209 protein-coding genes and 2 tRNA genes (2 of these 211 cut by a window edge) are annotated in these 227970 nt (G+C 64.3%); 81 read left to right on the top strand and 130 right to left on the bottom strand.

Annotated elements, in window-relative coordinates; genetic code table 11:
* Together POS17_RS07545 and POS17_RS07540 are read right to left on the bottom strand one after the other, a co-directional pair.
* Positions 1-764, bottom strand: partial view of a hypothetical protein gene (locus tag POS17_RS07545; RefSeq protein ID WP_060838027.1) — the 5' portion only. 472 nt of this gene lie to the left of the window's left edge; the window shows 764 of its 1236 coding nt (coding positions 1-764); its start codon is at positions 762-764; its stop codon lies off the left edge, out of view.
* Between the two features lie 74 nt (positions 765-838).
* Positions 839-1288 carry a YcgN family cysteine cluster protein gene (locus POS17_RS07540; protein ID WP_016964444.1) on the bottom strand — a complete coding sequence of 150 codons (450 nt, stop codon included), beginning with the start codon at positions 1286-1288 and terminating at the stop codon, positions 839-841.
* A 275-nt stretch (positions 1289-1563) separates the two neighbouring features.
* Here POS17_RS07540 and POS17_RS07535 point away from each other — a divergent pair, with 275 nt between their 5' ends.
* The gene (locus POS17_RS07535; RefSeq protein WP_060838026.1) at positions 1564-2157 is read left to right on the top strand and encodes a nitroreductase family protein; all 594 of its coding nucleotides are present in this window, start codon (positions 1564-1566) and stop codon (positions 2155-2157) included.
* Between the two features lie 61 nt (positions 2158-2218).
* Here the strand turns inward: POS17_RS07535 and POS17_RS07530 are convergent, their stop codons facing one another.
* From POS17_RS07530 to POS17_RS07515, 4 genes are all read right to left on the bottom strand, one after another.
* Positions 2219-3151, bottom strand: a complete 933-nt coding sequence (locus tag POS17_RS07530; RefSeq protein ID WP_060838025.1) for a D-2-hydroxyacid dehydrogenase — start codon at positions 3149-3151, stop codon at positions 2219-2221.
* A 120-nt stretch (positions 3152-3271) separates the two neighbouring features.
* Positions 3272-3565, bottom strand: coding sequence for a YcgL domain-containing protein (locus tag POS17_RS07525; protein ID WP_016964446.1), 294 nt, complete (start codon positions 3563-3565; stop codon positions 3272-3274).
* Entirely contained in the window at positions 3562-4695 is a 1134-nt protein-coding gene (gene rnd / locus POS17_RS07520; protein WP_060838024.1) for a ribonuclease D, read from the bottom strand. The genes POS17_RS07525 and rnd overlap by 4 nt, the downstream gene beginning before the upstream one ends.
* A gap of 122 nt (positions 4696-4817) precedes the next feature.
* Positions 4818-5480: a class I SAM-dependent methyltransferase gene (locus POS17_RS07515; RefSeq protein WP_060838023.1), complete on the bottom strand. Its 663-nt coding sequence runs from the start codon at positions 5478-5480 to the stop codon at positions 4818-4820.
* 181 nt (positions 5481-5661) lie between these two features.
* On the opposite strand from POS17_RS07515, the gene POS17_RS07510 reads away from it, so the two are divergent.
* A complete protein-coding gene (locus tag POS17_RS07510) occupies positions 5662-6450 on the top strand; it encodes a transporter substrate-binding domain-containing protein (protein WP_060838022.1) in 789 nt (262 codons plus the stop codon).
* On the opposite strand, the gene cynR is transcribed toward POS17_RS07510, so the two are convergent.
* A complete protein-coding gene (gene cynR / locus POS17_RS07505; protein ID WP_060838021.1) occupies positions 6423-7313 on the bottom strand; it encodes a transcriptional regulator CynR in 891 nt (296 codons plus the stop codon). The genes POS17_RS07510 and cynR overlap by 28 nt on opposite strands.
* A 108-nt stretch (positions 7314-7421) precedes the next feature.
* On the opposite strand from cynR, the gene POS17_RS07500 reads away from it, so the two are divergent.
* From POS17_RS07500 to POS17_RS07480, 5 genes are all read left to right on the top strand, one after another.
* Entirely contained in the window at positions 7422-8081 is a 660-nt protein-coding gene (locus POS17_RS07500; protein WP_060838020.1) for a carbonic anhydrase, read from the top strand.
* A gap of 36 nt (positions 8082-8117) precedes the next feature.
* Positions 8118-8588 carry a cyanase gene (gene cynS, locus POS17_RS07495; protein WP_060838019.1) on the top strand — a complete coding sequence of 157 codons (471 nt, stop codon included), beginning with the start codon at positions 8118-8120 and terminating at the stop codon, positions 8586-8588.
* Positions 8589-8752: 164 nt separating this feature from the next.
* Positions 8753-9937: a cyanate transporter gene (locus tag POS17_RS07490; RefSeq protein WP_060838018.1), complete on the top strand. Its 1185-nt coding sequence runs from the start codon at positions 8753-8755 to the stop codon at positions 9935-9937.
* A 16-nt stretch (positions 9938-9953) separates the two neighbouring features.
* On the top strand, positions 9954-10862 hold the full coding sequence (locus POS17_RS07485; RefSeq protein ID WP_060838017.1) for a DMT family transporter: 909 nt from the start codon (positions 9954-9956) through the stop codon (positions 10860-10862).
* Positions 10863-11042: 180 nt separating this feature from the next.
* Positions 11043-11981, top strand: a complete 939-nt coding sequence (locus POS17_RS07480; RefSeq protein ID WP_060838016.1) for a LysR family transcriptional regulator — start codon at positions 11043-11045, stop codon at positions 11979-11981.
* A gap of 3 nt (positions 11982-11984) precedes the next feature.
* On the opposite strand, the gene POS17_RS07475 is transcribed toward POS17_RS07480, so the two are convergent.
* The 23 genes from POS17_RS07475 to dapA all read right to left on the bottom strand — a co-directional run bounded on the left by POS17_RS07475 (position 11985) and on the right by dapA (position 45060).
* Entirely contained in the window at positions 11985-12350 is a 366-nt protein-coding gene (locus POS17_RS07475; RefSeq protein WP_060838015.1) for a 5-carboxymethyl-2-hydroxymuconate Delta-isomerase, read from the bottom strand.
* 80 nt (positions 12351-12430) lie between these two features.
* Positions 12431-13621 (bottom strand): low temperature requirement protein A, encoded by a 1191-nt coding sequence (locus tag POS17_RS07470; RefSeq protein WP_060838014.1) that lies wholly within the window; start codon positions 13619-13621, stop codon positions 12431-12433.
* 245 nt (positions 13622-13866) lie between these two features.
* Positions 13867-14787, bottom strand: coding sequence for a LysR substrate-binding domain-containing protein (locus POS17_RS07465; protein WP_060838013.1), 921 nt, complete (start codon positions 14785-14787; stop codon positions 13867-13869).
* Positions 14788-14877: 90 nt separating this feature from the next.
* Complete coding sequence (locus POS17_RS07460; protein WP_159426417.1) at positions 14878-15984, bottom strand: fimbrial protein; 1107 nt, start codon at positions 15982-15984, stop codon at positions 14878-14880.
* Between the two features lie 198 nt (positions 15985-16182).
* Positions 16183-19176 (bottom strand): two-partner secretion domain-containing protein, encoded by a 2994-nt coding sequence (locus POS17_RS07455; protein WP_060838011.1) that lies wholly within the window; start codon positions 19174-19176, stop codon positions 16183-16185.
* Between the two features lie 76 nt (positions 19177-19252).
* A complete protein-coding gene (locus tag POS17_RS07450) occupies positions 19253-20905 on the bottom strand; it encodes a ShlB/FhaC/HecB family hemolysin secretion/activation protein (RefSeq protein ID WP_060838010.1) in 1653 nt (550 codons plus the stop codon).
* Positions 20906-20990: 85 nt separating this feature from the next.
* The gene (locus POS17_RS07445; RefSeq protein WP_231979014.1) at positions 20991-21743 is read right to left on the bottom strand and encodes a fimbrial biogenesis chaperone; all 753 of its coding nucleotides are present in this window, start codon (positions 21741-21743) and stop codon (positions 20991-20993) included.
* A complete protein-coding gene (locus POS17_RS07440; RefSeq protein WP_331711836.1) occupies positions 21740-24406 on the bottom strand; it encodes a fimbria/pilus outer membrane usher protein in 2667 nt (888 codons plus the stop codon). Before POS17_RS07440 ends, POS17_RS07445 begins: the two co-directional genes overlap by 4 nt.
* 105 nt (positions 24407-24511) lie before the next feature.
* Positions 24512-25267, bottom strand: coding sequence for a fimbrial biogenesis chaperone (locus POS17_RS07435; RefSeq protein ID WP_060838009.1), 756 nt, complete (start codon positions 25265-25267; stop codon positions 24512-24514).
* Between the two features lie 28 nt (positions 25268-25295).
* A complete protein-coding gene (locus tag POS17_RS07430) occupies positions 25296-25877 on the bottom strand; it encodes a fimbrial protein (protein WP_082729189.1) in 582 nt (193 codons plus the stop codon).
* A 711-nt stretch (positions 25878-26588) separates the two neighbouring features.
* Positions 26589-29522, bottom strand: a complete 2934-nt coding sequence (locus tag POS17_RS07425; RefSeq protein WP_060838007.1) for a two-partner secretion domain-containing protein — start codon at positions 29520-29522, stop codon at positions 26589-26591.
* A 168-nt stretch (positions 29523-29690) separates the two neighbouring features.
* Positions 29691-30854 (bottom strand): fimbrial protein, encoded by a 1164-nt coding sequence (locus POS17_RS07420; RefSeq protein WP_082729830.1) that lies wholly within the window; start codon positions 30852-30854, stop codon positions 29691-29693.
* A 209-nt stretch (positions 30855-31063) separates the two neighbouring features.
* Positions 31064-34099 (bottom strand): two-partner secretion domain-containing protein, encoded by a 3036-nt coding sequence (locus POS17_RS07415; RefSeq protein ID WP_060838006.1) that lies wholly within the window; start codon positions 34097-34099, stop codon positions 31064-31066.
* A 75-nt stretch (positions 34100-34174) separates the two neighbouring features.
* Positions 34175-35809, bottom strand: coding sequence for a ShlB/FhaC/HecB family hemolysin secretion/activation protein (locus POS17_RS07410; protein WP_173655931.1), 1635 nt, complete (start codon positions 35807-35809; stop codon positions 34175-34177).
* Positions 35810-35903: 94 nt separating this feature from the next.
* A complete protein-coding gene (locus POS17_RS07405) occupies positions 35904-36662 on the bottom strand; it encodes a fimbrial biogenesis chaperone (protein WP_060838004.1) in 759 nt (252 codons plus the stop codon).
* Positions 36655-39153 carry a fimbria/pilus outer membrane usher protein gene (locus tag POS17_RS07400; RefSeq protein ID WP_231979046.1) on the bottom strand — a complete coding sequence of 833 codons (2499 nt, stop codon included), beginning with the start codon at positions 39151-39153 and terminating at the stop codon, positions 36655-36657. Before POS17_RS07400 ends, POS17_RS07405 begins: the two co-directional genes overlap by 8 nt.
* Positions 39154-39409: 256 nt before the next feature.
* A complete protein-coding gene (locus POS17_RS07395; RefSeq protein WP_060838003.1) occupies positions 39410-40174 on the bottom strand; it encodes a fimbrial biogenesis chaperone in 765 nt (254 codons plus the stop codon).
* 27 nt (positions 40175-40201) lie between these two features.
* Complete coding sequence (locus POS17_RS07390) at positions 40202-40765, bottom strand: fimbrial protein (RefSeq protein WP_060838002.1); 564 nt, start codon at positions 40763-40765, stop codon at positions 40202-40204.
* A gap of 604 nt (positions 40766-41369) precedes the next feature.
* Positions 41370-41459, bottom strand: a tRNA-Ser gene (locus tag POS17_RS07385).
* Positions 41460-41543: 84 nt separating this feature from the next.
* A complete protein-coding gene (gene purC, locus POS17_RS07380) occupies positions 41544-42257 on the bottom strand; it encodes a phosphoribosylaminoimidazolesuccinocarboxamide synthase (protein WP_060838001.1) in 714 nt (237 codons plus the stop codon).
* 28 nt (positions 42258-42285) lie between these two features.
* On the bottom strand, positions 42286-43044 hold the full coding sequence (locus POS17_RS07375) for an MBL fold metallo-hydrolase (RefSeq protein ID WP_060838000.1): 759 nt from the start codon (positions 43042-43044) through the stop codon (positions 42286-42288).
* 4 nt (positions 43045-43048) lie between these two features.
* On the bottom strand, positions 43049-44164 hold the full coding sequence (bamC, locus tag POS17_RS07370; protein WP_047302471.1) for an outer membrane protein assembly factor BamC: 1116 nt from the start codon (positions 44162-44164) through the stop codon (positions 43049-43051).
* 17 nt (positions 44165-44181) lie between these two features.
* Positions 44182-45060 (bottom strand): 4-hydroxy-tetrahydrodipicolinate synthase, encoded by an 879-nt coding sequence (gene dapA / locus POS17_RS07365; protein WP_060837999.1) that lies wholly within the window; start codon positions 45058-45060, stop codon positions 44182-44184.
* A 325-nt stretch (positions 45061-45385) separates the two neighbouring features.
* On the opposite strand from dapA, the gene POS17_RS07360 reads away from it, so the two are divergent.
* Positions 45386-45946, top strand: coding sequence for a glycine cleavage system protein R (locus POS17_RS07360; RefSeq protein ID WP_016963909.1), 561 nt, complete (start codon positions 45386-45388; stop codon positions 45944-45946).
* Between the two features lie 10 nt (positions 45947-45956).
* A complete protein-coding gene (locus POS17_RS07355; protein WP_060837998.1) occupies positions 45957-46430 on the top strand; it encodes a peroxiredoxin in 474 nt (157 codons plus the stop codon).
* Positions 46431-46466: 36 nt separating this feature from the next.
* Here the strand turns inward: POS17_RS07355 and POS17_RS07350 are convergent, their stop codons facing one another.
* Together POS17_RS07350 and POS17_RS07345 are read right to left on the bottom strand one after the other, a co-directional pair.
* Complete coding sequence (locus POS17_RS07350) at positions 46467-47537, bottom strand: AI-2E family transporter (RefSeq protein ID WP_060837997.1); 1071 nt, start codon at positions 47535-47537, stop codon at positions 46467-46469.
* 33 nt (positions 47538-47570) lie between these two features.
* Positions 47571-47810, bottom strand: a complete 240-nt coding sequence (locus POS17_RS07345) for a sulfurtransferase TusA family protein (protein WP_060837996.1) — start codon at positions 47808-47810, stop codon at positions 47571-47573.
* Positions 47811-48040: 230 nt separating this feature from the next.
* Here POS17_RS07345 and POS17_RS07340 point away from each other — a divergent pair, with 230 nt between their 5' ends.
* The gene (locus POS17_RS07340; protein ID WP_047302467.1) at positions 48041-49474 is read left to right on the top strand and encodes a M48 family metalloprotease; all 1434 of its coding nucleotides are present in this window, start codon (positions 48041-48043) and stop codon (positions 49472-49474) included.
* A 75-nt stretch (positions 49475-49549) separates the two neighbouring features.
* On the opposite strand, the gene POS17_RS07335 is transcribed toward POS17_RS07340, so the two are convergent.
* The 4 genes from POS17_RS07335 to rpoE form a co-directional block, all read right to left on the bottom strand.
* A complete protein-coding gene (locus tag POS17_RS07335) occupies positions 49550-50980 on the bottom strand; it encodes a DegQ family serine endoprotease (RefSeq protein ID WP_060837995.1) in 1431 nt (476 codons plus the stop codon).
* Positions 50981-51204: 224 nt separating this feature from the next.
* Positions 51205-52161, bottom strand: a complete 957-nt coding sequence (locus POS17_RS07330) for a MucB/RseB C-terminal domain-containing protein (protein ID WP_060837994.1) — start codon at positions 52159-52161, stop codon at positions 51205-51207.
* An 8-nt stretch (positions 52162-52169) separates the two neighbouring features.
* On the bottom strand, positions 52170-52757 hold the full coding sequence (locus POS17_RS07325; protein WP_016963902.1) for a sigma-E factor negative regulatory protein: 588 nt from the start codon (positions 52755-52757) through the stop codon (positions 52170-52172).
* Positions 52758-52788: 31 nt separating this feature from the next.
* Positions 52789-53370 (bottom strand): RNA polymerase sigma factor RpoE, encoded by a 582-nt coding sequence (rpoE, locus tag POS17_RS07320; RefSeq protein WP_007930230.1) that lies wholly within the window; start codon positions 53368-53370, stop codon positions 52789-52791.
* Positions 53371-53927: 557 nt separating this feature from the next.
* Between rpoE and nadB the strand changes: the two genes are divergently transcribed.
* Positions 53928-55550, top strand: a complete 1623-nt coding sequence (nadB, locus tag POS17_RS07315; protein WP_060837993.1) for an L-aspartate oxidase — start codon at positions 53928-53930, stop codon at positions 55548-55550.
* Here the strand turns inward: nadB and POS17_RS07310 are convergent.
* Positions 55513-55965: a protein YgfX gene (locus tag POS17_RS07310; protein WP_060837992.1), complete on the bottom strand. Its 453-nt coding sequence runs from the start codon at positions 55963-55965 to the stop codon at positions 55513-55515. The genes nadB and POS17_RS07310 overlap by 38 nt on opposite strands.
* Entirely contained in the window at positions 55949-56203 is a 255-nt protein-coding gene (locus POS17_RS07305) for an FAD assembly factor SdhE (protein WP_016963899.1), read from the bottom strand. Before POS17_RS07305 ends, POS17_RS07310 begins: the two co-directional genes overlap by 17 nt.
* A 149-nt stretch (positions 56204-56352) precedes the next feature.
* Between POS17_RS07305 and ygfZ the strand changes: the two genes are divergently transcribed.
* Both ygfZ and POS17_RS07295 read left to right on the top strand, forming a co-directional pair.
* On the top strand, positions 56353-57294 hold the full coding sequence (ygfZ, locus tag POS17_RS07300; protein WP_060837991.1) for a CAF17-like 4Fe-4S cluster assembly/insertion protein YgfZ: 942 nt from the start codon (positions 56353-56355) through the stop codon (positions 57292-57294).
* 37 nt (positions 57295-57331) lie between these two features.
* On the top strand, positions 57332-58153 hold the full coding sequence (locus POS17_RS07295) for an HDOD domain-containing protein (RefSeq protein WP_060837990.1): 822 nt from the start codon (positions 57332-57334) through the stop codon (positions 58151-58153).
* Positions 58154-58156: 3 nt separating this feature from the next.
* Here POS17_RS07295 and POS17_RS07290 read toward each other — a convergent pair whose 3' ends face one another.
* Both POS17_RS07290 and POS17_RS07285 read right to left on the bottom strand, forming a co-directional pair.
* Positions 58157-59542: a sensor histidine kinase gene (locus POS17_RS07290; protein ID WP_060837989.1), complete on the bottom strand. Its 1386-nt coding sequence runs from the start codon at positions 59540-59542 to the stop codon at positions 58157-58159.
* Positions 59535-60206: a response regulator gene (locus POS17_RS07285; protein WP_060837988.1), complete on the bottom strand. Its 672-nt coding sequence runs from the start codon at positions 60204-60206 to the stop codon at positions 59535-59537. The genes POS17_RS07290 and POS17_RS07285 overlap by 8 nt, the downstream gene beginning before the upstream one ends.
* Before the next feature lie 237 nt (positions 60207-60443).
* Between POS17_RS07285 and POS17_RS07280 the strand changes: the two genes are divergently transcribed.
* From POS17_RS07280 to POS17_RS07260, 5 genes are all read left to right on the top strand, one after another.
* Positions 60444-61736: an OprD family porin gene (locus POS17_RS07280; protein WP_060837987.1), complete on the top strand. Its 1293-nt coding sequence runs from the start codon at positions 60444-60446 to the stop codon at positions 61734-61736.
* A 182-nt stretch (positions 61737-61918) separates the two neighbouring features.
* A complete protein-coding gene (locus tag POS17_RS07275) occupies positions 61919-62905 on the top strand; it encodes a Bug family tripartite tricarboxylate transporter substrate binding protein (RefSeq protein ID WP_060837986.1) in 987 nt (328 codons plus the stop codon).
* Between the two features lie 58 nt (positions 62906-62963).
* A complete protein-coding gene (locus POS17_RS07270) occupies positions 62964-63422 on the top strand; it encodes a tripartite tricarboxylate transporter TctB family protein (protein ID WP_060837985.1) in 459 nt (152 codons plus the stop codon).
* Between the two features lies 1 nt (position 63423).
* Positions 63424-64938, top strand: coding sequence for a tripartite tricarboxylate transporter permease (locus tag POS17_RS07265; protein WP_060837984.1), 1515 nt, complete (start codon positions 63424-63426; stop codon positions 64936-64938).
* The gene (locus POS17_RS07260; RefSeq protein WP_060837983.1) at positions 64931-65962 is read left to right on the top strand and encodes an AbrB family transcriptional regulator; all 1032 of its coding nucleotides are present in this window, start codon (positions 64931-64933) and stop codon (positions 65960-65962) included. Before POS17_RS07265 ends, POS17_RS07260 begins: the two co-directional genes overlap by 8 nt.
* 32 nt (positions 65963-65994) lie before the next feature.
* Here the strand turns inward: POS17_RS07260 and ung are convergent, their stop codons facing one another.
* The gene (gene ung / locus POS17_RS07255) at positions 65995-66687 is read right to left on the bottom strand and encodes a uracil-DNA glycosylase (RefSeq protein ID WP_060837982.1); all 693 of its coding nucleotides are present in this window, start codon (positions 66685-66687) and stop codon (positions 65995-65997) included.
* 132 nt (positions 66688-66819) lie between these two features.
* On the opposite strand from ung, the gene POS17_RS07250 reads away from it, so the two are divergent.
* Positions 66820-67932 (top strand): enoyl-CoA hydratase/isomerase family protein, encoded by a 1113-nt coding sequence (locus POS17_RS07250; protein WP_060837981.1) that lies wholly within the window; start codon positions 66820-66822, stop codon positions 67930-67932.
* 49 nt (positions 67933-67981) lie between these two features.
* Here POS17_RS07250 and POS17_RS30735 read toward each other — a convergent pair whose 3' ends face one another.
* Entirely contained in the window at positions 67982-68368 is a 387-nt protein-coding gene (locus tag POS17_RS30735; protein WP_082729322.1) for a hypothetical protein, read from the bottom strand.
* A 303-nt stretch (positions 68369-68671) separates the two neighbouring features.
* On the opposite strand from POS17_RS30735, the gene POS17_RS07245 reads away from it, so the two are divergent.
* The 6 genes from POS17_RS07245 to POS17_RS07220 all read left to right on the top strand — a co-directional run bounded on the left by POS17_RS07245 (position 68672) and on the right by POS17_RS07220 (position 73713).
* A complete protein-coding gene (locus POS17_RS07245) occupies positions 68672-70159 on the top strand; it encodes a sensor domain-containing diguanylate cyclase (protein WP_060837980.1) in 1488 nt (495 codons plus the stop codon).
* Positions 70152-70370, top strand: a complete 219-nt coding sequence (locus POS17_RS07240; RefSeq protein WP_060837979.1) for a cysteine-rich CWC family protein — start codon at positions 70152-70154, stop codon at positions 70368-70370. Before POS17_RS07245 ends, POS17_RS07240 begins: the two co-directional genes overlap by 8 nt.
* Before the next feature lie 35 nt (positions 70371-70405).
* Complete coding sequence (locus tag POS17_RS07235; protein ID WP_060837978.1) at positions 70406-71098, top strand: pseudouridine synthase; 693 nt, start codon at positions 70406-70408, stop codon at positions 71096-71098.
* Positions 71099-71426: 328 nt separating this feature from the next.
* The gene (locus POS17_RS07230; protein WP_060837977.1) at positions 71427-72311 is read left to right on the top strand and encodes an alpha/beta fold hydrolase; all 885 of its coding nucleotides are present in this window, start codon (positions 71427-71429) and stop codon (positions 72309-72311) included.
* Between the two features lie 157 nt (positions 72312-72468).
* A tRNA-Gly gene (locus tag POS17_RS07225) sits at positions 72469-72542 on the top strand.
* A gap of 442 nt (positions 72543-72984) precedes the next feature.
* Positions 72985-73713, top strand: coding sequence for a class I SAM-dependent methyltransferase (locus POS17_RS07220; protein WP_060837976.1), 729 nt, complete (start codon positions 72985-72987; stop codon positions 73711-73713).
* 46 nt (positions 73714-73759) lie between these two features.
* Here POS17_RS07220 and POS17_RS07215 read toward each other — a convergent pair whose 3' ends face one another.
* A complete protein-coding gene (locus POS17_RS07215) occupies positions 73760-75535 on the bottom strand; it encodes a putative bifunctional diguanylate cyclase/phosphodiesterase (RefSeq protein WP_060837975.1) in 1776 nt (591 codons plus the stop codon).
* A gap of 296 nt (positions 75536-75831) precedes the next feature.
* On the opposite strand from POS17_RS07215, the gene POS17_RS07210 reads away from it, so the two are divergent.
* The 4 genes from POS17_RS07210 (at position 75832) to POS17_RS07195 (ending at position 79831) form a co-directional block, all read left to right on the top strand.
* The gene (locus POS17_RS07210) at positions 75832-77370 is read left to right on the top strand and encodes a DUF1800 domain-containing protein (RefSeq protein WP_173655889.1); all 1539 of its coding nucleotides are present in this window, start codon (positions 75832-75834) and stop codon (positions 77368-77370) included.
* 42 nt (positions 77371-77412) lie between these two features.
* A complete protein-coding gene (locus POS17_RS07205) occupies positions 77413-78609 on the top strand; it encodes a DUF1501 domain-containing protein (RefSeq protein ID WP_060837974.1) in 1197 nt (398 codons plus the stop codon).
* 340 nt (positions 78610-78949) lie between these two features.
* Entirely contained in the window at positions 78950-79237 is a 288-nt protein-coding gene (locus POS17_RS07200) for a hypothetical protein (RefSeq protein ID WP_060837973.1), read from the top strand.
* A 219-nt stretch (positions 79238-79456) separates the two neighbouring features.
* Positions 79457-79831, top strand: a complete 375-nt coding sequence (locus tag POS17_RS07195; RefSeq protein WP_060837972.1) for a hypothetical protein — start codon at positions 79457-79459, stop codon at positions 79829-79831.
* 46 nt (positions 79832-79877) lie between these two features.
* On the opposite strand, the gene POS17_RS07190 is transcribed toward POS17_RS07195, so the two are convergent.
* On the bottom strand, positions 79878-80414 hold the full coding sequence (locus POS17_RS07190; RefSeq protein WP_060837971.1) for a GNAT family N-acetyltransferase: 537 nt from the start codon (positions 80412-80414) through the stop codon (positions 79878-79880).
* Between the two features lie 224 nt (positions 80415-80638).
* Here POS17_RS07190 and POS17_RS07185 point away from each other — a divergent pair, with 224 nt between their 5' ends.
* Entirely contained in the window at positions 80639-82735 is a 2097-nt protein-coding gene (locus tag POS17_RS07185; protein ID WP_231979013.1) for a TonB-dependent receptor, read from the top strand.
* A 53-nt stretch (positions 82736-82788) separates the two neighbouring features.
* Here the strand turns inward: POS17_RS07185 and POS17_RS07180 are convergent, their stop codons facing one another.
* The 4 genes from POS17_RS07180 to POS17_RS07165 form a co-directional block, all read right to left on the bottom strand.
* Positions 82789-83802 (bottom strand): Ldh family oxidoreductase, encoded by a 1014-nt coding sequence (locus POS17_RS07180; RefSeq protein WP_060837969.1) that lies wholly within the window; start codon positions 83800-83802, stop codon positions 82789-82791.
* Between the two features lie 127 nt (positions 83803-83929).
* Positions 83930-85495 (bottom strand): aldehyde dehydrogenase (NADP(+)), encoded by a 1566-nt coding sequence (locus tag POS17_RS07175; RefSeq protein WP_060841888.1) that lies wholly within the window; start codon positions 85493-85495, stop codon positions 83930-83932.
* 32 nt (positions 85496-85527) lie between these two features.
* Positions 85528-87099, bottom strand: a complete 1572-nt coding sequence (locus POS17_RS07170; RefSeq protein WP_060837968.1) for an APC family permease — start codon at positions 87097-87099, stop codon at positions 85528-85530.
* A gap of 127 nt (positions 87100-87226) precedes the next feature.
* The gene (locus tag POS17_RS07165; protein ID WP_060837967.1) at positions 87227-88147 is read right to left on the bottom strand and encodes a dihydrodipicolinate synthase family protein; all 921 of its coding nucleotides are present in this window, start codon (positions 88145-88147) and stop codon (positions 87227-87229) included.
* A gap of 265 nt (positions 88148-88412) precedes the next feature.
* Between POS17_RS07165 and POS17_RS07160 the strand changes: the two genes are divergently transcribed.
* From POS17_RS07160 to POS17_RS07140, 5 genes are all read left to right on the top strand, one after another.
* Positions 88413-89345, top strand: a complete 933-nt coding sequence (locus POS17_RS07160; RefSeq protein ID WP_060837966.1) for a 4-hydroxyproline epimerase — start codon at positions 88413-88415, stop codon at positions 89343-89345.
* The gene (locus tag POS17_RS07155; RefSeq protein ID WP_060837965.1) at positions 89342-90463 is read left to right on the top strand and encodes an NAD(P)/FAD-dependent oxidoreductase; all 1122 of its coding nucleotides are present in this window, start codon (positions 89342-89344) and stop codon (positions 90461-90463) included. The genes POS17_RS07160 and POS17_RS07155 overlap by 4 nt, the downstream gene beginning before the upstream one ends.
* Entirely contained in the window at positions 90460-90693 is a 234-nt protein-coding gene (locus tag POS17_RS07150) for a 2Fe-2S iron-sulfur cluster-binding protein (protein WP_060837964.1), read from the top strand. The genes POS17_RS07155 and POS17_RS07150 overlap by 4 nt, the downstream gene beginning before the upstream one ends.
* Positions 90690-91949: an NAD(P)/FAD-dependent oxidoreductase gene (locus POS17_RS07145; protein WP_060837963.1), complete on the top strand. Its 1260-nt coding sequence runs from the start codon at positions 90690-90692 to the stop codon at positions 91947-91949. Before POS17_RS07150 ends, POS17_RS07145 begins: the two co-directional genes overlap by 4 nt.
* A gap of 104 nt (positions 91950-92053) precedes the next feature.
* Positions 92054-92872, top strand: a complete 819-nt coding sequence (locus POS17_RS07140) for an AraC family transcriptional regulator (protein WP_060837962.1) — start codon at positions 92054-92056, stop codon at positions 92870-92872.
* Here POS17_RS07140 and POS17_RS07135 read toward each other — a convergent pair.
* From POS17_RS07135 to POS17_RS07100, 8 genes are all read right to left on the bottom strand, one after another.
* Positions 92832-93605, bottom strand: coding sequence for a GNAT family N-acetyltransferase (locus POS17_RS07135; RefSeq protein ID WP_060837961.1), 774 nt, complete (start codon positions 93603-93605; stop codon positions 92832-92834). The genes POS17_RS07140 and POS17_RS07135 overlap by 41 nt on opposite strands.
* 192 nt (positions 93606-93797) lie before the next feature.
* Entirely contained in the window at positions 93798-94883 is a 1086-nt protein-coding gene (locus POS17_RS07130; protein WP_060837960.1) for a type I restriction endonuclease, read from the bottom strand.
* A gap of 236 nt (positions 94884-95119) precedes the next feature.
* Positions 95120-95644, bottom strand: a complete 525-nt coding sequence (locus POS17_RS07125; protein WP_060837959.1) for a DUF4142 domain-containing protein — start codon at positions 95642-95644, stop codon at positions 95120-95122.
* A gap of 157 nt (positions 95645-95801) precedes the next feature.
* Positions 95802-97151, bottom strand: coding sequence for a sensor domain-containing protein (locus POS17_RS07120; protein WP_060837958.1), 1350 nt, complete (start codon positions 97149-97151; stop codon positions 95802-95804).
* Positions 97152-97256: 105 nt separating this feature from the next.
* Complete coding sequence (locus tag POS17_RS07115) at positions 97257-97895, bottom strand: LysE family translocator (protein WP_060837957.1); 639 nt, start codon at positions 97893-97895, stop codon at positions 97257-97259.
* A 126-nt stretch (positions 97896-98021) separates the two neighbouring features.
* On the bottom strand, positions 98022-98438 hold the full coding sequence (fos, locus tag POS17_RS07110; RefSeq protein WP_060837956.1) for a fosfomycin resistance glutathione transferase: 417 nt from the start codon (positions 98436-98438) through the stop codon (positions 98022-98024).
* Between the two features lie 3 nt (positions 98439-98441).
* On the bottom strand, positions 98442-99173 hold the full coding sequence (locus tag POS17_RS07105) for a hypothetical protein (protein WP_060837955.1): 732 nt from the start codon (positions 99171-99173) through the stop codon (positions 98442-98444).
* A 25-nt stretch (positions 99174-99198) separates the two neighbouring features.
* Positions 99199-99936, bottom strand: a complete 738-nt coding sequence (locus POS17_RS07100) for a hypothetical protein (RefSeq protein WP_060837954.1) — start codon at positions 99934-99936, stop codon at positions 99199-99201.
* Between the two features lie 167 nt (positions 99937-100103).
* Between POS17_RS07100 and POS17_RS07095 the strand changes: the two genes are divergently transcribed.
* A complete protein-coding gene (locus POS17_RS07095) occupies positions 100104-100343 on the top strand; it encodes a CopG family ribbon-helix-helix protein (protein ID WP_060837953.1) in 240 nt (79 codons plus the stop codon).
* Positions 100333-100614 carry a type II toxin-antitoxin system RelE/ParE family toxin gene (locus tag POS17_RS07090; RefSeq protein ID WP_060837952.1) on the top strand — a complete coding sequence of 94 codons (282 nt, stop codon included), beginning with the start codon at positions 100333-100335 and terminating at the stop codon, positions 100612-100614. The genes POS17_RS07095 and POS17_RS07090 overlap by 11 nt, the downstream gene beginning before the upstream one ends.
* Before the next feature lie 54 nt (positions 100615-100668).
* Here the strand turns inward: POS17_RS07090 and yiaY are convergent, their stop codons facing one another.
* Positions 100669-101817 (bottom strand): L-threonine dehydrogenase, encoded by a 1149-nt coding sequence (gene yiaY, locus POS17_RS07085; protein ID WP_060837951.1) that lies wholly within the window; start codon positions 101815-101817, stop codon positions 100669-100671.
* A 157-nt stretch (positions 101818-101974) separates the two neighbouring features.
* Between yiaY and POS17_RS07080 the strand changes: the two genes are divergently transcribed.
* Positions 101975-102994, top strand: a complete 1020-nt coding sequence (locus tag POS17_RS07080) for a DUF4917 family protein (RefSeq protein WP_060841887.1) — start codon at positions 101975-101977, stop codon at positions 102992-102994.
* A 213-nt stretch (positions 102995-103207) separates the two neighbouring features.
* On the opposite strand, the gene POS17_RS07075 is transcribed toward POS17_RS07080, so the two are convergent.
* Entirely contained in the window at positions 103208-103750 is a 543-nt protein-coding gene (locus POS17_RS07075) for a helix-turn-helix domain-containing protein (RefSeq protein WP_060837950.1), read from the bottom strand.
* A 161-nt stretch (positions 103751-103911) separates the two neighbouring features.
* Between POS17_RS07075 and POS17_RS07070 the strand changes: the two genes are divergently transcribed.
* Both POS17_RS07070 and POS17_RS07065 read left to right on the top strand, forming a co-directional pair.
* Positions 103912-104694 (top strand): aldolase, encoded by a 783-nt coding sequence (locus POS17_RS07070; protein ID WP_060837949.1) that lies wholly within the window; start codon positions 103912-103914, stop codon positions 104692-104694.
* A gap of 32 nt (positions 104695-104726) precedes the next feature.
* On the top strand, positions 104727-105614 hold the full coding sequence (locus tag POS17_RS07065) for a dihydrodipicolinate synthase family protein (RefSeq protein WP_060837948.1): 888 nt from the start codon (positions 104727-104729) through the stop codon (positions 105612-105614).
* Positions 105615-105683: 69 nt separating this feature from the next.
* On the opposite strand, the gene POS17_RS07060 is transcribed toward POS17_RS07065, so the two are convergent.
* The 19 genes from POS17_RS07060 to POS17_RS06965 form a co-directional block, all read right to left on the bottom strand.
* Positions 105684-106217 (bottom strand): hypothetical protein, encoded by a 534-nt coding sequence (locus tag POS17_RS07060; RefSeq protein ID WP_060837947.1) that lies wholly within the window; start codon positions 106215-106217, stop codon positions 105684-105686.
* The gene (locus tag POS17_RS07055; RefSeq protein ID WP_060837946.1) at positions 106217-106861 is read right to left on the bottom strand and encodes a hypothetical protein; all 645 of its coding nucleotides are present in this window, start codon (positions 106859-106861) and stop codon (positions 106217-106219) included. Before POS17_RS07055 ends, POS17_RS07060 begins: the two co-directional genes overlap by 1 nt.
* Before the next feature lie 262 nt (positions 106862-107123).
* The gene (locus POS17_RS07050; RefSeq protein ID WP_060837945.1) at positions 107124-107462 is read right to left on the bottom strand and encodes a YegP family protein; all 339 of its coding nucleotides are present in this window, start codon (positions 107460-107462) and stop codon (positions 107124-107126) included.
* Positions 107463-107539: 77 nt separating this feature from the next.
* On the bottom strand, positions 107540-108892 hold the full coding sequence (locus POS17_RS07045) for an LLM class flavin-dependent oxidoreductase (protein WP_060837944.1): 1353 nt from the start codon (positions 108890-108892) through the stop codon (positions 107540-107542).
* Entirely contained in the window at positions 108885-110312 is a 1428-nt protein-coding gene (locus POS17_RS07040; RefSeq protein ID WP_060837943.1) for an MFS transporter, read from the bottom strand. Before POS17_RS07040 ends, POS17_RS07045 begins: the two co-directional genes overlap by 8 nt.
* A 112-nt stretch (positions 110313-110424) precedes the next feature.
* Positions 110425-111174: a tRNA-dependent cyclodipeptide synthase gene (locus tag POS17_RS07035; protein WP_060837942.1), complete on the bottom strand. Its 750-nt coding sequence runs from the start codon at positions 111172-111174 to the stop codon at positions 110425-110427.
* A gap of 4 nt (positions 111175-111178) precedes the next feature.
* On the bottom strand, positions 111179-111955 hold the full coding sequence (locus POS17_RS07030; RefSeq protein ID WP_060837941.1) for a 2OG-Fe(II) oxygenase: 777 nt from the start codon (positions 111953-111955) through the stop codon (positions 111179-111181).
* Between the two features lie 291 nt (positions 111956-112246).
* On the bottom strand, positions 112247-113335 hold the full coding sequence (locus POS17_RS07025; protein ID WP_060837940.1) for an aliphatic sulfonate ABC transporter substrate-binding protein: 1089 nt from the start codon (positions 113333-113335) through the stop codon (positions 112247-112249).
* A 439-nt stretch (positions 113336-113774) separates the two neighbouring features.
* Positions 113775-116243: a TonB-dependent receptor plug domain-containing protein gene (locus POS17_RS07020; RefSeq protein WP_060837939.1), complete on the bottom strand. Its 2469-nt coding sequence runs from the start codon at positions 116241-116243 to the stop codon at positions 113775-113777.
* A 25-nt stretch (positions 116244-116268) separates the two neighbouring features.
* Entirely contained in the window at positions 116269-116766 is a 498-nt protein-coding gene (locus POS17_RS07015; RefSeq protein ID WP_060837938.1) for a RidA family protein, read from the bottom strand.
* A gap of 88 nt (positions 116767-116854) precedes the next feature.
* Positions 116855-118432, bottom strand: coding sequence for a flavin monoamine oxidase family protein (locus tag POS17_RS07010; RefSeq protein ID WP_060837937.1), 1578 nt, complete (start codon positions 118430-118432; stop codon positions 116855-116857).
* 586 nt (positions 118433-119018) lie between these two features.
* Positions 119019-120230, bottom strand: a complete 1212-nt coding sequence (locus POS17_RS07000) for a dipeptidase (protein WP_060837935.1) — start codon at positions 120228-120230, stop codon at positions 119019-119021.
* A gap of 344 nt (positions 120231-120574) precedes the next feature.
* On the bottom strand, positions 120575-121537 hold the full coding sequence (locus tag POS17_RS06995; protein ID WP_060837934.1) for an ABC transporter substrate-binding protein: 963 nt from the start codon (positions 121535-121537) through the stop codon (positions 120575-120577).
* Positions 121538-121549: 12 nt separating this feature from the next.
* Positions 121550-122359: a class II aldolase/adducin family protein gene (locus POS17_RS06990; protein ID WP_060837933.1), complete on the bottom strand. Its 810-nt coding sequence runs from the start codon at positions 122357-122359 to the stop codon at positions 121550-121552.
* A gap of 493 nt (positions 122360-122852) precedes the next feature.
* Positions 122853-123791, bottom strand: coding sequence for a D-isomer specific 2-hydroxyacid dehydrogenase family protein (locus POS17_RS06985; protein ID WP_060837932.1), 939 nt, complete (start codon positions 123789-123791; stop codon positions 122853-122855).
* A complete protein-coding gene (locus tag POS17_RS06980) occupies positions 123788-124993 on the bottom strand; it encodes an acyl-CoA dehydrogenase family protein (protein WP_060837931.1) in 1206 nt (401 codons plus the stop codon). The genes POS17_RS06985 and POS17_RS06980 overlap by 4 nt, the downstream gene beginning before the upstream one ends.
* The gene (locus POS17_RS06975; protein ID WP_060837930.1) at positions 124990-125769 is read right to left on the bottom strand and encodes an ABC transporter ATP-binding protein; all 780 of its coding nucleotides are present in this window, start codon (positions 125767-125769) and stop codon (positions 124990-124992) included. Before POS17_RS06975 ends, POS17_RS06980 begins: the two co-directional genes overlap by 4 nt.
* 3 nt (positions 125770-125772) lie before the next feature.
* Positions 125773-126594, bottom strand: a complete 822-nt coding sequence (locus POS17_RS06970) for an ABC transporter permease (protein ID WP_060837929.1) — start codon at positions 126592-126594, stop codon at positions 125773-125775.
* A gap of 246 nt (positions 126595-126840) precedes the next feature.
* Positions 126841-127728: a LysR family transcriptional regulator gene (locus tag POS17_RS06965; protein WP_060837928.1), complete on the bottom strand. Its 888-nt coding sequence runs from the start codon at positions 127726-127728 to the stop codon at positions 126841-126843.
* Between the two features lie 106 nt (positions 127729-127834).
* Between POS17_RS06965 and POS17_RS06960 the strand changes: the two genes are divergently transcribed.
* The 7 genes from POS17_RS06960 (at position 127835) to POS17_RS06930 (ending at position 135623) form a co-directional block, all read left to right on the top strand.
* Positions 127835-128464, top strand: coding sequence for a cysteine dioxygenase (locus POS17_RS06960; protein ID WP_060837927.1), 630 nt, complete (start codon positions 127835-127837; stop codon positions 128462-128464).
* On the top strand, positions 128461-130044 hold the full coding sequence (locus POS17_RS06955; RefSeq protein WP_060837926.1) for a rhodanese-related sulfurtransferase: 1584 nt from the start codon (positions 128461-128463) through the stop codon (positions 130042-130044). The genes POS17_RS06960 and POS17_RS06955 overlap by 4 nt, the downstream gene beginning before the upstream one ends.
* Before the next feature lie 259 nt (positions 130045-130303).
* Positions 130304-130852 (top strand): RNA polymerase sigma factor, encoded by a 549-nt coding sequence (locus POS17_RS06950; RefSeq protein WP_060837925.1) that lies wholly within the window; start codon positions 130304-130306, stop codon positions 130850-130852.
* Positions 130849-131811: a FecR family protein gene (locus tag POS17_RS06945; protein WP_060837924.1), complete on the top strand. Its 963-nt coding sequence runs from the start codon at positions 130849-130851 to the stop codon at positions 131809-131811. The genes POS17_RS06950 and POS17_RS06945 overlap by 4 nt, the downstream gene beginning before the upstream one ends.
* A gap of 119 nt (positions 131812-131930) precedes the next feature.
* Entirely contained in the window at positions 131931-134492 is a 2562-nt protein-coding gene (locus tag POS17_RS06940; protein ID WP_060837923.1) for a TonB-dependent receptor, read from the top strand.
* Positions 134493-134702: 210 nt separating this feature from the next.
* The gene (locus tag POS17_RS06935; RefSeq protein ID WP_060837922.1) at positions 134703-134993 is read left to right on the top strand and encodes a hypothetical protein; all 291 of its coding nucleotides are present in this window, start codon (positions 134703-134705) and stop codon (positions 134991-134993) included.
* 9 nt (positions 134994-135002) lie between these two features.
* Positions 135003-135623, top strand: a complete 621-nt coding sequence (locus tag POS17_RS06930; RefSeq protein ID WP_060837921.1) for a hypothetical protein — start codon at positions 135003-135005, stop codon at positions 135621-135623.
* Between the two features lie 3 nt (positions 135624-135626).
* Here the strand turns inward: POS17_RS06930 and POS17_RS06925 are convergent, their stop codons facing one another.
* The 8 genes from POS17_RS06925 to POS17_RS06890 all read right to left on the bottom strand — a co-directional run bounded on the left by POS17_RS06925 (position 135627) and on the right by POS17_RS06890 (position 143462).
* Entirely contained in the window at positions 135627-136835 is a 1209-nt protein-coding gene (locus POS17_RS06925) for an ABC transporter substrate-binding protein (RefSeq protein ID WP_060837920.1), read from the bottom strand.
* Positions 136835-137842: a CobW family GTP-binding protein gene (locus POS17_RS06920; RefSeq protein ID WP_060837919.1), complete on the bottom strand. Its 1008-nt coding sequence runs from the start codon at positions 137840-137842 to the stop codon at positions 136835-136837. Before POS17_RS06920 ends, POS17_RS06925 begins: the two co-directional genes overlap by 1 nt.
* Complete coding sequence (locus POS17_RS06915; RefSeq protein ID WP_060837918.1) at positions 137839-138138, bottom strand: hypothetical protein; 300 nt, start codon at positions 138136-138138, stop codon at positions 137839-137841. The genes POS17_RS06920 and POS17_RS06915 overlap by 4 nt, the downstream gene beginning before the upstream one ends.
* A 13-nt stretch (positions 138139-138151) precedes the next feature.
* Positions 138152-138901, bottom strand: coding sequence for an SDR family NAD(P)-dependent oxidoreductase (locus POS17_RS06910; protein ID WP_060837917.1), 750 nt, complete (start codon positions 138899-138901; stop codon positions 138152-138154).
* 130 nt (positions 138902-139031) lie between these two features.
* Positions 139032-139793 carry an SDR family NAD(P)-dependent oxidoreductase gene (locus POS17_RS06905; protein WP_060837916.1) on the bottom strand — a complete coding sequence of 254 codons (762 nt, stop codon included), beginning with the start codon at positions 139791-139793 and terminating at the stop codon, positions 139032-139034.
* Positions 139794-139805: 12 nt separating this feature from the next.
* Complete coding sequence (locus POS17_RS06900; protein ID WP_060837915.1) at positions 139806-141146, bottom strand: MFS transporter; 1341 nt, start codon at positions 141144-141146, stop codon at positions 139806-139808.
* A 28-nt stretch (positions 141147-141174) separates the two neighbouring features.
* Positions 141175-142056: a polysaccharide deacetylase family protein gene (locus POS17_RS06895; protein ID WP_060837914.1), complete on the bottom strand. Its 882-nt coding sequence runs from the start codon at positions 142054-142056 to the stop codon at positions 141175-141177.
* 47 nt (positions 142057-142103) lie between these two features.
* Positions 142104-143462, bottom strand: coding sequence for an amidase (locus POS17_RS06890; protein ID WP_060837913.1), 1359 nt, complete (start codon positions 143460-143462; stop codon positions 142104-142106).
* 367 nt (positions 143463-143829) lie between these two features.
* Here POS17_RS06890 and POS17_RS06885 point away from each other — a divergent pair, with 367 nt between their 5' ends.
* Positions 143830-144831, top strand: a complete 1002-nt coding sequence (locus tag POS17_RS06885) for a GntR family transcriptional regulator (RefSeq protein ID WP_060837912.1) — start codon at positions 143830-143832, stop codon at positions 144829-144831.
* Positions 144832-144964: 133 nt separating this feature from the next.
* Here the strand turns inward: POS17_RS06885 and POS17_RS06880 are convergent, their stop codons facing one another.
* The 7 genes from POS17_RS06880 to POS17_RS06850 form a co-directional block, all read right to left on the bottom strand.
* Complete coding sequence (locus POS17_RS06880; RefSeq protein WP_060837911.1) at positions 144965-145270, bottom strand: ribbon-helix-helix domain-containing protein; 306 nt, start codon at positions 145268-145270, stop codon at positions 144965-144967.
* 14 nt (positions 145271-145284) lie between these two features.
* Entirely contained in the window at positions 145285-145866 is a 582-nt protein-coding gene (locus POS17_RS06875; protein ID WP_060837910.1) for a DJ-1/PfpI family protein, read from the bottom strand.
* 169 nt (positions 145867-146035) lie between these two features.
* The gene (locus tag POS17_RS06870) at positions 146036-147250 is read right to left on the bottom strand and encodes a class I SAM-dependent methyltransferase (RefSeq protein WP_060837909.1); all 1215 of its coding nucleotides are present in this window, start codon (positions 147248-147250) and stop codon (positions 146036-146038) included.
* Positions 147251-147419: 169 nt separating this feature from the next.
* Positions 147420-148037, bottom strand: a complete 618-nt coding sequence (locus POS17_RS06865) for a TPM domain-containing protein (protein WP_060837908.1) — start codon at positions 148035-148037, stop codon at positions 147420-147422.
* Between the two features lie 29 nt (positions 148038-148066).
* The gene (locus tag POS17_RS06860; RefSeq protein ID WP_060837907.1) at positions 148067-148825 is read right to left on the bottom strand and encodes a TPM domain-containing protein; all 759 of its coding nucleotides are present in this window, start codon (positions 148823-148825) and stop codon (positions 148067-148069) included.
* A gap of 33 nt (positions 148826-148858) precedes the next feature.
* Complete coding sequence (locus POS17_RS06855; RefSeq protein WP_060837906.1) at positions 148859-149803, bottom strand: TPM domain-containing protein; 945 nt, start codon at positions 149801-149803, stop codon at positions 148859-148861.
* A complete protein-coding gene (locus POS17_RS06850) occupies positions 149803-150411 on the bottom strand; it encodes a LemA family protein (RefSeq protein ID WP_016965469.1) in 609 nt (202 codons plus the stop codon). The genes POS17_RS06855 and POS17_RS06850 overlap by 1 nt, the downstream gene beginning before the upstream one ends.
* A gap of 399 nt (positions 150412-150810) precedes the next feature.
* On the opposite strand from POS17_RS06850, the gene bglX reads away from it, so the two are divergent.
* On the top strand, positions 150811-153102 hold the full coding sequence (gene bglX / locus POS17_RS06845) for a beta-glucosidase BglX (RefSeq protein ID WP_060837905.1): 2292 nt from the start codon (positions 150811-150813) through the stop codon (positions 153100-153102).
* 184 nt (positions 153103-153286) lie between these two features.
* On the opposite strand, the gene POS17_RS06840 is transcribed toward bglX, so the two are convergent.
* The 9 genes from POS17_RS06840 to POS17_RS06800 all read right to left on the bottom strand — a co-directional run bounded on the left by POS17_RS06840 (position 153287) and on the right by POS17_RS06800 (position 162798).
* Complete coding sequence (locus POS17_RS06840) at positions 153287-154444, bottom strand: phospholipase D-like domain-containing protein (RefSeq protein ID WP_060837904.1); 1158 nt, start codon at positions 154442-154444, stop codon at positions 153287-153289.
* A 1-nt stretch (position 154445) separates the two neighbouring features.
* Positions 154446-155027: a YceI family protein gene (locus POS17_RS06835; RefSeq protein ID WP_060837903.1), complete on the bottom strand. Its 582-nt coding sequence runs from the start codon at positions 155025-155027 to the stop codon at positions 154446-154448.
* A 223-nt stretch (positions 155028-155250) separates the two neighbouring features.
* Positions 155251-156021 (bottom strand): IclR family transcriptional regulator, encoded by a 771-nt coding sequence (locus tag POS17_RS06830; protein WP_060837902.1) that lies wholly within the window; start codon positions 156019-156021, stop codon positions 155251-155253.
* 86 nt (positions 156022-156107) lie between these two features.
* Positions 156108-157571 carry an amidase gene (locus POS17_RS06825; RefSeq protein WP_231979010.1) on the bottom strand — a complete coding sequence of 488 codons (1464 nt, stop codon included), beginning with the start codon at positions 157569-157571 and terminating at the stop codon, positions 156108-156110.
* A complete protein-coding gene (locus POS17_RS06820; protein WP_060837901.1) occupies positions 157568-158878 on the bottom strand; it encodes an MFS transporter in 1311 nt (436 codons plus the stop codon). Before POS17_RS06820 ends, POS17_RS06825 begins: the two co-directional genes overlap by 4 nt.
* A gap of 99 nt (positions 158879-158977) precedes the next feature.
* Positions 158978-160153, bottom strand: a complete 1176-nt coding sequence (locus POS17_RS06815) for a M20 aminoacylase family protein (RefSeq protein WP_060837900.1) — start codon at positions 160151-160153, stop codon at positions 158978-158980.
* A gap of 171 nt (positions 160154-160324) precedes the next feature.
* A complete protein-coding gene (locus POS17_RS06810) occupies positions 160325-160654 on the bottom strand; it encodes a hypothetical protein (protein ID WP_060837899.1) in 330 nt (109 codons plus the stop codon).
* On the bottom strand, positions 160651-161748 hold the full coding sequence (locus tag POS17_RS06805) for a serine hydrolase domain-containing protein (protein WP_060837898.1): 1098 nt from the start codon (positions 161746-161748) through the stop codon (positions 160651-160653). The genes POS17_RS06810 and POS17_RS06805 overlap by 4 nt, the downstream gene beginning before the upstream one ends.
* 171 nt (positions 161749-161919) lie before the next feature.
* On the bottom strand, positions 161920-162798 hold the full coding sequence (locus POS17_RS06800) for an acyl-CoA dehydrogenase (protein WP_060837897.1): 879 nt from the start codon (positions 162796-162798) through the stop codon (positions 161920-161922).
* Positions 162799-162938: 140 nt separating this feature from the next.
* On the opposite strand from POS17_RS06800, the gene olsB reads away from it, so the two are divergent.
* Both olsB and POS17_RS06790 read left to right on the top strand, forming a co-directional pair.
* Positions 162939-163694, top strand: a complete 756-nt coding sequence (gene olsB / locus POS17_RS06795; protein ID WP_060837896.1) for an L-ornithine N(alpha)-acyltransferase — start codon at positions 162939-162941, stop codon at positions 163692-163694.
* On the top strand, positions 163694-164488 hold the full coding sequence (locus POS17_RS06790) for a lysophospholipid acyltransferase family protein (RefSeq protein WP_060837895.1): 795 nt from the start codon (positions 163694-163696) through the stop codon (positions 164486-164488). Before olsB ends, POS17_RS06790 begins: the two co-directional genes overlap by 1 nt.
* A gap of 104 nt (positions 164489-164592) precedes the next feature.
* Here the strand turns inward: POS17_RS06790 and POS17_RS06785 are convergent, their stop codons facing one another.
* Positions 164593-165174: an acyl carrier protein phosphodiesterase gene (locus POS17_RS06785; RefSeq protein ID WP_060837894.1), complete on the bottom strand. Its 582-nt coding sequence runs from the start codon at positions 165172-165174 to the stop codon at positions 164593-164595.
* 153 nt (positions 165175-165327) lie between these two features.
* Between POS17_RS06785 and POS17_RS06780 the strand changes: the two genes are divergently transcribed.
* The 3 genes from POS17_RS06780 to POS17_RS06770 are packed head-to-tail and all read left to right on the top strand — an operon-like array spanning position 165328 to position 167899.
* Positions 165328-165630, top strand: coding sequence for an ArsR/SmtB family transcription factor (locus POS17_RS06780; RefSeq protein WP_016965050.1), 303 nt, complete (start codon positions 165328-165330; stop codon positions 165628-165630).
* A 19-nt stretch (positions 165631-165649) separates the two neighbouring features.
* On the top strand, positions 165650-166816 hold the full coding sequence (locus POS17_RS06775; RefSeq protein WP_060837893.1) for an MFS transporter: 1167 nt from the start codon (positions 165650-165652) through the stop codon (positions 166814-166816).
* A 33-nt stretch (positions 166817-166849) separates the two neighbouring features.
* Positions 166850-167899 carry an alkene reductase gene (locus POS17_RS06770; RefSeq protein ID WP_060837892.1) on the top strand — a complete coding sequence of 350 codons (1050 nt, stop codon included), beginning with the start codon at positions 166850-166852 and terminating at the stop codon, positions 167897-167899.
* A gap of 65 nt (positions 167900-167964) precedes the next feature.
* Here the strand turns inward: POS17_RS06770 and POS17_RS06765 are convergent, their stop codons facing one another.
* Together POS17_RS06765 and emhR are read right to left on the bottom strand one after the other, a co-directional pair.
* Positions 167965-168849, bottom strand: a complete 885-nt coding sequence (locus POS17_RS06765; protein ID WP_060837891.1) for a DMT family transporter — start codon at positions 168847-168849, stop codon at positions 167965-167967.
* Positions 168850-168991: 142 nt separating this feature from the next.
* The gene (gene emhR / locus POS17_RS06760; protein WP_060837890.1) at positions 168992-169642 is read right to left on the bottom strand and encodes an efflux system transcriptional repressor EmhR; all 651 of its coding nucleotides are present in this window, start codon (positions 169640-169642) and stop codon (positions 168992-168994) included.
* 265 nt (positions 169643-169907) lie between these two features.
* Here emhR and emhA point away from each other — a divergent pair, with 265 nt between their 5' ends.
* Genes emhA through adeC form a run of 3 tightly spaced genes read left to right on the top strand, consistent with a single transcriptional unit; the run spans position 169908 to position 175669 of the window.
* Positions 169908-171065, top strand: a complete 1158-nt coding sequence (emhA, locus tag POS17_RS06755) for an efflux RND transporter periplasmic adaptor subunit EmhA (protein WP_060837889.1) — start codon at positions 169908-169910, stop codon at positions 171063-171065.
* Between the two features lie 3 nt (positions 171066-171068).
* Positions 171069-174212: an efflux RND transporter permease subunit gene (locus POS17_RS06750; protein WP_060837888.1), complete on the top strand. Its 3144-nt coding sequence runs from the start codon at positions 171069-171071 to the stop codon at positions 174210-174212.
* On the top strand, positions 174209-175669 hold the full coding sequence (gene adeC / locus POS17_RS06745; protein ID WP_060837887.1) for an AdeC/AdeK/OprM family multidrug efflux complex outer membrane factor: 1461 nt from the start codon (positions 174209-174211) through the stop codon (positions 175667-175669). Before POS17_RS06750 ends, adeC begins: the two co-directional genes overlap by 4 nt.
* A gap of 60 nt (positions 175670-175729) precedes the next feature.
* On the opposite strand, the gene POS17_RS06740 is transcribed toward adeC, so the two are convergent.
* The 4 genes from POS17_RS06740 to POS17_RS06725 all read right to left on the bottom strand — a co-directional run bounded on the left by POS17_RS06740 (position 175730) and on the right by POS17_RS06725 (position 179700).
* Complete coding sequence (locus tag POS17_RS06740; RefSeq protein ID WP_060837886.1) at positions 175730-177682, bottom strand: multinuclear nonheme iron-dependent oxidase; 1953 nt, start codon at positions 177680-177682, stop codon at positions 175730-175732.
* Positions 177683-177697: 15 nt separating this feature from the next.
* Positions 177698-178858 (bottom strand): aKG-HExxH-type peptide beta-hydroxylase, encoded by a 1161-nt coding sequence (locus tag POS17_RS06735; protein WP_060837885.1) that lies wholly within the window; start codon positions 178856-178858, stop codon positions 177698-177700.
* Between the two features lie 20 nt (positions 178859-178878).
* A complete protein-coding gene (locus POS17_RS06730) occupies positions 178879-179349 on the bottom strand; it encodes a GNAT family N-acetyltransferase (RefSeq protein WP_231979009.1) in 471 nt (156 codons plus the stop codon).
* Positions 179350-179442: 93 nt separating this feature from the next.
* Complete coding sequence (locus POS17_RS06725; RefSeq protein ID WP_016965124.1) at positions 179443-179700, bottom strand: Os1348 family RiPP precursor; 258 nt, start codon at positions 179698-179700, stop codon at positions 179443-179445.
* A 607-nt stretch (positions 179701-180307) separates the two neighbouring features.
* Here POS17_RS06725 and POS17_RS06720 point away from each other — a divergent pair.
* Positions 180308-181570: an OprD family porin gene (locus tag POS17_RS06720; protein ID WP_060837884.1), complete on the top strand. Its 1263-nt coding sequence runs from the start codon at positions 180308-180310 to the stop codon at positions 181568-181570.
* 71 nt (positions 181571-181641) lie between these two features.
* Here the strand turns inward: POS17_RS06720 and pcaC are convergent, their stop codons facing one another.
* From pcaC to pcaR, 11 genes are all read right to left on the bottom strand, one after another.
* Positions 181642-182034: a 4-carboxymuconolactone decarboxylase gene (gene pcaC / locus POS17_RS06715; protein ID WP_060837883.1), complete on the bottom strand. Its 393-nt coding sequence runs from the start codon at positions 182032-182034 to the stop codon at positions 181642-181644.
* A gap of 22 nt (positions 182035-182056) precedes the next feature.
* Positions 182057-182845: a 3-oxoadipate enol-lactonase gene (pcaD, locus tag POS17_RS06710; RefSeq protein ID WP_060837882.1), complete on the bottom strand. Its 789-nt coding sequence runs from the start codon at positions 182843-182845 to the stop codon at positions 182057-182059.
* A gap of 11 nt (positions 182846-182856) precedes the next feature.
* Positions 182857-184221, bottom strand: a complete 1365-nt coding sequence (locus tag POS17_RS06705) for a 3-carboxy-cis,cis-muconate cycloisomerase (RefSeq protein ID WP_060837881.1) — start codon at positions 184219-184221, stop codon at positions 182857-182859.
* Positions 184222-184269: 48 nt separating this feature from the next.
* Positions 184270-185565 carry an MFS family transporter gene (locus tag POS17_RS06700; RefSeq protein ID WP_060837880.1) on the bottom strand — a complete coding sequence of 432 codons (1296 nt, stop codon included), beginning with the start codon at positions 185563-185565 and terminating at the stop codon, positions 184270-184272.
* A gap of 239 nt (positions 185566-185804) precedes the next feature.
* Positions 185805-186371, bottom strand: a complete 567-nt coding sequence (gene pcaG, locus POS17_RS06695; RefSeq protein WP_060837879.1) for a protocatechuate 3,4-dioxygenase subunit alpha — start codon at positions 186369-186371, stop codon at positions 185805-185807.
* Position 186372: 1 nt separating this feature from the next.
* Positions 186373-187077, bottom strand: a complete 705-nt coding sequence (gene pcaH, locus POS17_RS06690) for a protocatechuate 3,4-dioxygenase subunit beta (protein WP_060837878.1) — start codon at positions 187075-187077, stop codon at positions 186373-186375.
* Between the two features lie 37 nt (positions 187078-187114).
* Positions 187115-188320: a 3-oxoadipyl-CoA thiolase gene (gene pcaF / locus POS17_RS06685; RefSeq protein WP_173655930.1), complete on the bottom strand. Its 1206-nt coding sequence runs from the start codon at positions 188318-188320 to the stop codon at positions 187115-187117.
* Positions 188317-189096: a CoA-transferase subunit beta gene (locus POS17_RS06680; protein WP_060837876.1), complete on the bottom strand. Its 780-nt coding sequence runs from the start codon at positions 189094-189096 to the stop codon at positions 188317-188319. Before POS17_RS06680 ends, pcaF begins: the two co-directional genes overlap by 4 nt.
* Positions 189096-189953 carry a CoA transferase subunit A gene (locus POS17_RS06675; RefSeq protein ID WP_060837875.1) on the bottom strand — a complete coding sequence of 286 codons (858 nt, stop codon included), beginning with the start codon at positions 189951-189953 and terminating at the stop codon, positions 189096-189098. Before POS17_RS06675 ends, POS17_RS06680 begins: the two co-directional genes overlap by 1 nt.
* Before the next feature lie 309 nt (positions 189954-190262).
* Positions 190263-191609 (bottom strand): MFS transporter, encoded by a 1347-nt coding sequence (locus POS17_RS06670; protein WP_060837874.1) that lies wholly within the window; start codon positions 191607-191609, stop codon positions 190263-190265.
* A 289-nt stretch (positions 191610-191898) separates the two neighbouring features.
* Positions 191899-192741 (bottom strand): pca regulon transcriptional regulator PcaR, encoded by an 843-nt coding sequence (pcaR, locus tag POS17_RS06665; protein WP_060837873.1) that lies wholly within the window; start codon positions 192739-192741, stop codon positions 191899-191901.
* 685 nt (positions 192742-193426) lie between these two features.
* Here pcaR and POS17_RS06660 point away from each other — a divergent pair.
* Entirely contained in the window at positions 193427-193627 is a 201-nt protein-coding gene (locus tag POS17_RS06660) for a hypothetical protein (protein WP_016962562.1), read from the top strand.
* A gap of 375 nt (positions 193628-194002) precedes the next feature.
* The gene (locus POS17_RS06655; protein ID WP_060837872.1) at positions 194003-195478 is read left to right on the top strand and encodes an inorganic phosphate transporter; all 1476 of its coding nucleotides are present in this window, start codon (positions 194003-194005) and stop codon (positions 195476-195478) included.
* Between the two features lie 135 nt (positions 195479-195613).
* Here POS17_RS06655 and ccoM read toward each other — a convergent pair whose 3' ends face one another.
* On the bottom strand, positions 195614-195730 hold the full coding sequence (ccoM, locus tag POS17_RS32485) for a cytochrome c oxidase subunit CcoM (RefSeq protein WP_015634423.1): 117 nt from the start codon (positions 195728-195730) through the stop codon (positions 195614-195616).
* Between the two features lie 145 nt (positions 195731-195875).
* Positions 195876-196037, bottom strand: a complete 162-nt coding sequence (locus POS17_RS32130) for a hypothetical protein (RefSeq protein WP_092320233.1) — start codon at positions 196035-196037, stop codon at positions 195876-195878.
* 195 nt (positions 196038-196232) lie between these two features.
* Between POS17_RS32130 and POS17_RS06650 the strand changes: the two genes are divergently transcribed.
* The 3 genes from POS17_RS06650 to POS17_RS06640 all read left to right on the top strand — a co-directional run bounded on the left by POS17_RS06650 (position 196233) and on the right by POS17_RS06640 (position 198914).
* Positions 196233-197153 carry a LysR substrate-binding domain-containing protein gene (locus tag POS17_RS06650; protein WP_060837871.1) on the top strand — a complete coding sequence of 307 codons (921 nt, stop codon included), beginning with the start codon at positions 196233-196235 and terminating at the stop codon, positions 197151-197153.
* A gap of 88 nt (positions 197154-197241) precedes the next feature.
* Complete coding sequence (locus POS17_RS06645; RefSeq protein ID WP_060837870.1) at positions 197242-197712, top strand: RidA family protein; 471 nt, start codon at positions 197242-197244, stop codon at positions 197710-197712.
* A gap of 5 nt (positions 197713-197717) precedes the next feature.
* Positions 197718-198914: an aminotransferase class V-fold PLP-dependent enzyme gene (locus POS17_RS06640; protein WP_060841884.1), complete on the top strand. Its 1197-nt coding sequence runs from the start codon at positions 197718-197720 to the stop codon at positions 198912-198914.
* On the opposite strand, the gene POS17_RS06635 is transcribed toward POS17_RS06640, so the two are convergent.
* Positions 198911-199252, bottom strand: coding sequence for a hypothetical protein (locus POS17_RS06635; RefSeq protein WP_060837869.1), 342 nt, complete (start codon positions 199250-199252; stop codon positions 198911-198913). The two genes, POS17_RS06640 and POS17_RS06635, sit on opposite strands and share 4 nt — an antisense overlap.
* A gap of 219 nt (positions 199253-199471) precedes the next feature.
* Here POS17_RS06635 and rapA point away from each other — a divergent pair, with 219 nt between their 5' ends.
* Positions 199472-202321, top strand: a complete 2850-nt coding sequence (gene rapA, locus POS17_RS06630) for an RNA polymerase-associated protein RapA (RefSeq protein WP_060837868.1) — start codon at positions 199472-199474, stop codon at positions 202319-202321.
* Between the two features lie 89 nt (positions 202322-202410).
* On the opposite strand, the gene POS17_RS06625 is transcribed toward rapA, so the two are convergent.
* Positions 202411-203757 (bottom strand): spinster family MFS transporter, encoded by a 1347-nt coding sequence (locus POS17_RS06625; RefSeq protein WP_060837867.1) that lies wholly within the window; start codon positions 203755-203757, stop codon positions 202411-202413.
* Between the two features lie 325 nt (positions 203758-204082).
* On the opposite strand from POS17_RS06625, the gene POS17_RS06615 reads away from it, so the two are divergent.
* Positions 204083-204451 carry a YkgJ family cysteine cluster protein gene (locus tag POS17_RS06615; RefSeq protein WP_047302217.1) on the top strand — a complete coding sequence of 123 codons (369 nt, stop codon included), beginning with the start codon at positions 204083-204085 and terminating at the stop codon, positions 204449-204451.
* Between the two features lie 142 nt (positions 204452-204593).
* Positions 204594-206870 carry a putative bifunctional diguanylate cyclase/phosphodiesterase gene (locus POS17_RS06610; RefSeq protein WP_060837865.1) on the top strand — a complete coding sequence of 759 codons (2277 nt, stop codon included), beginning with the start codon at positions 204594-204596 and terminating at the stop codon, positions 206868-206870.
* On the opposite strand, the gene POS17_RS06605 is transcribed toward POS17_RS06610, so the two are convergent.
* Positions 206761-207657 (bottom strand): NAD(P)-dependent oxidoreductase, encoded by an 897-nt coding sequence (locus POS17_RS06605; protein WP_060837864.1) that lies wholly within the window; start codon positions 207655-207657, stop codon positions 206761-206763. The two genes, POS17_RS06610 and POS17_RS06605, sit on opposite strands and share 110 nt — an antisense overlap.
* Positions 207658-207854: 197 nt before the next feature.
* Here POS17_RS06605 and POS17_RS06600 point away from each other — a divergent pair, with 197 nt between their 5' ends.
* Complete coding sequence (locus POS17_RS06600; RefSeq protein ID WP_060837863.1) at positions 207855-210035, top strand: hypothetical protein; 2181 nt, start codon at positions 207855-207857, stop codon at positions 210033-210035.
* A 253-nt stretch (positions 210036-210288) separates the two neighbouring features.
* Here the strand turns inward: POS17_RS06600 and POS17_RS06595 are convergent, their stop codons facing one another.
* On the bottom strand, positions 210289-210594 hold the full coding sequence (locus POS17_RS06595; protein ID WP_060841883.1) for a DUF2288 domain-containing protein: 306 nt from the start codon (positions 210592-210594) through the stop codon (positions 210289-210291).
* Positions 210595-210934: 340 nt separating this feature from the next.
* Between POS17_RS06595 and POS17_RS06590 the strand changes: the two genes are divergently transcribed.
* The 9 genes from POS17_RS06590 to POS17_RS06550 all read left to right on the top strand — a co-directional run bounded on the left by POS17_RS06590 (position 210935) and on the right by POS17_RS06550 (position 218588).
* The gene (locus tag POS17_RS06590) at positions 210935-212062 is read left to right on the top strand and encodes a branched-chain amino acid ABC transporter substrate-binding protein (RefSeq protein WP_060837862.1); all 1128 of its coding nucleotides are present in this window, start codon (positions 210935-210937) and stop codon (positions 212060-212062) included.
* A 230-nt stretch (positions 212063-212292) separates the two neighbouring features.
* Complete coding sequence (livH, locus tag POS17_RS06585; RefSeq protein ID WP_025127777.1) at positions 212293-213216, top strand: high-affinity branched-chain amino acid ABC transporter permease LivH; 924 nt, start codon at positions 212293-212295, stop codon at positions 213214-213216.
* A complete protein-coding gene (locus tag POS17_RS06580) occupies positions 213213-214469 on the top strand; it encodes a high-affinity branched-chain amino acid ABC transporter permease LivM (RefSeq protein WP_047302207.1) in 1257 nt (418 codons plus the stop codon). The genes livH and POS17_RS06580 overlap by 4 nt, the downstream gene beginning before the upstream one ends.
* The gene (livG, locus tag POS17_RS06575) at positions 214466-215233 is read left to right on the top strand and encodes a high-affinity branched-chain amino acid ABC transporter ATP-binding protein LivG (protein ID WP_060837861.1); all 768 of its coding nucleotides are present in this window, start codon (positions 214466-214468) and stop codon (positions 215231-215233) included. Before POS17_RS06580 ends, livG begins: the two co-directional genes overlap by 4 nt.
* On the top strand, positions 215234-215935 hold the full coding sequence (locus POS17_RS06570) for an ABC transporter ATP-binding protein (RefSeq protein WP_060837860.1): 702 nt from the start codon (positions 215234-215236) through the stop codon (positions 215933-215935). It abuts the gene before it with no gap.
* A gap of 155 nt (positions 215936-216090) precedes the next feature.
* Complete coding sequence (locus POS17_RS06565; RefSeq protein ID WP_060837859.1) at positions 216091-216393, top strand: BufA1 family periplasmic bufferin-type metallophore; 303 nt, start codon at positions 216091-216093, stop codon at positions 216391-216393.
* Between the two features lie 25 nt (positions 216394-216418).
* The gene (gene bufB / locus POS17_RS06560; RefSeq protein ID WP_060837858.1) at positions 216419-217309 is read left to right on the top strand and encodes an MNIO family bufferin maturase; all 891 of its coding nucleotides are present in this window, start codon (positions 216419-216421) and stop codon (positions 217307-217309) included.
* Positions 217306-218076: an HvfC/BufC N-terminal domain-containing protein gene (locus tag POS17_RS06555; RefSeq protein ID WP_060837857.1), complete on the top strand. Its 771-nt coding sequence runs from the start codon at positions 217306-217308 to the stop codon at positions 218074-218076. The genes bufB and POS17_RS06555 overlap by 4 nt, the downstream gene beginning before the upstream one ends.
* A gap of 2 nt (positions 218077-218078) precedes the next feature.
* Positions 218079-218588 carry a DoxX family protein gene (locus POS17_RS06550; protein ID WP_060837856.1) on the top strand — a complete coding sequence of 170 codons (510 nt, stop codon included), beginning with the start codon at positions 218079-218081 and terminating at the stop codon, positions 218586-218588.
* Positions 218589-218659: 71 nt separating this feature from the next.
* On the opposite strand, the gene POS17_RS06545 is transcribed toward POS17_RS06550, so the two are convergent.
* Complete coding sequence (locus POS17_RS06545) at positions 218660-219568, bottom strand: LysR family transcriptional regulator (RefSeq protein ID WP_060837855.1); 909 nt, start codon at positions 219566-219568, stop codon at positions 218660-218662.
* Positions 219569-219672: 104 nt separating this feature from the next.
* On the opposite strand from POS17_RS06545, the gene POS17_RS06540 reads away from it, so the two are divergent.
* From POS17_RS06540 to POS17_RS06530, 3 genes are all read left to right on the top strand, one after another.
* On the top strand, positions 219673-220272 hold the full coding sequence (locus tag POS17_RS06540) for a short chain dehydrogenase (protein WP_060837854.1): 600 nt from the start codon (positions 219673-219675) through the stop codon (positions 220270-220272).
* A gap of 193 nt (positions 220273-220465) precedes the next feature.
* Complete coding sequence (locus POS17_RS06535) at positions 220466-221143, top strand: COG3650 family protein (protein WP_060841882.1); 678 nt, start codon at positions 220466-220468, stop codon at positions 221141-221143.
* A 112-nt stretch (positions 221144-221255) separates the two neighbouring features.
* The gene (locus POS17_RS06530; protein WP_060837853.1) at positions 221256-222869 is read left to right on the top strand and encodes an NAD(P)/FAD-dependent oxidoreductase; all 1614 of its coding nucleotides are present in this window, start codon (positions 221256-221258) and stop codon (positions 222867-222869) included.
* Positions 222870-223001: 132 nt separating this feature from the next.
* Here the strand turns inward: POS17_RS06530 and POS17_RS06525 are convergent, their stop codons facing one another.
* Positions 223002-224096: a PLP-dependent cysteine synthase family protein gene (locus POS17_RS06525; protein ID WP_060837852.1), complete on the bottom strand. Its 1095-nt coding sequence runs from the start codon at positions 224094-224096 to the stop codon at positions 223002-223004.
* Between the two features lie 330 nt (positions 224097-224426).
* Between POS17_RS06525 and nhaA the strand changes: the two genes are divergently transcribed.
* Positions 224427-225614 (top strand): Na+/H+ antiporter NhaA, encoded by a 1188-nt coding sequence (gene nhaA / locus POS17_RS06520; RefSeq protein ID WP_060837851.1) that lies wholly within the window; start codon positions 224427-224429, stop codon positions 225612-225614.
* Between the two features lie 78 nt (positions 225615-225692).
* On the opposite strand, the gene POS17_RS06515 is transcribed toward nhaA, so the two are convergent.
* The gene (locus tag POS17_RS06515; protein ID WP_060837850.1) at positions 225693-226157 is read right to left on the bottom strand and encodes a glycine zipper 2TM domain-containing protein; all 465 of its coding nucleotides are present in this window, start codon (positions 226155-226157) and stop codon (positions 225693-225695) included.
* 174 nt (positions 226158-226331) lie between these two features.
* Between POS17_RS06515 and POS17_RS06510 the strand changes: the two genes are divergently transcribed.
* Positions 226332-226568, top strand: a complete 237-nt coding sequence (locus POS17_RS06510) for a hypothetical protein (RefSeq protein WP_016965080.1) — start codon at positions 226332-226334, stop codon at positions 226566-226568.
* A 10-nt stretch (positions 226569-226578) separates the two neighbouring features.
* Here POS17_RS06510 and pdxH read toward each other — a convergent pair whose 3' ends face one another.
* Both pdxH and POS17_RS06500 read right to left on the bottom strand, forming a co-directional pair.
* Positions 226579-227226 (bottom strand): pyridoxamine 5'-phosphate oxidase, encoded by a 648-nt coding sequence (gene pdxH / locus POS17_RS06505; protein ID WP_060837849.1) that lies wholly within the window; start codon positions 227224-227226, stop codon positions 226579-226581.
* Positions 227227-227249: 23 nt separating this feature from the next.
* Positions 227250-227970: the 3' portion of an OmpA family protein gene (locus POS17_RS06500; protein WP_060837848.1), read on the bottom strand. The gene runs 518 nt beyond the window's last position; the window shows 721 of its 1239 coding nt (coding positions 519-1239); its start codon lies off the right edge, out of view; the stop codon is at positions 227250-227252.

Below are 227970 nucleotides of genomic sequence, written 5' to 3'. Positions count from 1 at the left end.
GCCAGGCTGCCCCGCCACATCGGATCGGCGGCACCGACAATCAGCAGCTTGCCCGGCTGGCGGGGAAACACCGCCTGCACTTGCGGCCAGACAAAGGTCAGCAGCGTCAGCACATCCATGCGCCGCATGCCCTGGCCCAGGGGCGAGGCAACGCTGACCTCGGTGGCCCCCAGGCGCGTGCGGCGGCTGCCCAGGTTGCCGGCCAGCATCCAGCCGGTGGGGCGGTCGAACAGGCGCGAGGGGTTGTCGATGCGGAAGCGGTTCTTGCCGATGCGTGGCCAGGCGGTCTCGATGCTCTTCCAGCCGGCGGGCAAATCGAAGTCCAGACGCGACACCAGCTCGACCCCGTCCTGCTGGTCGATACGGGCCGGCGGCACCAGGGTTTCGCCGCGCAGCAGCGCCCAGTTGGCGCTGCTGCGGCTGTCGTAGCTGCCCTTCTTGATGCTGTGGCTCAGGCGCACCCGGTAGCTGAGGCTGGCGCTGCCACGGGCCGGACGCCAGATACCGCGCTGGCCCCCGCCATCGGCGGCGGCCGCCTGCCATTGACCGTCGGCCTTGAAGTCGCTGTAGTCGCCGTCCTGGCCCAGGTCGAAATCCAGGCTGCGCAGTGCCGAGCCCTCGGCCAGGGTCAGGCGCACTTCGGCCTGATCGCTCTGAGGCAGAAAACGCACGTGATAATTCAGATCGACCTTGTTCGCCGCCAAGGCCGATGCGCTCATCGCCAGCAGCGCCGCGACCAGCGCCAGCTTCGCCCCCACCCTCATACCCACTCCTTGCTTGGCAGGCTGCTGGCGCTCAAGCGAGCGTCGGCAGCATCCGAGGCCTGCGCAGCGAATCCTCAACCTGCGCGAAAAATCAGATGATCCTCCCAGTCCTCCTCCGCCACGCTGCCTTCGGCCAGCATGCGCCCGGACTGGGAAATACGTTCGTGGTGCACGGCATCGCGATCGCCACACACCAGGTGGTGCCAGAGCGGCAGGTCCTTGCCTTCGCTGACCAGGCGGTAGCCACAGGTGGGCGGCAGCCACTTGAACTCGTCGGCCTTGCCCGGCGTCAGCTGAATGCAGTCAGGCACCGATGCGCGACGGTTGGCGTAGTCGCTGCACTGGCAGGTTTTCAGGTCCAGCAGTTTGCAGGCGATGCGCGTGTAATAGACGCTGTTGTCGTCCTCGTCCTCAAGCTTTTGCAGGCAGCACAGGCCACAGCCATCGCACAACGACTCCCATTCGTCCTGGTCGAGTTGCTCGAGGGTTTTGCGTATCCAGAAAGGTTCGACTTTGGCGGCCATGGCTCAAGCATCAGTATCCGAGGGTGAAAAGGCCGCCAGTCTAGTGCCGAAGCCCCCGCCGGCCAAGCGCTAGCGACTGCCGGTAGCCCGAGACTTGTCAGCAGGCCATGGGCACAGTAGCTTTGCCCCCCGGACCGCCCCGCGTCCGTGTGCCATGAACGCTCGACCGCGTTGCACCGGGCCGACCGCACGGGGGTCAGGAATACCCCTTCGCTCAGCTGATTTGCGCTTGCCGGTTTATTCCACTCTTCTCACTTGCTGCCAGGAGTTTTTCCATGAGCGCCAATCCTCGCGTTGCCGATTACGCCATCCACCCGCAGTTCACCCAGCGCTGGTCACCACGGGCCTTCACCGGCGAAAGCATCCCGGAAGAAACCCTGCTGAGCTTCTTCGAGGCCGCGCGCTGGGCGCCTTCGGCCTACAACTCGCAGCCCTGGCGCTTTCTCTATGCCCGGCGCGACACGCCGAACTGGGAGCGCTTCCTCGGCCTGCTCAACGAATTCAATCGTGGCTGGGCGCAGCACGCCTCGGCCCTGGTGATCGTGATGTCCAAGACCACCTTCACCGCCCCGGGCGCCACGGAAGAGTCCCCGGCGCTGTGGCACACCTTCGACACCGGCTCGGCCTGGGGGCACCTGGCGCTGCAGGCGAGCCTGAGTGGCTGGCACACCCACGGCATGGCCGGCTTCGACCAGGAACTGACTCGCAAGGAGCTGAAGATTCCCGAAGGCTATGCCCTGCATGCCGCCGTGGCGGTGGGCAAGCTGGGAGACAAGTCGACCCTGGCCGAATACCTGCAGGCCCGGGAAGAGCCAAGCCCGCGTCGCCCCCTGAGCGAAACCGTGGCCGAAGGCGACTTCAGCCTTTAAAGCGGCCCCAAGTCGGTAGCGTCAAGCTTGAAGCTACCGGCTTGAAGCTTGGCGCTGGGTTCTAGTAGCCGCGAGCGAAATCCACTTCGCCGCGCAAGGCCTGCCTGGCCTCGTAGGCCCGCAGGTTGTCGACAAACAGCTGCACCATCAATTCCGGCGAAGTCGGCGCCGAACTGTGGCCGGTCAGCAGCAAGCCCCAGGCGGTCCAGAACGGGTGCCGTTGCGGCAGCGGTTCCTGGCGGCAGACATCGATCACCGCCCCGGCCAGATGGCCATCCTTGAGGGCCTGCACCAGGTCCGCATCGACTACGGAAACGCCGCGCCCGACATTGATGAACAGCCCGGTGGGCTTGAACTGCCTGAACAGCGCGGCGTCATACAGGTCGTGGGTGCTGGGGGTGTTGGGCAACAGGTTGACCACGTAATCCACTTCCCCCACCAACCGTCCCAGGTCTTGCAGGCCGGCCACTTCGATAAAGGGCGCCTGCTCCCGGGCCTGGCTGGCGATGCCGTACAGCTTGACCCCGAACGGCACCAGGAACTGCGCCACGCTCTGGCCGATGTCGCCGGTGCCGACGATCAGCACCTTGCGTCCCACCAGGCTCTGGCCCAGGCGGTTGTCCCACTTGCGCTCCACCTGGCTGACCAGTCGCGCCAGCACTTCACGCTCATGGCCGAGGATGTAGGTCAGCACGTACTCGGCCATCACCTGACCAAAGATCCCCACCGCCCGAGTCAGGCGGTAATGCCGGGGCAAACCATCGGCCAGCAGCGGAGTGATGCCGGCCCAGGTGGATTGCAACCACTGGGGCTGGTGCCCCTGGCGCAACAGGGTTGCCAGCAGGTCCGGCTGTCCCAGCCAGACCGGGCAATCGGCCGCCAGCCGCGACAGTTCGGCGGAGTCGCCGCTGGTCAGCACTTCCAGCTCCGGGGCCGCCTGACGCAACAGGCGGGCATAAACAGCGTGATCGTGTTCGGCAATCAGAACGCGCATGGCTCAAACCTTAAAAAACGGTGCAGGTCGCCGCCGACGGAGTTTCGCTCCATCGATCAAGGCGGCGGCCAGGTCAGTCAGTTTGCATCTAACAGCGGCTCGGGACCGAGCCGCTACGGGTCAGACCGGATCATTGCGACGCAGCAGCTCTTCGGGCAAATGCTCGATGTACTCGTCTTCGGCCGGCGGCATCTGCAGGTGATAACCCTGCTTCTCGAGGTTCTCCAGCACCTGGTGGATATCTTCCCGGGACAGCTTGCGCTCCGGGGTCAGGACCAGGTCGAAGGCATGTTGCGGCTTGCCGAAAGCCAGCAGCAGGTTTTCCGGCACGCGTTCCAGGGCCTCGCTCTTGAGGACGTAGAGGTACATCTCGTTCTTGCGCGGGCTTTTATAGATGGAGCAGATACGTTTCAAGGCTGTTCTCCGGCGGTGGCCAGGCTGTCCAGCAGCGCCTGGCCCATCAATTCGCGACGCCAGCCACGCAGCGAATCAGGCAATTGGTAAGGCCCGTTGGGGAAACCGCTCTTGAGCAGGCTTTCCAGGGTTTTCTTGCGCAGCATGACTTCCGGGGCGATGCCCAGGCGCTCGGCCTCGACCTGGCCCACGGCCTTGAGGCGCTTGAGCAGGGCCGCGGCTTCGATCGGCAACGGCTCGGGGACGGCCGGCGGCCACTGATCCGGGCCCAGGGCGGCGGTGCGCTTGATCAGGTCGAGGAGAAACTCGCCGTCCTGGCGCACGGTACGCGGGTGCATGTCTTCGATCTTGGCCAGCGCCGACAGGGTGTCGGGCTGGGTCTTGGCCAGGGGCCAGAGGGCGTGTTCACGCACGATACGGTTGCGCGGCAAGTCCCGGGCACGGGCTTCACGCTCGCGCCAGGCACAGAGTTCGCGCAGCACCGCCAACTGGGCGCGGGACAGTTTCCAGGCCAGCTTGGCCTCGCGATAGACCTCGTAGGGGTCCACTTCACGGCGCAGGTTGGCCACCAGCTCGGCACCGTCTTCCAGCACCCAGCGGTACTTGTCAGCCGACAGTTTGGGGCGCAGCTCGGTGAACACCTGAGCCAGGTGCACCGCGTCTTCGGCGGCGTAGCTGACCTGAGTCTGCGACAGCGGGCGCTGCAGCCAGTCGGACCGGGTTTCGCCCTTGGGCAACTCGATGCCCAGGACTTCCTGCACCAGGCGCGAATAGCCCATGGAGAAACCCAGGTTCAGGTAGGCGGCCGCCAGTTGGGTGTCGAACAATGGCGCCGGCAGGCTGCCGGTCAGACGCAACAGGACTTCGAGGTCCTCGCTGCAGGCGTGCACCACCTTGACCACGGCCGGGTTCTCCAGCAGGGCCGCCAGGGGCTGCCAGTTGTCGATGGTCAAAGGATCAATCAGGTAGGCGCGCTGTCCATCGCCGATCTGCAACAGGGCGGCGATGGGGTAAAAAGTGTCGACCCGCATGAATTCGGTGTCGAGGGCGACGAAGGGCAATTGCTGCCACTGGGCACAAAGCTGACCGAGGCTATCGTTGTCGCGAATCCAATGTATATCGATGGCCACACGGCTCTCCCTTGAAGAATGGCGCGCAGTATATATCGCCGCCGGAGATTTCTGAGCATTCGCCCGACAAGAGCAAGTGCGAAACCTTCTACCGGAGGGCAAGAATAGTCCGAGAGTTGCAACTAACTGTGTTTTCTGAGGACGTAGACCCGCAAGGCTCCAAAGCCGGGCAGCAGATCCTGATGGCCCAGGACCTCAAAATCGGCCTGCTTGAACTCGCCTTCCAGCAGCCCCTTGCTCACCGGGCGCAAGGCCGCAGGCCCGGCCGACGCGGCCCCGCGCACGTTCACCAGCGGCTCGACCCGGGTGGCGATGATCACCGAGTCACGGCTGACCCGATGGAACTCCTGCAGCAGGGCCAGGCGGTCCTCGCTGTGACTCACATGGGCGAAGAGCTGCATGCAGATGATGCTGTCCACCGCATTGGCCGGCAGGCCGATGTCGAACGCCGAACTGTGGAAGGTCTTGACCCGTCGCATCAGGCTGGCCGGATGGTGGGTCTGGGCATGATTGAGCATGTCCTGGGAAGGGTCCGCCGCCAGGATCACCCGATTGCCATGCTCGGCCAGCACCGGCCAGTAACGCCCGGCGCCGCAGGCCACGTCCAGAATCAGCCCCGGTTCCCCGGCCAGGTTCAGCGCATGACGGACCAGGCACGCCATACGCCAGTGCGCCAGACGTGCGCCGAGCCCGGCAGGCCGAGGCTCGCCGCAAACGCGCGCATGCTCCTGGTCGTAACGCCGAGCGAACTCCAGTTCGATGGACGGTGGGGGGTGGGACGACATGACTGGCGAGCTCTTGTGGGTATCCAGAGGTCACAGATTAACCAGTCGTTCGTGAAAAAAAGGTCGAAAGCCCGCAGACCTTTCTGTCCTGGTGCTGAACAACACCCTGCTTGCCCGCCCTCGGCCGGGCACCAATAATGCCCCGGCACCCTGCCCCGCCCGCCACTCAAGGATCGACCCCATGCTCCGCCGCTTCCTGCTCTGCACCCTGTTGGGCCTCAGTGCCCCCGCCCTCAGCTTCGCCCAGGACGCCAGCTCGCGCCTGGACCAGGTGCTCGAGCGCGGCCAGTTGAAGGTCTGCACCACCGGCGACTACAAGCCCTACAGCTACCTGCGCGACGATGGCCAGTACGAAGGCATCGACATTGACATGGCCCAATCCCTGGCCAAGAGCCTGGGGGTCCGGGTGAAGTGGATCAGCACCACCTGGAAGAGCCTGATGGCCGACTTCCACAGCCAGCAGTGCGACATCGCCGTGGGCGGTATTTCGGTGTCCCTGGAGCGGCAGAAAACGGCCTTCTTCAGTCAGCCCCTGGGCATCGACGGCAAGATTCCCCTGGTGCGCTGCCAGGACCTCAAGCGCTATGAAACCCTGGAGCAGATCAACCAGCCCTCGGTGCGCCTGATCGAACCGCCGGGCGGCACCAACGAAATCTTCGCCCGGGCGCACGCACCCAAGGCCAACCTGATCCTGTTCGCCGACAACGTGAAGATCTTCGATCAATTGCTGAGCCGGCAGGCCGACGTGATGATCACCGACGCCTCGGAGGCGCGCTTCCAGCAGAAACACAAGCCGGGGCTGTGCGCGGTCCATCCCGAGCGCTACCTGCAATACAGCGAGAAGGCCTTCCTCCTGCCCCGGGACGACATGGCCTGGAAAAGCTATGTCGACCAGTGGCTGCACCTGAGCAAGGCCACCGGCGCCTATGACCAGGTGGTGAATCAGTGGCTGGCGGCGCCTGCGCCCTGATCCAGCAGCATCTGCCGGAAGGCCTGGCTGGCGGCGCTGCGGTAGGCGCCACGGCGTCCCAGCAGCACCACGCGGCGCGGCGCCAGCGCTGACTGCAGCGCCAGGGTGCGCAGCCCCGGCTGCTCCCGGGCAATCGAGCTGGGCAGGATGGTCGCCAACTGCCCGTGCCGGACCATCTCGACAATCGCGCTGACCGAATTGGCTTCGGCGGCAATCCGCGGTGCAATGCCCTGCTGCCGGCAATACAGGTCGATATGCTGGCGGGTGGCGAAATCGCCACTGAGCAGCACCAGGGACTGACGGCCCAGGGCCTCGGCCGTCAGGGGCAGGTGGTCCGGCTGCGGGTACTGCGGGCCGACCATCAGGCTCAGGGTCTCGGTGAACAGCGCCTGGCTGTCGATCTCCGCCAGGTGCTCGCCGGCAAAGGCGATCGCCAGGTCCAGGCGGTCCTCGGCCAGGGCCGCTTCCAGGCGGTCCTGAGGCATTTCCTCGATGCTCAGGTCGATGCCCGGGTAGCGCTGCTGAAAGCGGCTGAGCAAGGGCCCGGCCAGGTAGGCGGTGAACGTCGGGGTCAGCGCCAGGCGCAACGAGCCGCGGCTCAGGTCCTGCACATCGTGGATCGCCCGCTTGGCCGCTTGCAGGTCCTGCAGTGCGCGCCGGGCATAGGCGACATAGGCCTGGCCCGCGTCGGTGAGGCGCACGCTGCGCCCGGAGCGATCGAACAGCGCCGCGCCCAGCGCTTCCTCCAATTGCTTGATCTGCTGCGACAGGGTCGGCTGCGACACATGCAGCGCCTCGGCGGCGCGGGTGAAGTTGCAGTGCTCGGCCACGGCCAGCAGGTAACGGATATGACGCAGCAGCATGCAGGCTCCAACTATAGGCTGTACTTATGGCGGGTATAATAAGCCGGTCTTGGACGCTATAGCTGAAAACTTCCATCCTTGCCCCATCAGCGACGCAAGGAGAACCCCATGCAGACCATCATCGACGGCTTCCTCAAGTTCCAGCGCGAGGCCTTTCCACAACGCAGTGCCCTGTTCAAGCAACTGGCCAGCACCCAGAGCCCCAGCACCCTGTTCATCACCTGTTCCGACAGCCGGGTAGTGCCCGAGCTGCTGACCCAGCAGGAGCCCGGCGACCTGTTCGTGATCCGCAACGCCGGCAACATCGTGCCCAGCTACGGCCCCGAGCCGGGCGGCGTGTCGGCTACCGTGGAATATGCCGTCGCGGTGCTGGGGGTCAGCGACATCGTCATCTGCGGCCACTCCGACTGCGGCGCGATGACCGCCATCGCCAACTGCACATGCCTCGACCACCTGCCTGCCGTCGCCAACTGGCTGCGCCACGCCGAGTCGGCCAAGGTGATCAACGCCGCCCGCCAGCACGCCTCGCCGGCCGCCCACCTGGACGCCCTGGTGCGCGACAACGTGATTGCCCAGTTGGCCAACCTCAAGACCCACCCCGCGGTGGCCCTGGCCCTGGAACAGGGGCGGCTGAACCTGCATGGCTGGGTCTATGACATCGAAAGCGGCGCCATCGCCGCCCTCGACGGCAACCACCGACGCTTCGTGTCCCTGGCCGAGCATCCGCACACCTGTGCCCTGGCCAGCCAACCTTCCAGCGCTGCCTGAGCCGCTGCCCTTTCGTCACCCAAGAGGAATCACCCCATGCTGCAATCGCAATTTGCCCAAGCCCCACGCCTGGCCCTGGCCGACACCATCATCGACGCCAAGGCGCGCAAGAACCTGTCGTGGCAGGACCTCACCGACGGCACCGGGCTGAGCCTGGCCTTCGTCACCGCCGCCCTGCTGGGCCAGCATGCCCTGCCGGCCGCAGCCGCCGACCTGGTGTGCGACAAGCTCGGCCTGGACCAGGACGCCAGCCGCCTGCTGCAAAGCATCCCCCTGCGCGGCAGCATCGCCGGTGGCATCCCCACCGACCCGACCCTGTACCGCTTCTATGAAATGCTCCAGGTCTACGGTTCGACCCTCAAGGCCCTGGTCCACGAACAATTCGGCGACGGCATCATCAGCGCCATCAACTTCAAGCTGGACATCAAGAAGGTCGAGGACCCCGAAGGCGGCTCCCGGGCCGTGATCACCCTGGACGGCAAGTACCTGCCGACCAAGCCGTTCTAAAGGCAGCGGCAAGCGTCAAGCGTCAAGCTGCAAGTTCAAGCACCCCGCTTGCGGCTTGCGGCTTGCAGCTTATTTAATTTTTAAATAACACCGCAGACTTTCTGATTTGCGCCGTTTCTGAGCCGCACCGCCTAATCAGGCCCTGATTTCTTGAAGGTCTGGTTATGGAAAACGTTCGTGCAACTTCCCGCCCCGCGCTCTGGCTGATGGTCAGCGTGGTCCTGGTGGCGCTCAATCTGCGGCCGTCGATGGCCGCTGTCGGCCCGCTCTTGTCGGGTATTCGCGGTGACATCCCGCTGAGTTTCAGCCTGGCCTCGTTGCTGACCATGCTGCCGGTGATGGCCATGGGCCTGGCGATGTTCTTCGGCATGGCCGTCAGCCAACGCCTGGGCGAACACCGTACCGTGCTCCTGTCACTGCTGATCATCGGCCTGGCGACCGTTTCGCGGTTGTTCATGGATTCGGCCGCCGAGCTGATTCTCAGCGCGGTGCTGGCCGGCATCGGCATCGCCCTGATCCAGGCGCTGATGCCGGCGCTGATCAAGTCGCGTTTTGCCGACAATGTCTCGCTGTTCATGGGCCTGTATGTCACTTCGATCATGGGCGGCGCGGCCATTGCGGCGTCCTTCGCCCCGCTGGTGATGAATCACAGCGGCAGCTGGCGCCTGGCCCTGGCGATCTGGGCCGCCCTGGCCCTGCTCGGGCTGGGGTTCTGGTACGCCCAGCGCCGCTCGCTGCCGAGCCTGCCCGCCTCTCGCGGCGCACGGGAATCCTTTGCCGGCAACCGCCGGGCCTGGCTGCTGGCGGTGTTCTTCGGCCTCGGCACCGCCTCCTACACCTGCGTACTGGCGTGGCTGGCGCCCTACTACGTGGAGAACGGCTGGAGTGAGCAGAACGCCGGCCTGCTGCTGGGCTTTCTCACCGCCATGGAAGTGATTTCCGGGCTGGTCACCCCGGCCATCGCCAACCGCAACCCGGACCGGCGCCGGGTACTGGTGGGCCTGCTGGTGCTGATCATCGCCGGCTTCTGCGGCCTGATCCTCAGCCCGCAGCACCTGAGCCTGCTCTGGCCATGCCTGCTGGGCCTGGGGATTGGCGGGCTGTTTCCCATGAGCCTGATCGTGTCCCTGGACCACCTGCCCGACCCGCGCCGGGCCGGCGGCCTGACCGCCTTCGTGCAGGGCATCGGCTACCTGATCGCCGGCCTCTCGCCGCTGCTGGCGGGCATCATCCGTGACCAGCTGGGCAGCTTCGAATGGGCCTGGTGGTCACTGACCGCGGTGATGCTGCTGATGCTGCTCATGGTGCTGCGTTTCGATCCGCGGCATTACCGCCAGCACATCCGCTGAGCCACCGGAGCCTGCCATGCATCCCGTGAATTTCACCCAGGCGCATCTCGGCATGCTGCTGTGGGCGGCGTTGATCGCCGCATCGTTCTTCGCCGCCGCCCAGGTCAACCAGGCCATCGACCCGGTGCTGCTGACCGCGCTGCGCCTGCTGTTCTCGGCCCTGATGTTCGCCCCCCTGCTGTGGCTCAAGGGCTCCTCGGCGATGACCCTGGCGGGGCTGCGGGCCCATGCCGTGCTGGGGCTGCTGCTGGCGCTGTACTTCGGCTCGCTGTTCGAGGCCTTGCGCTACACCTCGGCGGTCAACACCGGAACCCTGTTCACCCTGGTGCCGCTGCTGACCCTGGTGCTCGAAGGCTGGTTGCTGCCCGGCGATCGCCAGTCCCGGCGCTGGCCGGCGATGCTGGTGGCCGGCGCCGGGGCCCTGCTGCTGATCCTCAAGGGTGACACCCCGGGGCAGTGGCCGTCGTTGTACGCCATGGGCGTCTATGGCCTGGGATGCCTGGCCATGGCCGCCTACTCGCCGCTGAGCCAGCGCCTCAAGGCCAATAGCCTGCAAGGGCGCAGCCCGGCGGCCATGACCTTCTGGAACATGCTGTTCGGCGCCCTGTTTCTGTTTGCCGCCAGCCTGGTCGGCGGCGGCTGGCGCAGTGCAACCCTGCTGGGCAGCCAGGATCTGCTGTGGCTGCTGTACCTGGCACTGTTCGCCACCCTGGCGACCTTCTGGCTGCTGCACCGGGCGATTGGCGTCATCGCCCCGTCCACGGTGATTTCCTACATTTACCTCAGCACCCTGTTGCTGACGCTGTTCCATTGGCTGTGGCTGGGCCAGACGCCGCGAACCGGGGAAGTGCTCGGCGCCGTGCTGGTGGCCCTGGGCATGCTCGGCCTGGTGCGCGGCAGCCGTGCGAAGGCTGCCGCGGCCTGAAATTGCCCCGGGACAGGCAGCCGCCGGCTGAGCGAAAATGCGCAGGTCGTGTTATCGGAATTTAATGTCCCGATGCTGTCCGCGAATCCCCGCTCCGGGCATTTAATTAGGACGATCGTTCCGCTAGCATCGACCCGGTTTGCGCGCCACCGGCGCCAGGTGCCCAGCGGGATGGAACGGATGCTCATCAACAATGTGCTCAGAAAACTCGACATGCAGGACCTGATGGTCTTTGTCGCGGTGTACGAGCAAAGCAGTGTCACCGGGGTGTCGGAAACCCTGTGCGTCAGTCAGTCGACGGTCAGCTACTGCCTGAAGAAACTGCGCAACGGCTTCGAGGACGAGCTGTTCGTCCACACCCGCAACGGCATGCGCCCGACCTACAAGGCCACCAGCATGTACAGCCACGTGCTGAAGATCCTGGAGAGCATCAACCTGTGTCACAGCGGCGTGCCGGCCTTCGATCCGACCCGCCAGGCCGTGACCTTCAACCTGTGCGCTCCGGAGTACTTCGAGCTGTTGATCCTGCCCCGGCTGCTCAAGGGCTTCGACTACGCCGACCTGCCGGTGACGGTCAATGTGCAGAAACTGGAGAGCGATGTTCCCGCCGAGGAACTGCGCGACGGCAGCCTCGACCTGGTGATCTGTTTCGGCCCCCACTTCCATCGCAGCCACGCCGACCTGAAGTCGCAGATGCTGCTGGAGGACGATCTGGTGTGCGTCTTCGACAAGCGCGCGACGCCGCCCAAGGAGCCGCGCTTCAGCCTGCAGTCGTTCATCGAGCGGCGCCACGTGTTTCCCACGCCCTGGACCTCGGACAGCAACATGGTGGATGGCTGGCTGGCCCGCCAGGCCCACAAGCGGCAGATCGTCGCCCGCTCCAACAGCTACAGCGCGGCGTTGAAGATGATCACCGGCACCGACTTCATCCTCACCCTGCCGCGACGCATCCAGGGCCTGCTGGCCAACGAGGCGGTGTTCAGCCACTGCGAGGCCCCCAGCGGGCTGCCGGGGTTCACCCTGGATATGCAATGGAGCGAGCACACCGATCAGGACAGTGCGCAGACCTGGTTCCGTGAACAGGTGGTCAAGGTCTGCGCCGAACCGGGGCTGGTCTAGCCGTCAACGACCGATGGCGGCCTTGCTGTAGGAAGCGCGGTCGATATCGATGATCTCCACGCACAGTTGCACCTGAATGTCCGCCGGCCAGGGCGCCAGGTCCTGCAACACCGCCAGCAGGCTCTCGGACAAGTGCTTCTTGACCTCCGGCGAACGGCCGCTGAGCAAGGCCAGCTTGACGTGGACAAAGGCCCGCTCGCCCAGGCCCGTGCCGACCCGGAACGCCTCGACCTTGACCGCGCGGCTCTTGATATCGAACTCATCGGAGAACTGCCCGGACGCCACCAGCCCGTGGTTGAGTCGCAGCAGCGCCTTGTCGACGTCCAGTTGCGGCAGGTTGGCGGTGTATTCCATATGCAGGTGCGGCATGGCAGGACTCCTGGTCTGTCAGGGAAAAAGGCGCTCCATACTACACAAGCCGCAGCCGCCGACCGAACAGGTTGTTGGCCTCATTGCCCCGCCGTCGACCTCCGCTCACGCAGGGCCAGGGTTTCCCAGGCCGCCACGCCCACCATCACCAGCGTGCTCAGGCTGCCCAGGGCCAGGGCGGACAACAGCTGGCTGCCGGCCGCCGGCAACAACAGCAGGAGCACCAGCAACCCGGCCAGGTGCGACAGCGGCGGCAACGGCCGGTCGTTCATCACCCACTTGAACAGGGCGCAGCCCAGGAGAAACAGCCAGGGGCCGCCAACGATCACCAGCACCCCGGCCGGACTGGCGTGATCGGGGTGCATCAGCACCAGTTCATCGGCCACGGCACTGACGATGATCCCGGCCACGATCAGCAGGTGCAGGTAGGTGTAGGCAATCCGCGCCTGGCGCCCCGGATCGGCGGAATGGGCGATACGGTGATGCGCCCGTTCGGCACCGCTGTCGAAGTACACCCACCACATGGCGATGCTGCCCAGCACCGCCGCCACGAAACCCAGCAGGCCCTGGGCGCTGGTGGTCAGCTCGGCGAAGGTGGCGCCGGTCACCAGCAGCGACTCCCCCAGGGCGATGATCACGAACAGACCGCAGCGCTCGGCCATGTGATTGCCTTCCACGTTCCAGTCGGCCAGGGTCGAGCGGCCCAGCCCCGGCACCCAGAAATACAGCGACGGCGACAGCACCTCAATGGCCAGGGCCAGCCCCCAGCACGCCAGGCGCTGCGGACCTTCGAGCAGGCCGCCGGTGATCCAGAAGACCCCGGAGAACAGCAGCCACAACAGAATCCGCTGAAAATTGCGGGTCATGTTCAACGGCTCGCCGCGCACCGCCCACAGGGAATAGGCGGTGCGCCCCACCTGCATGAACACATAGGCGCCGGCGAACAGCAGGCCGCGCTCACCGAAGGCCTGGGGAATCGAGGATGACAGCAGCAGCCCCGCCACCATCAGCACGAACAGCCCGAGGCGGATCGGCAGGGTTTCCGGATCCAGCCAGTTGGTGATCCATGACGTGAAGATCCACACCCACCACACCGCCACCATCAGCAACGCCACCTGCACGGCACCGCCCAGGGACAGATGGGCCAGCAGGGAATGGGACAGCTGGGTCACGGCGAACACGAACACCAGGTCGAAAAACAGCTCGACCATGCCAACCTTGCCGCTGTCGTGGCGGCCACGCCCACGCAACAGGGAACGGGAACGACTCATGGGCACACTCCACCGATCAATGTTTCACCCGAAGACCTACACAGCAAAGCAGCCGCCAGCGCCAATGCCAAGCGGGCGGCCTCCGTTCACCGCGCCGCTGTAGCCGCTGCCGCAGGCTGCGACCCAGTGCGCAGGACTGGCAAGGCCGCCCACCCGATCCGCCGGGCATGCCGCATGGGGCAGGTTTCGGGCCCGCTGCGCGGTCCATCGCAGCCTACGGCAGCGGCTACAGGGCATGTTGAGGGTCAGCTCGCCAGGGGCGCCCTTTCACTCATGAAGGCTTCCAGGCGCGAGCGCAGCCAGCGTTCCGCGGGATCGCTGTCGACGTGGCTGAGCCAGACCATGGACAAGTCCAGGGTCGGGGTCTTGAACGGATAGGGCTCGACAAACAGCTGGCCCGAGGCGGCCATGGCGGCCGCCGCATAGTCCGGCAGGCTGGCGAGCATGTCGGTGCCTGCCAGCAGCGCCGGCAACGAGCTGTACTGCGGCACCGACAGCACCACCTGGCGGGTGCGGCCGATTTCTGCCAGCCACTCATCGGCGAAACCGGCGACATTGGCGGTGTGGGACACCAGCACATGGGGCCGCGCGCAGTATTCGTCGAGGGTCAGCGGCGTATCGCTGGCATCGGCCCGCAACACGCTGGGCTGGATGTGCCGCAGCAACTTGCGCTTGGCATTGGCCGGCAGGCCGCGGGTCTGGCTGATGCCGACGGTGATATCGCCCGAGGCCAGCAGATCGGGAATCCGCCAGTAGTCCACATGCTGCACCACGACCACCACCTGCGGCGCTTCCTGGCGCAGGGCCCGCAGCAGGGGCGGCAACAGGCCGAACTCGACGTCGTCGGACAGGCCGATGCGAAAGGTCATGCTACTGCTGGCGGGATCGAAATCGTGGGTCAGGCTCAGGGCCGAGGACAGCGCGTCCAGGGCCGGCGACAGGTGCTGGATGATCTGCTCGGCGCGCGCAGTGGGCTCCATGCGATGGCCGACCCGGATGAACAGCGGATCGTTGAACATCGCTCGCAAACGGTTGAGGGCGGAGCTGATGGTGGGCTGGCCGAGAAACAGCTTCTCCGCCACCCGGGTGACGTTGCGTTCAAGCATCAACGCCTCGAACACCACCATCAGGTTGATGTCGGCCTTGCGCAGTTCATTGCGATTCATCGGTGCTCCCCCGGTCCCCAGACGGAGGTCAGTGTAGAAAGGCCTGTGGGCCGGCGTCCAGGTAAACACCCGAGGCCGGCGGCCGGTGCTTCAGTCGAAGGTGAAGTTGAACTGGGCGCTGCTGTTGGCTGCCCCCTCGGTGACGGGACCGGTGCGAATGTACTGGGCGCGAAAGCTGAAGCTGGCGCTGTCGCTGCCCAACAGGCGCTCCATGGCGTATTGAGTGCCATTGCAATGAATCCGCGGGATCTGCTCATTGAACATGACGATGCCAACGCCCTTGGCGACGGACCGCCCCTGATCCTGAGCCGATTGAGTCAGCCCCAGTATCCCTGTCGGGTCGCAGCGCGAGGCCGGTTCGGTGCTGAACGAAACCTTCGGCAGGCTGTTGAACGAGCAGTCGTTGACCTCAAGCCTGGCCATGGCCGAGGGCGGCGAGGTCGCGCCCAGCGTCGGGAAGTCATGGGCCGAGGGACTGCCCAGGCGCAGCGTGACGTTGCGGGTGACCACCTGGCACTGGGCGGTGAACTTGACGCCTTCGGAACCAAGCAGATCGTGCTCGTTGAGCAGCAGTTGTTTCGAACACCGCTCTCTATTGTCGTGTTGCGGCAGCTCCTGCAAATGTTGCCCGACCGTCACCACCCCCTGGTCCAGATCCAGCGCGTATAGCGCCACCTGGGCACCGCTCAAGCTGTTGACCACCAGCGCCCCCTTGGGCAACTCGTCAGCGGGTCGGGTCAGGACCAGCGAATACACGTAGGCCGTGACGACCTTTTTCAACGCGGCGTTTGCGTGCTCCACGCCGTACTTTTCCAGTACCCGGGGATAGAAATTGCCCGTGAGGACATGAGGGCCCGCGCCGGTTGGATAGGCCGTCACCTGGAAGCTGATGCCATCGATATTGGTCGGAATGATACCGTCGGGAAATCTCACCCCGGGCAAATGCGCGGCGGACACCAACTCATGCTGCTCCTGGGTTGCAGATTCCTCGGTGGTGTATTCGATCACCGGGTTCACGTGACGCTGCTGCAATACCGAACCCACCGGCGTGCTCCGGGTCAATGGCGTGATTTCCAACCAGTCCTGGGCAGTGCTGCCATAACTACTAAACACACACCCCCTGGCCTTGCCCTCGATAGCCGCGTACACCGGTGCGCCCCCTTGCACGCACAACAGCATCAAGATGATCGCGCGCATCAACAGACCGGGCCGTCGTCCATCGCTGAGGAGCCTGAACCATGGATCTCTCATCGGTCATTGCCTCCTTTTCCAAGCCGGCCCCGGGTGCACGCTGCGGTGCCCCGGGAGCCGGTCAATCGATAGTGAACAGGTTGCAAGTGCCCGGCGTGCCAGGGACAGTCCCTGGCAGCCGGGCCGAGGTCTTGCCGACGCGCCTTAGTCCATCAGGCCGCTGGACACCCGGGCCGACGAATAGGAGCCGTGGTTGATGCCGATCTGGTCACCATACGTCTGGAAGTAGGCCCAGACGGTATCGACCTTGCCGGTGGAATTCGAGCCTTGGACCTGCCCCTCGTTCACGCCCACCAGCCCACCCAGGGTGGTACGCCAGCCGCCACTGACGCGGCCACGGGACTCGGAGTTGACGATCCGCGACTGGTTATCGCCGACCAGGCCCCCGACCTTGCTGTGCCAGGTTCCATGGACATTGCCAGTCGCCACGGCACGCTCGATGACGTGGTTGGAGTAGTTGGAGTTGAAGCCCACCAGTCCGCCCACCGAGCTGTAGGTATCGCCAAAGACCTTGCCATGGGCCTCGACCGAGACCAGGTCGCCATCGTTGTAGCCCACCAGCCCGCCAATATTACTGCTGGCATAGCCCTCCACCGCGCCCAGCGCCTTGGCATCGTAGATCAGGCCACCGATGTTGCTGCCGACCAGGCCGCCGACGTTGGCCTTCGCTCCTCCCTTGACCTCGCCCTTGGCCTCGATGTAGCCGCTGATGGTGCTGTCGTCACTTTTTCCAACCAGCCCGCCCAGATTCATGCCGGCCAGGTCAATGACATTACCGGTGGCCTGGACGTTGCTGACCACGCTCTGGTTCTGCTGCGAGCCGATCAGCCCCCCGGCGGCCTCGGTGCCCGCCCCGTAGACGTTACCGCTGGCACTGGACCCGCGGATGATGCCTGAGCGGTTGAACCCGACCAGCCCGCCAATATGGCTACCCAGCGAGCCGTACACGGTCATCGAGGAACGGGAGCCGGTAATGGTGCCGTCCTGGTTATTACCCACCAGCCCGCCCAGGTTCAGTCCCTTGTAGAGCGGATTGTAAGTACCGATGGTGCCCTTGCTCGACGAGTCGGCAATCACGGCGCCCTTGTTGACCCCGACCAGTCCTCCGGCGCCGCCCATGGCCTGTTTGAACATCTTGGTGGTGATATCGACATCACTGGAACTGCCACTGATGAGACCGGCCCTGACACTGCCGAAGCGGTTTTCCCCGGCCACGCCGCCGATGGCCGTGGTATGGGCGCCGCCATACAGCGAACCCGCTATCGACGAGTCCTTGATCGACCCACCGTAGTTGACTCCCACCAGGCCGCCGACCTTGTTGCGCTGGTCGCTATTGGCAGAGACCTGCATATCGCGGGCACTGACCCGTTCAATGCTGCCACTGTTGCGCCCCACCAGACCGCCAATTTCACTGAAGCCGTTGCGGCTGTTTTGTCCGTTGACGGTGATCGAGGCCAGCTTCAGATCGCTGATGCTGCCGGAGGACTGGCCGAACAATCCGGCATACAGGCCCGAGCTGTTGATGGTGAAGCCACTGATGGTATTGCCCAGACCGTTCAAGGAACCGGTGAACACCTGGTCGCCGCCAATCGAGTTGATGCTCCCCGAGCCCTTGATCTGATTGCCCAGCACATAGTGGTCATCGAGCTTGTTGCCGATGGCCTGCAACTGCTGGCTGTTCTGGATCACTTTGTGCTGCTTGCCATTGGCGTCAAACCCGGCGTCGCCTCCGGACAAGGTCACCAGTCCCTTGTCGCCCACGATCAGTTGCTCGCCATGATTGACCCCCAGACTGTTGCTGGTGCCGGTGAGGCTCACGTGACTGTCGAGCCGGACCGACTTGGCGGCGTTCAGTTGCAGACGCGAGTTGGCACCCGTGGCGTTGATCCGTTGATTGACCTTGACGTCCTTGGCGGCGCTCAGGGTCAGTTGGTTGCCGCTTTTCCACTCGACCGCAGCGTCCACCGCCACATCGCCATTGCGGCTGCGCAGATGAAGGTTGGTCTTGTCCAGGTTCTGGGAGAGGGTGCTGTCGATCAGGGTCGGGTTGCCGGACACGCCCGTGGAACCCACCTTGACCTCATTGGACTCGATGACCCAGGTGCCGGTGCGACCACTCCTGGAGCGGGTATCGACCTCGGCATTGAGCTCGACCCGAGTGACCGCGCCCGAGGTTTGAACCGTACCGCCGTTGCCGTCGGTGGCTAAGGCGCTGGCCGTCAATTTGCCCCCCACATTGACCACGCCACGCTCGCCGCCATCCAGAACAATGCGTCCATCCTTGTTGGACAGGGTATTGGCCTCGATCACGCCCTGGTTGTTGACCACCGCCTGAGTCAGCGCATTGGAGTTCTTGGCCAGCATCAGCACCTGGCCGCCATCGGCCTTGAGCAACGACGTGTTCTGCGCCAACGCATCCGCGGCGGCACCGTTGATCTGCAAGCTGATCAGATTGTCGTTACCCAGGCTCAGGGTGAAGTCGTTGCCGGCCCCCAGGGCCACAGCGCCCTGATTGGCGACGATTTCGCCGTTGTTGCGCACCCGCGCGCCCAGCAGCGCCACGTAGCCGCCATCGGCAGCAGTGATCTTGCCGTCGTTGATCACTTCGACCGCCGACTTTCCGGTGAATTGGTAGCGACCGTTATTGAAGTCATCGTCACTGATGCCACGGGTCGAGGCCACCAGGCCGCCGACGTTGACCTGGGCGCCCTGGCCGATCAACACCCCGTTGGGGTTGATCAGAAACACCTGGCCGTTGGCGTTCAGCGCGCCCTGAATGTTGCTGGCCTTGAAGCCGGTCACCCGGTTCAGGGCGATGGACTCGCGTCCCGGCTGGTTGAAGGTCACCGATTGATTGGCGGCGATATTGAACTCGTTCCAGTTGGTGATCAGCTTGTCGGTCTTTTGATTGATCACCAGGTTGTTGCCATTGACGTCGTAATTGGCACTGCCGGAAACCAGCGTGCCGCCTTCGGGCAGCGCCATCGCCGGCGTCAGTCCTCCCAGGGCAAGCAACCCCGCCGCCATCACCAGCAACCCCTTGCGCCCGCCACTGCGACGCCGGCGCCGCGCGCCCTCGCAGGTTACGCTCCAGCGACCTTGGGCCTGGTTCCATACCAACGCATAAATCTTGTTCACGATGACTCCTTATTGACGTTTAAACGCCCTGCTGTTTTTCGCAGGGCGGCACCACTTCCAAAGCACACGCAGGCCTTCAGAAAAACTGTGTCGCGTTCACCCAGATCCGTGGGGTGCGCTCGGGACCGTCCCCGGCCTTCCGGTTATCCAGGGGCCAGGCACTGCTCAGGTTGAGTTGCCGCCGCTCGCCGCTCCAGCGCGCCCCCAGGCCCGCCGATTGCAGGCGCTGGGTGTTGATCTCGTTCGTCCAGGGCAGGCGGTTGACCTGCACGTAGCCCTTGTCGGCAAACAGGCTCAGTTGCCAGCTGGGTGCCAGGGCGTAGCCCAGCTCCAGGCCGGCCTGCCAGCCCTGGTCGCCAATGCCGGCGCTCAGGGGATAGGCGCGCACTCCATAGGGGCCGCCCAGTCCCATCTTTTCCGAGCTGTCGAGGTTGGCCGAGGTCCACTGGGCATTGACCTGGGCTTGGAGCTGGAAGCGGTCGCCCAGGCGCTGCAGGCGCGCGAGCTGCAGGTTGGTCTTGGCGAAGCCGCCGCCGGTGGCGGCGGTATAGCGATCCAGGCGCTGCTCAAGAGCGTCATCGAAGGTCAGGCGACCCGAGCCGTAGGACAGGCTGAACTGGTTGTAGCCACCGCCGAAGAAGTGGTCCTGGCGGTTGCCGCCCAGGCTCAGGGTCCACAACTCGATGTGCTTGCGCTTGCTCAGCTCGAACAGGTCGATGTCGTCGCGCAGCTGCTTGTTCTCGTATTGCAGCTGCGCGCTCAGGTCGAAGGTCCGGCCTCGCAGGATCGGCTGGGCGAGGAAGACACTGTGGACACGGGCCTGGCCGTTCATCTGCAGCTTCTTCACGCGTTTTCTGTTGAGCTCGTAGCTCATGTGCGAATAGGCCGCGCCGACACGGGTCGACCAGGGCCCCACCGGCAGTTGATAAGCGCCGCGCCAGTAGCGCTGGTCCCGATCGCTGCCCAGCAGGCGCAGGTTGATCTGGTCCCCCAGGCCCAGGGGATTGTTCAGGTTGAAGCTGCCCCCCAGGCGAAACTCGCCAGTGTGGTAGCCACCGAAGTTGTCGGCCTCCAGGCTGCCGCTGGCCCAGGGACCAGGCTGCGCCTGCACCAGCAGGTCACTGGTACCGGGGACCTGCCCCGCCCGCAAGGTGCCGTTGACCCGGACCCCGGGCAGGTCGTTGAGCAGCAGCAGGCTGCGCTCGAGGTCCGCGCTGTTGACCGCCGCACCAGCGTCCAGTGCGGCCAGCGGCCCACGCAGTACGACGTCCCGGGCACGGGACTGGTTGCTCAGTTCGACACGTCCGTAGCGGCCTTCCATGACCTCGATGCGCACCACTCCGGCATCGACTTCCTGGGCCGGCAAGAAGGCCCGGGCCAGCAGATAGCCCTGTTGCTGGTAATGGGCGGTGATGCGCTGCGCTGCGTCACGCAAACCGCCCAGGTCCAGTTCCTGTCCGCGCAGATCGTCCAGCAGCGGCTGCAGGTCCTGATCGCTGAACACCTGATTGCCCTCGATGACGAAGGCCTTGACCCGCAAGCGCACCCCCGAAGTGTCCGGGGCTGGGGTCGAACGCTCGGCCTGGGGCACCTCCAGCCGCACCTCATCGGTGGGCGGTGGCAGCGCCGGCTGGGTGGCTTCGATGTCTCGTATGGCCTGTCCGGCGCTGGGCACCTGGACCCGCATCTGCGCCTGCGCCAGCGTGGGCAACAGCAGCGCCAGCAACATCCCCGGAAGCAGCGCCGACGGCACTCGCGCCGGCCCCGCACCTCGTCCCTTGCCTCCACCGGCCGGCCGCCCGGCCGCCGTACCACTAGGGGTGTATTTGCACACTTCCACTCAGCGTCTCCCCGCTGTCTAAAACCACTTGGTATCGAACGTCTGTCATGGCGTCGCGCAACGCCGGCGCCACGGGTAAAGGCAGGCGCACCGAGCCGAACGGCTCGACGGTGATGCCCTGCCAGGTGATGGGTGGCTGCAGGTCGCCCACGGCCAGCTGCGCCAGGGACACGTAGTACGGCGTCGGATTGCTCACGTTGAGCGCCGCAGCTCCTGCCGCCTGCGCCGCCGTCTGCAGGTTCCAGCGCAGTTGGCGTACCGCTTGGTCGGCGCGCCCAGACAGGCCCTTGGGGCGATACAGCAGCTTCATGCGCAAGCGATAGCTGACGCGCAGCTGGTTGCCGCTCAGGGGTTGCAGGGACGGCACTTCCAGAAAGTTGAGCCAGAACAGCGACTCGCGATCAGCGGGCAGCGGCTCGCCGCTGTGACGCAGCGACAGGACGACACTCTGCTGCGGATCAAGCCGCGACAACGGGGGCGAAAGCACGAACGGCACTGCCAGCCGGCTCGGATCCACCGAGGGATCCCCCTGGTCCAGCCAGGTCTGCAGCAGCAACGGCGCCGAGCCGAGATTGCCGGCCCGGATGCTCAAGGCCGCCAGCCCCTGGGGGTAGATGAAACGCGTGCCGACAATCGACAGGTCGGCCCGGGCGCCCTGACTGCACAGCAGCAGCGCCGTCCCCAGCAGGCACAGGTCACGCCCCACACGAACAAGCCAGCCCCTCAAGATGCAGGCTCCATGGCGCTGGCGCCCGACTGCGACAGGCCGCGGCACGGCAGGTCGAGCAAAAGCGAATCGTTGCCCGACCGGGTCGCAGGCGCCGGCAATACGTAGTCGATCAGGCACTGCTCGGCGGGGCCTTCGCCCCACTGCACACGGATGCGGCCGCGGTCCTTCTCGCTGCGCAGCACCAGGCGACTGCCCTGCCCCACCGCCCCCAGCTCCTCGCCGCTGTCGGCGTCCAGGGCACTGGCGGCAAAGGGCAGCGGTGCACCATCGGCCTGCCGGCTGTCGACCAGAAACGCCCGGGCCTTGCGGGTCGGGTAGGACAGCCTGACCACCGCCCCCGCCCTGGGCGCGACGTTGCGCGAACTGACCTGCAGCTCGACATCCTCGGCCATGCCGCTGGGGTCCAGGTCCACGGTATTGAGCTGATAGGGCGCAAGACTCGGCAACACCGCATACCCCTGCCCGTCCACCTGCGCACCGGCATAGCCGACACTGGCGCCACTGGCATGGGGGGCATGCACCAGGGCCGCGGTTTCACTCAGGGTCTGGGACAGGGTCAGGCCCCCGGAATGCAGGAGCATGCCGCCGGAGGCGCCCAGCGACTGGGCCCGGTAGTCACGGCCCTGGGACAGGCTCGAACTTAAGGCCACCTGCGGCAGGTAGTAGCTCAGATTGGCGTTGGTCGAGGTTTCCCGCGGCTGGGCATCATGGGACACCGACACGCCATAGGAGGCGGTTTCACGCTCGCCCAGCGAGCCGGAAATGCCGCTGGAATAGTGGGCACCGGAATTCCGGTCGTGACTGATGAAGGCGTTGGCCAGGGTGGAACGCCCGGCGACGCCCCCCAGGGGCAGCGACAGGCTCAGGCTCCACAGGGTGTTCTCGCTGCTGGTGCGCCGCCCCGAAAACTGGCTCGAACCCTGGGTCCGCTGGACGCTGAAGGCATAGCTGAGGCCGCGCCATTGGTGGTTGTAGCCCATGGAGTAGTTGCGCGCCCGACCGCGGCTGTTCCAGTAGTTGAGGGAGGAGCCGTTGAGGTAGAAGTCACCGCCGATGCCGTCCACCCGCTGGTTGATCGTCACATCCAGCCGATCGCGGACCCGGGCGAAGTCGTCGAACCGCGCCCCTCGGTTGACGAAGTCCTCCAGGTCGATGGCGTCCCTCAGGCTCAGATAGCCCCGGGTGGAATAGCGATAAGCCAGCAACGAGAACTGGGTGCCGCTGTCATGCAGGTTCTTGCTGTAGGAAAGACGCAGGCTGGAGCCCTGCAGGCTGCCGTTGCGCGGCACCTGGGTGCGGGACTGGGTCAGGTCGAGGCCGAAACCGCCGAACTCGGTGTTCAGCGCCGCGCCGATCAGGCCGGCCATGTAGCTGCCGGTGAGCGAGGCGCCGGCATAACCGGTGACCTGGTTGTCCAGCCCCCGTTGCAGGGTGCCCTGGGCCACGTACTGATGCTGGCCACGCCCCCCGGCCCTGATCACCTGGCCGCCGCTCAGGCTGTAGCGGGTATTCCCCGGACGCAGGTGGCGGGCCATGGTGGCAAAGGGCACGGTAAAACGCTGGGTGCGACCGTCGGCCTCGGTAAGGGTCACCTCCAGGTCGCCGCCAAAGCTGGCGGCCTGCAGGTCGGCAATCTCGAAGGGGCCCGGGGCGACGGTGGTTTCATACACCAGGTAACCGCGCTGATACACCGTGACCTTGGCGTTGGTATTGGCCGTGCCGCGCACCACCGGGGCGAAATAGCGCTGGGTGGTGGGCAGCATGCGTTCATCGCTGAACAGCTTGATGCCGCGAAACGACACCGAATCGAACAGTTCGGCGTCGGTCACACTCTCCCCCACCAGCAATTGCGAACGCCAGTCGGTCAGGTCGGTCTGGCCGTAGATATAGCCCCGTTGATAATCGCTGCCGCTGTCGGGCGACCAGGACAAGGTGCCGCTGTGACGCAGGCGCAGGTTTCCCAGGTTCAGGCCCATGTTCAATCCAGCATAGCCGTTGGTACTGCGCCGACCACGGCTCTGGGAGCTGAACAGGTTGGTGCTGTAGTTGAGCCGGGCCGCGTTGATGCCCCCGTCCCAACTGGCCGGATCGACGTAGCTGGAAGCGAGTTCAGGCAGCACGAACAGCTGGGGCACCGAGAGCTCCAGCTGCTGCTCGGCCATGTTGACCTTCGTCGTCACGTGGGGGATGTAACTGGCCAGGTCGCCGCAGAACACCCCGTCGCCCTGCAACGGATGACGGGCAGGCGCCAGCGCGGCGTCGACTTTGTTCAGGTCGATGCCCAGTTGCTTGAGCAAAGCGCGGTCGTAGCAGGGCTGGCTGCCCTGGGGATCATCGCTTTCGCGCAGTTCGATCTCGATCAGCCCGCGCCAGGCACCGCTGACCCGCACATCCAGCAGGTACTTGCCCGGCGCCACGTAACCCGGGCGCTCGAAGCGCTGGGTGTCGATGAGGGTTCCCGGCCCCTTGAACAGCATCTGGGTATCGAAGAACACCGGGCTGTTCTGAGACGCGTCGCCGGCCACCTCCGACGGCGTGGCCTGATCAGCGCTCGTCGGCTGGGCCGCCACAGGAGCCGCCAGCCCCAGCAGCCCGGCCAGCACCGACAGTACTCGCAAGAGCAGGGCCGCACCCTCGCCAGGACAGACTCGAGCACGCACAGGAAAACCCAGCCAGCAGGGCTGCACACCGAACATAATCGACACCAATGCACTCAGCGTCCAAAAACAACCTGGGCCAAGAGCGAAATTGAATTAACAGGGCAACTAGAGAAGGTTCTTTTCAAGCGGCACTCGGCCGCCGAAGTCATTGACCACTTCAAAGCGCACCGCCGCATTGCGAGGCGCTCTTTCGGCGTTTGCCGGCCAGGCGAAGGACTCCCGGGCAAAGGGCGCGACCATCCCGGCCCCCAGGTCGACGCTCCGCCCCTGCGCTTGCACCTCGACCTTGCTGAAGGACAGGTAATAAGGCGTCGGATTGGACACCTGGATGACCGGACCTGAGCTCATGTCCCTGGCCACTCCTGCGGGCTCGAACTTCCAACTGAGCTTGTCCACCGCCGAGTTGACATTGACCTGCAAGTCCGTAGGACGAAAGAACAACTTGATCCGGTGGCGGAAGGTAAAGGCCAATCGGTTTTCATCCTGTTTCTGTTGTGGCGGAACTTCCAGGATATTCAGCCAGTACAGCGATTCACGATCAGCAGGCAATGGTTCTTTCGAATAACCAATACGCAGTACCGCCGCGGCATTGGGTTCCAGGCGACTGAGTGCCGGAGTCAGTTGAAAAGGCACTTTCATCTCTTCAGGCGCCTTACTGGCATCGCCATCGTCGATCCAGGCCTGTACCAATATGGGCATGCTGCCCGGATTATTCATTCTCAGTGTTACATCACGGGCATTCGCCGGATAAACCACACGAGTACCCTGAATAACTATTTCCGCATTGACTGCCGAGGAAAACAAAGCCAGAAAGATGGCGCCGATAACGAAAGTTTTAAACACATGCGCTTTCGGCGCCATGAGCAACTCCTTATATAACTGACGGACGTCAGTTGTACGTCACATCGAAGTTGATATTGGAGTCGGCACGACCTTCGACGATCGTGTCGCTGACCGCCACATAGGAGGCCTTGAACTTCAGCACGGCCTTGTTGCCCACCACATCGGCCACCTGCTGATTGTTGTTTTCCGAGAGGTCGATTTTCCCCGGCGTGGCGCCGTTGTTGTGAATCTGGATCTGCACGCCCGACGCCGAACCGGAACCGCTGTCGATCAGACGCAAGTTGCCGGTGGCGTTGTCGATGAAACCGTCCTTGTGGAAGCTGACCGAGGCCTTGGAGCCGTCGGTGCAACCGCCGCCACTGAGGTTGATGTTGAATTCCTTGAATTCGGAGGCGGTGCCGATGCCGCCGGCGAAGACCGACGGCAGGACGTTGCCGAACTTGACCGTGCCAGTGTTCGCTCCGGACTCGTTGGCATCGACCTGAACCTTGCAACTGACGCTGGAGATCAGGCCTTCGAACTTCACATTGCCGGAGTTGATACCGGTCTCTGCGTAACTCAATGCCGGAGTCAATGCCGCAAGCAGCAACCCGGAGGCCGCCTTGGATGCAAAAGATTTAAGTTTCATCTGATTCCCTATTATTAAAAACCGTCTAAGAGCACAGCATTCAAAACAACATCGCCCTCCCGAGACGTACAGCCTTGCTGAACTTCGAGCCAACGAAACATGAGTTGAACACCACAACAACCTCGATCAACTGCAATCACCCACAATGAAATACATCTCGCCAACAGGCATCTGCGTTCCATCCAGAGCGACGATTACGATACCGATCGCACTCTTTTTTTAGAATAACGACCAATCTTCATATACCGAGGAGTTCTCCCTAAATGAACAAGATTTTTCTTGAGAACTTGTACTACTTATAAAAAACACCACTAAGCAGACGAACAACAACTCATAAATAAGACACTTCTTATATATGGTCTCGTACAGTGTAAAGTCGCGATAATCCGCAGGAATTGCGCCCTGTAGCGCGCGGATCGAATGACGGTCGGCCGGGTCCGGGCCGCAGCAGTGCTCGCACAATGAAACGCCCGGTGCAATGCACCGGGCGTTTGGTCAGACCTTGCGCCACCGCAGCCAGTGCTGCCAGCGCGCAACCCGCTTGATCGTCTGTCGATGCTTCACCTGGATAGCCGCCACGCGCCGGAAGTGGCCGGCAAGCACCTGGGATCCGGGGCCGCGCCCGCCATGCACCGGGGTACAGCCGCTACGCCATGGAGGCCCCTGACGTTGCGGCCAGCGCCCCCGCTATCGGCAGCGAACTCCCCGCGGTCAGCGGTCGACGCCCCTATCGTTGCCAGCCACCACCGGCAGGTTGCCGTAGGCGACGGATTGAGCAATGTCCCCCAGGTTCAACCCGGCCAGCCCACCCAGGTAGGCGGCATCGACCCCACTGACGTGGCTGCTGGAAAGCGAGTTGACGATCCGCGCGCCGTTCAGGCCCACCAGACCACCGACCACACTGTAGCTGCCGCCAGAGACGCTGCCCTTGGCCGACGCGCCGTCGATCAGCCTGTCCCTGTCGCCGCCATGGGCGCCCACCAGGCCGCCGACGAAGCTCTTGGAACCTGCGCTGACATCACCCAGCGCTTCCACGGAGCGCAGATCGCCGCTGTTGAAACCGACGAGCCCGCCGGCAAAGCTCTCGTCACCGGCGATGACGTTGCCCTGCGCCACCGCGAACTGGGCAAGGCCGCCGGTGTTATGACCGATGAGTCCGCCCACGCTCGCGGAGCTGCCGCCAAAGACCAGTCCCGAGGCCTGGGCCAGGCTGACCTCGCTGTCCTGGTTTTTCCCGATCAGGCCGCCGACATGGGTGCCGTCCTGAGCGATGACCGTGGCGCTGGCCTTGACGTTGCGCAGCACGCTGTCCTGGTTCAGGCCCACCAGACCACCGGCGTTGGCAAGACCGAACCCCAGCACGGCACCGCTGGCGCTCGAATCTGTGATCCGACCGGCGTCATTGCGGCCAACCAGTCCCCCGGCATTGTTGCCGCCATAGCCGACCACCACGGCCGAGGAGTGGGAACCCTCGATGCTCCCGCCCTGGTTGTAGCCCACCAGTCCCCCCTGGTTCAGGCCCACGTAGTAACGGTCGTCGCCCTTGCCGACCACGCCTGCGCTGGACGAACCGGCAATCAGCCCTTCGCGGTTGATGCCCACCAGCCCCCCCACGCCTCCCAGGGCATTGCCGGCCATGCTGCCGTTGACCTTGGCGCTGGCGCTGCTGGCGGTCACCGACCCTGCTCCTCCGGCTTGTCCCTTGGCGTTCAGCCCCACCAGGCCCCCTGCAGCCGAGGTCGAGGTGGTGCCAAGCACCGTGCCGCTCATTGACGACTGATCGATGGAGCCGCCGAGGTTGACTCCGACCAACCCGCCAATGACGTTGTTGTGCTCGCTCGCGGCGCTCACCGTCAGGTCGCTGGCGCTGACGTTGACAATGCGCCCGCTGTTCTCCCCGACCAGCCCACCGACGGCACTGAAACCGGGAGCGGTGGCGCTGCCGTTGATGTTCATCGAGGCGAGCTTGAGGTTGCTGATGCTGCCGGACGAACGTGCGAAGAGCCCGCCATGGGCTCCGTCGCTGTCGAGGGTGAAACCGCTGAGGGTATTGCCCAGGCCGTCGAAGATCCCGCTGAACGACTGTTGCCCGCCAATGGACTGAAGATGCTCGCTGCCCTCAATCGAGTTGCCCAGGACATAGCGACCATCGAGCTCGTGATCGATCAGCTGCAACTGGTCGGCGTTCTGAATGACTTGATACTCGTGCCCGTTGGCCATGAAGCGGGCGCCGCTGCCGGACAGGCTGACCTGCCCGGTCTGGCCCAGGGCCAAGTCGCCGGCCTGATTCAGCCCGAGGCGGGTGTCGCGGCCGCTGAGCTCGATCTGGCTGTCGAGCTTGATGCTCCGCTTGGCGTCGAGTTCGATACGGGCCTGGTCCCCGGTGGCCTTGAGGCTGTCATTGAGGTGGATGTCCTGGGCCGACGACAGGCGCAACTGGTGACCGCTGTGCCAGGCAACCGCGCCCTCCAGGCTGATATCGCCCTTGCCACTGGCCAGCTCGATGTCAGTGGTGCCCAGGTTGCGCGACAAGGTGTCGGAGTGGACGGTGTTGCTGCTGGAGGTCATGGCCGAACCGACCTTCAGCGTGTCGCTGCCGATCTTCCAGGTTCCGCTCTGGCCCTCGCGAGCCTGGGTATTGACCCGGGTCGACAGCGACACCCGGGTGGTCGCGCCGCGCGTCTCGATCACCCCGCCATCGCCCTGGCTATCCAGGGCGTTGGCCACCAGGGCCCCACCGACGCTGACCACGCCCACCTCGCCACCGTCCAGGGTGATCCGGCCGGCTTTCTGCGACAGGGTATTGGCCTCGATTGCGCCCTGGTTGTTGACCACGGTCTGCAGCATGGAACCGGCGCTCCTGGCAGTCATCAACACCTGCCCGCCATCGGCCTTGAGCAGGCCGCCGTTTTGCACCAGGGCCTTGAGCGCGGCGCTGTCGATCTGCAGATCCAGCAGTGGGTCATTGTCGAAGCTGACGGTGAAGGCGTTGCCCGCCGCCAGGGCGATACGCCCGCCGCGGGCCTTGACCGTGCCCTCGTTGCGTACCTTGGCCGCCAACAGCGCGACACTGCCACCGTCAGCGGCGCTGATGCTGCCGTGGTTGACGATCTCGGCACCGGAGGTGCCGGCGAACCGGTAACTGCCGGCGCTGAAATCGGCATCGCTGAGGTTCTGGGTCGAGGCCACCAGGCCGCCGACATTCACCTGCGCCCGGCTGCCGAACACCACGCCATTGGGGTTGATCAAGAAGACCTGGCCATTGGCATTGATCCGGCCGTGGATCTGACTGCCGTTGACGCCGATGACCCGGTTCAGGGCAATGGAGGCACGGGTGGGCTGATTGAAGGTCACCGACTGATCGGCCGCGACATTGAAGTCCTTCCAGTTGGTGATCAGCTTGTCGCTGTGTTGATTGATGGACAGGTGCTTGCCCTGGGTCTGCATATCGGCACTCCCGGACACCACTTGCCCGCCGCTGGGCAAGGCCTGTGCCGCGGGCAAGGCGGCCAGCGCCAGCAGACCGGCAACGGCCACCACCAGCCCCTTGCCAGCACCCGAACGGCGCCGGCGACGCGCCCCCTCATGCACCACGTTCCAACAACCCTGGGCCTGGTTCCAGACCAACGCGTAAATCTTGTTCATGCACACTCCTTATCGATTGATCTACGCCCTGCAAACCTTTGCAGGGCGGCACAACAGCCGCATCCCCGTGGACGGCGGCATAGCTGTGTTGGGGGGACGAGGCACGGGCCTGTCAGCACGCCCGGACTCGCCGTGGCACGCGCCGAGAGGCTCGATGCCTGGTCGGGGTCAGGGAAAGGTGAAGGTGAACTCCGCAGCGCCATTGGCCTGGCCGGCTTCGATTTCGCCGTCGTTGCCGGTGCGGATGTAGCCGGCCCGCAGGGGGATCCTGGCGCCATCGCCGACACGCTGCATTTCGTAGCGCGTGCCGTTGTATTCGATGGGCAGGCGGGTCAGGTCATTGATCACGACGATGCCAAAGCCCTTGGCCGGCCGTCCGGAAGGTCCCGAGCCGCTGAGGCCGAGCACGCCGGGGATCGAGGAGCCTGCGGATTTGTCGGTGAAGCTGATGTGCGGCTTGGCATTGGCGGCACAGCGGCTCAGTTCGATGCTGAAAGGAACGGCGGCGGAAGTGTCGTTGACCTTGGGAAAATCCGTCAGGGCAAAGCGCCCCAGGGGAACGGGGATGGTCTTGTAGCCTTCCACCACGCAGGTGTTGGGAATCTCGATCGGGCCGCCACCGCCCATGCTGATCAGCTCGGGCCCCATCAAGGGATAGTTGTGCTGGCAGATGCCGGGTGGGCTGGTGTCCGTGGGCCATGTCACCTCGGAGCCCAGACTCGCCTGGTTGGCGGGCAAGTCGAATGCATACAGCATCAGGTTGGAACTGCCGACCACACGGTCGACGGTGAGCTTGCCGCTGGGCAACTGGTCCGGCGGCACGGTCAGGATCAGCGACTGGGTGAAGTGGGTGAGCATAGTGCCCTGGGGGCGGTTGCCGGTGTCGTAGGTCAGCTCGCTTTTCTCCAGGGCGATCAGCCCGGGGGTTTGCGTCAGGGTGATGGGCTGGCCGGAATCGGGCCGCACGGCCACCCGGAAGCCGATGCCGTCGACGTTGGTCGGCGCGGATTGAAAACGCTGGGGCGTGCCGCCACTCCAGTTGCCCACCGTGACCAGCTCGCGCGCCCGGCTTCCGGAGGGTACGTAGCGGTAGTTGGTGTAGAGGCTCACCGCCCGCTGCCAGAGCACGTCGCCCTCCTTGGCCCTGGCGTCCAGCGGTGTGACCGCCACCCAGGGCGTGCCGTTACCGTTGCTGAATTCGCAGTTCACCGCAAAGGCATTGACCTGGGCGGCCTGAGCGTCAACGCCAAGCAACCCTGAAAACATCCCGCTGAAGATCCACAGGGAAAGCCGCTTTCGAGTGGCGATCAGCCGCAGCCATTGGCGCATCATTTGTCATTCTCCAAGCCTGCGCCTGTGTGCCAGCGCCCACGCAACGGGCGGTGTCGCGCACAAACGCGAGGGATTGCCTGCACCGGCCGGCTGCTGCCGACCGTCCGGAAAGAGGCCAGGACCCGGGAGCAAACCGCCAGCCCGGCACGCCGTACAGTCATTCAGCGCGCCGGGCAGCGGCCCGTCCCTGGATCAGCCGGTGTTACTCATCAATCACGGATGACGCCCTGGTTCAGACCGACCTGTGGCACTTGGGTCGCCAGGCCCAGGGCGGTGTTGTAGGCCAGGGTTCCGTAGTTGACGCCGGCCAGGCCGCCGTAGGTCTGATAGCCACGGGGAAGGACGCTGATGTTGCCGTAGGCCACGGACTGGCGTACGTCGCCCATGTTCAGCCCAACCAGGCCGCCCAGGCGGGCATAGGTGCCGCCACTGACCTGACCATTGGCCAGGGAGTTGGTGATCCGCGAGTCGTTCTGCCCGACCAGGCCGCCCACGCTGCTCTGGCTGCCACCCACCACGTTGCCCTTGGCCGAGGCGGTATCGATGCGGTGGTCCACATAGTCGCCATTGGTCCCTGCCAGGCCGCCGACAAAGCTGTTGTTGCCACCGGTGACGTTGCCGCTGGCTTCCACCGAACTCAGGTCGCCGTCGTTGTAGCCCACCAGCCCGCCGATGTAACTCAGGGCGCCGCCGGTGACCTTGCCGCGCGCCACGGCGTACTCGGTGGTGCCGGCAAAGTTGTGCCCGATCAGCCCGCCAATGTTGCCGCTGCCGCCGCCCAGCACCTCGCCGGTGGCTTCAGCGGTGTGGATGTCGCTCTGGACGTTCTTGCCCACCAGACCGCCGACGTTGCCACCGGTGGAGTCGGCCACCCGGCCGGTCGCCTTGACGTTGTTCAGCACGCTGTTCTTGTTCAGGCCCACCAGGCCGCCAGCGGCCGCCGATCCGGTGCCGGTGACCGCACCACTGGCGCTGGAGTCAGTGACGGTGCCGTTGTTGTTGAGGCCCACCAGGCCGCCGATATTGCTGGCGGCAAACCCCACCACGCTGACCGAGGAGCTGGCGCGCTCGATGCTGCCGTCCTGGTTGTAGCCCACCAGACCGCCAAGGTTCGGGTCCTGGACGTAGCGGCTGAAACCGGTGCCCACGGAGCCGGCGCTCGAAGAGTCGGCGATGGTGCCGTTCTTGTTGACGCCCACCAGCCCCCCCATGCCGCCAAAGGAACTGATCTGCATGGTGCCCAGGACCTGGACGTTGGTGCTGCTGTTGGTGATGGAGCCAACGCCATCGATGCTGTTGCGGTTTTCCCCTACCAGTCCACCCACGGCCAGGGTATTGGCGTTACCGGTCACGGTGCCGGCCAGGGTTGCGCGATCGATGCTGCCGCCGGAGTTGACGCCCACCAGGCCGCCCAGGGTGTTGTTCTGATTGCTGTTGGCGACCACGCGCAGATTACTGGCGCTGACGTTGTTGATACTGCCGCCGTTGAGCCCCACCAGGCCGCCGATGTAGCCGAAGCCGGCGTTGGAGGTGGTGCCGTTGATGGTCATCGAGGCCAGCTTGAGGTTGCTGATGGCGCCCGAGGACTTGCCGAACAGGCCACCGTAAGGGCCGTCGGTGTTGACGGTGAAGCCGCTGACGGTGTTGCCCAGGCCATCGAAGGTTCCGGTGAACGTATTGCTGCCACCGATGGACTTGATGACGCCACTGCCGGCGATGTTGTTGCCCAGTACGTAGAGACCGTCGAGGTTGGCGCCGATCGCCTGCAACTGCGCGGCGTTCTGGATCACCTTGTACAGGTCGCCATTGGCGTCGAACCAGGCGCCGCTGCCGGAGAGGGTGACCCGGCCATTCGGGCCCAGGGCATAGGTGTTGCCGTAATCCAGGCCCAGGCTGCTGTTGATGCCGGTGAGCTCCACCGCGGCGTTGAGCTTGAGGTCCTGGGCGGCATTGAGCTCGACGCGGGTTCCACCGCCGCTGCCCTTGAGGCTGCTGTTGAGCTGAATGTCCCGGGCCGAGTTGACGCTCAGCTGATTGCCGCTGGTCCAGTCTATGGCGCCGTCCACCGACACATCGCCGGTCTTGCTGCTCAGCTCGACGTTGGTGGTGGCCAGGTTGTGCGACAGGGTATCGGCGTACACGGTGTGGCTGCCGGCGGTGGCCGTGGGGCTGACATTGACCTCGCTGGAGCTGATCTTCCAGGTGCCGACCTTGCCGTTGCCGGCCTGGGTGTTGACCCGTGCGGCCAGTTGCACCTTGGTGTTGGCGCCCTTGGTCTCGATCACGCCACCATCACCGATGGCGGTCAGGGCATTGGCGCTCATCGAGCCGCCGACGTTGACCACGCCCACGTCGCCACCGTCCAGGGTGATCTTGCCGGCCTTGCGCGACAGAGTGTTGGCCTCAATGGCGCCCTGGTTGTTGACCACGGTCTGCAGCATGGAGCCTGCGCTCTTGGCGGTCATCAGCACCTGCCCGCCGTCGGCCTTGAGCAGGCCGCCGTTGCTCACCAGCGCATTGATCGCGGCGGCATCCACTTGCAGGTCCAGCAGGTTGTTGCCATCGAAACTGACGGTGAAGGCACTGCCGCCGCCCAGGGCCACGCGGCCCTTCTGCGCCTTGATGGTGCCTTCGTTGCGCACGCTCCTGCCGAGCAGCGCCACGTTGCCGCCGTCTGCTGCGGTGATGGAGCCGTTGTTGATGACCTCGGCCGATGAGGTGCCGGCGAACTTGTAGTTGCCGGCGTTGAAATTGTCATCGCTGATGTTCTGGGTCGAGGCCACCAGGCCACCGACGTTGACCTGGGCGTTGTTGCCGAATACCACGCCGTTGGGGTTGATCAGGAACACCTGGCCGTTGGCCTTGATCTGGCCCTGGATGTTACTGCCGTTGACGCCAATCACCCGATTCAGGGCGATGGAGGTGGTTTTCGGCTGGTTGAAGGTCACCGCCTGGCCCTTGTTCACGCTGAAGTCGTTCCAGTTGATGATCACCTTGTCGGTGCTCTGGTTGATCGACATCTGCTTGCCGTTGTCGAACGGCAAAATGTCCGCCGCGCCGGCAACCACGGTGCCCCCAGTCGGCAACGCGAAAGCCGCGGGCAGCCCGCCCAGGCTCAACAGCCCGGCCACCATCAGCACCAGGCCTTTGCGGGTCCCGGAGCGACGCCGACGACGCGCCCCCTCGTCGGTCACACTCCAGCAACCCTGGGCCTGATTCCATACCAATGCATAAACCTTGTTCACGTTGACTCCTCATCTATTGATAAACGCCCTGCAACCCTTGCAGGACGGGACAGCATCCGAAGCACACGCAAGCCTTCAGAAATACTGGGTGGCGCTGGCCCAGATGCGCGGGGTGCGCTCGGGGCCATTGCCTTCCTGGTTGTTGTCCAGCGCCCAGGCGCTGGTCAGGCTGATCTGCTGCGAAGGACCGCTCCACGTGGCGCCGACACCGGCGCCGGAGAGCTGGCGACGGTTGTCTTCGCGAGTCCAGGGCAGCTTGTTGAGCTGCACCGCGCCGTGGTCGACAAAGGCCTTGAGCTGCCAGCGCGGGGCCAGGGCGTAACGCAACTCCAGGCTGGCCTGCCATCCCTGGTCGCCGCTGCCGGCGCCCTGGGGATAGGCACGCACGTCGAAGGGGCCGCCAATGCCGAACTTCTCCGAACTGTCCAGGTTGGAGCCGGCCCACTGCGCGTTGAGCTGGGCATAGAGCTGAAAGCGCGGGCTCAGGTACTGCAGGCGCGCGCCGTTGAACGTGAGCTTCTGGAAACCGCCGGCCGCTGCGGCGGTGAAGCGATCGAGCCATTGCGCCTCGGCACCGTCGAGGCTCAGGCGACCGCTGCCATAAGTGAGGTAGAAGAAGTTCTGCCCGCCGCCGAACCCCTCGTCCTGGGAGTTGCCGTTCAGGCCCAGGGTCCAGAGTTCCACATGCTTGCGGCTGCTGGTTTCGAACAGGTCGATGTCGTCCCGCAGCCGTTTGTCCTCGTACTGCAACTGGGCACTGAGATCGAAGCTGCGGCTGCGGATCAGCGGCTGGGTGACAAACACGCTGCCGATGCTGGCCTGGCCATGGGCTTGCAGGGGCTCGAAGATCCGGCCCAGCTCGTAGCTCATGTGCGAATAGGCCACGCCCAGGCTGGTGGACCGGGGCCCCAGCGGCAGTTTGTAGGCGGCGCGGTAGTAACGCTGATCCTCGTCGCTGCCCAGCACGCGCAGGTTGAGCTGGTCGCCCAGGCGTAGCGGGTTGTTGAGGTTGAGGCTGCCCCCCAGGCGATATTCGCCGGTGTAGTAGCCGCCGTAGTTGTCGGCTTCCAGGCTGCCGCTGGCCCAGGACCCGGGCCCGGCATCGACCAGCAGGTCGGTGGTGCCGCGCTGCTCGCCGGCACGCAGGGTGCCCTTGACCCGCACCCCGGGAAGGTCGCTTAACAGCAGCAGGCTGCGTTCCAGGTCATCGCTGTGCACCGGGGCATCGCTCTTGAGGGCCGACAAGGGGCCTGCGATCACCGCGTCCCGGGCCCGGGAGCTGTTGTGCAGCTCGATACGCCCGTAGCGCCCCTCCAGCACTTCGATGCGCACCACGGCGTCTTCGATGTCCTGAGCCGGCAGGAACGCCCGGGCCAGCATGTAGCCCTGGCTCTGGTAGTAGCCGGTCAGGCGCTCGGCCGCGGCCCGCAACTGGTTCAGGTCCAGCTCCTGGCCTTGCAGATCCGCCAGCAGTGGCAGCAGCGTCTGGCTGTTGATCGCCCGGTTGCCGACGATTTCGAACCGCTTGACCAGCAAACGGAGACCGGAGCTGTCCGGCGCCTGGGCCGGGGCGCTCGGCGGCTTGACCGCGGGCAGGTCCAACTCAGGCTCCGACGACTCCGGCAAGGCCGGCTGCGTGGCCTGGATGTCACGCATCGCCTGTCCCGCATTGGGTACGTAGACGGCAGCAGTCGCCAGGCATGGCAGCATCAGCAGCAGACTCAAACTGCCTCTGGATACGCCTGGCCGGGTCCCCACGTAGCGACCGCAAATCGGCCCGCGCGCCCCCTTGTTCGAGGCCACTTCAGTCTTGTATCCGCGCACTTCCACTCAGCGTCTCCCCGCTGTCTGTTGCCACTTGATAATGAATCACCGCCCGATCCGGGGTGATCGCCTGTACGTCGGGCAGGTCGATCCGCGTGGTGCCCAAGGGCGCCACGGTGATCCCCTGCCGGGTGATGGCTGGAGCGCCGCTGCCCAGGGTCAATTGGGCCAACGACACGTAATAGGGTGTCGGGTTGCTGACCAGCAGCGCGGCCTGGTTCCTGGCCTTGGCCGCGGCGCTGAAGCGCCAGCGCAGTTGTGCTACGGCCTGGTCCGCCGTGCCCGCCAGGCCCTCGGGGCGATACAGCAGCTTCATGCGCATGCGGTAGGCCAGGCGCAGGACGTTCTCGCTCGTCGGCAGCCGGGACGGCACTTCGAGAAAGTTGACCCAGAACACCGACTCGCGGTCGCCGGGCAGCGGCTCACCGCTGTAGCGCAGCACCAGGGCCGCCCGCTGCATGGGCTCAAGCCGGGAAATCGGCGGCGACAGTACGAACGGCACCGCCAGTTCGCTGGGGTTGGCCTGGGCATCGCCCTTGTCCAACCAGGCCTGCAACAGGATCGGCGCCTGACCGACGTTGCCGACTCGGATGGTCAGCGCCGACTGCCCGGCGGGATAGATGAATCGCGAACCGACAATCGACAGATCCGCCTGGGCCCCGGCACTGAAAGCAAGCAGCAGCCCCGCCAGTCGCCTGAGTCCCCGGCAGGCAAGGCTGCATTGGCATGGGTTACGCATCGGCAGCGCTCCCCGACAGCACGGAATCGGCATCACCAGGCGGCACCGCGCGGCAGGGCAGCTGCAGCAATTCGTAGCTGCTGGCGGACGCCGGATCGCGGGGGGGCAATCGATAGTCGATCAGGCATTGCTGGCCGGGCTCGTGGCCCCACTCCACCCGCAAGGTCCCCTGGTCCTGCTCGGAGCGCAGCACCAGTCGGCTGCCCTGCCCCACCGCCCCCAGCTCGACGCCGCTGGACACCTCGACCGCCAGGGCAGCGAACGGCAGTTGCTGGCCATTGGGCTGACGGCTGTCGATCAGAAAAGCCCGGGCTCTGCGGGTCGGGTAGTTGAGCCGCACCACGGCGCCCGCCAGCGGCGCAACATTGCGCGAACTGACCTGCAGTTCGACATCGTCGGCGATACCGTTGGGGTCGATGTCCACGGTGTTCAGTTGATAGGGGCTCAGGCTCGGCACCACGGCATAGCCGCGCTCATCCACCCGCGTCCCGGCGTAGCCGACCCGGGCCCCCTTGGCGTGGGGGGCGTACACCAGGCCCGAGGTTTCACTCAGGGTCTGGGAGAACGTCAGGCCGCCCTGGTGCAGGACCATGCCCCCGGAAGCCCCGAGGGATTGCTGGCGGTAATCGCTGCCCTGGGAAAAGCTCGAACTCAGGGAAACCTCGGGCAGGAAGTAGTTGAAGCTGGCGTTGGTCGAGGTTTCGCGCTGGCGTTGATCATGGGAGGCGGACACCGCATAGGTGGCATTACCGTCCTGGTCCAGCGCCCCGGAAATCCCGCTGGTGTAATGCGCGCCGGAGTTCCGGTCGTGACTGGCATAGGCGTTGACCGTCGTTCCCCGACGTCCCGCGCGCCCCAGGGGAATCGACAGGCTGAAGCTGAAATAGGTGTTGTCCGCGCCGGCACCGCGCCCAGGACCATTGCTGGTGGCGCGCATGCGCTGGGCCATGAACGAGTAACTGTTGCCTCGCCACTGATTGCCGTAGCCCAGGGAGAAGTTCAGGGCCTGGCCCTGGCGGTTCCAGTACTTGAGGCTGGAGCCGGTGACATAGAGCTGGCCGCCGCCCTTGCCCAGTTGCTGGTTGATGTTCACGTCCAGACGGTCCCGCACCCGGGAAAACGATTCGACCTGCGCGCCACGCTCGACATAGTCCTGCACGGCAATGGCGTCGTGCAGGCCCAGAAAACCGCTGGTGGAATAGCGATACGCCAACAAGGAAAACTGGGTGCCGCTGACCGGCAGGTTCTTGCTGTAGGAAAGGCGCAGGCTCGAGCCCTGCAGGCTGCCGTTGCCGGGCAGTTCGGTGCGGGCCTGGGTCAGGTCCAGGGCAAAGGCGCCCACGGAGGTGTTCAGCGCGCTGCCGATCAGGGCCGACATGTAACTGCCCGTCAGCGCGGTGCCGACATAGCCGGTCAACTGGTTGTCCAGACCGCGGTGCAAGGTGCCCTGGGCCACGTACTGCTCGGAGCCTCCCAGCCCCGGGTCCGTCACCTGGCCGAGGGTCAGGCTGTAGCGGGAAGTGCCCGGGCGCAGCAGTTGCACGGTGGTGGCAAAGGGCACGGTGAAGCGGCTGACCTGGCCATTGGCCTCGGTCACCGTCACCTCCAGATCGCCACCGAAGCTCGCGGCCTGCAGGTCGGAGATTTCGAAAGGCCCCGGCGCGACCGAGGTTTCGTAGATCAGGTAACCACGCTGGTACACCGAAACCTTGGCGTTGCTGTTGGCCGTGCCCCGGACTTGCGGCGCGTAGTAACGCTGGGTATCGGGCAGCATGCGCGAATCGCTGGCCAGCTGAACGCCGCGAAACGACACCGAATCGAACAGATCGGCATCCGTGACGCTTTCCCCCACCAGCAACTGCGAGTGCCAGTCCGGCAGCTCGGTCTGGGCGTAGATGTAGCCTCGCTGATAGCGGCCGCCCAGCTCAGGTGACCAGGTCGCGGTGCCGCTGTGACGCAAGCGCAGCGCCCCGACATTGAGCCCCAGGTTGAGTCCGGCGTAACCGTGGGTCTGGCTCTGCCCGCGACTCTGGGAGCTGAACAGGTTGCTGTTGTAGTTGAGTACCGCGGCGCTGATCCCGGGATCCCAACTGGCGGGGTCGACATAGGTCTTCGACAGGTTCGCCTGCAGGAAGTACTGCGGCACCGAAAGCTCGATCTTCTGCTCGGCGATATTGATCCGGCTGCTGGCCCCGGGGATGTAACTGTCCAGCTCGCCGCAGAACGCTGCCGCGCCCTGGAGCGGGTGGGTGGCTGCGGTTCCCAGGGCGGTGTCGGCTTTTTTCAGGTCGATGCCCAGCGTCTGCAACAGGCTCCGGTCGAAACACGGCTGGCTGCCCTGGGGCTCGTCACTGGCCCGGAACTCGATTTCCTGCAGCGCCCGCCACTGGCCGCTCACCCACAGGTCGAGCAGGTACTTGCCCGGCGCGATGTAGCCCGGATGTTCAAAGCGTGAGGTGTCGATGGGGGTCTGGGTTCCTTGAAACAGCATCTGGCTGTCGAACAGCACCCGCTGGCCCTGTTCAGGGTCGTGGTTCTCCTCGTTCGCCGTCAGGCCTGTGGAATTGCCCAGCAAGGTCGCGCCCAGACACAGAGCCCATACAAACGGAACAGAGCCCCGGCCGCACACAACCCCGGGGCGCGCGGATACACCGCGCCCTTGGCACTGAACACTGAACATAACGACATCCCAACGCGCCCAAGCATGGGCGACCTGATAAACCAGCGAAGTTGAATCAAGAAACCGACTAGAGCAGCGGGCGCTCAAGCAGCCGGCGGCCGCCGAAATCGTTGATCACTTCATAGTGAATGGAGGCCTTGCCCGGCTCCTGCGCAGCCGCTGCCGGCCAGGCAAACGACTCATCGGCGAACGGCGCGACCATGCCGGGCTTGAGCGGGAACTGTCGCCCGCCCTGTACAACTTCCAGACGTCCGAAAGACACGTAGTAAGGCGTTGGATTGGAGACTTTCACCACAGCTACCGGCGCACTTTGGGCAGTGCTATTCAAGCGAGCCGCAGGGTTGAACTCCCACTTGAGTTTTTCTCCAGCCGTATCGACATTTCCTGCCAGATCGCGAGGACGAAAGAAGATCTTGATCCGTGTCCTAAAGGCAAACTGCAGTACGTTTTCTTCGTTTTCCTTACGCGGTGGAGTTTCCAGTACATTCAACCAGAACAATGTCTCGCGATCGGTTGCCAAGGGTTCCTTCGAATAAGAAAGACGCAGTACGGCAGCCCCGCCCGACTCCAGGCGACTGACCGCCGGTGCCAAGAGGAAAGGCACTTTTATTTCTTCGGGAGACTTATCGGCCTCGCCTTTATCAATCCAGCTTTGCGCCAAAAGAGGGACAGGTCCGGTATTAGTTATTTTCAAGGTAACTTCCCTGGCATCGGATGGATAAACCAAGCGGGTGCCTTGAAGAACTATCCCGGCCTGTGCAGTTACCGAGAACAGCCCCAGGAACATGACACCGAGAACGAGAGAATGAACAAAACGCGCTGTCGGCGCCATGACCTGCCCCTTAAAGACTAAAGGCTGTTACTGGTAAGCCAGGGTGTAGCGGATAAAGGAGATACCCGAACCGGCTCCGACCGAAGCAGCCGTGGACACATAAGCGGCCTTGTACTTGAGGGTGGCGGTATTACCGGAAACCTTTGCCACCTGTGGCGAGGTTTCGGCCTGGCCAAGGACGATTTTCTGCGGCTGGGCGGCGTTGTCGTTATAGATCTGGATCTGCACGCCGGTGGCCGGAGCGCTGCCGATCAGCTTGAGGTTGCCTGTTGCAGGATCGATGTTATTGACCTGGTCGAACTCGATGGACACCTTGGAGTCATTCTTGCAGTTGGTGCCCGAGAGTTTCAGTTCAAAAGGTTTCAGGTCGGAAGTGGTGCCGATAGTTGCAAAGTGCGTAGGCAGAAAAGTACCCAGTTCAACGTTAGTTACGTTGTTTTCACCCGGGGCCTTGCCGTTGATCTCGCAGGTCACGTCTGTGATGCTGCCGCTGAAGTTCACAATACCATCGGTTGCCTGGGCGAACGTCGGGATCAATGCGGCCAACATCAACCCGGAAGTTGCCATTGAGACGAGGGACTTGCGTTTCATCTGATTTCCTTTTCCAATTAACTCAAAGGATGACGGGCAAGAACCTTCCTTATCTGAAAGTCGACAAAGTGCTTGTCACCACAGTAGAAAGAACACTCGCCCTACCCTATTTAAAGTGTATGAGCGCTGCTGACTTCCAGTTTTAAAATCCCCCTTTAGTTCGAAAGGCGGACCAGGCATGTCAGCAGCGACTACAATAACCAAGCACTGATTTTTTTAGATCAAGACCACACCGATTCGAATTACCGGAATACTCCCAGACAACACAGGGAAATTTCCCACAACAAGAACATCGGCCACGAGTTAGACCGTTATCAAGTCAATCAATAGCTGTTAATGCATAGGAACTGCCGGCGTTATTCATCGACCGCCACTTGAAAACAGTTGGCCAAGTACCGATGAACCTCGGCACTTGAATGTGCAGCGGCCACGTCAGGTTGTGGGGACAGGCAACGGATGAACAACACGGCTAAAGGCAGGGGTCATGGCCACCGGCGCCGAGCACCGGTGGCGCCCTGGAACAGGACGTGTCCGACGCGTTGGCAAAAAACGCAGGCAACAAAAAAGCCCCGGAAATCGATGATTTCCGGGGCTTTCATTTGTATGGCGGAGAGATAGGGATTCGAACCCTAGGTACCGGTGAAGGTACAACGGATTTCGAATCCGTCCCATTCGGCCACTCTGGCATCTCTCCAACGGCGCGCATCATAACAGCACATTTGCTCGAAGCGAAGCCCCTTGAGCGAATTTTTTCCGTGCTATCAGATGCTTGCGTCGATTACAGCGGTACGCCGAGGCGCTGGGCCACTTCTTCGTAGGCTTCGATGACATCACCGAGGCCCTGGCGGAAGCGATCCTTGTCCATTTTCTTCTTGGTGTCCTTGTCCCACAGACGGCAACCGTCCGGGCTGAACTCGTCGCCCAGGACGATGGAACCGTCGCTGAACACGCCGAACTCCAGCTTGAAGTCCACCAGCAGCAGGCCGGCGTCATCGAACAGCTTGCTCAGCACTTCGTTGACCTTGAGCGACAGCTCTTTCATCCGCGCCAGTTGCTCGGCGGTGCCCCAGCCGAAGGCCACCACGTGGGATTCGTTGATGAACGGATCGCCCTTGGCGTCGTCCTTGAGAAACAGTTCGAAGGTGTAGGGGTTGAGTTTCATGCCCTCTTCCACACCCAGGCGCTTGACCAGACTGCCGGCCGCGTAGTTGCGCACCACGCACTCCACCGGAATCATGTCGAGCTTCTTCACCAGGCACTCGTTGTCGCCCAGCAGCTTGTCGAACTGGGTCGGAATGCCGGCGGCTTCGAGTTTTTGCATGATGAAGGCGTTGAACTTGTTGTTCACCATCCCCTTGCGGTCCAGCTGCTCGATGCGCTTGCCGTCGAACGCCGAGGTGTCGTTGCGAAACAGCAGGATCAAGCGGTCGGCGTCATCGGTCTTGTAAACCGACTTGGCTTTGCCGCGGTAGAGTTCTTCACGTTTTTCCATGATGGGCTCCGCTTGCTACGTAGGTGGGCTAGGCGATGTGACGCCAGTCGAGCCCTGAATCTTGATCGGCCAGTTGCAGCCAGTCCGGGTCGCACCCGAGGGTGTCGACAAAACATTGCCGGGCCAGCTGCGGCAGGTTGTTCTTGCTGCTCAGATGAGCGAGGACCAGATGCTGCAGGTCCTGCCATCCCAATTCGGCCACCAGGCTTGCGGCCTGATGGTTGTTCAAATGTCCCTGGTCGCCACCCACCCGCTGCTTGAGAAAGTACGGGTAATAACCGCGCGCCAGCAGGTCACGGCAGTGATTGGCCTCGATCATCAAGGCATCCAGGCCACGGTAGCCTTCCAGTACGCCGGCGCAGTAGGAACCCAGGTCGGTCAGCAGACCGAAACGCCGCTGGCCGTCACTGAAGACAAACTGGGTAGGCTCCAGGGCGTCGTGGGCGACGGCAATCACGTCAATGCGCAAGGTGCCGATCTGCAGTGGCTCGCCACCACGGACAAAACCCGCAGCCTCGACCGGCTTGCGCATCCCGCGCAGGGTTCCCTGACTGAGGTAGACCGGTAGATTGTAGCGCCGAGACAGCAAACCCACGCCATGCACGTGGTCGGCATGTTCGTGGGTCACCAGGATGGCGCTCAACTGCGAGGGATGGACTCCCAGGCGCAGCAGGCGCCGCTCGGTTTCCCGCAGGGAGAAACCACAATCCACCAGAATGTAAGTGTCAGCACTGGCGATCAGCGTGCCATTCCCTTGGCTACCACTGCCGAGAACGGCAAAACGCATCTGATCAGCCCAGGTTGTCCTGAATCACGCCCAACACTTTGCGCGCCACATCAGCCGGCGCCACGGTATTGATGTTCTTCTCGACGGTGACCTGGACGTTGTCGCCGACCTTGCTCAGGCGAACCTGATAACGCTCGGCGCGGGCTTCGATCTCTTCCTTGGCCGGTTTGCTGCCGAACAACTTGCCGAAGAAGCCCGGCTCGTCGTTTTTCTTCTCGGCTTTTTCCGCCAGGTTGATGTAGTACAGGCCCAGGCTGCGGTTGATGTCCTCAACCCGCCATTCGCCCTGCTCCAGGGCACGGCCTACGCTGGACCAGGCGCGATCGAGGTCGGCGCCCAGGTTCAGCACCGGGTTGCCGCTGCCGTCTTCGCTGAGGCTGACCCGGCTTGGGGTATCGAAATCACGAGCCGCCAACAGGGACACCGAACCGCCTTTCTCGGCGGTACGGCTCATGCTGGCCAGCATGTCGTCCACCAGCGCCGCGTCCAGGCCGGTGTTGAGTGAACGGTTGGTGAACTCCACGTCGGCCGTGCTGCCGGCAGGACGCTCGGCGCTGACCACGTAGACTTCACTGGTATTGCGCTGCACGCCCGGCTCGATGCGCACCCGCACGCGGGTTTCGCTGTCGGCGGCAACGCCGGCGCTGCTCAGGCGCTTGGCCACAGCCGCGGAAAGCTCGTCGGAACGCTGCCAGCTGGTGGTGAATTCGCCGGTTTGCGGGCGCTGCTGATCCAGGCGGAAGCCGTTGTCCTGGAAGAACTGCACCGCCACTGGCCAGACTTCGGCCGGTGGATGCTGGGCCATGACCCAACGGGAATCACCGCTCTTCTGCAGGGTGTAGTCGCTGGCGTCGGCAATCGCCGACAGCGGCTGCGGACGAGGCACCTGGTACTCGCCCTTGACGTTGTCGTCCGCGACGTTGCGCGGGATCGGCAGCAATGGGTCAAGACGCTTGGAGGTCTGGACATCCGGCGGCAATTGCATCGGTGCGGTTTGTTGCGCTTGCAGGTAATCGCTACCCCGGTCACGGAAGTAGCCTTCCGGGCCCCAGATCCAACCGCAGCCACTGGTGCTGGAGATAATCAAGGCAAGTGCGGAAAGTCCGGCCATTCGCTTCATGCGTTGTACTTCCTCAATTAAACCAAGACGCCGGACTGGCGCATGGCCTGCCGCAGCGGTTCGTGACAGGCGGCACTGAGCCAGGTGAGCGGCAGACGGATACCGTCCGGCATCATGCCCATTTCGTGCAGGGCCCATTTCACGGGAATAGGGTTGGATTCGATGAACAGTGTCTTGTTCAGCGGCATCAGGGTTTCGTGGATCTCGCGGGCCTTGGCGGCGTCGCCGGCCATGGCCGCGGCGCACATCTGGCTCATGGCCCGGGGTGCAACGTTGGCGGTCACCGAGATATTGCCCTTGCCGCCCAGCAGGATCAGCTCGACCGCGGTGGCGTCATCGCCGGAGTACACCAGGAAATCGCTGGGCACGCCGGCCAGGATCGCCTTGGCCCGCTGCAGGTCTCCGGTGGCTTCCTTGATGCCGATGATGTTCTTCACGCTGGACAGGCGGATCACGGTCTCGGCCTGCATGTCGCATGCGGTACGGCCTGGAACGTTGTAGAGGATCTGCGGAATGTCCACGGCCTCGGCAATGGCGCGGAAATGCTGGTACAGGCCTTCCTGGGTCGGCTTGTTGTAGTACGGAGTCACCAGCAGGCAGGCGTCGGCGCCGGCGATCTTCGCGTTGGTGGTCAGTTCGATCGCTTCACGCGTCGAGTTGGCGCCGGTACCGGCAATCACCGGAATGCGCCCTGCAACCTGGGCCACCACCCGACGAATCACTTCGATGTGCTCGTTGACATCCAGAGTGGCCGATTCACCTGTGGTGCCGACCGCCACGATGGCGTTGGTGCCCTCTTGCAGGTGGAAGTCCACCAGTTTGCTCAGGCTGTCCCAGTCGAGATTTCCCTGTGCATCCATGGGTGTGACCAGTGCCACCATACTGCCCGCAATCATGCAACCGCTCCTGCCGGAAAAAGAGAGCGGTAATGGTACTGGCGCCAAGTTCCTTGCACAAGCGAAGTCCCGCGCCGTGAGCATTCCCCTGAGCGATGGTTTTCGCTACCCTTCAGGCTTTGATCGCTACCGATAAGCGTGTAAACCGGGTTATCGCCTGCCTGTCGCTTCTCCAAAGCCCCATTCCTGCCTTGCCAGCCCCTGTTCCGGATGTTTCGGGACCTGTCGCCGGCTGGTACTCCGGGGCCCTGAGAAGTCGCTGGCGACGCTTGCCCGACACTGGCTTGTCAAAAGTATCGACCGCTCATCGCTTTAGGAATGCTGCATGTCCACCCCCACAGTTCGCGAACAATTCCTTGTCATCAGTGCCCTCGGCGCCAACCCCATGGAGCTGACCAACGTCCTGTGCCGCGCCAGCCATGAAAACCGCTGCGCCGTCGTGACCTCGCGCCTGACCCGGCATGGCGAGTGCAGCGCCCTGGTGCTGGAGATTTCCGGCAGCTGGGACGCCCTGGCGCGCCTGGAGAGCAGCCTGCCGTTCCTGGCCAAGAAGCACGCCTTCACCGTCAATGTGGTGCGCAGCGCAGCTCTGGAAAGCCGCCCTCAGGCTCTGCCTTATGTGGCTTATGTCAGCGCGGCGTACCGCTCGGACATCGTCAATGAGCTGTGCCAATTCTTCATCGACCACCATGTCGAGCTGGAAAACCTCACCTGCGATACCTACCAGGCTCCGCAGACCGGGGGCACCATGCTCAACGCCACCTTCACCGTGACCCTGCCCGCCGGCACCCAGATCAGCTGGTTGCGCGATCAGTTCCTGGATTTTGCCGATGCCATGAACCTCGATGCGCTGATCGAACCCTGGCGCCCACAGAACCCCATGTAAGGAAGCTCCCATGGCCGTTGCTATCGACCAACCCGTCGCCGATTTCCAGGCCCCTGCCACCAGCGGCCAGACCGTCAGCCTGTCCGGTCTCAAGGGCAAGCAAGTGGTGATCTACTTCTACCCCAAGGACAGCACCCCGGGCTGCACCACCGAGGGCCAGGGCTTTCGCGATCAATACGCCGCCTTCCAGGCTGCCAATACCGAAATCTTCGGCATTTCCCGCGACAGCCTGAAGTCCCACGAGAACTTCAAGTGCAAGCAGGAATTCCCCTTCGAACTGATCAGCGACAAGGACGAGGCCGTTTGCCAGCTGTTCGACGTGATCAAGTTGAAGAAGCTCTACGGCAAGGAATACCTGGGCGTGGACCGCAGCACCTTCCTGATCGACAAGGACGGTGTTCTGCGCCAGGAATGGCGCGGGGTGAAGGTTCCAGGCCACGTCGACGCCGTACTGGCCGCGGCCCAGGCCCTGAACAAGGCCTGAAATGACCGGGGCGGCTGAATCAGCCGCCCCGCGTATCTAGAGTAAAGGCGCCACCACCGGGTCCTTTCTAGGCCAGGCATCCAGCACTGCCTTGAACAAGGTGGCCAGGGGAATCGCAAAGAAAATCCCCCAGAACCCCCACAGCCCGCCAAACAGCAGCACCGCACAGATGATCGCCACCGGGTGCAGGTTCACCGCACCGGAGAACAGCAGCGGCACCAGCACGTTGCCATCCAGGGTCTGGATGATCCCGTAGACCGCCATCAGGTAGATGAACTGGTCGCTCCAGCCCCATTGGAACAGCGCAATCAGCGCCACCGGCACCGTCACCACCACAGCGCCGACATAGGGCACCACCACCGAAATGCCGACCAGTAGCGCCAGCAACGCCGCGTAGTTGAGGCCCAGGGCGACGAAGGCGATGTAGGTGACGCCACCGCAGATGACAATCTCGATGACCTTGCCGCGGATGTAATTGGCGATCTGCCGGTTCATTTCGTGGGCGACCCGGGTAATCAGGGTCCGCTCCCGCGGCAGATAGCCGATGACCCAGCGGCTGATCATCGCCCGATCCTTGAGGAAGAAAAACACCAGGATCGGCACCAGCACCAGGTAGATCATGATGTTCACCAGCAACGGCAGGCTGGACAGGGAGAAGGTCAACGCCCATTGCCCGAACTTGCCGATCTCGCCCCTGGCCACCTCGATGGCCTGCAGCACCTGCTCGTCCGACACCAGGTGCGGGTACCGCTCGGGCAACAGCAGCAACAGCGATTGCCACTTGGCGAGCATCCCGGGCAACTCGTTGAACAAGGTGACGAACTGGTGCCAGAGCAACGGCACCACCACCAGGATGAAGACCAGCAACAAGCCCATGAACAAGGCAAATACCAGTCCCACCGCCGCGCCGCCCGGCAGGCGGAGGCGCTCCAGGCTCACCACCAGCCCCTGCATCAGGTACGCCAGGACCATGCCCGCCAACACCGGCGCCAGCATGCCGCCCAGGGTCAGCACCGCCGTAAAGGCCAGGAACAGCAGGACGGCGAGCACCACCGCCTCTTCATCCGAGAAGTAGCGCTGTATCCAGTCGCGTAGCACTTTGAACATCAATGATCCTTAGGTGAAATCGATGAGCGGCCGTCAGGCCTTTTTCAGCCAGTAACGATAGACCCCGGCATCGTCCTCTTCGTGCAGCAGGGTATGACCGGCCAGACGGGCAAAGGTGCGAAAGTCGCGCTGGGACCCGGCATCGGTGGCAATGACCTTGAGCACCGCGCCACTGGCCAGGCGATTGAGTTCCATCTTGGCCTTGAGCAGCGGTAGCGGACAATTGAGCCCGCTGGCGTCCAGCTCGGCATCATGGGCGACAACATCGGTCATTGAACTTACTCCGATCATGAATTCAGGCGCCTAGAATACCCTGCAAGCTCAAGCCCCCGGCAATAAACAAGCCTTGCCCCAAACACACACCGCTGTGACAAAGGGCTTATGGGGTAGACGCTGGAATTTGCCAGAAAGCACCTTGGATCCGCAGAGTTTTCACCGCCTTTGTCTGGTCCCCGGACCAGCGGCCAGCTACAGTAGAGCCTTTGTCGAATAAGGCTTTGTGCATGAATTTATTGCGCCCTACCCTGCTGACGCTCGCTTGCCTGCTCGCCTCACCGGGCTTCGCCGACGACCTGCCGTCACTCGGTGATGCCAGTTCAGCCATTGTCTCGCCACAACAGGAACACCAGCTGGGCCGCGCCTGGCTGGCGCTGCTGCGCAGCCAGGTCTCGCAGCTCAACGACCCGCAGCTCAAGGACTACGTCGAAACCAGCGTCTACAAACTGGTGGAAACCAGCCAGGTCAATGACCGGCGCCTGGAGTTCATCCTGATCAACAGCCCGCAGCTCAACGCCTTTGCCGCTCCCGGCGGGATTGTCGGAGTCAACGGCGGCCTGTTCCTCAACGCCCAGACCGAAGGCGAATATGCCTCGGTACTGGCTCACGAACTGGCGCACCTTTCCCAACGGCACTTCGCCCGCGGCGTCGAGGCCCAGCAACGCATGCAGGTGCCGATGATGGCCGCGCTGCTGGCGGGGATCGTGATCGCCGCCGCCGGTGCCGGGGATGCCGGGATCGCCACCATCGCCGGCACCCAGGCGGCGGCGATCCAGGAACAGCGGCGCTTCTCCCGACAGAATGAGCAGGAAGCCGACCGTATCGGCATCCTCAATCTGGAGAAGGCCGGCTACGATCCGCGTTCGATGCCCACCATGTTCGAGCGCCTGATGCGCCAGTACCGCTTCGATGCCAAGCCGCCGGAATTCCTTCTGACCCACCCGGTTACCGAATCGCGGATCGCCGACACCCGCAACCGCGCGGAACAGGCCAAGCAGGGCGGCACCGAAGACAGCCTGCGCTATCAACTGATTCGGGCCCGGGTACAACTCAACTATGAGGAGTCCCCGGGCCTGGCTGCCAAGCGTTTTCGCGCCCAGCTCGACGAGAACCCGAAGAACGACATCGCGCGCTATGGCCTGGCCATCGCCCAGATCAAGGGCAGCCAATGGAACGAGGCGCGGGAAAACCTCAAGCCGTTGCTGGCCAAGTCACCCAATGACATCACCTACAACCTGGCCCAGATCGAGCTGGACATGGCCAACAGCCGCCTGCCGGATGCGCAAAGCCGGGTCGAGCGAATGCTCAACCTCTACCCCGGCAACTATCCGCTGAACCAGGTCCGCGTTGACCTTCTACTTAAGCAGAACCGCCCGGCGGACGCGGAAAAAGCCCTGGAAGGCCTGCTGAAAAGTCGCCCGGATGACCCGGACGTCTGGTACCTGGTGGCGGAAACCCGCGGCCTGTCCGGCAACATCATCGGCCTACACCAGGCCCGGGCCGAGTACTTCGCTCTGGTCGGCGACTATCGCCAGGCCATCCAGCAGCTGGACTTCGCCAAGCGCCGGGCCGGCAGCAACTTCCCCCTGTCGTCGAGAATCGATGCGCGTCAGCGCGAGATGATGGATCAGGAGCAGATGGTCAAGGACATGATGCGCTGACCTGGAGCGTGACCATAAAAAAGCCCGCCTCATACGAGGCGGGCTTTTTATTGGGCAACCCTGAAGGCTGGCGGGTTATTCGGCCAGCTTGAAGGTAATGAAGCTGGCGCGCCCCTGACGCAGAACACGCATGGACACCGAACGATTCTTCGGCAGCGCCTTGGCGATTTCAGTGAACTCCTTCGCGGTGGTGATCGCCTGGTTGTTCAGGTGAGTGATCACGTCGCCCGGTTGCAGGCCGATCAGGGCGGCAGGACCATCCTGAACTTCCTTGATGACAACGCCCCCCTTGAGGTCGAAGGCTTTCTTCTGCTCATCGTTGAGTTCGACCACGGCCACGCCGAGACGGTTGCTGCTGCGCTCGACTCCGGACTTGGGCAGCATGCTCAGGTCCTTGTCTTCCTCGGGAATAGCACCGACGGTCAGCTCGACGTTCTTGCGCTTGCCCTCGCGGATCACTTCCAGATTGGCCTTGGCCCCGGCCTTCAGCGCGCCCACCAAGTGCGGCAGGTCCGCCGACATGACGATGGGCTGGCCATTGAGGCTGAGAATCACATCGCCCACTTGCAAGCCGCCCTTGGCTGCCGGGCCGCCGTCCTGAACCTGCGCCACCAGTGCACCGGCAGGTTTTTCCAGGCCGAAGGATTCAGCCAGGTCTTTGTTGACCTCCTGAATCACCACGCCCAGCCAACCACGACTGACCTTGCCACCTGTTTTCAGCTGATTGGAAACATCCATTGCCACGTCGATCGGGATCGCGAAAGACACGCCCATGAAGCCACCGGAACGGGTGTAGATCTGCGAGTTGATCCCCACCACTTCACCGGCCAGGTTGAACAGCGGGCCACCGGAGTTGCCCGGGTTGATCGGCACGTCGGTCTGGATGAACGGCACATAGTTTTCGTTCGGCAGGCTGCGACCGATGGCGCTGACGATGCCCTGGGTCACGGTGTGGTCGAAGCCGAACGGCGAACCGATGGCCACGACCCATTGCCCGGCCTTGAGGTCCTGGGATTTGCCCAGTTTCAGCACGGGCAGGTCCTTGCCATCGATCTTCAGCAGCGCCACGTCAGAACGCGGGTCGGTGCCGATCAGCTTGGCTTTCAATTCGCTGCGGTCGGCCAGGCGCACGAGGATCTCGTCCGCATCGGCAATCACGTGGTTGTTGGTGAGGATGTAGCCATCCGGGGAGATGATGAAGCCCGAACCCAGGGATTGCGCCTCACGCTGGCGATCGCCGCGCGGGGAGCGCTGCTGGGGCATGCCGCGCTCGAAGAACTCCCGCAGCATTGGCGGCAAGCCTTCTAGGTCGGGCATCTGCGCCGAGTTGGAAACCCGGCGATCAGGCAGTTTCTGCGTGGTACTGATGTTCACCACTGCGGGCGAGGCCTGCTCGACCAGTTGGGTGAAATCAGGCAACTCGGCGGCCTGGGCAGACACGGCCTGCCCCAGCACCAGTACGGTGGCAAGAATGGTGAAGTAGGACTTCAAGCGTGGTATCGACATACGGCTCCCGTTACGACGAGCGTGGTTAAGCGATATGGAGCAGCAAATGCCGAAAAGACAGGGGTGGCACTTTTGCTCCAGGAACGACAAATAAGGTCAGAACCGAGGGGGTTCTGACCTATAAAAAAACTTTGTGGATTTTGCAAATGAAATTGCTCACCAGACATTTCATCTTCTCAATTGTGGGTGAGCCATGACTGACCTCTTACACAACCAATAAAGGTTCATTGCTGGGTGGCGGCATCGAAGCGCATGGACAGAGCAATACGTTCGGCGGTGCCAATGGGAATCTCCCCGACCACCGTGACCATCATTTCGCCTTCGGGGGTGGTCAGGCGCCGTGATACGGCAACCGTCGGCCCCAGCTGAGAACGAGTATCGGTGACCGCTTCGCCATTGAGCGGCTCGAGGAACACGGAAAAACGCGCAAAACCATCGTCATACAGCAGGCTGTTGACCACGGACTTGGTTTGCGGATCCTTGCGGGCGCTGCTGCTGGTCAACTCGAAACCCGGAGGCAACCAGTCGGAGTGCCAGGCCCGAGTGCTCTTGATCGCCGAGGCCTTGTCGCTGTCCAGAACCACCGGCTTGCAGTCCGGGCCGGCGCGCAGCTCGTTGTCATCCGGGACATCTGCGGTGTCCAGACGGGTGAACTGAAAGCGCTCGAGCAGTTGCCCCTTGTCGTTCAACAACAGGGACTTGAGCGGCAAGCCGGTTTCCTGATCCAGGTGCAATTCGAAGCCGTAACGGTGCTGGTCTCGCGGGGTGACCGCAATGATCACCGCCTGGCGCCCGGCCACGCGCGACTTGCCGATAACGGCTAGCTCATACCAATTCTTGAGTTTTTGCGGATCCAGGGCACGCGCCGCAGAGTCCGGGGCATCCCCCAACCCTGCCACCAACGTACCGCTGACGCATTGGGTACGACCATCGACACGCACAACCTCTTGAGCGGATCCGTCAAGCTGGATCAACCGCTCACGGACGTTTCCATCCTGGACACGATGCCAGATGTTATGGGTAGAAAAACTACCATTGCGCTCGTAAACGAAGGTGCCCTGAAAGCTTTGCTGGCGTTCCGCTTGCCCAAGACGCTGCAACCAGTCCTGGGCTTCGTCGGCGTGGGCTGGAACCACAAACCAGCCACTGAGCAGAAGCGAGAGTAGAGGTATGGCGCGCATGATCCTCCTTAGCGGTTTTCCAGGCTCGCCGCACGGGCATAAGGCAGTGCGCTTTCAGTGCCTTTGAGTGCAGCTTGCTGAGCATGCTGACGCAGGTAACTTGGCAGGCGCTGGTCGTGCCAGCCGGGCTGCCCTTGCAATACGCCATTGGCCATGGGGCCGGTGGCTTCCGAGCTCTCATTGTAGCCGGCCAATACAGCAGGGCCTTTGACTTGTGGAGCAGCCAGGGTTGGCTGACCCGCTTGCTGAGCGAGCTCAACACCAGCAATCTCGTCATGGTTGTACAGACGTACGCCAGCAAGTACCGCTACGGTCACAGACGCAGCCACTGCCAGACGACCCAGGCTGCGCCAAGGTCCACGAGACGCTTTGGCCGGTACAGCTTCATCGGCCAGGGCTGCAGAAACGGCAGCGGCAATGTCCAGACGCGGAAGCAGCAACTCCTTGTGCATGGCCGCCCGGGCGATTTGATAACGAGCCCAGGTCTCACGGGTTTCCACTTCGTCGACGGCATTCAATACCCGACGCAATTCCAGTTCGTCCGCTTCGTTATCCATCACCGCGGACAGCGATTCCTGCAGGGCTTCACGACTCATGGCGGTTCCTCTCTTGGCTGTCGCCGCTGTCTCAGGTTTCCTGCAACAACGGCTGCAGGGCTTTATCGATGGCTTCCCGAGCGCGGAAAATCCGGGAGCGCACGGTACCCACCGGACACTGCATGACGCTGGCAATGTCCTCGTAACTCAGACCATCGAATTCACGTAAAGTTAAGGCTGTACGCAAATCTTCAGGTAGTTGCTGAATGGTTCGATGGACGGTGCCTTCGATCTCATCCCGCAGCAATGCGCGTTCCGGCGATTCGAGATCCTTCAGGCCATGATCGCCGTCATAGAACTCCGCATCCTCAGAACTGACATCGCTATCCGGCGGCCGGCGGCCGCGTGAAACCAGATAGTTTTTCGCCGTGTTGATGGCGATACGGTACAGCCACGTATAGAACGCGCTGTCCCCCCGAAAATTACCTAGTGCACGGTAAGCCTTGATAAAGGCTTCTTGTGCGACATCCTGGGCTTCATGGGTGTCGTGCACGAAACGCACGATCAACCCGAGAATTTTGTGCTGGTATTTCAGCACGAGCAGATCGAACGCTCGCTTGTCGCCACGCTGAACGCGCTCGACCAGCTGCTGATCCTCTTCCTGGGTTAGCATGAACACTCCTCGATAAGCTCGAAGGAGGCTTGCATCACTAATCGATCAGGCTTGCAAACATAGACTCGGGCTTTTCGCAAAAGTTCTCCCCCTCCAAGCAAGTTTCCTGCGGGCTCTGATCCGGCACGCACGAAAAACGCAGCGCGGGCAAGGCCGGCTGCGCGAATAATCCTGTCGTCGATTTCCGTCACAAGGGACAGACTGCAAACCCTGGCCAGAACCGACGCTGTCCCTTCTTTCAGGCAACCTTCTATTGAGTTTGGGGCCTTGGCAAAAGTTCCCAATCTTTATAGCTGTGCCGAACGAAGATTGTGTAACGGTGAAGAGAAAAACCGCCTTACTTCTTCGATCAGCCCGCGCGGAAGCTGGAACGCCGCGAGTAGAGGCTGGCCGAGAGCAACGCTTTTGCTCAGCGAAGTCGCACAACGCCATGAAGGCGCGACTATTGTGCCGATCCCCCCCTCTATATACTAGTGGGCTGTGTGGCTGCTTTGACTCGCCGATTCAGGCGTCTTGCGCCAACCCCGTATTGGGTCGCTTTGAGCGGAATCCTTCAAATGAGCCAACAGTTTCAACACGATGTTCTGGTGATAGGCAGCGGCGCCGCCGGCTTGAGCCTGGCCCTTAACCTACCCAGCCACCTGCGTATTGCCGTTCTGAGCAAGGGCGACCTGGCCAACGGCTCGACCTACTGGGCCCAAGGCGGTGTAGCAGCCGTACTGGACGATACCGACACCGTCGAGTCCCACGTCGATGACACCCTCAATGCCGGTGGCGGCCTGTGCCATGAAGATGCGGTGCGCTTTACCGTCGAGCACAGCCGTGAAGCCATCCAATGGCTGATCGACCAAGGCGTGCCCTTCACCCGGGACGAAGACGCCGGCAGCGATGAAAGCGGCTTCGAATTCCACCTGACCCGCGAAGGCGGCCACAGCCACCGACGAATCATCCATGCCGCAGACGCCACCGGCGCGGCGATCTTCAAGACATTACTGGCCCAGGCCCGACAACACCCCAACATCGAGCTGCTGGAGCAAAGGGTCGCCGTCGACCTGATCACCGAAAAGCGCCTGGGCCTGGAAGGCGACCGCTGCCTGGGGGCCTACGTGCTCAATCGCGGCACCGGCGAAGTCGATACCTTCGGCGCGCGCTTCGTGATTCTCGCCTCCGGCGGCGCGGCCAAGGTCTACCTCTATACCAGCAACCCCGACAGCGCCTGCGGTGACGGCATCGCCATGGCCTGGCGCTCGGGCTGCCGGGTAGCCAACCTGGAATTCAATCAGTTCCACCCTACCTGCCTGTATCACCCGCTGGCCAAGAGTTTCCTGATCACCGAAGCCCTGCGCGGCGAAGGTGCTCACCTCAAGCTGCCCAACGGCGAACGTTTCATGCCGCGCTTCGATCCACGGGCCGAACTGGCTCCGCGGGATATCGTCGCCCGGGCCATCGACCACGAAATGAAGCGCCTGGGGATTGACTGCGTCTACCTGGACATCAGCCACAAGCCGGCCGAGTTCATCAAAAGCCACTTCCCGACGGTGTATGAACGCTGCCTGGAGTTTTCCATCGACATCACCCGGCAGCCGATCCCGGTAGTACCGGCGGCCCACTACACCTGTGGCGGGGTGATGGTCGACCAGCAGGGCCGCACCGACGTGCCCGGCCTGTACGCCATCGGCGAAACCAGCTTCACCGGCCTGCACGGGGCCAACCGCATGGCCAGCAACTCGCTGCTGGAGTGCTTCGTCTATGCCCGCTCGGCAGCCGCCGACATCCTTGAGCAACTGCCCCGGGTCTCGATTCCCGCCGCCCTGCCCGCCTGGGACGCGAGCCAGGTCACCGACTCCGACGAAGACGTGATCATTGCGCACAACTGGGATGAACTGCGGCGATTCATGTGGGACTACGTGGGTATCGTGCGCACCAACAAGCGCCTGCAACGGGCTCAGCATCGGGTGCGCCTGCTGTTGGATGAGATCGACGAGTTCTACAGCAACTACAAGGTCAGTCGCGACCTGATCGAGTTGCGCAACCTGGCCCAGGTCGCCGAGCTGATGATCCTCTCGGCCATGGAGCGCAAGGAAAGCCGCGGCCTGCACTACACACTCGACTACCCGCAACTGCTGCCCGAGGCCCGGGACACTATTCTGCAGCCGCCCACCTACGTCGGCCGAACTTGAGCCGCACCCGCAGGCGCCGATGCACGTCGGCCGCCTGCGCATCCCGCGGGACACACAGAGAACGCACCCACGGCTCGCCGCGCACACGAAAACGCAGGACCACGATCAGCGGCAACGCCAGGCTGTCAGGGCGCAGCTGCACCGCCTGCCAACCCTTGGCCGGGCTCCACAACTGCCAGCCCTGTGCCGAATACCGCAAGCCGGTGAACGCCCGGGGGTGAGTCAGGAGAATCTGTCGAGGCAGCACCCAACCGGCATGCAACAGGCACAGCAACAATCCCAGGAACTGGGCGACAGGCGCGCACTGCAAAAGAAAAATGGCCGCCACGGCGAATGCCTGAGCCATCAGGTAGGCCGCCAGCAGTTGCCTTGAAGCACGCCAGCGGCACTCGAACAGGCTACTTGGGTTGGACACGGTCCAGAATCATGCGAACCATGCGCTGCAGCTCAGGGTCCTCGGACTCGCTGCGCTCCATGAACCAGCCGAACATGTCCTGATCCTCGCACTCCAGCAGCTTGCGATAGCACTCGCGATCAGTCTCATCGAGATGCGGGTACACCTCCCTGACGAACGGCACCAGCAACACGTCCAGCTCAAGCATGCCGCGACGGCTGTGCCAGTAGAGGCGATTCAGTTCAACATCTTCAACCATGGAGCGCTCCTCAAATAGAGCGCAAGTATACAGCCCGGGGAACACGAGAACAGTCGGCTTTGGTCGGTCACCGGCTATCCTTTGTGAACTATCCATTTCAGGGGCGCCCCCTTATGATGTGCCCCAGACTTTTTACCCTGCGATGAACCATGGCTGACTCCGCTTTTTTCTGCCCCCTGTCCCACGAAGGCGTCCTCGCCGTCCGCGGCCCTGATGCCAGCAAATTCCTTCAGGGGCAGTTGACCTGCAACCTCAATTACCTCAGCGACAGCCAATCCAGCCTCGGCGCGCGCTGCAACCAGAAAGGTCGCATGCAGTCGAGTTTCCGCATCCTTCTGCAAGGGGACGGTTGCCTGCTGGCCATGGCCCGTGAACTGCTCGAACCGCAACTGGCGGACCTGAAGAAGTACGCCGTGTTCTCCAAGGCCAAGCTCAGCGACGAAAGCGCCAGCTGGGTGCGTTTCGGCCTTGCTGGCGGCGACGCCACCCTCGGTAGCCTGGGCCTCGCACTGCCCCAGGAAGACGGCGCCGTGGTCCGGACCGAGGACCTGATGGCCATACGCGTGTCCAGCGACCGCGCCGAACTCTGGGTCCCGGCTGAACAGGCCGAGCACCGGGCTCGGCAATTGGCCGCGCAACTGCCCGAGGGCGAGCTCAACCAGTGGCTGCTGGGCCAGATCCGCGCCGGCCTCGGCCAGGTCATGGCACAGACCCGCGAGCTGTTCATTCCACAGATGCTCAACCTGCAGGCCGTGGGTGGCGTCAGCTTCAAGAAGGGCTGCTACACCGGCCAGGAAATCGTCGCCCGCATGCAGTACCTGGGCAAGCTCAAGCGCCGCCTCTACCGCCTCGCCCTGCCCGCAGGCGAGCTTCCCGTCCCGGGCACCCCGCTGTTCTCCCCCACCCACGGCAGCGCCATCGGTGAAGTGGTGCTGGCCGCCCAGGCGACCGATCAGGTGGAACTGCTGGCCGTATTGCAGGCCGAGGCGGTGGAAGACGGCAACCTGCACCTGGGGACACTCGAAGGACCCGGTCTGCACTTGCTGGATCTGCCGTACGAGCTGGACCGCGATCGCGAAATCCAGCGCTGATCGACACCCCTTCCCTGCAACACCCTAGAGAACTGAAATGACTGAGCTGGCGCAAAAGGTCCAACGGGATTTGGTGGAGGCCATCGACAACGATGACCTGGTCCTGCCAACCCTGCCGGAGGTGGCCATGCAGATTCGCCAGGCCGCCGAAGACCCGGAAATCAGCGTCAGCACCCTGAGCAAAGTGATAGGCCGCGACACCGCGTTGTCGGCGCGACTGATCAAGGTGGTCAACAGTCCCCTGCTGCGGGCGACCCAGGAAGTCACCGACCTGCACACCGCGATCACCCGCCTGGGGGTCAACTACAGCAGCAACCTGGCCATCGGCCTGGTGATGGAGCAGATCTTCAACGCCCGCTCCGAAGTGGTTGCTCAAAAGATGCACGACGTCTGGCGCCGCAGCCTGGAAGTGGCCGGGGTCAGCTACGCCCTGTGTCGCAGCTACACCCAGCTCAAGCCCGACCAGGCGGCCCTGGGCGGACTGGTGCACCAGATCGGCGTACTGCCGATCCTGACCTACGCCGAAGACCATTACGAACTGCTGTCCGACCCGGTCAGCCTCAACCACGTGATCGAGCGTATCCACCCGTTGCTGGGAGACAAGCTGCTGCGGGTCTGGGAGTTCCCCGAGCAACTGGTGGCAATCCCCGGGCAGTACCTGCACTTCGACCGCCAGAGCGCCGGGATCGACTACGTCGATCTGGTGCAGGTGGCGACCCTGTACTGCTACAAGGACACTGATCACCCGCTCTCGCGGATCGACGCCTTCAGCGTGCCGGCCTTCAAGAAGCTGGGGATCGACCCGGAAAACCAGGCCGTGTGCAACGACCTGCAAGCATCCCGCTCAATGCTCTACTGATGCTCATCCGGCGATGAAGCTCACCCGCACCTTCAGCCCCGAAGGCTCGCCGTCATGCAGGCTGATCTGGGCCAGATGGGCGCGACAGATTTCCCCCACGATCGCCAAGCCCAATCCCGAACCGGCCACCTGCTGATTGCGTCGATAGAAACGCTCGAAGACCCGGTCCCGATCCTCCTGGGGAATCCCCGGTCCATCGTCCTCCACCTCCAGCACGCCCGGCGCAAAGACCCGCAGCACCACATTGCCGCCCGGTGGCGTGTGGGCCAGGGCGTTGTCCACCAGGTTGCTCAGCAACTCGTTGAGCAAGGTCGGCTCGCCCTTGAGCCACACCGGCTCATCGGCCTCCAGCGCCAGGGCCACGCCCCGGGCATGGGCCAGGGGCGCCATGGCCATGCCCAGTTCCCGAGCCAGCTGGCTCAGATCGAGCAACTGCGCACCGCCTTCGGCAATGGCCCGGGCGCCGTTTTCCACCCGAGCCAGGGACAGCAGTTGATTGGCCAGGTGAGTCAGGCGATCGGTGCCCTGGGCCGCGCTGTCCAGGGTCGAACGCCAGGTCTGCGGTTCATCGGAGCGCAGGCCCAGTTCCAGGCGGGCCTTGAGTGCCGCCAGGGGCGTGCGCAACTCATGGGCGGCCTCGGCAATGAACTGCGCCTGGCGCTCGAACTGCCCGCGCAGGCGTTCGGTGAAATGATTCAAGGCCCGCACCAGGGGCCACAACTCGCGCTGCACCGACACCAGCGGCAGTGGCCGCAAGTCATCGGGCTGACGCTCCTCCACCGCACCGCGCAAACGCTCCAGTGGCCGCAGCGCGGCACTCACCGCAAACCACACCAGCAGCAACGCCCCAATGGCCAGCATGCCCAGGCGCAGCAAGGTATCGGCCATCAGGCTGCGGGCCATGGCGACCCGCGCTTCGTCGGTCTCGGCCACGCGGATTTCCGCCATGCCATTCATGTTCGGCTCGCTGACCGCCTTGAGCAGGCTCACCACCCGCACGTTCTGCCCCTGGTAAGTGGCGTCATAGAAGCGCGCCAGGGCCGGGTAGTCATCGGTACGCGGGGTGCCCGGCGGCGGACCGGGGAGGTTTTCGTAGCCGGAAATCAGTTGCTGGTGAATGTCGTTGACCTGGTAGTAGATGCGTCCGGCACTGTCGTAGGCAAAGGTGTCCAGGGCCACATAGGGCACATTGGCGCTCAGGCTGCCGTCACGCTGGGACAGGCCGGCGGCGATGGTCCGCGCCGAGGCCAGCAGGGTCCGGTCATAGGCGGTGTCGGCGGCCTCGCGGCCGTTCCAGTAGGCACTCAAGCCGCTGGCCAGCATCAGCACCACCAGCAGCAGTGCCAGGTTCCACAGCAACCGCCAGCGCAGGCTGCTGGGCTTATGCATCGCGACTTTCCAGCAAGTAGCCCAGGCCGCGGAAGGTGACGATCGCCACCGCCTGGCCATCGAGCTTCTTGCGCAGGCGATGGACATAGATCTCGATGGCGTCCGGGCTGGCTTCCTCGTCCAGACCGAACACCTGGGACGCCAGCTGCTCCTTGCTCATCACCCGGCCAGGACGGGCAATCAATGCCTCCAGCACGGCCTGCTCGCGGGACGTCAGGGTCAGCAGTTCCTCGCCCAGGGTGAAGCGTCGGGTGTCCAGGTCATAGGCCAGCACCCCGCAGCGCTGCTGGCGTTCGCCGCCCAGCACGCTGCGGCGCAACAGGGCCTTGACCCGGGCTTCCAGCTCGGTCAACTCGAACGGTTTGGCCAGGTAATCGTCGGCTCCCAGGTTCAGACCGTGAACCCGGTCCTTGACGTCGCTGCGGGCAGTGAGCATCAGCACCGGCAGGTTCTTGCCCCGGGCCCGCAAGCGCGCCAGTACCTCGAAACCGTCCATGCGCGGCAGGCCGACATCGAGGATCGCCACAGCGTACTCCTCGCTGCCCAGGGCCAGGTCGGCAGCCACGCCATCGTGCAGCACATCCACGGTCAGGCCGGTGCTCTTGAGCGCCTGGGCGACACTTTCGGCCAGTTGCAGATGGTCTTCGACGAGCAGGACTCGCATGGATGATTACCTCGTTTCAGGGGGGATCGACGCCGCTCTTTGGCGCGGAGTGTACCGCCGCATCCGCCGCTGTGAAGCCCGAAAACCGGGAAAATGCACTGAAAGGTTAGCGAAAGGTTGGCCCTTTAGAGTCCCGTTACGGACAGTCTCGACTGCCCTGGTCTCAACGACCGCTGACACGCAAAACGCCTCGAAGCGTTTTCGTCGACAATAAGAACAATAACGGAGTACCCCTGGATGCCGTCCACGCGCCCTCACGCCGTCACACCTGTGTTTCTTTCCCGTCTGACCCCGACCGCCCTGGCCAGCGCCGCGGCCCTCGCCGGTGTCGCGCCCTTCAGTCAGGCCGCCTTCTTCGAAGACAGCAGCGCCACCTTCGAAACCCGCAACATGTACTTCAACCGCGACTTTCGCGATGGCACCAGCGCCCAGCAGTCCAAGCGCGACGAATGGGCCCAGGGCTTCATGCTCAACCTGCAGTCGGGCTACACCGAAGGCACGGTGGGCTTCGGCGTCGACGCCCTGGGCATGCTCGGGGTCAAGCTCGACTCCAGCCCCGACCGCACCGGCACCGGCCTGCTGCCGACCCACGATGACGGACGCGCCGCCGACCAGTACTCCAAGCTCGGCCTGACCGGCAAAGTGAAGATCTCCGCCACCGAACTGAAAATCGGCAGCCTGATTCCCGAGTTGCCGATCCTCAAGCCCAACGACGGGCGCATTCTGCCGCAGACCTTCGAAGGCGGCTTGCTGACCTCCAAGGAGATCAAGAACCTGACCTTCACCGGCGGCCGCCTGGACAAGGCCAAGGACCGCGACGACAGCAACTACGAGGACATCCGCCTCAACAACAAGAACAGCCGCTTCGCCGGCACCGTGGCCGGCAAGCACTTCAACTTCGGCGGCCTGGACTACAAGTTCACCGACAAGATCACCGGCAGCTATCACTTCGCCCAACTGGACGACGTCTACAACCAGCACTTCCTCGGCCTGGTCGCGTCCCGCCCCCTGGGACCTGGCACCTTCGCCAGCGACCTGCGCCTGGCCATCAGCGACGACCAGGGCCAGGCCCGGGGCGGCAAGATCGACAACAGGTCCCTCAACGGCCTGTTGAGCTACGCCCTCAACGGCCACAAACTCAGCGCCGGCTATCAGCACATGTCCGGCGACAGCGCCTTCCCCTATGTCGATGGCAGCGACCCGTACCTGGTGAACTTCGTGCAGATCAACGATTTCGCCGGTGCCGAGGAGCGTTCCTGGCAAGCCCGCTACGACTACGACTTCGCCAAGCTCGGGGTGCCCGGCCTGAGTTTCATGACCCGCTACATCAGCGGCGACAACATCGCCCTGAAAAACGGCGACACCGGCAAGGAGTGGGAGCGCAACACCGAGATCAAGTACGTGGTGCAAAGCGGCACCTTCAAGGACGTTGCGGTGCGCCTGCGCAACGCCACCTACCGCTCCAACTATTCGGCTCGCGACGCCGATGAAGTGCGCCTGCTGGTGAGTTACGCCGTAGCCCTGTGGTAAGCCCGCGAGCACGCCTCGTATCTCATCGTTTCAGCGTTTTGTAGGCGCTGGCTTGCCAGCGAAGAGGCCCGCCAGCCCGACACCCGGCTCAAGGGCTCCTTCGCCGGTCAGCCGGCCGCTGCGGAAAAAGGGTCGGGGATGACCCGGACAGACCGATAACAACAACTCCTGTGGAGACAATCATGGACTTTTCACTGCGCAACCTCGCCCTCACCGCCGGCTGCATGCTGTTCGCCGGCCAGTTGCTGGCCGCATCCGCCGAGCCCAAGCGCCCGGAATGCATCGCCCCGGCCTCCCCGGGCGGCGGCTTCGACCTGACCTGCAAGCTGGCGCAAAGCGCGCTGGTCAACGAGAAGATTCTGACCAAGCCGATGCGCGTGACCTACATGCCCGGCGGAGTCGGTGCCGTGGCCTACAACGCGGTGGTGGCCCAGCGCCCGGCCGACGCCGGGACCCTGGTGGCCTGGTCCAGCGGCTCGCTGCTGAACCTGGCCCAGGGCAAGTTCGGCCGTTTCGATGAAAGCGCGGTGCGCTGGCTGGCGGCGGTCGGCACCAGCTACGGCGCTATCGCGGTGAAAAGCGACTCGCCCTACAAGACCCTCGACGATCTGGTCCAGGCTCTTAAGAAAGATCCAAGCAAGGTGGTGATAGGTTCCGGCGGCACCGTGGGCAGCCAGGACTGGATGCAGACCGCGCTGATCGCCAAGGCCGCCGGGATCAACCCCCGGGACCTGCGCTACGTCGCCCTGGAAGGCGGCGGTGAAATCGCCACCGCCCTGCTGGGTGGACACATCCAGGTGGGCAGCACCGACATCTCCGACTCCATGCCGCATATCCAGGCCGGCGACATGCGCCTGCTGGCGGTGTTCTCCGAACAGCGTCTGGACGAGCCGGAAATGAAAGACATCCCCACCGCCAAGGAACAGGGCTACGACATCGTCTGGCCGGTGGTACGCGGTTTCTACCTCGGGCCGAAGGTCACCGACGAGGAGTACGCCTGGTGGAAAAACGCCTTCGACAAGCTGCTGGCCTCCGAAGAGTTCGCCAAGCTGCGTGATCAGCGCGAGCTGTTCCCCTTCGCCCTGACCGGCCCCGAGCTGGACACCTACGTGAAAAAGCAGGTGGCCGACTACAAGACCCTGGCCAAAGAGTTCGGCCTGATCCAGTGACCGTCCCTTGCTGACGGCCCGGCCCTCGCGCATCGGGGGCCGCGCCCGGGAGTTAACCATGCTCGTTCAACGTCTCTTCGCCGCGGTGTTGCTGCTGGCCTGTGCCGCTCTGGCACTGATGGCCTGGCCGTACCAGGCGGCCTTTTCCTACGAACCCGTGGGCCCGCGGGCCTTCCCTCTGCTGATGCTCGGCCTGATGGGCCTGGCCTTGCTGTACATGCTGGTGCGCCCGACACCGATCAAGCACAGCGAAGACGAACCGCCCCTGGACCGGGCCACCCTGAACAAGATCACGATCTGCGTGGCCTTGCTGCTGGTGTTCGCCGGCACCTTCGAACCCCTGGGGTTCATCGTCGCCAGCATCCTCATCGGTGTACCCATGGCCCGGCTTTACGGCGGCCGCTGGCTGCCCAGCCTGATCATCATCAGCCTGCTCAGTGTCGGCCTCTACTGGCTGTTCGACCGGGTCATGGACGTGCCTCTGCCCCTCGGCCTGCTCGACGTTCTGGAGAATTGATATGGATACCCTCAGTTACCTGGGCCAGGGCTTCGGCGTTGCACTGACCCCCTACAACCTGGTCACCGCCCTGTCCGGCACCCTGATCGGCACCGTGGTCGGGCTGCTGCCGGGCCTGGGCCCGATCAACGGCGTGGCGCTGCTGATTCCCATCGCCTTCGCCCTGGGCCTGCCGCCGGAATCGGCGCTGATCCTGCTGGCGGCGGTGTACCTGGGCTGCGAATACGGCGGCCGCATCAGCTCGATCCTGCTGAACATTCCCGGTGAAGCCTCCACCGTGATGACCACCCTCGACGGCTACCCCATGGCGCGCAAGGGCCTGGCGGGCGTGGCCCTGTCGCTGTCGGCCTGGAGCTCGTTCATCGGCGCCTTCATCGCCACCTGCGGCATGGTGCTGTTCGCCCCGCTGCTGGCCAAGTGGGCAATCGCCTTCGGCCCGGCGGAGTACTTCGTGCTGATGGTATTCGCCATCGTCTGCCTGGGCGGGATGGCCGGCGACCGGCCGTTGAAGACCTTCATCGCCGCGCTGATCGGGCTGTTCCTGTCGGCGGTCGGCATCGACGCCAACAGCGGCGTGTACCGCTTCACCGGGGACAACATCCACCTCACCGACGGCATCCAGTTCGTGGTGCTGGTGCTGGGCCTGTTCTCCATCAGCGAGATCCTGTTGCTGCTGGAGAAGACCCATCGCGGCCAGGAAGCGGTAAAAGCCACCGGGCGCATGATGTTCAACATCAAGGAAGCGGCCTCGGTGTTCGCGGTGAACATCCGCTGCGGCCTGCTGGGCTTCATCATGGGCGTGCTGCCCGGCGCCGGCGCGACCCTGGCCAGCGCCGTGGCCTACATGACCGAGAAGCGCATCGCCGGTGCCAGCGGCACCTTCGGCGAAGGCGACAAGCGTGGCCTGGCCGCCCCGGAAACCGCCATCGGCGCCTCGGCCTGCGGCGCCCTGGTGCCGATGCTGACCCTCGGCGTACCCGGCTCCGGCACCACCGCGGTGATGATCGGCGCCCTGTCGCTGTACAACATCACCCCCGGTCCGCTGCTGTTCCAGCAGCAACCGGACATCGTCTGGGGCCTGATCGCCTCGTTGTTCATCGCCAACATCATGCTGGTGATCCTCAACATCCCGATGATCCGCCTCTTCACCCGTATCCTCGCGGTGCCGAACTGGGCCCTGGTGCCGGTGATCGCGATCATTACCGGGATCGGCGTCTACGCGGTGCACGCCACCACCTTCGACCTGTTTTTGATGGTCGGTATCGGCATCTTCGGCTACATCCTGCGCAAGCTGGACTTCCCGCTGTCGCCGGTGCTGCTGGGCTTCATCCTCGGCGGACTGATGGAACAGAACCTGCGCCGGGCGCTGTCGATTTCCAACGGCGCCATGGAGATTCTCTGGTCGAGCCCGATCACGGTCGGGGTCTGGGTGCTGACCGTGATCATGCTGCTGATGCCGCTGCTGCGCATCTGGCGCAAGCGCGCGGCCCAGCAACGTGCCGTGGCCGATGTCTGACGCCCGCTTCCGGCAATGGTGGGGCACGCCCCTGGTGGGTCTGGCTGGCGGTTACCTGGCCAGCCAGATCGGCTGGCCGCTGCCGTGGATGGTCGGCTCGCTGCTGGCGATCATCCTGGTGCGCTGCCTGACGCCCTGGCAGTTGGCGGAGATCCCCGGCGGGCGCAAAGGCGGGCAATGGGTGGTGGGCATCGGCATCGGCCTGCACTTCACTCCGCAGGTGATGGAGCAGGTGCTGAGCCATTTCGGCCTGATCTTCTTCGGTGCCCTGGTCACCAGCCTGTCCAGCGTGGTCGGGGTCTGGTTGCTGCGACGCACCGGGGAAGACCGGGCCACGGCATTCTTCTCCAGCATGCCCGGCGGCTCCGGGGAGATGGTCAATCTCGGCGCCCGTAACGGTGCGGTGCTCAGTCGGGTAGCGGCCGGGCAGAGCCTGCGGGTGCTGACGGTGGTGCTCTGTGTACCGGCGGCGTTCAAGTACCTGCTGGGGGAAGGCACCCCGTCCCTGCAGGCAAGCAGCGTGGACTGGCAGTGGCTGGCCCTGCTGTTTCCGGCTGGAGCGCTGCTGGCCTGGCTCTGGCAACGCCTGCGCCAGCCCAATCCCTGGCTGTTCGGGCCCTTGCTGCTCAGCGCGACAGCGAGCATCGCCTGGGACCTGCACATCGGCCTGCCCGACGGTGCCAGCCAGATCGGCCAGTGGCTGATCGGCAGTGGCCTGGGCTGTCACTTCAACCGAGAGTTCTTCCGTCGGGCGCCCTCGTTCATGGGCCGCACCCTGATCGGCACCGCCCTGACCATGCTGATGGCCGGCCTCGCGGCCCTGGGCCTGAGTGTGTTGACCCGCCTCGATCTGCGGTCGCTGACCCTGGGCATGATGCCCGGCGGCATTGCGGAGATGAGCCTGACAGCGGAGGTCCTGCAACTGTCGGTGCCACTGGTGACGGCGATGCAGGTCATGAGGTTGTTGTTCGTGCTGTTTCTCGCCGAGCCCCTGTTCCGCCACTGGAACAAAGGCCCCCTGTAGCCGCAGCCTGCGCAGCGGCTACAGGATTGGCCTTACAACGGCGGCAGGCGCCACTCGATCGGCGTCTCGCCATTCTGCTCCAGGTACTTGTTGGTCCGGCTGAAGTGCCCGCAACCGAGGAAGCCACGGTAGGCCGACAGCGGCGACGGGTGCACCGAGGTCAGCACCAGGTGCTTGGTGGCGTCGATCAGTTTCTGCTTGCTCTGGGCATGGGCGCCCCACAGCAGGAACACCAGATGCGGCTGATGCTCGCTGACCACCTCGATGATCCGATCGGTGAAAAACTGCCAGCCCTTGCCCGCGTGGGAGGCGGCGTTGGCCCGCTCCACGGTCATGGTGGTGTTGAGCATCAGCACGCCCTGGTCGGCCCAGCTTTGCAGGTAGCCGTGGTTGGGAATGTCGATATTCAGGTCGCGCTTGAGCTCTTTATAGATGTTCACCAGCGACGGCGGCGCCGGCACTCCGGGCTGCACCGAGAAGCACAGGCCGTGAGCCTGGCCCGGTCCGTGGTACGGGTCCTGGCCGAGAATCACCACCTTGACCTTGTCCAGCGGCGTCGAGTTCAGAGCGTTGAAGATCATCGGTCCCGGCGGATAGATTTCCTTGCCGGCGGCATGTTCCCGGCGCAGGAACTCGCGAAGTTCGCTCATGTAGGGCTGCTCGAATTCGGCACGCAGGGCCTCCTTCCAGCTCGGTTCGAGTTTGATACGATCGTCAGCAGTCATGGCCAGGCCCGTGAAAAAACAATGGCCGCACCCTAGGAAAGCCGACTTCGCTTGTCAATTGATCTGACACAGAACCGGCACTTTCCCTACCAGCGATCATACTGATCGCTTCTATTGCTCCTCGAGGTCACGATGAACCTGCACGTCGAAGAACTCACCGGCAGCGATGGCGCCCGCATCGCCATTGCCACCCTGGACGCGGAAAAATCCCTGAACGCCCTGTCGCTGCCGATGATCCAGCAACTGAGCGAACGCCTCGACGCCTGGGCCAAGGACCCGCAAGTGGTCTGCGTGCTGTTGCGCGGCAACGGCGCCAAGGCCTTCTGTGCCGGTGGCGAAGTGCGCAGCCTGGCCCAGGCTTGCCTGGATCATCCGGGTGAAGTGCCGGCCTTGGCCGGGCATTTTTTCGCTGCGGAATACCGTCTCGACTATCGCCTGCACACCTACCCCAAGCCGGTGATCTGCTGGGGCCACGGCTATGTACTGGGCGGCGGCATGGGCTTGCTGCAAGGGGCCGGCATCCGCATCGTCACCCCCAGCAGTCGCCTGGCGATGCCGGAAATCAGCATCGGCCTGTATCCCGATGTCGGCGCCAGCTGGTTCCTTTCACGGATGCCCGGCAAGCTCGGCCTGTTTCTCGGGCTCACCGGGGCCCATATGAATGGCCGCGATGCCCTGGACCTGGGCCTCGCCGACCGCTTCCTGCTGGATGAGCAACAGGAAACGCTGATCGAAGGCTTGCTGCAGTTGAACTGGCAGGAACAGACCCCGCGGCAGCTCAACAGCCTGCTCAAGGCCTTGCAGCACGAAGCCCTGGCGCAACTGCCCGACGCCCAGTGGCTGCCGCGCCGGGTGCAGATCGACGAATGGCTGGATGTCAGTGACGTGGCCTGCGCCTGGCGCGCCATCAGCCAGTTGCAGCATCACGACGATGCCCTCTACCAACGCGCGGCCCAGACCCTCACCCAGGGCTGCCCGCTGACGGCCCACCTGGTCTGGGAACAGATCCGCCGCGCCCGCTACCTGTCGCTGGCCGAGGTGTTCCAGATGGAGTACACCCTGAGCCTGAACTGCTGCCGGCATCCGGAGTTTGCCGAGGGCGTGCGTGCGCGCCTGATCGACAAGGATCATCAACCGCACTGGCATTGGGCGGATGTCAATCAGGTGCCCGAGGCCGTGGTCGAAGCGCACTTCCACAAGGCCTGGGAAGGTCGCCATCCCCTGGCGGACCTGACGGATTACTAAAAAGCCCGTAGCCACCTGAGGCGGCTACGGGCTCCAGGCCCCGGCACAATCAGTGGCCGCGCCCACCCCGTCCATGGTCGCCACGGCCACGCCCGCCGTGACCGCCCCAGTCCTGATTGCCACCGTTGTCGTTGTTCCAGTTGCCGTGGCGCTCATGCCCGCCCCAACCCTGCGCGGGATAAGGTCGGTAGCCCGCCCGGGGGACCTGGTAGTAACGCGGAGCCGGTGCGTAATAACGCGGCGCCGGCTGGTAGTAGCGTGGGGTGTAGTAGCTGCGTCCGGTCGAGTAATAGGAAGCGCCGCCACCGTAGTAATAGGCCGGTGCCGGGGCACTGTAGACCTCGGAGCTGTAGTAGCTTGAGCCTCCATCGTAATAAGGGACACACGCGCCAAGACTCAAACCCAGTAATGCAACAAGCAGAAGTCGACGATACATGGCGGCCTCCTGGACCGCGAAGAAGCCACGCCAGCGACGCTGGCAGGCGGCAATCAGCAACAGGCTGACTGACGCAATATCTGACCGCAAAAATGCCTTCTGGTGCGATTCTGGCAACACATTGATACAAGTCATGCGACCGCTGGTAGGCCCCCGCCCATGGCGTCTCAAGGCCTGGGCCGGCGGCGGTGCAAGAAGTGTTTGCAACGTATCAATGCCCAGACAATTCCGTGCGCTGTTGAACAAGTCATTTGTCCGCCGTGCCACTAGAATGCGTCATCGGGCCACTATCACGGAATCGCCATGCCGCTTCGTTCTCCCCTGTATTCGCAACGTTCGCTGGTGCTGGTCCTGATCACCCTGCTGGGCAGTGGCTTCCTCGCCACCTCCCTGCTCAGCTACTACGCCTCGCGGGATTCGATCCGCGACAACATCGTCAACACCGAACTGCCGCTGACTTCCGACACCGTGTATTCGGAAATCCAGAAGGACCTGGTACGGCCGGTGCTCATCTCCTCGATGATGGCCCGCGACACCTTCATGCGTGACTGGGTGGTGGCCGGCGAGCGCGACCCCAGCCAGATGACCCGCTACCTCAACGAGGTCATGACCCACTACGACGCCTACACCGCCTTCTTCGTCTCCAACACCAGCCTCACCTACTACCAGGCCAAGGGCGTGCTGAAGAAGATCAAGGTCGATGAGCCGCGGGACGCCTGGTACTTTCGCGTGCGCAATATGGCGACGCCCTACGAAATCAACGTCGACCCGGACCTGGCCAATCAGGACAAACTGACCTTCTTCATCAACTACAAGGTCTACGACTACCAGGACCGCTTCATCGGCGCCGCTGGCGTCGGCCTGACGGTGGACGCGGTGATCAAGCTGATCGACAAGTACCAGCAGCGCTACCAGCGCAGCGTGTACTTCGTCGACACCTTCGGGCGCATCGTGCTGACCGGTGCCGATGGCGGTCCCCAGGGTGCCCGCAGTGGCCAGTCCCTGCATGATCTGGCAAGCCTCAAGGAACTGATGGCCCAACTGCCCAAGCCCCACAGCGGCAGCTATGAATACTCGACCCAGGGCCAGGGGCATTTTCTCAATGTGCGCTTCATTCCCGAACTGAACTGGTACCTGTTCGTCGACAAGCGCGAAGACGGCGCCCTCAACGGCATCCGCCAGTCGCTGTACCTGAACCTGCTGATCTGCCTGGTGATCACCGCCATCGTGCTGATCCTGCTCAGCGGCGTGGTGCGCCGCTACCAGCGCAAGATCGAAACCCAGGCCACCCTCGACAGCCTGACTCGTCTGCCCAACCGTCGCGGTTTCGACCTGCTGGCGGCCCAGGCCCTGCAAGAGGCGCGACGCGACTTGACGCCGCTCTGCGCCCTGCTGCTGGACCTGGATCACTTCAAGCGCCTCAACGATACCTACGGCCACCTGGCCGGGGACCAGGTGCTCAGCGGCTTCGCCCGGGACCTGCAGGACTGCCTGCGCCAGTCCGATATCGTCTGTCGCTGGGGCGGCGAGGAGTTCATCGTCCTGCTCAAGGACACCGAGAGCGGGCCCGCCCTGCAGATCGCCGAAAAGATTCGTCTGCTGACCGAACGGCAGCGCTACTACTATGAAGGGCAACCCCTGCAACTGACCGTCAGTATCGGCTTGACCGCCCTGCAACCGGCAGACACCCTGCACAGCCTGCTGTCCCGTGCCGACCATGCGATGTATCGCGCCAAGCAAAGTGGACGTAATCGAACCTGCGTGGAAATGCCTCACTCCAGCCATGAATGAACCTGACCTTTGCCCGGCCTGCGGTGCCCGCAACGACTGCGCCCTGGCCGACCCACGCACGGCGGACCGAGCCTGCTGGTGCTACAGCGTGAGCATCGACCCGGCCCTCATCGAGGCCCTGGCGCCCCAACTGCGCGACCGTGCCTGCCTGTGCCCGCGCTGCGCCGGGGTCGAGGCGCAGTTGCGCGCCGGCACCCTGCCCCGCTCCTGAAACCCGTCCCCGTCCACTGCCAGCGATTTCCTGCCATGCGCCTTGACCGTTTCCTCAGCAACCTGCCGCGCTTCAACCGCCAACAGGTGCGCCTGCTGCTGGTGCAGCGGCGCGTCCGCATCGACGGTCAGCCGGTCAGCGATCCCCGGGCCGAGGTCAGCGAATTCAGTCGGGTGGAGCTGGATGAAGAGGTGCTGCAGGCCGGCAAGCCGGCGCGCTACTTCATGCTGCACAAGCCCATGGGTTGCGTCAGTGCCACCCGCGATCCCGAGCACCGGACCGTGCTGGAGCTGATCCACGAGCCGCACCCGCAGGAGCTGCACATCGCCGGACGCCTGGACTACAACACCACCGGGCTGATGCTGATCACCAACGACGGGCACTGGTCGCGACGCCTGACCCAGCCGCAGACCAAACTGCCCAAGCTCTACTACGTGGAAACCGAAGACGAGATTGGGCCCGAGTACATCCAGACCTTCGCCGAGGGCCTGTATTTTGCCTTCGAAGACCTCACCACCCTGCCCGCGCAGTTGCAGATCCTCGGTCCGCGCAGCGCCCGGCTGAGCATCGTCGAAGGGCGCTATCACCAGGTCAAACGCATGTTCGGCCACTTCAACAACAAGGTGCTGCGCCTGCATCGCGAACGCATGGGGCCGCTGCAGCTGGACGAACGGCTGGCACCTGGCGAATACCGGCCCCTGAGCGCCGACGAAATCCGCCTGATCTGAAGTGCCCACCCCTGCCCGGACGACCGCTGGGCAGAAGCTGTCGAACAATTTGTCCAATCGACTTGCAGGTTGCCGATTGCCCTGCTTGAATCACTCCGTCGGCCGAAATGTGACCGATGAGTCACGAACAGACATCTAAGAAACCTTTTGCCGGCCTGAGCCCTGCCTGCTCTGCATTTCCCCCGGCAAATCGCCCACCTATAACAACACCCGTCGACCTGCCTTACCGGATCGACATGGGCTCCCATTCCAGGCGTATGCCTACCTGTCACATTGCCCGTGCACACTCAGTGATGCGCGCATACCCGCTTGCCAGGAGTCTTATGACATGAGGCCAGAAATCGCTGTGCTGGATATACAGGGTCAGTATCGGGTTTACACGGAGTTCTATCGCGCAGATGCCGCAGACAAGACCATCATTCTGGTCAACGGCTCGATGGCCACTACTGCGTCCTTTGCGCAGACCGTGAAGAACCTGCACCCGCAGTTCAACGTGGTGCTCTACGACCAGCCCTACGCGGGCCGCTCCAAAGCCCACAACAAACACGAACGGATGCTCACCAAGGAAGTGGAGGGGCAGATCCTCCTGGAGTTGATCGAACACTTCGCCGCCGAACATGTGCTGTCGTTTTCCTGGGGTGGCGCCGCCGCCTTGCAGGCTCTGGCCCAGCGTCCACGGCGCATCGAGAAGGCGGTGATCAGCTCGTTCTCGCCGGTGATCAACGAGCCGATGCGCGATTATCTGGAGCGCGGTGTCGATTACCTCGGCAACCTCGACCGCCATCGCGTCGGCCACCTGGTCAACGACACCATCGGCAAGCACCTGCCCTCGCTGTTCAAGCGCTACAACTACCGCCACGTCAGCAGCCTGGCGGAGCACGAATACGGGCAGATGCACTTCCATATCAGCCATGTGCTCAACGGCGACCGGCAGTGCTACTTGCGAGCGGCGAAGAACATCCAGGTGCCGGTGCTGTTTCTCAACGGTGAGTGGGACGAGTACACCTCGGCCAATGACGCCAAGCTGTTCGCCGACCATGTGCAGCAAGCGAGCTTCAGCACCATCCAGGCCACCGGGCACTTTCTCGACATGGAACACAAGGCCGCCTGCCGCGACAGCCGCCAGGCATTGCTGGGATTCCTCAAGCCGGGTCAGTACGACGGTCGAACGCGCGCGCACTGTGTTCAGCATCAGCATGCACGGGCGATCTGACAGTGCATCGTCACCGGTGGGCCAGCCGCCCTTGAAAAACCCTGTTTTTCCTGGCGCATGGCCCACCTGCGGCGAACAGCGATGACACGCAAGCGCAGGTCAGATAAAGAAAAACTTCAAATCTGCAGCCACATCTGGTACAAAGTCAGCCGTTCGAGCGGGTGTCGTATAATGGCATTACTCCAGCTTCCCAAGCTGATAACGAGGGTTCGATTCCCTTCACCCGCTCCACTTCCCCTATCTGCCAGTCAGCGCAGATCCGCAAAGCAGTTTCCCCGTCGTTGAACTCAGGCGACCTCTTCTCTTCCAAGCTTCAAGCCTGACGACTCGAGCCCCAGCCCTGTACCTGGCTCGGCCGAACGGGTCGCCTCGATGATCGTGCCCATCACTCTCGCTGTGCCCATGAATCCTCGCAGGGTACAGGCCGCCAATCGGGACGCTTCAGCTGGACTTGGCCGGCGCTTGTGCTCCCGACGATCGGCGCGCACAACGCACCCGGCGATAGCCCGGCCTGGCAAATTGGCTATGATATCCGGCCTGTTTCCCTGCCCCCCCCTGCCCGGCCATCGACGATACCTGCGTCGCGCCCTTCGAGGGACAAGCCCCTCAGCCGCTTCTTTTGCATGATTCGCCCGACATCACGGGCTGCACACGAACCTGAAGGAACTGCGACATGACCCAGAACATTTACGACGACCCGACTTTTTTTCAGGGCTACAGCCAGCTAGGGCGCTCCGTCGGCGGCCTGGATGCGGCGCCGGAATGGCCGGCCCTGCAAGCCCTGCTGCCACCGATGAAAGGCCTCAAGGTGCTGGACCTGGGCTGCGGTTATGGCTGGTTCAGCCGTTGGGCAAGCGAACAGGGCGCCCAGCAGGTGCTGGGCCTGGAAGTTTCGGAAAAGATGCTGGCGACTGCCCGCGCCAGCACCTCGGCGCCCCATATCGATTATCAGCGGGCCGACCTGGAACACCTGAGCCTGCCCAACTGCAGCTTCGACCTGGCCTACAGCTCCCTGGCCCTGCATTACATCAAGGACCTGCGCGGCCTGTTCGCCCAGGTCTACGCAGCCCTGGTGCCCGGGGCGCGCCTGGTGTTCTCCATCGAGCACCCGATCTTCATGGCTCCACGCAATCCGGGCTGGCAGGTGGATGACCAGGGCCGCAAGTCCTGGCCCCTGGACAGCTATCAGCAGGAAGGCGAACGGATCACCCATTGGCTGGCCGAGGGGGTGATCAAGCAGCACCGTACCCTGGGCACCCTGCTCAACACCCTGATCGCTACCGGGTTCAACATTCGCCACGTCGAGGAATGGGGACCGAGCGCCCAGCAGGTGCTGGAACAACCCGCCCTGGAAGAAGAGCGCGAGCGACCGATGATGTTGCTGGTGGCCGCCCAGCGCTGAGGTGGCCGCCGTTACGCGGCCACCTCAGCAGGAGGGTCCCGCGTGGCTAGAAGCCCTGCTGCAAGGGAAAGCGCCGGGCGCCACAGCGGGCGAGGAACTTTTCCTGGGCCATGGGCCGGGCCAGGAAGTAGCCCTGGGCCTCGTCGCAACCAAAGGCCCGCAGCATCTGCAGACATTTGAAACTCTCGATGCCCTCGGCCACGGTGCGGTAGCCCAGTTCCCGGGCCAGGGCGATCACCGAGCGGGTGATCTTCTGGTGCTGGGCGCTGCTCTCAAGGTCGGTGACCATGGACTTGTCGAGCTTCACCACATTGGCCGGAATCTGGTGCAGGTAGGCGAAGTTGCTGTAGCCGGTGCCAAAGTCGTCGATGGCCACATCCATGCCCAGGCCGCGAATCTTGCTCAACTGATCCAGCACCTTGGGATTGGAGCGCAGCCAGGCCCCTTCGGTGATTTCCACTTCCAGGCGCTGCGGGTCGATGCGATGGCGCCGGCAGGCATCGCGCAGCACATCGGCAATGTCCTGATCCTCGAAATCCTGGGGCGAGAGGTTGATCGACAGACGCTGCACGTCGCTGGAACTCCAGCGGTGCAGGCGCTCCAGCACGGCATTGATCACCCAGTGGGTCACCCGGTGGATCAGCGCATTGCGCTCCATGACCGGAATGAACTCCGCCGGTGAAATCGGCCCCAGCCACGGATGATCCCAACGGATCAGTGCCTCGGCGCTCACCTGAGCACCGTCGGGCAGGGCGAAGCGCGGCTGGAACATCAGGTAGATCTGTCCGCTGTCCAGGGCTTCGCTGATGTCCGAGGCGAGGTTGAAGGCCCGCCGATAGGCCTGGTCACGCACCACATCGTAGGGCGCCCAGGTGCTGCGGTTGAGGGTCGCCAGCTCCAGGGCGAACATCGCCTTGCGCAGCACGTCGGGCACCGCGTCGCGGTCCGTGGAAAATTCCACCGTGCCCGCGCACACCGCCGGAATCATCGGCAGTTCCAGGCCCGGCGGCTGACGGCGCAGACGCCGCACCAGCCCGTCCAGAAAGCGCTCGATCCCGGGGGCCGCCGGCAGCAGGAACCCGAAGCGCTTGACCGACACGTGGTACACCCGCACATGCCGCCCCAGGTAGGCGAGCAGTTGCTGGGCCAGGAAGCGCACGATGGTTTCGAACGGCGCCAGGCCCATGGCCAGGGTCAGCTCGTGGGCCACGGTCATGTCCACCGCATCCACCAGCACCAGCACGCGCCTTTCCCCCGGATTTTCGTCCGCCAGGTCGTACAGATCTCTCTGGAACTGTTCACGGTTGGGCAGGCAGCTCACCGGGTCGCGCCGGGTCAGGCGCTGACGCTGCTCGACCTGTTCCATCACCAGCGATGCCAAGTCGCGCAATTGCTGGCGCTCGGCGGCATTCAGGCGCTGGGGCTCTTTGTCGATGACGCACAGACTGCCAATCGCATGCCCGGTGGAAGTAATCAGCGGCGCGCCGGCATAAAAGCCGATGCCCGGATCATCAGTCACCAGGGGGTTGCGGTGAAAACGCACATCCTGGCGGGCGTCTTCCACCTCGAACACATCATCGGTTCTGATGGTGTAAGCGCAGAACGATTGCTCGATCGGGGTCTGTTCGACCGCGAACCCCACCCGCGACTTGAACCATTGCCGATCACGGTCCACCAGGGTGATCAACGCCGTGGGCACCTTGAAATACTCGGCAGCCAGCCGGCAGATGCGGTCGAAGCGCTCGCAACGGGCGGTATCCAGCAGTTCCAGGGCATACAGGGCAGCCAGGCGCTGCTCCTCGGCCAACGCCTTATCGGGCATATGCCGTCTCGGGCAGGATCAACACACTCATCAGAAACCTATCTCACCCACACGGGGATATAACGACGCCCGGAAAACCGGCCGAACCTTGAAGTAATGGCATTACGACATCCATCGACAGCATGACGCAGTGACTAGTGCTTGCCAATTCCATCCGTCGGACGAACGGTCGACGGCCAGCGCCCGAAGGCTGCGTTGAAACACTTGATCTAGAGCGATCCACCCTGGAAGGTAGCACCCAGCCAGGCCGTACTGCGACGCTACACCGCTGCCCTCTCCATCCGGAAAACCGCCCCATGCCAAGGCCTCATACGCTGCATCGTTGCCTGTACCTGTGGAGCGCGCTGGCCGTGTTCCTGCCGCTCCTTGCCCAGGCCGCCGAGCCCCAGCCCCCCAGCGCCGCCGACATTGCCTGGCTCAGGCGCGACGGCTTCGATCTGGACACCGCGCAACTCCAGCGCCTGCGCCACCTGGGCCGCGACGGATTGCTCGAGGCGCAACTGCAGGATCGCCTGCGCGAGCCGTTGCCAGCGGCAATCGACGCCCTGCTGCGCAGCTACCCGGCCCTGAACGACTCGACCCCGGCCTTGCTGCAGGAGTTCAAGCGGCGCCAGGAACAGCTCAAGGCCATGCCCGACGGCGATGCCCGCAACCAGGCCAGGCAAGACCTTCGCCAGCGGGCCAACCAGCTCGCCGAGCAGACCCAGTCCGCAGTGCTGCTGCAAGCCATCTATGGCCCCAACCAACTCAAGGAACAACTGGTGCTGTTCTGGCTCAATCACTTCAGCCTGTTCCAGGGCAAGGGCCAGGTGCGACTGCTGAGCGCCGACTACGTGAACGAGGCGATTCGCCCCCATGCCCTGGGCCGGTTCAAGGACCTGCTGCTGGCCACCCTGCAAAGCCCGGCGATGCTCGAATACCTCGACAACAGCCAGAACGCCAAGGGCCGGGTCAACGAAAACTACGCCCGTGAGCTGCTGGAGCTGCACAGCCTGGGCGTGGCGGCCGGCTACAGCCAGGAGGACGTGCAGCAACTGGCACTGATCCTGACCGGAGCCGGATTGGCGCCCCGAGACGGTCGCGAACAACATTGGCCCCGGTCCTTGCAGCCGCTGGTGGTGCAACAGGGATTGTTCCAGTTCAACCCCAGGCGCCATGACTTCAGCGACAAGCGCCTGCTCGGCCACACCATCAAGGGCAGCGGCTACGACGAGATCACCCAGGCCATCGACCTCATCACCCGGCAACCGGCCTGCGCCCAGTTCATCTCGCGCAAGCTGGCCCAGTACTTCGTCGCCGACGAACCGCCGGCGGCCCTGGTGACCCGCATGGCCAAGACCTTCCGCGACAGCGACGGCGACATCGCCCAGGTCATGCGCACGCTGATGCAGTCGCCGGAGTTGCTGCAATCGACCGGCAAGAAATTCAAGGACCCACAGCAGTTCGTGGTGTCGGCGCTGCGCCTGACCTATGACGGCAAGCCTGTGGCCAACCCGCGGCCCCTGCTCAACTGGCTGAACCAGATGGGCCAGCCGGTGTTCGGCCGGATTACCCCCGACGGCTGGCCGCTGGTGGCCAGTGGCTGGTCAAGCTCCGGGCAGATGGCCAAACGCTTTGAAATCGCCCGGGCCATAGGTTCGGGCAACAACCGGCTGTTCACCGCCGAGGGCAGCACGGTTCCGGGGCCGGGTTTTCCGATGATCACCACCCCGATGTATTACCAGGCGATCGCGCCTCACCTCTCCGGCGCCACCCGCAACGCCCTGGAGCAGGCCGTCTCGCCCCAGGAATGGAACACCTTCCTGTTGTCCTCGCCGGACTTCAACAACCGCTGAGCACGCGCCAAAGGGCTGCGCGCCACCTGACCGGGAACCGCCATGAATCGTCGCCAACTGCTGATTGCCGCGGCCGCCGCAGCCGCCCTGCCCGGCCTGTCGTTTTCCGCCCGGCTGTTCGCCGCACCGGCCGCCGCGCCGCGAACCCTGCTGGTGTTCCTGCGCGGCGGTTACGACTGCAACAACCTGCTGGTGCCCTACAGCAGCGACTTCTACTACGAGTCGCGCCCAAGCCTGGCAATCGCCCGCCCCGATGCGCACAACCCGCAAAGCGCCATCGCCCTGGACAGCCACTGGGGCCTGAACCCGGTGCTGCGGGACTCGCTGTACCCGCTGTGGCAGCGCAAGGAAATGGCCTTCGTGCCCTTCGCCGGCACCGACGACCTGTCCCGCAGCCACTTCGCAACCCAGGACAGCATCGAGGCCGGACAGCCGAGCCAGCCACGCCGGCGCTACGACTCGGGCTTTCTCGCGCGCCTGGTCCGGCAAGTGCCCGACAGCGCGCCGATGGCTTTCACCGATGCCCTGCCCCTGAGCTTCCAGGGTGGCCGGGACATTCCCAACCTGTCCCTGCGCAGTGCCGGCAAGGCGCCCTTCGATGCGCGCCAGGCAAACATTCTGTCGTCCATGTACCAGCACACGCCCTACGCCGCGGCGGCCAGCGACGGCCTGGCCTTGCGCCAGAAAGTCTCGCAGGAGCTGCAGCAAGAGATGCTCGCGGCCAATCGCGGGGCCGCCAATGCGCAGAGCTTCGCCACCCAGACCCGGCGTATGGCCAGCCTGATGCGCGAGCAATATCGCCTGGGTTTCGTCGATGTCGGCGGCTGGGATACCCACGTCAACCAGGGCAGTACCCAGGGCCCGCTGGCCAACAACCTGGCCAACCTCGGGCAAGGGCTGGCGGCCTATGCCGAGGCCATGGGCGAGCACTGGAAGAACAGCCTGGTGATCGTGGTATCCGAATTCGGCCGAACCTTTCGCGAGAATGGCGCCAAGGGCACCGATCACGGCCATGGCACGGTGTACTGGGTGCTCGGCGGCGCTGTACGCGGTGGGCGCCTGGCCGGGGAGCAAGTGGCGGTGAATGCTCGGGGCCTGCTGCAGGACCGCGACTACCCGGTGCTCAACAACTACCGCGATCTGCTCGGGGGCTTGCTGGCCACGACCTGGGGGCTGACGGGCGCCCAGGTGCAGGAAGTGTTCCCCAACTCGCGGCCAAATGCCCTGGGGCTGGTCTGAAGCCTCGACCAGGCAGCCGGATAAACACGAAAAAAAAGAGCGATCCGAAGATCGCCCTCGCAGCTTGCCAGCCGATGCATCGGGCCATTGGCCGCGACAGACGCTTGGCGATCTGCCGTGCATCCGCTGGAAGCCATTTGCCCCCTGTTACCGCCCCGCTCCTGCTTGGCGTGTTGCACTTTTTAACAGTTGGCCACTGTCTGTTTGCTGAACCCGGTGCAACCCGGCCCAGGACGCCTGAGCCCCCCAGCGACCCGAAACCCTTGCCAAGCGGCGCAAAAAACTCAAGCATGCGCCGCCCGCGCCCTGGGCGCCCCTCGCTCACGGAAGGAGCCGTACCTTGAAAAAACTGCTGTTCCTGCTCTCCCTCATCCTGTTGCTGATGCTCAATGTCGGTTACTACACCGAGCTGGAAGAGGCCGAAACCCACACCCGCTGGTTTCTCAAGCAAGCCCCGACCCTGCGCCTGGAGTTTTTCAACATCCACGCCAATGACGGCGATTACCGGCGCGTGGAAAAACTCAGCGACGAACAACGGCAGATGATCATCGACTACTGCAAATACCGCCTGGGCATCGACACCCAGGTCACCACCCAGGCCGACGTCGAGCGTTGCGCCAAGCTCTAGGACAACCCTTGGCGGGCACTCCAGGGCCCTCGTCCGCACCTTTGGTACTTGTCTCATGTTGGCCGGGCAAGCCCGCGCCTATGGTCGCTACAGCCCGGCTGCGGCCCGCCCCGCCTCCCGGGGTGGTATGGTGGCCGGCTGCCCTGCGTGTCGGGGCTCACTGGAGGAGCAATACGCTGAACGCCTGGTCGTGAAGCTTGAGGAGGTCACTGAAGAGATATGTGTAACGCCAAAGATATTTACACTGCGGGTTGGGTCCTGGTGGTCATGTCCGGGCTGGTGTCCCTGGTGATCCAGGTGTACCTGGGCTATTTCAGGCTCGATGACATGGTCAAGCACCTGGCTCGCTGCCGGGTCATCGCCATCCGCATGCCGCTCCTGGGCAAGGATCCCCTGAGCCGCTTCTTCATGCTGCTGTGCATCGGCGCCATGTTCGCCATGCCCCACCTGTTCCTGCGCAACGGCGGCCTGAACGTGAAGGACTACCGGAAATTCCCCCTGGGCCTGAAGTGCCTGATCAATCTGTTCCAGCTTGCGGCCCTGGCCGCCGCGATCGCCTTCCTGGTGCTGTGGTGGGTCAGCCGTCACCTCTGAAGCATGGGGGCGCCGAACCACGGCGCCCCGCACTGACATCCCCGCCTCAGCCGGCCGCCGTTTGCTGCCGGAAATCCTCACGGCTCATCGCAAAGAAGCGGCAAGGCAAGCCTTCAAAATCCGCATCGTGGGTGAAGCGAAAGCCGATCTTGCGCGCCACCGCCAATGACGCCTCGTTATCGACATGGGCATCGACGACTATCCGTTCCACGGCCGGGTCGGCAAACGCATGGGCGACAATCCGGCGTGCGGCCTCGCTGGCATAGCCTTGCCCCCAGGCCCGCCGCACCAGGCGCCAGCCCATTTCCAGCTCCGGCCCGACTGCGTCGAAGGGAATGAAGGACACCCAGCCCAGCAATTCATCCGGCGCCTGCTTGGCGAAGATCGCCCAATAACCGCAGCGCGGGCCAAAGTCCTGGGTCATGCGCGAGCGCAGGAAATCCTGGTGCCATTGACCGCCGTCCCAGGTGCCCGGAATGAAGCGCGTGACTTCCGGATCCTGGTCCATGCACAGGCAGGCCTGGAAATGCTCGAGGGTCCGTGGTCGCAGCAACAGCCTGGGGGTTTCAAGGTGCAGGTTCATCCGTGAGTGTCCAAGAAGAAAGGGCCGTCCATGAAATCGCATCGGACGAAAAAACAGAAGAGCCAACGCTGCATACACGTTTCGATCCGATTGTTCAGATAAGTCTGATTGAATGATAAAAATTCGCACATGAGAATCGCTTCCAAATAAATGGAGGTCTTTTCTCAATGTCCAGTCCTGCCCGCCCACATTCATGGAAGTTGTGGTCCACATCCCTTGGTTTGATGGCAATTGGCGAAGCCAGCCTGGCCGCCGACGCCGACAACACCGAGCCCCCGCAGACGGCTCCGGTGACCCTCGCGCCCACGGCGGTACAAGGTATTCACCCACCCGGTTACAAACGTGAAGCCTCGGACTCGGTGAAGTTCACCGCCCCGCTGCGCGAAACCCCGAAGTCGGTGACCATCATTACCGACACCCTGATGCAAGAGCGCGCCGTATCCAGCCTGACCGACGCCCTGCGCAACACACCGGGCATCACCTTTGGTGCAGGTGAAGGTGGCACACCGCTGGGCGACCGTCCGTTCATCCGCGGCTTCGAAGCCAGCACCGATATCATGATCGACGGCATTCGCGACGTCGGGCGCATGAACCACGAAGTGTTCAACTACGAGCAGATCGAAATCGTCAAAGGCCCGGGCTCGGCCTACTCGGGGCGTGGCTCCACCGGCGGCACCCTGAACCTGATCAGCAAGGTGCCGCAGGCGGAAACCTTCGCCACCGGCAGCCTGACCCTGGGCACCGATCAATTGCGCCGCAGCACCGTCGATCTCAACCAGTACCTGCCCGAACAGAACCTGGCGCTGCGCCTGAACGCCATGAAGCATGAGGCCGATACCCCCGGGCGCGATCATGTGCAAGTGTCGCGCTGGGGCGTGGCACCGAGCCTGAGCTTCGGCCTGAACACCGACACCCGCGCCACCTTGAGCTACTACCACCTGCAGAGCGATGACCTGCCCGATCAGGGTCACCCGGTGTCGGAAATCACCGGCAAGCCGATCAAGGTCGACCGTGACAACTTCTATGGTTTCACCCAGCGCGACTTCCGCAATACCTCGGCGGACCTCGCCACCCTGCAGCTGGAACACGACATCAATGACCACCTGACCCTGCGCAACACCACCCGCCAGGGCCGCAGCATGCAGGACTACGTCATGAGCCGGCCGATCGCCCTGGCGCCCCAGGAGCTGGCCAACCGGGTGCAACGCTCGGCGCGCGGGCGCAATGTGGTCAACAGTTCGCTGATCAACCAGACCGACATCTACGGCACGTTCGACACCGGCGCCATCGGCCACCGCTACAGCGCCGGCCTGGAATTCTCCCGTGAACGCATCGATGTCAAGAACCGCTACGCCAGCTCCAGGAGCCTCAACCTCGGCGACCTGCATCATCCCAATCCCAAGGATCCGTTCACCCCGGTGCTGCGCGACGATGGCCAGCACACTGTCACCCGACACAACAACCGCGCTGTCTATGTGATGGACACCCTCGCCCTGCACGAGCAATGGGACCTGAACCTGGGCCTGCGCTACGACGCCTATCACGTCCGCGACCCGGCCCAAAGCAACCGCAGCAACCTGTGGAGCTACCAGAGCGGCATCGTCTTCAAGCCCGTGCCCTACGGCAGCATCTACCTGGCCTACGGCACGTCCTTCAACCCCTCGGGCGAAACCGCCGGGCAATCAGGCAGGGCCGATGGTCCGGCGGGCGGCCGCTTGAGCAACCTGGCTCCGGAAAAGAGCCGCAGCCTCGAACTGGGCACCAAGTGGGACCTGCTCAACGAACGCCTGGCGCTGACCGCCGCCCTGTTCAAGACCGAGAAAGACAACGCCCGCACCTACGATCCGCTGACCGGCATCGCGACCCTGGACGGCAATGTCGAAGTCAAAGGCTTTGAAGTGGAAGCCACCGGTCACCTGACCGAGCGCTGGGAAGTGGTGGCCGGCTACACCCGCCTGGATGCCAGGGCGGTGAAATACGCCGCCGACGCCGAGTCCGTCCATAACGGCAATCAGCTGAAATTCATCGCCCCCAACAGTGGCTCGGTCTGGAGCACCTACCAACTCACCGAGCGCTGGAAGGTCGGCGCCGGCGCCAACTACGTGGGCAAGCGCTACACCAACGATGAGAACACCCACAGCCTGGACGCCTACTGGCGCTACGACGCCATGACCGCTTACCGCGTGAACAAGAACCTGGACCTGCAGTTCAACGTGCTCAACCTCGCCGACAAGACCTACTACGACGCGTCCCACGTTGGCCTGTTTGCCACCGTCGCGCCGGGGCGTTCCGCCGAACTGGCGGCCAACCTGCGCTTCTGACCCGAGCCGCAGCACCTGGGGGGCGATGGACACTCCATCGCCCCCCCAGAGCGTCATGGCAGCAAGGCCTGGATATCGTTCCACAGCGCCCGAGGAACCTGCACCCCCCGCTCCAGGCTGCGGGCCCGGGCCTCAAAACGCCGCTGCGACGGCAACCGCGCGCCCTGCTGGGCAATGGCCGCAAACAACCCTTCCGCCCGCTCCAGCCCGGCTTGATAGCCCTCCCCCAGAAACACCTGGGGATCGAACGCCAGCACCAGTTCGCCATGGCAAGGCGTGGCCCCGACACCCTCATCGAAGGCCATGGATTCGGCACTGGTCAGGTCGCCAATCAGCGCCCCGGCCAGCAGTTCGATCATCGCCGCCAGGGCCGAGCCCTTGTGTCCGCCAAAGGTGCGCATCGCCCCTTGCAAGGCGGCCCGTGCATCGGTGGTGGGCTCGCCGTCGGCGTCGATGGCCCAGTGCTCGGGAATCGGCTTGCCCTGGCGCGCATGCAGCTCGATATCGCCCCGAGCAATGGCGCTGGTGGCGAAGTCGAAGACAAAGGGATTGCCCCCCGGCCGCGGCCAGGCAAAAGCCAGGGGGTTGGTGCCGAACACCGGGTGGCGCCCGCCGGCCGGGGCCACCCAGCTGTGGCTGGGGTTCATCGCCAGCCCCACCAGGCCGTTGGCGGCCATCGCCTCGACCTCCGGCCACAGCGCGGAAAAGTGGAAGCAGCGCTTGATCACCATCGCCGCGATGCCCTGGCTGCGGGCCTTGTCCACCAGCAACGGCAAGCCGGTGTGAAAGCCCAGCAACGAGTAGCCGTAATGGGCATCCACCTCCAGCACCGCCGGCGAGATGTGCCGCAGACTGGGTTCGGCGCGCGGGTCGATCTTGCCCTCGCGCACCGAGCGTACGCAGCCCAGCAGGCGGTACACCCCATGGGAATGGCACTCGTCACGCTGACCCTGGGTAATGACCTCGGCGATGACCCGGGCATGGGCGTCGGACAGGCCGTGATGGCTGAGAACCCGATACGCCAGGGCGTGGACGTCATCCAGGGACAGGCTGATGTGTTCAGACATGCTGCAACCTCTATGGCAGGTGGGGAACGCTCCTGTGGGAGAGTTTTTACCGATGGATTAAGCGAACGAAGGAGCAAGCGGGCCGACACTCCCCGGTGGAGCGCAGCCTCGCCTCAGGTCAAGCCGATCACCGGCCGTCGAGCAGTTGCGGCACCCGCCACGGATTGGCGCTGTGCAGCTCGGCCGGCAACAACGCCTCGGGCAGGTCCTGGTAGGCCACCGGGCGCAGGAAGCGCTGGATCGCCAGGCTGCCCACCGAGGTGCTGCGGCTGTCGGACGTGGCCGGGAAGGGCCCGCCGTGGACCATGGCGTGAGCCACTTCGACGCCGGTGCCGAAACCGTTGGCCAGCAGGCGCCCGGCCTTGCTCTCCAGCAACGGCAACAAGGCCCGCACTTGCGGCTGATCGCCGTCGCTCAGGTGAACGGCGATGGTCAACTGGCCCTCCAGGCTCTGCAGGACCTGCTGCAACGCAGCGACGTCCTCGCAGCGAACGATCAGCGAGGCCGGTCCAAAGACTTCCTCGCGCAATTCGCGGCACGCCATGAAGGCCGTAGCCGAGGTGGCGAACAGCGCCCCGCGCGCCTGCGGGCCCTGCCCTTCCGGCCCCAGGGTCAGGGTCTGCACCCGGGCATGCGCGGCGAGAATGGCCACGCCTTGGCAATAGCTGCGGTAGATGCCCGGCGTGAGCATGGTCTGCGCCGCCACATGGCCCAGGGCCTCGGCGGCGGCTCGCTCAAAACGCTGCAACGCCGGTCCATCGACAGCAAGGATCAGCCCCGGGTTGGTGCAGAACTGCCCGGCGCCCAGGGTCAGCGAGGCAACGAACGCCGAGGCCATCGCCTCCGCGCGCTCCTCCAGGGCATGGGGCAACAGCAGCACCGGGTTGATCGAACTCATCTCCGCATAGACCGGGATCGGTTCGGGGCGCGCCGCGGCGATCTGCATCAGCGCCATCCCGCCGCTGCGCGAGCCGGTGAAGCCCACGGCCTTGATCCGCGGATCCGCCACCAGCCCCTGGCCGATGCTGCGGCCACTGTCGAACAGCAGTGAAAACACGCCCTCGGGCATGCCCTGCTGCCGGGCCGCCCGAGCGATGGCCCGGGCCACCAGTTCCGAGGTCCCGGGGTGGGCCGAATGCGCCTTGACGATCACCGGGCAGCCCGCTGCCAGGGCCGAGGCGGTATCGCCACCGGCCACGGAAAAGGCCAGGGGAAAGTTCGACGCGCCGAACACCGCCACCGGCCCCAGGCCGATCTGCCGCAGGCGCAGGTCGACCCTGGGCAGGGGCTGGCGCGAAGGTTGCGCCGGATCGATCCGTACCCCGAGGAAGCCGCCATGGCGCACCACGGCGGCAAACAAGCGCAACTGGCCGACGGTACGTCCGCGCTCGCCCTCCAGGCGGGCGCGGGGCAGGCCGGTTTCCAGCTGGCAGCGCTCGATCAGCTCATCGCCCAGCTCAAGGATATGGCTGGCGATACCCTCCAAAAATGCCGCCCGCTGCTCCAGCGGCAACTGCCGATAGGGCTCGAATGCCGCCTGGGCCAGGGCGCAGGCGCGCTCCAGGTCGGCCTGTTCGGCACCGCCAAAGGCCGGTTGCAACACCTCGCCGCTGGCGGCGGCCAGCCCGTGGATCCGCCCATTGGCGCCGAAGCTGGCGCGTTGGCCGATCAGCATCTGTCCAGTCACTGTCATGGCTTGCCCCGTCTGTTGGAAAATGCGCACGCTCACTCCACCTCATCGCCATCCAGCACCAGCTTGGCGCCGGGCACCCCGGTGTTGGCGCCCCAGGTGTAGATGCACAGGGCCATGAGGGTCACGGTCAGGGTGTCGAAAGGGTGAGCCAGGACGCCGATGCCGCCGAAGCTGCCCAGGTAGGAAATGACCATGGTCAGGGCATAGAAGGCGATCAGCCACAGCGACGAGCGCACCTGCTCGCCGATGCTCAGGTGGTCGGTCGGCACCAGGCGCCTGCACAGCAGGTAGATCACGAACATCAGGATCTGCAGTCCCAGCAGCCAGGACACCGTGCTCCAGCCGGACCAGTAGACGATCAGCGCCGCAATCACGAAGGACACCGGGCCGAGCAAGGCAAAACCGCGCACCCGGAACGGCCGCGCCAGCTCCGGCGCGCTCTTGCGCAAGGCCGCGACACTGACCGGCGCCACGGCGTAGCTGAGCACCAGGGCCGCCGAGACCACGTTGATCAGCGCCTCCCACGAGGGAAACGGCAGGGTCCAGAACACCGACAGGCCGAAGGTCAGCCACAGCGCCGGGCGCGGGATGCCGGACTGCTCATCGATGCGGGTGAAGACCTTGAAGAAGGTCCCGGTGCGAGCCCAGCCATAGACCACCCGCGGCGTGGCGTTCATGTAGATGTTGCCGCAGCCGCTGGGGGAGATCACCGCATCGGCCACCACCAGGTAGGCCAGCCAGCCGACCCCGAGGGTCAGGGCGATGTCGCGGTACGGCAGGGAAAATTCCTTGCTGATGCCGCTCCAGCCGTTGGCCAGCATCTCCGTGGGAATGCTGCCCAGGAAGGCCAACTGCAGCAGGCCGTAGATCAGGGTCGAGAGCAGCACCGAGAGAATCAGCGCGATGGGAATGGTGCGCTGCGGATTGCGCACTTCGCTGGCCACGGAAATGATCGGCGTCAGCCCCAGGTAGGCAAAGATGATGCCCCCGGCCGATACCGCCATCTCGATCCCCGACAGGCCGAACGGCGCAAAGCCCTGGATGTGGAAGTTGTCGGGCTTGAAGAAGGTGAACAGCACCACGATCACCAGCAAGGGCACGATGAACTTGAACAGGCTGATGAAGTTGTTGGACTTGGCGAAGGTCTTGACGCTGGAGTAGTTGAGCCAGAAGAACAGGCACAACAGGGCGAACTGCAGCAGCCAGCCGATGATCGTCGGGTTGCTGGAACCTTCGTGGGTCAATAGCGGGAACCAGGCCGCCGCATATTGCCGGGCCGCCACCACTTCGATGGCCACCAGGCTGGAAAAGGCGATCAGGGTGATGAAGCCCATCAGGTAGCCCAGCAGCGGGCCGTGGGAGAACACCGGGTAGCGCACCACGCCACCGGCCCGGGGCAGGGCCGCCCCCAGCTCGCAGTAGACGATGCCCAACAGCAGCACGGCGAAGCCACCCAGCAGCCAGGAAAAGATCCCGGCCGGCCCGGCAATCGCCGAAACGTGGCTGGCGGCGAACAGCCAGCCAGAACCGAAGATCGCACCCAGACCGATAAAGGTCAGGTCCACCAGAGAAAGTTGCTTCTTGAATTTGCCTTTGCCTGACATGGGGCTGCGCCTTTTTGGGGTTATTGGAATAGGCAGGTCGAATGTCACGTCGGCGGGGCCGCCCGACGCTTGCAGCACATGCGCTGTTGCGCAAGCGGGCGCCCCGCCCGGGGCGCCCGGCAAGGGATTACAGGCCGACGTCCGGCAGGCGCGGCCGCGTGGCCAGGGCCTTGGCGACTATGGCTTTGACTTCGGCCAGGGTTTCCCCTTGCAGCGCCAGACGTGGCGGCCGAGTAATGGACGAACCGCGGCCCACCAGCTCTTCGCAGAGCTTGATGCACTGCACCAGATCCGGCCGGGCGTCCAGGTGCAGCAGCGGCATGAACCAGCGATACAGGGCCAGGGCCTCCTCGAAGCGTTTGTCCCTGGCCAGGCGGAACAGCGTCTCGCCTTCCCGGGGGAAGGCCACCGACATGCCCGAGACCCAGCCCTCGGCGCCCACCGCGACGCTTTCCACCACCACGTCATCGAGCCCGGCAAACAGCACGAAACGATCGCCGACCGCGTTGCGCAGGTCGATGAAGCGCCGGGTGTCACCGGAGGAATCCTTGAAGCAGACGATGTTCTCGCAGTCCTGCAGGGCGATCAGCACCTCGGGGGTGACGTCGTTCTTGTAGATCGGCGGGTTGTTGTAAACCATCACCGGCAAATCGGTGCCGGTGGCCACGGCACGAAAATGCGCCGCGGTTTCATGGGGCTTGGCCGAGTACACCAGCGCCGGCATCACCATCACCCCATCGGCCCCGGCCCTGGCGGCCTCGCGCACGGTGTTGCGGGCAAAGTCAGTGGTGAACTCGGCCACCCCGGCAATCACCGGCACCCGGCCGGCGGCGGCGTCCTTGGCGACTTCGATCACCGCGAGTTTCTCGGCGGTACTCAGGGAGGTGTTTTCCCCCACGGTACCGCACACCACCAGGCCGGACACGCCATCGTCCACCAGCTTGCGCATGACCTGGTGAGTGGCCTGCAGATCGAGGGAGAAATCGGCTTTGAACTGAGTGGTCACGGCGGGGAATACACCGCTCCACTGGATGGCTTTACGGCTCATGGTCTTGTCCTTGTTTGAGGTCGGCCGGGCCGACTGGCGTTGGAGACGCTATCCAGAGTCGCCTTTTATCCCCCTTGCAGCTTGAAGCTTTTCACCCCCGCAGGAGACGAAATCGGCACATTCAGCGATCGCCTGCGCCGTACCTCCCCGAGCCCGGGTACGCACCGGCGACTGTGCCGATTTCGTCATCCGCGCCAGGGAAAACCCACAAGCGGCAGCCCCCTCGCCAGGGCCACTCTGTAGCTCTTTCCCCGCAGGTGCCGCCATGAAAAAAATAACCGTGATCGACTCCCACACCGGGGGTGAACCCACCCGTCTGGTCATCGACGGCTTTCCCGACCTGGGCCGGGGCTCCATGGCCGAGCGCCTGCAAACCCTGAGCAGCGACCACGATCAATGGCGCCGCGCCTGCGTCCTCGAACCCCGGGGCAGCGACGTGCTGGTGGGCGCCCTGCTCTGCGCGCCCCAGGCCAGCGATGCCTGCGCCGGCGTGATCTTCTTCAACAACAGCGGCTACCTGGGCATGTGCGGCCACGGCACCATCGGCCTGGTGCGCTCGCTGTACCACCTGGGGCGCATCGACTGCGGCGTGCACCGCATCGAAACCCCGGTGGGCACGGTGCAGGCCACCCTGCATGACGACCTGTCGGTGAGCGTGCGCAATGTGCCCGCCTATCGCTACCGCAGGCAGGTGGCGCTGCAGGTGCCGGGGCACGGCACGCTGCACGGCGACATTGCCTGGGGCGGCAACTGGTTCTTCCTGATCAGCGATCATGGCCAGCGCCTGGCCCTGGACAATGTCGAAGCCCTGACCCATTACACCTGGAGCGTGCGCACGGCCCTGGAAGCCGCCGGAATTACCGGCGCCGGGGGCGGGATCATCGACCACATCGAACTGTTCGCCGATGACCCGCAAGCCGACAGCCGCAACTTCGTACTCTGTCCGGGCAAGGCCTACGACCGCTCTCCCTGCGGCACCGGCACCAGTGCCAAGCTGGCCTGCCTGGCCGCGGACGGCAAGCTCGCCCCGGGCCAGACCTGGCGTCAGGCCAGCGTCATCGGCAGCCAGTTCAGCGCCCACTACGAAGTGGTCGGCGACCGGATCATTCCCACCCTGCGCGGCAGTGCCCATATCAGCGCCGAAGCCACCCTGCTGCTGGACGACAGCGACCCGTTCGCCTGGGGCATCGGCTCGTGAAGGTGCAGGCCGAGGCCGATGTGATCGTGGTCGGCGCCGGCATCATCGGCGCCGCCTGCGCCCACGAACTGGCCGGCCGCGGTCTGCGGGTGCAGGTACTGGACGACGCCCGTGGCGGCGCCACCGCAGCCGGCATGGGGCATCTGGTGGCCATGGACGACAACCCTGCGGAGCTGGCCCTGAGTCACTACTCCATCGGCCTCTGGCGCCAGTTGCGTGCCCATCTGCCCGAGGCCTGCGCCTACCGCAATTGCGGCACCCTGTGGCTGGCCGCCGACCGCGCGGAAATGGACCTGGCCCGGACCAAGCAGCAGACCCTGGCCGCACAGGGTGTCACCAGCCAACTGCTCGATGGCCCGGCACTGGCGGCCCTGGAACCGATGCTGCGCCAGGGCCTGGGCGGTGCCCTGCAAGTCCCCGGCGACGGCATCCTCTACGCCCCGGCCACCGCCCGCTGGCTGCTCGACAGCCAGCCGCTGATCCGCTGTCTGCGTGCCCGGGTCCGCAGCGTCGCCGGCAACCGGCTGGAACTCGACGATGGCCGGGTGCTGCAGGCGCCCCAGGTGCTGCTGGCCAACGGCTACGGCGCCCGGGAGCTGCTGGCGGAACTGCCCTTGCGACCGAAGAAGGGCCACCTGCTGATCACCGACCGCTACCCGCAGCAGGTGGGGCATCAATTGGTGGAGCTGGGCTATGCCGCCAGCGCCCACGCCAGCAACGGCACCTCGGTGGCGTTCAATGTCCAGCCACGCCCCACCGGGCAACTGCTGATCGGCTCGTCCCGGCAGTTCGACACCCTGGAGCCCGAGGTCGAGCCCCAGGTGCTGGCACCGATGCTGCGGCGCGCGGTGGAGTACCTGCCGGCACTGGCGCAGCTCAACGGCATCCGCGCCTGGACCGGCTTTCGCGCCGCCACGCCCGACGGCCTGCCGATCCTCGGCGAACACCCGCAACAGCCGGGGCTGTGGCTGGCGGTCGGCCATGAAGGGCTGGGGGTGACCACCGCCCCCGGCAGCGCACGGCTGCTGGTGCAGCAGATGTTCGGCGAATGCCCGGCGCTCGATCCGCGACCTTATCTGCCCGGGCGCTTCGCCCCCCTGACTGGAGAGTCCCCATGATCATCTACCTGGATCGACAGGCACTGGCCGTGCGCCCCGGCCTCACGGTCGCCGCCGCCGTGGCCGCCAGCGGCGACCCGCGGACCCGCACCGCCTGCAACGGCGGGCCACGGGCGCCGTTCTGCGGCATGGGCATCTGCCAGGAATGCCGGATGAGCATCGACGGCCTGCGCCAACTGGCCTGCCAGATCCTGTGCCAGGACGGCATGCAGGTGGAGCGCAGCCAATGAACCCCCGGCGCCTGCGCTGCCAGATACTGATTGTCGGCAGCGGCCCGGCAGGGCTGGCCGCGGCCCGGGCCGCCAGCCACAGCGCCCGCTCGATCGTGCTCATCGACGACAACCCGCGCCCCGGCGGCCAGATCTGGCGCCAGGGTCCGACGCCGCCGGCCGCGGACGAACGCTTCAAGGTTGTGCAGCACCCGGCGGTGCGGTACCTCGGCGCCACCCGCGTGATCGCCGCCCTGAGCTCCCACAGCCTGCTGCTGGAGGATGCCCGCCAGGCCTGGCAGCTGGACTTCGAACAACTGATCCTGTGCTGCGGCGCCCAGGAACTGCTGCTGCCCTTTCCCGGCTGGACCCTGCCCGGGGTCACCGGCGCCGGAGGTCTGCAGGCCCTTGTGAAAAACGGCCTGCCCCTGCAGGGAAAAACCCTGGTGATCGCCGGCAGCGGCCCCTTGCTGCTGGCCACCGCCGCCACCGCACGCCAGGCCGGGGCGCGGGTGCTGCGGGTGCTGGAACAGGCGCCCGCCGCGGCGGTGCTGGGGTTCGCCAGCCAACTGTGGCGCTGGCCGACCAAGCTGATCCAGGCCATGCAACTGCTCACCCCGGCCTACCGCTGCAACGCCCACGTGGTGGAGGCCCTGGGCGACCAGCACCTGCAACGGGTACGCATCCGCCAGGGCCGGCACCTCAGTGAACTGCCCTGCGACTACCTGGCCTGCGGCTTCGGCCTGGTGCCCAACACCCGACTGGCCAGCCACCTGGGCTGTCGCCTGGAGCAGGGGGCCATCGCCGTCGACCCGCAACAACGCAGCAGCCTGCCCCAGGTCCTGGCCGCCGGTGAATGCACCGGCATCGGTGGCAGCGAACTGGCCTTGATCGAAGGCGAGATTGCCGGCTGCGTGGCCAGCGGCCAGCGTGCCCGGGCCGCCACGCTGATCGACCGCCGCCGGCACTGGCAGGACTTTGCCGCACGGCTGCAACGGCACTTCGAACTGCAACCGCAGATCCTGCAACTGGCCCGCCCCGATACCCTGCTCTGCCGGTGCGAAGATGTGCCCTATGCGGCCGTGGCCGGGGCGGCGGACTGGAGCAGCGCCAAGCTGCACAGCCGGTGCGGCATGGGCGCCTGCCAGGGCCGGGTCTGCGCCAGCGCCGCCCGGCGCCTGTTCGACTGGCCCGAGGTGGCGCCGCGTTCGCCCCTGGTGCCGGCCCGGGTCGCCACCCTGATGCTCGACGCCCGCCCGCCGGACGCGGCAGACTAAAAACCGGCACCGGCCCGGGTCGGCACGTAGCCCCCGGCCCTTTGCCGGCCCTGGCTTCAGCGACACAGATCCATCCCCCAAGCCCCCCCAGAGAGAGGCCGACGATGATCGATAGCGCACAGCTCCACCATTTGCCCAGGGCCATCGCCGCCCAATCCCCCGGGGACATCGACAGCCTGCTGGCCAACATGGCGCCCCTCGCTCCGCTGCTGGACTGCATCCCCAGTGCGGTGTTCTTCATCAAGGATCTGCAGGCCCGCTACCTGATCGCCAACCTGACCCTGGCCCAGCGCTGCGGCTTCAAGAGCATCCGCCCCCTGCTGGGCAAGACCTCCGCCGAGGTCTTTCCCGCGGTGCTCGGCCCGGTCTACACCGAGCAGGACCAGCGCGTGCTGCACCAGGGCGTGACCATCAAGGGCCAACTGGAATTGCACCTGTACGGCAGCCGCGAACCGGGCTGGTGCCTGACCCACAAGCTGCCGCTCTATGGTCGCGACGCCCGGATCATCGGCATGGCCGGCATCTCCCTGGACCTGCAGGCGGCCCATGACACCCATCCGGCCTATGAACGCCTGGCGGCGGTGGACCGGCATATCCGCGAGCACTACAGCGAAGCCATCCGCCTGCAGGACCTGACCCGCATCGCCAGGCTGTCCACGGCCCAGCTGGAGCGCTACTGCAAGCGCATCTTCCACCTCACGCCGCGGCAGATGATCCACAAGGTGCGCCTGGAACACGCCTCACAATTGCTGCTGACCCAGGAGCCCATCACCGAAGTGGCCCTGCAATGCGGCTACACCGACCACAGCGCCTTCAGCCGGCAATTCAAGGCCCTCACCGGGCTCAGCCCGCGGCAGTTCCGGCAGAACGCCGCGGCCCCGCTCATGCCTGACAGAAAGTGCGGTAGTCGAACAGGACATTGAAGCCGGCCTTGCGGTAGATCGACAGACCGTCGAGCGAGGCCTCCAGCACGCACCATCTGGCGCCCCGGCTCCGGGCGAAGCCGAGCACCGCGTGGATCAGCGCCGTGGCATAACCCCGCCCCTGGAAACCCTGCAGCGTGCCGATATCGTCCAGCCGCGCCACCTCCGGCCCCAGGGACAGGGTCAAGGCGCTCACCGGACGCTGATCGACGTACAGGCTGAAATGCCGCAAGGCCCGCCCGGCCTGCAACGCCGCCCGATGCCGCGCCAGGTACTGCTCGATGGCCGCATCCCCCGACTCGAAGGCACTCGCCACCGGCCGCGCCCAATCCTGCAGGTGCCGATCGGTGCAGCGCACATCCCTCAGCGCCGGCGCGGCCTGGGGCGGGACGTAGGAAGCAAGGTCGAGGGCCATGCACCGGGTCTGGTCCGCCGCCACCAGTTGCTGCTGGAGCAACTGCTGGCTGTAGCGCGCCGCCTGGGCCTGGGGCATCACCACACAGAACGGCACCCCGGCGCGCTCAAGAAACGCCACGCCCTCGGCCAGAGGCTCGGCGTTGTCGCGTTCGCTGCCCTGCATCAGCAGCAGGTTCAGGCTGCTGGCTGCAACGCCGGTGCAATAGGCGTTCACCTCATCGCCAAAGCGGCGATAGAACTGCGAGATGGACAGGAAGAAATAATCCTCTGCCCGATGGTACAGATCGCTGATCGCAACGCGCGGTGCCTGCGCCATGTCCTGCCTCCTTGAGCCTCGCGGCGCCGGATCCGACGCCTGCAGCGGGCCACGTTAAGCCCACAGCCCAGGCAGCTCCAGCACAATCCTGTTTGATTGTGCGAAGCCATGTACCGAGGTGTAAGCAGGCGCTGGACCGCCTTGCTCACTCATCACGGCAGGCCGCCGGTTTTTCTCTAGAAGACAGATCGCCTAGTCGTAAAAACCTACCGTCTTCTTCAAATGTTCCGAATATTCATAGATCTCATCGACCGAACTGATCGGATGGCGAGTTTCGACTTTGTCCTGGTCGAAAATGCCGATGTATTTTTGGGCACGGTTGAAATGCAGACGGCAAATGGGCTTGCGATTGTTGTCGTCGAGCAAGATACCGAAATAGCTCTGGGTATCACGTTGGACAATCCGCTTGGCATCCACCACAGAGCGCACCACCGCTCGCACGATGTGATACCCCTCCAGCTCCTCCAGCGTCGTGAAAATCTTTTCATCCGGGCCGTCCTCCTCCACCAGCTCACGTCCATCGTTGATGGGTGCAGAGTGCGTCGTGATGACCGTCTGGTTAGTTCCACTCATGGCTGACTTGAGTCGCTCATTGATCTGGTCATTGAGAAACTGCCCGATGGCCTTGCGCGTCAGTTCAGAGAATTGATCCCTGACTTTCTGGGTGATCACGCCCTCATATACCCGAGAAGCAAAAACCTTCACAAAGTCGTCGTCAGGTTTGCTGATCTGGGAGGCAATCACTTTCTTGATCTGACTGACGTACTTCAATTCGCCAGCTGCACTGAGTACCGAATCGACGTCAAACGCCGACTTGGTCAACTTGATCAATTCAGGAACGGAGTACTCGTCAATGTCCAGCAGATCGAGCTCAAGAAAAGGTTTCTCATCCATCTTGTTCGGCGCGTCCAGATCGGTGAAGAACTTGTAGACCTGACCGTTGGTGAGAATGGAAATACGCGCACTGGTGACATGGAAATAGCGAAACAACTGAGAAGCATGATTGATGTGCAGTGGTTCACCGATTTTCTTGCACTCGATGAGCATCTGCACCTCGCCATCCTTGATGATCGCGTAATCGATCTTCTCGCCTTTCTTGGTTCCGACATCACAGACGAACTCCGGGGTCACCTCCATCGGATCGAAGACGTCATAGCCCAGAACCGTACTGATAAAGGGCATGACGAAAGCATTCTTCGTGGCCTCTTCAGTTTGAATGGCTGCACCTTGCAGCCGCACCTTGGCAGCAAGGTTGGTTAGTTTTTCGAGAAATTCCATGGGAGACCTCTGACTGATTCCGATCCGTGAGTTAGCGTGCTGGCACTTTGACCGCCATTGATACTAGTCACAAACCGTCACAAAGACAGACATCCACATCAACTGGAGCGCACCTGAGCATCAGCCAGCAGCGAAGCGAAGAAAAACGCCGCGCTGCAGCAAACAGCCTTAAGGTTGAAGCACCCAAGGCAACTGTCTGTGAGCCCCACCAACAGCTGGAAGCAGCTCACGCCAGTTCACCCCTCCAGCCGATCGATCGGGCGTCCGGCGCGGATCGCCCTGGCCATTTGCAGGTGGTTTTCCAGTTTCGGCAGGGTTTCCTCGGCGAACGCCTTGAGCTCGGGAAGCTCGCTGGTCTGCGCCTGTTGCCGGATCTGCCGGATCGCCGTCTGGGTGGCCTTGATCTGGTTCGTGGCGTAGACGCGGTCGCTATCCTCGCCTTCGGGAAGTGGCGGCACCCGGCGCTTGGCCTGGTCCAGCAGCTGTTCCCGGGGGGCCACCGGCAGGTCCAGCTGTCTGGCAATCTTCGCCAGATGCTGATTGGCCGTGGTGCGATCGTTGATCACCTGGATGGTGTATTCCTTGAGCGCCTTGGATGAGGTCAGCCGGTGCGCCTGGCGGCTGGCTTCGATATCGGCCATGGCTTGGGCCGAGGCATCGTCGATGAAGGCCGCAGGGGATTGGGCCAGGGCGCTGCCGGCACCAAGGCCCAGCAACAGGGCCAGGCCGGCGCGGCCAAGGACAGTGGCCATGCAGTTCATGAGTGGGTTCTCCTCTTGCAAATCCATCCGGCGGGAGCCAGCGCCCCCGCCTGCATTGGGAAAACCCTGAGCGCCAAAGGTTTACCGGGAGCGGCGCCGAGACGACGAACGGCGACGCTTCCCGCTTGGGTCCGGGGGCTGGATCAGCGCGCCGGCCTCAGGCGCTGGAGCGGCTCTTGCGCTCGCGCTTGACCGCATACATGGCCTCGTCGGCGTACTTGAACAGCTGTTTTTCCTCCAGGCCATGTTCGGGGTACAGGCCAATGCCGATGCTCGGCAGGATGTTCAGCCAATGGCCATCCAGTCGCAGTGGCTCGTTTAGCGCGTGGCGAATTTTTTCCGCCACGTGCTGGGCGTCGTCAATGTGCTGCACGCTTTCCAGCAGCACCACGAATTCATCGCCGCCCATGCGCGCCACGGTGTCGGATTCGCGCACGCAACCCTTGAGGCGGTTGGCCACCGCTTGCAGCAGCATGTCGCCCACGGCATGCCCGCAGGTGTCATTGACCTCCTTGAACTTGTCCAGGTCGACGTACAGCAGGGCCATGCGTCCCGAGTCGCGCCGGGCCCGGGCCAGGGCCGAACGCAAGCGCTCGCGCAGCAGCTCGCGATTGGGCAGATGGGTCAATTGGTCGTACTCGGCCATGTAGTGCAGGCGCGCATGCAATTGCGCACGTTCGATGGCCGCAGCCAGCTGGGCACTGACGTACTGCAGCAGTTCCAGCTCCGCCTCACCGTAGCCTTGGGCGCCGGGGGCGCTCTTGACCATGAGCACGCCGATGGTGCCCTTCTGCGAATTCAGCGGCACCCCCAGCCAGCAACGCGGGCCTTGGATAACCGCGAACTCGTCCCACAGATTCCGGCTCGACGGGCATGTAGGCGCCAGCAGCAGGGACTGGCCATGCTGCAGCACCTGGGCGCAAAACCGCCCGATCAGGGTTCCGGGCCGTTCCGGGCTGCTTTCGCAGTCGTCGACGTGGTAGGGAAAGCTCAGGCTGTCGCTGCGCTCGTCGTACAGCGCCAGGGCGAAATTGAGCGCCGGCAGCCACTCGCCGATGATCCGATGCACACGCTTGAACAGCCCCAGCAGGTCTTCGGTGGCGTGGGCCGCCTCGGAGATGGCATACAGCGCGGCCTGTTTGGACTCGGCCAGCTTGCGCTCGGTGATGTCCCGGGCCACGGCAATGCGCAACTGGTCCACCTCCGACCAGCGCGCCGACCAGAGGATATGGGCCACGCGCCCGTCCTTGCGCAGGTAGCGGTTCTCGAAGTTGGGCTTGGGCACACCGCCCATGATTTCCCGGGCGGCCTGCAGGGTGCGTTCGCGATCGTCCGGGTGTACCAGCTCGATCATCCGCCGACCGATCAGCTCATCGGCGGTGTAGCCGAATACCCGCTCGCAGGCAGCGCTGACAAACACGAAGCGACCCTCGATATCCACGGCGCACACGGCGTCCAGAAGCAGGTCGATGAAACTGGCCAGAGGCGCGGAGTTGTTGGTTGCCATCAGAGAAAGCTACTACCCATGAAAAATGCACTGAGTACCCATCCCTTGAGCCTGTTCGGCCAGTGTCGAGCACCGGCCTTACACCCTCGCACCCCGCGAGCGGCGTTATGCCTTGTTGCCGATCAGTCCCGGTACCGCATGCAGCAGGGCATTGATCGCAAAACCGATGAACATCACCCCGCAGATCCGGGTGATTGCCAGTTCGTGGCGCTGGTAGCCATCGCGCACCCGACGCGCGCCGACAACGCCGATGAGAATAGCGTATGCCGCAAGCCCACCAAGGAAGCTCAGGGCAATCAGACCGGGCAGCATCGACCAGGTGAGCAGCTCGGCGCGGCTGGACAGCAGCGCAGTGAAGGTGGCCACGGCCACCGGGTATGCCTTGGGATTGGTCAGGCCGAAGAGAACGCCGTGCCAGAACGGATGGCGCGCGGCGCCCTGGGGCTCATCGCCGTTGCCGCGACGGGCGCGGATCGCGCGCATTCCCAGCCAGAACAGGTACAGGCCACTGAGCAGGCCGAGGATATTGAAAGCCTCGCTGCCGATTTCCCGGGCACCGACAATGGCGATCAACGCCGTGCTGCACCAGACCACATCCCCCAGCATGTGCCCGCCAAGAAACCCGGCGCCGGCCTTGCGGCCTCGGGACGCACCGATGCCGAACACCGCCAGGACCCCGGGTCCGGGGGTGATGGCATAAATGAAACCCGAGGCGATAACGGCCAGCAACAGCGATGAGGTCATCGGCAAGACTCCAGAACGGATGCACCTCACGGTAACGCCAGGCACAGAACGAATCTGCCGGATTCTGCACGATCAAGGCACCTTGCCACCAGCGACTTTCGTCAGCTGCTTCCAGGCAGCGCAACCTCAGTCGGTGGGGTAAAAGCGCATTCCCGCGTAGGGACGTTCGCGACAGGCGCGTAATCGCGAGGCCAAGTCACCGACATGGACCTCCAGTCGATGGCCATCGGGATCGAGAAAATAAAACGATGCGCCCTCGCTGCGGTTGTCGCGCCACTCCTGAACCCGCGCCTCCCGCAGACGCTGTACCAGCGATGAAAAATCCGCGGCGCCGACGCCAAAGGCGTAATGGGTGTAATCGGCAACGGCCGGCGCCTGCCGTTGCGGGTCCAGGGACAGGCACAGCCACAGCCCCGGCAACGACAGATAGGCTCCGCACTCCCAGGTGGCCTCCAGGCGCAGTTGCAATAGCTGGTGATAGAAGGCCAGGCTGCGGGGCAAGTCGCTGACCGCCAGGGTCAGGTGATTGAGGCCAGTGAGCATGGATCACACACCTTTCAGGGCTTGGGGCAAGGGGTAGCGCTGACCGTCGTAGTGCAAGGTGACGCGGCTGCTCCTGGGCGCCAGATCACGACGCTCGCAACCGGCCGGGCCCTTGAAATGCTCGGTGTCGACGATTCGCGTACGCACCAGCAGGTCGACATGGCCATTGCGCTGGCCGTTGCCCAGCTCCAGGGTCCGCTGCAGGATCCGGCTGCGCCCGACACACTCACCGCCCGTGCCGAACTCGCCGCGGCGCTCATCCACCACCAGCCCTTCGAGCCTCGGCGGAAGGCCCTTGCCATCGCGCACGAACAGGGTCAGCACGGTTTTCTCATAGGGCCGGGTGCTGGAGGCGCGGTGGTAGTTCACCCGCAGGCCAAAGGCCCGCTCCTCCTCGCTCAACTGATAACGCCCGGTGTCGATCTGCAACCCCTGCAAGGCCAGGCCATCGGAACGCGGGGACAGGTCCTTGTTGTAACTGGCCACGGCCCAGCCGTTGTCGTCGAGCAGCAGCGCCACATCCAGGTTGTAGCGGGGTGCTTTGGCGTTGACCGGCCCCTGCATCGGCGTTGCTCGAACCCCGATATTCATGCCTTCTTCCGCCGGCCAGGGCTTGCAGACATGGAGTTCTCCCGGGGCATAGATTGAGTCGCTGCACTCGGCCAGCGCGGTCGTCGCCATGCCCAGCAAGGCGCACAGCAGCAGCCCTCGGGCCGATTGTTCAAGCCGTGTCATCAAGCGTCCTTATCGATTGCCGGTATCAGATACCGCTGTAGCCATTGGGCAGGACATAACGCTGGCCGTCGTAATGCAAAGTGACGAGCACCGGCTTGGCGGTCACCGACTTGGACTGGCACTCCTCGCCGACTATTTCGCTTCGGGTACTGACGCTGACCGAACGCACGATCAGGTCGGCATAACCGTGGCTGCGGGTCTTGGCGATCTCCAGGGTACGGGTGGTTTTTGTCCCCTCCCCGGCACACTGGCCATCCCATTCGCCGTTGTAGGAGTGGGCCAGGAATTTCTCCAGCACCGGGCGCAGGGTGCTGCCCTCTCGCACATACAGGCTGAGCCAGACCTGACTGAAGGGGTTGACCCGGGACGAGCCTTCGAACCCGGCACGGACCCCGAACGCCCGCACCTGCGGCGTCAGTTGGAAGCGCCCGGTGTCGAGCTTCACGCTCTCCAGGCGAACCGCGTCGGAAACAAAGGCCGCAGGCTGTGCATAGCGCGCCAGGACCTGTCCGCTGTTGCGCTCCAGCACTGCCAGTTGCAGGTTGTAGGTGCCGTCACCGTTGCCGGTGTCGCTGGGGTCCGGAACCATCTCGGACAACAGGCTGATGCTCTGGTCGGCAAACGCCGGCCAGTCCTTGCACAGGGAAAAGCCCGGAACCTCGGCATTGCGTGGCGGCGGCAGGCATTGGGCCGCCACCGAGGTGGCGCCGGCCAGCAACGCCAGGCTGCCCAGCAGCGGGATCAGAGAAGAGCGACGGAACATTCACGACTCCTTGTGACAGGCGGATTCAGCGCGATTTCTGCTCGCACTATCCTCTGCCGCGCGGACGCTTTCAACGCTGGGAGCTGGTGCTCGGGAGTTGCCTTGCCTTGTGACAACTCCAGACCTGACGAATGGCCGGGGCTGGGCTAGGGTATGACGAGATCGCCATGTCCATCATGTCCCTGCGCTTGCCCGATGAGCTCGCTGAAACCCTGGCCCTGCTGGCAAAGGCCACCGGGCGCAGCAAGTCGTTTCTCGCCGTGGATGCCCTGCGGGAATACCTGGCGCGGGAAGCCTGGCAGATAGAGGAAATCCAGAAGGCCCTGAACGAGGCCCACGCGGGTGACTTTGCCAGTGCCGAAGAAGTGGCAGCCATCGCCGGCAAGTGGACCGACAATGGGCATTGAATGGCTGCGCAGCGCCTTGAACAACCTGGATGCTGAGGCGCGTCATATCGCCCAGGACGATCCCCGGGCCGCTGCGGAATTCGTCAGGACGCTATTGGCCAGCATCGAGCAACTGGCCCGCCTCCCCTCAAGCGGCCGCGAAGGCCGCCTGCCCGGCACCCGGGAGTGGGTGGTACCGGGCTGGCCCTACCTGATTCCCTATCGGGTGCGGGGAGACCGGCTACAGATACTGCGAATTTTCCATACCCGCCGTCAGCCCCCGGCGCGTTGATGAACGCTTCACTTGCAGGAGCTGGCTTGCCAGCGAAACGGACCTACCCGTTCCTCAAAACGCGCTACGGAAGATCTCCTCGATCTGCCGTTGATCCGCCGGACGCGGGTTGGTCAGGCCGCAGGCGTCTTTCAGGGCGTTGGCCGCCAGCAGCGGAATGTCCTGCAACTTGGCCCCCAGTTCACGCAGGCCGGCAGGAATCTCCACATCCCGAGCCAAGGCACGAATCGCCGCGATTGCCGCCTGGGCCCCCTCCTCCGGGCTGAAACCACGGATGTCCGCGCCCAGGGCGTGAGCCACATCGGTCAGGCGGTCGGCGCAGACGCTGGCATTGAAACTCTGCACATGGGGCAGCAACACGGCGTTGCACACCCCGTGAGGCAAGTCGTAGAAACCGCCCAGTTGGTGGGCCATGGCGTGCACGAAGCCCAGGGACGCGTTGTTGAAGGCCATGCCGGCGAGGAACTGGGCATAGGCCATGTTCTCCCGCGCCAACAGATCGCTGCCGTCGTGCACCGCCTGGCGCAGGTTGGCGCTGATCATGCTGATGGCTTTGAGCGCACAGGCATCGGTGATCGGGTTGGCGGCGGTGGACACATAGGCTTCGATGGCATGGGTCAGGGCGTCCATGCCGGTGGCGGCGGTCAGGCCCTTGGGCATCGCCACCATCAGCGCCGGATCGTTGACCGACAGCAAGGGCGTGACGTTACGGTCGACGATGGCCATTTTCACGTGGCGCGACTCGTCGGTGATGATGCAGAAACGGGTCATCTCGCTGGCGGTGCCGGCGGTGGTGTTGATGGCGATCAGCGGCAACTGCGGCTTGCTTGAGCGATCGACCCCTTCGTAATCGGCAATCTGTCCGCCGTTGGTGGCACACAGGGCAATGCCCTTGGCGCAGTCATGGGGCGAACCGCCACCCAGGGAGATGACGAAATCGCACTGCGACTGCTGCAACTGCGCCAGTCCCTGCTCGACGTTGGCGATGCTCGGATTGGGCTTGGCGCCATCGAAGATCACCGAATCGATGTCCTGCATGGCCAGCTTCTCGGCGATCATCCCGGCCACCCCGGCCTTGGCCAGGCCGGCGTCGGTGACGATCAGCGCCTTGCGAAAACCATAGTTGCGAATGGCCTCCATGGCTTCGTCCAGGCAGTTGATACCCATGATGTTGACGGCGGGAATAAAGAAGGTGCTGCTCATGAGGAAGTCTCCGGGCGAAGGCCCAATGCGGGTGTCGATGCGGTGTATGCCCGACAGGATCGACTCATCGGTCACGGGCGATCTTGATCTGGCTCAAGGGTCGGTCGTGATAAAGTCGGCGCCCTGATCACCTACTGCCTTGAGACCAATGACCGCGATGACGGATTTCCAGGAATTTGACGCCGAACTTGAAGACTGGAACGCCCTGGGCACGAGCACGGCGTTCGGCGGCCTGCTGATCGGCAACGGCGCCAGCCGCGCCGTGTGGGAAGACTTCGCCTACGATTCGCTGTTCGAAAACGCCCGCACCGTCGAAGAAAAGCCCCTGAGTCCATCCGAACTCAGCGTGTTCGAAGCCCTGCAGACCCGCAGCTTCGAGCAGGTGCTGGGGGCCCTGAAAACCACCAGCCGGGTCAACAAGGCCCTGGCAGTCAGCTCGGCGGCGCCGCGCAATCGCTACTACGCGATCAAGGAAGCGCTGATCAACACCGTGCACGCGGTGCACATTCCCTGGCGCCTGGTCCAGGCGCAGAGCCTGGCGGACATCAACCAGGAACTGCGGCGCTACCCCACGGTGTTCACCAGCAACTACGACCTGCTCAACTACTGGGCCGTGCAGCATGACAGCCAAGGCATCGACGACCTGTTTCACGGCGCCGACCCGGCCTTCGCACTGGGCACCGCCCCCCGTGCCGCGACCCGCATCCTCTACCTGCACGGCGGCCTGCACCTGGTACGCAACCTCGATGGCAGCGCGCGCAAGCTGAGTGCCACCGAAGGCACCCTGCTGGGCAGCTTCGCCATCAACAACACCCTCAAGACCCTGGACGACGTGCCCTTGTTCGTCAGCGAAGGGCCGCTGGCGGACAAGCTCAAGACCATCCGCAGCTCGGACTACCTGTCGTTCTGCTACCAGCAGCTGCTGGATCACAGCGGCGCCCTGTGCATCTTCGGCCACAACCTGGGGCCCCAGGACCAGCACCTGGTGCAGGCGATCCGCCAGTCGGCCGTCACGACCCTGGCGATCTCCATCTACCCGCGCAGCGCGGCGTTCATCCAGCACCAGAAGCGTCATTACGCCAAGCTGTTCGAAGGGTTGGAGTTGAACCTGCGCTTCTTCGATTCCAAGACCCACGCCCTGGGCAACCCGGCCCTGGCGGTGCCCGTCGAACACTGACCGCGCCGGGCGCGGGCGTCCTGGGGTTCGTCGCTGGCCTGCGGCCCGTTCGCAGCCTGCGGCAGCGGCTACAGATGGGGACACGCCAGGCTTGGTGTAGCCGCTGGCGCAGCCTGCGATAAGCACCGCCAGAGGCTTGGGTGTCCTGGGGATTGCCGCGGGCCTGCGGCCCGTTCGCAGCCTGCGGCAGCGGCTACAGGAAGTGGTCGGGGTTCATTCTTCGTTGCTGTGTACCACCACCAGCAACTGCGCCTGCTCGTCCCCCAGGGAGCGGATGCGGTGGGGTTTCTGCGCGTTGAAGTGCAGTGCGTCGCCACGGTTGAGGATCACCCGTTCGTTCATGAAATCCACTTCCACCTGGCCTTCGTGGACGAACAGGAACTCCTCCCCCAGGTGCTCCTTGAAGGTCTTGTCACTGAACTCCCTGGCCGGGTAGATGATGAACGGCAGCAGGTTGCGCTCGCTGACCTGGTGGGCCAGCACCGCATAGCCCGGGGCCTGGTCGTTGGCCGCCAGCGACTGGCGCTGGTCGCTGCGCACCAGGCTGTAGCTGTCGAGGCTGATGCTGTCCTCGGCGAACAGCTCCTCGACCTTGACGTTCAGCGCCTTGGCCAGTTTCAGCGCCGCCGCAATCGACGGGGTGTTCAACCCGCGCTCGACTTTCGACAGATAACTCTTGGTCATCCCGGATTTTTCGGCCAGGGCCTCCAGGGTCACGCCAAGTTTTTTTCTCAGTAATTTCAAACGGATAGACATGTAGAGCGGTTAATCCATCTAGGAAACAACGATTGGCGCTTGCCAATGACACAAAGTGTCATATAGCCTTTTAAGTGTCATCGCGCCTCACCCAACCACCTCGCAAGCAGCAGGTGAAGCGCAGATCCGACGTCCATTGCACTTCTCAAAGGACCTTCGACATGGCCAAGACATTAGCACTGCCCAAAGACCAGCTGGTCAAGCAAGCCCTGACCCAGATGCAAAACACCCTGGCGGATAATACGTGGACCGACCGGCAAAAGCTGGCCCTGACCTGCCGCATCCTGTTCGAAAACGGCCATGATTCGGGCCTGGCCGGGCAGATCACCGCCCGTGGCCCGCAACCGGGCACCTACTACACCCAGCAGCTGGGCCTGGGCTTCGACGAAATCAGCGCCAGCAACCTGCTGCTGGTCAACGAAGACCTGGAAGTCCTCGAAGGCCACGGCATGCCCAACCCGGCCAACCGTTTCCACAGCTGGGTGTACCGCGCCCGGCCGGACGTGAACTGCATCATCCACACCCACCCGACCCACGTTGCCGCGCTGTCGATGCTCGAAGTGCCGCTTGAGGTGTCGCACATGGACCTCTGCCCGCTGTACGAGGACTGCGCCTTTCTCGAAGCCTGGCCGGGGGTGCCGGTGGGCAACGAAGAAGGCGAAATCATCTCCGCGGCCCTGGGCGACAAACGCGCGATCCTGCTTTCCCACCACGGCCAGCTGTCCACCGGCGCCAGCATCGAGGAAGCCTGCGTGATCGCCCAACTGATCGAGCGCGCGGCCAAGCTGCAACTGCTGGCCATGGCCGCCGGCCGCATCAAGCCGATCCTCCCGGAGCTGGGCCGCGAAGCCCACGACTGGATCTCCAAGCCCAAGCGCCACGGCGCCGCCTTCAACTATTACGCTCGGCAAAACCTGAAAAAACACGCCGACTGCCTGAACTGATCCACCCCTGTGTGCCTTGCAGGAGTTGCACCATGCCTACCACCAAGATCCACGGCATCATCGGCTACACCGTCACCCCCTTCGGCGCCAACGGCGAAGGCCTGGACCTAGACGCCCTCGGGCGTTCCATCGACCGCATGATCGACGCCGGCGTCCACGCCATCGCGCCCCTGGGCAGCACCGGCGAAGGCGCCTACCTCAGCGACGCGGAATGGGACCAGGTCGCCGAGTTCAGCATCCGCCACGTGGCCAAGCGCGTGCCGACCATCGTCAGCGTCTCCGACCTGACCACCGCCAAGGCCATCCGCCGCGCGCGCTTTGCCGAAGCCCAGGGCGCCGACGTGGTGATGGTGCTGCCCACCTCCTACTGGAAACTCAGCGAAGCCGAGATCCTCACCCACTACCAGGCCATCGGCGCCAGCATCGGCGTGCCGATCATGCTCTACAACAACCCGGCCACCAGCGGCACCGACATGTCGGTGGAGCTGATCCTGAAGATCTTCCACAGCGTGGAAAACGTCACCCTGGTCAAGGAGAGCACCGGCGACATCCAGCGCATGCACAAGCTGCAACTGCTGGGCGAAGGCCAGGTGCCGTTCTACAACGGCTGCAACCCCCTGGCCCTGGAAGCCTTCGCCGCGGGTGCCAGCGGCTGGTGCACGGCGGCGGCGAACCTGATCCCGCAGCTCAATCTCGACCTCTACCAGGCGCTGCTGGACAACGACCTGCAGCGCGGCCGGGAGCTGTTCTACCGCCAACTGCCGCTGCTGGATTTCATCCTCAAGGGCGGCTTGCCGGCCACGGTCAAGGCCGGGCTGGAACTGACCGGGCTGAACGCCGGCGAGCCACGCCGGCCGGTGTTTGCCCTGAACGCGGGCGGTCGCCAACAGTTGCACACACTGCTGCAGACCCTGGCTTGAAACCCTGAGCAAAAAGCCCGGGCGGCTAACACCGTCCGGGCTTTGGCATGGGCCGCCTTCATGCGTGACTCAGTGGCGGTTCAGCGCTACCGGGGCCGTGGTCTTGAACTGCGGGTCCTGCAGCATCTGCGCGATGAACTCGTCGGTGATGCGCTGCACATGCTGGTATTGGCCGCCATCGAGATTGGCCCAGCCGCGCCAGGAGCGGGTGTGGTTGCTGACCCGGTACTTGGCCAAAGGCTGGTCGCCACGGCTGACGTGGAACATCACCTGGCTGTCCCAGGTGACGCGGCCCGGCACGATAAAAAAGGTCATCGCGCTCAGCAGCCCCATGGGAATGTTCTGCCAGCCGAAGTAGTCACTGTCGGCCATCACGATCACGTTGTAGCCATCGGCCGTGAACCCCGACTGCACCTGTTCGAAGGTGCCGCGGCGGCGCAGTTCATCACGGATCAGCCCCCCGGGAATGGCGCCCATGACGCTGACGCTGATCGCCGGCAACGCCTGCTGATAATCCACCTCGGCCGGCTTGAGACTATGGCTGGTCTGGCACCCCCCCAGCCCCAGCATCAACACCAGCAACACCCACAACCGCGTCCGCATCACAATTCTCCCGAGAGCATGGCCTTGAGCATCGAGGCCTTGGGCCCTTGCTCCTTGACGATCAACGGCGTCGCTTGTTCCAGCTTCTCCAGGTCGACCCGTTGCAGGCTTGGCACGTGCGGGTACTTGGCGCGCACCAGGGCGGCGTCGCGCTCCATATGGTCACTGTGCAAAAACACGCATTTGGCCCCCAGCGCCGACAGACAGGCCGCGCGGAAATCGCCGACGTAATAGGCCTTGCCGGCTTCCAGCTCCAAGGGGATGGAGAAGTCCTCGCGGCTCCAGGACTTGGCGTTGCCGCGATCGAAATGCAGGTTGTAGATCTCGTAGCGCCCAGGCTTGAGTGGCATGACGAACAGGCTGCCGATGCCGTGCCAGCTCTCGCGCACATCCCGTGGCGTGCGGCCGTAGATTTCGTTGTACAAGCGCGCCGAGGCGAACCCATCACCGCCTCGTGGACGAATCAGCAGCATCTGTTCGTTGGCGGTGTGCACCGCCTTCGGCCAGATCCCGACCACCCCCACCACATAAGCCACCCCCGACTGCGGGTCGGGGTTCATGTTCTTGGCAATTTTCGTGGGTGACAGACTGTAACAACCGCTCAGCGTTAGCAGCGCGGCGAGTAAAACGAAAGGGCGAATCATGAGGTCGCAGATCCCTTGGACAATGATCGATAACGTCACCCAAGGTGCCAGGCATGCCGAGCGCCCAGTGACGGGCGCGGAGGATAAAACAAGTGATGGCATTTCGCCAGAATCCAGTCGCCAATCGGCTGGCGCCCGCCAAGGGCTCGAACCCAAGCCCGCCGCCATCGCGGGCGACCCGCTGCCGCAGGGCCGATGGCGTTGCAACAAGGCCGCCTGACCCCTGATCGGGCCAAGCGGCAAAGACCTTGTCGAACCGGGTTCAGGCGCCCGTCAGGTCCTTGATGTTGTGGCTCGGACCGTTGGCCTTGACGCTGGCGATGCCCTTGTCCCGGGCCGCCTCCGACGAATAGGTTTCACTGCTGCCGATGACCTGGTGATTGGCCGCCTTGAGATTGAAATAGGGCTTGCCGTCCTTGGCGCTCTTGCGCTCGTAGCGCTCCTCCAGGGGGCTGTTGGCCTGCACCGAGGCAATGCCGTTCTCGGCGGCCGCGCGCGTGGTGTACAGCTCGCTGGTGAGAATGGTCTCGGCGTTGGCCGCCTTGAGCAGGAAACGAAACTGGCCGCTGCTGCTTTTCTTCAACTCATACCATCCGGACATGCTGTTGCTCCTTGGGGTTTTCGATGGGCGTTGATCGATGGGCGTTGCGCCTTGAGAGTAAAGTCCCTTTCGGCGATTCAGCCATTGCCCCGCTGGCTGAAGAATCGGTTTGCCACCCGTTCCAGCCCCAGGTGTTCGCGCAGGCTGTGCCCCGTGTAGCGCTGGCGAAACAGGCCCCGGCGCTGCAGCTCGGGGGTGATCCATTGCACAAAGTCGTCGATGGCCCCCGGCAGGTGGGTGAACAGCACATTGAAGCCATCGGCGGCGTATTCCTCGTACCAGGTCGCCATCTCGTCGACGATCTGCCCCGGCGTGCCCACCAGCACCTTGTGCCCGCTGGCGGACAGGCTGCGCAGCAGTTGCGCCAGCGTTGGCCGTTCCCGGCGGATCAGCTCCACCACCAGTTGCCGACGGCTCTTGTGCCGTTCGGTGGGCGCCGCATCCGCCAACAGCGGCACCTGGGCGTCCAGGGGCAGGCTCGACAGGTCGATGCCCAGGTCCAGCAGGTAGGACAGCGCCTTGAGCTGGGCCTGCGGGTCCTGCAACTCCTGCAATTGCTGGTACTTTTCCTCGGCCTCGTTGAGGCTGCGGCCCACCGTGGGGGCGATGCCTGGGAAGATTTTCAACTGCCCGGCCTGGCGGCCGTAAGCGGGAAGTCGTTCCTTGAGCCCGGCGTAGAACGCCTTGGCCTGCTCCAGATCGGTCTGGGCGGTGAACACCAGCTCGGCGCAACGCGCCGCCAGTTCGCTGCCCGGGCCCGAGGAACCGGCCTGGGCAATCACCGGCCAGCCCTGCACCGGCCGTGGCGCGTTCAATGGCCCCTGGACCTGAAAGTGCTGCCCGTGGTGCTGCAACAGGTGCATCCGTTCCGGGCGCAGCCACTGGCCGCTGGCCGGGTCCCGGGGGAAGGCATCATCGGCCCAGCTGTCCCACAGGCCACTGACCACGTCGAAAAATTCCTCGGCGCGGGCATAACGCTGGGCGTGGCTCATGGGCACGGGCTGATTGAAGTTCTCGCCGCCGATCAGCCCCGTCACCAGGTTCCAGCCGGCCCGGCCCTCGCTCAAGTGATCGAGCGAGGCAAACTTGCGCGCCAGGTTGTAGGGCTCGTTGTAGGTGGTGCTGGCGGTGGCGATCAGGCCGATGTGCCGGGTCACCACCGCCAGGGCCGGCAGCAGGGTCAGCGGGTCCCAGCGCAGGCTGTGGGAACTGCGAGCCAGCACCCGCGGATCGAGATCCCCCACCGCCACGTTGTCGTTGAGAAGCAGCGCGTCGAAGCAACCCCGCTCCAGGGTCTGGGCGTAGTGCCGATAGCGCTGGAAATTCAACGAGGCATCGGCATCCGCCCGGGGATGGCGCCAACTGCCGCCGTGGGCCCCGGAGCCGGAGAGAAAGGCCCCCAGCCCCATCTGCCCGCCGCGCTCAGCCATGGCTGGCGCCCTCCTCGGCCGCCGCCACCGGACTCGGCGCGGCGCGCAGCAACAGGCTCACCGCAGCCCAGACCAACAGCGTCGCCAGCGCCAAGAACAGCATCACCCCGTGATAGCCATTGAGAAAGGCGCCCTGGGGGTCATCCAGCGGCGTGGCGGAAAAGTGGTGGAACAAGCCCACCCCCAGCGCCAATCCGATGCCGCCGCCAACGTTGTGCAGGGTCATCAGCGAGCCCATGGCCACCGAGCCCACGGCCTGGGGCACCGAGGAAATGCCCAGCACCGTCGACGGCCCGAGAATGCTGGCCCAGCCCAGGCCCATGATGACGAAGGCGCCCAACAGATACGCCAGTGACGTCTGGCGATCGAAGCCGGCCTGCAGCAGCGCCGACAGCACGAACAGCAGCAACCCGGTCTTGATCAACAGCGCCGGGCCCTTGCGGTCCACCAGCCGCCCCACCAGCGGCGACAGCAGCGCCACGCCCAAGGTGGTGGGCAGCAACAGCAGGCCGCTGGCCTGCACCGATGCGCCACGGATCTGCGCCAGGTACAGCGGCATGACGAAGAACGCCACGCAATAGAACAGCGCCAGGCCGAAACTGGCCGCCACCCCGGCGACAAAGCGCCGGTTGGCGAACAGCTTGAGGTCGATGATCGGCGCCGCGACCCGTTTCTCCACCGCCAGGAACACCACCAGGGCCAGCAGCGCCACGGCGATCAGGCTCAGGGTCAAGCGTGAACCCCAGCCCCAGGCTCCGCCCTGGACGATCACCAGCACCAGGCTCGGCAAGCCGATCAGCAACAGCAAGGCGCCCCAGCCATCCAGCCGCGCACCGGTCTCGGCCGAGCGCGATTCCTTCACGCTGACACTGCAGATGCCCAGGCTCAGCAGCACGAAAGGCACGTTGATCAGGAAGATCCACTGCCAGCCAAAACCACTGGTGATCAGCCCGCCCAGCACCGGCCCGACAGCCAGCCCCACGCCGTTGACCCCGAACAGCACGCCAAAGGCCTTGCCCTGTTCGGCGCTGTCGAAGGTGCTGGAGACAATCGCCCCGGAGGCGGTGTAGAGCACCGCGCAGGCCAGCCCCTGGATCACCCGGGCGCCGATCAGGGTGTCGATCTGCGTCGCCAGTCCGGCCGCCAGGGACGCCAGGCCGAACACGCTCAGGCCGATGAACAGCACCCGCTTGCGTCCATGCAGGTCGGCCAGGCGCCCCACCAGCACCATGAAACTCGACAGCGTCAGGATGAAGCCGTTGATCACCCACTGCAGGCTGTCCACCGAAGCCCCGAGATCGGCCTGCAGCGCCGGTAGCGCGGTGTTGACGATGGTGAAATCCACACAGCCGAGAAAACTGGCGATGCTCACACCGAGCAATGCCCACCACTTGCGTTGCTGTTGCGCAAAAACGCTCATGGAAACTCCTTGTCAGTCAAAAAAAACCGCTCTGCAGGCGCCCGCTTGCCGGCGAACAGGCCCTTGAGTCCTGCATCGCTGGCAAGCCAGCTCCTGCATTGATCGCGGCGGGTCAGATGGCGATGGCGCCGCTGGTCCAGTTGGGGTGAATGGCGCCGGGCAAGGTGAACGGAATCGGAATCCCGCGCTTCTTGAACTTCAGCGGCAGCCAGCGCACCCGGTCCGGGCTGTGGGGTTCGATCAGCAGCTCGCGACTGGTGGCCATGGCGCTGGTCATCTGCTGCGGATAGAGCACGTAGTGGTAACCCTCGTCGGCCCACAGCGGCAGGATGATCGGGATTTCCTCAAGGATGTATTCCCGGCACTGGGCCGCCGCCCGTTCGATGTCCGCCTGTTCATCGCGCAGGCGCAGGCGCTCGGTGAACACGTTGATGGTGCTGTCGATGGCCTGGCGCAATTCCTCGCGCTGCTGATAGATCTGGTCCAGTTGCTGACGCAGTTCGGCATAACGGTCGCTGGCCAGCTCCTGGTTCCAGCGGGTGATGTGGTACGGCACCCGCAGGCCGTCGAGGATGCTCTGGTTGCGCGCCAGCCAGGCATCGCCGTCGCGGATCGACGCCGACAGCGCCTCGCCGGGGGATTTGCCGTGCTTGTTGTGGCGTTGCAGGGTGTCGGCGACCACCACCTTGACGTGGCTGAAGCCGGACTGGTTGATCAGGTGGATGGTGGACCGCAGCTTCTGGTCCTCGTGGTATTCCTGGCCGACGCTGACCGCCAGGACCACGCGCTTGCCGTCGAATTCGTGCTCCTCGCCGCCCTTGTTGAAGTAGGCCTTGAGGTTGATTTCCTGCACCTTGCTCATGAGTTCAGCTCCAGTAGGCCAAAGGCTGGTGTTCGCCGTAGTAACCGATAAAGACCCCGAGGGTGACCCGGGTGCTGCTGGCCGAAGGGCGGACCGCGTGGATCAGCCGCGGGTTGAGCAGGATCAGGTCGCCGGGCTCGGGCTTGACCACGAAGTCCGGCGGCGGCAGCAGGTGGCGCTCGATGCCGTAGGCCCGCTCGCCCTTGAGGCGGTTGTATTCGTCCTCGTCCGGCTCGATGCCCCAGATCTCCAGTTCACCGCCGTCCTCGGGGATCTCCAGGTAGATGTTGGTCGACAGCTGGGTCAGCAGCGGCGGGCTGTGGCCCTCGGGGGCATTGCGTTCGAGCTTGTCGGTGTGGGGCGTGAGATCGACCCCCGAGCCCTGGAAACGGGCGATGCCGACGAAGCATTTCTGCCCGTCCACCTGCAGCAGGTGCGCGCCCTGGGGCCAGACCTCGTCGAGCAACAGGCGCAGCTCGTCGATGGGCGAGGCCAGGGGCCGGAACAGGTTGCGGATCTTGCGGATGTTGGGCAGGGCCAGGGCGTGGTATTCGGCCCGGCTCTGTTCATCCTGGATCTCGATATAGGCCTTGCCGATCCGGACAAACTCCTGCTGCTGGCTGAAGGCACTGCGCAGTTCCTGCCGGTACAGATGCTCCCGCGCCACCTGCAAGGTATCCGGTGGGCAGAAACCTTTAAGCTGAACGCCGTAAGAGCGTTTTTCCACAACATCGAGGATATGCCGCGCTTCAAGTTTGTCGGCAGTAGTGACTGTGAACATGCAAGCTCCCTTATTCCCTGGAAGTAGCGACGAAGTACAAAACTGGCAGAACGTAATAATTTGTTTCAGGGCCACCTTAGGCAGTTGGCAAGACCTTGTGAAATACCCTTTATCTCTAATATCCAAACTTAAAAATGTATCGAAAATCAGGCAAATAGCGGCCATTACCGACAACTTCAACGGTCTTCGCGAACACTATTAAATTTGCTGATAGTTAAGTTAAACAGCGGACATTATTGAAGGGATATTTATTCATTCCTCCCGAGCTTAATTAATAAAAACGCCATCAACTCATTCAACTTCATTGAACTGTTCGTCCATGTAAGCCGCCGCATCGAACGACTTCTGGATGATGCCTTCCTCGCGATACAGATCAGCGGTGTGCTGCACGTCCGCCACCACCGACGGGCCCACGGCAATGCGTCGGGGCACGGAGTAGCGGTTGGAGCGTTCATGGACCTCTACCGGCAGGCCGCTGTAGCCGGCCTGGATGCGGGAAAACTCGGCCTGATGCTGATTGGCCCAGGCATAGGCGCGATCCAGGCGCCGGAGGAAATCGGCAATCTGTGCCGGCTTGTCATGGATCGCCTGATCATTGGCCACCAGCAGCATGTGCCCGGCGAACAGGCCCTCGCCACTGACCAGCACCCGGGTTCCACCTTCCATCTGCACCATGCTGGTGTAGGGGTCCCAGGTCGACCAGGCGTCGGCCTGACCGTTGCTCAGCAAACTGCGGGACTCGGCCGGCTGGAGAAAGATGAACTGCGCATCCGCGCCGTGCAGGCCCACCGAACGCAGCGCCGCCAGGGCCAGGAAATGGCCGATGGAGCCGCGAGTGGTGGTGATGCGCCGGCCCTTGAGGTCGGCGGCATCCCGTAGCGGCGAGTCGTCCCTGACCAGCAGCGCCACCGCCGTGGGCGTGACCTTGAGCTTGATCACCCCCACGGTCTTGATCGGCGCCCCGGCGGCCGCGGCGAACACGAACGGCGCGTCCCCCAGGCTGCCGATGTCCACCGCCCCCGCGGCCAGGGCCTCGGCGGTGGGCGCAGCGGCGGCAAAGGAGGCGAACTCGATGGGGTATGGCACCTGCTCCAGCTCACCGGCGGCCTGCAATAGAATCTTCAGCGACTGCTTCTGGCTGGACACCCGCAGCGCCGGCTGCGCCAGGGCAGTGCCCAGCCACAAACACAACACCAGCCCTTGTAGGAGCCGGCTTGCCGGCGAATGGCCCCTCAACCCTGCCCCCGTCATGCGACCGCCTTCGCTGGCAAGCCAGCTCCTGCGAGGTGGATGGCTGGCGTGCTTCAGAACACCAGGCTGACACAGCGGCCGTAGGAGCCAGCTTGCTGGCGAACAGCCCCTGAACCCTGCACCTGTCATGCGGCCGCCTTCGCTGGCAAGCCAGCTCCTACGAGGTGGATGACTGGCGTGCTTCCGAACACCAGGCTGACACAGCAGCCGTAGGAGCCAGCTTGCTGGCGAACAGCCCCTCAACCCTGCACCCGTCATGCAACCGCCTTCGCTGGCAAGCCAGCTCCTACGAGGTGGATGACTGGCGTGCTTCAGAACACCAGGCTGACACAGCGGCCGTAGGAGCCAGCTTGCTGGCGAATGGCCCCTCAACCCTGCACCCGTCATGCAGCCGCCTTCGCTGTCAAGCCAGCTCCTACGAGGTGGATGACTGGCGTGCTTCCGAACACCAGGCTGACACAGCAGCCGTAGGAGCCAGCTTGCTGGCGAACAGCCCCTGAACCCTGCACCCGTCATGCGACCGCCTTCGCTGGCAAGCCAGCTCCTGCGAGAGTGATCGTGGTCATGCTCAGAACGCCAGGCTGACGCGGCTGTAGTAATAGCCACCGCCCAGGCCATAGGGCGAGAACATCCCGTATTCATAGGTCCCCGCCCAGGCCTTGAGGCCGATCTTGTCCGGGTACACGTCGAACAGGTTGTTGGCGCCCACCGCCACGGTGAGGTTCTGGGTCACGTCGTAGGCCACGTCCAGGTCGGTGATCCACTTGGCGCTGTAGGTACGGTCGTTGGCCGGGATGTTCGAGCCTTCGGTGTACTCGCCAAAGCGGGTCAGCTGCAGGTTGGTGGTCCAGTCGCCGACCTTGTAGTTGGTGGACAGGATCCACTTGTCCTTGGGTGTGGATTTAGTCAGGTCGATCTGCTGCTGGCGGTCGAACAGCACATAGCCGGCCCCCAGGCGTGACAGCGCCGCCGGGGTGTCCGCCAGGTCGCGGATGGTGGTCTTGTTGTGGTTGTAGGCCAGGCTCCACTTGGCCGTGCCGTACTCGCCGAACGACTGGCTGTAGTCCGCCACCAGATCGACGCCCTTGGTCCGGGTGTCGGCGGCGTTGGTGTAGTACTGCCCGGCGAGGTTCGGCGACAGGCCGTTCTCCACCAGAATCTGCGACACCGCCGGGCCCTTGAGGATGCCGGTCTGGAGGATGCGTTTGTCGATGTCGATCAGGTAGAAGTCGGCGGTCAGGCGCAGGCGTTCGGTGGGTTCGGCGGTGAAGCCCAGGCTGTAGTTGCGCGAGGTTTCCGGCTCCAGGTCCTTGGCCCCCAGGGCAATGGCTTCCGGCGAGTTGGGGCGCATCTGCTTGGTGCGCACCGAGCTGGTGGTGCCGCCTGCGCCGAACTGGGTCACGGTGCTGGTGGTGGAGAACACGCTCTGGGCCAGGGACGGCGCGCGGAAGCCGTTGCTCACCGCCGCGCGCACCGCGTAGCCGGGGAGGAACTCGTAGCGCGTGGTCAGCTTGCCGCTGGTGGTATCGCCCACCCCGAGGTTGTACTTCTCATAGCGCGCCGCCGCGCCGACGTACCAGTTGGGGGTGATGTTCAAGCCCAGGTCCACATAGGCCGCCTCGCTGTGACGCTTGAGGCTGTAGGCGTCTTCCGGGGTGGTGCCGTTGACCGAGAACAGCCCCGGGTCCGGCACCACGCCAGCAAAGGGGCCGGTGGCCGGCACATAGCTGCCCTGGTTGTAGGAATTGGGTTCGCCCTCCTCCAGGGCGTATTTCTCCCAGCGGTATTCCACCCCGAAGGAGGTTTCCAGCGGGCTGCTCCAGCCGATGTCCAGGGCCCGGGAGAAGTCCAGGTTGTTGGTCCACTGGTCGAACACCAGATTGCCCAGGTGGAAGTCGTGCTGACCGTAGGGGCCGTTGGAGATGTTCAGGTTGTTGGCGGTGTCCAGCACCCCGCGGTCCTTGCCGTAGGTGCTGGACAAATCCCAGTCCCAGCCGCCCGCCAGGCCCTTGGCGCCACCGGCGACCTGGAAGTCGGTCTCGCGGATTTCCCGCCGCGCCTGGCCGCCATTGGGGTACGGCGCATTGGGCACCCCCGCCAGGCTGGTGATGTCGGTGGGCTTGCGATGGCCCAAATCCTTGTTGCTGTTGCGGTAGCTCAGGGTGGAAAACGAATACAGCTTGAGGTCGTCGGCCAGGGGCAGCTCGGCGTTGTAGGCCAGGCTGGTGGTGCGGTCGCGGCCCAGGCCGTATTCGGTGCCCCAGCCCTGGCGATTGCTTTCTCGCGGGTCCGGCGAGCCGTCGGCCTGCTTGAAGTACAGCTGGCCGCTGGCGGCGCTGGAGCGCTCGTAGGGCTCCTGGATCTTGGCGTCCCAGGACAGGTTGAAGAAGCCGCCGTCCTCCCCCAGCTTGTTGCCCCAGTTGAAGGCCTCGTGGCCGGTGGTGCCGTCGCCGTCGTAGTACTGGCCCAGGGTGGTGTCCGAGGTCAGGCCCTCGGCGTTGCGCTTGAGGATGATGTTGATCACCCCGGCGATGGCGTCGGAGCCGTATTGCGCAGCAGCGCCGTCGCGCAGCACTTCGATGCGCTCGATGGCGGCGGTGGGAATCAGGTCCAGGTCCACCGGCACCGAGGCGTTGCCGACCCGCGCACCGTTGTTGATCAGCGCCGAGTTGTGCCGGCGCTTGCCGTTGATCAGCACCAGCACCTGATCGCCGCCCAGGCCGCGCATGCTCACCCCGCGCACCAGGAAGGCGGTGCCGCCGCCGTTGATGGTGGGCACGTTGAACGACGGCAGCAGGCGCCCGAGCATTTCTTTCAGGCCGTTCTGGCCGATGCTGCGCAGCTGTTCGCTGTCGATCACATCGATCGGCGCCGGGCTGTTGGTGACGGTGCGCTGCTGGCTGCCGCGCACGCCGGTGACCACTACGGTGCCGAGGGTTTCATCGGCGGCCAGCAGCTCCACCGGGGTTGCCAGGCTCAGCAGGCCAAGGCTCAGGGGCGCAGCGCCGAGGACGATTTTATGCAAGGACATACTCATGACTTCAGATCCTTTGACAGGCGCCTCAGCGCGCTCGGGCGGCGACGGTTTCGACTTCGATCAGGGCCCCGGGCAGTACCAGCCCTGCCACTTGCACCGTGGTCCGGGCCGGTTTGAGCGGCTGTTTCTCGGTGCCGAAAAACTCGCGAAAGGCCACTTGCAGGCCGTCGAAATCCAGCTTGCCGCCCAGGGCCGGATCCCCCACCAGGTAGATCCGCAGTTGCACCACATCCCCCAGGGTCAAGCCCTGGCCGGCGAGGATCGTCTGCACCTTGCGCAGCACCTCGCGGGCCTGGCTCTCGGTGTTGCCGGCGGCGTGGATCTGTTCCTTGGGCGCCTTGGGGTCCACCGGATCCGGCAGCAGGCCGGAGAGGTAGGTCACCTCGCTGTTGGCGGGCAAGGTCACCGATTGCAGGATCGGCGAATGGGGATAGGTGGACGGCACGCGCTGGATCCCCGCGGCCCAGCTGCTGCTGGCGGCGCACAACAGCCCCAGCCCTACGACGGTGTTTTTCAAAGACATGCAAAGACGCTCCAAGGTTGTGTTTGCCAGCCTCGGAGGTCCGCTACCCGGCAATGGGTGACTGCTGTTTTATGAGTGCTCGGCTTTTTCAGGCCGTTTGCTGTAGCGACGAGCCTTGCGCCCGTTGAAAAAGGTGGCGCACCACGCGCCGCGCGGCACCGGCGGCGGCTTCCTGCCAGATGCCCACGCCGCTGTGGGCCAGGCCATCGCTGGTCAGGTAGACCCGGCCCTGGGGCTGGTTGAGCAGGCTGTAGTCCGGCTCGGCCACTTCATGGCTGATCCAGGGGCCGAAGTTGTAGGGGATCTTGCCCCAGGCAATCACCAGCGGCTTGCGCAGTTCATGGCTGTGGCCGGGGTGCAGCAACTCCACCGCCTGACGGGAAATCTCGATCTGCTGGGCCAGGCTTTTCTCCCCGAAGCGTCGCGCGGTTTCACCGTTGTTGTAGGCCGCCACCAGCACCCCCTCGGCCTGGTTGAAACCACCGCTGGGGTACCACAGCCCGGAAGCCTCCTGGTTGATGAACGACAGCCCGCCGTAGATCTGGTACTGGCTTTCCCAAAAGCGCCGCGACTGCCAGGCCACCTTGTTGGCGTAACCGAACTGCACCGCGCCGATGGCCCGACGCACCGGGGCGCTGAAGTTGTTCTCGACCTTGGCCAGCAGCGGCAAGGGCAGGGAGCTGATCACGTAGTCGGCCTTGAGGCTCTGGGTGCGGCCGCTGCGGCGATCCAGGTAGACCACCTCGGCACCGTCGGCCCGGTTGGTGATGGAACGCACCTCGCTGTGCAGCCGCAACTGCCCTTGCAGACGCCGGGCAAACGCCTGGGGGATGCGATCCATGCCACCCACCGGCTGGAACATGGTGGGCGAGAATTCCGGGTATTCATCGATCATCAGCGCCGTGGTCAGCGCCGGGTTGAGCAGGGTCTGCAACGGCAGCGGGTCGTTCTTCTGCGCCAGCTGGTCACCGGCGCCGGGCCAGACCTTGTAGCCCGAGCGCGCCGAGCCCAGGTATTCGAGCTTGTCGGAAAGGTCGCCCCAGGTTTTCAGAAAGCTCAGCAGGTTGCTGCGATCGGCAGCCGTCAACTCCTGGTCCAGGGCATGCCGATTGACCGCCTTGGCCAGCAGTTCGGAAAAATGCCCGCGGCTGTCGTTGACCGCCTGACGGATCTGCAACGCCGGCTGATTCAGGTCCGGCCGCACCAGGGCATTGCGGCTGGTGTTGACCAACACCTCCAACTCCACCCCCAGCTCGCGGCAGTAGCCGAGCATCAACTGGTGATGGCTGGGCAGGCGGCCGGCCCCGGCATTGAGGTAGAAGCCGTCGTCGAACTCGGCGACCTGCACACTGCCGTCGCTGTACTCAACCCGATCGCCGCCGCGCACCGTCCAATTGCGCCCGCCGACCCGGTCCCGGGCTTCCAGCAGCGTGACCTTGAACCCGGCCTTGTTCAGCTCATAGGCGCTGACCAGGCCACCGATCCCGGCGCCGATCACCACCACCGAAGCGCCCTTGCCCACGGCGGCTGTGGGCAGCGATGCATAGTTCTCCTCGAAGGCCTCGGCATTGCCCGAGCCGCCGAACAGGCCCATGACCGCGCTCGCCGCCTGGACCCCGCCGACAGCGGCGATACGGGCGATCAATTGTCTTCTGGTCAGTGGCATGCCAGCGCTCCCTGCTGCGAATGGATAGTGCGTTCGGTTATAGCCCGCGGACTTATGCAGTCACTTGGGTCTATGGGAAGCCATCCTAGGGGCGCTCATTTAATAAGAGAAATACATTTTAAGCATATGCAAATATTACTTTGTTTCATATTCAAGCCAGAAGATTCTGCGCCCCGCGCATAGCCCAAAACGACCAGACACTCCCCCTCCCCCGGTAGGAGCTGGCTTGCCAGCGAAGACCATCTCCAGCCCCCCCCGCAAGCCTCAGGGCCCCTTCGCCGGCAAGCCGGCTCCTACGACAAGGAGTAGCCCCAGCTTTTCTGCAGGAGCTGGCTTGCCAGCGAAGGCCTTCTCCAGCACCCCCGCAAGCCTCAGGGCCCATTCGCCGGCAAGCCGGCTCCTACGACAAGGAGTAGCCCCCAGCTTTTCTGCAGGAGCTGGCTTGCCAGCGAAGGCCTTCTCCAGCACCCCCGCAAGCCTCAGGGCCCCTTTGCCGGCAAGCCGGCTCCCACGACAAGGAGTAGCCCCCAGCTTTTCTGCAGGAGCTGGCTTGCCAGCGAAGGCCTTCTCCAGCCCCCCGCAAACCTCAGGGCCCATTCGCCGGCAAGCTGGCTCCTACCCGTTGGGCGGCGTCGAGGACCCGCAGCAGATTCCCACCCCAGATCTTCACCAGATCCGCTTCGCTGTAACCCGCCGCCAGCAGGCGTTCGGTGATTAGCGGTAGCTGCGTCACATCCTCCAGCCCCTGCACCCCGCCGCCGCCATCCCAGTCGGCACCGATGCCCACATGGTCCGGCCCCACCACGTCCAGGATGTGCAGCAGGTGGCGCATGTAGTCGTCCAGGCTGGCCCTGGGCTGCGGGTATCGAGCCTCGACCTGGCGAATGCGCTCGGCCAGGTCCGCCACCTGCCCGGGGCTCAGGCTCGCCGCCAGGCGAAACTCGCGGTACAGCGGCCCCAGGGCCTTGTCGCGCTCGGGGTTGGGCGCGTGGTTGATCAGGTCGCTGGGAAAGCTGTTGACCTGCACCACTCCGCCCCTGGCCGCCAGCTGGCGCAGGCGCCGGTCATCCAGGTTGCGCGGATGGGCGGTGATTGCCCGGCTGCTGGAGTGCGAGGCAATGATCGGCGCGCGGGACAGGGCCAGGACCTGGTCGAATACCTGGTCCGAGGCATGGGACACGTCTAGCAGGATGCCCAGGCGATTGGCCTCGGCCACCAGTTCGCGCCCTGCCGGGCTCAGGCCATGCCACTGCGGCAGGGCGGTGGCGGAGTCGGCGAAATCGTTGTTGGCCGAGTGCACCAGGCCGAGCATGCGCAGGCCCTGGCGGTAATAGGTGTGCAAGCGGGCCGGATCGGCGGCCAGGGGCTCGGCGTTCTCCATGCTGATGAAGACCACTCGCTGGCCACGGGCGACGATGGCCGGAACATCGCTGGCCTGCAGGGCCAGGGCCAAATCATCGGGGTGGGCGGCGATCAGATCGCGGATCCGCGCCAGCACCGCCAGCCCATGTTCGCTGGCCAGGGTCCGGCCCTCGGCGTTGAGCGGGCCCTGTGGGGTGAAGATGGCCCAGAACCCGCCGTCCAGCCCGCCCTCTTTCATCCGTGGCAGGTCGACCTGGGACAGGTCGTCCCGATAGTCATGGCGCTGAGTGATGTCCCACCCGGGGCGGGCCAGTTGCATCGGGGTATCGAGGTGGCTGTCGAGCACCGTCAGGCGCTGGTGCAACGATTGCGCCGGGCTGGCGGCCAGCGCCCAGGGGCTGACCAGCGCCAGGCACAGCAAGGTTCGAGAAAACATCGGGCCTCCTGGCCAATCAAAGAAATCGCCCCATCGGACCGTAGGAGCGGGCTTGCCAGCGAAAGCGGCCCCGAGATCGTTGCAGGGCTCAAGGGCCTATTCGCCGGCAAGCCGGCTCCTACGCAAATATCAGCATGGGCGTGTACCTGTAGGAGCTGGCTTGCCAGCGAAGGCGGCCCCGAGATCATTGCAGGACTCAAGGGCCTATTCGTCGGCAAGCCGGCTCCTACGCAAATATCAGCATGGGCGTGTACCTGTAGGAGCTGGCTTGCCAGCGAAGGCGGCCCCGAGATCATTGCAGGACTCAAGGGCCTATTCGCCGGCAAGCCGGCTCCTACAAGGGGTCAGGACCAGTGGAAGCTGCGGTCCCACAGCCCGGAAACATCCAGCTGCTGGGGCAGGACGCCGGCTTCGAAGAACAGGTCGGCCACGTCCTGCTGGGATTTCACCGCCGCGTCGTCCACCGGTTGCAACAGTCGTGGGCCGCTCTGGGCGCGGTATTGGGCCAGGAACACTTCCCGGGGCATGCCAAGAATCTTGGCGCTCTTGGTGGCCCATTCCTCGGGATGGCTGGCGATCCATTGCCAGGCGCGGTATTCGCGCAGGATGTAGTCGGTGATCGCCGCGTGCTTGAGCGGGTCGGCAATGCTGTTCTGGTTGGCGGCGATCACGTAGTTGCCGGACAGGTAGCCCTGGCCGGTCTTCAGCACCCGGGCCCCGGCCCGCAGTTCCGCCAGCTGGATGAAGTAGCCGAAGCTGACCCAGGCATCCAGGGCGCCGTTCTGGAAGGCGGCGAAACCGTCTTGCGGGGTCAGCGCCATGGGCACGATGTCGGCAAAACCCAGGCCCTGTTCCTTCAGTGCCTTGAGCAGAAAGTAGTGCGAGCTGGTGGAGCGGATGTAGCCGATGCGCTTGCCCTTGAGCTCGGCCACCGACTGCACCGCAGAGCCCTTGGGCACGATGAAGGCCTGGTTGTTGACGTCGCCGGTGAGCACCGCGATCAGCTTCACCGGGGCGTGGTTCTTGATGCCGAAGATCGGCGGGATCTCGCTCATCGGCGAGATGTCCAGGGTGCCGCTGACCAGGGCCTCGAAGCTCAGGTTGCCGCCGGTGAACTCGGCGTACCTGACCTTGTAGGGCGGCGGCTCAATGCCCGCCTCGGCAAAGAAGCTCGGCGCCGCGCCCTTGTAGGTGGCGACATTCAGGGTGACCCCGGATAGGTCCACGGCGGCCCCCAGGCCCAGGCGCGGCAAGGCGGCGGCCAGGCCGGCCAGGGCCGAGAGTTGGAGAAAATGACGACGCTGCATGGGCAAGGGTCCTTAATCGAGAAAATCCGGTTCTTCACGCACGATCCGTTCGCGGTAAGGCTGGAAGCTGAACCAGCCGCCGAACTCGGTGCCGACCTGGCGCGCGGTGTGGCGCGCCACCTCGTGGGGAATGAGTCGCGGGGTGCCGGCGGCTTCCGCCAGCAGCTGGGCCTGGGCGGCGTTGTCCATGGCGATGAAGCGCCACACCGCCGCCTCGACGGTTTCGCCCACGGTCAGCAGGCCATGGTTCTGCAGGATCAGCGCCTTGTGCCCTTGCAGCGCGGCGGCGATCCGCGCGCCTTCGCTGGCCTCCAGCACCACCCCGGAGAAGTTGTCGAACAGCCCGTGTTTCTCGTAAAAGGCGCAGGCGTCCTGGGTCAGCGGGTCCAGCAGACGCCCCAGGCTCGACCAGGCCTTGCCGTGCAACGAATGGGCATGGGCCGCGGCCACCACTTCGGGATGGGCTTCGTGCAAGGCGGCATGAATGGCGAACGCGGCGAGGTTCAGCGCCCCCTCGCCTTCGATCACCGCGCCTTCGGGGTTGACCAGCAGCAGGTCCGACACCCGCACATGGCCGAAATACACCCCCACCGGGTTGACCCAGAAATGGTCCGGGCGCCCCGGGTCGCGCACGGTGATATGCCCGGCGCCCCCCATGTCGAAGCCCAGCCGGGCGAACACCCGAAAGGCCGCGGCCAGGCTTTGCTTGCGCTGCCGGCGCTCCAGCTCGACCGTGGCCTGCTGGGGCGGGTGCTCCCAGCGAAACACCGTATGGCCATCGCGGGGCAAGTCATACACCGCGGGACGAAAATGTGCGGTCATGTCCGCTCTCCTTGAAGTGGTCATCGATACCCTGCGCGCAAAGGCCCGCAGGACCTTGCCTGGCGATCTCCCGCCAAACCTGCAGCAACCTTGAGAACCTCGCGTCCCTTCGGGCCGTTCGCAGCCTGGGGCAGCGGCTACACCTACCCCGGCCCGACATGGGCCCTGTAGCCGCTGCCGAGCCCGCGAGGCTGCGCAAAGGCCCGCTGGGCCTTGCTTGGCGATCTCCCGCCAAACCTGCAGCAACCTTGAGAACCTCGCGTCCCTTCGGGCCGTTCGCAGCCTGCGGCAGCGGCTACACCTACCCCGGCCCGACATGGGCCCTGTAGCCGCTGCCGAGCCTGCGAGGCTGCGCAAAGGCCCGCAGGGCCTTGCTTGGCAATCGCCCGCCGAACCTTCAGCGACCTCAAGCCCCCTGCGTCTCCTGCGGAGCCGTGCGCAGCCTGCGGCAGCGGCTACACGAAGCGCTGCAGGCCAAGGCTGGAACCGTGTGTTAGTAGCCACGCTGGATCTCCACCGGGTTTTCCAGGGGTAAACCATCTCTCCAGCGCTGCAGATTGCGCCCCAGCAAGCGGGCGATATTCAGGTAGACCCGTGGCGAATTGGCCGAGGTGTGGGGCGACAGGCGAATGCCCGGGTGGCGATAAAAAGCGTGGCCCGCGGGCAGCGGTTCGGGGTCCGCCACATCCAGGCTGGCCAGGCCGATGCGCCCCGTCTCCAGGGCCTGCAATAGCGCCGGCTGATCGATCAGCGCACCGCGAGCGATATTGATCAGGTGCAGCCCCGGCTTGGCCGACGCCAGGACATCGGCATCGATGATGCGTCGGGTGTGCTCGGTCAGGGGCACCGCCAGCAGCAGGTGATCGGCCCGGGCAAACAGCTGGTGCAGGTCGGCCACCGGTTCGACCCCGGGCACCTCGAAAGGCTGCGCCGAACGGCGCAGGGCCAGCACCTGCATGCCCAGTGCCTGGGCCTTGGGCGCCAGTTCGCGGGCAATGCTGCCAAAGCCGAACAGGCCCAGGGTGCTGCCGGCCACCGAGGCCAGCGGCCGTGGCTGCCAGTGTTCGGCGCGCTCTATCCACACCTGGGGCAATTGCTTGGCCGCGGCGAAGATCGCCGCCAGGGCAAACTCGGCAATGCTCTCGGCGGTGCTGCCCCGGGCGCTGGCCACCGGCAGATCCTGGAACAGCCAACGGGGGAAATAATCCAGGCCCGAGGTCACCAATTGCACGAAGCGCAGGCCGAAGGGCCAGCCCGCAGGCGGCTCTGGAGCATCACGAAAATCGGCATGGGGCGCCGCCAGCAGCACCTGAACATCCCCGGGCAGATCACTGGGCAGCCCTCGGGGCAAGCTCAGCACCTCGACGCCTGGCAGCGACTGGCGCAGTTGCTGGTTGAAGCCCTCGTCGAGCTGGCTGGCAATGCGCGTCACACCTGGGCTCCCCGGCTGGGCAAGGCAAAGGCGGCGCGGCCCACGGCGCCAAGGATCGCGTCGTTCTGCGGCGTGTGAATCCGGCTGCACAGCACATCACGGTAATGCCGCTCGATGGGGTTGCCCCGGGCCAGCCCGGGATTGCCGATGGCCTCGATGCCCAGCTCCACGGCGCTGATGGCGTTGCTGGTCACCAGGTACTTGATCTGGGTCGCCTCGCCCGGGGCGATCCGCCCTTCGGCGGCGGCATCGAGCAGCACCCGGTTGTTCAACAGCAAGGCGTCGATGCGCCCGATCAGCTGCTGGAAACGCGGCAGGCTCGACAGTGGCGCGCCGAGGTTGGCCGGGGCGCGCTGGGCCAGCCAGCCCAGCAGCCAGTCACGGGCGGCGCGGGCCACGCCGTCGTAGATCGCCGACAGCAGCACCGCCAGCCAGAGCACGCCCTTGCTGTCCAGCTCCGAGGGGCGCGGAACGTTGGCCGGCTGGATGTCCACCGCGTGCTCCATGGGCACAAACACTTCATCGAAGATCACGTCGTGGCTGCCGGTGGCGCGCATGCCCAGGTGGTCCCAGGTTTCCTCGACGCGGATGCCGGGGCTGTCGCGGTGCACCAGCCAGGTGCCGACCTGCGGCTGGGCATCGTCGCTGCGGGCCCAGACCGCCAGCCAGGTCAGCCCGGGAATGCCGGTGGAGTAGATCTTGCGTCCGCTGAGCCGCCAGCCGCCCTCGACCCGGCGCGCCAGGGTGGCCGGCAAGCCGCCCCGGGCCGGGGTGCCGAGGTCCGGCTCGACCCGCAGCGCATTGATCAGGGCGCCCTCTTGCACCGCCTCGCGCGCCACGCGCTGGCGCAGGTGCAGGGGCCAGGCGCTGTTCTGTTGCAGGCGCGTGTGCTGCAGGTACTGCATCACCAGCACCAGCGCGGTGGAAGGTTCGCCCCGGGCCACGGCGCCGATCACCCGCCGCGCCTGGGCCAGGGTCGCCTCGCTGCCGCCCAGGGCCCGGGGCACGGTCAGGGCCAGCAGGCCATGCTGGTGCAGGCGCTGCAGGTTGGCGTGGGGAAACTCGCTGTGGCGATCGTAATGGGCCGCACTGGCGGCGAACTCCTCGCTCAACTGCTGCAGCAGGTCGGCGAACTCGCTGGAGTCCGGATCAGGGACGGGACGGGACACGGACGAAGACGGTTGCACGCTGGAAAGGCTCATCGGCTGGCAGTCCTGCTCAAGGGGTGGGAGATGTCGACGGCCGGCTCGGCCTCGGTTTCCACGCCCAGCAGTTGCAGCAACCGCGCACGCAGCGGCTGGAACCCCGGGGCGGACACCTGACGCGGACGCGGCAGGCGGATCGGCAGTTGTTCGGCGATTTGCCCGTTGGCCAGCACCAGCACCCGGTCGGCCAGCAGCAGCGCCTCGTCGACATCGTGGGTCACCAGCAGCACCGCCGGGGTGTGCGCCCGCCACAGGCGGATGATCAGTTGATGCATGCGAATCCGGGTCAGGGCGTCGAGGGCGGCGAAGGGTTCATCCAGCAGCAACAGCTGCGGCTCGCGCACCAGGGCCCGGGCCAGGGCCACGCGCTGGGCCTCGCCGCCGGACAGGGTGCCGGGCCAGGCGCCCAACCGATGGGCCAGCCCGACCTCGCCCAGCGCCGCCTCGGCCCGCTCGCGGACCCCAGCCCCACGCACGCCCAGGGCAACGTTGCGCCACACGCGCTTCCAGGGCATCAGCCGTGGCTCCTGGAACACCGCGGCCATGGCCGAAGGCACCTGCAACCGGCCCTCGTCGATGGGTTCCAGCCCGGCCAGGGCCCGGAGCAAGGTGGTCTTGCCCGAACCACTGCTGCCCAGCAAGGCGACGAACTCCCCCGGGGCGATGTTCAGGTCCAGGCTGTCGAGTACCGCCTGCCCGGCGAAACGTCGGGTCACCCCGCGGCATTCGACGGCGCCGCGCACGGGGCCCGGGTGGGGCAATGACACAGTCATGGGTCAGTTCCTGATAAAGGTCGGGCGCCAGGCCAGGGCGCAACGTTCGAGGCCGCGTACCAGCCCGTCGATGCCCAGGCCGAGCACGCTGTAGACCAAGAGGCAGATGACGATCACATCGGTGCGCATGAAGTCCCGGGCGTCGTTGACCAGGTAGCCGATGCCGGCGCTGGCGTTGATCTGCTCCACCACCACCAGCCCCAGCCAACTGATGCCGAAGGCGTAGCGCAGGCCGACGAAGAACGCCGGCAAGGCTCCGGGCAGGATCACGTGGACGATCAGTTCCCAGCGCTTGAGGCCGAGCAGGGTTGCCGCCTCCAGCAGCTTGGGGTCCAGGCTGCGGATGCCGGAAAACAGCGTCAGGTAGATGGGAAAGGTGGTGCCCAGGGCAATCAGGGCGATCTTCGGCGTCTCGCCCACGCCGAACCAGAGAATGAACAGCGGCACGATGGCCAGGAACGGCAGGGTGCGCAGCATCTGCATCGGCGAGTCGATGGCGATCTCGCCGCGCCGCGACAGCCCCGCCACCAGGGCCAGGACAGTGCCCAGGCTGACGCCGATGGCCAGGCCGCTGAGGGCGCGCTGGAGGGACACCCACAGGTGCCCGCCCAGCTCGCCGCTGCCGAGCATCTGCCACAGGGTGCCGCCGATGGTGCTGGGGGCGGCGATGATCCGCGCCGGAAACAGCCCGCTGCGCGACGCCAGCTCCCAGAGCAACAGCAGCAACAGCGGGCTGATCAGGCGCAGCGACAGATTGCCGAGGAACTTCACTCCGGGGCGCTCGGTCCAGCGGGCATACAAGGAGAGCGGGGCTTGCGCAGGCATTTCAACATCCCTATTTCAGCGCGTTCGAGCCCCATGCTAACTACATAAAAAACGTCCGTGAAATTCGTTTTGGTTCTAACTTAATATACAAAAAATGCATTCATCAAACAGATATATATGCAAACAAAGGATAACCCCGTAGGCGCCGGCTTGCCGGCGAAAGGGCCGTTGAGCCTTGTGCCGCCCTTGCCAGCACCTTCGCTGGCAAGCCAGCTCGTACGCAGCCGGTTGGCGCCGCACCCGTGGCTAGCCGACGCGAGCGGCGACCATTTCGCCGAACAGACTCACCGGCTCCTGCAGGTTGCCGAGAAAGCGCGGGTGGATCAGCCACAGGTCGATCACCGGCTTGAAGTCGCTGACCGGGACGATCTCCAGCTTGTCCCGGTGGCTGCTGTTTTCCAGCAGCGGCAGCGGCACCAGACCGTAACCCAGGCCATTGGCGATCAGCCCCAGTTGCAGCTCGGTGCCGAAGGTTTCCAGGTTGATCTGCAAGGTCAGGCCCTGGGCGCTCAACGCTCGTTGCAGGCCGGCCCGAAAACCGCAGCCGTCGGGGTTCAGCACCCAGCCGCGCTGGTAACAGTCGGCCAGCTTGCACGAGCGTTTGCGCACCTCGCCCTTGGCCGCCACCACCACCAGATTCATGCTGCCCAGGGAGCGCCCTACCACCCCTTCGGGGAATACCTTGCCGGCGGGAAACAGCGCGGCCACCACGTCCAGTTCACCGTTCTCGACCTTGTTCAGCAGGTGGCTGCCCCAGCCGGTGGCTACCGAGGTCTGCAACTGCGGATAGAGGCTCTTGAGCTGGCTCAGGGCATCCAGCAGCACCACGTCGCCAATGGTCTGCGGCACGCCGATGCGCAAGGCGCCGCTGGGGGCGCCGTCATTGGCCACCAGCTCGTTAAGGGCGTCGATGCTGCGCAGCACTTCCAGGCACTGGCCGTAAACCCGCAAGCCCATGCTGGTGGGCTTGAGCGGCTTGGTGTTGCGGTCCAGCAGTTCCACCCCCAGGGCTTCCTCGAAATTCTGCACCCGGCGGGTGATGGCCGGCTGGGTCAACTGCAGGGCATCGGCCGCCTGGCTGATGGTCTGGCAGCGAATCACCGCCACGAACGCGTTCAGATCATCTATCTTCATTCTTTTTTCGCATAATAAATGACTGGAAAAATGTTCGATAAGAATAATACCTTTTAGCTCGCCCGTGTAGTTCGCGTCCTTTGCCTTATGTCCACGGAGGGAGCCCATGCCCCACAACGCCGCAACAGTCGCTATCGATACCCCCAACTTCGCCCGCCTGCGGGACTTCATCGCCGCCCTGGCCGAGCTGCTGGACGGCCATCCCGATGAGCCCCGGATACTGGAGCAAGGCGCCGACCTGCTGCAGCGCCTGGTGAGCCAGGACGACTGGCTGCCCGACGAATTCGCCCAGCCCGACCCGCAGCACTATCAGCAATGGCTGCTGCATGTCGACTCGCGCCAGCGCTTTTCCATCGTCAGCTTCGTCTGGGGTCCGGGGCAGCGCACGCCGATCCACGATCACCGGGTCTGGGGCCTGATCGGCATGCTCCGCGGCGCCGAGGATAGCCAGGGCTTCGAGCGCCTGACGGACGGCCGCCTGCAACCTGCGGGGGCTCCGATTCGCCTGATACCGGGGCAAGTGGAAGCGGTGTCGCCACGCATTGGCGACATCCATCAGGTGAGCAATGCCTACGCCGATCGGGTGTCCATCAGCATCCACGTGTACGGCGCCAACATCGGCGCGGTACGCCGGGCCGTGTACACCGCCGAAGGTCACGAGAAGCCGTTTATCTCCGGTTATTCCAACCGCTTGCTGCCTAACCTCTGGGACTTGTCGAAGGAGCCCCCGCAATGACCGATTTCCCTACCCGCAGCCCGGCGCAGATCCGTCAGGCCCTGCTCGACCGCCAGGAACTGGCGCTGATCGACGTGCGTGAAGAGGCGCCTTTCGCCGAAGCCCACCCGCTGTTCGCGGCCAATATCCCGCTGTCGAAACTGGAGCTGGAGGCCTATGCGCGCATCCCCCGGCGCGACACCCCGATCACCCTCTATGACCAGGGCGAAGGGCTGGCCCAGCGCGCCGCGAGCCGCCTGGGGCAACTGGGCTACAGCGACGTCGCCCTGCTCGAAGGCGGCCTGGACGGATGGCGCACCGCCGGTGGCGAGCTGTTCAAGGACGTCAACGTACCGAGCAAGTCCTTTGGCGAACTGGTGGAAGCCGAGCGCCATACCCCGTCCCTGGCCGCCGAGGAACTGCAAGCGCTGCTCGACCGGCAGGCCGACCTGGTGGTGCTCGATGCCCGGCGTTTCGACGAGTACCAGACCATGAGCATTCCCGGCAGCACCAGCGTGCCCGGCGCCGAGTTGGTGCTGCGGGTGCGCGAGCTGGCCCCCGATCCGCGGACACAGGTGGTGGTCAACTGCGCCGGACGCACCCGCAGCATCATCGGCACCCAATCCCTGGTCAACGCCGGCATTCCCAATCCGGTGGCGGCCCTGCGCAACGGCACCATCGGCTGGACCCTGGCCGGACAGAAACTCGAGCACGGCCAGACTCGGCGCTTCCGGCCGGTCGACGAAGAGCGGCGGGCCGAGGCGCAAACGGCGGCACGGGCGGTCGCGGACCGGGCCGATGTGGCGCGCATCGACCTGGCCCAGTGGCGGCGCTGGCAAGCCGATCCCAAGCGCACCAGCTATCTGTTCGATGTGCGCACCCCGGAAGAATTCGCCGCCGGCCACCTGCCCGGCGCCCGTTCCACGCCCGGTGGGCAACTGGTGCAGGAAACCGATCACTTCGCCAGCGTGCGCGGTGCGCGCCTGGTGCTGGTGGACAACGACGGGGTACGGGCCAACATGAGCGCCTCCTGGCTGGCCCAGATGGGCTGGCAAGTGGCGGTGCTCGACGGCCTGCGCGACAGCGACTTCAGCGTGCGCGGGCCCTGGCAGGCACCGCTGCCGGACACCGCGTCGGCCGAAGAAATCAGCCCGCGGACCCTGGCCGCTTGGCTGGAGCAGCCCGGCACCCTGGTGCTGGATTTCACTGCCAGCGCCAACTACGTGCAACGCCACATCCCCGGGGCCTGGTGGGTGCTGCCCAGCCAGTTGCAGGAATCCCTGGCCCAGTTGCCCCAGCCCGAACGCTATGTCCTGACCTGCGGCAGCAGCCTGCTGGCGCGTTTCGTGGTGCCCCAGTTGCAGGCCCTGACCCAGCGCCCGGTGTTCCTGCTCAGCGGCGGCACCGCGGCCTGGATCGACGCCGGCCTGCCCGTCGAGGAAAGCCGCCAGCAACTGGCCTCGCCGCGGATCGACCGTTACCGGCGCCCGTATGAAGGCACCGACAACCCGAAAGAAGCCATGCAGGGCTACCTGGACTGGGAATTCGGCCTGGTGGAGCAACTGCGTCGCGACGGCACCCACGGTTTCTTCGTGATCTGAGCCTTAGAGGGGGCTTTCGCTGGCACGCCAGCTCCTACAGGCCTGCTTCCTCTTGTAGGAGCCGGCTTGCCGGCGAAGAGGCCGCAAGCCTGGCATCGCTCGCAAGGTCGCCTTCGCTGCAAGCCCGCTCCTGCGAGGAGGGGTATTTCGGACGCGTAGGCGGTGCCGGTTGATCGTCACTCTGCCAAAGTGACAAATAGCAATAATTCTCGATATCATTCGCGACCTTGTGCTCACCGCGTCGTCAAGAAGGATATCCATGTCTCGCTCCAAGCCCGACTCTGCACTGGCGGACTCTGTCCGCGGGTTCTATGCGGACATCCTGCATTTCTTGCGCAAACGCACGGACAACGCCAGCGACGCGGCGGACATGACCCAGGACGTGTTCACCCAATGGCTCGACTACCGGGACCGGGACCAGGTCGAACAGCCCCGGGCCTTCCTGTTCCAGATGGCACGCAACCTGCTGCGCGATCATTGGCGGCGCCAGCAGGTGCGCTCCAGGGTGCATCACCAGGTCCATCCCGAGTCAGGCTTGGACACTGAGCCCCTGGCCGACGAACAGCACGAGCCACTGCCCGCCGCCCAGCGCCTGCAACGCCTGGAACAATTGAAAGAAGTCCTCGCCCAGCTCTCGCCGCGGCGCCGCGAAGCCCTTATGCTGCACCGCTTCGAGGGGCTGAGCCAGACGCAGATCGCCGAGCGCATGGGGATTTCCGTGAGCATGGTGGAGAAACACATCGCCTTTGCCCTGCTGCATTGCAAGCAACACCTACAACGAGAAAATGGCAAGGAGCAGCCTGAATGACCCGCTTTTCCGGCCCCCAGGACGACCTCGACAGCGAGCAGATCGATGCCCAGGCCGCCAGTTGGTTCGCCCGTAACCGCAATGATCCGGACCGGGCCACGCGCAAGGCGTTCGACAGCTGGATCAGTGAACCGGCCCATGCCCGGGCCTATGCCGAGTTCGAGCAGTTGTGGGTCGATCTGGCGCAGTTGCAGCAGCTGAACCGCCCCGTACCGCTCCCCCGGCGCAAGACGCCGCTCTGGCGGCCGGCCCTGGCAGCGGCGGCCGCGGTGCTGTGCGCGGTGCTGGCGCTCAACCTGGGGACACCCCAGGCGCCTTACCGGCAGCAGATCGCGGCACAGGAACAGGGCGCCCGAGCCTTCAAGCTGCCGGACGGCAGCACCCTCTACGTCAATGCCAATACTCAGGTGAAGGTGGATTTCAGCGCCCGGCAACGGGATATCTACCTGCAGCAGGGCCAGCTGTACCTGGAGGTCGCCGCCGACCAGGAGCGCCCGCTGTGGGTGCACAGCGGTGCGGCCAAGGTCCGGGTGGTGGGCACCGCATTTGACGTGCGCCGCGGTCAGCGCCAGTTGGTAGTCAGCGTGGCCCACGGCCAGGTGGCATTCAGCCCGGACGGCAAGCCCGGGGAACTGACCCTGCTGGGGGCCCGGCAGCAGGCGGTCTACGACCTGCACCAAGGCACCTTGCGCCAACAGTCCCTGGACCGCGACGAAGTGGCCGACTGGCGCAGCGGGCGCCTGGCCTTTCGCAACCGCGACCTGGCCAGCCTGGTGGACGAGCTGAACCTCTATCGGCGGCAGCCGGTGCAACTGGCCGAGGGCTCCATCGGCGCCTACAAGGTGTCCGGCAACCTCGACGTCAACGACCCGGATGCCCTGGTCAAGGCCCTGCCCGCCCTGATTCCGGTGAAAACCCGGGTCCAGGCCGACGGTCAGTTGAAGATCGAAGCCCGCTGAGCAATACATGAGAATATTTTGCATTCGCATATGAGGTATTTTTTCACTGCCGCGTCTTCCTCCTGTCTGCGCTCTGTCCGCAGCGCCTTTCTGGCCTTTAAGCCGCTCTGGGGGATGTCATGTTTCGCGCGTTCTTGCCTGTTCCGTTAGTCCGTACCCGCCCAACCCTGCTCGCCGCCTGCCTGGCCTTCAGCCTGCAGGTCCAGGCCGGGCCGTTGCATTTCCAGTTGCCGGCGCAGCCCCTGGCCGCGTCCCTGAGTCAGGTCGCCCAGCAGGCGAAGATCCAGTTGCTGTTCGATGAGCAATTGCTGCGCAACGCCAAGGCACCGGCCCTGCAGGGGGACTTCAGCCCCGAAGAGGCGATCCGCAGCCTGCTCCAGGGCGGCCCGTTCAATCTGCTGAAGGTCGACAACACCTACGTCGTGCGCCCCGCCGAAACCAGCGTCAGCAGCGGCTCGGCCCTGCAACTGGGGGCCATGAGCGTGATCGGCAACGGCACCGAGGTCGACGCCGCCAGTGTCGGCCGCTCGACCCTGAACCAGGCGGAAATCGATCGCCACCAGTCCAACAACGTGGTCAGCCTGATCGACACCCTGCCCGGCGTCAGCCTCGGCGGCTCGCTGAAACCCGGCGGCCAGACCATCAACATCTGGGGCCTGGGGGACGCCGAGGACGTGCCGATCACCGTCGACGGCGCCACCAAGAGCGGCTTTGAGCGCTACCAGCAGGGAGTGATTTTCATCGAGCCGGAACTGATCCGGCGGGTGGAAGTGGAAAAGGGCCCGCACTCGCCCAAGACCGGCAACGGCGGTTTCGGCGGCACCGTGCACACCGAAACCAAGGACGCCCCGGACCTGTTGCAGGACGGGCACAACGCAGGCGCCATGGTCAAGTACGGCTACAGCAGCAACGACCATCAACAGGCCTACACCTCGGCGGTGTATGGCCGTTCCGACGATCATCGTTTCGATGCCCTGGCCTACTGGACCAAGCGCGACGGCGACGACATGAAGCTGGCCAGCTCCGTTCCCGACCCGCGCAATGAATACCTGATCAACCCCAAGCGCCAGCCCAACACCGCCCAGGACCTGGAAGGCGAGCTGTTCAAGTTCAACATGCAACTGACCGACGAGCAGCGCCTGGGCCTGAGCTACATGCGCTCCGACAGCGACATCTGGGCGCCCTTCTCGGCCAAGAGTTACCCGGCGCCCCCCAGCAAGGCCAACATCGACAAGTACGGCTACGACGGCGCCACCAAGCGCTACCTGGCCCAGCGCAACACCATCGACACCACCTGGCTGACCAAGTACGAGTACCAGCCGGTGGACAACCCCTGGATCGATCTCAAGGTCCAGTACTCCAATTCCACGACCGATCAGACCGACGAACGCGGCCCGACCGCTTTCTATCAACCGGTCACCGGCGGTCGCAAGATCACCGTGGGCTACGAGGACAAGATCCTCGAAGTGACCAACATCAGCCGCTTCAGCACCGGTTCCCTGGACCATGCCCTGACCCTCGGCACGCAGATCCGCAAACACACCCGCGAGGTGGACATGTGGATGCCGGGCAAGACCTACGAAGTGCCCAAGTACAACTACGGCCACTACCAGCCGGGGTTCATGCCCCATGGCAAGGTCGACAACAACGCCTTCTACATCCAGGACGCGGTGACCCTGGGGGACTTCACCCTGACCCCGTCGCTGCGCTACGACCATGTGCGCAACCGTGGCCAGGAAAACGACGCGCCGCTGTACAACAGCACCAACCCCAAGGACGGCCATGACTACGGCGACAAGACCTACACCGGCTGGTCGCCACGGCTGTCGGCGTTCTGGAACGTCAATCCGAACCTGGCGCTGTTCGCCGACTACAGCAAGACCTGGCGCGCACCGGTCATCGACGAGCAGTACGAAGTGCAGGCCCCCGGCAGCACCCGCTCGGCCACCAGCCGCAACCTGGACCCGGAGCGCATCACCGCGTTGCGCGCGGGGACCCTCCACAACTTCTCCAAGGTGCTGGCCGACAACGACAACCTGCAGATCCGCACCACGGTGTTCCAGAACAAGATCAGCAACGAGATTCTCAAGGCCACCGGGATCGGCTGCGCGGAACAACTGAGCACCGGCAAGAGCATCGCCCAGGTGTGCAAGGGGTCGCCGATGTCGGTGTATCGCAACATCGGCGACCTGACCATCAAGGGCTTCGAAGTCGAAAGCTACTACGACTCCAGCTACCTGTTCGGCGCCCTGTCCTACTCCTGGATCACCGGCAAGCACCAGGGCGCCTACACCAACCCCTGGGGGCCGAACGTCTGGGCTCGGGACATTCCGCCGCGCAAATGGGTGGCGACCCTGGGAGTGAAGATTCCCCAGTGGGATGCCCAGGTCGGCTGGCAGGGCCAGTGGGTGCGCCAGACCGACCGCCTGCCCAGCGACAAATACCCCAGTGGCCCGGCCAGCAGCCTGGGCGACTCCTACTGGGACCAGTACGGCAATGACCGCTACAACGTGCAGGGCCTGTTCGCCAACTGGAAGCCCCAGCAGGCCTACCTCAAGGGCACCGAAGTCAACTTCACCCTGGATAACATGTTCAACCGCGACTACCGCCCGGCCCTCAGCGGCGACAACGCCTACAGCGTCGGACGCAACGCCAAGATCAGCGTGACCCGCTTCTTCTGACGGCCACTGGCTGCGGTGCATCGGACGCACCGCAGCAGGCCAGCCGTTGGCCATCACCGATGTATTGCAAGCCATTAACCCGACCCTGCCGCCCGCGCCTGCCGGGCTAAGATCGACTCCCCCCTGAACACCGCTGAAAGGCCGTTGGGCACTTTCAGTCAACGTCCCATTGATTATGTACGATGACTGTCGTACAACCGAGAACGCATCATGGACAGAGGCTTCAGGAAGGTCAGGCGGGACCTGATCAATGCACTACAAAGCGGCAACTATCTGCATGCCGCGCGCGGTTCGATCGAGGTCAAGAACCTGCTGGCCACTGGCGAGGTTTCGGCGGGCCAACTGATCGAGGTCATCGGCGCCTGCAAGGGCACCGACCACCATTGCAGTGCCCACCACAGCGTCCCGGACCTTGCCGTCCATGTGCTGAAGAAGGCGGGCTGGTACATCAAGTTCTACTTTATCGAGCCAGAAACCTGGTTCATCAGCGTTCACCGATGAGGGCAACCCATGAAACTCTATCTGCAGGGCGACCGGGGCAAGGCGCTTTGTGAGCATTGCCAACAGGTCGTGGGCATCACCTACACCCGCCGCGACGTCCCTTTCAGCGACGGCAACGGCCAGGCCCGGGAGGTCCTGGTGGGGGTCTGCGACCTGTGCGCCACGGTGGTGGCCATCCCGCCCCAGTCGACGCCGGCGATCAAGGAAGCCCGCAAGCAGTCATTGACCTCCATCGAGGCGCGGCTGCCGGCGGTCTACCTCGATGTGCTGGATGCGGCGCTGCACTCGGTGGCCGAAGACGCCGGGGTGCAGATGCGCAAACTGTTCTTCAGCTACTACTTCAGCGCTCCTCCGGCGTCTTCCCTGAAGCAGGTGCATGAGAGCTTCGCCGCGTACCTGGCCGAACAGGCCGAGGCCCGCCAGTTGCCGGCCGTGCCGGCCATGAAACGCCTGTCGCTGAAGGTCAACCACTATGTGGCCGAGGATCTCGCGCGCCTGCTGCAAGCCACCCGGATGACCCAGACCGAGCTGCTGAAATCGCTGATTGCGCAAATGCGCCTGGACGTGCTCGAAGGCGGCAACCCGGCGGTGATCGCCGACCTGCGCCAGCTGGCGCGCCTGGGGCTCTAGTCCTCAGCCTTTGCCGCGGCCCGCCGCCCGGCCCGCCCGGAGGAAATCGCCCCAGCGCCGCACCAGGTAGTTGTGCTCGTCCATCACCGAGTTCCACACCGCGATGTGCCCCATGCGCTGCGGGTAGGAACCGCCGTCGCGAGTCTCGCCGATCTCGATCAGCGGCGCGCCATCGCTGCCCGGCAACTCCTCCCGGGCCGGCTTGCCGGCGTACCAGTAATCCCACTCGGCGCTGCTCAGGTGATCACGGGTACGCGCCGGGTTGCCGATGTAGTAGCCCTGGCGCGCCATCACCGCTCCGGGCCAGCCCGACAGCCACCAGTTGAGATAGGCGTAGGCCGCGTCCAGCACCGCGCCCTGGGCATGGCGCGACAACGACAGGCCGCCGAACCAGGCGCGGTAGCCCTCCCGCGGCACCGCCAGACGGTATTTGACCCCGGCGCGGTGCAGGCGCATCAGGGTCGGCGACCACAGGCTCTGGATATCGATGCGCGGGCTGAGCATCAGTTGCGCGGCTTCTTCGTCGTCCGACCAGAACGCGGCGAAATGCCCTTCACGCTGCTTGCGTACCAGGATCTGTGCCAGCCGGTCGATCTCCTCGATGCTCAGGTTGCCGATGTCCTTGAACGACTCCAGGCCACAGCCCTGCACTGCCAGGGCGGCATCCAGGGCACCGATCGCGGCGTCGCTCTGCAAGGCGATGCGCCCGCTCCAGGCCGGCTCCAGCAGCCAGCCCCAGCTTTCGTTGGCGCTGCTGAACCCGGCCGGCAGGCGCTCCGGGCGGTAGGCAAAACTGTCGGCGTTGTGGGTCAGCGGCAGCATGCTGATGCGCTCGCTGACCGTGCTGCCCAGGCTGCCGTCGTGCTGCACGTAGAGCCGCTCGCTGGGCACGCTGCCACTGCCCAGGCGATCGCTGGGGGACAAGCGTCCGCGCTTGGGCAGGTCGTTGATCTCGTGCCACAGGGCAATGCGCCGGGTATCGATGGGTTGGATCGCCTGGGCCGGCCAGACGAAATCGACGTTGTGAAACCACTGGTCGTAGAGGTCGTAGCTGTCCGGCTGCATCACCGCGATGCGCTGGGCCTGTTCCACATCGTGCACCTGATACACCAGGCGAATGCCCAGGTCCTGTTCGGCACGCAGCCGCAGGGATTCGAGCAGGGTCACCGAGGTGCCCAGTACCCGCAGGGTGACCGGTTGCGTCGCGGCCATCAGGCACTCTCCCCGGCGAGCGGGGCGAAGCTGCGGGCGAACACCTCGAAGGAATGGCGCAGTTGCTCGGGCTCAAGCCCGCGCAGGATAAACACCAGCCGCGAGCGATGATCGGCACTGGGCCAGCGTGGCAGATGCACGGGAGCATGCAGGCAATGCTGCACGCCATGAATGACGATGGGGGCCTGGCTGGCGTTGACGTTGAGCAATCCTTTCACCCGCAGAATTCGTTCGCCGTGGCATCTTAGCAGCATCGACAACCAGACCCCGAAGCCCACCCAATCCAGCGCTTGCTCGAACTCCAGGCTGCACACCTGCGCCGCGCCATGGGACGCAGGGGCGACCGTCAACGACCGCTGCAACTGCCAGCGCGCCACCTCCCGCTCGGCCGTCGCCCCGCGCAGCCCCTCGCCCAGCAACAGCTGGTCACCGCTCCGGATCTGCCGGGTCAGCAACAGCGGCGCCCCGGGGTTGAGCCGTTGCAGACGCTCACGCAAGGCGGCCTGGGTCGCTTCGTCGACACAGTCGGTCTTGCTCAGCAACAAGCGGTCCGCGGCCGCCACCTGGGCCAGCCACTCCGGATGCAGGCGCTCCTGCAACGCCGCGTGGCTGGCATCCACCAGGGTCACCAGCAAGCCGATGTGCACCCGCCCACGCAACTGCGGATCGTTGTTCACCGTGGCCAGGATCGGGGCCGGGTCGGCCAGCCCGGTGGTTTCCAGCAGCACCCGGCGAAAGGCCGGAACCTCGCCCCGACTACGCCGCGCCAGGAGCTCCAGCAGCGCCTCCTTCAACTCGCCGCGGATCGAACAGCAGACACAGCCGCTGGGCAGCAACACGGTATCCGGCGCCACCTCCTGCACCAGCAGGTGGTCGATGCCGATATCGCCGAACTCGTTGATCAGCAACGCCGTGTCGCCCAGGCTCTGGTCCTGCAACAGACGATTGAGCAAGGTGGTCTTGCCACTGCCGAGAAACCCGGTGATGACGTTCAGGGGCATGCTCATGGCTGTTGCTCCAGGTGTTTGAGAAGCACAGGGTCGAGAGGGTCCAGGGGCCGGCCCAGCATGGCCTCGGCCAGGCTCCAGAGTTGCTCCAGGCCGCTGGCCAGCTCCTGGCGTCCAGTGGCCCCGAGCAGCAAGTAGGCCGAGCCCTGGAAGTCCTCGACCTTGAGCCGCAACGGCGCCAGCACCCGGTTGATCGCGGCGATCCTGCGCAAGCGCTCGCGGCGCCGGGGCAGTTCATCCCCCAGGGGATCGCTCCAGTGCACGTCTTCGCCCAGCAGCCCGCATAAGCCGCACATGTTCAACCCTCCTTCATGGCATGACGTCGCCGGAGTTCGGGCCCAGGGTCTGGCCGACGAACAGGTTGCCCCCCGGATCGCTGGCCAGCAGCACCGCGGTGGGCGCCACTTCATCGGCGAGGCCGAAACGCCCCAGGGGCAGTTCGGCGGCCTTGGCGGTTTTCCAGGCACTGCTGATGCCGGCCACCAGCGGCGTCTCGATCGGTCCCGGGGCGATGGCGTTGACCAGCACGTTGTCCTTGGCCACTTCCAAAGCCAGGGACTTGGTGAAGCCGATGACCCCGGCCTTGGCCGCGGCGTAGTGGGTCAGCTCGGCGCCGCCCTTGATCCCCAGCTGCGAGGCGACGTTGATGATCCGCCCCCAGCGCTGCACCAGCATGTGGGGCAAGGCCCGCTGGCTGGCGATGAAGACGCTGGTCAGATCGACGCGCAGCATGTCGTTCCACATCTCGATGGACAGGTCGACGCAACGGGCCTGGGTCAGCATGCCGGCGTTGTTGACCAGGATATCGATGCCGCCGAAATGCTCGACGCAGGCATCGACCCCGGCCTGGGCGCCTTCGACGCTGCCGACATCGGCCACGCATTCGACGACTTCGGCGCCCAGTTCGCGACAGGCTTGGGCGCTCTCGGCCAGGCGCGCGGGGTCGCGGTCGGCCAGCAGCAAGCGGGCACCGGCGACGGCATAAGCCCGAGCGATAGCGGCGCCGATGCCGCTGCCGGCACCGGTGATCACGGCGCGGCGGTTGTGCAGGTGTTGCATGTGCAGCACTCCTTAAAAAAGCTCAGCCCCTGGACGCCCCCGAAGGGGCGCGGCTGATTTGAGGACGTTGAAGGTTTGGCATTAGAGCGATGCGCAGCCTCGCAGGCTCGGCAGCGGCTACACCGTGGGTTCAATCCGGCCAGCGCACCGTCAGGCCGCCATCGATGACGATGCTCTGCCCGGTCAGGTAGCTGGACTCGTCGCTGGTGAGAAAACGCACCAGCGACGCCACTTCATCGGCTCGCCCGACGCGCCCCAGGGGAATCGCCCGGGCCGCCTTGGCCAGCCCTTCCGGGCCCAGGGAGTTCTGGCTGTCGAGGGACTGCGGAGTCTCGATCAGCCCCGGGATCACCGCGTTGCAGCGAATGCCCCTGGCCGCCAGTTCCACCGCCAGCGAGCGGCACAAGCCCGGCACCCCGGCCTTGGCTGCGGCGTAGTGGGCGTGGTCCTGCCAGCCGTAGACGCCGCCGGCAATCGACGAAATCGCCACCAGGGCACCGCCCTCGCCCATGTACCTCACCGCCGCGCGAAAGGTGCGCATGACTCCGGTCAAGTCGACATCGAGCATGGCGTTCCAGGCCTGGTCGGTCATGTCCAGCAGCGGCGCACGGCGCAGCAGGCCGGCATTGGCCACCGCGTAATCGAGACGACCAAAGTGCGACGCCGCCTGTTCCGCCAGGGCGTCCACCGAGGCGCTGTCGGTAACGTCCAGGGGCAGCATCAGGCATTGCCCGCCCGCCTCGGCCACGAGGTCGCGGGTGGTTTGCGGGTCATGGGGGTCGGCGGGGAAGTACCCGCCCACCACCGCCACGCCGCAGCGCGCATAGGCCACGGCCAGGGCCTGGCCGATGCCGCTGGCGGCACCGGTGATCAAGGCGACTTGTCGAGTCATGGATCAGTTTCCTTATTGAACGGTTTCAGGACGCACATGGCGCGCGGCGAACATCAGCGCACCGGAGAGAAAGCAAGGCAGCGCGCCGAAATACAGCGCCGAGGTCTGCCAGTCGCCACCGGCGGACAGCACCTGGGTCGCGCCGAAGCCCGCCACCACCGCACCGATCGGGCCCATGGCGTGGATGATCGCGCCGCCGGTGGCGCGGATGCTGGTGGGAAAACTCTCACTGATGAAAAACAGCGCCGCCGAATACGGGCCGATCAGGAAGAACAGGCCCAGGCTGTAGAGCCCCACCACCATCGGCAGGTTGCTCGGGCCGTAGAGCATCCCGGCGAACGACAGGCCGCCAAGCATCCAGCCCAGGCCGATGACGTTGCGCCGGCCGATCTTGTCGCCCATCCAGCCGTGGCTCAGGTAGCCGCAATAGCCCACCAGGTTGGACAACACCAGGATGATCAGCGAGTTCTCGAAGGAGATGTGGTGCACGCTGACGATCACCGACGTGCCCAGCACGCTGAACACCTGGATCGCCGCCCAGTTGAGCAGGATCGCCGCGCCGATCACCAAAGTCGCGCGCCGCGCCGGGCCACGAAAGGCCGCGGCCAGCCCGGCCTTGCTGTGCTCGTCGTAGTCCACGCCGTAAGTCAGGGCCACCGCCTGGGCCTCGCTGACCGAGCCGCTTTTGCGCAACTGGCTGATGCGCTGGTGGATCTGGAACTGCGGGCTCTCCTTGAGCTTGCGCGCCATGACCGCGATGACGATGGCCGGGATCGCGGCAAAGATGAAGCAGCCCTGCCAGCCGATGATCGGCAGCAGCACCGCGGTCAACCCGGCGGCGATCAGCGCCCCCACCGGCCAGCCGCCCTGCACCAGGCTGTAGATGAAGCCCCGGCGCTTGGCCAGCTTCGGATCGTCGGACGCCGCGTACAGCTCACTGAGGTAGGTGGCGTTCACCGTTTCCTCGGCGTAACCCAGGCCGCCCAGGGAGCGGATCAGGATCAGCGGCGACTTGCCCCAGGCGCCGCCGATGGCGGTCAGCGCCGAACAGATGGCCGAGCCGCTGACGGTGAAAATGATGCCCATGCGCCGCCCCAGCTTGTCCACCAGCGGCCCGATGGCCAGGGCCACCACCGCGGTGCCCACCGCCACCCAGGTGGCGATCTCGGCCTGCTCGACCTCGCCCCAGCCGAAGTGCCGGCCGATCTCCGGTAGCAGGGTGCCAAACAGAATGAAGTCGTACACCGCGAAGACCCAGGCGAAGAAGGCGATCCAGGTGGCGAAGCGCACTTGGTCCGGGGTCAGCTGCTGGGGTTTCCACCCAGTCAGGTCGAGCTTGTTATAGATAGACATCAATCACGCCTCGATGAAGTGGCCGGGATCAGCGGTTGCGCGGGTGGCGGCGGATAAAGTCGTCGGCGATCTCGTCGAAGGTGACGAAACGCACGCCGGCGTGGCTCTGGATGTGTTCGATCAGGCGTTCGAGCATCAACAGCACTTGCGGGCGGCCGGAGACGTCGGGGTGGATGGTCATGGTGAACACCGCGTGTTCATGCTCGCGGTAGACCCAGTCGAACTGGTCGCGCCACATTTCTTCCAGGTGTCGCGGATTGACGAAGCCGTGGCTGTTGGGCGCTTTCTTGATGAACATCATCGGCGGCAGGTCGTCCAGGTACCAGTTGGCCGGGATCTCCACCAGGTCGGTTTCCTGGCCGCGCACCAGGGGTTTCATCCAGGTGTCGGGGTGCTGGCTGTAGTCGATCTTGGTCCAGCTGTCACCGACCCGCACGTAGTAGGGGTGGAAGTCGTTGTGCATCAGGCTGTGGTCGTACTTGATGCCCTTTTTCAGCAGCAGCTCGTTGGTCACCTTGCTGAATTCCCACCAGGGCGCGACGTAGCCGGTGGGGCGCTTGCCGGTGACTCGGGTGATCAGCTCGATGGACTTGTCGAGCACGATCTCCTCCTGTTCGGCGGTCATGGCGATGGGGTTCTCGTGGCTGTAGCCATGCACGCCGATCTCGTGGCCGGCATCAGCCACGGCCTTCATCTGCTCGGGAAAGGTTTCCATGGAGTGCCCGGGGATGAACCAGGTGGTGCGCAGGCCATAGCGCTCGAACAGCTTGAGCAGGCGCGGCGCGCCGACTTCCCCGGCGAACAGGCCCCGGGAGATGTCGTCCGGCGAATCCTCGCCGCCGTAGGAGCCGAGCCAGCCGGCCACCGCGTCCACATCGACACCAAATGCACAGAGAATTTCTTTAGCCATGAGCGGCCTCCAGTGATTGCTTGTTGTTGGAAAAAAATCGTCGGGGCCTAGCGCGGCAGCACCGCCTCCAGCGCCAGGGCCGTGTTCAGCAACTGCTGGTCATGGCCCTGGGGCAGGCTCAGCAGCAACCCGGTGGGCAGGCCCTGGGCATCGCGGCCGCTGGGCAGGGCCACCCCGGGCATGTCGAGGAAACTGCCGGGCATGGTCAGGCGCAGGGTTGCCAGGTTGGTCCGGGCAAAGAGTTCGTCGTCCTGCTCCAGGGGCGCCAGGGGCGGCGCCACATGGGCCACGCTGGGGGTGATCAGCACCGCGCCGTCCAGTTCGTCGTGCATTTGCTGCTGCAACTGGCGCCGCGCTTGGTACAGCCGCAACAGTTGGCTGGCCGGCATCTGCCGGGCGCTTTCCAGGCGCCGGCGCACCCGTGGGTCCAGTTGCTCGGCGTACTCGCTGTCGAGCAACGGCTGGTGCAGGGCGAAGGCTTCGGCGGCGCCGAGCCAGCCGTGTTCCTGGATCAGTTGCAGGGTGGCTTGCAGGCTGTGCAGCGGCCGTTGCTCCACCCGCGCCCCGGCCTGTTGCAGGCATTCGACCACCTGCAGCAGGTTGGCGCGCACCGCCGCTTGGGTGCGGCTGTCGTCGAGCACTGGCGAATCGACCCAGAAGCGCTGCCCGGCCAGGCTGCGCGGCAGCGGCAGTTGCCGTGGGTCGCCACCGCGCAGCAGAGCGTCGATCACCCAGGCATCGCGCACGCTGCGGGTCAGCGGCCCGAGGCTGTCGAGGCTGTGGGCCAGGGGAAACACCCCGTCGCGGTCATAGCGCCGGGATGTGGCGCGGTAGCCCACCAGGCCATTGAAGGCCGCGGGGATGCGGATCGAACCGGCGGTGTCGGTGCCCATGGCGATCGGCACGATACCGGCGGCCACCGCCACGGCGGAACCTGCCGAAGAGCCACCGGGAATCCGTGGCTGGGCATCGCTGTGGGGATTGATCGGGGTGCCGAAGTGCGGATTCAGGCCGAGCCCGGAGTAAGCGAATTCGCTGAGATTGGTCTTGCCCAGGCTGACCAGCCCGGCGCGGCACAACTGCCGCACGCTGGGCGCATCGACGCCGGCCGGCGCTGCATCGCGCCGCACCTGGGCGGCGGCGGTGGTGATGCTGCCGGCGAGGTCGAACAGATCCTTCCAGGCCAGGGGCACGCCATCCAGCAGGCTCAGCGGCTGGCCGTCACGCCACCGGGCGGCAGCCGCCTCGGCCTCGCGCCGGGCCCGGGCCGGGCACAGGGAAATGAACACATGGGGCGTCGCCTCGGCCAACGCCAGGGCCTGCTCCAGGACCTGGACCGGATCGGTGCGGCCCTGGGCGAAGGCTTGGGCCATCGCCGTGGCGTCGCTCAACGAATCTGGATGCATGGTTCACTCCGCAAATCGATAAAATGTACTAATTATTAAAATGTACATTTTATTCAGAGCAGATTCCGTGCCAGCTCAAGAGCCCGCGCACCTCGTCACCCGTTCCGAAAACTTGGAAATGGCCCTGGAATATCGAGGCAGAGTGGGTTGCAGAGACAGGCCGCTGAGCCACCGACGGAGAAAAGCCTCGCGTCTGCTCATGCCAATGAAATAATGTATCTTTTATTAAAAAGTACATTTTGGTGCAGAAAGGTAACAACCCGGCCATGAAGGCCCCAGGACGGGGCAGGCAAACGTGGCACTCAGTGACACTCGGCAACTGTGAGAGAATCCCCGGCCATCGCCGCCCAGCCCCCTAGAGGAACCGATGAAAGCAGTGTCAGCAGAGGACCCGCGCACCGCATCGCGCTACGCCATGATCCGTCAGGTATTGCGCGACGCCATCCTCCAGGGCACCGCCCTGCAGGGCCTGGTGCTGCTGGAAGCGCCGCTGGCTGAACTGTTCGGCACCAGCCGGGTGCCGGTGCGCAAGGCCCTCGACCTGTTGCACGGCGAAGGCCTGATCAGCCGTTTTGATGGCCGCGGCTACCTGATCAACCCCCAGGGCCTGGAGATCGAACCGCTGCGCCTGCCCCTGAGCCATGCGCACCTGGGACTGGCCAGCGATGAAGAACTGGTGGACACCCGCCCCCTGGGAGAACGGATCTACGAGGAACTGAGCGGCGCCCTCTCCACCTGCATCGCCTTTGGCCACTTCCGCCTCGACGAACAGGCTGCCGCCGAGCACTACGGCGTCAGCCGCGCGGTGGTCCGCGAGGCGCTGATGCGCCTGCGCGATCGCGGCCTGGTGGAAAAGGAGCCCTACTCTCAATGGCTGGCCGGGCCGCTGACCGCTCGCGAAGTCACCGAAGACTACGAACTGCGCGCCTGCCTGGAACCCGAGGCCCTGCGCCAGAGCGCCCCGGGCCTGGCGCGCGAGCACCTGGAACAGATGCTGGAACGGGTGACCCAGGCGCAACAGGCCGAGCATTGCGACCTGGAGGTGCTGGAGCGCCTGGAAGAAGACCTGCACCAGCACTGCCTGAGCGGCTTGCACAACCGCAAGATGGCAGCGCTGATCCGCCAGGCCCAGAGCCCGATGATCATCAACCGGATTTTCTACCGCCTGCTGGGCATCGGTGCCGACCCGGCGATGCTCGCCGAGCACCGACTGATTCTCGAACTGTTGCTGCACGGTGCCTTCGACGCCGCCGCCCTGAACCTCAGGGAACACCTGCAACGCGCCCGCCAGCGCATGCTGCAACGCCTCAAAGTGCTGGCGGTGCTCCCGGAACCGCAACTCCCGGGCTTCCTCAGCAAAATCAGCTGAGCCCGGGCGCCGCTGCCGAGCCCGCGAGGCTGCGCAAAGGTCCGCTGGACCTTGCTTGGCGATCGCCCGCCAAACCTTGAGCGGCCTTCAGAAACCCGCGTCCCTGCGGGCCGTTCGCAGCCTGCGGCAGCGGCTACAGTGCGTTGCGCCGCACCAGGCTGAGATCGGGCGCGGCAGTACGCCGCTGGCTCAGGTAGCGGGTGCAACTGACCCGCAGGAAGGAAGCGAAGTTCACCACTTCGCCGCGGTAGTCCATGACCTCTTCATACAGCTTGGCGATCAGCTGGTTGGTGGTCATGCCGTCGGCTTCGGCGATCTCGCTGAGGATGTCCCAGAACTGGTTTTCCAGGCGCAAGGTGGTGACCACGCCACAGATGCGCAGCGAACGGGAGCGGGACTCGTAGAGAATCGGGTCGGCCTTGACGTACAGCTCGCACATGGCGTGGTCCTCGCTTACAGGGTGATTTTGGTGCCCAGCAAGCCCAGGAAACCGGCCAGCCAGCTGGGGTGCGCCGGCCAGGCCGGGGCGGTGGCCAGATTGCCCTGGACGTGGCCTTCGGTCACCGGGATATCGATGTAGGTGCCGCCGGCCAACCGCACTTCCGGGGCACAGGCCGGGTAGGCGCTGCACTCGCGGCCTTCAAGGATGCCCGCCGCGGCCAGCAGTTGCGCACCGTGGCACACCGCGGCGATCGGCTTGCAGGCCTGGTCGAACTCCTGGACCAGTTGCAGCACCTTGGCGTTCAGCCGCAGGTATTCCGGAGCGCGTCCGCCGGGGATCAGCAGCGCGTCGTAATCAGCGGAGTTGACCTGGGCGAAGTCGAAGTTGAGGGCAAACAGGTGCCCCGGCTTCTCGCTGTAGGTCTGGTCGCCCTCGAAGTCGTGGATCGCCGTGCGCACGGTCTGCCCGGCGCGCTTGTCCGGGCACACGGCGTGCACCGTGTGACCGACCATCAGCAGCGCCTGAAACGGCACCATCACTTCGTAGTCTTCGACGTAATCGCCAACCAGCATGAGGATCTTTTTCGCGGCCATGGAGTGGACTCCTTTCAGGGAAAGACGTGGGCGGAAGAAGTACTCAAGGTAGTCCCATTACGCCAGCCCGGGTAATAGCCTGGTACTACAGCGGCAAGCGGCAAGCTGTAAGCGGCAAGCTGTAAGCGGCAAGTGGCTGGCTTGCGGCTTGCGGCTTGTCGCTTGTCACTTACAACTGCTGGTCTGCCTTGAGCAGGGTTTCCAGGCAGTGCTCGCTGATCTGGTAGAAGGCCTTGAGTTCTTCGATCCTGGCCAGCAGCGGGGTCGGGTCAACCGGTTCGGCACGCTTGACCGCCAGGATCATCTTGTTCTTGTTGGTGTGTTCCAGGGAGATGAACTCGAAGACCTTGGTTTCATAACCGCAGGCTTCGAGGAACAAGGCCCGCAGGCTGTCGGTGACCATCTCCGCCTGCTGCCCCAGGTGCAGGCCGTATTGCAGCATCGGCTTGAGCAGCGCCGGGCTCTGGATCTGCTGGCGGATCTGCTTGTGGCAGCACGGCGAGCACATGATGATCGCCGCGCCGGAGCGGATGCCGGTGTGGATCGCGTAGTCGGTGGCGATGTCGCAGGCATGCAGGGCGATCATCACCTCCAGCTGGCTGGGGGCCACGCTGCGCACGTCACCGCACTTGAACACCAGACCCGGGTGCGCAAGGCGCTGCGCGGCGGCGTTGCACAGGGTCACCATGTCCTCGCGCAATTCGACGCCGGTCACCTCGCCCTCGACCTTGAGGGTGTTGCGCAGGTAGTCGTGGATGGCGAAGGTCAGGTAGCCCTTGCCGGAACCGAAGTCCGCCACCCGTACCGGCTGATCGAGCTTGATCGGCGAACTGCTCAGGGCGTGGCTGAAGACTTCGATGAACTTGTTGATCTGCTTCCACTTGCGCGACATCGCCGGAATCAGCTCGTGCTGCTTGTTGGTCACCCCCAGGTCGGCGAGGAACGGCCGGCTGAGGTCGAGGAACCGGTTCTTCTCGCGGTTGTGCTCGGCCGACGGCACATCGCGCTGGGTTTGCGGCTTGCCCCTGAACAGCGAGCTCTTGCCCTTCTTGCTGTATTCCAGCTGCACTTCATCGGTCAGGGTCAGCAGGTGGGCGTTCTTGAACGCAGCCGGCAGCAGCTCGGCGATGGCGGCGCTGCCTTCGTCCAAGGTGAAGTTCTTGGTGATGTCGCGGGTCTTGTAGCGATAGACGAAGGACAGGCACGGCTGCTCCTTGACCGTCAGCTGCTTGATGATCAGGCGTTGCAGGTCCGCTTCCGGGCCCACGTGCTTGGCCAGTACCAGCTTGATAAAGGCGTTCTGCGCAAGGCTGGTGTCGAGCAATTGCAGGAACTGGGCGTGATGATCCGGCGCGGAGCGGGCGGAAGGAGCAGTAACGGACATGGGGGCAGGTGCCTCGGGCGATGCGGGGTGTGAATCAGGGAGTGGCGGGTATTTTAGGGAGCAAACCCCGTCGGGGCACGGAGTTATTCACCCGACGGTAAAAAAACCGTCTCCCCAGGGCAGTGCAAGGCTCAAGGGCCATGGGCCGGCAAGCCGGCCCCCAAGGGGCTCAGTTGAGCACCACCAGGCGGTTGGGCAATTCGTTGCGCACCTGGGTCAGGGGCACATGGGCCTTGAGCAGTTCGCCGCTGGCCTCAATGCAGTCGAGGAAGCCCTGCAGGGTCTGGCCCTGCCGGACCTGCTGGGTAAAGTTGCGCACGATACCGTTCCACTGCTTGTTATCCAGACGCTTGGAAATGCCTTCGTCCACGAGGATTTCCACGTAGCGCTCGGCTTCGCTGACAAAGATCAGCACCCCGGTGCCGCCCACGGTGTGGTGCAGGTTCTGTTCGAGGAACTGGCGCCGGGCCAGGTTGGAGGCCCGCCAGTGACGTACCGAGCGCGGGATCAGCCGGGTGGTGATCCGCGGCAGGCGAAACACCAGGCACAGCACGATGAAGGTCGCCCATTGCGCCAGCAGCAACAGGTGCATGTTCAGCCAGCCGGTGGCGTAGTGCACCAGCCCCGGCACCACCAGCGCCAGCAGGCTGGCCCAGAGCAGCGGGATATAGGCGTAGTCGTCGGCCCGGGCGGCCAGCACTGTCACCAGTTCGGCGTCGGTCTGCTGCTCCACCCGGGCAATGGCTTCGGCCACTTGCCGTTGTTCGTATTCACTGAGTAATGCCATGTCGTTGGATTTCCGCTTTTTATTTTGAGTTACCAGCCGCCGGAGGAACCGCCGCCGCCAAAACTGCCGCCGCCACCGCTGAAGCCGCCACCGCCGGACCCACCACCAAAACCGCCACCGCCGAAACCACCCCCACCACCGCCGCGACCGCTGGTGGTGGTAATGAAACCGAGCGCCTGCGCCACCATCACCACCAGGATGAACAGCAGCACCATGAAGAGGAACAGCCACGGGTGACGCTGGACAAAATCGTCCTGCGGACTGCTCTCGCCGCCGCTGTCGTAGGCCGTGGCCGGCTCGTCCAGCGGCGTGCCGCCGAGCACCAGGAGCATGGCCGAAACCCCGTCGCTGATGCCCTTGCTGAACTGCCCGGTCTTGAACGCCGGAGTGATCACCTGGTTGATGATCACCGAGGCCTGGGCGTCGGTCAGGCGCTCCTCCAGGCCGTAGCCCACTTCGATGCGCAGCTTGCGCTCGTCCCGAGCGACGATCAGCAGCGCGCCGTTGTTCTTGTCCTTCTGGCCGATGCCCCAGTGGCGCCCCAACTGGTAGCCGTAGTCCTCGATGCTGGCGCCTTGCAGGTCCGGCAGGGTCACCACCACCAACTGTTCGCTGGTGGCCTGTTCGTGGGCTTGCAGTTCCCGAGTCAGCTGGGCGCGGACGCTCGGCTCGATCATCTGCGCGTCGTCCACCACCCGCCCGGTCAGGGCCGGGAACCTGAGTTCGGCCTGGGCCGAGACCGCGAAGACCCAGAGCAACAGCACCAGGCCGATTTTATAGAGTCGCATCAGCACCTCATCCTTAATGTTTGTCCGCGTGTACTACCAACTGCCAGACGCCCCGCCACCGCCAAAACTGCCACCGCCGCCCCTGAAACTGTCCGAATCCGAGCTGGAACTGGAGCTGGAGCTGCTGGAGTCGAACCAGTCGAATGAACCGCTGCTCGCACTGCTGTCGCGCTCGGCCCTGGGCTCGCGCCTGGACGAGTCATCGCCGGTGTCGCGCCGCCCGGCGCTTGCCGCTTCACCGTCGTCGCGCGTGTAGAGCAAGAGCCCGACCAGCGGCACGCCGACGAACACCGAGAAAAACACCAGCTTGAACCACCACAGCCATTCGATCTGCTGGTACCAGCTCTGCACCACCCAGCGATGCTCCAGCATCCGCGTGCTGTTGGGCTCCAGCAGACGCACGATGGAGGTGGTGCCGGTAATGATCCCGGAGGAGTACAGCTCATCCTTGAAGTACGGAATGATCGAGTCGTTGATGATCAGGTGCGCCCAGATATCGTCGATCCGCCCTTCCAGCCCGTAGCCCACCTCGATCCGCACCTGGCGCTCGTCCTTGGCCACCAGCAGCAGGACACCGTTGTTCCTGTCCTTGCGGCCGATGCCCCAGTGCCGGCCCAGTTGCAGGCCGAACTCCTCGATGCTGTAGCCGCCCAGGCTCGGCACCGTGACCACCACCACCTGGTCGCTGGTGCTTTGTTCAAGCCGTTCGAGCATCTGCGTCAGGTAGACCTGCGCCGAAGGCGTCAGCAACTGGGCGGTGTCCACCACACGCCCGGTCAACGGGGGGAACAGGCTTGCAATCGGTGCCGCTGTCGCCGTGGCCGTGGCCGGTGCAGGCCCGACCTGGACAGAGGGCTGCGTCGCACGCAACGGCACCCCATCCATGGGTGTTGAACCTGAGGGTTGCGCCAGTACGGCGCCACTCACCAGCCCCAGCCACAGCAGCGCGCCTCGTAGCACGCGCTGCCCGAGGGCCATCAGAATTTCACTTGCGGCGCTTTGTCGGCGTCAGGGCTGGTGGCTTCGAAGGATTCACGCACCGGCAGGTCGCTGTACATCAGGCTGTGCCACAGGCGGCCGGGGAAGGTGCGGATCTCGGTGTTGTACTTCTGCACCGCCAGGATGAAGTCGCGACGGGCCACGGCGATGCGGTTCTCGGTGCCTTCAAGCTGGGATTGCAGGGCCAGGAAGTTCTGGTTGGCCTTGAGATCCGGGTAGCGCTCGGACACCACCATCAGGCGGCTCAGGGCTCCGCTCAACTGGTCCTGGGCCTGCTGGAACTGCTTGAGCTTTTCCGGGTTGTCCAGGGTCTTGGCGTCCACCTGGATCGAGGTGGCCTTGGCCCGCGCCTCGATCACCGCGGTCAGGGTTTCTTCCTCGTGCTTGGCGTAGCCCTTGACGGTTTCCACCAGGTTGGGGATCAGGTCGGCGCGGCGCTGGTACTGGTTCTGTACCTGGCCCCAGTCGGCCTTGACCTGCTCGTCCAGGGTCGGAATGTTGTTGATGCCACAGCCGCTGAGCAGGCTGGTGAGCAGCAACAGGGCAGCGACAGGCCAGCTCGAACGCAGGCTTTGGGTGATGTTCATGGGTGGGGCTCCTTGCACAACCTGATGGAAAAGAATCTTTTGCCCGTTTTCACACATCCTGTGGGGCAAAATCTGCCTGCGCCACTGGAATGCATCGGGCTGATGGGCTAAAAGATGCCCAGCGCGAAAAAGAGTTCAGAAATAAGGCGGTGTGAAAACGTCGCGAGTGAAGGCAAGACAAGGCAAAAACAGGCGAGGACGCGAAGTGTAGGAGCCTACATGAGCATTCCGATCGGACTCGCGCACGAGCCTGTTTTTAACGCCGTATTGCCGAACGCAGTGGTTTTCACACGGCCTGAAGTGTGCTGGATTTATCTGAACAACAATAGTCGCTCCCTAAATTTTGGCTGTTCGACGCGTCACTCATGCGTCGGTCTTGAGCCCTTGAGAACACTATTCATGAATAAGCTGTGTTTGCTGGGCCTTCTGGTCAGCCTGGCCAGTCACCCTGTATTGGCCGAATCTGCCCCGGTCCCCCTGGAAAACAAAGACGCCTTTATCAACGACCTGCTCAAGCGCATGACCCTGGAAGAGAAGATCGGCCAGTTGCGCCTGATCAGCATCGGCCCGGAAATGCCCCGCGAGCTGATCCGCAAGGAAATCGCCGCGGGCAATATCGGCGGCACCTTCAACTCCATCACCCGTCCGGAAAACCGGCCGATGCAGGACGCGGCCATGCGCAGCCGGCTGAAGATCCCGATGTTCTTCGCCTATGACGTGATCCACGGCCACCGGACCATCTTCCCCATCAGCCTGGCCCTGGCGTCCAGCTGGGACATGGACGCCATCGGCCGCTCCGGGCGCATCGCCGCCAAGGAAGCCAGCGCCGACAGCCTGGACATCACCTTCGCGCCGATGGTGGACATCTCCCGCGATCCGCGCTGGGGCCGCACCTCCGAAGGCTTCGGCGAGGACACCTACCTGGTCTCGCGCATTGCCAAGGTCATGGTCAATGCCTACCAGGGCCAGAGCCCGGCCCTGCCGGACAGCATCATGGCCAGCGTCAAGCACTTCGCCCTGTATGGCGCGGTGGAGGGCGGTCGCGACTACAACATCGTCGACATGAGCCCGGTGAAGATGTACCAGGACTACCTGCCGCCCTACCGCGCAGCCATTGACGCCGGTGCCGGCGGGGTGATGGTGGCCCTGAACTCGATCAACGGCGTGCCGGCCACCTCCAACACCTGGCTGATGAACGACCTGTTGCGCAAGGAATGGGGCTTCAAGGGCCTGGCGGTGAGCGACCACGGGGCGATCATCGAGCTGATCCGCCACGGCGTCGCCAAGGACGGTCGCGAAGCGGCCAAGCTGGCGATCAAGGCCGGCATCGACATGAGCATGAACGACTCGCTGTACGGCAAGGAGCTGCCGGGGCTGCTCAAGTCCGGCGAGATCGAGCAGAAGGACATCGACAACGCCGTGCGTGAAGTACTGGCGGCCAAGTACGACATGGGCCTGTTCAAGGACCCTTACGTGCGCATCGGCAAGGCCGAGGACGACCCGGCCGACACCAACGCCGAAAGCCGCCTGCACCGCAGCGACGCCCGGGACATCGCCCGCCGCAGCCTGGTGCTGCTGAAGAACCACAACGACACCCTGCCGCTGAAGAAAACCGCGAAGATCGCCCTGGTCGGCCCGCTGGCCAAGGCCCCCATCGACATGATGGGCAGCTGGGCCGCCGCCGGCGTGCCGGCGCAGTCGGTGACGCTCTACGACGGCATGCGCAATGTGCTGGGCGACAAGGCCCAACTGGTGTACGCCCGGGGTTCCAACATCACCGCCGACAAGAAGGTGGTGGACTACCTGAACTTCCTCAACTTCGATGCCCCGGAAGTGGTGGACGACCCGCGCCCGGCGCAGCAGATGATCGACGAAGCGGTCCAGGCGGCCAAACAGGCGGACGTGATCGTCGCCGCCGTGGGCGAATCGCGGGGCATGTCCCACGAGTCTTCGAGCCGTACCGACCTGCTGATTCCCGCCAGCCAGCGCGACCTGATCAAGGCGCTCAAGGCCACCGGCAAGCCGTTGGTGCTGGTGCTGATGAATGGCCGGCCACTGTCGCTGCTGGAAGAAAACCAGCAGGCCGACGCGATCCTGGAAACCTGGTTCAGCGGCACCGAAGGTGGCAACGCCATCGCCGACGTGCTGTTCGGCGACTACAACCCGTCGGGCAAGCTGCCGATCACCTTCCCCCGCACCGTGGGGCAGATCCCGACCTACTACAACCACCTGACCATTGGCCGGCCGTTCACCCCGGGCAAGCCGGGCAACTACACCTCGCAATACTTCGACGACACCACCGGCCCGCTGTTTCCGTTCGGCTATGGCCTGAGCTACACCAGCTTCAGCCTGTCGGACATGGCCCTGTCCTCCACCACGCTGAACAAGAGCGGCAAGCTCGACGCCAGCGTGACCGTGAAGAACACCGGCAAGCGTGACGGCGAAACCGTGGTGCAGCTGTATATCCAGGACGTGGCCGGGTCGATGATCCGCCCGATCAAGGAATTGAAGAACTTCCAGAAAGTCATGCTCAAGGCCGGTGAAGAGAAGTCCATTCACTTCACCATCACCGAGGACGACCTGAAGTTCTACAACGCCCAGCTCAAGTACGCCGCGGAACCGGGCGACTTCAATGTGCAGATCGGCCTGGACTCCCAGGACGTCAAGCAACAGAGCTTCGAACTGCTCTGACCCCTGACACCGGCCGGCGCATGACCTGCGCTGGCCGGCTGCCGCTGCAATCGCCACAACCCCCGCAATTCCTGTAGCCGCTGCCGAGCCTGCGAGGCTGCGCAAAGGCCCGCAGGGCCTTGCTTGACGATCTTGAGATGTTGCGTCCCTTCGGCCGGTTCGCAGCCTGCGCCAGCGGCTACGGTCAGCCGCGCCGGTCCAGCAGGTTGACCACCAGACGGTCGACCCAGCCCCAGATCCGCTGCTTGATCCGCCGCCACAACGGCCGGTTGCGCCACTGCGCCAGGCTGATCTCTTCGCTCTGAGCGAAATCCGCCTCGAAACTGGCCGCCACCGCGCGGGTCAGCGACGGATCCAGGGCTTCGAGGTTGGCTTCCAGGTTGAAGCGCAGGTTCCAGTGATCGAAGTTGCACGAGCCGACGCTGACCCAGTCGTCCACCAGGGCCATCTTCAAATGCAGAAACCGCGGCTGGTATTCAAAGATCCGCACGCCGGCCTTGAGCAGGCGCGGGTAGTAACGGTGCCCGGCATAGCGCACCGCCGGGTGATCGGTGTTCGGCCCGGTCAGCAGCAGGCGCACGTCGATCCCCCGGGCCGCGGCCTTGCGCAATGAACGGCGCACCGACCAGGTGGGCAAGAAGTACGGCGTTGCCAGCCAGATGCGCTGCTGGCCGCTGTGCAGGGCGCGGATCAGAGAGTGCAGGATGTCGCGATGCTGGCGAGAGTCGGCATACGCCACCCGGCCCATGCCCTCCCCCGAGTCAGGAACGCGCGGCAGATGGGGCAGGCCGAAATCCACACTGGGCTTCCAGGCCCCCCGGTGCAGGTTGGCACTCCATTGCCGGTCAAACAGCCGCTGCCAGTCACGCACCGCAGGGCCGGCGATCTCCACCATCACTTCATGCCAGTCGCAGCTGTTGTGCTCGGGCTGCCAGAAATCATCGGTGACCCCGGTGCCTCCCACCATTGCCAGGGACTGGTCCACCAACAGCAGCTTGCGATGGTCGCGGTACAGGTTGAGCAGGCCCTGGCGCCATTTCAGGCGGTTGTAGAAGCGCAATTCGACACCGGCAGTTGTCAGGCGCTGGCGCAGGGGCTGGGTAAAGGCCAGGCTGCCGTAGTCGTCGAACAGGCAACGCACCCGCACCCCGCGCTCGGCGGCCTGGACCAGGGCCTGAACCATGGCCTCGGCGCAGGCCCCGGCCTCCACCAGATACAGTTCCAGCTCCACCTGCTCTTGGGCGCGGACGATGGCCAGCAGCATGCGCGGAAAGAATTCGGGACCATCGATCAGCAACTCGAAGCGGTTGCCTTCACGCCAGGGAAACACCGCCGCGCGCATTTCAGCGCGCCGTGAAGATCAGCACCGCACCCACCGGCACCGAGAAACTGATGGCCGAAAGCCCCGCAAGCTTGCGCAGGCTGTCCAACCCCGTGGCCAGGTTGAAGTCTTCGGCGTTGAGCACCAGGGGTTCCAGGGTCACCACCTGAAAGCGCCGGTCATCCAGGCGGGTGGCCAGCAGTTCGGCGTTGTAAGTGTGTTCCTGGCCGTGCAGGGTCACGGTGACCGGCAGCAACAGCTCGATCTGTGCACCGGGAGCCAGGTCGTTGATCGGGCGCAGGTTGATGTGTGCGGTGATCTGCGCCTCGGGAAACTGCTGCACCTGGAACAGTTCCTGGCGCATGCGTTCATCGCGCAGAGGAATGCCGCTGCTGACCGAGTCCATCTCGATCTGCACCAGCGCCTGGCCCTTGCCATCGACCTTGCCGTGCAGCACCAGGAAGCGCTGCACTTCGGAAATATTGGCGTTCTTGGTGGTGATGAAGGACACGCGGGATGACTCGTTGTCCAGGTACCAGTTGGCCTGGACCGGCAGCGCCAGTACCCCGAGCAGGCTGAGAAGTAGGCGGATCGGCGTACGCATGCAAGCTCCCTTGAACAGAAGGCGCCACCTTAACCGGCTGCCGTAAGGCTGGCAAACGCCGTGCTCGGGCGGCGCCCTGCGATAGAGTGGCAAGCCGCGGCTTTAGTTCAGGAACAAACCTGCGGCGCTCGCGCCGGACGGATCCGGGCCTTGCTCGGCGCCCCGCTGCCAGTCACGCCAAGCATGGATCACGCATTGCGCGCCTGCGCCGCCCGGGAACGGCTCAGGCGAGGGTTTTCTGCAGCTGTTCGACGGTTTCGGCCAGCAATCGCAAATGACGACTGCGCACCTGCTCGACACAGGCCAAATCCATCGGCCAATGCAGGGCGATGCTGCCGATCACCCGGCCTTCGGCCTGCAACGGCAAGGCCACGGCGCGGATCAGAAAAGGCAGGCGCACCGGATACTCCCAGTGGCCTTCAGTACGCTGGCCAAACCCCAGGTGCTGGGACTGGGCGCAAGCCTGTTGCTGATCTTCGACCGGTACTCGCTCGCGCTCGGCCAACCGCTGGACTTCAGCGCTGGCCAGGGCCCCCAGGCACGCCTTGCCCATGGCCGAATGAAACAGACTGGCATGCTGGCCGACAATCCGGCTGTTGATCGGGTAACGCTTGCGCAACACCGGGGGCACTGCGCTTTCCAGGACTTCCAGGTGCTCGCCGTCGAAACCCGACAAGTCGCTGACCAGCCCGGTGCGTGCACTCAATTCCAGCAGCCAGGGCACCGCCTGCTCCACCAGGCGGCGCTTGAACCTTTGTCGGCTGTCGCCGAACAGACTGCGCGCGCTCAAGCGATAGCGCCGGTCACTCAAGCCCCGGTAGATCCAGCCCTGCTCCTGCAAGGTCAGCAACATGCGCGACACCGTCGCCTTGGGCAGCCCGGTCAGGTAGTGCAACTCCTCCAGCCCCAGGGCCTGGTGCTGACCGAGTAACTCGACAATCCCCAGGGCCCGTTCCACGGAACGCACACTGCCGCTTTCGACCTTGCTGGCCATGGTCCGAACTCCCTGACTTGAGAATGGGTAAAGCCGTTACCCAGCAAGATGCGGGCCTCAGGAGCCTATCAGCGACGCTTGCCTGGTTACAGCAGGTTACCCGGGGGGCGCTGGCGCACCCATTGCGTCAGTTGTTCATGGGCGTAAGCCAACTGCAGCACAGCGTGATCGGCCTGGGCCGGACCGACGATCTGCATGCCCATGGGCAGGCCCGCCAGGTTGAATCCCACCGGAATGCTGATGCTGGGCAGGCCGGCCAGGGTCGGACCGATCACCACTTCCATCCAGCGATGATAGGTGTCCATTTCCTGCCCATCGATCTGCCTTGGCCAGGCCTGCCGTGCATCGAAAGGGAACACCTGGGCCGTGGGCAACAGCAGGAAATCGTAACGCTCGAACAATCGCTGCAAGGCGCGGTACCAATCGCTGCGACTCTGGGACGCGCGGTACACATCCGCAGCACTCAGGTTGGCCGCTCCCTCCACTTCCCAGCGGGCCTCGGGCTTGAGCCAGCGGCGTTTGTCCGGGTCGCCGTGCAACATCCCCAAAGCCCCCTGGACCAGCCAGTGCCGGTGCACCAGCCAGCAGTCCCACAACTGCGCCATGGAAAAATCCGGCTGGCAGCTTTCCACTTCGCAGCCCAGATGGGTGAAGTCGGCCAACGCCTGTTCGCACAGGCTCAGCACTCCCTGCTCCATGGCCAGGTAGCCGTTGTAGTCCCCCAACCAGCCCAGGCGCAGGCCCCGCACGTCCCGTTGCAGAGGCGCCTGCAACAGCGCCGGATCCTCCTTGAGGGACAAGGGCACCCGCGGATCGTAACCGGCCTGGGTGCTCAACAGCCGCGCCACATCGGCCACCGTGCGCCCCATCGGTCCTTCGGTGGCCAGTTGCTGCACGAACAGTTCCGGGGTCGGGCCGAAGGGCACCCGCCCCTGGGAAGGACGCATGCCGAACAGGTTGTTGAAGGCCGCCGGATTACGCAACGACCCCATCATGTCGCTGCCATCGGCCACCGGCAGCATGCGCAGGGCCAGGGCCACTGCCGCCCCGCCGCTGCTGCCGCCGGCGCTCAGGCGGCTGTCGTAGGCATTGCCGGTGGTGCCGAACAGCTGGTTGTAGGTGTGGGAGCCCAGGCCGAACTCCGGCACGTTGCTCTTGCCGACGATGATCGCGCCACTGGCCCGCACCCGGGCCACGCTGATGGCGTCCACCTGGGGCACCTGTTCGGCGAACAGCGGCGAACCCAGGCTGGTGGTCAGCCCCGCGGTGGATGCCAGGTCCTTGATCGCCTGGGGCATGCCATGCATCCAGCCCATGGACTGCCCCCGGTCCAGTTGCCGGTCGCGCTCATCGGCCTGGGCCAGCAACTCGCCCGGATCGCCCAGGGACACCAGGGCATTGAATTGCGGGTTGTAGCGCTCGATCTGTTGCAGGTAGGCCTGCATCACCTCGCGGCAGGACAACTGACGGGCGTGGATCGCCCGGGACAGCGCCAGGGCATCCAGTTCGACGATGGGCTCGCAGGCCACCGCTTCTTTGTGCTGAATCAAGACTCGCCTCCCAGGGTCAGGGCATCGGGCTTGGCATCCCGGACCGCGTCGTACATGCAATAGATGCCCAGCAGACTGAGGATCGAAGTTGCCAGGACATAGAAGGACGGCGCCACCGGCGTGGCCATGACCCGGCTCAGCCAGGTCACGATCAACGGAGCAAAACCGCCGAACAGCATCACCGCCACGTTATACGCCACGGAGACGCCGGTGGAACGCACCTCGATGGGGAACTGCTCGGCCAGGGCGGTGGGGCCAGGACCGAAGAAACCGCCAATGGCGCCACACAGCAGTATCTGCATCACCAGCAGGCGCTCGATGGACGGTGCGGCGGCGACCCACACATACAAGGGATAGACCATGACGAAAAACGCCAGGGTGAACGCCATCAGCACCGGGCGCCGGCCGACCCGGTCCGACAGCGCCCCGGCAAAGGGGATCACCAGGGTCATCAGGGCCACGGCGAACATCTGCACCAGCAGCACCTGATCCAGGGGCAGGCCGAGGTTGGTGTGGGCAAAGGTCGGCATGTTCACCAGCACCACGTAGAAGGACACGGTGCTGCCGCTGCACAGGCCCATGGACACCAGAATCGCCCGGCGCTGGCTCGACACCACCTGCCACAGCCCCGGTCCATCGCCCCGCACCTGCTTGCGCGCCTCGACGAAGGCTTGCGGCTCCTCCATGTACTTGCGGATCCACAGCCCCACCGGACCGATCAGCAGGCCGATCACGAACGGCAGGCGCCAGCCCCAGAGATCCAGGGTCTGGGGCGAAAAGAAATGGGTCACCGCCGCCACCATCGCCGCCCCACTGAACACCGCCAGACACTGGCCGACCAGTTGCCAGGAACCGTACAGGCCCTTCTTGTGGACCGGCGCGCTCTCCACCAGATAGGCCGTGGCGCTGGCGTACTCGCCACCGGTGGCGAAGCCCTGGAGCATGCGCGCCACCACGATCAGCAAGGGTGCCCCCAGCCCGATGGCGGCGTAGTGGGGAGCAAACACGATCATCGCGATGGCCAGGGTCATCAGTTGGATGATCACCATCATGGCGGCCTTGCGGCCCTTGCGATCGGAATAGATCCCCAGCAGCACACCGCCCACCGGGCGCATGAAAAATCCCACGCCGAAGGTGGCCAGGGCCATCAGCAGCGAGGTGTACTCATCCTCCGCCGGAAAGAACTGGCGGGCGATGAAGCTGGCGAGAAAGCCATAGACGATGAAGTCGTACCATTCCAGGGCGTTGCCGACGACGGCAGCTACCACCTGCCGGGTCTTGGAAGCAGCGGGGCTCGAAGTGCTCATGGGACGTTCCTTGGATACTTTTGAGCCCTGGGCCGGGCTCGGAAAAGTGCCGGGCGCCTGTAACGCCCGGGGTAATCGGAAACACAGGAGCGGCAAGGCTCAGGAGGGCTTGAGCCAGCTTTCCGCCAGGGCAGCCCAATAGGCCGCGCCGGTGAGCAGGATGTCGTCGTTGAAGTCGTAACCCGGGTTATGCACCATCGGCTGCGCCACCCCGTTGCCGATGAACAGGTAGCTGCCGGGGCAGCGTTGCAGCATCCAGCCGAAGTCCTCGCTGCCCATCAGCTTGGGGGTGTTGCCGTTGACCGCATCGGCCCCCACCAGCTCGACCCCGACCCGCCGGGCGAACTCGGTTTCTTCCGGGCTGTTGACCAGCACCGGATAGGCTGGACGATGTTCGATGCTGGCGCGGCAGCCGAAGCTTTCGGCCTGGGTGCGGATGATCGCCTTGACCCGCTCCAGCATCTGCTCGCGCACCGGTGCGTTGAGGGCCCGCAGGCTCAGGCGCAACAGCGCCTGCTGGGGAATCACGTTGGCCGCCTCGCCGGCCTGCAGGGCACCGACGGTCACCACCGCGGCTTCCTGGGTGTCGATATTGCGCGCCACCACCGTCTGCAAGGCCATCACGATGCTCGCCGCCGCCACCAGCGGGTCCACCGCCAGGTGCGGCATGGAGCCATGGCCGCCGACGCCTTCGACTATCACCTCGAGCAGATCCTGGGAGGCCATCATCGGTCCTTCGCGAAAACCCAGGTGCCCGGCCGGCAGACCCGGCATGTTGTGCAGGCCAAACAGCGCGTCGCAGGGGAAACGCTCCAGCAGGCCATCGGCGAGCATGGCCTCGGCGCCGCCCTGGCCCTCTTCGGCGGGCTGGAAGATCAGGTTCAGGGTGCCGTCGAACCGGCGGGTCGCGGCCAGGTAGCGCGCCGCCCCCAGCAGGATGGTGGTGTGGCCGTCATGCCCGCAGGCGTGCATGCAACCACCATGGCGACTGCTGTAGGGCACCCCGGTGTTCTCGATGATCGGCAAGGCGTCCATGTCCGCCCGCAGCCCCAGGGTGCGGCTGCCCGTACCGTTGCGCAGAACCCCCACGACCCCGGTTCGGCCGACCCCGGCATGCACCTGGTAGCCCCACTCCTCCAGGCAACGCGCCACCAGCGCCGAGGTGCGCTGTTCCTCGAACCCCAGTTCCGGGTGGGCATGAATGTCCTGCCGGATGGCCCGCAGGTCGCCGGCAATGTCGTTGAGCCAGGCAAGGATGTGCTGGTGTCGGGTCATGGCGTATCTCCTCTGGGCCGGGTGGCTTCCCGTTCTTGTTGTCGGAGCGCTGCACGAGGGGCCGGACCTGCTCGAAGCGCTGCGTCAGATAACCGCGCGGCGCAGCACAGGACAATCAAATGTGGTTCCACTGCATGGAACACATCATCTGCGGCGCGGCTTGATCGAGGATCAGGGATCGAGGCGGCAGCCTTCGCGGGGGCCCAGCCAGGAGGCGCCGTGGGTCCGTCCCAGGGCGCTGGCGGTGACTCGCCGGGCCTGGGGCTCATCGTTGAAACCGCTGATGGGCAGGTACTGGCGCACGTAGGCGCGGCAGTCTTCGGCGGGGTGTTGCATGACGTAACGGCAGGAGCAGTACTCCTTGGCGGTGTAGGCCCCGAGGATGTCGGGAAAGGCCTGCAACGCCACCCGCTGCTGCCAGCCCCAGCCCAGCAGCAGGAGCAGCGCCAGCAGCAACAGGCCGAGCAGCGGATGACGCCGCACCCAGGTCCGGCGCCTCATGGCGGACTCGGCTCGGGAAAGGCCGCCAGGACTCGCTTGAGCAGCTCGTTGTGTCGATAGCTGCCATCGCGATCGTCGCCATAGCGCACGATCACCAGGCGCTCGGCGGGCAGGATGTACAGCGCCTGGCCCCAATGTCCCAGCGCCGCATAAGTGTCCGCCGGCGCGTCCGGCCAGGGCCGGGGCGCACCGTCCACCGCGCGGTTGAGCCACCAGTGCCCGCCCGCCACGGCCACGTCCTGGTTGGCGCGGTAGCCGGCAAAGGGTGTGCGACAGAAATCGACCCAGGCCTTGGGCAGCAATTGCCGGTCGCGCCAGCGGCCATCGCGCTGCATCAACAGGCCGACGCGCGCCAGATCCGGAGCCGTCAGGTACAGGTAGGACGAAGCAACGAAGGTGCCGGCCGCGTCGCGTTCCCACACGGCCTGGGTGATTCCCAGGGGTTCGAACAGCGCGTGCCAGGGATAGTCCGCGTACCGCTCGGGGCCCACCATCCCCCGCAGACTGGCCGCCAGCAGGTTGCTGTCGCCACTGGAGTAGCGAAACACCTGCCCCGCCGGCGCGGCCGCTGCCTGCTGCGCGGCGAATGCGGCCATGTCCCGATGGCCCCGGGTGTAGAGCATGGCCACCACCGAGGAGTTGAGCGGTGCGTATTCGTAGTCTTCCTGCCAGTCCAGGCCCGAGGCCCAGTGCAGCAAGTCGGCCAGGGTGATACTCGGATGCCGCTGCAGCGCCGAGTAATACTGCGCGGCAGGGTCCTGCAGCTGGAAGCGGCCTTCAGCGAAGGCAACGCCCAACACCACCGCCAGCAGACTCTTGCTGGCAGACCAGATGAGATGGGGAGTCTGCGCTCCGGTGGCGCCGGCATAGCGCTCATAAAGCACCTGGCCATCGCGGATCACCAGCAACGCGTCGGTGCGAATGCCTTGCCGGGACTTCTCGTCCCTGGGCACGAAGGCGTAGTCCTCAAGCGCCTGGAGCGCCGGACCGGCGACATCCGGGGCCCGGCGCCATTGCTCCCCCGGCCACTCCTCGGCCCAGGCCGGCAAGCCGAACAGGAGCAGGAGTGCCAGCAGGGTCGGAGCTTTGCGCATGAAGGACACTCGAACGACGTCAGTGGCCGAGCCTAAACAGGACAGATGACCGTTTTACTGCAGCGCCATGCTTGCCTGTCAGCCAAGGCGTGATCAGGCCTTGTACACAACGCTCGGCCCCGCTCACCGGCAAGCCGATCCCGCGTGAGGGTGGGCCTCGTTCGGCCGGGATTAAAACGCCGCCAGGGCCTTGGCCAGGCGCTGGCCCCGGGCTCCGGCAGCCAGATCCAGCAGGCCCCGGTCCCGGGACCACTGGTTGCGCCAAGGCTCGGGGCCCTGGGCGAAGGCCGCATCGATCCCGGGCTTCAGGGCCTCGAACTGGGTGAACAAGCCGCCCAACAGAACGTGCCCGCTGCTCAAGGACGGGTTTTGCCGACTGGCTTCGGCACACCCCGCCAGCAGTGCCAGCAGTTGCAATTGCAAAGGCTGCGGCCAGCCGCTGTCCTGCCCCACCCCATACAGCCAGGCGCTCATGGCACTCAGCACGTAGATGTCTTCCAGGGTGCGGAAGGGTTTGACATAGGCGTCCCAGCCGTCGCCGGCGAGCAGTTCGCAAGCGGCGTTGTCCAGCAGCAGGCAGCCATGACCGATCTCCGGCATCAGGCCGATGGCGGGCAGGGTCTGGACCTGGACCCCCGGCTCCCCGGCATAGACCACGGTCAGGCGCAACGCCGCCGGTTGCCCGGGGGCCTCGCTGCGGGCCGCCACCAGCAGCCAGTCGGCGGCATCGCCGGCGGTGACGAAATCCTTGCGTCCGTTTAGACGCAAATCCTCCAGCCGGGTCTGCATGTCCGCCGGGCGCAGGCTGTGACGTTCGGTCGCGCACAACGCCCCCAGGCTGAGCGGCGCGCTGGGCCACAACATGCGCAAGGCCGCCTGGTAACCCACCAGGAACGCCAGCCCGGGGGCGCTCATCAGACGCCCGCCGCGCACCGCCAGTTCAAACGGCGTGACCGCTCCCAGATGGGCCAGCAAAGCCCCGTAACCCTCGGCCAGATCAGGGTTGGCGGGCAGTCGTTCACGGCTCTCGAGCAGGGCTTGCCAGGGCATTCGAAGGTCCTCAGGGGCTGTCATATAAGCATCACCAAAGCTTCATGGCGATGACACCGGGGCTACATAGCCTGACTTTGCACAACAAAGTCGATCGGCTGCAACCCAAGGCGGGTCAGTGGCCCGCACGGAGATTCACAATGACTCAGATCGCCCGCATCAGCGACACCGGCATTGAACGCCGCCTGCAGGCCGAACGCCTGATCGGCGCCCAGGCCCTGCAGGAAGCCCAGGCCCTGCGCTTCAACGTCTTCAGCGGCGAGTTCAACGCCAAGCTCAAGGGCGCGGAATGGGGTCTGGACATGGATGACTACGACATTCACTGCAGCCACATCGGTGTGCGCGACCTGAACACCGGTCGCCTGGTGGCCACCACCCGCCTGCTGGACCACCAGGCCGCCAGCAGCCTGGGGCGCTTCTACAGCGAAGAGGAATTCAGCCTGCACGGCCTGATGCAGCTCAAGGGGCCGATTCTCGAAATCGGTCGCACCTGCGTCGACCCGGCCTACCGCAACGGCGGCACCATCGCCGTGCTCTGGGGCGAACTGGCGGAGGTCCTCAACCAGGGCGGCTACAGCTACCTGATGGGCTGCGCCAGCATTCCGATGCAAGACGGTGGCATCCAGGCCCAGGCGATCATGCAGCGCCTGCGCGAACGCTACCTGAGCACCGAACACCTGCGAGCCGAACCGAAGAACCCGCTGCCGAGCCTGGACATTCCGTCCAACGTGATCGCCGAGATGCCGCCGCTGCTCAAGGCCTACATGCGCCTGGGGGCGAAAATCTGCGGCGAGCCGTGCTGGGACGAGGATTTCCAGGTCGCCGACGTATTCATCCTGCTCAAGCGTGACGAGTTGTGCCCACGCTACGCCCGGCACTTCAAGGCGGCGGTCTGATGCGCCGGCTGCGGGTCTACGGGCGCATCGCCCGGGTTCTGCTGGTGGTGGCGCTGGGGCTGAGCATGGCCAGTGTCTTCGGTCTGCTGGAGCGCCTGGGCGTGGCCAATTCCATGGTCCGGCGCCAGCGCTGGTCGCGCTTCTTCATGGCGCGCTTGAGCAATGCCCTGCCCTTCCAGATCTCGGTACATGGCGAGTTGCCCGGGCAGCCCATGCTCTGGGTCAGCAACCATGTGTCCTGGACCGACATTCCGCTGCTGGGCATGCTCACGCCGCTGTCCTTCCTGTCCAAGGCCGAAGTGCGCACCTGGCCGGTGGCCGGCTGGCTGGCGGCCAAGGCCGGCAGCCTGTTCATCCGCCGCGGGGCCGGCGACAGCCAACTGATCCGTAAGCAGATGACCCGCCACCTGCAGGAACAGCATCCATTGCTGTTGTTCCCCGAAGGCACCACCACCGACGGTCATGGCCTGCGGACCTTCCACGGCCGCCTGCTGGCCAGTGCCATCGACGCCGAAGTGTCGCTGCAACCGGTGGCGATCCGTTATTTGCGCGATGGCCAGATCGACAGCCTGGCGCCCTTCATTGGCGACGACGACCTGCTCTCGCATTTGATGCGGCTGTTCGCCCACGACCGGGGCCAGGTGGAGATTCATCTGCTCAAGCCGATTGCCTGTCAGGGCCAGGAACGTGCGGCACTGGCCTTTCAGGCACAGCAAGCGGTGCAGAAGGCACTGTTCGGCGATGTGCCCCAACCGGCCGAACCGCGCCGCAGCGGCGAACTGGTCGCCGCCTGACCCGCCCTGCTGGAGCCCACTTGCTGGCGAAGCAGCCCTCGAAGCCTGCGCCGTTGATAAGGGCGCCTTCGCTGGCAAGCCGGCTCTACAGGAGCGGATCTGATTCAGGGCAAATGGACGTGCTGCGCCGCGAATGCCTGCAACTGCGGGTAGAAGGCGCGAAAGTCTTCGCTCAACGGCTCATACAAGCGCTCCAGCTCGCCCATCGCCGCCGTCAGCTCCTGCGGCTGTGACAGGCGCCGGGCAATCCCGCGCAACACCTGCTCCAGCACCGCGAATTCGCGGTAGGAACCGAGCCAGTCATCGGCCGTCATGTAGGGCGCAATCTGCGCCAGGCGCGCCGGCAACTGCGGTTCGGCCGCCAGCACCCGGTACACCTCGGCAGTGAAGGACGGCAAGGGCTGGTCGGCGTAATGCTGCCAGTCCCGGGCCAGGCAATGGTCGAAGAACACGTCGATGACGATGCCGGCATAGCGCCGCCGGGTCAGGGAGAAACGCGACAGCGCCGCACTCACCAGCGGGTGGCTGTCGGTATAGGTATCGATGCGCCGATGCAGCTGAATCGCCGCCTCGACCTCGGGGGCAAACTGCCCTTGCAGGCGGCCTTTGACGAAATCGCCATACAGGCTGCCCAGTAATTGACCCGGACGCTGGCCGCCGAGGTGTAGATGTGCGAGATAATTCATTCGCGCAGCTTAGCACCGCGCCCAACATATCGTTATAACCCGATATACCGATAAGCAATGATTTAAGATCAAAATCATATTGGTATATCGCGAAATAACGATTTAAATTTCGCCTCATCGCGATACAACGTTTTACGGAAAACGAGCACCGCCATGTCCCTCGACCTCGACGAAATAATAAAAGCCCTGGCACATCCGGTTCGCAGGGAAATCCTGCACTGGCTGAAAGACCCGACAGTCGAATTTCCCGATCAGGCTCACAGCAATGAGCACGGCGTCTGTGCCGGACAGATCGATCAACGCTGCGGCCTGTCGCAGTCGACCGTGTCCGCCCACCTCGCCACCCTGCAGCGCGCCGGCCTGATCAGTAGCCGAAAAGTCGGCCAATGGCATTTTTTCAAACGCAATGAGGAAGTCATCCAGCAGTTCCTCACGCAAATGAGCCAACAGCTCTAGACCTGACAAGGACCCGACAATGCCCCTTTCACTCATCATCCTGGCCTTGAGCGCCTTCGCCATCGGCACCACCGAGTTCGTCATCATGGGCTTGCTGCCCGATGTGGCGGCGGACCTCGGGGTGTCGATTCCCGGCGCAGGCTGGCTGGTCACCGGCTACGCCCTGGGCGTGGCCATCGGTGCGCCGTTCATGGCCCTGGCCACCGCCCGCCTGCCACGCAAGGCGGCCCTGGTGGCGCTGATGGGGATCTTCATTGTCGGCAACCTGCTGTGCGCACTGGCCAGTGATTACAACGTGCTGATGTTCGCCCGGGTGATCACGGCGCTGTGCCACGGTGCCTTCTTCGGTATCGGTTCAGTGGTGGCCGCCGGCCTGGTGCCGGCCAACAAGCGCGCCTCGGCCGTGGCCCTGATGTTCACCGGCCTGACCCTGGCCAACGTCCTTGGCGTCCCGCTGGGCACGGCCCTGGGCCAGTCGGCCGGCTGGCGCTCGACCTTCTGGGCGGTGACGGTGATCGGCGTGGTCGCCCTGATCGGTCTGCTGCGCTTTTTGCCGGCCAAGCGCGATGAGGAAAAACTCGACATGCGTTCGGAACTGGCCGCCCTCAAGGGTGCCGGAATCTGGCTGTCCCTGAGCATGACCGCGCTGTTCGCCGCATCGATGTTCACCCTCTTCACCTATGTCGCCCCCCTGCTCGGTGATGTCACCGGCGTCTCGCCCCGGGGCGTGACCTGGACCCTGCTGCTGATCGGCCTGGGCCTGACCCTGGGCAACATCATCGGCGGCAAGCTGGCGGACAAGCGCCTGGGCGCCACCCTGATCGGCGTGTTCGCCGCCATGGCGGTGGTCTCCACCGTGCTGACCTGGACCAGCGTGGCGTTGATTCCCACGGAAATCACGCTGTTCCTCTGGGCCACCGCCTCCTTCGCCGCGGTGCCGGCCTTGCAGGTCAATGTGGTGACCTTCGGCAAGGCCGCGCCGAACCTGGTTTCGACCCTGAACATCGGCGCCTTCAACATCGGCAACGCCCTGGGCGCCTGGGTCGGCGGCAGCGTCATCGCCCACGGTTTCGGCCTCACCAGCGTACCGCTGGCGGCGGCGGTGCTGGCGATTCTGGCCCTGCTGGTGACGCTGATTACCTTTCGCCAGGGCGGCAACGCCGAACTGGCTCCTGCAACCCACTGATCCGTCTCTTTCCTCTATAGAAGGCTGCATTCCATGACCACTCTCTTTGATCCGATCAAGATCGGCGACCTCGAACTGTCCAACCGCATCATCATGGCGCCGCTGACCCGCTGCCGCGCCGACGCCGGCCGCGTGCCCAACGCACTGATGGCCGAGTACTACGTGCAGCGGGCTTCCGCGGGCCTGATCCTCAGCGAAGCCACCTCGGTCACCCCAATGGGCGTCGGCTACCCGGATACCCCCGGCATCTGGTCCAACGATCAGGTGCGTGGCTGGGCCAACGTGACCAAGGCAGTGCATGGCGCCGGCGGCAAGATCTTCCTGCAACTGTGGCACGTGGGGCGGATTTCCCACCCGTCCTACCTGGACGGCGAAACCCCGGTGGCCCCGAGCGCCATCCAACCCAAGGGCCATGTCAGCCTGGTGCGTCCTCTGGCCGACTACCCGACCCCGCGGGCCCTGGAAACCGCTGAAATCGCCGACATCGTCGAGGCTTACCGGGTCGGCGCGGAAAACGCCAAGGCCGCCGGTTTCGACGGCGTGGAAATCCACGGCGCCAACGGTTACCTGCTGGATCAGTTCCTGCAAAGCAGCACCAACCAGCGCACCGACCAGTACGGCGGCTCCCTGGAGAACCGTGCCCGCCTGCTGCTGGAAGTCACCGACGCGGCCATCGAGATCTGGGGCGCTGGCCGGGTGGGCGTGCACCTGGCGCCTCGCGCCGATTCCCATGACATGGGCGACGCCAACCTGGCGGAAACCTTCACCTACGTTGCCCGCGAACTGGGCAAACGCGGTATCGCCTTTATCTGCTCCCGCGAGAAAGAAGGCGCCGACAGCCTGGGCCCGCAACTGAAAGAAGCCTTCGGCGGCCCGTACATCGCCAACGAGCGCTTCACCAAGGACAGCGCCAACGCCTGGCTGGCTGCCGGCAAGGCTGACGCCGTGGCCTTCGGTGTGCCGTTCATCGCCAACCCGGATCTGCCCGCGCGCTTGAAGGCCGACGCGCCGTTGAACGAGGCGCATCCGGAAACCTTCTACGGCAAAGGTCCGGTGGGCTACATCGACTACCCGACGCTGTAAGCCGGCCCCGGTAAAGCCAAAAGCCCCGACTCTCGCGAGCCGGGGCTTTTTTGTAGGCACCGGGATCAGCGCCTGCGTTGCGTCCAGGCCACCGCGAGGCCACTGAGGCAGATCACCGTGATGCCGATCAGGCCGTAGCGGTCCGGGGTATGCCCGAAGATCAGGTAGCCGTACAGACCGGCGAACAGAATCTGCCCGTAACTGAACGGCGCCAGCATCGCCGGTGCGGCATGGCGGAACGCCTGGGTCAGCAGCATGTGGCCGAGCATGCCGCAGGTGCCCAGGCCGATCATGAACAGACCATGGACAAATGACGGCGTGCTCCAGAAAAACGACAGCAGCGCACTCATGATCAGGCTGTTGAGAATCCCGGTGAGAAAGTTGCTGGTGGTCGGGCTGTCGATACCGCTGAGCTTGCGAGTCAGCAACTGATAGAAGCCGAAACACAGCGCCGACCCCAGGGGCAGCAGGATCGCCGGGGTGAACAACGCCCCCCCGGGCCGCACCACGATCAGCACCCCGACGAACCCGGCGAGCACCGCCAGCCATTGCGCCCGACTGACCCGTTCGCCCAGGAACGGCACCGACAGCGCAGTGACCAGCAAGGGTGCCAGGAAGTTGACCGCCGTGGCTTCCGCCAGAGGGATATAACGCAGGCCGGTGGTGAACAACAGGCTGGTGCCGATCAGGCACAAGGCCCGCAGCAGTTGCAGGCCAGGACGTTTGGTACGCACGACCGCGGAAAAACCGCTGCGGGGAACGAACACCACCAGCATCAGCAGGGTGTGAACCACGTAGCGGGCCCAGACCACCATGACAATGGGATAAAAAGCCGAGAGGTACTTGGACAACGTGTCATGGCTGGCAAAGAGCAGAACCGCCAGGCAGATCAGGGCAATCCCCTTGATCGGCTGCTCTGCGCCTTTGAACGGTGAAGGGTTCACACTCATTCACACACCCGCAACAAAATCCCTACAAAATACGTAGCTCGCTATCTATCAAGATGCGGCCAGCCCGTATATAAAAGCACCCCATCGCGATGGCGAGCGCGGGAATGGATATCCGTCGCGGTAAATCTTGACACAACTGGATTCAATTACGCATGTTGTCTTGATGACGCAAGTTCGGGCTCAAGCGCAACATATCCAGCCCGATGTCGATCCAGCGCTCTGCCTCGGTGTGCAGGGCGAAGCTCTCAGGGGCCAGCAGCCATTGGTAAAGGATGCCATCGATGAAGGCGCGCATGCTGATAGCCGCCCGCTGCGTATCAAGATTCTCGGGCAATTGCCCGCGATTCACTGCATTGGTCAGCGCCAGCTCGATGCGCACGTTGCACTCCAGGCTGGCGGTGCGACGTTGACGCCGCAGATCGCACATTTCATCGGTGAATTCGCACTTATGAAACAGAATTTCATTAATGCGTCGGGTTTTCGGGTCCAGGGCAACTTGATGAAACAAATGAATCAACAACTTGCGCATCCAGCCCAACGGATCCATTTCATCTACATTCTCACTGGCGGCAGCCATCTCATCCAAAGGTTCACGCAGGCTGTCGAGCATGGCCTGGACCAGATCGGCCTTATTACTGAAATGCCAATAAATGGCACCCCGCGTCACCCCCGCCAGCGCCGCGATATCGGCCAGGGTGGTACGCGCCACGCCACGCTCGTAAAAGGCCTTTTCGGCGGCCTCGAGTATCTGGCTGCGAGTTTCTTGAGCTTCCTCTTTGGTACGACGGACCATGGCAGTAAAACCTCGATCAGGATCTTTCAGCGATGCGTGAAGACCTTCTGAATAAATATGAAACGGCATCTCGGGTGCCGTTTGCCCAGCCTACAATTCAACACCTACAGGGGCTTGTGTAACCGAATGGGTACGCCGCCAGGGTATTTACAAACAGCCGTGAACGTAAGTATATTCCTTAGCAAGCTACTAATCCACTCAGCCAACTCTTTTTAACCTTCCACTTTTCTTGTGCGCATCTTGCGTGCCTGACCCGAGGATCTTCATGCAACTCAAGCCAGCTGTTACCGCTCTGGTCACTGCCGTCGCCCTGGCATCGCTGCTCAGCGGATGTAAAAAGGAAGAGGCGGCACCAGCCCCTCAAGCTCCTCAGGTCGGCGTCGTCACCCTGCAACCACAAGCCTTTACCCTGACCTCTGAACTACCGGGGCGGACCACTGCGTTCCGTATCGCCGAAGTTCGTCCGCAGGTAAATGGGATCATTCTTAAGCGCCTGTTCAAAGAAGGCGGGGAGGTCAAGGAAGGTCAGCAGCTTTATCAGATCGATCCATCGGTCTATGAAGCAACGCTGAAGAGTGCCGAGGCCAATCTGCAATCGACCAAGTCGATTTCCGATCGCTACAAGCAATTGGTCAACGAGCAGGCCGTGAGCCGCCAGGAATACGACACCGCCGTGGCCAACCGCCTGCAATCGGAAGCCGCCCTGCAAAGCGCTCAGATCAACCTGCGGTTCACCAAGGTGCTGGCACCGCTGACCGGTCGCATCGGCCGCTCCTCGGTGACCGAAGGCGCCCTGGTGAGCAATGGCCAGGCCGATGCCATGGCCGTGATCCAGCAACTGGACCCGATCTACGTCGACGTCACCCAGTCCTCGGTGGAACTGCTGGAACTGCGCCGTGAGCTGGAAAGCGGGCGCCTGCAGAAAGTCGGCGACAACGCCGCCAAGGTCAAACTGACCCTGGAAGACGGCAGCCAGTACAAGCTCGACGGCAAACTGGAGTTTTCCGAAGTCTCGGTGGACGAAACCACCGGCTCGGTGACCCTGCGCGCCGTGTTCCCCAACCCTCAGCACACCCTGCTGCCAGGCATGTTCGTTCACGCCCAGCTGCAAGCCGGGGTCAACAGTGCGGCGATCCTGGCCCCACAACAAGGCGTGACCCGCGACCTCAAAGGCACCCCGACCGCCCTGGTGGTTGGCCCGGACAACAAGGTCGAGCTGCGCCAACTCAAGGCCAGCCGCACCGTCGGCAGCCAGTGGCTGGTGGAAGACGGCCTGAAGGCCGGCGACCGGCTGATCACCGAAGGCCTGCAATTCGTCAAGCCGGGCATTGAGGTCAAGGCCAGCGAAGCCACCAACGTAGCCGCGAAAAACCCGGCCCCTGCACAGGCAACTGACAAAGCTGCAGGCGGCAAAGGGGAGTAAACCATGTCGAAATTTTTTATCGACCGTCCGATCTTCGCCTGGGTAATTGCCCTGGTGATCATGTTGGTCGGGGCTCTATCGATCCTCAAATTGCCGATCAACCAGTACCCGAGCATCGCCCCGCCGGCGATCGCCATCTCCGTGACCTACCCGGGCGCCTCTGCACAGACCGTGCAGGACACCGTGGTCCAGGTGATCGAGCAGCAGCTCAACGGTATCGACAACCTGCGTTACGTGTCCTCGGAAAGTAACTCCGACGGCAGCATGACCATCACCGCGACCTTCGAGCAGGGCACCAACTCGGACACCGCGCAGGTACAGGTACAGAACAAGCTCAACCTGGCCACCCCGCTGCTGCCGCAAGAAGTGCAGCAACAGGGTATCCGCGTGACCAAGGCAGTGAAGAACTTCCTGCTGGTGATCGGCGTGGTGTCCGAGGACGGCAGCATGTCCAAGGACGACCTGTCGAACTACATCGTGTCGAACATGCAGGACCCGATCTCGCGGACCGCGGGCGTCGGTGACTTCCAGGTGTTCGGTGCCCAGTACGCCATGCGGATCTGGCTCGACCCGGCCAAGCTGAACAACTTCAACCTGACCCCGGTGGACGTGAAGACTGCGGTTGCCGCGCAGAACGTCCAGGTGTCGTCCGGCCAGATCGGCGGCCTGCCCGCCCTGCCCGGCCAGCAACTGAACGCCACCATCATCGGCAAGACCCGTCTGCAGACTGCCGAGCAGTTCAAGGCGATCCTGCTGAAGGTCAACAAGGACGGCTCGCAAGTGCGTCTGGGTGATGTCGCGGACGTGGCCCTGGGCGGCGAGAACTACGCCGTCAGCGCCCAGTTCAACGGCAAGCCGGCTTCCGGTCTGGCGGTGAAACTGGCCAACGGCGCCAACGCCCTGGACACCGCCAAGGCGCTGCGCAAGACCATCAGCGACCTGGAACCCTTCTTCCCGCAAGGCATGAAGGTGGTATTCCCCTACGACACCACGCCAGTGGTCACCGAATCCATCAAGGGCGTGGTTGAAACCCTGGTGGAAGCGATCGTCCTGGTGTTCCTGGTGATGTTCCTGTTCCTGCAGAACTTCCGCGCCACGGTGATCACCACCATGACGGTGCCGGTGGTACTGCTGGGGACCTTCGGTATCCTCGCGGCGGCCGGTTTCAGCATCAACACCCTGACCATGTTCGGCATGGTGCTGGCCATCGGCTTGCTGGTGGACGACGCCATCGTCGTGGTGGAAAACGTCGAACGGGTGATGCACGAGGAAGGCCTGTCACCCAAAGAGGCAACGAAGAAATCCATGGGCCAGATCCAGGGAGCCCTGGTGGGTATCGCCCTGGTGCTGTCCGCGGTACTGCTGCCAATGGCCTTCTTCAGCGGCTCCACGGGCGTGATCTACAAACAGTTCTCGATCACCGTGGTGTCGGCTATGGCCCTGTCGGTACTGGTGGCCCTGATCTTCACCCCGGCCCTGTGCGCCACCATGCTCAAGCCTGTGGTTGCGGGGCAGAATCACGAGAAGCGCGGCTTCTTCGGCTGGTTCAACCGCACCTTCGACCGCAGCGTAAAAAGCTACGAGCGTGGCGTTGGCAACATCCTGCGCAACAAGGTTCCGTACCTGCTGGCCTATGTGCTGATCGTCCTGGGCATGATCTGGCTGTTCACCCGTATCCCGACCGCGTTCCTGCCGGAAGAAGACCAGGGCGTACTGTTCGCCCAGGTGCAGACCCCGGCCGGCTCCAGCGCCGAGCGGACCCAGGTGGTGGTCGATGAAATGCGCGCCTACCTGCTGGACAAGGAAAAGGACACCGTGGCATCGGTGTTCACCGTGAACGGCTTCAACTTCGCCGGTCGCGGCCAGAGCTCGGGCATGGCCTTCATCATGCTCAAGCCGTGGGGCGAGCGCTCCGCGGAAAACAGCGTGTTCAACCTGGCGGCCCGTGCCCAGCGGCACTTCTTCAGCTTCCGCGACGCGATGGTGTTCGCCTTCGCCCCTCCGGCGGTACTGGAATTGGGTAACGCCACCGGTTTCGACGTGTTCCTCCAGGACCGCGCCGGTATCGGCCACGAGAAACTGATGGCGGCACGCAACCAGTTCCTCGGCATGGCAGCCCAGAGCAAGGTACTGTCCCAGGTGCGTCCGAACGGCCTGAACGATGAACCGCAGTACCAGTTGAGCATCGATGACGAGCGCGCCAGTGCCCTGGGCGTGACCCTCACCGACATCAACAACACCTTGTCGATTGCCCTGGGCAGTAGCTACGTCAACGACTTCATCGACCGTGGTCGGGTGAAGAAGGTGTACATCCAGGGTCAGGCCGGTGCGCGCATGAGCCCCGAAGACCTGAAGAAGTGGTACGTACGCAACAGCGCCGGGACCATGGTGCCGTTCTCCTCCTTCGCCAAGGGCGAGTGGATCTACGGTTCACCGAAACTGGCCCGTTACAACGGCGTGGAAGCCATGGAAGTCCTCGGCGCCCCAGCCCCTGGCTACAGTACCGGTGAGGCCATGGACGAAGTCGAAGCCATTGCCGCCAAGCTGCCGCCGGGTGTGGGCATCTCCTGGACCGGCCTGTCCTACGAGGAACGTCTGTCGGGCTCCCAGGCACCTGCGCTGTACGCCTTGTCCCTGCTGATGGTGTTCCTGTGTCTGGCAGCCCTGTATGAAAGCTGGTCGATTCCGATCGCGGTCATGCTGGTGGTGCCGCTGGGGATCATCGGTGCGCTGATGGCTACCAGCCTGCGCGGCCTGTCCAACGACGTGTACTTCCAGGTGGGGCTGTTGGTGACCATCGGCCTGGCGGCGAAAAACGCCATCCTGATCGTCGAGTTCGCCAAGGAACTGCACGAGCAGGGCCGCTCCCTGGTGGATGCCGCGGTGGAAGCCTGCCGCATGCGTCTGCGGCCGATCATCATGACCTCCCTGGCCTTCGTCCTCGGGGTCGTGCCCCTGGCCGTCTCCACCGGCGCCGGCTCCGGCAGCCAGCATGCGATCGGCACCGGGGTGATCGGCGGTATGCTCACCGCGACGATCCTGGCGATCTTCTGGGTACCGCTGTTCTTCGTCACCGTATCGTCCATGGGCCGCAGGAAAGCGGATCTATCAGAAACCACTGCAACTGCTAACGAGGCTGGCCAATGAGCAAGTCGCTACTCTCCCTGGCAATCACCGCCATCGCGCTAAGTGGTTGCTCGCTGATACCAGACTATCAGCGCCCGGAAGCGCCGGTGGCGGCGCAATTCCCCCAAGGCCCCGCCTATTCGCCCAAGGAGGCCGCCAACGTGGCGGCCGCCGAACAGGGCTGGCGGCAATTCTTCCACGACCCGGCGCTGCAGCAGCTGATCCAGACCGCTCTGGAAAACAACCGCGACCTCAAGGTCGCGGCGCTGAACATCGACGCCTATGCCGCGCAGTACCAGATCCAGCGCGCCGACCTGTTCCCCGCGGTTTCGGCCAACGCCAGCGGCAGCCGCCAGCGCACGCCGGCACGCATGTCGCAGACCGGCGAAGCCGGCATCAGCAGCCAGTACTCCGCCACGGTGGGGATCAGCGCCTATGAGCTGGACCTGTTCGGCCGGGTTCGCAGCCTGAGCGAACAAGCCCTGCAAACCTACTTCTCCAGCGAAGAGGCCCGGCGCAGCACCCAGATCAGCCTGGTGGCCAGCGTGGCCAATGCCTACATGACCTGGCAGGCCGACAAGGAGCTGCTCAAGCTGACCCAGGAAACCCTCGGTGCCTACGAGGAAAGCTACCGCCTGACCTCGCGCAGCAACGAAGTAGGCGTGGCCTCGGCTCTGGACCTGAGTCAGGCGCGGACCTCGGTGGAAAACGCCCGGGTTCAACTGGCCCGTTACACCCGCCAGGTGGCTCAGGATGAAAACAGCCTGACCCTGCTGCTGGGCACGGCGATTCCGCGCAACCTGCCGGCGGCCCAGCCGCTGTCGGCCAATCTGTTGAGCGAACTGCCGGCCGGCCTACCGTCGGAGCTGCTGCAACGGCGTCCGGACATCCTCGAAGCCGAGTACAAGCTGAAAGCGGCGAATGCCAATATCGGCGCGGCGCGGGCGGCCTTCTTCCCGAGCATCAGCCTGACGGCCAACGCCGGCACCCTGAGCCCGGACCTTTCGGGCCTGTTCAAGGGCGGCTCGGGAACCTGGCTGTTCCAGCCGCAGATCAATCTGCCGATCTTCAACGCCGGCAGCCTGCGCGCCAGCCTGGATTACTCGAAGATCCAGAAAGACATCACCGTGGCCCAGTACGAAAAATCCATCCAGACCGCCTTCCAGGAAGTCTCCGATGGCCTGGCGGCGCGCCAGACCTACAACCAGCAGTTGCAGGCCCAGCGTGATTTCGTCAACGCCAACCAGGACTACTACCGTCTGGCCGAACGCCGCTATCGCATCGGGGTCGACAGCAACCTGACCTTCCTCGACGCCCAGCGCTCGCTGTTCAGTGCCCAGCAGGCCCTGATCACCGATCGCCTGGCGCAGCTGACCAGCGAGGTCAACCTGTACAAGGCCCTCGGCGGCGGTTGGAGCGAGCAAACGGCGAAGAACCAGCCACTGGCTGAAAAAGCCCCGGCGCTGCACCTGTTCTGAAACAGGATCCGGCTGTAGGAAAAACCCACCTCATGGTGGGTTTTTTTATGTCACCGGCCCTCAGCCCCCCGCCCCATTGAGCAAGAACACCGGCTCACGCAGATAATCCAGGCCCAGGCGGGTTTCGAAAGTCTCGTCGCGCAGGGCTGCCGTGGTGCAACTCCTGAGCCCCAGGGCGGTAGCCACCAGGGCAAAGCTCTGGCTCAGATGGCCGCAGTCCATCAAGGCCACCCGCAAGGCCCGACTGCCCGGGTACTTCCAGGCCAGGCGCTGCAGACACGCGGTGGACAGGAACAGCACCGAGGCCTGTTCGATCCAGCTCTGGTCGCCGCACGCCGCACCGATCCAGGACCTGGGGTCCTCGCGCGACAGCAGTTCAAGCCCGTGCCGCCGCACCGAGTAGTGATACAGACCGGCCTCCAGGCCCTGCACATTGAGCAGGATCGGATAGACCTCGATGGCATGCAGGGAGCCCCCGGACGCCGAGGTCTTCTTCAGGAAGAAATCCCCCATGGGATTACGCCGCACCTGACTCGCTCCCCAGGTGTAATACAGCAGCGCCGACAGCTGTTGGGCGGTCACGGGGCCCCCGTCGAAGGTCCGGCAGGTCTGGCGACGGGCCAGAACCTCCAGCAGTTGCGGCTGCTCAAACAGCGAGGGCGATGCCAGCAAGGGATTGTCCAGGGCCTGGAACGGATGGGAAAAGTAGTCCTTGAACGCCGACGGCTGGCGCTGCTGCAGCGCCTTGCCGGCCAGTTGCTCCTCCATCTGCGCCACGCTGATGTAGGGTGTGGCGGTTTGCGTGCGCGTCCCCAGGTAGAAATCCAGCGCGACCTGCCAGTGACTCCAGATCTCGCCGGCCGCCTCGGGCTCGGAGGGCCCAGAGCCCTGCCCGTCCACGGGCTGCAACAGCCCCCGGGCGATCAGGTCCTGGAGCAGCGCCAGGCTGGGGTTTTCCAGCGCGCCGGGGAGCAGCAGCGCGCTGTCCAGGGTCCGCGGACAGAGAAAATGCCGGACCAGCGGCAGAAACTGCAGCGCCAATTCCAGGTCCAGGGCCCGCCGTCGATCCCGCAGGGTAAAGCGGTCCCGGTCGATACCCAGCCAGGTGCCCGGGCGCAATTGCAACAGGGTCTGGCCATCCAGCGGGCCGGCCGCCGGTGGCGCAGGCTTGGCCAGGGCGCCGGCCTGCCAGAACAGCGGCTCGGGCCGCAGCGCCTTGATCTCCCGAATCAGCGCTGCCAGCTCCGGATCGCCGGCGCGATCGGCAATGTCCCACTCGATGGTGACCGCCTTGAGCGGCGCGTGGCCGAACAACTGCCGCAGGATGTCCCAGTCCCGGCGCGGATCGCCGACATGCACTTCGATCAGGCGCTTGAGCGGCAGTGATCGCAGGTACTCGCGCAAGTCGTAGCCCAGGGCCCGGGCGGTGCAGATGGCGCTGTCCAGGTCGAGGAGAAAACCGCTGTGGCTGCGCTCCACCACGCTGCAAATGAATCCGCCCTCGGACAGCTCCTGGCCAATGTCCATGGCAAACAGCCGCGGCGCGTTCTCCAGCACCAGCGGGGTGCCGGTGAAGGCCTGCAGTTCGAGGGCGTTGGCCACCACCGTATCGGCCACTTCCCGGGCCAGGCTTGGCAGGATGAAATGCTGGGTATCGCCGCCCTGAAAGCGTGACCAGGAAATGTGCTCCGCCAGCCACGGCGAGGCGGTCCGCTGACACAGGCGACGGGTCATGTGCAGAAACTCCCGGTCCATCTCGATGCCGACGCTGCCCAGGGACAGGCTCGACGAGTGCAGCAGCACCGGCACCTGCCCGCCCAGCTGGTTCAAGCGCGGCTGCAGGATGCAGTGGGTGGGCTGAAACTCCAGGTAATCGAAGTACGGCAGCCCCTCAGCCTGAATCCGTTCGAGGCTGGGATCGAGCCCGACCGCGCCGCTCCCGGCGCCAGGCGGCAAATGGTATTCCAGGCCCACCCCGGCGTCGGGGAAACGCGAAGCATCGAAGTCTTGCATGTCCGCCTCCCCGGCTCAGGCCGTCATGTGCAGGACCGTGGCAACGGCACTGGCGCCCTCGCCCCGACTCAGCGATCCGGCATGGCGACGCTCCAGGCGATGCACCTCCTGCAGCAGATTGCCCAGCAGCTCCCGCCCCTGCGCGGTAAAACCCGGTGCGGCGGCGAAATCCGCCTGCGCCTTGCTCAAACCCCGCAGGATGAACAGCAGGCGTTGCTCGGCCCGGCGCATCTCCTGCGCCGGACGGTCGCGAACCCGTTCCAGGTACTTGACCAGGGCGATGTAGACATAAAAAGCATGAAAGTACCCGTACAAGTCGCGCTGCTGCCCCGACCAGGGCAGGGTGTACAGGACCTCCCGCGAAGCCTGGGGCTCGACCACCGCGGCGACTTCGACCACGTTGTACAGCAACTGGTGGGTCGCCTCGTGCACCAGCGACTCCTCCAGATCGAGTATCGAGTTGTCCCGGCTCGACAGCAGGATCACCCCGGTATAGCGGGACGCGGAGCAACTGCGAAAACTGCCGTCGGGCAAGTAGCACACGGCCTTGACCAGCACCTGCCACTGTTCATGACAGGCCGGCCAGGTGTGTTTGATCCGCTGCAGGGCAAGTTGCATGACATCGCGAAAAAACGCTTTGGAATAACCCGCGCGCTCCAGCTGACGCCGGGTCGCCTCGTCTGGTGGGTAGTCATAACTGGGGGGCGTGACCTGCGTGATCAGCGGATCGACATCGAAGCGATACACCGGCGGGCACTGTTCATCGGGCCGTGCCTGCTGCGCAGCTTCAATCCGTTGCAGCACTTGGGGAAACTCCAGCAGCCTGGCTATGACCTCGCTGTCATCCAGGGTCTTTCCAGTCAATAGATAGTTGACATCGCGAAACGTCAGCACACTCCAGATCTGAAATACCGGATGCGCGACCAGTGGATTGCGGACACTTTCCGGCGACAGAATAATATCCAGCGCCTGTTTGAAAAATACTCGCAGCGCAGAATTCGCCGCAAATAACTTTGACAGTTCCGCATATAACGCGACAAACATCGTATAGCGATTCTTCGCAACTTGTTCCTGCAACTGGAGAAAGCGTTGCGGTTCGCTGTCCGCAAGAAAAGTAGTGCCCTTAAACAGCTCGTCGATGGAAAGTTCCGCTTGTTTGCTGTTTACGCTGTCCATGGTTCAACCTTCCCTAAAGTTCACGGCAAGGGCTTGCTCATCGTCAGGCTGGCGACTTCATAGCCCAGCAGTTCATAAAGACGACGCGCCTCAAGGTTGCGACCGAAGACATGCAAACGCATTTCATCACAGCCCCACTCGCGCGCCAGCGACTCACCGGCCAGCAGCGTCTGCCTGGCGTAACCCTGGCGACGTTCGATCGGTTCGATATACAGATCGAGGATGAAGGCAATCCGTCGGGACCCGGCCTGACGTTCGGCGATCCACAGCTCACCCACCGCCCGCCCTGCATGCAGCGCCCGCCACAGGTGGTTGTGCGGACTCAGGCGGCCCTGCGGCAGCAACTGGCGGAACACCTCCGCCGCCTGGAACGATGCTTGCTCCGGCGGCCACTCACCGGCGGCCACCATGCCGGCGGCGTACTCCTGCAAGGCTCGCCGGGCGAAACGCTCGAAGTCGGCTTCCTGCATCGACACCAGGCTGATGGACACGGACAGGCACTCCACTGTGAACTTGAATCCCGATTCCGGTGTGCCGCCCTGATCCGCACTGAAGGGCGACACACCGGACTGCACACGCCCCACTCAGTCCATTCGCGCCTGTTGCTGTTGAGTGTCAAAGATCGCCGCGACACCTATCTTGTCGCGAATGGCCGACCCGGCACTGGTCAGTTTTGCCGTATCGATACTTTTCACGGCGCCCACTTCAGTGGCGCTCAAGTGCACGCCGATGCCTTTGGCAGCCGCTTCAGGATCCTGATGCAACTGCGCCGCGAAGTCCTTATCCAGAAGTGCGCGGCCTACTACTGATGCAAGGCGCTCCTGATTGACTTTCGTACTCATGGTATCTCTCCTTATATATTGAAAGCACGATAACAACTTTTCTCCTGACGAAACTTACAACTTATCCCTATCCGCCCTGAGGACTTTCAATATAGCAAGGCAAGTCTGCATTTCCAGCACCGGCAAAGTTTTCGCTTAAACCTTTTTACGATAATAGATAACACCGAATTTAAAGTTTAACTGGCGATTACTCCTATACCTTTTATATAAGTAAGCTACTTGTGGACAATGACTTACAACCAAAGCAATAAACACTTGTCATGAATCTGTGGCGCGCCAGGAATACCACACACGGACCAGGCCCCATCGAGCAGCGCGGACAACCCCAGGATTCAACAGGCATCCCGGGGTTGTCGGCGCCCCGGAACCGAACTCGATAAGTGTTCGTTAATCGCCCAAAACCGCCATTCGCCAATTGATCGCCCCTGGGGGGCAACGCACCATTCCCGGCACCCGAACACACCAATAACAACAGGTTCGATGTCATGCCCCCACGCCCTGCCCGCTCCGGCTGATCCCACCCGCTGCACCTTCAAGGTATTGCACGCTGTCCGCAGATTTGCCGGCAGTGGGTTGCTGCACCCCTAACAATTAGAGAGACCGACACATGAAGCCAATCACCCCGCCACAACACCTTGTGCCCTGCCTTCTGGCGGTGGCGTTGACCAGCCTCGCCCTGCCGGCAGTGGCCGCGGAATCGGGCTTTTTCGAGGACGCCCAGGCCAACCTCAACCTGCGCAACTTCTACATCAACCGCAACTTCACCAACCCGAGCAAGGCTCAGGGCAAGGCCGAAGAGTGGACTCAGAGCTTCATCCTCGACGCCAAGTCGGGTTTCACCCAGGGCACCGTGGGGTTCGGCATGGATGTGCTGGGCCTGTACTCGCTCAAGCTCGACGGTGGCAAGGGCACCGGCGGCACCCAGTTGCTGCCCCTGGACCACGACGGCCGCCCGGCGGACAACTTCGGGCGCCTGGGGGTAGCGTTCAAGGCCCGCTTGTCGCAGACCGAGGTCAAGGTCGGCGAGTGGATGCCGGTGCTGCCGATCCTGCGTTCCGATGACGGCCGCTCGCTGCCGCAGACCTTCCGCGGCGGCCAGATCACCTCCAGGGAAATCGCCGGCCTGACGCTCTACGGCGGCCAGTTCCGCGGCAACAGCCCGCGCGACGACAGCAGCATGAGCGACATGACGATGTTCGGCAAAGCGGCCTTCACTTCCGACCGCTTCAACTTCCAGGGCGCCGAATACGCCTTCAACGACAAGCGCACCCAGGTCGCCCTGTGGAACGCCCAGCTCAAGGACATCTACCGCCAGCAGTTCGTCAACCTGATCCACACCCAGCCTCTGGGCGACTGGACCCTGGGCGCCAACCTGGGCTTCTTCTACGGCAAGGAAGACGGCAGCGCCCGTGCCGGCGATCTGGAAAACCGCACCTGGTCCGGCCTGTTCTCGGCCAAGTACGGCGGCAACACCTTCTATGTCGGCCTGCAGAAACTCACCGGCCCCAGCGCCTGGATGCGGGTCAACGGCACCAGCGGTGGCACCCTGGCCAACGACAGCTTCAACGCCAGCTACGACAACGCCCAGGAAAGATCCTGGCAGCTGCGCCATGACTACAACTTCGCCGCCCTGGGAGTGCCAGGCCTGACCCTGATGAACCGCTACATCAGCGGCAGCAACGTGCACACCGCCACGGTCAGCGACGGCAAGGAATGGGGCCGGGAAAGCGAGCTGGGCTACACGGTGCAGAGCGGTACGCTGAAGAACCTCAACCTGAAATGGCGCAACTCCACCATGCGCCGGGATTTCAGCAACAACGAGTTCGACGAAAACCGCCTGATCGTCAGCTATCCGTTGAGCCTGCTGTAACGGCGCAACAGCCCCACAAAAAAGGCCAGCCCGGTGATCGGGCTGGCCTTTTTGTTGGGCCGTGGAACAGGTTACAGGCGCGACTCGGTGCCCAGTTCGTCCCACACCGATTCGGCCAGGTGGAAGGTGGCATTGGCCGCCGGGATGCCGCAGTAGATCGCGCTCTGCATGATCACTTCCTTGATCTCGCCACGGCTCACGCCATTGTTGGCGGCAGCCCGCAGGTGCAGCTTGAGCTCTTCGTTGCGGTTCATGCCGATCAGCATGGCAATGGTGATCAGGCTGCGGGTGTGCCGCGGCAGGCCCGGGCGGGTCCAGATATCGCCCCAGGCATGGCGGGTGATCATTTCCTGGAATTCCGAGTTGAACTCGTTCAGGGCATTCAGGCTGCGGTCGACATGGGCATCGCCCAATACCGCGCGGCGCACCTGCATGCCGGCGTCATAACGTTGTTTCTCGTCCACGAAGGGCTCCTTGAATCGATGCTCAGGCCAGCAGGAATTCCACGACACGGGCGCTGAACGCGTCGCCGGCCTGGACGTTGGACAGGTGCGCGGCATAGAACTCGGCGTACTCGGCGCCGGCCACGTGCTGCTCGATGAAGTGACCGCCGGAGGGCGGAGTCACCGCGTCGTCACTGCCGGAAATCACCAGGGTCGGCACCTTGATCGCCCCCAGTTGCTCGCGGAAATCCGCATCGCGCACCGCCGCACAGTTGGCGGCATAGCCCTGGGGCGAAGTGGCGGCGAGCATGTCGGTAATCAGCTTGGCCTGCTCAGGATGGGCTTGGGCGAAGTCGGCGGTGAACCAGCGGGCGATGGAGGCGTCACGCAGCGCCACCATGGCCGCCGGGCCGTCACGCAGCACGGTTTCGATCCGCGGGTTCCACACCGAGGGCTCGCCGATCTTGGCCGCGGTGTTGCACACCACCAGTTTGTGCAAACGCTCGCCGGCGTTGATCCCCAGCCACTGGCCGATCAGGCCGCCCATGGACAGGCCGCAGAAATGCGCACGCTGGATATCCAGGGCATCCAGCAACGCCAGCACATCCCGGCCCAGTTGCTCGATGCTGTAGGGCCCCTCGCTCACCAGCGAAAGACCATGGCCGCGGGTGTCCATGCGCAGCACCCGGAAGTGCCGGGTAAAGGCCGCCATCTGCTTGTCCCACATGCGCAGATCGGTGCCCAGGGAGTTGGACAGCACCAGTACCGGCGCGCCCTCTGGTCCTTCGAGTTGATAGTGCAGATCGCCCTCGGCGAGTTTCACGAATCCCACAGCAGTCTCCTTCAGGCCTTCAAGGCAAAATGTTCAGCCACGGCGCGCTCGACCCAGGCCTGGGCCTGACCGAGGTAATGCGCCGGATCCATCAGACGATCCAGCTCTGCCGCCGACAGCTCGGCGCAGACCCGGGCATCGTCCGCCAATACCTCGCGCAGATGGCGTTGTTCCTCCACCGCACGCTTGCAGCATTGTTCCAACAGGTGATGGGCGGTTTCCCGGCCCAGGCGCTGGGCCAGTTCAATGCTCACCGCTTCGGCCAGGACCAGGCCCCGGGTCAGGTCGAGGTTGCGCGCCATGCGGGCGCTGTCGACCTGCAACCCCTCGGCCACCAGCAAGGCTTGTTGCAGCGCCCCGGACACCAGGCAGCAGATGTCCGGCAGGGTGTCCCATTCGGCGTGCCACAGGCCGAGACTGCGCTCGTGCTCCTGGGGCATGGCGGTGAACATTGTCGCCAGGAGGCCCGGAACCCGGGTCGCGGCGCTGATCAGTACCGCCGCGCCCACCGGGTTGCGCTTGTGCGGCATGGTGGACGAACCGCCCTTGCCCGGCGCGGCAGGCTCGAAGACTTCCGCCGCCTCGGTCTGCATCAGCAGGCTGATATCGCGCCCCAGCTTGCCCAGGCTGCCGGCCAGCAGGCCCAGCACCGAGGCGAACTCCACCAGGCGGTCGCGCTGGGTGTGCCAAGGCTGTTCCGGCAGGCGGAGCTGCAGCTCCTCGGCCAGGGCCCGGGCAATCGGCAGGGCCTGCTCGCCGAGGGCCGCGAGGGTTCCGGAGGCGCCGCCGAACTGCAGCACCAGCAGGCGCGGCTTGAGTTGTTGCAGGCGTTCGCGGCTGCGGGTCACCGCCCCCAGCCAACCGGCGATCTTCATGCCCAGGGTCACCGGCGTCGCGTGCTGCAGCCAGGTTCGGCCGGCCAGGGGCGTGTCGGCATGACGCGTGGCCTGGGCCGCCAGAAGGTCCCCCAGGCGCAACAGGTCCTGCTCCAGCAACTGCACGGCGCGGCGCAGTTGCAGCACCAGCCCGCTGTCCATCACGTCCTGGCTGGTGGCTCCCAAGTGCACATAGCGTTCGGCCTCACCATCGCTGCGGGCGATCTGCTTGCCCAGGGCCTTGACCAGGGGAATCGCCGAATTGCCGGCCGTGGCAATCGCCTCTCCCAGGGCCTGGAAATCATAGAGTTGCGCCCGGCAGGCCGCCTCGATCGGGGCCACGGCACGCTGCGGGATCAGCCCGACCCGCGCCTCGGCGCGGGCCAGGGCCGCCTCGAAGTCGAGCATGGCCTGGACCCGCCCCTGGTCGCAGAACACTCCGCGCATTTCCCGGGCAGTGAAGTAGGCATCGAACAACTGGTTGCTCGCAGTCAGGGTCATAAACAGTCCTTAGCAAGCCTGCGCCCGGCTCGGGCGCAGGCACACAGGTCAAAGATCGTGGTGCAGGTAGGCCGCCTGCTTCGGCAGGCGCAGGCTGAACAGGAAGGCTATCGCCATCATCGCCGTGACGTACCAGTAGAAGGTGTTTTCCATGCCCATGTTCTTGAAGTTCAGGGCCACCCATTCCGCCGAGCCACCGAAGATCGCATTGGCCACCGCATAAGCCAAGCCCACCCCCAGCGCGCGCACCTGCGGCGGGAACATCTCGGCCTTCACCAGGCCGCTGATGGAGGTGTAGAAACTGACGATGGCCAGGGCCAGGGTGATCAGCACAAAGGCCAGGAACGGACTGGTGACGGTCTTCAGGGTCAGCAGGATCGGCACGGTGAACAGGGTGCCCAGGGCGCCGAACCAGAGCATGGAATTACGCCGGCCGATCTTGTCCGCCAGCATGCCGAACAGCGGCTGCATGCACATATAGAGGAACAGCGCGCCGGTCATGATGTAGCTGGCAGTCTTGGCGTGCATGCCCGCGGTGTTCACCAGGTACTTCTGCATGTAGGTGGTGAAGGTGTAGAAAATCAGCGAGCCGCCGGCGGTGTAGCCCAGCACGGTGATGAAGGCCGCCGAGTGATTCTTGAACAGCGCGGCGACGCTGCCGGCGTCCTTGTTCTCGCGCATCTCCTTGCTGGTGGTTTCCTTCAGCGAACGCCGCAGCAGCAGCGAGATCAGCGCCGCGATGGCACCGATCACGAACGGAACGCGCCAGCCCCAGGCCTTGAGCTCGGCCTCATCGAGAAACTGCTGGAGAACCACCACCACCGACACCGCCAGCAGTTGCCCGCCGATCAGGGTCACGTACTGGAAGGAGGCGAAGAACCCGCGCTGGCCCTTGAGCGCCACTTCACTCATGTAGGTGGCGGTGGTGCCGTACTCGCCGCCCACCGACAGGCCCTGGAACAGGCGCGCCACCAGCAGCAGGAACGGCGCCCAGGCACCGATGCTGGCGTAGGTCGGCAAAAAGGCGATGACCAGGGAGCCGGCGCACATCATCAGCACCGAGATCATCATCGAGTTCTTGCGCCCGTGGCGGTCGGCAACCCGGCCGAACAGCCAGCCGCCGATGGGCCGCATCAAAAAGCCGGCGGCGAACACCCCGGCGGTGTTGAGCAACTGCACCGTGGGATCGTCGGAGGGGAAAAATGCCGGGGCGAAGTAGATGGCGCAAAAGGCATAGACGTAGAAGTCGAACCATTCCACCAGGTTGCCGGAGGAGGCACCGACAATGGCAAAGATCCTTTTGCTGCGCTCCTCTGCGGTGTAGTGACTTGTGCTTGTTGTCATGATTTTTCACTCGTGGGGGACAGTGTGAGTCTAGACACACCTGGCAACACTCCCGTTCCCTACGGGACATGGGCCCTATGGTTCTGCCTGTAGCCGCTGCCGAGCCACGGCGAGGTTGCGAAAGGCCGGGCCGCGTTCGGTACGCAGGGCCTTGCTTGGCACTCTCTCGCCAAACTCGCCGCAACCGCGTCCCTTCGGGCCGTTCGCAGCCTGCGGCAGCGGCTACACCGTGCTCCGGCTCAGTAATCGAAGAACACCGTCTCGGCGTCGGTCCCCTGGAGAATCACGTTCCACTGGTAGTGACCGGCGGCATCGGCCCTGGCCAGCAAGGTACCGCGGCGCTCCTCGGGCACGCAGGCCAACAGCGGGTCGGCGGCGTTGGCCGGCTCGCCGTCGAAGTAGATGCGAGTCAGCAGGTGCTTGACCAGGCCACGGGCGAACACCAGCACCACCAGGTGCGGCGCCTGGGTCGTGCCCTTGAGGCCCGGCACCGTACCCGGCTTGATGGTGGTGAAGCGAAAGCGCCCTTCGGCGTCCACCGGCACCCGGCCAAATCCCTGGAAGTGCGGGTCCAGGGGCTTGTCCTGCTGATCTTCCGGGTGGCGGTACTTACCGGCGGCATTGGCCTGCCAGACCTCCAGCATGGCGTCGTTGACGAAGTTGCCGTTGCCGTCCACCACCTGGCCGGTGATCGCCACCCGCTCGCCCCGAGTGCCTTCCTCGGTCAGGTCTTCGCGGTTCAGCCAGGTCAGGCCGATGTGGTAGTAGGGGCCGACGGTGTGGGAGGTAGTCGCGGTCAGGGTCATGTCATTTCTCCATCGGCGTGGCATCGCGGCCGCGCAGGACGATGTCCCAACGGTAACCGAGGGCGTAGGAAGGGATGGTTTTCTCCAGATCGAAACGGGCGATCAGGCGTTCCTTGGCGCGGGTGTCCGGCACGCAGTTGTAGATCGGGTCATATTCCAGCAGCGGGTCGCCGGGGAAATACATCTGGGTCACCAGGCGGGTGAGGATGCTCGGGCCGAACAGCGAGAAATGGATATGCGCCGGACGCCAGGCATTGTGGTGGTTGCCCCAGGGGTAGGCGCCGGGCTTGATGGTCTGGAACTGATACCAGCCGTCGGCATCGGTCACGGTGCGCCCGGTGCCGGTGAAGTTCGGATCCAGCGGTGCATCGTGCAGGTCGCGGTCGTGGTTGTAGCGACCGGCGGCGTTGGCCTGCCAGATCTCCACCAGGATGCCCGGCACCGGCAGGCCGTTTTCGTCCAGCACGCGGCCGTGGATGATGATCCGCTCGCCCTGGGGCTGGCCTGCGTGCTGCGCGGTCAGGTCGTTGTCCCGTTCCTGGATCGATTCGGCGCCGATGCTCGGGCCGGTGATTTCCGACAGCGAATGGGGCAGGAACACCAGCGGCTTGGACGGCGAGCGGGTGTTGGTCGACTGGTAGGCCGGGTGCAGATAATCAGGCTGAGTGCCCGCTTGCGGGCGCCGGTAACCGGGCTTGTCACTCATGGTGGTTCCTCGTTCTCTTCTTGTATAAGGCAGGCAGTCAGACCCGCTCGATGGCCAGCGCCAGCCCTTGGCCGACACCTACGCACATGGTGGCCAGGCCTTTTTTACCGCCGCTCTTTTCCAGCTGATGCAGGGCCGTCAGCACCAGGCGCGCACCACTCATGCCCAGTGGATGGCCCAGGGCAATGGCGCCGCCATTGGGGTTGACCTGTGGCGCATCGTCCGCCAGGCCCAGCTCGCGCAGCACCGCCAGGCCCTGGCTGGCGAAGGCTTCGTTGAGCTCGATCACGTCGAAATCGCTGACTGCCACGCCCAGGCGTTCGATCAACTTGCGCACCGCCGGCACCGGGCCAATGCCCATCACTCGCGGCGCCACTCCGGCGCTGGCCATGCCCAGCACCCGCGCACGCGGGGTCAGGCCGTGTTTCTTGACCGCCTCGGCCGACGCCAGGATCAGCGCCGCGGCGCCGTCGTTGACCCCGGAGGCGTTGCCGGCGGTGACGGTCTTGTCCGGGCCGTTGACCGGCTTGAGCTTGGCCAGGGTTTCCAGGGTGGTGTCGGCACGCGGATGTTCGTCCTGCTCCACCACTGTCTCGCCCTTCTTGTGGGCGATGCGCACCGGGACGATTTCCTCGGCGAAGTAGCCGGCGGCCTGGGCCGCGGCGGTGCGCTGCTGGCTGCGCAGGGCGAAGGCGTCCTGGTCGGCGCGGGACACCTGATAGTCGTCGGCCACGTTATCGGCGGTCTGCGGCATGGCGTCCACGCCGTACTGGGCCTTCATCAGCGGGTTGATGAAACGCCAGCCGATGGTGGTGTCTTCCAGCTTCATGTTGCGCGAGAAGGCGCTGTCGGCCTTGCCCATGACAAAGGGCGCGCGGGACATGGACTCGACACCGCCGGCAATCGCCAGCTCCATCTCGCCGCTGGCGATGGCGCGGAACGCGGTGCCGATAGCGTCCAGGCCCGAGGCGCAGAGACGGTTGAGGGTGACCCCGGGCACGCTGTCCGGCAGGCCCGCCAGCAGCAACGCCATGCGTGCCACGTTGCGGTTGTCCTCGCCGGCCTGGTTGGCGCAGCCGAGGAACACCTCGTCCAGCGCGCTCCAGTCCACGCCCGGGTTGCGCTCCATCAGCGCCTTGATCGGCACTGCCGCCAGGTCATCGGCACGGACGGCCGAGAGGCCGCCGCCAAAGCGGCCGATGGGGGTACGAATGGCATCGCAGATGAATACGTCACGCATCAGGCTTCTCCAGGAGCTTGGCCATGGGCCGCGGCGGTGCGCGCTTCCAGGTCACGCAGGGCAGTGAGTTCGACTTCGGTGGGTGCGGCCGTTTCGGCCACGTGCTCGGCGAAACGGATCGCCCAGCCGGTGGCGGCCACTACCTGCTCGCGGGTCACGCCCGGGTGCAGCGAGGTAACGATGAATTCGTGGGTGCCGGCTTCCGGCTCCATGATGCACAGGTCGGTGATGATCCCCACCGGACCGGCGCCGGGCAGGCCCAGGCGCTTGCGCGAGTCGCCACCCTCGCCGTGACCGACGGAGGTGATGAAGTCCAGCTTGTCGACGAAGGAGCGGGACGACTGCTTGAGGATGATCAGTACGCTTTTCGCCGAACCGGCGATTTCCGGGGCACCGCCGGCGCCCGGCAGGCGCACCTTGGGCCGGTGGTAATCACCGACCACGGTGGTGTTGATGTTGCCGAAACGGTCGACCTGGGCAGCCCCGAGGAAACCCACGTCGATGCGTCCGCCCTGCAGCCAGTAGCGGAAGATCTCGCCAGTAGGCACCACGGTGTCGGCGGTTTCCGCCAGCTCGCCGTCACCGATGGACAGCGGCAGCACGCTGGGCTTGGCGCCGATCGGGCCGGACTCGTAGATCAGTACCACGTCTGGCGACGAGGTCAGGCGCGCCAGGTTGGCGGCCTTGGAGGGCAGGCCGATGCCGACGAAGCACACCGAGCCGTTCTGCAGGCGACGGGCAGCGGCCACGGTCATCATTTCATTGGTGGAGTAGTTCATTACTTGGCCTCCGAAGCTGCGGCCAGCTTGGCCTGGAATTCGCTGAAGTCGGCACTGCCGCGGATGTATTCGTTGATCCAGGCGGTGAAGGTTTCACGGTCACGGGCGATCGGATCCCAGGCCTGGTAGAAGCGGTTGTCGCGCTCGGAGTAACCGTGGGCATAGGACGGATGGGCGCCGCCCGGCACATGGCAGACCGCGCTCAGGGCCCAGGTCGGCAGCACGCAGGCGTTCATCGGGGCGTTCAGGTCGTCGACGATTTCCTCGACGGTGACAATGCAGCGCTTGGCGGCCAGGGCGGCCTCTTTCTGCACCCCCAGGATCCCCCACAGCAGGACGTTGCCCTTGCGGTCGGCTTTCTGCGCGTGGATCACCGTGACATCGGGGCGTACCGAAGGCACCGCCGCCAGCACTTCACCGGTGAAGGGGCAGGTCACGGTCTTGATCAGCGGGTTGACCTTGGGCAGGTCGGAGCCGGCGTAGGCCCGCAGCACGGCGAACGGCAGGCCCGAGGCACCGGCGACATAGGCGTTGGCCAGGTCGGCGTGGCTGTGCTCTTCGATTTCCAGCGGCTGAGGCCACTGTTTTTCCACGGCATCGCGCAGGCGGTGCAGGGAGCCCACACCCGGGTTGCCGCCCCAGGAGAAAATCAGCTTGCGAGCGCAACCGGCACCGATCAACTGGTCGTAGATCAAGTCAGGGGTCATGCGCACCAGGGTCAGGTCTTTCTTGCCCTGGCGGATGATTTCATGACCTGCGGCCGTAGGAATCAGGTGGGTGAAGCCTTCGAGCGCGACGGTGTCGCCGTCGTTGACGAATTGCTTCACCGCGTCGTGCAGCGAAAGGATTTCAGCCATGGATGGGGTCTCCCGATTGTTATTCAGCGACTGGAGAAAAAGGCGCTCTGGGCGCGCCGCAGTGACTGAAGATTAAGCGGGAGCCAGACCCCAAACAATCCGATAATCGACTGAGTGTTCGATTATCGAACGCATTGTTGCGTGGCTATCGATTACCGCTCTCCCGTCCCGAAACAGCCTTGCGGGTCGGCTAGTGGCCGCCGCCGCAGGCTGCGATGGGGCTTGAAGAACCTTGCGCAGGACCTTGGAACAGCGGGCCCCTCCGGGCCCGCGGGCAGCCTGCGACAGCGCCTAGGGGGCGAGATGGCCTCAGGTGGCGTCGGCGTGGCTGACCATGCCCTTGATCACCACGGCGGTGGTGGCCAAGGCCGCCGGAATCACCAGGGCGGTCAGTACCTGTTCGAAGTTCCAGCCCAGGCCCAGCAGGGTCGCCCCCATCCAGGCGCCGAGGATGGCACCGAAACGGCCGATGCCGAGCATCCAGGACACCCCGGTGGCCCGCCCCTGGGTCGGATAGAAACGCGCCGCCAGGGACGGCATCGCCGATTGCGCGCCGTTGACGCACATGCCGGCGATCAGCACCAGGGTGGCGAGCAGGGTGATGTTGCCCAGGCTTTGCCCCACGGCGTAGGCAAAGACCCCGGCCAGCAGGTAGAAACAGCCGATCACCTTGTGCGGATTGAAACGGTCCATGGCCCAGCCCACGGCTACGGCGCTGAGCACCCCACCGAACTGGAACAGGGCGCCGATAAAGGCGGCCTGCTCCATGCTCGCCCCGCTGTCCCGCATCAGGGTCGGCAGCCAGCTGGTCAGCAGGTAGACAATCACCAGGCCCATGAAATAGGTCAGCCACAGCAGCAAGGTGCCCACGCTGTAAGTGCCGGAGAAGATCACCGCGAACACGTTGCGCGCCTTCACCGTCTTCTGCTCGGGCACGCTGAAACTGCCGGCCTCGCCGACGATGGCCGGGGCGATCGGCGCCAGGGTCTTGCGCACCCTGTCGGTGCCGCGATTGCGCACCACCAGGTAACGCGCCGACTCCGGTAACCAGACCACCAGCACCAGGGCCAGGATCAACGGCAGAATTCCGCCAATCAGCAGCAGGCTGTGCCAGCCGAAGGCCGGAATCAGCTTGGCGGAAATGAAGCCACCGCCGGCCATGCCCAGGTTGAAACCGCAGAACATGCTGGTTACCAGCAGCGATTTGTGGCGCTCGGGGGTGTATTCCGACAGCAGCGTGGTGGCGTTGGGCATGCCCGCCCCCAGCCCCAGGCCGGTGAGAAAGCGCAGGACCAGCAACTGATCGACATTGGTGCTATAGGCCGACGCCAGGCTGAAGGCGCCGAACAGCAGCACCGCCCCCACCAGCACCACCTTGCGCCCGAAACGGTCGGCCAGGGGTCCAGAGCCCAGGGCGCCGAAGACCATGCCGATCAGCGCGGCGCTCATCACCGGGCCGAGGCTGGCGCGGTCGATGCCCCAGTCCTGGGACAGCGCCGGGGCAATGAAGCCCATGGCCGCGGTGTCCAGGCCATCGAGGAAGACAATCAGAAAACACAGGATCACCACTCGCCACTGGTAACGGGACAAGGGTTGGGCATTGATGAAGGACTGCACATCAAGGCAGTTCCCTACAGCGGATTGAGGTTGGTTCATTGTTGTTATTTCCACACTAAAACGCAGGCGAGCAAAGGCCGCCAGGGGCTGATCAGGTCACGTAGAAAGGGTGGAGTAAATCAGGCGACTCGGGCGGGACGGCAGGAACGGTCACGGCAACGACGCAGGGAGAGCATGCTCATGAGTTGGCCTCTTCATTATTATTGGACGGGTCATCGGCGCAGACCGGCAATGCCGGCTGGCCGCCGATGACGCTGCCGCGACATTAATGAGCCAGGGGAAACAGCGTCAATTCGTCCGAGGCGGATCTGTGCGTTTATCGAACAGCTTAAGCAAACAGCTGGGCGCTCAGATCGCGGCTGGCGCTCAGCAGGCCGGGCAAAAAGCGCTGTTCCAACTCGGCGCGGCTGACCCGGCCGGCGTGGGTGCTGACGTTCAATGCCGCCAGCACCTGGCCCGAGGCGTCGTACACCGGCACGGCGATCGAGCGCAGCCCCTGCTCCAGCTCCTGGTCGACAATGCACCAGCCTTGCCGACGCACCTGTTGCAGGCATTCCAGCAGGGCTTCCGGTGTATGCAGGGTGCGACTGGTCTTGGCCTGCAGGTCGGCGTGCTCCAGGTACTCATGCAACGAAGAGTCGTCCAGGGCCGCCAGCAGGATGCGCCCCATGGACGTGCAATAGGCCGGCAGTCGCCCGCCGACCGACAGGTCCACGGAAATCAGGCGCTGGGTGGTGGCGGAACGGGCGATGTAGAGAATGTCATCGCCTTCCAGGGTGGCCATGTTGCAAGCCTCGTGGAGCTGCTCGCTCATGCGGTCCAGATAGGGCTGAGCGGAAACCGCCAGGGGCGTCGACGACAGGTAGGCATGGCCCAGGGTCAGCACCTTGGGCAGCAGCGAATAGGTGCGCCCATCGGTGGTGGCGTAGCCCAGCTTGATCAGGGTGTGCAGGCAACGACGCACCGCGGCCCGGGGAATTTCCGTGCGGTGGCTGATCTGGGCGATGGTCAGGTGGCGCTTGCGCTCCTGGAACGCCTGCACCACTGCCAGGCCACGAGCCAGGGAAGTCATGAAATCCGGGTCACCGGTCAACGCCTGAATCCTCTTCGCCGCCGAAGCCACGATCGGCGGCGCCACCGAGGTAAAGGAATTACGCATCTGATCGTTCATTTCAGGTTCCCTGCGACAAAATTCGGCCGTATTACAAGCCGTATTGGAGAGACAGCACAAGCTGCCACCGGCAACATTGGGCGATTATCGAACCGGCGACCGATAATCGCAATCCGCCGCGTTTGAGGCCGCCACCCTCTTCAGCACTCTTTTATTGCAAAAACTCATAGTAATAATCGCCAGCCGACGCTGGCGCTGCGCGCTGTTTTTTCCATTCGCCACTTGTATAAAGAGCAGCGACGCCCCATCTAGACTCCCATTGGTGGAGTACGAAAACAGGAAGCATCGTGTAGGAAGTGTTTCGAACTTCCGTGTCACAAAACACTCACAATAAAGTTGGCTATTTTAAACTTGTCGCCCATAGAGTTATTCTTCGCCGCGGCTATACTGCACGAGCGAGGAACACGGAGTGAGTCCCGCTCCCGCCTCGCCCAGGTGACGCCAGGCTGTAATCGATCACCTGCCGCAAGCGCTTGACCTCAAAGCAGATTCGGCCAATCCGCTTGCAACAAACAACACTGTTGCTACGACAGTTGTCTTCATCCGGTGACGTGGCCGCATGCAACAAAAGGCACGCTGGAACGGATCACGAATCGGCAGCCCCAAAAGCCCGATTCGGATTGTTATAGTCGCCCACAGGCAATGCGTTACGCCGGAATGGACCTTTACTCAATTAGGTAACACTGTGACGAAAGACGAACTGCGCGCAGAACTTGAGCGCCAGGAACAACGTTACAAGGAAGTTTACGGCGGCGAGATCACCCGCTATGCCGCCCAGCCCGAACCGGAACGCAAACCTTGGCGCAAACGCGCAACTATTCGCGATCAGGCTTTCACTCAAGAACTGCAAAAGATGGAAAAAGAGCTCAAGGCCGAACAGCCATAATCCTGGCGACCTGACTTCATAGGGCTTGCTCGCTGGTCCGCACGATGATCTCGGCGGCCTGGCAGACTATTGATGCTCGCCACCCCGGGCCCTTCGCCACCTTGTCCCATCCGGACGAGAATCGGCACCCGGCAGGCCCTTTCGCTGAAATTTCATACGATCGTTTTAACCTTTGCTTCACGCCGGTCGAGCCCGCACTCATGGCGCTCAAACCCAATAAACTCAATGGGTTGCCAGGCTCGACGAGAATCGACAAAAACTCTGCTCTGGGTCAGTTTTTTCGTTGAAGAATGTTACCGGTGAGCACCTTGTGCATTGATTACCAGGGTTTTCTGGCATAATCGCGCCCCCTTATGACCGGGTCAGAAAACCTTCATGATCGATTTATTCAGCGGACTGGATGCTTGGGTGCTTGTGAGCCTCTTGCTCGCCCTGGCTTTTGTCCTCGCCTACGAGTTCATCAACGGCTTTCATGACACCGCTAATGCGGTTGCCACTGTTATCTACACCAAAGCCATGCCGCCGCACCTGGCCGTATTCTTTTCCGGTGTATTCAATTTTCTCGGTGTGCTGCTGGGCGGGGTCGGCGTGGCCTATGCCATCGTCCACCTGCTGCCGGTGGAACTGCTGATCAATGTCAACACCGGCCACGGTCTGGCCATGGTCTTCTCGCTGCTGGCGGCGGCCATCGCCTGGAACCTGGGCACCTGGTATTTCGGCATCCCGGCCTCCAGCTCCCACACCCTGATCGGCTCGATCCTCGGTGTCGGCCTGGCCAATGCCCTGCTCAACGACATCCCGCTGGGAGATGGCGTGAACTGGCAGAAAGCGATCGATATCGGCGCTTCCCTGGTGTTCTCGCCGATGGCCGGCTTCCTGATTGCCGCGCTGGTGCTGATCGGCCTGAAATGGTGGCGGCCGATCTCCAAGATGCACAAGACCCCGGAACAGCGCCGCAAGGTCGATGACAAGAAGCACCCACCGTTCTGGAACCGTCTGGTGCTGGTGATCTCGGCCATGGCCGTGAGCTTCGTCCACGGTTCCAACGACGGTCAGAAAGGCATTGGCCTGATCATGCTGGTGCTGATCGGTATCGTCCCCGCGCAGTTCGTGCTGGACCTCAACAGCACCACCTACCAGATCGAGCGGACCCGCGACGCAACCCTGCACCTGAGCCAGTTCTATGAGCGCAACCACGACTCCCTGGGCGAATTCCTGGCCCTGGGCAAGAGCGTGAAAGACGACCTGCCGGGCAAGTTCCGCTGCAATCCGCAACAAACCGAGCCGACCATCAGCGCCCTGCTGAGCAGCCTCAAGGGTGTCGCCGATTACCACTCGCTGTCGCCGGAGAGCCGCATCGAGGTGCGTCGCTACCTGCTGTGCCTGGACGACACGGCGAAGAAAGTGGGCAAACTGCCGGACCTGGCAGCCCGTGAAAAGGCTGACCTGGACAAGCTGCGCAAGGACCTGACCGCCACCACCGAGTACGCGCCGTTCTGGGTAATCCTGGCGGTGGCCCTGGCACTGGGCCTGGGCACCATGATCGGCTGGAAGCGCGTGGTACTGACCATTGGCGAGAAGATCGGCAAACAGGGCATGACCTACGCTCAGGGCATGTCGGCACAGATCACCGCCGCGGGCCTGATCGGCCTGGCGAATATCTTCAGCCTGCCGGTGTCCACCACCCACGTACTCTCCTCCGGCGTGGCCGGGACCATGGTCGCCAACAAGAGCGGCCTGCAGAGCGGCACGGTGAAGACCATCCTGCTGGCCTGGGTACTGACCCTGCCGGCCACGGTGGCCCTGTCGGCCGGCCTGTTCTGGGCGGCGTCGAAGGTCCTGGGCACCTGATCCACCCGCCCGGGAATAAAAAAGGTGCGCCCCCAGGGACGCACCTTTTTTTATGCCGCACGCTTTTCTGCAGGCAAAAAAAAGGGCAACCGAAGTTGCCCAAAATGCCTTGCGTGCTCGTTGCTCTGGAGAGACTTAAGGTTTTTTACGCTTATTCGCGTCTTTCCAGATGAAGAATCCAAACCCTGCGAAAAACAGAACCATGAGGCCGACAGTCAGCACTCCGGCGATCACCACATTGTCGAAAAACATGACTGGCCTCCTGCTCTTGCCCTGTTGCGATGGGGCTAAGTTAACCAAAGAGGCGGCGGGGAAAATTGACCGGGGTCAATGTCGCCCATGAGTGGGCGCAAGGAAGGGGGAATAACTGACCTGTATCAACAAAAAAGCGCCCTGTTCAGCGCTTTTTCGGTTTATTTTTCGGTTTTTTCTTGGCTTTGCCCAGCGGCATGGCCTGCTCGAATGCCTGGCGCACTTCGTTCAGGCGCTTTTCATTGAGGTCATGCACGCGCTTGGCGCGCTCGGCGGTCAGGTCGATCAGTTTGTCGTCTTGATTCATGGCTTGGCTTGCATCACTCGAAGTCAATATCGACCGCGCGGTCTGGAACCCGGGACGGCCTTGGCGAATGTGCCAATAATGCGACGCGGCGCCGCACCTGACCAGTGATCAGACCAACGCGAATGCAATAAAGTCGCTGCCGGAGAGATTTTTTATCCGCACAATGGCCGCCCCCCCACCCATAGGAAAGCGGATGTGCAAACGCCCCAGCACCTGCCCCCCCTACTGGCCCTGCGCGCCTTCGAGGCCGTGGCCCGCCACCTGAGTTTCAGCAAGGCGGCCCGGGAGCTGTGTGTCAGCCAGAGCGCGATCAGCCATCAAGTGCACAAGCTCGAACAGCACCTGGGCCAGCCACTGTTTGTGCGGCGCACCCGCGCCATCGACCTGACCGCCGCTGGCGCCGCCTATTACCAGCAGATCCGGCCGGCCCTGGAGCAGATCGCCGCAGCCACCCGGGCACTGCTGGCCGCGGAGCCGCCGCGGGTGCTGCGCGTTGGCCTGCTGGCGTCCTTCGCCACCTTGTGGCTGGCCCCGCGCCTGGCGGACTTCAGCCGCCGCCACCCAGAGATCCAGCTGGAGCTGCAACCGGCAATCGACCTGGCGGATGTGGCCGGGGCCGAGGTCGACCTGGCCATTCGCTACGGCAAGGGCAACTGGCCCAAGGTCGAGGCCAGGCGCTTTCTCGCCGAACAGCTGTCGCCGGTGTGCAGCCCGGAGTTCAAGGCCCGCGCCCTGGCCAATGGCACCTTGCTGATGGCCCGCTCCCACCGGCCCTTTGAGTGGGACGACTGGAGCAGGCAGAACAGCATCGACCTCGGCTCCCACCCCAGCGTCATGCTCCACGACTACAACATCGTGGTGGAAGCGGCAGTGGCCGGCCAAGGCATCGCCATGGGCCGCCGTCAGCTGATCCGCCGCCACCTCGCCCAAGGTAGCCTGGTGGATGCCTTCGACCTGCCCTCCCTGCACAGCCCTCACATCGGCTACTGGCTGGTGACCGCCAAAGGCGCGGCCAATCCGTCGGCCGAGTGTTTTGCACACTGGTTAATGGAGCAGGGATTGTTGGAGCAGGGATTGTTGGAGCAAGGGTTGATGGAACAGGGCCGCGACACATGAGAAATTCAGATACGTCGGATTAGATCTATCCGTTTGTCGCCCCGAGAGCGAACACCGATGCTGCAAGCCTTTCATTCGAGGACTTGCCATGGGTGACTCTCTGCAACAACGCGTGCAACAACTGGGTCTTGAGCTGCCGCGTCCCGGCCAGCCGATCGCCAACTACGTCAATCATGTCAGCAGCCAGAACCTGCTGTTCATCTCCGGGCAGACGCCGTCGGCCGAGGAGCATCCGCAATTGCTTGGCCGGCTCGGTGACAACCTCAGCATCGAGCAAGGCACCCAGGCCGCGGAACTGGCGGCCCTGGCCCTGCTGGCGCAACTGGCGGCCGCCCTGGGTGACGACCTGTCACGGCTGCAACGCATCAGTCGGCTGGGGGTGTTCATCGCCGCCAGCGCCGACTTCAAGCAGCATGGCCAGGTCGCCAACGGGGCCTCCAACCTGCTGGTCAATGCCTTGGGCGACAAGGGCCGGCATGCCCGCACCTCGGTGGGCGTCGCCAGCCTGCCCGCCGGTGTCGCGGTGGAGGTCGACGGGATTTTCGAGCTCAAGCCGTGAAGACCCTGGACCTGGAGCAGATCTCCCGGTTGCGGGCCGCCACGCCGGGGTGTGCCCGGGTCTGCCATTTCAATCATGCCGGGGCTTCATTGCCCAGCCAGGGCACCCTGGACGCCATGCTGGAGCAACTGCAACGCGAAGCGCACAACGGGCCGATGGAAGCCGCCCGCCATGGCGCGCAGTGGCAGGAACAAGCGCGACAAGCCGCGGCCCGTGTGCTCAATACCAGCCCGCAAGCGATCGCCTTTGCCAGCAGTGGCTCGGCGGCCTGGAGCATGGCTTTCCACGCCCTGCCCGCCTGGCAACCGGGAGACCGGATCCTCGTGGGGCGCCAGGAATGGGCCGGCAACCTGGCCTGCATGGCCCCGGCCGTGGCGGCCGGCGCGCGGTTGGAGGTGATTCCCTGCGACAGCCAGGGCGCGGTTTCAGTCGAGGCGCTGCAATCCATGCTCGACACCCGGGTGCGGCTGATCGCCCTGACCTGGCTGCCGGCCAACGGCGGGCTGATCAACCCGGCAGCTGCCATCGGCCAGCTGGCGCGCCAGTGGCGCATCCCCTATTTCATCGACGCCGCCCAGGCTGTGGGCCAGTTGCGGTGTGACGTGCAGGCGCTGGGCTGCGATGTGCTCAAGGCCGCCGGACGCAAATACCTGCGCGGCCCTCGGGGCACGGCCCTGCTCTATGTACGGCCAGGCTTCCTCGAACAGCTCAGCCCGCTGCCACGGGACGTCTTGTCGGCCCCCTGGGACGGCCAGGGCTTCGCCCTGCGCAACGATGCCCGACGCTTTGAAACCAGTGAAGTGTCGCTGGTGCTGCTGGCCGGTCTGGCCAATGCCCTGCAGGAGCTGGAGCGCATCGGCATCGATGCCATCGCCCAGCGGATCCGCATGCTGAGCGAACGCGTACGCCGGGGGCTGGAGCGTTTGCCCGGCGTGCAACTCCGGGACCTGGGCCAACCGGGGCAGCAATCGGCCTTGATCGCCTTCACCCTCGAAGGCTGGGACGGGCAGACGCTGAAGGAAGAACTGGCGCGCCGCGACATCAACATTGGCGCCAATGGCATGCACTACACACCGCTGGACATGCAGGCCCGGGGCCTCGGGGACATTGCCCGGATCGCGGTGAGTTATTTCAATACAGAAGAGGAAATCGAGCGCCTGTTGCAGGCCCTCGCGGAACTGGCGCGCGCCCATCGGCCCTAGACTTCGACATCCACCCACAGGCCCTGGCGCGGGGCGTCGTCAATCAGCGGCACCACCGGCACGGTGTTGTCGGCATTCAACTCGTCGCCGGGCACGGCCAGGTGCTGCTCGGGATCATCATCGGCCTCACGCTTGCGCCGCTGTTTTTCCTGCTGGCGCTGCTGCTCTTCGCGCAGCAGCAGGGCCGACTGCTCGGGATCGCGCTTTTGCAGATCGATGGTGCTTTCATTGGAGCTTTGCTGCACCGGCACCACCGGCGGGATGTCCGGACGCTGGCGGACCGGATCCTGCTGGGATGTGATGGGCACGGCACTCAAGGGGAGCATCGGTGGCAGCATGTTATGGGTCTCCTGTCAGCAGGCTGTCGGCTGCGGCATGGGCGACTTGAGCCATCGGTCGCAAAACTGTGACCCAGTCGTCAGCCGATAGTGCCCTGCCAACCGACGAATGCACGCCGTACGCTACCTTTTAATCCAGGGGTTTTTATCAGAGTTCTTTGGACTGGAAGCATCGTTCCGTTAAGATAGTCGGCTTTTTCAAAGCGGGAGTCAGGCAGCATGGCGCAGCAGTATCAACCGGGGCAACGCTGGATTAGTGACAGCGAAGCCGAGCTGGGTTTAGGCACCGTTCTGGCACAGGACGGTCGCTTGCTGACCGTGCTCTATCCGGCCACTGGCGACACCCGCCAGTATGCGCTACGGAATGCGCCCCTCACTCGCGTGAGGTTCTCTCCGGGTGACAGCATCACCCATTTCGAAGGCTGGAAAATGACCGTTCAGGAAGTCGACGACGTCGATGGCCTGCTGGTCTACCACGGTCTCAACGGGCAGAACGAAGCCGTCACCCTGCCGGAAACCCAACTGTCGAACTTCATCCAGTTCCGTCTGGCCAGCGACCGTCTGTTCGCCGGGCAGATCGACCCGCTGGCCTGGTTCTCCCTGCGCTACCACACCCTGGAACACACCAGCCGCCAGCTGCAATCCTCGCTCTGGGGCCTGGGTGGCGTGCGTGCCCAACCCATCGCTCACCAGTTGCACATCGCCCGTGAAGTGGCCGACCGCATCGCGCCGCGGGTCCTGCTGGCAGACGAAGTGGGCCTGGGCAAGACCATCGAAGCCGGCCTGGTGATCCATCGCCAGCTGCTCTCGGGCCGTGCCAGCCGGGTGCTGATCCTGGTTCCGGAAAACCTCCAGCACCAGTGGCTGGTGGAAATGCGCCGCCGTTTCAACCTGCAAGTGGCGCTGTTCGATGAAGAGCGCTTTATCGAAAGCGACGCCAGCAACCCGTTCGAGGACACCCAACTGGCCCTGGTGGCCCTGGAGTGGCTGGTGGACGACGAGAAGGCCCAGGACGCGCTGTTCGCCGCCGGTTGGGACCTGATGGTGGTGGACGAAGCCCACCACCTGGTGTGGCACGAAGACCAGATCAGCCCGGAATACGCCCTGGTTGAACAACTGGCCGAAACCATCCCCGGCGTGCTGCTACTGACCGCGACCCCGGAGCAACTGGGCCAGGACAGCCACTTTGCCCGTTTGCGCCTGCTAGACCCGAACCGTTTCCACGACCTTGCGGCCTTCCGTGCCGAGAGCGAGAACTACCGCCCGGTGGCCGAAGCCGTGCAAGAGCTGCTGGACAAGGGCCGCCTGTCCGCCGAAGCGCACCAGACCATCCACGGCTTCCTCGGCAACGAAGGCGAAGCCCTGCTGGCCGCGGTCAACGACGGCGACAGCGAAGCCAGTGCACGCCTGGTGCGCGAACTGCTGGACCGCCACGGCACCGGCCGCGTGCTGTTCCGCAACACCCGCGCCGCGGTGCAGGGGTTCCCGGAGCGCAAGCTGCATGCCTACCCGCTGCCATGCCCGGACGAATACCTGGAACTGCCCCTGGGCGAACACGCCGAGCTGTACCCGGAAGTCAGCTTCCAGGCGCAGCCCGAGGCCGGCGACGAAGAACAGCGCTGGTGGAAATTCGACCCGCGGGTCGAGTGGCTGATCGACCAGCTGAAGATGCTCAAGCGCACCAAGGTCCTGGTGATCTGCGCCCACGCTGAAACCGCCATGGACCTGGAAGACGCCCTGCGCGTGCGTTCCGGCATCCCGGCCACGGTGTTCCATGAAGGCATGAACATCCTCGAGCGCGACCGCGCGGCGGCCTACTTCGCCGACGAAGAGTTCGGCGCCCAAGTGCTGATCTGCTCGGAAATCGGCAGTGAAGGCCGCAACTTCCAGTTCGCCCACCACCTGGTGCTGTTCGATCTGCCGTCGCACCCGGACCTGCTGGAGCAGCGGATCGGCCGCCTGGACCGGATCGGCCAGAAACACGTGATCGAACTGCACGTGCCGTACCTGGAAACCAGCCCGCAAGAGCGGCTGTTCCAGTGGTACCACGAAGCCCTGAACGCCTTCCTCAACACCTGCCCGACCGGCAACGCCCTGCAGCATCAGTTCGGCCCACGCCTGCTACCGCTGCTGGAAAACGCCGACGATGGCGAGTGGCAAGCGCTGATCGACGAAGCCCGCAGCGAACGCGAACGCCTGGAAGCCGAGCTGCACACCGGCCGCGACCGCCTGCTGGAGCTCAACTCCGGCGGTGCCGGCGAAGGCGAAGCGCTGGTGGAGGCGATTCTTGAACAGGACGACCAGTTCGCCCTGCCGATCTACATGGAAACCCTGTTCGACGCCTTCGGTATCGACAGCGAAGACCACTCGGAAAACGCCCTGATCCTCAAGCCCAGCGAGAAGATGCTCGACGCCAGCTTCCCCCTGGGCGACGACGAAGGCGTGACCATCACTTACGACCGCAACCAGGCGCTGTCCCGCGAGGACATGCAATTCATCACCTGGGAACACCCGATGGTGCAAGGCGGCATGGACCTGGTGCTGTCCGGCTCCATGGGCAACACCGCCGTGGCGCTGATCAAGAACAAGGCGCTCAAACCCGGCACCGTGCTGCTTGAGCTGCTGTACGTCAGTGAAGTGGTCGCTCCACGCTCGTTGCAACTGGGTCGCTACCTGCCGCCGGCCGCCCTGCGCTGCCTGCTGGATGCCAACGGCAACGACCTGTCGCCACGGGTGGCTTTCGAAACCCTCAACGACCAGTTGGAAAGCGTGCCCAAGGCTAGCGCCAACAAGTTCATCCAGGCCCAGCGCGACCAGCTGGCGCCGAAGATCAACGCCGGTGAGGCCAAGGTCGCGCCACGCCACGCCGAGCGTGTGGCTGAAGCGAAACGTCGCCTGGCAGCCGATACCGATGAAGAACTGGCGCGCCTGACCGCCTTGCAAGCGGTCAACCCGACGGTGCGTGACAGCGAGCTGGTCGCCCTGCGCAAGCAACGGGAACAGGGCCTGGCGATGCTGGATAAAGCCGCCCTGCGCCTGGAAGCGATCCGGGTGCTGGTGGCGGGCTGATTGCCTGGTTCCATCCTCTGAACAAAAGGCCCGCATCATGCGGGCCTTTTTTTGCCTGCCCGCTCCTGCGGATGGGACGGCACCCAAGCTCAGACCGCCAGCGCCGGCGCCCCAGGCGCGGCCAGCGCCAAGCCGTCCTTCATGCGCTGGGAGTCACCGACAAAGCAGCGGGCGGCCTGAAACAGAAACAGCAGGGTCAGGAACAGCGCCACCGGAATCAGGTACATGGCGTCGTGCAGGCCGATGGCCTTGAACTCCTCGGTCATCAGCTGCGCGCCGGCGGCGTACATCGCCGAGTGGGCGAAATGGTCCGACAGCGCACCGACCACCACCGGCCCCAGGCCACCACCGAGCAAGTACAGGCCGGCGAAGAACAGGGCCATGGCGGTGGCCCGCAAGCGCGGCTCGACCACATCCTGCAGGGCGGTGTAGACGCAGGTGTAGAAGTTGTAGGCAAACAGCCAGCCGACACTGAAGACCGCGACAAACACCCCGATCTCGACTCGCCCGGCATGCAGCGCCCAGCCGGTGGCCAGGGTCGAAATGATCAGGCTGCAGGCGGCGAACAGCAGGCGACCGTTGGCGATCCGCTGATGGATCTTGTCGGCGAACCAGCCGCCCAGGGTCAGCCCCACCAACCCGGTGACACCGACGATCAACCCGGTGGCCATCGCCGCCTCCTGCAAGGGCATGAGGAAGTAACGCTGGAGCATCGGCACCAGGAACGAGTTGCAGGCGTAGGTGGCGAAGTTGAAGGTCAGCCCGGCCAGGGTCAGCCAGAGAAAGGTCGGTATCGCCAGCACCCGGCGGATCGGTCGGTCGATAGGCACTTGCGCCACCTTCACCGTTTCAGCAGCGCCGCGCTTGGGCTCCTTGATGAAGAACATGAACACCGCCAGCACCAGCCCCGGCACCGCGGCAATGAAGAACGGCGCCCGCCAGCTGTCGAAGGCCTTGACCATGGCGCCGATGGTGAAGAATGCCAGCACCAGCCCCAGGGGCAGGCCAAGCATGAAGATGCCCATGGCCCGGGCCCGACGATGGGCCGGAAACAGGTCGCCAATCAGCGAGTTGGCCGCCGGCGCATAGCTGGCTTCGCCGATGCCGACCCCCATGCGCACCAGCAAGAAGCTCCAGAAACTGCCGACCATGCCGTTCACTGCGGTCAGCCCGCTCCACACCGCCAACCCCCAGCCCATCAGCTTGCTGCGCGAGCCGGTATCGGCCAGGCGCCCCAGGGGCAGGCCGGCGATGGCGTAGACGATGGTGAAGGCGGTGCCGATGATCCCCAGCTGAAAATCGCTCAAGTGCCATTCCATGCGGATCGGCTCGATGATGATGGCGGGGATGGTGCGATCGAAGAAGTTGAACAGGTTTGCCAAAAACAACAGGAACAGAATGCGCCAGGCATTTGCCGCTTGAGTCGAGTTATCCATGGGTCGATCTCTTTATTGTTATTCGGCCAGACGCAAACGAGCCTGGAAGCTGCAATCTAGTCAGGCCCGGTGCCGCTGTCTGTGATTATTCGCCAGCCTGATATCGACCCATCGCAGCCCGGCGTCCGGGCCCGGCCTCAAGGCGCCGCCCCCGGCATCAGCCAATCCGCCACAGCCCCCGCTACCCGGGCGTTTCCCAGTCTTTTCAAGGGCTTGGCCGAGGTTGAAAAAATACCTCGCGCCCCCCCTTCCCATGGCCAATGGGAAGCCTAGAATAGCCGCCTGCCTGCCCCCTTGACCCTTCCCTTTCCCTTTGAATACGCCCATGTCCGAAGCCAGTCCGTGTCTGAATTGCGGTGCCTGCTGTTCATACTTTCGTGTGTCTTTTTTCTGGGGCGAATGCGCCTCATCCGGTGGTACGGTCCCCGACGATCTGGTGCAGAGCATCAATCCCACGCGGGTGGCCATGCTCGGTACCGACTGCAAGTCGCCACGCTGCATCGCCCTTGAAGGCGAGGTCGGCCAGCGCGTGAGCTGCTCGATTTATGAACAACGCTCCAGCCCGTGCCGGGAGTTCGAAGCGTCCTGGGCCGACGGCCAGCACAACAGCGATTGCGACGCCGCCCGCGCGGCCTTCGGCCTCGCGCCACTGGACCCCATCGACCACGAACCCTGGTTCGAGAAAAGCGCTTAGCACCATTGGCGATAGCGCCCATAAGCAAATCATTGGCACCAAAATGCCACCTCCCATTGCAGCCACCGGGTGCCTTCTATACTCCAAGCACTCGTTGGCGCGCGGCTCCGCCGACATCCTATGACTCAGAGATGGGCATGCTATGGACTGGCTGGGTCTGCATTTCATCAGCGAGCTTCCTGACAGTGGGCAGGTAGTCCTGCACGGCACTCACAACCCGGTCCTGGTGCTGCTGGCCTACCTGGTAGCCTGTGCCGCCAGCTTCGCGACCCTGGACATGGCCGAGCGCATCAGTCACGTCGAGCAACCGTCCAGCCAACGCCTGTGGCGCTGTGTCGGCGCCTGCTGCCTGGCCGGGGGTATCTGGACCATGCACTTCATCGCCATGCTGGCGTTCGAAGCACCGCTGAAGATCCACTACGCCCTGCCACCGACCCTGCTGTCCCTGCTCATCGCCCTGATTGCCGCCTGGCTGGCGATGAACACCTTGAGCCACAAGCAATTGCCGTTGTGGCGCTGCGTCATTGCCGCGATATGGATCGGCCTGGGCATCAGCGGCATGCACTACGTCGGCGTCTCGGCCATGCGCTCCAGCGCCGGCCTGTATTACCAGCCGCTGCTCATGGGTCTGTCGCTGCTGCTGGCGATCGCTTGCAGCCTGGCGGCGCTGCTGCTGTCCCGGCACCTGCGCGATGGCAGCGGGATGTTCCATCAACTGCTCAAGTACGCCAGCAGCCTGTTGCTGGGCGGCGGCATCGTGCTGATGCACTTCACCGGCATGTGGTCCATGACCCTGGTCTTGCCCGCCGGCAGCGCGGTCGTCCCGGCCATTCCCAACGAGCACCTGCAACTGGGCCTGACCCTCAGCGTTATCATCCTGCTGATCATCGGCAGCGGCCTCAGCGCAGCCCTGGCGGACAAGAAACTGCAGCACAAGGAACGCGACCTGCACCGGGTCAACGCCTTGCTCTCGCAACTGGACCAGGCCCGGATGTCACTGCAGCAGGTGGCCCACTACGACGCCCTGACCAACCTGATCAACCGCCGCGGCTTCAACCAGCTGTTTGCGGAAAAGCTCATGGAGAAGACCCGCTACGGCGGCATGCTGGCGGTGATGTTCCTCGACATCGACCATTTCAAGCGCATCAACGACAGCCTGGGCCACGACGCCGGCGACGAGTTGCTCAAGGTCATCGCCGGGCATATCAAGAGCTCCACCCGCAGCCATGAAGACGTGGTGGCCCGCCTCGGCGGCGACGAGTTCTGCATTCTCATCACTCTCCACGAGCGCGATGAGGCGCGGCACATGGCCCAGCGCATCATGCACAAGATGAAGGAGCCGATCGAACTCGGCGGCCGGCGCATGGTGATGACCACCAGTATCGGCATCAGCGTCTTCCCCGATGACGGCAAGACCTGCGAGGAGCTGCTGAAAAACGCCGACCTGGCGCTGTATCAATCCAAGGACTCCGGGCGCAATACCCTGCACTTCTTCAACACCAGCCTCAAGACCCGGGCCACCCTGGAGCTGCAGCTGGAAGAGGAACTGCGCAACGCCCTGCGCGACGATCAAGGGCTGCTGCTGCACTACCAGCCGATCTACGACCTCAAGCGCGCCAGGGTCACCAAGCTCGAAGCCCTGATCCGCTGGCAACACCCGCAACACGGGCTGCTGACCCCGGATCGTTTCATCAACATCGCCGAAGCCAACGGCATGATCGCCGAACTGGACAACTGGGTACTGCGCAAGGCCTGCCAGGACCTGGGCCAGCTCTCGCAACAGGGGCGCGGCGAGCTGAAGATCGCGGTCAACTGCTCGGCCCTGAACCTGACGCGCGAGGCCCTGGCCACGGAGATCGAAAGCGCCCTGCGCGATGCCCGGGTGGCGCCGCAGCGCCTGGAGCTGGAGGTCACGGAGAACGCCCTGATGGGCAACATCGCCAGCACCCTGGCGCTGCTCCAGCAGATCCGCAGGCTGGGGGTGTCACTGTCGATCGACGACTTCGGCACGGGCTATTCGTCCCTGGCCTACCTCAAGCGCCTGCCGCTCAACACCCTGAAGATCGATCGCTCGTTCATTCAGGACATCCCCCATTCAACCCAGGACATGGAGATCGTGCAGGCGATCATCGTCATGGCCCACACCCTGCACCTGCAGGTGGTCACCGAGGGGGTGGAAACCCTGGAGCAACAGCGCTTCCTGGAACGCTACGGCTGCGACTACCTGCAGGGCTACCTGCTCAGCCGCCCGGTGCCGCTGCAGGATCTGCACCGGGTGCTGGATGAACTGGACCAGCGCCAGGAACGGCTCAATCCAGCCCTGTCGGATCCCGGTACAGGCGGATCAGGGTCGCCGGATCCTGCTCCAGGTAGCCCTGCGCTCCATGCAGGCGCATCAACTGTGCAGCTAATCCGCTGATCGGGGTCGCCGAGCCCTGCTCCCGGGACAATTTCACCGCGCCGTCCAGGTCCTTGAGCAGGGTCCGCACATGCCACTTCACCGGTTCGAAGCGGCTCTCGGCCATTTGCGGAGCGAGAATCTGCAAGGGTTTCGAATCGGCAAAGCCGCCGGCCAGGGCCTCGGCGATCAGCTTGGCGTCCACCCCCGAACGTTCCGCCAGGGCCACCACTTCGGCAATCACCAGGGCGTTGCAGGCGACGATCATCTGGTTGCAGGCCTTGGTCACCTGACCGGCGCCCACCGCGCCCATATGGGTGACCCGCTGCCCCAGGGTCAGCAGCACCGGGCGCACCCGTTCGATGTCCGCCGCCTCGCCGCCGACCATGATCGCCAGGCTGCCGGACTCGGCGCCCGTGGTGCCGCCGGAAACCGGGGCGTCGACCCAGGTCATGCCGGTGTCGCGAGCCAGCGCCGCGGCCATGTCCCGGGTGGCACTGGGCTCCAGGCTGGACAGGTCCAGAAGCAGTTGCCCGGCCCGGGCGCCCTGGGCAACACCATCAACGCCAAACACCACTTCGCGCACCACGTCGGTATTGGCCAGGCACAGCAGTACCAGATCGGCGTGTTCGCACAGCTGCGCCGGTGTGGCCACTTGTCGCGCCCCGGCGGCCACCAGGGGCGCGCATTTCTGCGGATTGCGGTTCCACACCGTCAGCTCATAGCCCGCAGCCAGCAGCCGGCGGCACATGGGCAGCCCCATCAGGCCGATCCCGGCAAACCCGAGTGAAGGTAACGCTGACATCATATTGCCCCCATTTGATTAAAGATCATCGAATACTGGCCGATTCATCATGATTCAGGAAAGGATTCCCCCGAGCGACGCTCAGTAAATACCCTGACGCCTTGGGCAAAATTCGCGCTCCACGCAGCGACGAGGTCCCATTCCGTGATGGTTCGCTGACACCTCGTCTCGAGCCAACCAGACCAGGCATATGGCGCACAATGACTTCTAAAAACAATCCTGCCAACGCAGTCTCCGAGATGACGCTGACCTCCCCCACATCAAGCCACTCAGATACGAAGCCATTGTCCAGTTCACGCCCCCTGTCGACCCAGCAGTACCTGTACTTCACCGAAACCAACACCGACCGCATCCTCGACAACCTCGACGGCCTGCGCGATTCCGTGTTTCCGCGTCCACCGCACCTGGAAGACGAGCAGGAAAACCGCCGCGACCAGGAATTCCCCTCGGTGTGCCTGATCGGCCTGGGCCGCTGCGGCTCCAACATCGCCCTGGATGTGGCGGAGCTGGTGTACAACGCCCGCAAGTTCTACCTCAACGAATTCAATAACGAAGACAAGGTCTACGAAGGCGGCTACAGCCCCGCGCAGTGGATTCGCCAGAACCTGCGCCTGGGCCAGAGCAAGGCCAGCAAGCCGGTGTTCCTGGTGGAACCGCTGGTGATGCTCGGCGACCTGGACAAGGACATCGCCGGGCGCATCCGCTTCTCGCGCAAGGGCGAAAAGAGCGGCTTCATCCGCGACTACAGCAAGATGAAGATCATGGACCTCTCGGAAGTCCACGCCGGCGGCGCCGGTAACGCGCCGATCCTCGGCCAGTACCTGGCCAAGATCATCCTCAACAAGGACACCCAGCGTTTCTCCAGCCCCGACTGGAAAATGATCCACTCGTACCTGATCGATTCCTGCGGGATCAAGGCCAACCAGTCGCGCCTGTACTTCTCGATCTTCAGTGCCGGCGGCGGTACCGGTTCGGGCATGGCTTCGGAGTTCGGCCTGGCCCAGCAGTACTCGTACATGAACAAGACCTTCGACACCAAGCCGATGGACGAGCACGACAGCAAGAGCGGCCACTCCTTCGTCTTCGAGCCGATCTTCACCAGTGGCATCTGCGTGCTGCCGAACATCTCGGACCATCGCAGCGAAATGTCCGAGGCGCTGCATATCAACGCCGGCCGCCTGCTGTGCAAATACCTTTCGGAAGAGTGGGACTTCTCCTACAACTTCGACAACGAAGACAGCAGCGAAGCCAGTGTGATGGGGCGGATCCGCCCGTGGAACGCGATGATGCTGATCTCCAACGACATCATGCGTTACGCCGAAGAAAGCGATGACGGCAACATCCAGAACATCGACGTCAACGCCATGGAGAAGCACGCCAACCAGTACATCTCCCAGCAGATCTTCAACATCCTCACCGCCCAGGCGGTGACCACCGACTACGACCAGAACTACTTCCGGCGCGCCGGCATCGACATCGGCGAGACCATCCGCCTGGACGCCAACGACCTGTTCATGAGCCTGGCCGGCCCGGTGGCGATCGCCTATGCCGAATCCGTGGTGCCGGAGCAGCCGGTGCCCACCGGCGACAAGTTCAAGGTGTTCGAGAAAGAGCCGCAGCGCCTGAACATCGACGACCTGTTCTTCCGCTCCATCGACCTGCCGCACTTCAACAAGGTGACCCAGGCCATCGAAGGCATCAGCCTGCTGCCGATCGAGTCCAAGCGCTATCGCGCGGCCCTGGAGCAGTACAAGGCGTCGGGTTATGACGCGGCGGCGCTGCACGACCTGCACTTCTTCAAGAACTGCTCGTCGGTGGTGTCGATCGTCTCCCTGCCCAAGGACTACAAGCTGTCCTACATGGACCTGAACCGGCTCAAGACCCACCTCAACAGCCTGTTCCCCAACACCACCCTCAAGCGTTATGCGCTGGTGATCGGCGCTTCGGCCAACCTGTCGCTGACCACCCTGATCGCCAAGAGCCCGTGCCTGTCGGACGACTTCCTGACCCTGATCGTGGCCTTTATCAAGCGTTGCTTCGCGCGCAATCCGTACCGCTTCGACGACACCCTGGACAACTCGGTGCTGGATTTCATCGTCAGCGAGCAATTCGACGAAGACCGCATCGACGATCTGCTCAACGAATTCGAGAACCCGGCGAAGATCCTCGATACCAACTGGTACGCGATCAAGCCGATGTACGAGAAGAAGTACCGCGAGCTGATCAACGACAAGGACAAGTTCGTCTCGATCAACGACATCCGCCTGTCTCGGGATTGCGTGAAGAAGGCCATCAAGTACCTGCGGGAAATCTACCGTCACCGCATCGGCAAGACCCGGGTCATCTCCCTCAACAGCCACACGGGCAAGACCGCCTACTGACCGGGCTGCACCGACAAGCCGGCTCCTGCGCCCTGCAGGAGCCGGCTTGTCGGCGAATGGGTCATTGGCTCACACCACGAAACAATTAAGCAGCTCGTCGGATGGGCTTGAAACTGTGCCCCTTCCGTGAACGTCACCCTGGCTGAAAGCCTTGTGGGGCCTTTCTCCACGGCAAGGTGCCATCACGAAATTCACGGTTACTCGGCTACACACTTTTGTCCGACAAAACGTCGCACCAAATCGGCGCACGCCGTCAGCGCGCTGCTCTTTCCTGGGTCAGAATCCACGGTGAAACCACCACCGCCCACAGCTGCGGATCACGTTCCAACAGATCGGACGCCCGCGTCGCAGACAGCTTTTCAACCTTCCCTTCGGCCAGCCAGGCCGCGACTTTTTGCGCCTCGTTCTGCGCCACCGCCTGGGCCGCCTCGATCAGATCCAGCTCGGCGTCGACCCACAATAGGGCACCCTTGGCGAAGAACGGCTCCAGTTCCTTCCAGCTGATAGATGCGGTCTCACCAAGCAGCTTGGCATAGAGGGTGCTAGGTTCTTGAGTCATGGGACTGTCCAGAAATGAAATCGGCGCAATCATAACGTCGGTGCTCTGGCAGAAAAACCCAGAAGCAAATGCGTCACCGATCGAGAAGCTCAGAAGCGCCAGGGACTGACGCCAAACCGGGCGCAAGCCACGCCGCAAATCTGTCTTTTTCTTTCAATTAAGCGACACTCCGCGTTTTTGCCCCCAGCCGCCAGCTTTTCAAGCGAACAACCGGCGCTCTACACTGTACCGGTACAGTTGCCAGGGGCATTTCCGACGGATATTCGCGATATATCTGATTCGGTTCTGCGACCCAAGGCCGCCGGAACTATAAAAATTACAACAGTAAGAGTGGAGCACTATGAATAAGGCTACTAAGCAGATTTCCAAACTGTTTGCCGCTATGGTCCTGGCCGGTGTTGCCAGCCATTCGTTCGCAGCTGACACCATCAAGATCGGTATCGCCGGCCCCAAGACCGGCCCGGTAGCCCAATACGGCGACATGCAGTTCAGTGGCGCCAAAATGGCCATCGAACAGATCAACGCCAAGGGCGGCGTCAACGGCAAGAAGCTCGAAGCCGTTGAATACGATGACGCCTGCGACCCTAAACAAGCCGTGGCGGTGGCCAACAAAGTGGTCAACGATGGCGTCAAGTTCGTGGTCGGCCACCTGTGCTCCAGCTCCACTCAACCCGCTTCCGACATCTACGAAGACGAAGGCGTGGTGATGATCACCCCCGCCGCCACCAGCCCGGACATCACCGCCCGTGGTTACAAGATGGTGTTCCGCACCATCGGCCTGGACAGCGCCCAGGGCCCGGCCGCCGGCAACTACATCGCCGATCACGTGAAGCCCAAGATCGTCGCCGTGCTCCACGACAAGCAGCAGTACGGTGAAGGCATCGCCACCGCCGTGAAGCAGACCCTGGAGAAGAAAGGCACCAAAGTGGCCGTGTTCGAAGGCATCAACGCCGGCGACAAGGACTTCTCTTCGCTGATCGCCAAGCTCAAGCAAGCCAACGTCGACTTCGTCTACTACGGCGGCTACCACCCAGAGCTGGGCCTGATCCTGCGTCAAGCCCAGGAAAAGGGCCTGAAGGCCAAGTTCATGGGTCCGGAAGGCGTGGGTAACGACTCCATTTCGCAGATCGCCAAGGACGCTTCCGAAGGCCTGCTGGTAACCCTGCCGAAATCCTTCGACCAGGACCCGGCCAACGTCGCCCTGGCTGACGCGTTCAAGGCCAAGAAAGAAGACCCGAGCGGTCCTTTCGTATTCCCTTCCTACTCCGCCGTTGAAGTGATCGCTGGCGCCATTACCAACGCCAAGAGCGAAGACTCGGCCAAGGTGGCTGAAGCCATCCACGCCGGCACCTTCAAGACCCCCACCGGCGACCTGAGCTTCGATGCCAAGGGCGACTTGAAAGACTTCAAATTCGTGGTCTACGAGTGGCACTTCGGCAAACCTAAAACCGAAGTTTCTCTTCAGTAAGGCGCGGCCTGACTGACTGCCAATAAAGCCCACGGCTCGCCGTGGGCTTTGTTTTAAGAATGTATGGGCCTGTATTCCGTGATCCGGAATCCCGCCCACCTGAAAATCTCAAAACCGTCATCAGCGGTTCGCTGGCAAAACCCAGCCCGAAGTGGGTGCAGATCCACGGGGCCTGGGCGGGAAAATGACTCCACCAGTGAAATGCGTATCAGGTTTTTAGGAGCGTTGTAATGCCTGACATCTATCACTTTTTCCAACAGCTGGTTAACGGTCTGACCGTTGGCAGCACGTATGCCCTGATCGCCATCGGCTACACGATGGTCTACGGCATCATTGGAATGATCAACTTCGCCCACGGCGAGGTGTACATGATCGGCTCCTACGTGGCGTTCATCGCCATCGCCGGGCTGGCCATGATGGGACTCGACAGTGTCCCGCTGTTGATGACCGCAGCCTTCATCGCGAGCATCGTCGTCACCAGTGCCTACGGCTACAGCATCGAACGGATCGCCTACCGCCCCTTGCGTGGCAGTAACCGCCTGATCCCGCTGATCTCGGCCATCGGCATGTCGATCTTCCTGCAGAACACCGTTCTGCTGGCGCAGGACTCCAAGGATAAATCCATTCCCAACCTGATCCCGGGCAACTTCTCCATCGGGCCAGGCGGCGCACATGAAGTGCTGATTTCCTACATGCAGATCGTGGTATTCGTGGTGACCCTGGTGGCCATGCTCGGTCTGACGCTGTTCATCTCCCGTTCTCGCCTGGGACGCGCCTGCCGCGCCTGCGCCGAGGACATCAAGATGGCCAACCTCCTGGGGATCAATACCAACAACATCATCGCCCTGACCTTCGTGATCGGCGCCGCACTGGCCGCTATCGCCGCCGTGCTGCTGAGCATGCAATACGGTGTGATCAACCCCAACGCCGGTTTCCTGGTGGGCCTCAAGGCCTTCACCGCAGCGGTCTTGGGCGGCATCGGCAGTATCCCGGGCGCGATGCTCGGCGGGCTGGTGCTGGGGGTGGCCGAAGCCTTTGGCGCCGACGTGTTCGGCGACCAGTACAAGGATGTCGTGGCGTTCGGCCTGTTGGTTCTGGTGCTGTTGTTTCGTCCGACCGGCATTCTGGGCCGTCCGGAGGTTGAGAAAGTATGACTAGGAATCTTAAATCGGCGCTGTTCAGCGCCCTGTTGGTCTGGGCCGTCGCCTACCCGGTGCTGGGCCTGAAACTGACCATCGTCGGCATCAACCTGGAAGTCCACGACACCAGCCCGGCCATTCTCGCCACCATCGCGGTGTGCTCGGTGCTGATGTTCCTGCGGGTGCTGTTCCACAGCCAGATCAGCGCCGCCTGGAAGTCCTCTCCCAGCATGCCGCTGATCCCGGCCAAGGCCAGCAACTTCCTGACCCTGCCCGGCACTCAGCGCTGGATCATCCTGGCGTTGATCCTCGGCGCCCTGATCTGGCCGTTCTTCGGCTCCCGCGGCGCGGTGGACATCGCCACGCTGATCCTGATCTACGTGATGCTGGGCCTGGGCCTGAACATCGTCGTCGGTCTGGCCGGCCTGCTGGACCTGGGCTACGTGGGCTTCTACGCCGTCGGCGCCTACAGCTACGCGCTGCTGTCGCACTACTTCGGCCTGAGCTTCTGGATCTGCCTGCCGATCGCCGGGATGATGGCGGCCACCTTCGGCTTCCTGCTGGGGTTCCCGGTGCTGCGCCTGCGGGGCGACTACCTGGCCATCGTGACCCTGGGCTTCGGCGAGATCATCCGTCTGCTGCTGCGCAACATGACCGATCTCACCGGCGGCCCGAACGGCATCAGCAACATCGAGAAGCCGACGTTCTTCGGCCTGACCTTCGAACGCAAGGCGGCGGAAGGCCTGCAGACCTTCCACGAGTTCTTCGGCCTGGAATACAACTCGATCAACAAGGTGATCTTCCTCTACCTGGTGGCCCTGCTGCTGGCGCTGGGAGCGCTGTTCGTCATCAACCGCCTGCTGCGCATGCCGATTGGCCGCGCCTGGGAAGCCTTGCGTGAAGACGAGATCGCCTGCCGCGCCCTGGGCCTGAACCCCACCGTGATCAAGCTCTCGGCCTTTACCCTGGGCGCCGCGTTCGCCGGTTTTGCCGGCAGCTTCTTCGCCGCGCGCCAAGGCCTGGTGACCCCGGAGTCCTTCACCTTCATCGAGTCGGCGATCATTCTCGCCATCGTCGTGCTGGGTGGCATGGGCTCGCAGCTGGGGGTGATCCTGGCGGCGATCGTGATGATCCTCTTGCCTGAACTGATGCGTGAATTCAGCGAATACCGGATGTTGATGTTCGGCGCCATGATGGTGCTGATGATGATCTGGCGTCCTCAAGGTCTGCTGCCCATGCAACGTCCTCACATGGAGCTGCGCAAATGAGCCGCGAGATCCTCAAAGTAACCGGCCTGTCGATGCGTTTCGGCGGCCTGCTGGCGGTCAATGGCGTGGCCCTGACCGTCAAGGAAAAACAAGTGGTGGCGCTGATCGGCCCGAACGGCGCCGGCAAGACCACGGTGTTCAACTGCCTGACCGGCTTCTACCAGCCCAGCGCCGGCAGCATTCTCCTGGACGGCGAGCCGATCGAAGGCCTGCCGGGCCACAAGATCGCCCGCAAGGGCGTGGTGCGGACCTTCCAGAACGTGCGGCTGTTCAAGGACATGACGGCGGTCGAGAACCTGTTGATCGCCCAGCACCGTCACCTGAACACCAACTTCCTGGCCGGTCTGTTCAAGACCCCGGCGTTCCGCAAGAGCGAGCGCGAGGCCATGGAATACGCCGGCTACTGGCTGGACAAGGTCAACCTGCGGGAGTTCGCCAACCGTCCCGCCGGCACCCTGGCCTACGGTCAGCAACGGCGCCTGGAAATCGCTCGCTGCATGATGACCCGTCCGCGGATCCTCATGCTCGACGAACCGGCCGCCGGCCTCAACCCCAAGGAAACCGAGGACCTGAAAGCGCTGATCAGCGTGCTGCGTGAGGAGCACAACGTCACCGTGCTGCTGATCGAGCACGACATGAAGCTGGTCATGAGCATTTCCGACCATATCGTGGTGATCAACCAGGGCACGCCCCTGGCCGACGGTACGCCGGAACAGATCCGCGACAATCCCGAAGTGATCAAAGCCTACCTGGGGGAAGCGTAAATGCTGCAGTTCGAAAACGTTTCCACCTTCTACGGCAAGATCCAGGCGTTGCACAGCGTCAACGTCGAAATCCGCCAGGGCGAAATCGTCACCCTGATCGGCGCCAACGGTGCCGGCAAATCCACCCTGCTGATGACCCTCTGCGGTTCGCCGCAGGCCCACAGCGGCAGCATCCGTTACCTGGGTGAAGAGCTGGTGGGGCAAAGTTCGGCGCAGATCATGCGCAAGAGCATTGCCGTGGTGCCCGAGGGCCGCCGGGTATTCGCCCGCCTGACCGTGGAGGAGAACCTCGCCATGGGCGGGTTCTTCACCGACAAGGACGACTACCAGGAGCAGATGGACAAGGTCCTGGGGCTGTTCCCACGGCTCAAGGAGCGCTTCACCCAGCGCGGCGGCACCATGTCCGGCGGCGAACAGCAGATGCTCGCCATCGGCCGGGCGCTGATGAGCAAACCCAAGCTGTTGCTGCTGGACGAGCCGTCCCTGGGCCTGGCGCCGATCATCATTCAGCAGATCTTCGACATCATCGAACAGCTGCGCCGCGACGGCGTGACGGTGTTCCTGGTGGAGCAGAACGCCAACCAGGCGCTGAAGATCGCCGACCGCGCCTATGTGCTGGAAAACGGCCGGGTGGTGATGCAAGGCACCGGCGAGGCACTGCTGACCGATCCGAAGGTGCGCGAAGCCTATCTGGGCGGCTAAGCCCGCGCGTCAATGAAAACGGCCCTTCGGGGCCGTTTTTTTGTTCCGGAATAAAAAACTCCGTCCCAGGCTGTAACAAATCCCCAGGTGCCTTCTCTAGAGGGATAAGCAAGCAAACACGCTTTCTTAAACCCACCCCGATCCGGAGAAACACCATGAACACCACTCGCACCTTGTCCGCCACCGCCCTGGTCCTGGCCCTGGGTTCCGCCCTGAGCATCGCCGCGGTGTCCACCAGCGCCCAGGCTGCCGGCGATATGGAGAAATGCTTCGGCGTGGCCATGAAGGGCAAGAACGATTGCGCCGCGGGCGCCGGCACCACCTGCGCCGGGACTTCCAAGGTCAACGATCAGGCCAACGCCTGGAAGCTGGTGCCCAAGGGCACTTGCGAAAAAACCGCCAGCAGCACCTCGCCCACCGGTTTCGGCCAGCTCGAAGCCTTCAAAGCCAAGTCCTGATCCTGCATCAGCCTGAGTGTCGATGATGAACAACGCCCTGAACCACTGCCCCCGCCACGACATTCAGGCGTGCGCCCCGAGCCTGCCGCCCCGCGCAGGCCTGGGGCTCAAGAGCGAACACTTCAAGGAGGTTCTCGAACAGCGGCCCGACCTGGGCTTTTTCGAGGTGCACGCCGAGAACTACATGGTGGCCGGCGGCCCCTTCCATCATTACCTGGGGCTGATTCGCCAGGAGTATCCGCTGTCGCTGCACGGTGTCGGCCTGTCCATTGGTGGCGAAGGCCCCCTGGACAGCGCGCATCTGCAGCGCCTGGCGGTTCTGGTCGAGCGCTATCAACCCCAGTCCTTTTCCGAACACCTGGCCTGGTCCAGCCACGGCCCGGTGTTCCTCAACGACCTGCTGCCCCTGGCCTACGATGAGCCGACCCTGCAGCGGGTCTGCGAACACATCGATCAACTGCAGAATCACCTGGGGCGAACCATGCTGCTGGAAAACCCCGCCACCTACCTGCAGTTCCAACGCTCGACCCTGGACGAGACGGACTTCATCCGCGAAGTGATCCAGCGCAGCGGCTGCGGCCTGCTGCTGGACGTCAACAACCTCTACGTCTCGTGCATCAACCACCAGCGCGATCCCCAGGCCTACCTGCAGGCGCTGCCGCTGCACGCGGTGGGCGAGATTCATCTGGCCGGGTTCGCCGAAGACCGGGACAGCCTCGGCGACCGCCTGTTGATCGATGACCACGGCGCCCCGGTGGACCGGGAAGTCTGGGCCCTGTACCAGCAGGTGCTGGAGCGGATCGGCCCCATGGCCACCCTGATCGAACGGGACAATCAGGTACCGAGCCTCACCACCCTGCTGGGGGAGGCCGCGCAGGCACAGGCGCTGTTGCAGCGGGCGCAGGTGCAGCCATGAGCAACCACGCCCTCTTCGCCCAGGCGCTATTGAGCAGCGAAGCCACCTGCCCGGCGGGGCTTTGCAGCAGCAACGGCGCCGATCCGGCCAGCCGCTTCGCGGTCTATCGCAATAACGTGCAAGGCTCGCTGATCAACGCCCTCTCGGAAGCCTACCCGGTGGTGACGCAACTGGTGGGGCAGACATTCTTCAGTGCCATGGCCCGCCTGTATGTGCAGGATTTCCCCCCGCACAGCCCGTTGCTCGGCGACTACGGCCAGGACCTGGCGGACTTTATCCGGGGCTTCGCTCCGGCGGCGGCCCTGCCCTATCTGGCCGATATGGCGCGCCTGGAACGGCTGCGGGTCGAGGCTTATCACGCCGCCGACGCCGAACCTCTGCCACCGGCCCGGTTGCTGGCGGCGATGAACCAGCCCGATCGCCTCGGCCAGCTCTGCCTGCGGCTGCATCCGTCACTGCGCACCCTGCACTCGGCCTTCGCCATCGTCAGCCTGTGGGCCGCACACCAGAGCGATGCCGCCTGGCCGGCGTTCGATCTGCACCAGGGCCAGCACGCCCTGGTGCTGCGCAACGCCCTGGAGGTACAGGTGATGGTGCTGGACGCCGGTAGCGCCACCTTCATCGACAGCCTGCGCCACCACTGGCCGCTGGAAATCGCCGCCGCTCATGCCCTGGACGCCCAGGCCGACTTCGACCTGGGCCAGTGCCTGGGCCTGCTGCTGGCCCACGGTGCCCTCATCGACCTGCAACCTCACCAGAAGGCTTGACCATGAACACCCAGACACCTGCCCCCGTTAGCGGACTGCTGCACCGGATCATTCAAGGGTTCGAGCGCATTCCCTACAGCCTGATCGCCTTCGTCGCGCGTTTTTCCATCGCCGCGGTGTTCTGGAAGTCCGGCCAGACCAAGATCGAAGGCCTGGCCATCGACCTGTTCTCCGGAACTTTCGAACTGGGCTGGCCGCGTCTGGCGGACTCCACCCTTCCCCTGTTCCAGAGCGAATACCACGTGCCCCTGCTGAGCCCGGAAGTGGCGGCGCACCTGGCGGCCTTCGCCGAGCACTTTTTCCCGGTGCTGATCCTGCTGGGACTGGCCACGCGCTTTTCCGCCCTGGCGCTGCTGGGGATGACCCTGACCATCCAGCTCTTCGTCTACCCCGACGCCTACCCGACCCACGGCACCTGGGCGGCGATCTTCCTGCTGTTGATGGCCCGTGGTCCGGGCGTGTTCTCCCTCGACCACCTGCTGGCCCGGCATTTTCACCACCGTCCTCTGTAGCCGCTGCCGCAGGCTGCGAACAGGGCCGTAGGCCCTGGAACCGATTCAAGTTCGCAACCCGCCGGCCGCGACTACAGACGATCCAGCGCCTCACCGCTGCGCCGGAACCAGTCCATCAGGTAATCGGCCAGGACCTGGGTGCGCCTGGGCAGGCCGCCCTGATAGGGGTGCACCAGGTACATCGGCATGCTGCGGGTCTGGTAGTCCCGCAACAGCCAGCGCAAGCGGCCATCGGCCAGCTCGCTGTGCAGCACATAGGACGGCAGCCGGGCTATTCCCGCCCCCACCAGGGCGGCCTTCTTCAGCAGGTTGTAGTGATTGCTGGCAAAGGGCCCGGAGACCCGCACCCGCAGCAGCTCGTGACGCTGGTGATAGAGCCACTCCTCCCGCCCACTGTAGTGACTGTTGAGCAGGCAGCGATGCTCGGCCAGCTCCGCGGGAGTCTGCGGCTCACCGAATTGCTCCAGGTAAGCCGGGCTGGCGCAGGTCATTTCATGCCAGGCCAGCAGCGGCCGGGCCACCAGGCGCTGGTCGCTGGCCACCTCGGAACGCACGGCCAGGTCAAAGCCTTCCCGGGCCAGGTCGCGGTAGCTGTTGTTCAGGTCCAGCTCGATCTGCACCTGGGGGTAGTGCCGGGAGAACTCCAGCAGCAGGCCGTCGAAAAAGGTTTCGCCCAAGGACACCGGCACGGTCAGGCGCACGGGCCCGGCCATGTCGTCCTTGAGCCGCGCCAGGGCCTGATGCGCTCGTTCCACTTGGGCAACCAGGGCCTGGGCCTGGGGCAGCAACGCCGCGCCCGCGGCAGTCAGGTCCAGGCGCCGGGTGGTGCGTTGCAACAGCACCACGGCGTAGCGTGCCTCCAGGGCGCTGAGGCGCTTGGACAACTGGCCCTTGCTGCAACCCAGGCGCTGGGCCGCCAGGGTAAAGCTGCCCGCCTCCACCAGCACGGCAAACGCCGCCAGGTCATCCATCTCGCTCATGGACTGTTTCCATTTGAAAACCAAAGGTTGCCTATTAGCGCGTTAATCCACGAAAAAAACCACTCTAGACTGCAAGTTCTTCCCCCCTTATCGAGGAACGACCCATGAAGATTCTCTTGATCGGTGCCAACGGCACCATTGGTTCGGCGGTTGACCGGGAACTGTCCCAGCGTCACGAGGTGATCCGGATCGGCCGTAGCAGCGGCGACTTCCAGGTGGACATCAGTGATGCCCAGTCGATTCGCGCCCTGTTCGAGAAAACCGGACGCTTCGATGCGCTGGTCTGCGCCGCCGGCAACGTCACCTTCGCGCCCCTGGCAGACATGACCGCCGAGCACTTCAGCCTGGGCCTGCAGGACAAGCTGATGGGCCAGGTCAACCTGCTGCTGATCGGCCGCGAGTACGCCAACGATGGCGCGTCCTTCACCTTCACCACCGGCATCTTGAGCCACGACCCGATCCGCAGCGGGGCCTCGGCGGCCCTGGTCAACGGCGCCCTCGACAGCTTCGTGCGCGCCGCCGCCATCGAACTGCCGCGGGGCCTGCGGATCAACTCGATCAGCCCCAACGTGCTGCAGGAAGCCATGGGCAGCTATGCCCCGTACTTCCGTGGCTTCAAGCCGGTGCCAGCGGCTGACGTGGCCCTGGCCTACGCCAAGAGCGTGGAAGGCCTGCAGACCGGCCAGACCTACCGCGTCGGCTGATCCCGCTTGAGTGGGGCTGGCTTGTGTAGGAGCTGGCTTGCCAGCGAAGACGTCCTCCCGAACCACACAAGGCTCCATGGCCTCTTCGCCGGCAAGCCGGCTCCTGCGGTTGATGGCGCCGCAGCGTTCAATCCGGGGTTGTGGTGACCGGGCGGGCTGCGTAACGTGTCGGCTTCCGCTTGGAGGCCCGATGATGCGCACTGCCCGTTCACTGCTTTGTTTCGCCCTGTTGCCGCTGTTTGCCGGCTGCCAGATGCTGCCGATGTTCAACCAACAGCCCCAGGCCCCCTCCATGGCCGGGCTGACCCGGATGCAGGGTGAACTCAGTGCGGCAGACAGCAAATTGCTGTTCAAGCCCTGCACCGAGGATCGCCGCTATGTGGTCAGTGACGGCGGCGGCACCAGCGTGCTGCAGGAGGCCGCCACCCTGGCGGAGAAACAGGGCAAGCTGTTCGCCGACCTGCGGGGCAAGTTCTCCGCCGGTGGCAGCAGCGACGGCCAGCTGGACCTGCGCCAGCTGTACCGCGTCGAGCGCTCCGCCAGCGCCTGCGGCGACCCGAACTTCCAGCGCCTGATCCTGCGGGCCGGCAGCAAGAACCCGGCCTGGAACGTCGATGTCAGCGCCAAGGGCATGATGATCGAACGCGCCGGCCAACCGACCCTGGCCCTGCCCTATCTGGAAGAACAGTTGGGCGACGGCCGTTTCAACCTCACCAGCGAAGCCAATCACCAGCGCGTGGAGCTCTGGGTGGCGCCGCAGCGTTGCGTCGACCCGACGACCGGCAGCGTCCAGCACCTGAGTGCCGAACTGCGGGTGGACGGTCAGGTGCAGCGCGGTTGCGGCTATTTCGGCGGCTCGCGCAACGACTGATTCGACGAGCAGCGGTTTTAGCCTCACGGCCAGGGAGGATTGCGGCTTATAATCGCCGGTTTGTGCAAAGCAAGCCGGCGCACTGTTGCGCACCGCCTACCCGGATCCTGTCATGTTACGAATCACCGAACTCAAGTTGCCGATCGACCATCCCGATGAAGACCTGCGCGCCGCTATCGTGCAGCGCCTGGGAATCGCCAGCGATGAGCTGCTCGATTTCACCTTGTTCAAACGCAGCTACGACGCACGCAAGAAGTCGTCCGAGCTGTGCTTCATCTACACCATCGACCTCAGCGTGCGCGACGAAGCGCCGCTGCTGCTCAAGTTCGCCGACGACCGTAACGTCAACCCGGCGCCGGATGTCAGCTACAAGGTGGTGGGCCAGGCCCCGGCAGAGCTGAGCGAACGGCCGATCGTGGTGGGTTTCGGCCCTTGCGGGATCTTCGCCGGCCTGTTGCTGGCGCAGATGGGCTTCAAGCCGATCATCCTCGAACGCGGCAAGGAAGTGCGCCAGCGCACCAAGGACACCTGGGGCCTGTGGCGCAAGAGCGTGCTCAACCCCGAGTCCAACGTGCAGTTTGGCGAAGGCGGTGCCGGGACCTTCTCCGACGGCAAGCTCTACAGCCAGATCAAGGACCCGCAGCACCACGGCCGCAAGGTGCTCCACGAGTTCGTCAAGGCCGGTGCGCCGGACGAGATCCTCTACGTCAGCAAGCCGCACATCGGCACCTTCCGCCTGACCGGCGTGGTGGAAAACATGCGCCAGCAGATCATCGCCCTGGGCGGTGAAGTGCGCTTCGAGCAGCGGGTTACCGACGTGTTGATCGAAGACGGCCAATTGCAGGGCGTGGAGCTGGCCAGCGGCGAACAGCTGCATTCGCGGCACGTGATCCTGGCCCTGGGCCACAGCGCCCGCGACACCTTCCGCATGCTCCACAGCCGTGGCGTGTACATGGAGGCCAAGCCGTTCTCGGTGGGTTTCCGTATCGAGCACCCGCAGTCGCTGATCGACAGTGCGCGCCTGGGCAAGTACGCCGGCCACCCGAAACTCGGCGCCGCCGACTACAAGCTGGTGCACCACGCCAAGAACGGCCGTTCGGTCTATAGCTTCTGCATGTGCCCAGGCGGCACCGTGGTGGCCGCCACGTCCGAGCCGAACCGGGTGGTGACCAACGGCATGAGCCAGTACTCGCGCAACGAGCGCAACGCCAACTCCGGCATCGTGGTCGGCATTACTCCGGAAGTGGATTACCCGGGTGGCCCGCTGGCGGGTATCGAGCTGCAGGAGCGTCTGGAATCCCACGCCTTCGTCCTGGGCGGCAGCAACTATCAGGCCCCGGCACAACTGGTGGGCGACTTTATCGCCGGCAAACCCACCACCGCCCTGGGCAGCGTCGAGCCCTCCTACAAGCCCGGCGTGAGCCTGGGCGACCTGGCCCTGGCCTTGCCGGACTTCGCCATCGAGGCCATTCGTGAAGCGCTGCCGGCCTTTGAGCGGCAGATCAAGGGCTACTCCCTGCACGACGCGGTGCTGACCGGTATCGAGACCCGCACCTCATCGCCATTGCGCATCACCCGCGATGCCTCGATGCAGAGCCTGAATGTGAAGGGGCTGTACCCGGCCGGTGAAGGCGCCGGTTATGCCGGGGGGATTCTCTCCGCCGGGGTCGACGGGATTCGCATTGCCGAAGCCGTGGCCCGCGACATCCTCGGCATCCAGGCCTGACGCAGCGGCCCTTTCGCCGGCCAGCCGGCTCCTACCGCCTGCCGTAGGAGCTGGCTCGCCAGCGAAGATGTCATCCAGGACAGTGCAAGGCTCAAGGGCCTGTTCGCCGGCAAGCCGGCTCCTACGACAGGTTCAGATGCCGGCGCGCAATACGCTGGCGGGGAGTGCCTCGCCACGCTCGACGCTGGCCGCTACCGCGTCGATCAAGGCATCCAACTCATACCCCTGCTCCGCCAGCCACTGCTGATCGTAGTAAGTGGTCGCATAGCGCTCACCGCCATCACAGAGAATCGCCACGATCGAACCGCTTTCGCCGGCCGCGGCCATGTGCTGGGCGGCCATCAATGCGCCGATCAGGTTGGTGCCACTGGAACCGCCGACCCGCCGACCCAGGCGCTGGGCCAGGTAGTGCATGGCTGCCAGGGACAGGGCATCCGGCACCTTGACCATGGCGTCGATCACCTTGGGCAGGAACGAAGCTTCGACCCGCGGCCGGCCGATGCCTTCGATCCGCGAACCGCAATCGAGGCGCAGGCTGGCATCGCCGCTCTGGTAGTAGTCGAAGAACACCGAACGCTCGGCGTCGGCACACAGCACCCGGGTGCAGTGCTGGCGGTAACGCACGTAACGCCCCAGGGTCGCGGTGGTGCCTCCGGTGCCGGGGCTGGAGATCAGCCAGCTGGGCTCCGGGTAACGCTCGAAGCGCAACTGCTGGAAGATCGATTCGGCGATGTTGTTGTTGGCCCGCCAGTCGGTGGCGCGCTCGGCGTAGGTGAACTGATCCATGAAGTGGCCGCCACTTTCACGGGCCAGGCGCTCGGACTCGGCATAGATCTGCGTTGGATCCTGTACCAAATGGCTCTTGCCGCCATAGAAAGCGATCTGGGCGATCTTTTCCTGGGAAGTGCTGGCGGGCATCACGGCAATGAAAGGCAGGCCCAGGAGACGGGCAAAATAGGCTTCGGAAATCGCCGTCGAGCCGCTGGACGCCTCGATCACCGGCGCACCGGGCTTGAGCCAGCCGTTGCACAGGGCGTAGAGAAACAGCGAGCGGGCCAGACGATGCTTGAGACTGCCGGTGGGATGGCTGGATTCATCCTTGAAATACAGCTCGATGCCCGGCTGCCCCGGCAGCGGCAATGGAATCAGATGGGTGTCGGCGCTGCGCTGGAAGTCGGCTTCGATGATGCGGATGGCCTCACGGGCCCACTGGCGATTGTCGCTCATGTTCTATTCTCGTCAGATCGAACGCCGTACCGGCGCAAGAAGATGAAATGCCCCCGGGCTGGATGATCCGGGGAGCCGGGGAGCCGGGACTGACAGGCGCTTTCCCCAGGAAAAACGGCCCGCAACGCCCCGGATCAGACATGTTATGAAATAACTTTCAGGGCTTACAGGTACAGCTGAGAAGCAATTGGAAACACAACTGCAAATGAGCATTTTTAAGCGGGCCCTTTAGCCTCTGCATATAACAAAAAAGAATATAACTTTTGTTTTAACAACTAACTGTACGGGTTAGGGTGTGCCACCTATTTTCGATTTAGATGGAGAGCGACCTTGCCTCTGCGTAGCACTTTCACTCGTTTCTTTGCCATGGAAGCTGCCAGCGGTCTGTTATTGATCGCCGCTGCCATCCTGGCTCTCATCATCAACAACTCGCCACTGTCCTGGCTGTACAACGGTCTGCTGGAAACCCCGGTGGTGGCACAGATCGGCGCCCTGAAGATCGCCAAACCGCTTCTGCTGTGGATCAACGACGGCCTGATGGCGCTGTTCTTCCTGCTGATCGGCCTTGAGGTCAAGCGCGAAGTTCTGGAAGGCCAACTGTCCAAACCTTCGCAAATCGTTCTGCCGGGCATGGCGGCCATTGGCGGCATGTTGGTTCCGGCACTGATCTACTGGTTTCTCAACCGGGACAATCCGGCGGCGCTCAATGGCTGGGCGATTCCGACGGCCACCGACATCGCCTTCGCCCTGGGGGTCCTGGCCCTGCTGGGCAAACGGGTGCCGACCTCGCTCAAGCTGTTCCTCATGACCCTGGCGATCATCGATGACCTGGGGGCCATCGTGATCATCGCGATCTTCTACTCCGGGGCCCTGTCGACCCTGTCGCTGATGCTGGCGGCCGCCTGCATCGCCGCCCTGGTGGCGATGAACCGCATGGGGGTGGTGAAACTCGGGCCGTACATGATCATCGGCCTGATTCTCTGGGTTTGCGTACTCAAGAGTGGCGTCCATGCCACCCTGGCCGGCGTGACCCTGGCCTTCTGCATTCCCCTGCGCACCCGCAATGCCGAGCCCTCGCCCTCGCAGGCCCTGGAACACGCTCTGCATCCCTGGGTGGCGTTCGGCATCCTGCCACTGTTCGCCTTCGCCAACGCCGGCCTGTCCCTGAGCGGCGTGACCCTTGAGAGCTTCACCCACCATGTGCCAATGGGCATCGCCATCGGCCTGCTGCTGGGCAAGACCATCGGCGTGTTCGGCCTCAGCTGGCTGGCGGTCAAGAGCGGACTCACGGCCCTGCCTGCCGGCGCCAACTGGGGCCAGATCCTGGGGGTGGCGATTCTCTGCGGTATCGGCTTCACCATGAGCCTGTTCGTCGGTTCCCTGGCCTTTGAGCCCGGCAGCAGCGACTACGCGGGCATGGACCGCATGGGGATTCTCACCGGCTCGCTGCTGGCGGCGCTGATCGGTTACGCCGTCACCGCGGCCGCCAGCCGCAAGAACACGGCGCTGAGCTCCTGATCAAGCAGGATCGGCCAGCCTGAAAACACAAAACCCCGACCAGTTGCCTGGCCGGGGTTTTGTTTTGCAGCAAAGGTATCAGCGGGTAACGCGGCTGGTGCCGTTAACGGTCATGATGCGTACGCGATCGCCGATCCGGAACACTTCGTTTTCCTGTACCTGCTGCACATAGGCACGCATGCTGCCGTCGTCTTCACGCACGGTGATTTCGACGCCCTGGGTGCGGGTCAGGCCTTCTTCAGTGGCCGAACCCAGCAGACCTCCCGCTACCGCGCCGATCACCGCAGTGACGATGCTGCCACGACCGCCGCCGATGGCGCTGCCACCCACACCGCCAATCACAGCGCCAGCAGCGCCGCCGATTGGGGTCTTGGTGCCTTCGATTTTCACCGGACGCAGGGATTCGATGGTGCCCATACGCACGGTTTGCACGCGACGCGCTTCGTCACGGGAGTAGGAGTCACCGGTCAGGTTAGAGGCACAACCGCCGAGCAACGTTGCCATCGCGGTGAAAGACGCAACCAGCAAAACAGACTTACGCATAGGATCAACTCCAAAGGACAGATGGTCATTAGACTCCGCAGCTTGACGCCTGTCACGGCGCAGCCCGGATAAAATTGGTTTCATTCAGCCGAAGTACAGACTGTATAAACGCTAAACCTTCTCAATACGGTGACGCCAGTTTGCCGCATAGCGCCGCCGAACAAAGGATTCTCCATGGATTACTTCATCATCATCGTGACCACCGTCGCCGGTCTGTACTTCCACTGGTGGCTGTATGTACGCATCAAGCGCTGGACAGACCGGGACCTGGCACTGTCCATGGCCGGGAGCGATGAACAGAAGAAGCAATTCATGCTGCAACAACTGGCCGAGGCCCAACGTCAGAAAGTAAAACGCCGGGACCTACCGCAATGGCTCGAAGCCGCTGCGGCCGGTTATCCCGGCGAGTGATCCGCAGTCTTCAGGGAGCCAGACGTTCGCGAACCCACTGCTCGCCCTGCAGGCGATAGTTCAAACGATCATGCAGGCGACTGGGACGCCCTTGCCAGAACTCGATACGCTCTGGCAGCAAGCGATAACCACCCCAGTGTTCCGGGCAATCGGGCTGGCTGTCGCTGAAGCGCGCCTCAGTGGCCTTGAGCAGTTCCTGCAACTCGGCGCGATCGGCGATCACCCGGCTTTGCGGTGACGCCCAGGCGCCCAGGCGGCTGCCCAGAGGACGAACCTGGTAATAGGCATCGGACTCCTCGGGCGTGACCTTGGCCACCCGGCCTTCAATCCGCACCTGACGCTCCAGGGTTGGCCAGAAGAAGGTCATGGCAGCAAAGGGCCGTGCAGCCAGTTGCTGCCCCTTGGCGCTCTCATAGTTGGTGAAGAAGGTAAAACCTTGATCATCCAACCCCTTGAGCAACAGGATGCGGCAATGGGGACGACCGTCGGTATCGACGGTCGCCAGGGTCATGGCATTGGCCTCGACCGGGGGCTGCTCGGTTTTCACCGCATCGGCAAACCACTGGTGGAACAGCGCAAAGGGTTCGTCCGGGGCCTGGGCCTCGGACAAACCATCGCGGGTGTAATCGCGGCGCATATCAGCCAGAGACTGCGTCATGCCTGCTTCCTTTTCCTTGAGAATCAGTTGTTAGCTTGCGCGACCTTCTTGGCCGGAGCTGCCGCTTTTTTCGCTGGAGCCTTCTTGGCGGCAGGCTTCTTGGCGACGGTGGACTTCTTCGCCGGGGCTGCGGCCTTTTTGCCGCTTGCAGCTGGCACAGGCGGCTTGGCGTCCTGCACGGCGACCATTTCAGTCTCCGATGGCGTCGGCTGGTTGTACTTGCTCAACAGGCCCAACAGGGTGCTGCGCTGGGTCAGCATGATTTCCACACGACGGTTCAGCGAACGGCCCTGCGGGCTGTCGTTGGCGGCGCGCGGCATCACTGCGCCCATGCCACGCAGCATCAGGCGGTCCTGCTTCAAGCCGCTAAGGCTGAAGATGGCCGCAACGGACTGTGCACGATCGCGGCTCAGCTTCTGGTTGGCCAGGGTCGGACCGGTCGCATCGGCATGCCCGAGGATCAGCACAGCTGTCTTGGGATCGCCTTCAACCGCCTTAGCCACGCGGGTGAACGGGCCCAGGGTCACAGGCAGCAGCATGGCCGGACGATCCGGGTTGAAAGAAGCGTCGACCAGTGCGGTGACCACCAGCACGTTTTCGCGACGTTCCACTTGCAGCTTGCTGTCCTTCACCGCTTCACGCAGGCGCGGCTCGTAGTCGTCGAGCCAGGCCTGGGTGATTTTCGGATCAGGCATCGGCACGTCCGCCACACTCACTTTGTTCAGAGGCTTGGGCTCGCTCTTG

The organism is Pseudomonas sp. Os17 (assembly GCF_001547895.1).
Taxonomy (GTDB): Bacteria; Pseudomonadota; Gammaproteobacteria; order Pseudomonadales; family Pseudomonadaceae; genus Aquipseudomonas.
The sequence above is the reverse complement of the archived record's forward strand: the minus strand, read 5'-3'. Positions and strand labels throughout refer to the sequence as shown.

Excerpts from the sequence above, each read along its gene's own strand:
- POS17_RS07540 (WP_016964444.1), bottom strand. The coding sequence starts at position 1,288 with ATGGCCGCCAAAGTCGAACCTTTCTGGATACGCAAAACCCTCGAGCAA.
- POS17_RS07535 (WP_060838026.1), top strand. The coding sequence starts at position 1,564 with ATGAGCGCCAATCCTCGCGTTGCCGATTACGCCATCCACCCGCAGTTC.
- POS17_RS07530 (WP_060838025.1), bottom strand. The coding sequence starts at position 3,151 with ATGCGCGTTCTGATTGCCGAACACGATCACGCTGTTTATGCCCGCCTG.
- POS17_RS07515 (WP_060838023.1), bottom strand. The coding sequence starts at position 5,480 with ATGTCGTCCCACCCCCCACCGTCCATCGAACTGGAGTTCGCTCGGCGT.
- POS17_RS07510 (WP_060838022.1), top strand. The coding sequence starts at position 5,662 with ATGCTCCGCCGCTTCCTGCTCTGCACCCTGTTGGGCCTCAGTGCCCCC.
- cynR (WP_060838021.1), bottom strand. The coding sequence starts at position 7,313 with ATGCTGCTGCGTCATATCCGTTACCTGCTGGCCGTGGCCGAGCACTGC.
- POS17_RS07500 (WP_060838020.1), top strand. The coding sequence starts at position 7,422 with ATGCAGACCATCATCGACGGCTTCCTCAAGTTCCAGCGCGAGGCCTTT.
- cynS (WP_060838019.1), top strand. The coding sequence starts at position 8,118 with ATGCTGCAATCGCAATTTGCCCAAGCCCCACGCCTGGCCCTGGCCGAC.
- POS17_RS07490 (WP_060838018.1), top strand. The coding sequence starts at position 8,753 with ATGGAAAACGTTCGTGCAACTTCCCGCCCCGCGCTCTGGCTGATGGTC.
- POS17_RS07485 (WP_060838017.1), top strand. The coding sequence starts at position 9,954 with ATGCATCCCGTGAATTTCACCCAGGCGCATCTCGGCATGCTGCTGTGG.
- POS17_RS07480 (WP_060838016.1), top strand. The coding sequence starts at position 11,043 with ATGCTCATCAACAATGTGCTCAGAAAACTCGACATGCAGGACCTGATG.
- POS17_RS07475 (WP_060838015.1), bottom strand. The coding sequence starts at position 12,350 with ATGCCGCACCTGCATATGGAATACACCGCCAACCTGCCGCAACTGGAC.
- POS17_RS07470 (WP_060838014.1), bottom strand. The coding sequence starts at position 13,621 with ATGAGTCGTTCCCGTTCCCTGTTGCGTGGGCGTGGCCGCCACGACAGC.
- POS17_RS07465 (WP_060838013.1), bottom strand. The coding sequence starts at position 14,787 with ATGAATCGCAATGAACTGCGCAAGGCCGACATCAACCTGATGGTGGTG.
- POS17_RS07460 (WP_159426417.1), bottom strand. The coding sequence starts at position 15,984 with ATGCGCGCGATCATCTTGATGCTGTTGTGCGTGCAAGGGGGCGCACCG.
- POS17_RS07450 (WP_060838010.1), bottom strand. The coding sequence starts at position 20,905 with ATGTTGCTGGCGCTGCTGTTGCCCACGCTGGCGCAGGCGCAGATGCGG.
- POS17_RS07435 (WP_060838009.1), bottom strand. The coding sequence starts at position 25,267 with ATGGCGCCGAAAGCGCATGTGTTTAAAACTTTCGTTATCGGCGCCATC.
- POS17_RS07430 (WP_082729189.1), bottom strand. The coding sequence starts at position 25,877 with ATGAAACTTAAATCTTTTGCATCCAAGGCGGCCTCCGGGTTGCTGCTT.
- POS17_RS07425 (WP_060838007.1), bottom strand. The coding sequence starts at position 29,522 with ATGAACAAGATTTACGCGTTGGTCTGGAACCAGGCCCAGGGTTGTTGG.
- POS17_RS07420 (WP_082729830.1), bottom strand. The coding sequence starts at position 30,854 with ATGATGCGCCAATGGCTGCGGCTGATCGCCACTCGAAAGCGGCTTTCC.
- POS17_RS07410 (WP_173655931.1), bottom strand. The coding sequence starts at position 35,809 with ATGCTGCCATGCCTGGCGACTGCTGCCGTCTACGTACCCAATGCGGGA.
- POS17_RS07405 (WP_060838004.1), bottom strand. The coding sequence starts at position 36,662 with ATGCGTAACCCATGCCAATGCAGCCTTGCCTGCCGGGGACTCAGGCGA.
- POS17_RS07400 (WP_231979046.1), bottom strand. The coding sequence starts at position 39,153 with ATGCTGTTTCAAGGAACCCAGACCCCCATCGACACCTCACGCTTTGAA.
- POS17_RS07395 (WP_060838003.1), bottom strand. The coding sequence starts at position 40,174 with ATGGCGCCGACAGCGCGTTTTGTTCATTCTCTCGTTCTCGGTGTCATG.
- POS17_RS07390 (WP_060838002.1), bottom strand. The coding sequence starts at position 40,765 with ATGAAACGCAAGTCCCTCGTCTCAATGGCAACTTCCGGGTTGATGTTG.
- purC (WP_060838001.1), bottom strand. The coding sequence starts at position 42,257 with ATGGAAAAACGTGAAGAACTCTACCGCGGCAAAGCCAAGTCGGTTTAC.
- POS17_RS07375 (WP_060838000.1), bottom strand. The coding sequence starts at position 43,044 with ATGCGTTTTGCCGTTCTCGGCAGTGGTAGCCAAGGGAATGGCACGCTG.
- bamC (WP_047302471.1), bottom strand. The coding sequence starts at position 44,164 with ATGAAGCGAATGGCCGGACTTTCCGCACTTGCCTTGATTATCTCCAGC.
- dapA (WP_060837999.1), bottom strand. The coding sequence starts at position 45,060 with ATGATTGCGGGCAGTATGGTGGCACTGGTCACACCCATGGATGCACAG.
- POS17_RS07360 (WP_016963909.1), top strand. The coding sequence starts at position 45,386 with ATGTCCACCCCCACAGTTCGCGAACAATTCCTTGTCATCAGTGCCCTC.
- POS17_RS07355 (WP_060837998.1), top strand. The coding sequence starts at position 45,957 with ATGGCCGTTGCTATCGACCAACCCGTCGCCGATTTCCAGGCCCCTGCC.
- POS17_RS07350 (WP_060837997.1), bottom strand. The coding sequence starts at position 47,537 with ATGTTCAAAGTGCTACGCGACTGGATACAGCGCTACTTCTCGGATGAA.
- POS17_RS07345 (WP_060837996.1), bottom strand. The coding sequence starts at position 47,810 with ATGACCGATGTTGTCGCCCATGATGCCGAGCTGGACGCCAGCGGGCTC.
- POS17_RS07340 (WP_047302467.1), top strand. The coding sequence starts at position 48,041 with ATGAATTTATTGCGCCCTACCCTGCTGACGCTCGCTTGCCTGCTCGCC.
- POS17_RS07335 (WP_060837995.1), bottom strand. The coding sequence starts at position 50,980 with ATGTCGATACCACGCTTGAAGTCCTACTTCACCATTCTTGCCACCGTA.
- POS17_RS07330 (WP_060837994.1), bottom strand. The coding sequence starts at position 52,161 with ATGCGCGCCATACCTCTACTCTCGCTTCTGCTCAGTGGCTGGTTTGTG.
- POS17_RS07325 (WP_016963902.1), bottom strand. The coding sequence starts at position 52,757 with ATGAGTCGTGAAGCCCTGCAGGAATCGCTGTCCGCGGTGATGGATAAC.
- rpoE (WP_007930230.1), bottom strand. The coding sequence starts at position 53,370 with ATGCTAACCCAGGAAGAGGATCAGCAGCTGGTCGAGCGCGTTCAGCGT.
- nadB (WP_060837993.1), top strand. The coding sequence starts at position 53,928 with ATGAGCCAACAGTTTCAACACGATGTTCTGGTGATAGGCAGCGGCGCC.
- POS17_RS07305 (WP_016963899.1), bottom strand. The coding sequence starts at position 56,203 with ATGGTTGAAGATGTTGAACTGAATCGCCTCTACTGGCACAGCCGTCGC.
- ygfZ (WP_060837991.1), top strand. The coding sequence starts at position 56,353 with ATGGCTGACTCCGCTTTTTTCTGCCCCCTGTCCCACGAAGGCGTCCTC.
- POS17_RS07295 (WP_060837990.1), top strand. The coding sequence starts at position 57,332 with ATGACTGAGCTGGCGCAAAAGGTCCAACGGGATTTGGTGGAGGCCATC.
- POS17_RS07290 (WP_060837989.1), bottom strand. The coding sequence starts at position 59,542 with ATGCATAAGCCCAGCAGCCTGCGCTGGCGGTTGCTGTGGAACCTGGCA.
- POS17_RS07285 (WP_060837988.1), bottom strand. The coding sequence starts at position 60,206 with ATGCGAGTCCTGCTCGTCGAAGACCATCTGCAACTGGCCGAAAGTGTC.
- POS17_RS07280 (WP_060837987.1), top strand. The coding sequence starts at position 60,444 with ATGCCGTCCACGCGCCCTCACGCCGTCACACCTGTGTTTCTTTCCCGT.
- POS17_RS07275 (WP_060837986.1), top strand. The coding sequence starts at position 61,919 with ATGGACTTTTCACTGCGCAACCTCGCCCTCACCGCCGGCTGCATGCTG.
- POS17_RS07270 (WP_060837985.1), top strand. The coding sequence starts at position 62,964 with ATGCTCGTTCAACGTCTCTTCGCCGCGGTGTTGCTGCTGGCCTGTGCC.
- POS17_RS07265 (WP_060837984.1), top strand. The coding sequence starts at position 63,424 with ATGGATACCCTCAGTTACCTGGGCCAGGGCTTCGGCGTTGCACTGACC.
- POS17_RS07260 (WP_060837983.1), top strand. The coding sequence starts at position 64,931 with ATGTCTGACGCCCGCTTCCGGCAATGGTGGGGCACGCCCCTGGTGGGT.
- ung (WP_060837982.1), bottom strand. The coding sequence starts at position 66,687 with ATGACTGCTGACGATCGTATCAAACTCGAACCGAGCTGGAAGGAGGCC.
- POS17_RS07250 (WP_060837981.1), top strand. The coding sequence starts at position 66,820 with ATGAACCTGCACGTCGAAGAACTCACCGGCAGCGATGGCGCCCGCATC.
- POS17_RS30735 (WP_082729322.1), bottom strand. The coding sequence starts at position 68,368 with ATGTATCGTCGACTTCTGCTTGTTGCATTACTGGGTTTGAGTCTTGGC.
- POS17_RS07245 (WP_060837980.1), top strand. The coding sequence starts at position 68,672 with ATGCCGCTTCGTTCTCCCCTGTATTCGCAACGTTCGCTGGTGCTGGTC.
- POS17_RS07240 (WP_060837979.1), top strand. The coding sequence starts at position 70,152 with ATGAATGAACCTGACCTTTGCCCGGCCTGCGGTGCCCGCAACGACTGC.
- POS17_RS07235 (WP_060837978.1), top strand. The coding sequence starts at position 70,406 with ATGCGCCTTGACCGTTTCCTCAGCAACCTGCCGCGCTTCAACCGCCAA.
- POS17_RS07230 (WP_060837977.1), top strand. The coding sequence starts at position 71,427 with ATGAGGCCAGAAATCGCTGTGCTGGATATACAGGGTCAGTATCGGGTT.
- POS17_RS07220 (WP_060837976.1), top strand. The coding sequence starts at position 72,985 with ATGACCCAGAACATTTACGACGACCCGACTTTTTTTCAGGGCTACAGC.
- POS17_RS07215 (WP_060837975.1), bottom strand. The coding sequence starts at position 75,535 with ATGCCCGATAAGGCGTTGGCCGAGGAGCAGCGCCTGGCTGCCCTGTAT.
- POS17_RS07210 (WP_173655889.1), top strand. The coding sequence starts at position 75,832 with ATGCCAAGGCCTCATACGCTGCATCGTTGCCTGTACCTGTGGAGCGCG.
- POS17_RS07205 (WP_060837974.1), top strand. The coding sequence starts at position 77,413 with ATGAATCGTCGCCAACTGCTGATTGCCGCGGCCGCCGCAGCCGCCCTG.
- POS17_RS07195 (WP_060837972.1), top strand. The coding sequence starts at position 79,457 with ATGTGTAACGCCAAAGATATTTACACTGCGGGTTGGGTCCTGGTGGTC.
- POS17_RS07190 (WP_060837971.1), bottom strand. The coding sequence starts at position 80,414 with ATGAACCTGCACCTTGAAACCCCCAGGCTGTTGCTGCGACCACGGACC.
- POS17_RS07185 (WP_231979013.1), top strand. The coding sequence starts at position 80,639 with ATGGCAATTGGCGAAGCCAGCCTGGCCGCCGACGCCGACAACACCGAG.
- POS17_RS07180 (WP_060837969.1), bottom strand. The coding sequence starts at position 83,802 with ATGTCTGAACACATCAGCCTGTCCCTGGATGACGTCCACGCCCTGGCG.
- POS17_RS07175 (WP_060841888.1), bottom strand. The coding sequence starts at position 85,495 with ATGACAGTGACTGGACAGATGCTGATCGGCCAACGCGCCAGCTTCGGC.
- POS17_RS07170 (WP_060837968.1), bottom strand. The coding sequence starts at position 87,099 with ATGTCAGGCAAAGGCAAATTCAAGAAGCAACTTTCTCTGGTGGACCTG.
- POS17_RS07165 (WP_060837967.1), bottom strand. The coding sequence starts at position 88,147 with ATGAGCCGTAAAGCCATCCAGTGGAGCGGTGTATTCCCCGCCGTGACC.
- POS17_RS07160 (WP_060837966.1), top strand. The coding sequence starts at position 88,413 with ATGAAAAAAATAACCGTGATCGACTCCCACACCGGGGGTGAACCCACC.
- POS17_RS07150 (WP_060837964.1), top strand. The coding sequence starts at position 90,460 with ATGATCATCTACCTGGATCGACAGGCACTGGCCGTGCGCCCCGGCCTC.
- POS17_RS07145 (WP_060837963.1), top strand. The coding sequence starts at position 90,690 with ATGAACCCCCGGCGCCTGCGCTGCCAGATACTGATTGTCGGCAGCGGC.
- POS17_RS07140 (WP_060837962.1), top strand. The coding sequence starts at position 92,054 with ATGATCGATAGCGCACAGCTCCACCATTTGCCCAGGGCCATCGCCGCC.
- POS17_RS07135 (WP_060837961.1), bottom strand. The coding sequence starts at position 93,605 with ATGGCGCAGGCACCGCGCGTTGCGATCAGCGATCTGTACCATCGGGCA.
- POS17_RS07130 (WP_060837960.1), bottom strand. The coding sequence starts at position 94,883 with ATGGAATTTCTCGAAAAACTAACCAACCTTGCTGCCAAGGTGCGGCTG.
- POS17_RS07125 (WP_060837959.1), bottom strand. The coding sequence starts at position 95,644 with ATGAACTGCATGGCCACTGTCCTTGGCCGCGCCGGCCTGGCCCTGTTG.
- POS17_RS07120 (WP_060837958.1), bottom strand. The coding sequence starts at position 97,151 with ATGGCAACCAACAACTCCGCGCCTCTGGCCAGTTTCATCGACCTGCTT.
- POS17_RS07115 (WP_060837957.1), bottom strand. The coding sequence starts at position 97,895 with ATGACCTCATCGCTGTTGCTGGCCGTTATCGCCTCGGGTTTCATTTAT.
- fos (WP_060837956.1), bottom strand. The coding sequence starts at position 98,438 with ATGCTCACTGGCCTCAATCACCTGACCCTGGCGGTCAGCGACTTGCCC.
- POS17_RS07105 (WP_060837955.1), bottom strand. The coding sequence starts at position 99,173 with ATGACACGGCTTGAACAATCGGCCCGAGGGCTGCTGCTGTGCGCCTTG.
- POS17_RS07100 (WP_060837954.1), bottom strand. The coding sequence starts at position 99,936 with ATGTTCCGTCGCTCTTCTCTGATCCCGCTGCTGGGCAGCCTGGCGTTG.
- POS17_RS07095 (WP_060837953.1), top strand. The coding sequence starts at position 100,104 with ATGTCCATCATGTCCCTGCGCTTGCCCGATGAGCTCGCTGAAACCCTG.
- POS17_RS07090 (WP_060837952.1), top strand. The coding sequence starts at position 100,333 with ATGGGCATTGAATGGCTGCGCAGCGCCTTGAACAACCTGGATGCTGAG.
- yiaY (WP_060837951.1), bottom strand. The coding sequence starts at position 101,817 with ATGAGCAGCACCTTCTTTATTCCCGCCGTCAACATCATGGGTATCAAC.
- POS17_RS07080 (WP_060841887.1), top strand. The coding sequence starts at position 101,975 with ATGACGGATTTCCAGGAATTTGACGCCGAACTTGAAGACTGGAACGCC.
- POS17_RS07075 (WP_060837950.1), bottom strand. The coding sequence starts at position 103,750 with ATGTCTATCCGTTTGAAATTACTGAGAAAAAAACTTGGCGTGACCCTG.
- POS17_RS07070 (WP_060837949.1), top strand. The coding sequence starts at position 103,912 with ATGGCCAAGACATTAGCACTGCCCAAAGACCAGCTGGTCAAGCAAGCC.
- POS17_RS07065 (WP_060837948.1), top strand. The coding sequence starts at position 104,727 with ATGCCTACCACCAAGATCCACGGCATCATCGGCTACACCGTCACCCCC.
- POS17_RS07060 (WP_060837947.1), bottom strand. The coding sequence starts at position 106,217 with ATGCGGACGCGGTTGTGGGTGTTGCTGGTGTTGATGCTGGGGCTGGGG.
- POS17_RS07055 (WP_060837946.1), bottom strand. The coding sequence starts at position 106,861 with ATGATTCGCCCTTTCGTTTTACTCGCCGCGCTGCTAACGCTGAGCGGT.
- POS17_RS07050 (WP_060837945.1), bottom strand. The coding sequence starts at position 107,462 with ATGTCCGGATGGTATGAGTTGAAGAAAAGCAGCAGCGGCCAGTTTCGT.
- POS17_RS07045 (WP_060837944.1), bottom strand. The coding sequence starts at position 108,892 with ATGGCTGAGCGCGGCGGGCAGATGGGGCTGGGGGCCTTTCTCTCCGGC.
- POS17_RS07040 (WP_060837943.1), bottom strand. The coding sequence starts at position 110,312 with ATGAGCGTTTTTGCGCAACAGCAACGCAAGTGGTGGGCATTGCTCGGT.
- POS17_RS07035 (WP_060837942.1), bottom strand. The coding sequence starts at position 111,174 with ATGAGCAAGGTGCAGGAAATCAACCTCAAGGCCTACTTCAACAAGGGC.
- POS17_RS07030 (WP_060837941.1), bottom strand. The coding sequence starts at position 111,955 with ATGTTCACAGTCACTACTGCCGACAAACTTGAAGCGCGGCATATCCTC.
- POS17_RS07025 (WP_060837940.1), bottom strand. The coding sequence starts at position 113,335 with ATGACAGGTGCAGGGTTCAGGGGCTGTTCGCCAGCAAGCTGGCTCCTA.
- POS17_RS07020 (WP_060837939.1), bottom strand. The coding sequence starts at position 116,243 with ATGAGTATGTCCTTGCATAAAATCGTCCTCGGCGCTGCGCCCCTGAGC.
- POS17_RS07015 (WP_060837938.1), bottom strand. The coding sequence starts at position 116,766 with ATGTCTTTGAAAAACACCGTCGTAGGGCTGGGGCTGTTGTGCGCCGCC.
- POS17_RS07010 (WP_060837937.1), bottom strand. The coding sequence starts at position 118,432 with ATGCCACTGACCAGAAGACAATTGATCGCCCGTATCGCCGCTGTCGGC.
- POS17_RS07000 (WP_060837935.1), bottom strand. The coding sequence starts at position 120,230 with ATGTTTTCTCGAACCTTGCTGTGCCTGGCGCTGGTCAGCCCCTGGGCG.
- POS17_RS06995 (WP_060837934.1), bottom strand. The coding sequence starts at position 121,537 with ATGCAGCGTCGTCATTTTCTCCAACTCTCGGCCCTGGCCGGCCTGGCC.
- POS17_RS06990 (WP_060837933.1), bottom strand. The coding sequence starts at position 122,359 with ATGACCGCACATTTTCGTCCCGCGGTGTATGACTTGCCCCGCGATGGC.
- POS17_RS06980 (WP_060837931.1), bottom strand. The coding sequence starts at position 124,993 with ATGAGCCTTTCCAGCGTGCAACCGTCTTCGTCCGTGTCCCGTCCCGTC.
- POS17_RS06975 (WP_060837930.1), bottom strand. The coding sequence starts at position 125,769 with ATGACTGTGTCATTGCCCCACCCGGGCCCCGTGCGCGGCGCCGTCGAA.
- POS17_RS06970 (WP_060837929.1), bottom strand. The coding sequence starts at position 126,594 with ATGCCTGCGCAAGCCCCGCTCTCCTTGTATGCCCGCTGGACCGAGCGC.
- POS17_RS06965 (WP_060837928.1), bottom strand. The coding sequence starts at position 127,728 with ATGAAGATAGATGATCTGAACGCGTTCGTGGCGGTGATTCGCTGCCAG.
- POS17_RS06960 (WP_060837927.1), top strand. The coding sequence starts at position 127,835 with ATGCCCCACAACGCCGCAACAGTCGCTATCGATACCCCCAACTTCGCC.
- POS17_RS06955 (WP_060837926.1), top strand. The coding sequence starts at position 128,461 with ATGACCGATTTCCCTACCCGCAGCCCGGCGCAGATCCGTCAGGCCCTG.
- POS17_RS06950 (WP_060837925.1), top strand. The coding sequence starts at position 130,304 with ATGTCTCGCTCCAAGCCCGACTCTGCACTGGCGGACTCTGTCCGCGGG.
- POS17_RS06945 (WP_060837924.1), top strand. The coding sequence starts at position 130,849 with ATGACCCGCTTTTCCGGCCCCCAGGACGACCTCGACAGCGAGCAGATC.
- POS17_RS06940 (WP_060837923.1), top strand. The coding sequence starts at position 131,931 with ATGTTTCGCGCGTTCTTGCCTGTTCCGTTAGTCCGTACCCGCCCAACC.
- POS17_RS06935 (WP_060837922.1), top strand. The coding sequence starts at position 134,703 with ATGGACAGAGGCTTCAGGAAGGTCAGGCGGGACCTGATCAATGCACTA.
- POS17_RS06930 (WP_060837921.1), top strand. The coding sequence starts at position 135,003 with ATGAAACTCTATCTGCAGGGCGACCGGGGCAAGGCGCTTTGTGAGCAT.
- POS17_RS06925 (WP_060837920.1), bottom strand. The coding sequence starts at position 136,835 with ATGGCCGCGACGCAACCGGTCACCCTGCGGGTACTGGGCACCTCGGTG.
- POS17_RS06920 (WP_060837919.1), bottom strand. The coding sequence starts at position 137,842 with ATGAGCATGCCCCTGAACGTCATCACCGGGTTTCTCGGCAGTGGCAAG.
- POS17_RS06915 (WP_060837918.1), bottom strand. The coding sequence starts at position 138,138 with ATGTGCGGCTTATGCGGGCTGCTGGGCGAAGACGTGCACTGGAGCGAT.
- POS17_RS06910 (WP_060837917.1), bottom strand. The coding sequence starts at position 138,901 with ATGCAACACCTGCACAACCGCCGCGCCGTGATCACCGGTGCCGGCAGC.
- POS17_RS06905 (WP_060837916.1), bottom strand. The coding sequence starts at position 139,793 with ATGACTCGACAAGTCGCCTTGATCACCGGTGCCGCCAGCGGCATCGGC.
- POS17_RS06900 (WP_060837915.1), bottom strand. The coding sequence starts at position 141,146 with ATGTCTATCTATAACAAGCTCGACCTGACTGGGTGGAAACCCCAGCAG.
- POS17_RS06895 (WP_060837914.1), bottom strand. The coding sequence starts at position 142,056 with ATGGCTAAAGAAATTCTCTGTGCATTTGGTGTCGATGTGGACGCGGTG.
- POS17_RS06890 (WP_060837913.1), bottom strand. The coding sequence starts at position 143,462 with ATGCATCCAGATTCGTTGAGCGACGCCACGGCGATGGCCCAAGCCTTC.
- POS17_RS06885 (WP_060837912.1), top strand. The coding sequence starts at position 143,830 with ATGAAAGCAGTGTCAGCAGAGGACCCGCGCACCGCATCGCGCTACGCC.
- POS17_RS06880 (WP_060837911.1), bottom strand. The coding sequence starts at position 145,270 with ATGTGCGAGCTGTACGTCAAGGCCGACCCGATTCTCTACGAGTCCCGC.
- POS17_RS06875 (WP_060837910.1), bottom strand. The coding sequence starts at position 145,866 with ATGGCCGCGAAAAAGATCCTCATGCTGGTTGGCGATTACGTCGAAGAC.
- POS17_RS06870 (WP_060837909.1), bottom strand. The coding sequence starts at position 147,250 with ATGTCCGTTACTGCTCCTTCCGCCCGCTCCGCGCCGGATCATCACGCC.
- POS17_RS06865 (WP_060837908.1), bottom strand. The coding sequence starts at position 148,037 with ATGGCATTACTCAGTGAATACGAACAACGGCAAGTGGCCGAAGCCATT.
- POS17_RS06860 (WP_060837907.1), bottom strand. The coding sequence starts at position 148,825 with ATGCGACTCTATAAAATCGGCCTGGTGCTGTTGCTCTGGGTCTTCGCG.
- POS17_RS06855 (WP_060837906.1), bottom strand. The coding sequence starts at position 149,803 with ATGGCCCTCGGGCAGCGCGTGCTACGAGGCGCGCTGCTGTGGCTGGGG.
- POS17_RS06850 (WP_016965469.1), bottom strand. The coding sequence starts at position 150,411 with ATGAACATCACCCAAAGCCTGCGTTCGAGCTGGCCTGTCGCTGCCCTG.
- bglX (WP_060837905.1), top strand. The coding sequence starts at position 150,811 with ATGAATAAGCTGTGTTTGCTGGGCCTTCTGGTCAGCCTGGCCAGTCAC.
- POS17_RS06840 (WP_060837904.1), bottom strand. The coding sequence starts at position 154,444 with ATGCGCGCGGCGGTGTTTCCCTGGCGTGAAGGCAACCGCTTCGAGTTG.
- POS17_RS06835 (WP_060837903.1), bottom strand. The coding sequence starts at position 155,027 with ATGCGTACGCCGATCCGCCTACTTCTCAGCCTGCTCGGGGTACTGGCG.
- POS17_RS06830 (WP_060837902.1), bottom strand. The coding sequence starts at position 156,021 with ATGGCCAGCAAGGTCGAAAGCGGCAGTGTGCGTTCCGTGGAACGGGCC.
- POS17_RS06820 (WP_060837901.1), bottom strand. The coding sequence starts at position 158,878 with ATGAGCACTTCGAGCCCCGCTGCTTCCAAGACCCGGCAGGTGGTAGCT.
- POS17_RS06815 (WP_060837900.1), bottom strand. The coding sequence starts at position 160,153 with ATGACCCGACACCAGCACATCCTTGCCTGGCTCAACGACATTGCCGGC.
- POS17_RS06810 (WP_060837899.1), bottom strand. The coding sequence starts at position 160,654 with ATGAGGCGCCGGACCTGGGTGCGGCGTCATCCGCTGCTCGGCCTGTTG.
- POS17_RS06805 (WP_060837898.1), bottom strand. The coding sequence starts at position 161,748 with ATGCGCAAAGCTCCGACCCTGCTGGCACTCCTGCTCCTGTTCGGCTTG.
- POS17_RS06800 (WP_060837897.1), bottom strand. The coding sequence starts at position 162,798 with ATGCCCTGGCAAGCCCTGCTCGAGAGCCGTGAACGACTGCCCGCCAAC.
- olsB (WP_060837896.1), top strand. The coding sequence starts at position 162,939 with ATGACTCAGATCGCCCGCATCAGCGACACCGGCATTGAACGCCGCCTG.
- POS17_RS06790 (WP_060837895.1), top strand. The coding sequence starts at position 163,694 with ATGCGCCGGCTGCGGGTCTACGGGCGCATCGCCCGGGTTCTGCTGGTG.
- POS17_RS06785 (WP_060837894.1), bottom strand. The coding sequence starts at position 165,174 with ATGAATTATCTCGCACATCTACACCTCGGCGGCCAGCGTCCGGGTCAA.
- POS17_RS06780 (WP_016965050.1), top strand. The coding sequence starts at position 165,328 with ATGTCCCTCGACCTCGACGAAATAATAAAAGCCCTGGCACATCCGGTT.
- POS17_RS06775 (WP_060837893.1), top strand. The coding sequence starts at position 165,650 with ATGCCCCTTTCACTCATCATCCTGGCCTTGAGCGCCTTCGCCATCGGC.
- POS17_RS06770 (WP_060837892.1), top strand. The coding sequence starts at position 166,850 with ATGACCACTCTCTTTGATCCGATCAAGATCGGCGACCTCGAACTGTCC.
- POS17_RS06765 (WP_060837891.1), bottom strand. The coding sequence starts at position 168,849 with ATGAGTGTGAACCCTTCACCGTTCAAAGGCGCAGAGCAGCCGATCAAG.
- emhR (WP_060837890.1), bottom strand. The coding sequence starts at position 169,642 with ATGGTCCGTCGTACCAAAGAGGAAGCTCAAGAAACTCGCAGCCAGATA.
- emhA (WP_060837889.1), top strand. The coding sequence starts at position 169,908 with ATGCAACTCAAGCCAGCTGTTACCGCTCTGGTCACTGCCGTCGCCCTG.
- POS17_RS06750 (WP_060837888.1), top strand. The coding sequence starts at position 171,069 with ATGTCGAAATTTTTTATCGACCGTCCGATCTTCGCCTGGGTAATTGCC.
- adeC (WP_060837887.1), top strand. The coding sequence starts at position 174,209 with ATGAGCAAGTCGCTACTCTCCCTGGCAATCACCGCCATCGCGCTAAGT.
- POS17_RS06740 (WP_060837886.1), bottom strand. The coding sequence starts at position 177,682 with ATGCAAGACTTCGATGCTTCGCGTTTCCCCGACGCCGGGGTGGGCCTG.
- POS17_RS06735 (WP_060837885.1), bottom strand. The coding sequence starts at position 178,858 with ATGGACAGCGTAAACAGCAAACAAGCGGAACTTTCCATCGACGAGCTG.
- POS17_RS06725 (WP_016965124.1), bottom strand. The coding sequence starts at position 179,700 with ATGAGTACGAAAGTCAATCAGGAGCGCCTTGCATCAGTAGTAGGCCGC.
- POS17_RS06720 (WP_060837884.1), top strand. The coding sequence starts at position 180,308 with ATGAAGCCAATCACCCCGCCACAACACCTTGTGCCCTGCCTTCTGGCG.
- POS17_RS06705 (WP_060837881.1), bottom strand. The coding sequence starts at position 184,221 with ATGACCCTGACTGCGAGCAACCAGTTGTTCGATGCCTACTTCACTGCC.
- POS17_RS06700 (WP_060837880.1), bottom strand. The coding sequence starts at position 185,565 with ATGACAACAAGCACAAGTCACTACACCGCAGAGGAGCGCAGCAAAAGG.
- pcaG (WP_060837879.1), bottom strand. The coding sequence starts at position 186,371 with ATGACCCTGACCGCGACTACCTCCCACACCGTCGGCCCCTACTACCAC.
- pcaH (WP_060837878.1), bottom strand. The coding sequence starts at position 187,077 with ATGAGTGACAAGCCCGGTTACCGGCGCCCGCAAGCGGGCACTCAGCCT.
- POS17_RS06680 (WP_060837876.1), bottom strand. The coding sequence starts at position 189,096 with ATGAACTACTCCACCAATGAAATGATGACCGTGGCCGCTGCCCGTCGC.
- POS17_RS06675 (WP_060837875.1), bottom strand. The coding sequence starts at position 189,953 with ATGGCTGAAATCCTTTCGCTGCACGACGCGGTGAAGCAATTCGTCAAC.
- POS17_RS06670 (WP_060837874.1), bottom strand. The coding sequence starts at position 191,609 with ATGAACCAACCTCAATCCGCTGTAGGGAACTGCCTTGATGTGCAGTCC.
- pcaR (WP_060837873.1), bottom strand. The coding sequence starts at position 192,741 with ATGAACGATCAGATGCGTAATTCCTTTACCTCGGTGGCGCCGCCGATC.
- POS17_RS06655 (WP_060837872.1), top strand. The coding sequence starts at position 194,003 with ATGATCGATTTATTCAGCGGACTGGATGCTTGGGTGCTTGTGAGCCTC.
- ccoM (WP_015634423.1), bottom strand. The coding sequence starts at position 195,730 with ATGTTTTTCGACAATGTGGTGATCGCCGGAGTGCTGACTGTCGGCCTC.
- POS17_RS32130 (WP_092320233.1), bottom strand. The coding sequence starts at position 196,037 with ATGAATCAAGACGACAAACTGATCGACCTGACCGCCGAGCGCGCCAAG.
- POS17_RS06645 (WP_060837870.1), top strand. The coding sequence starts at position 197,242 with ATGGGTGACTCTCTGCAACAACGCGTGCAACAACTGGGTCTTGAGCTG.
- POS17_RS06635 (WP_060837869.1), bottom strand. The coding sequence starts at position 199,252 with ATGCTGCCACCGATGCTCCCCTTGAGTGCCGTGCCCATCACATCCCAG.
- rapA (WP_060837868.1), top strand. The coding sequence starts at position 199,472 with ATGGCGCAGCAGTATCAACCGGGGCAACGCTGGATTAGTGACAGCGAA.
- POS17_RS06625 (WP_060837867.1), bottom strand. The coding sequence starts at position 203,757 with ATGGATAACTCGACTCAAGCGGCAAATGCCTGGCGCATTCTGTTCCTG.
- POS17_RS06615 (WP_047302217.1), top strand. The coding sequence starts at position 204,083 with ATGTCCGAAGCCAGTCCGTGTCTGAATTGCGGTGCCTGCTGTTCATAC.
- POS17_RS06610 (WP_060837865.1), top strand. The coding sequence starts at position 204,594 with ATGGACTGGCTGGGTCTGCATTTCATCAGCGAGCTTCCTGACAGTGGG.
- POS17_RS06605 (WP_060837864.1), bottom strand. The coding sequence starts at position 207,657 with ATGATGTCAGCGTTACCTTCACTCGGGTTTGCCGGGATCGGCCTGATG.
- POS17_RS06600 (WP_060837863.1), top strand. The coding sequence starts at position 207,855 with ATGACTTCTAAAAACAATCCTGCCAACGCAGTCTCCGAGATGACGCTG.
- POS17_RS06595 (WP_060841883.1), bottom strand. The coding sequence starts at position 210,594 with ATGACTCAAGAACCTAGCACCCTCTATGCCAAGCTGCTTGGTGAGACC.
- POS17_RS06590 (WP_060837862.1), top strand. The coding sequence starts at position 210,935 with ATGAATAAGGCTACTAAGCAGATTTCCAAACTGTTTGCCGCTATGGTC.
- livH (WP_025127777.1), top strand. The coding sequence starts at position 212,293 with ATGCCTGACATCTATCACTTTTTCCAACAGCTGGTTAACGGTCTGACC.
- POS17_RS06580 (WP_047302207.1), top strand. The coding sequence starts at position 213,213 with ATGACTAGGAATCTTAAATCGGCGCTGTTCAGCGCCCTGTTGGTCTGG.
- livG (WP_060837861.1), top strand. The coding sequence starts at position 214,466 with ATGAGCCGCGAGATCCTCAAAGTAACCGGCCTGTCGATGCGTTTCGGC.
- POS17_RS06570 (WP_060837860.1), top strand. The coding sequence starts at position 215,234 with ATGCTGCAGTTCGAAAACGTTTCCACCTTCTACGGCAAGATCCAGGCG.
- POS17_RS06565 (WP_060837859.1), top strand. The coding sequence starts at position 216,091 with ATGAACACCACTCGCACCTTGTCCGCCACCGCCCTGGTCCTGGCCCTG.
- bufB (WP_060837858.1), top strand. The coding sequence starts at position 216,419 with ATGAACAACGCCCTGAACCACTGCCCCCGCCACGACATTCAGGCGTGC.
- POS17_RS06555 (WP_060837857.1), top strand. The coding sequence starts at position 217,306 with ATGAGCAACCACGCCCTCTTCGCCCAGGCGCTATTGAGCAGCGAAGCC.
- POS17_RS06550 (WP_060837856.1), top strand. The coding sequence starts at position 218,079 with ATGAACACCCAGACACCTGCCCCCGTTAGCGGACTGCTGCACCGGATC.
- POS17_RS06545 (WP_060837855.1), bottom strand. The coding sequence starts at position 219,568 with ATGAGCGAGATGGATGACCTGGCGGCGTTTGCCGTGCTGGTGGAGGCG.
- POS17_RS06540 (WP_060837854.1), top strand. The coding sequence starts at position 219,673 with ATGAAGATTCTCTTGATCGGTGCCAACGGCACCATTGGTTCGGCGGTT.
- POS17_RS06535 (WP_060841882.1), top strand. The coding sequence starts at position 220,466 with ATGCGCACTGCCCGTTCACTGCTTTGTTTCGCCCTGTTGCCGCTGTTT.
- POS17_RS06530 (WP_060837853.1), top strand. The coding sequence starts at position 221,256 with ATGTTACGAATCACCGAACTCAAGTTGCCGATCGACCATCCCGATGAA.
- POS17_RS06525 (WP_060837852.1), bottom strand. The coding sequence starts at position 224,096 with ATGAGCGACAATCGCCAGTGGGCCCGTGAGGCCATCCGCATCATCGAA.
- POS17_RS06515 (WP_060837850.1), bottom strand. The coding sequence starts at position 226,157 with ATGCGTAAGTCTGTTTTGCTGGTTGCGTCTTTCACCGCGATGGCAACG.
- POS17_RS06510 (WP_016965080.1), top strand. The coding sequence starts at position 226,332 with ATGGATTACTTCATCATCATCGTGACCACCGTCGCCGGTCTGTACTTC.
- pdxH (WP_060837849.1), bottom strand. The coding sequence starts at position 227,226 with ATGACGCAGTCTCTGGCTGATATGCGCCGCGATTACACCCGCGATGGT.